This window comes from Pseudomonas sp. FW305-3-2-15-C-LB1 (assembly GCF_058787615.1).
The window spans coordinates 1-222,361 of sequence record NZ_JBYSZX010000006.1 but is presented as its reverse complement, the minus strand read 5'-3'; the positions used below and the strand labels follow the sequence as shown (position 1 = coordinate 222,361).

The following is a 222,361-nucleotide window of genomic DNA, read 5'->3' as shown; positions in this document are numbered from 1 at the left end:
CACGAACCAACGTTCATGGCGGCCGAGGGCCAATTGCAGGGTGTCTTCGAGCACTTCCAGGGCGAGTTTTTCCAGGCCCAGGCGCGCCAGGCCCAGGGCGTACTCACAGCGCAGCAGGCTGTAGAGCTGGCTGTCGCCCTGGCCTTGCAAGTGGTGCAAGGCTTCGCCCAGTTGCGGCACGCCGGTTTCCGGGGCGCCTTCGCGGATCAGCAGGATGTTTTCGAAACACAGGCGAAATTGCCGCCAGATATGCAGGTCCTGGCCGGTGGTGCTGTCTTGCAGCAGGCCAAGGTAATAGCGCACTTTCGGCAGGTTGGATGCCAGCAGTGCCAGGGGTATGGCACCCAGGCACAGGGTGTACCAGAGGGTCGCAGGGTGTTCGAGGGAGATGGCTTCGTCGACGCAACTGCCGATCAGACGCAGCGCCGGGTCGACATCGCCTTCAAGCAGTTGCACCTTGGCCTTGAGGCAGCGGGCGGCGATGCGTTGGTCGAATTGCAGGTCGATGATGTGCGAACGCGGTGCCGACGGCGAGCCCAGGGCTTCATCGATGTTCTGCCGTGCCCCCATCAGGTCACCCATATGGAACAGCGCCACGGCACGCATGCGCTTGCCGAGCAATTGTTGGCTGCCGCTGTTGTTCAGCGCGATGTAGCGCTCGGCCAGTTCCAGGGCTTCGGTGTACTGGTTGCAGCCGCAGCGGTCGGTCCACAGGCCCCACAGGGCACGCAACTTGTGCTCGGCATCGCCGAGGTCGCGGGCGTCTTCGCATACCTGGCGCCAGGCGTCGCGCATCGGGCCGCCGGTGCCGTAGGTGAGCATCAGCACGCTGGCCAGGGCCGTATGCAACAACATGCGCTGGCGCAAGGGCAGCGGGATGAGGGCGTCGCTGGCCAGGCCTTTGTCGACCCAACTGCGGCACTCGCTGATCAAGGACACCCGCAGCCACAACGGCACGCCGCCCAGGGTCAATTCGATGCCCAGGGACAGGTCGCCGGTGGGCGAGTAGGCCCAGTCGAGGGCTGCCCGGATGGTATTGATCTGCGCAGCGTAGAGGGCCAGCCAGGTGCCCGGCGACAAGCCATCCAGGGTTCGCCCGGCTTCCTGCAGCACGCCGAGCGCATAGCGCGCATGACGCTGGCAAGTGGTATGGGTTTCGCCCTGTTCGTCGAGTTTTTCCAGGGCGTAGGCGCGGGTGGTTTCCAGCAGGCGGTAGTGCTTGGGCACGGTGGATTCGCTGGCGATCAGCAGCGACTTGTCCATCAGGCTTTCGAGCAAGGGCAGGGCGTTGCGCGGGGCCAGGCGGCTGCTGGCGGTCATCGTCTTGACGGCCTCCAGGGTGAAGGAACCAGTGAACACCGCGAGCTGGCGCAGCATGGCCTGTTCGTCGTCGCTGAGCATGGCGTAGGTCCAGTCCAGGGTCGCGCTCAGGGAACGATGCCGGGCGAGGGCGGTACGCCGGCCAGTCATTTGCAGGCGGAAGCTGCCGTCGAGCAGGCCCACCAGGTCCTGGATGCCAAAGGTGCGCACGCGGGCGGCGGCGATTTCGATCGCCAGCGCGTTGCTGTCGAGTTTGCGGCAGATCGCACTGACGGCCGCGACGTCGGCGTCGGTGAACACAAAACCCGGGTCGAGGGCGCGTACGCGTTCCACAAACAGACGCACGCCGGACCATGCCAGGGCTTGCTGGGCACTGAGGTGGGCGTGTGCGTCGGGCACCTCCAGCGGCGCCAGGTCATGCACCCGTTCGCCGTGTGCACGCAGCGGTTCGCGGCTGGTGGTAAGCACACAGCATTGCGGGGCGCTGCGCAGCAGGATTTCGACCACGTCGGCGGTGGCCGGCAGTACGTGTTCGCAATTGTCGAGCACCAGCAGCAAGCGGCGGTTGGCCAGGCTGGCGACCACACAGTGCAGCGGGTCTGCGCTGACGGTCTGGATACCCAATGCACTGGCGAGCATGCCGGCCACCCATTGCCCGCCAGTGGCGGGGGCCAGGTCGACGAAGCACGTGCCCAGATTGAGTTCACCGGCCAGACGCTGCGCCACCGCCATGGCCACAGTGGTCTTGCCGATTCCGCCGGGGCCGGTGAGGGTGACGAAGCGCTGGCTCATGACCTGGTCGGCCAGGCTGGCGATCAAGGCGTCGCGGCCGATCACCTCAGCCGTCGGCGTCGGCAGGTTGGGCTCATCCACACGCACATAGGGCGCGGGCAGGTGCTCTTCACTGGCCGCCTGTACGGTGACGGGGGCGACAAAGCGATAGCCGCGGCCCGGCACGGTGACGATATAACTGCAGTTGCCATCGTCACCCAGCGCGCGGCGCAGCGCGACGATCTGTGCGCGCAGGTTGCATTCCTCCACCACCACCTTGGGCCAGGCGAAGGCGATCAGTTCGGCCTTCTCCAGCAATTCTCCCGCACGGGTCACCAGGGCAATCAACAGGTAGAGCGCGCGACTGCCCAGGGTGACCGGCACGCCGTTGCGCAACAACACATGCTGCTTGGCCAGTAATAGATAGGGGCCAAAGCCCAGGGTGCTGTCAGGGGCGGCCGGCGCGGGATGGTCTGCGTCCAGGAAGGACACTGCGTGGTTCTTGCTCGAGCTCATCAAATCGTCCTTTTTATAGTCAGGCTTGTTATTGGCGATCAGGCCATTCGCCCTTTTTGGGGTACAGATGTGCAGCAGCAGTCTTGGAAAAATGATGTCGATCAACCGTGTTAAAGGCTGCCCTCCTTTGGGGCGTGGTGGTTTTTATGGTGACGTCACGGAGCCTGTTTCAGGGGATGAGACTGTCTCAGAGCTGAAACATTTTATTACTAGAAATACTGATAAAGCAGAATGTATGCCAGTTGGCATGTAACAAACATGACAACAACCGCATGAAATTTATGGTGATTTTTGCGGTCGTCGACGACACGGGAGGGCATTCGTTCGGAAAGGCGAATATTTCTAATTGTGTCGTTCGGGATGCCGAATAAAGCGCCGGGGTTTTGGCACTGTTTTATTGACTGTGTATCGAACTGTATCCCTGCACCATCCTGATACACCTGCATGACGTTCTGTCGCGTTCGCGACACAGAGCGGATACACGCCTGGCTTTAACTCTGCTCACCAGCTGGCGCAGGCGGTCACCGACCCCAAGCGCCCTGGCCACCCTCAGTCAAGCCAGGAGACTCTTATGAAGCGTCCTTACGCAGCCCTCGCTGCAACCCTTGCGCTGTCCCTCAGCGCCTTCGCGGCCGTGGCCCACGCCGACGAGCCCAAGCCCCAGGAAAAATGCTTTGGCGTGTCCCTCGCCGGTGCCAACGATTGCGCCGCCGGCAAAGGCACCTCGTGTGCCGGCACCGCCACCACCGACTACCAGGGCAATGCCTGGGTGCTGGTGGACAAAGGCACCTGCACCCAGATCAAGACCCCTAAAGGCTTCGGCAGCCTCACGGAGCAACCGTGATCCAGCGCCTGCTGCCCGAAGCCCTGCTGTTGCTGGTGGCGCGGGTGGCGATCGCGGCGGTGTTCTTTCTGTCGGGACGCACCAAGGTCACCGGGTTGATTGAACTCAAGCCGTCGACCTACACGCTGTTCCGCTCGGAGTACGCCTTGCCGCTGATTCCGCCGGAGTGGGCGGCGCACCTGGCGACCTACGCCGAGCACCTGTTCCCGCTGTTGCTGGTGCTGGGCCTGCTGACCCGTCCGGCCGCCGCCGCGCTACTGGGCATGACCCTGGTGATCGAGGTGTTTGTGTACCCCGATGCCTGGCCGGTGCACCTGACCTGGGCGGGGCTGTTGTTGCCGCTGCTGGCTTATGGCGGTGGGGCCTGGTCGCTGGACCGCCTGATGCTGGGCAAACGTTCTTAACTTTGATGGAGATTTCCCATGCGTATGCTTTCTTCCCTGGCCATTGCCATGGCCTTGACCGTTCCGATGCTGGCCCAGGCCGCGGATGCCCCGCAGCCCGGCACCGGTAAAAGCGTGGTGATCGTGCCCGGTTCGTTCGTCGACGGCTCCGGCTGGCGTGTGGTGCACGACATCCTGATTCACAAGGGCTACAAGGTCACGGTGGTGCACCAGGGCCACGAGAACCTGGCCGCCGACGTGGCCGAGGCGCGCGAAGTGCTGGAGCAGCAAGTCGGCCCGGTGGTGCTGGTGGGTCACAGTTCCGGTGGCGGGGTGATCTCGATTGCCGGCGACCGCGACAAGGTCAAGTCGCTGGTCTACGTGTCGGCGCTGCAACCGGAAGTGGGCGAGAACATGGCCCAGTTGATCGGCTCCATGCCGGCGCCCAGCGATGACATCAAGCAGAGCCGCGACGGTCACCTGTTCTTCGACCGTGCCAGGTTCAACGCCGACTTTGCCGCCGACCTGACCACCAACCGCACCGACTTCATGGCCGCCTCCCAGGTGCCCGCGACCACTGCCCTGTTCGGCGGCACCGTGTGGGCCGCGGCCTGGCACAAAAAGCCGACCTACGCGGTGGTCTCCACCGAAGACCGTGCCCTGAGCCCCGACCTGCAGCGCTGGATGTACAAGCGTGCCGGTTCCAAGGTCACCGAAATCAAGGCCAGCCACTCGGTGTACATCTCCCAGCCCGAGGCTGTGGCGAAGGTCATCGAAGACGCTGCGTCCGTTATCAAGTAATTCACCCCAACCCTGGAGAAACACCCATGAACACTGCACTCAAATCCCGCCTGAGCCTCGCTGCCGCTGCCGCCCTTATCGCCATGGCCTCGGCCTCATTCGCCAGCGCCGCCGACCAACAGGAAAAACCCGGGCGCTGCTACGGCGTCAACACCTGTAAAGGCACCAGCCTGTGTGCCACCGCCAAGAACGACTGCAAGGGTCTCAACAGCTGCAAGGGCGAAGGCGTGATCGTCAAGACCCCGTCCGAGTGCCTCAAGGCCGGTGGCACCTTGACCGAACCGAAGTAATCCACCCGGCGGGCCCTGTGTGGGCTCGCCACTTATTCGTTGCGGAGATCCGTCATGTCGACATCCAACCCTCACTTTTCAGGCTACGGCCTGGGGCTGCGCAAGGAGCATTACTGCGACTTCCTGGAGACTTCGGTGCCCGTGGATTTTGTCGAAGTGATCTCCGAAAACTTCATGGTCGCGGGCGGCCAGCCCCGGCACATCCTGCGCCAGGTGCGCGAGCGCTACCCGGTGGCACTGCATGGCGTGTCCATGTCCATCGGCACCGCCGAAGGGCTGGACACCGATTACCTGCGGCGCCTCAAGTCGCTGGTGGATGAAATTGAACCGCTGTTTGTCTCCGACCACCTGAGCTGGTCGCGCAGTGGCGGTTTCAATGCCCATGACTTGTTGCCGGTGCCCTACACCGACGAAGCGCTGGACCGGGTCTGCGCCAATATCCACCAGGCCCAGGACGTGCTGGGCCGTACGATGCTGTTCGAGAACCCATCGAGTTACCTGGCGTTCGAGGGTGCCTGCATGACCGAGTGGGAGTTCATCACGGCCATGGCCCGGCGCACCGGCTGTGAACTGCTGCTGGACGTCAACAATGTGTTTGTCAGTGCGAGCAATCACGGTTTCGACGCCCTGGCGTTTCTCGACGGCATCCCCGCCGAGCGAGTACGCCAGGTGCACCTGGCCGGCCACAGCCAGGGCCGTGACATCTTGATCGACAGCCATGACAGCCCGGTGTGCACCGGCGTCTGGGAACTGTACGCACGGGCCATGCAACGGCTGGGGCCGGTGGCGACCATGATCGAGCGTGATGATGAGATCCCGCCGCTCGCCGAGCTGCTTCAGGAACTGTCGATGGCCCGGACCTTGGGGGCGGCGCTATGAACCTGGCGCAATTTCAGCAGGCTTTTCGCCGCTGGCTGGTGAGCGCGTCCGATGAATCCGCGCAGTTGCTGGGCAGCAATCACGTCGGTTTGGCGGTGTACCAGAACAACTACCGCGCCCAGTTGGTGGGCTGCCTCGAACAGGCGTTCCCCAACCTGCGCCGTTGGCTTGGAGAGCAAGCGTTTCTGGCCGCGAGCATTACCCATATCGACAACCATCCGCCCCATGCCTGGACCCTGGATGCGTACCCCGAGGGGTTCCACGCCACCTTGAAGGATGTGTTTCCACTGAATCCGGATGTGCATGAGCTGGCCTGGATCGAGTCGGCCCTGAATGAGGCCTTTGTCGCCGCTGATGCGCAACCGCTGGCCCTGGAAGCGCTGGCCGAGCTGGACTGGGACACGGCGGTATTGCAGCTCACACCGTCGTTGCGTTGCCACGACTTGACCACCAATGCCGAGGCTATCTGGTCGGCGCTGTGGCAGGAAACGTCCGCGCCGGAAGCGGTGATGCTGGAACAGGCGGGCGGTTTGCTGGTGTGGCGGCGGCAATTCACCTCGCGGCTGCGTCAGGTGGATGCGCTGGAACTTCAGGCGGTGCGGCAGGTACAGGCTGACGGCAGTTTCGCCAGGCTGTGTGAGCTCCTGGTGCAACGCCTGGGGGAGGACGCGGGCGTGATGCGGGCAGGTGAATACCTGGCCGCTTGGCTGGGCAGTGAATTGATCGTAGGGGTGAGTGATGTTTGACCGTCGTGGATTTTTACTGCTGGCGACGGTGGTGATCGCCGCCCCGGCGTTTGCGCTGCAACAGGTGAGCACGGATGAGGGGGAGGTGCGTTATGAGCAGTTCGGGCCGGAGGACGGCCATGCGATCATCTTGCTGGCGGCGGATGTGCAGGTGTTTGCGGCGGTCAGCGGGCCGCTGGCGGCGCAGGGTTTCCGGGTGATCGTGCCGTACCTGCGCGAGGCCGATGACGTGACGCTCGGCCAGGATGTGCTGGAACTGATGAACGCGCTGCATATCCCCGAGGCGGTGCTGGCCGGTGTGGAACAGGGCGCACGCGTGGCGACGCACACGGCTACCCTGAAACCGACACGCTGCGTGGGGCTGGTCACGCTCAACACAGTGCCCCAGGCGGGTTTTGCCGAGGCGGTAGGGGTGATGGCTAAAACCGGGCACTGGCGAACATGAAAATACGGACAGTTAGCCAATCGGCCACTGAATAAATTCGCGGCTGCCATTAATCTAACCGCCTTAGTCACCTGCGCGGATTGTTCATGTCTTCTGTTGCCGATGGGTTGCCCCTCGATAAACGCCTGCCGGCCGTGATTGCGATCTCCCTGGGGATCGGCATGGCGACCCTGGACACGGCCATCGTCAACACGGCGTTGCCGACCCTGGCCGAGGGGATCGGCACCGATTCCGCTTCGGTGATCTGGGTGGTCAATGCCTACCAGTTGGCGATCATCGCCACGGTGCTGCCGTTTGCTTCGCTCAGCGATGTGCTGGGGCATCGCCGGGTGTACCTCGGCGGGTTGTTGCTGTTTATTGTGTCGTCGCTGTTTTGCGGGTTGGCCGGCTCGCTGCTCACCCTGACTGCCGCGCGAGTGGCGCAAGGGCTTGGGGCGGCGGCGATCATGAGCGTGAACACGGCGTTGCTGCGGCATATCTACCCGTCAAAAATGCTCGGGCGCGGGCTGGGCTATAACTCGTTGGTGGTGGGGTTGGCCTTTACCCTTGGGCCGACGGCTGCATCGGCGATTCTGTCGGTGGCGACCTGGCATTGGTTGTACCTGATCAACGTGCCGCTGGGGTTACTGGCCTTGGGGTTGGGCGTGCGCTCGTTGCCGACCCTGCCGATGACCGGGCATGCCTTCGACCGTCTTGCCGCCGTACTGTGCGCCGGGCTGTTCGCCCTGCTGGTGCTGGGCCTGGGCACGGCGGTGCACGGTGCCCAGGGTGCGCTGACGCTGGGTGTGATTGCGGTGGCACTGGTCTGCGGCGTGCTGCTGTTGCGGCACCAGGCCGGGCACCCGGCACCGATGCTGGCGCTCGACCTGTTCAAGCGCCCGGTGTTTGCCTTGTCTTCCTTGACGGCCGTGTGTGCCTTCAGCGCCCAGGGCCTGGCCTTTGTGTCGCTGCCGTTTTTGTTGCAGGCGGTGCTCGGCCATAGCCAGGTGGAAACCGGTTTCCTGATGACGCCATGGCCGGCGGTGGTGGCGGTGATGGCGCTGGTTGCGGGGCGTCTGGCGGACCGTGTGTCCCTGGGCGTGCTGTGCGGCATCGGCTTGTTGATGCTCAGCGTGGGGATGGCTGCGTTGGCCACCCTGGGCAGTGGCGCCTCGGCATTTGATATCGGCTGGCGCATGGCGCTGTGCGGGGCCGGGTTCGGTTTTTTCCAGTCACCCAACCTCAAGGCGTTGATGACCAGCGCACCGCTGGCGCGCAGTGGCGGGGCGAGCGGCATCGTGGCGATTTCACGCCTGTTGGGCCAGACGCTGGGCGCATCGCTGGTAGCGTTGTGTTTCCACCTGTCCGTGGGCAGCGGCCCGCATTATGCGCTGTGGCTGGGCTGCGGGTTTGCACTGGTGGGCGCGGTGGCCAGTGGTCTGCGTTTGTTGCCCTATGGGAAAAAGGGCTGATTAACGCTACCGTGGCGACCTGAATATTTCGGGATGTTTCAGATTTATGTCCAGCCTGGCCCTCCGCACCGCTGATACCCACTCCCGCCGCGCCGCTTTGACCCTGGCTTTATGCCTGCCCAGTGACGTGTTGCTCTACCTGTTGCTGCCCATGGAATCCCAGGCGTTCGGCATCACCCTGGCCCAGGCCGGGGTGTTGCTGGCCGCCAACCGCCTGGTGCGGATTTTCGGCTACCGGCATGTGCTCAATTTCTACGCACGCAACGGCGACCGCCTGACCTGCATGATCGCCGCCGGCGCCGCAGCGTTGTGTGCGGTGGGCAACTCAATGTTGTCCGGGTTTGCCGCATTGCTCTGCCTGCGCCTGGTGTGGGGCTTGTGCTTTGCAGCGTTGAACCTGTCGACCCAAGTGCTGGCCACGTCGGAACCTGCCGGCGCCGCACGCCGCGCCGGGCGCTCGCGGGCGTTGATCGCCCTGGGGCCGATGCTGGCGCTGCCCCTGGGCGGCTGGCTGACGCTGTGGGCCGGGCCGCGTCCGATCTTTCTGATTCTGGCCGGGTGTTGCCTGGTGGGCTTGTGGATGGCGCGCGGTTTGCCTACGGTCGGGCATGATTTGCACAGCACCCCGGGCCGACGCTTCAAATGGCCGGACAGTGTGGCAGTGTGGTCGTTTATCGAGGGCGTGGCGCTGGACGGGCTGTTTATCTTCGGCCTGTCGCTCCAGGCGCAGAAGCTGCTGGGCGGGGATGCGGTGCTGATCGCCGGCGGCCTGATGGCGTTGCGTTATGTCTCGGAAATGCTCCTGAGCCCTTTGGGCGGTCGAGCGGCCCAGCGGTTTGGCGCCACCTCGATGCTGTTGCTGTTTTCGTTCCTGAGTGCCCTGGCCCTGACGGCGTTCGGCAGTTACTGGGTGATTGTCGGCGCGGCGGCGGTACTGGTGTTGCGCGCACTGCAACTGCCGCTGGTGACTACCCTGGTGGCGGAGCGCAATCCCGGGTCGATGCGCGTGTCGGCCCTGGCCTCGAATGCCGTGTGGCGCGATATCGGCGCCGGCCTCGGCCCCTTGCTCGCCGGCCTGCTGCTGCCGATCGCCTCGGCGCCGTGGGTGTTTGGCCTGGCCGGTGCAGCCATCGCCGTCAGCGCGGTGTTCTGCTGGCGGGCAAAAAATTCCAACTGATGATGTGAGGTTGTACGTGTCCTCTCAAGAAAGCTTCGTAGACGTGCTGGACAAGGCCTATCGACACTGGACCGGCCAGGGACTGCCGGCCCCGGCACACCTGGACGCACAACAGCGCCTGGCCTGGCTGCACCGCGACGCACCCTACAGCCTGCTGGCCCATGACGGCGGCGCAGATCCGCGATTTACGTATGTGAATGAATGCGCCCTGCAGTGCTTCAAATACCCGCGCGAGAGCTTTATCGGCATGCCCTCACGCTTCAGCGCTTCGGCCCTCGACCGCGATGCGCGCCAGCTGCTGCTGGAGCAAGTCACCGCCAACGGCATCGCCGAGGGCTACAGCGGTTGGCGGGTGGATGCGCACAACCAGCCGTTCATGATTCATGCCGGGGTGGTATGGACCTTGCTCGATGACGCCGGCCAGCCGTGCGGCCAGGCGGCGCTGTTTTGGCCCGACGAGCAGCGCATCGGCGAGTTGGCTTAAGCGGTTTTCAAGGCTGCCAGCCAGGCGGGGTCGAGACGGGTTTGTTCGGTGTCGATCCCCAGCGCCTGCATCCTGGCCTTGTGCGCCTCGACCTCAGCCACCAACTGCACCTGGGCGCTGGAGTTGGCCTCCAGCTCATGCATCTGCGTCAAGCCCAAGTGGTAGAAGCGCAGCACCTTGATCGCCGCCGGGTCATTGGCCTGCACCCGCTCGATGACCTTGTGCATCACATTGGTCACGCTCATCAGGCTGCGCTTGAGCTGCCAGCCATACACCGCCGGCGCGAGCCACCCCTGGGTCCAGAACGGGCCACGGATCAGGGCCATGGTGATCAGCACCCCGGCGAACACACCGCCGACATTGAAGCGGAAATTGTCACCGCCGGGCTCACCAAACAGCATCACCGCCAGGCTCGACAGCAGCATCGCCAGGGCGACGAACAACACGGCCACGATCAGCGTGCTGCGCCGGGTCTGTTGACGGAAGGTGACAGGGTCGCAGGGTTTGAGCTCGAACATCCGGGGCATTTCTCCAGAAGGGGCCGGCATCATCTCACGCTTGGGCAAACAAGTTGAACGATGCTGCACGGCGGTTTCTCTAAATTGATGTAGACCCTTTGAGGTGAGCCATCATGCCCGAATACAAGCAACCACCGCCCGGTACCCCGAACCCTGACCGCACACCCGGAGAGGAAGAGCGCGACAACGATGCGTTGCGCCCCAACGACCCGGCGGAGCGTCAGGAAGACGACGTGGAGCGCGTCGAGGAAGACCTTGAACGCCTCCATGACAAGGCTCGCCCACTTTAAATGAGGAGAACGCCGTGAGTGACACATCGAAAGGCCCGGCTTCGGGCGAGCATTCCAGTGTTCAGGATGAACTGGGGTTTGATCCGGATTCACCGGATGTATCGGATCCGCAGGTAGACCCGATTGGCCCGGCTATCGCGCCGTTGGATAAGAAAAATACCGACAAGGACGAGCGCAAACCACCTTACGATCCGCTGGGAGATTTGAAGACTTGATCCGGCCACGGTCCTTGCGGCTCATTCTTGCCGACACGCATCGTGCGTGGCGAGGTCGCGATACTGTCCTTTGAAGTACAGCAATGGCCGCGAAGCAGTCGCTTCAGGCGGGTTCATGGCTTTCACTTCGCCGATCACGATCAGGTGATCCCCCGCGACGTGTTCGGCGTGAATTTCGCAATCCAGCCAGTGCAGGCTGCCGGCAATGAGCGGATTGCCCAGTGGTGATGCCTGCCACTCTACGCCGTGCCACTTGTCTGTGCCTCGCCGAGCGAACTGGTTGGAAATCCTGACCTGCTCGCCGGACAGGATATTGACGGCAAACCGGCCGGCCTGGCGCATCCTCGGATAGCTGGCTGAATTGGACATGACGCTGAATGACACCAGTGGCGGGCTCATCGACACGCTGTAGAACGACTGGCAAGTGAAGCCGATCGGCTCGCCGTCAACGTGGGAGGTAATCACTGTGATCCCGGACGCGTAGTGCCCGAGGGCTTCTCGAAAGCGCGAGGGCTCGATGGGAGGTGACATGGGCGGTCCTGAATGGGGTGACGTGCGAATGCGCCAGGCAAGGCCTGACATCGTCAGGCCTTGCGCATTCTCAGTACGGGTTCGAGAGTTCGTTTCGGACAATCGCTGCGCCGGCACTCAACGCATTCAGCTTGCCCCTGGCGATGTGACGAGGCAGCGGCGCCATGCCACAGTTCGTGCAAGGGTAGAGCTTGTCGGCATCGACAAACTGCAGTGCTTTTCTCAAGGTGTTGGCGACTTCCTCGGGTGTTTCAATGGTGTGGCTGGCCACGTCGATGGCGCCGACCATCACTTTTTTGCCGCGGATAAGTTCAATCAGCTCCATGGGCACATGGGAGTTGTGACACTCCAGCGAGACGATATCGATACTGGATTGCTGCAGCTTGGGGAAGGCTTCTTCATATTGACGCCACTCTGATCCCAGCGTCTTTTTCCAGTCAGTATTGGCTTTGATGCCGTAGCCGTAGCAAATATGCACGGCGGTTTCGCATTTGAGGCCTTCAATGGCCCTTTCCAGGGTGGCCACGCCCCAGTCGTTCACCTCATCAAAGAACACGTTGAAGGCGGGCTCGTCGAATTGGATGATATCCACCCCGGCGGCTTCTAATTCAAGGGCTTCCTGGTTGAGGATTTTGGCGAATTCCCAGGCGAGCTTTTCACGACTCTTGTAATGGTTGTCATACAGCGTGTCGATCATCGTCATGGGGCCAGGCAGCGCCCACTTGATGGGTTGACTGGTTTGCTGGCGCAAGAACTTGGCGTCTTCGACAAACACGGGTTTCTGGCGGGAAACAGCCCCTACGACCGTTGGCACGCTTGCGTCATAACGATCACGGATTCGCACGGTCTCGCGTTTCTCGAAATCAACACCGCTGAGGTGTTCAATAAACGTCGTCACAAAGTGTTGGCGCGTCTGTTCACCATCACTGACGATATCAATGCCCGCGTGCTGTTGTTCCTGCAGGGACAGGCGCAAGGCGTCGTGTTTGCCCTCGGTCAATGCCTCATCCTGCAGTTTCCAGGGTGACCACAGTGTTTCAGGTTGAGCCAGCCAGGAAGGTTTAGGCAAACTGCCGGCGGTCGAAGTAGGTAACAACTTTTTCATCAGGGATGACCTTGTAGTATTAATGCGTCAAAGCGCGCAGTGGGCGGACCACTGTTGAAGAACAGCCTGGTAGGGTTTGATAAAGTGCTCTTCAACAAATTTTCCCTGTTCAATCGCCAGGCGGCTGCGTTCTTCTCGATCGTAGACAATCAACGTCAGTGAGTAATCCTGGTGCTTCAAGCTGGGTCGGTAGAATTTGCCGGCGGCAGAATTGGCATTGTAAATCTCGGGCCGGTAAATCTTCTGGAAAGTGTCCATGGTGCTGATGGTGCTGATGAGTTCAAGATTGCTGTAATCCGCCAGCAAATCACCGGAAAAATAAAAGGCCAGCGGCGCAACACTGTTTGAAGGCATGAAGTAGCGAACCTTCAAACCCATTTTATTGAAGTACTCATCCGTCAAGGAGTAGGCGTCCTGTTGGTATTCAAAGCCCAATACAGGATGCTGGTTTTCTGTCCGATGATAGGTCCTGGTGTTCGAAACGCTCAGGCAGATCACCGGCGGCTTCTTGAAGTTTTCTTTGTACGTGTCTGAGTTGACGAAGTGCTTGAACAGTTTTCCATGCAAGTCGCCAAAGTTCTCGGGTGTGCTGAACTCGGTCTGATTCTTGTTGTGTGCTGACAAGGCAACGCTGAAATCGTAGTCGCGAACGTAGGAGGAAAAGTTGTTGCCGACAATACCCTCAATGCGTTCATGGGTGTGTTGATCGACAATCGTCGTTTTCAATATTTCAATCAGCGGGATGGCGTTGCCACGCTGTTCAGGGGCAATGTCCATTTCAACCGAGACGATATCAAGTTCCACTCTGTAGCGATCACCCTTGGGGTTATCCCACTGCGCCAACGCATTGAAACGATTGTTGATCATCCTCAATGTATTGCGCAGATTCTCCTGGCGACTTTTGCCCCTGGCCAAGTTGGCAAAGTTGGTGGTGATGCGCGTGTTTTTCGAGGGCTGATAATGTTCGTCGAAACGCAGGGTTTTGAGGGTAAAGGCAAACTCGCTGTTCATTGTGGCCTGACATCCTGATTTCCGGAATACACCTGATGGGTTGTTCAGGTGCCAGATTGATTTCTAGAATCAATAATTAGGATGTAGTTTAGGCAGCGCATGGGTCGAGTGAAATTGAATTGATTTCACTGAAGCGTTAGCCCTGTTCATGATGGGCAAATGGTCAACTGCAGAGGGTGTTAAAAGCCCCACCTTGTACGATGGGGCTGTGCACTTACTTGGGTGCGATCCACGTGACATCCGTAATCCCAAACTTCTCCGCCCAGGGCCGGGTGGTTTTCTTGACCTGCTCATGCCCCACGCGCCCCACGCGACTGACATGGGCAATATCGGCATCCACCGCCGCCCAGTGCCAGGCCTCGGCGTTGTTCATCACTTCAGCACGCACCACAAAGGTTTTCGGTTGACCGTGCAGCTGATAATTGATCGTGTAGATTTTTGCGGTACTCATGTTGCCTCCCTGTGTTGTTATAGATGGATAGGGCAGCGTTCAAAAAGGTTCATTCAAAATGACAATCTGCAGGTTGGCGCGGCATAGTGATGCCTTCTTCCTGTGCCCAAGGATCGCGCCATGCCTCTGCTGACCCATAGCCGTCTCTACCTGCAACGCTTGGGTTATGACACGCCGCCGGCGCCCACCCTGCAAACCTTGCAGGCCCTGCAACTGCGCCACGTGTACAGCTTTGCCTTCGAGAACCTATCGAGCCTGATACGCCTGCCGGTGCCGATCGACCTGCCCAGTGTCGAACAAAAAGTGCTGTTGGACGGGCGGGGCGGCTATTGCTATGAGCTGAACCAGATGTTCCTGGCCTTGCTGCAGGAACTCGGCTTCGAGGCGCGTGGCATCACCGGCCGGGTGGTGATGGGCGGGGCGCCGGATGCACGCACGGCGCGTACTCATCGTTTGAGCCTGGTGACCCTGGACGGCGTGCGCTACATCACCGATGTCGGCTTTGGCGGCATGGTGCCCAGCAGCCCGTTGCAACTGGACACCGAAGTGGTGCAGGCCACGGCCCATGAACCGTATCGCCTGACTTTCGACGGGCAGGGCAGTTACAGCTTGTGGGCACAAGTGGCCGAGGAGTGGCGTGGGCTGTATGTGTTCGACCTGCAAGTACAGGCGGATATCGATTACGAAATCGGCAACTGGTACGTCTCCACCCACCCGGATTCGGTATTCGTGGGCCAACTGAAAGTCGCACGCCTGGCACCGGGCAAGCGCCATACCCTGAACAACACCCACTATGCGATCCACTCCCCGGACCGGCCGAGCGAAAAACGCACGCTTGGCAGTGCCGATGAGGTGGTGCAGGTGCTGACTGAAACTTTCAGGATTCGCGTGCCGGACACGGCAACGCTTCGGCAAACCCTGGATGGCCTGGTCCTGGCTGCCTCCCGGGAATAGTGAGATAGAGCCTCGCTGAACCGTTTTATCTCCAAATCCACGCAAATTAATTCGAACCTTTGGCGCATGCCGGGGTTCGAACCGTTTCCTGAATAATTTGCTCACCAGACAAGGAGATGTAAAACGATGTCCAAGCTATTCGGAAAACTCTTCAAGGGTTCCTCGCTGCTGGCGCTGGTCGCTGCGCCTGCCGTGGTGTTCGCCGCACCGTCCACCGACCCGATCTCCACCTTCGGGATCCTGGGCAGCTACAACGACTTCAAATTCGAAGGCGGCAGCCAGAGCGACAAGGGCCACATGCCTGAGGCGGGCCTGTTCTACAACTTCGGCAACAAGCTCACCGCCGAATCCGGCTTTATCTACCAGGCCGGTATCGAAGCCAAATACGGCGAAAAGAGCGATAACAAACTCAAGGAAGGCCAGGCAGACCTGGATCTCGGCTGGCGCGCCGCGCTGGATGCGCGCAACTTTGTCGACGTGATCGTTGGCGGTGGCTACAGCTGGACCCGCTACGAGCCAGAGATCAACGACCTCGACGTGAAGCTCACCAACAAATCGCCGTTCGCCAAGGCGGCCCTGGGCTATAACCACCAGTTCGATGACATGACCCTGCGTCTCGAAGCCGGCGCCCGTCGCACCATCGACGGTCGTACCAAGCTCAAGGTGGAAGATTTCGGCAGCGACACCGTGGACCTCAAGGACCGCACCAACCCCTACGCCGAAGTCAGCCTGTTGATGAATCAGAAGGGTGACCTGCCGGTGGTCGCGGGCTTGTACTACACCCGCACCGAGTACAAACTCGACGGTAACTCTGAAGTAGCTGACAACACCAAACTCAAGCGAGATGAGTACGGGTTCAAGGTCGGTATCGCGTTCTAAGTGCATCGCCCGGACGTGGGCGGCCAACGCCCACGTTCAACTGTCCCCGCCAGCCCCCCTTTGTGTCCGCCAAAACCCTCAACGCAGTCGCGTCGCTGCCTTAGTGTGGAACCTGCTTTCCATATCCTGAGAAGAGAGGGTGGCCATGCCCCGCATCGCCTACCAGACCCTGGCCTGGGCGATTTTCACCTCGGCGCGTTGGGCGTGGCCACTCGCATCCGCTCGCAGAACCGCACCCCGTATCACCTGCGCGAACGCTAGTGGACCGCCAGGACTGGGGGTGGCTGCGCATAACATGCTCGGCGGCCCATAGTGCTGAATGAAAAAGCTCCGAACCTGTCGGGGCTTTGTTGATCAACCCAATGCAGCGAGTTGCGCAACGGTTTCCGGGAAACGTGCCACCAGGCGAATCAGGGTGGCGGCCTGGGCATTTGGCTTGGCCCGACCTTGTTCCCAGTTTTCCAGGGTGCGGGTGTTGGTGCGCAGGTACATGGCGAACACCGACCGGGAGAGGTTGAGTTGTTGACGCACGGCCACCACCTCCTCGGCGGTAAGCGGCTCCAGTTGATTGAGATGAACCTTATGGGTTCGCAGGGTGACTTTGCCCTGGCGTTCGTTTGCCAGGGCGTCGAAGCCTTCGACCAGTTCGGAAAAGATTTCACGTTTCATGATGTGTTCTCGCTTTGATTTCCCTGTCCAGCATGTGTTTTAGGGCTTTTTTGTGCTGTGGTGTCAGGTCATCCTGTTCGTGCTTGCCGTACAGGGTGAACAGCCAGAATTGCGTGCCGCCCGACCACCAGTAGTAAATGACCCGCAGGCCACCGCGCTTGCCTTTGTTGCGTCGCTCGTCGATGAAGCGAACCTTGCGCAGTCCGCCTGTTCCCTCGATCACATCTCCTGCTTCCGGGTTCTTCATCAACTCTTGTTGAAAACCCTGGAAAAGCTCGTCACTCAGATAGTCCTTGCGATGCCGCTCGAAGGCCGGCAGTTCGATAAATAGAGCAGCCATGTTCTGTACGTAGCCTACGTAGAGTTTGGTGGCCCACCTGCTTATGGTCAAGTGACCTGGCTGTGGGAACTTTCCTAAAACTCAAACACCATACGGCGGGCTTCGGCGTGCATATGCCAGATGAGTAGGCGAGTGGAAGAGGAAATTTCCGTGAGTTGAAAAGGGTGTTTGAACCCATTGCCCAGAATGCAAAACGGCGCCCGAAGGCGCCGTTTTGTTGACTGCATCCCGCTAAGCGATCAAACGCCCAACACCGCGTGCTGCACCAGGGTGAGCAGCGGTTGTGGGTACACACCCAGGAAGAACGCGAGCAGGGCAATGGCCAGCAGCATTACACCGCCTGCCTTCTGTTCCCAGTGCAGTTCGGCATCCACACGGCGCAGGTTTGGCTCGATCAGGTACAGGGTGACCATCACGCGCAGGTAGTAGAACACGCCGATGGCGCTGCCCAGTACCAGGGAGGCAACCAACCACCACTCGTGCGCTTCGACGCCGGTGGCGACGATGTAGAACTTGCCGATGAAGCCCGCCGTGAGCGGAATACCGGCCAGGGACAGCATCATCACGGTCAGGACGGCGGTCAGGTACGGACGGCGCCAGAACAGGCCGCGGTACTCGTACAGGGCGTCGGCGTCACGGCCTTTGAACGGCGAGGACATCAGGGTGATCACGCCGAAAGCGCCGAGGCTGGTGATCACGTAGGTGACCAGGTACACACCCATGGCTTCCACGGCCAGGCCTTTGCTCGCCACCAGGGCGATCAGCAGGTAGCCGAAGTGAGCGATGGACGAGTAACCCAGCAGACGCTTGAGGTTGTTCTGGGTCAGGGCCAGCAGGTTACCGAACAGGATCGACGCGATGGCGATCACGGTCAGCACGTTGCTCAGCACGCCAGTGTTGGCAGCAGGCGAGATCTGGAACAGACGCACCATCACCGCAAACACCGCAACCTTCGACGCGGTCGCCAGGAACGCGGCCACCGGCGCCGGGGCGCCTTCGTACACGTCCGGGGTCCACAGGTGGAACGGCACCAGCGACAGCTTGAACGCCAGGCCGATCAGCATCATGGCCAGGCCCAGTTGGGCAATCGGCGCAGGCAGGCTGGTGGTGGCCAGGGCGTGGCCGATACCGGTGAAGCTCAGGCTGCCGGCTTCGGCGTAGAGCAGGGCCATGCCGAACAACAGGAACGCGGAACCGGCGGCGGACAGCACCATGTACTTGATGCCGGCTTCCAGCGAGCGCTTGTTGAAGAACGCGTAGGCCACCAGGCCGTAGGTCGGGATCGACAGCAGTTCCAGGCCGATGAACAGGCCGGCCAGGTGCTGTGCGCTGACCAGCACGATGCCACCGGCCGCGGCCAGCAGGATCAGCAGGTACAGCTCTTCCTTGTTGCCTGGGTAACCGGTGCCGCCTTCGCCCATGTAGGCGTGGGCGAGGGTGACGCAGGCCAGGGTCGCGACCAGGATCAGCGCGATATACAGCAGGGCGAAGTCATCCACCATCATCAAAGGCGTGACCGCCAATGGCGCGACCTTGAGGGCCGGGATGATCGACAGCAGGGCCAGGTTCAGACCGGCACAGGACAGCAGGAACGTTTGCGAGTGATTGCGGCGCCAGGCGATTGCCAGCATCACCACCACGATGGTGAGGCTGGTGATCAGCAGCGGCGCAAGCGCGATAAAGTGTTGGATCGTGAATTCCATAGCGCTCTTACCGGGCCGAAGCGAGTTGAGAGAAGGCGGTGCCGAACCACTGCTGCACGCCATGCATCGTTGCGGCAGAAGTGTCCAGGAACGGTTGCGGGTACACGCCGATATAGATCAGCAGTACCGCAAGGCCGAGCACCATGATCAGTTCGCGAGCATCCATCCCTTGCAGGACGGTGTCGGACTTGGCCGGGCCGAAGTAGGCGCGGTGGATCATGATCAGCGAGTAGACCGAACCGAACACCAGGCCGGAGGTAGCAATCGCACTGATCCACGGCGTTTGCACGAAGGCACCCATCAGGATCAGGAACTCGCCGATGAAGTTACCGGTGCCCGGCAAGCCCAGGGACGCGGCGGCGAAGAACAGGCTGATCGCCGGCAGGTAGGCGATGCGCGACCACACGCCACCCATTTCACGCATGTCACGGGTGTGCAGGCGCTCGTACAGCTGGCCACTCAGGATAAACAGGGCAGCGGCCGAGACACCGTGGGCCAGCATCTGGATCACCGCGCCCTGCAGCGCCAGTTGGCTGCCGGAGTAGATGCCGATCAGTACGAAGCCCATGTGGGAAACGGACGAGAAGGCAATCAGACGCTTGATGTCGGTTTGCGCGAACGCCAGGAACGCACCGTAGAAGATCCCGATCAGACCCAGGGTCATGGCGATCGGCGCGAACTCGGCCGAGGCATTCGGGAACAGCGGCAGAGCGAAACGCAGCAGGCCGTAGGCCGCAGTCTTCAGCAGGATACCGGCCAGGTCCACGGAACCGGCAGTCGGCGCCTGGGCGTGCGCATCAGGCAGCCAGGAGTGGAACGGCACCACCGGCAGCTTCACCGCGAAGGCGATGAAGAAGCCCAGCATCAGGATGTACTCGGTGGTCAGGGACATCTTGGTCTTCAACAGGTCGGCGTAGTTGAAGGTAATCACGCCGGTGTTATTGAAGTTGACCAGTACCAGGCCCAGGATCGCCACCAACATGATCAGGCCGGAAGCCTGGGTGAAGATGAAGAACTTGGTCGCCGCGTAGATCCGGGTTTTCTTGCCGTCCGAAGAACTGTGACCCCAGAGCGCGATGAGGAAGTACATCGGCACCAGCATCATTTCCCAGAAGAAGAAGAACATGAACAGGTCGAGGGCGAGGAACACGCCGACGACACCGCCCAGGATCCACATCAGGTTCAGGTGGAAGAAACCCACGTGACGCTGGATCTCTTTCCAGGAGCAGAGTACCGAGAGGATACCCAGCAGGCCGGTCAGCAGGATCATCAACAGCGACAGGCCGTCCAGGGCCAGGTGCACGTTGATGCCGAAGCGCTGGATCCACACGTGCTTGAATTCAAGCGCGAAGGTCGGATCGACACCCGGTGCCGGAGCAAATGAATAGTCGCCATGGGCCCACAGCCAGAGGCCGAGCGCGAGTTCCAGGGACATGGTCAGCAACGCAATCCAGCGGGGGAGGGTGGCGCCGAAGCGTTCACCCATCCAGCAGAGCAGGCCGCCGATGAAGGGGATCAGGATTAGCCAGGGCAGAATCATGACAGGCTCGTTTCCTTTCGCAAGTTCGCAAAGATCGCAATGTTCATAGTCATATCGCTACCACGACGATGGCGCCGATTACCAGCACGGCACCGGCCGCCATGGAGGCTGCATACCAGCGCAGTTGGCCAGTCTCGCTGCGGCTCAGGGCGGTGTGACCGGCCTTGGCGGCACGCGGGATCAGACCGATGGTCTGGTCGAGCGGGTCCTTGCGCAGAATGTGGCTGATGGCGAGGTAAGGCTTGACGAACAGTTTGTCGTAGATCCAGTCGAAGCCCCAGGCGGCGAACCACCAGGCCGACAGGAAGCGGCCGATGCCACTGTTGGCGACGGCCGTCACGAAGCGACGCTTGCCGAGGAACAGCAGGGCCGCCAGCAGGATACCGGCAATGGCGATGGCGCCCGAGGCGATTTCCAGGCTGTGCTGGGCTTCGCCGCCGGCATGGCCGACGCTTTGCGGCAGTACACCGTGCAGAGGCGGGGTGATCATGGCGCCGACGAAGGTCGACAGGATGATCAGTACCGACAATGGCAACCAGTGCGAGATGCCGTGGCCTGCGTGAGCTTCGGTCTTGGCTTCACCGTGGAAGGTGATGAAGATCAGGCGGAAGGTGTACAGCGAGGTCATGAACGCACCCACCAGGCCTGCGTACAGCAGGTTCTGGTTGCCGCTGGCGAAGGCTTCCCAGAGGATTTCATCCTTCGAGTAGAAACCGGCGGTCACCAGCGGCAGGGCGGCCAGGGCGGCACCACCGACGATGAAGCTGGCATAGGCCAGTGGCAGTTTCTTCCACAGGCCGCCCATCTTGAAGATGTTCTGCTCGTGGTGGCAGGCCACGATCACCGCACCGGAAGCGAGGAACAGCAAGGCCTTGAAGAAGGCGTGGGTCATCAGGTGGAAGATCGCCGCGTCCCAGGCGCCAACGCCCAGGGCCAGGAACATGTAGCCGATCTGGCTCATGGTCGAGTAGGCAAGGATGCGCTTGATGTCGGTCTGTACCAGGGCAGCGAAGCCAGCCAGGACCAGGGTCACGCCACCAACGATGCCGACCAGATGCAGGATGTCCGGCGCCAGGGTGAACAGGCCGTGGGTACGGGCGATCAGGTAGACGCCGGCGGTTACCATGGTGGCGGCGTGGATCAGTGCGGAAACCGGGGTAGGGCCGGCCATCGCGTCCGCCAGCCAGGTTTGCAGGGGCAGTTGCGCGGATTTACCCACGGCGCCGCCGAGCAGCATCAGGGTGGCCAAGGTGATCCAGAAGTCGCCAACCTGGAATTTCTGCGGTGCCAGCACCAGCAGTTCCTGGATGTTCAGCGTGCCCACTTGCTGGAACAGGATGAACAGGCCGATGGCCATGAACACGTCGCCGATGCGGGTGACGATAAAGGCCTTGAGTGCTGCGTTACCGTTGTTGCGGTTGCTGTAGTAGAAACCGATCAACAGGTACGAGCACAGGCCCACGCCTTCCCAGCCGAAGTACAGGAACAACAGGTTATCGCCGAGCACCAGGAACAGCATGCTGGCGATAAACAGGTTGGTGTACGAGAAGAAGCGCGAGTAACCGGCTTCACCGCGCATGTACCAGGACGCGAACAGGTGGATCAGGAAGCCCACGCCGACCACCACGCCGAGCATGGTGATCGACAGGCCGTCGACGTAGAGGGCGAAGTTGGGCTTGAAGCCCTCCACCGACATCCACTGCCACAGCACCAGGGTGTAGTGACCGCCTTCCGGCGGCGCCACGTTGAATTGCCAGATGACGTAGGCGGCAACGATCGCCGACAGGCCAATGGAACCCACGCCCACCAGGGCAGACAGGTTTTCCGACCAGCGTCCACGGGAGAACGACAGCAGCAGGAAACCGATCAGGGGAAATACGAAAGTCAGAAAGATCATGTTCATCCGCGCATCTCACTGGCAGCGTCGATATCAAGCGTGTGGAAGCGACGATACAGTTGCAGCAGGATCGCCAGGCCAATGCTGGCCTCGGCGGCTGCCAGGCTGATCACCAGGATGAACATGACTTGTCCATCCGGCTGGCCCCAACGTGCACCCGCAACGATGAACGCCAGTGCCGCGGCGTTCATCATGATTTCCAGGCTCATCAACACGAACAGAATGTTACGGCGGACCATCAGGCCGACCAGGCCAAGGCAGAACAGGATGCCGGCGACCGCCAGACCATGCTCCAAAGGGATAGCAGGCATCGTCATTGCTCCTTGGCTTCGTTGCGGCCCAAGTGGAAGGCGGTGACGGCTGCAGCGAGCAGCAGCATCGACGCCAGTTCGACCACCAGCAGGTACGGGCCGAACAGGCTGATGCCCACGGCTTTTGCATCCACGGTGGTGTGGCCGATGGCCTGGCCGCTCTGGTGAGCGAACAGCACATACAGCAGTTCACCCAGCAGCAGCGCTGCCAGGACAACCGGGCCGAGCCAGATGCCGGGCTTGAGCCAGACGCGTTCCTGGGCGACCGAAGCCGGCCCCAGGTTGAGCATCATCACCACAAACACGAACAGCACCATGATGGCGCCGGCGTAGGCGATCACTTCCAGCACACCGGCGAACGGCGCACCGAGGCTGAAGAAGGTCATGGCCACGGCGATCAGCGAAATGATCAGGTAGAGCAGGGCGTGCACGGGGTTGGTGTTGGTGATCACGCGAAGCGTGGACACAACCGCGATACCCGATGCGAAATAGAAAGCGAATTCCATCTTTCTTCCTTAAGGCAGCAAGCTCTTCACGTTGATCGGCTCGGCTTCGTTTTGTGCGGCGCCTTTCGGCTTACCGGCAACGGCCATACCTGCAACACGATAGAAGTTGTAATCAGGGTTTTTACCGGGACCAGAGATCAACAGATCTTCTTTCTCGTACACCAGGTCCTGACGTTTGAACTCGGCCATCTCGAAATCCGGTGTGAGCTGGATCGCGGTGGTCGGGCAAGCTTCCTCGCAGAGGCCGCAGAAAATGCAGCGCGAGAAATTGATGCGGAAGAAGTCCGGGTACCAGCGACCGTCTTCGGTTTCAGCTTTCTGCAGGGAGATGCAACCCACCGGGCACGCCACGGCGCACAGGTTGCAGGCTACGCAACGCTCTTCGCCATCGGGGTCGCGGGTCAGTACGATGCGGCCGCGATAGCGCGGCGGCAGGTATACCGCTTCTTCCGGGTATTGCAGGGTGTCGCGTTTGCGAAAGCCGTGACCGAACACCATCACCAGGCTTCGCAACTGGGTACCGGTACCCTTAACGATGTCGCCAATATATTTGAACATGGGTCAAATCCTCACTGAACCGCAGCCGCTGGCGTGTGCATCAGCACCACGGCAGCAGTCACCAGCAAATTGATCAGGGTCAGCGGCAGGCAGAAGCGCCAGCTGAAATCCATCACCTGGTCATATCGTGGACGCGGAATGGAAGCGCGCAGCAGGATAAACAACATGATGAAGAACGCGGTCTTCAGGAAGAACCAGAAGAACGCCAACTGCGGCAGGATGCCGAACGGTCCGTGCCAGCCGCCGAAGAACAGCGTGACCAGCAGGGCCGAGATCAGGATGATGCCGATGTATTCACCGACGAAGAACATGCCCCACTTCATGCCGGCGTATTCGATGTGGTAACCGTCGGCCAGTTCCTGTTCCGCTTCCGGCTGGTCGAACGGGTGACGGTGAGTCACGGCGACGCCAGCGATGAAGAAGGTACAGAAGCCGAAGAACTGCGGAATGATGAACCACAGATTCTGTGCCTGGTACTCGACGATGTCGCGCATGTTGAACGAGCCGACCTGCACCACGATGCCCATCAGCGCCAGGCCCATGAACACTTCGTAGGACACGGTCTGGGCCGAGGCCCGCAAGCTGCCCAGCAGGGCGAACTTGTTGTTGCTCGACCAGCCGGCGAACAGTACCGCGTAGACCGACAGTCCGGCCATGGCGAAGAAGAACAGCAAGCCGATGTTCAGGTCCGCCACGCCCCAGGTCGGGGTGATCGGGATGATCGCGAAGGCGATCAGCAAGGCGCTCATGGCCACGACCGGTGCCAGGGTGAAGATCACCTTGTCGGCAAACGGCGGGGTCCAGTCTTCCTTGAAGAACATTTTCAACATGTCGGCGGCGATCTGGAACATGCCGAACGGGCCAACGCGGTTCGGACCGTAGCGGTCCTGCCACCAGCCCAGCAGGCGACGTTCGACGAAGCTGAGCAGGGCGCCCGCGACGACCACGGCCAACAGGATCACGATGGCCTTGACGACCGAGATGATCACGTCGATCACTTCAGGGGTGAACCAGGTCATTGCGCTGCCTCCTGCAGACCGTCAACGGTTTTGCCAAAGATCGCAGGCGGAATACCGGCGAGGCCTTTTGGCAGTGCAACCAGGCCTGCACCCAACTCATCGTTGATGCGCAGCGGCAGACGCAGGGTCTGGCCGGCCACGTTCAGGCTGAGCAGGGCACCGTCGTTGACGCCCAGGCGGTCGGCTTCGGACTTGGCCAGGGATACGTAGGCTTCAGGAATGCGGCTTTGCACCGGCGCGGCCTTGGAAGAGTTCTCTTCGCTGCCGAACAGGTGGAAGAACGGCACAACCTGCCAGGTGCCCTGGGCCGGGTTGAACGGACGCGGTACGGCGGCGAACCAGTTCAGCGCATCACCGGTGCTTTCGATCAGGCGGGTGCCAGGGTCGCCAGCGCGGAGGTGACCACCGACTTCGTCCTGGAACTTGTTCCAGGCCTGCGGCGAGTTCCAGCCCGGTGACCAGGCGAATGGCACCTGCTGACGCGGCTCGACCGAACCCGAGTAGCCTTCCATGGAGAAGGCGAACGCGGTGTCGTTGTCTTGCGGGGTACGCGGTTCGTGCACGCTGATGTCGGCGCGCATCGCGGTACGACCGGAATAACGCAGCGGTTCACGGGCCAGTTTCAAGCCCTTGATGCGGAACGAAGCGGACGGTGCCGCGTCGACAATCCGCGCCAGTTGCGGGGCGCTGGCAGCGGTGGCTGCGGTGACGTGGTCGAGCTGGGTCCAGTCGATCGGCTGGTTCAGCAGGGTCGCGCGCAGGGCATGCAGCCAGCGCCAGCCTTCGTGAACCAGGATGCTGGCGTCCATGTACTTCGGATCGAACACCTGGAAGAAGCGCTGGGCACGGCCTTCCTGGCTGACCAGGGTGCCGTCGCCTTCGGCGAAGGTGGCGGCCGGCAGTACCAGGTGGGCGCGGTCGCTGGTGGCGGTCTTCTGGTGATCGGCAACGATCAGCACTTTGGCCGCGTTCAGTGCCGCGTCGACCTTGGCGGCGTCGGTGCGGGTGTACAAGTCGTTTTCCAGTACCACGATGGCGTCGGCGTTGCCGTCGGTCACCGCCTGCAGGGCAGCGTCCAGGGACTCGCCACCGAGCATGGCCAGGCCGAGGCTGTTGGCTTCCGGCACCACCAGGCTGATGGAACCGTTCTTTTCGCGCAGCTTCAGGGCCTTGGCGATGTTGGCAGCGGCTTCGATCAGCGCCTTGGAACCCAACGAGGTGCCAGCAATGATCAATGGGCGCTTGGCCGCCAGCAGGGCGTCGGCGATGCGCTGGGCCAGTTCGACGGCTTCAGTGTCCAGGCCTTCGACGGCAGGCGCGCTGGCGTCCAGGGCGTGGGCCACGGCGAAACCGAGGCGGGCCAGGTCGTCCGGTGCTGCGTGCACACATTCTTCGGCGATGTCGTCGAGCTTGGTTTCAGCGATGCTCGCAATAAACAACGGGTTCAGCGCGTGCTGGCCGATGTTCTTCACTGCGGCGTCGAGCCACGGCTGTACGCGCATGGCGTCGGCCATGTCTTCGGCCTTGCCCTTGACCGACTGGCGCAGCGACAGGGCGATGCGGGCGGCGGTCTGGGTCAGGTCTTCACCGAGCACGAAGATCGCGTCGTGGTCTTCGATGTCGCGCATGTTCGGTACGGGCAGCGGGCTGTCGTTCAGCACCTGCAGGACCAGGCGGATGCGCTCCAATTCACCGGCTTCGATACCGCTGTAGAAGTGCTCGGCGCCCACCAGCTCGCGCAACGCGAAGTTGCTTTCGAGGCTGGCGCGGGGCGAACCGATACCGACGATGTTGCGGCCGCGCAGCAGGTCGGCAGCTTTATCCAGCGCGTCGTCCAGGCTCAGCTTGGCGCCGTCGGCCAGCAGTGGTTGGCGAGGGCGGTCTTCGCGGTTGACGTAGCCATAGCCGAAACGGCCACGGTCGCACAGGAAGTACTGGTTGACCGAACCGTTGAAGCGGTTTTCGATGCGACGCAATTCGCCGTAGCGCTCGCCCGGGGAGATGTTGCAACCGCTGGAGCAGCCATGGCAGATGCTCGGGGCGAACTGCATGTCCCACTTGCGGTTGTAGCGCTCGGAGTGCGTCTTGTCGGTGAACACACCGGTCGGGCAGACCTCGGTGAGGTTGCCGGAGAACTCGCTTTCGAGCACGCCGTCTTCAACACGACCGAAGTACACGTTGTCGTGGGCGCCGAATACGCCGAGGTCGGTGCCGCCGGCGTAGTCCTTATAGAAGCGCACGCAGCGATAGCAGGCGATGCAGCGGTTCATTTCGTGGGAAATGAACGGGCCGAGGTCCTGGTTCTGGTGGGTACGCTTGGTGAAGCGATAACGGCGCTCGTTGTGGCCGGTCATCACGGTCATGTCTTGCAGGTGGCAGTGACCGCCTTCCTCACAGACCGGGCAGTCGTGGGGGTGGTTGGTCATCAGCCATTCGACGACGCTGGCGCGGAACGCCTTGGATTCTTCATCGTCGATGGAGATCCAGGTGTTGTCGGTGGCTGGGGTCATGCAGGACATGACGATACGACCACGGGTGTCGTTCTCGTCGGTGTACTGCTTGACCGCACACTGGCGGCAGGCCCCGACGCTACCAAGCGCGGGGTGCCAGCAGAAATACGGGATATCGAGACCGAGCGACAGACAGGCCTGTAACAGGTTGTCTGCCCCATCGACTTCGAGCGCTTTGCCGTCTACGTGGATAGTGGCCATGGTTCAAAGTTCTTCGTTGGCCCGTTGTCAGCGGGCGTGGCTAATGGAATCTTGTTATTCATGGGCCTCAACACAGCCTCTACGGCGTCAGCCCATGAGAAAGCGAAGGGCACGGACCCTTCGCCTTTTAAAGCGTTACGCGCCGACTACGATCGGCCTTGCCAGAGGCGGGACGGCAGCGCTGGTAGGCGCGATGCCGGCTTCGAACTCCGAGCGGAAGTATTTGATTGCGCTGCCCAATGGCTCCACGGCGCCCGGTGCGTGAGCACAGAAGGTCTTGCCCGGGCCGAGGAAACCGACCAGGCCCAGCAGGGTTTCGATATCACCCTCGCGGCCTTCGCCGTTTTCCAGGGCCATCAGCAGCTTCACGCTCCATGGCAGACCGTCGCGGCATGGTGTGCAGAAGCCGCAGGACTCGCGGGCAAAGAACTGCTCCATGTTGCGCAGCAAGGAGACCATGTTCACGGTGTTGTCGACCGCCATCGCCAGGCCGGTACCCATCCGGGTGCCCACCTTGCCGATGCCGCCGGCGTACATTTGTGCGTCGAGGTGCTCGGGCAACAGGAAACCGGTACCGGCGCCGCCTGGCTGCCAGGCTTTCAAGGTGTAGCCGTCGCGCATGCCGCCGGCGTAGTCCTCGAACAGCTCGCGTGCGGTCACGCCGAACGGCAGCTCCCACAGGCCAGGGTTCTTGACCTTGCCGGAGAAGCCCATGAGCTTGGTGCCCATGTCCTCGCTGCCTTCGCGGGCCAACGATTTGTACCAGTCCACGCCGTCGGCGATGATCGCCGGCACGTTGCACAGGGTCTCGACGTTGTTCACGCAGGTCGGCTTGCCCCACACGCCCACGGCGGCAGGGAAGGGCGGCTTGGAGCGCGGGTTGGCGCGGCGACCTTCGAGGGAGTTGATCAGTGCGGTTTCTTCACCGCAGATGTAGCGCCCGGCGCCGGTGTGCACGAACAGTTCGAAGTCAAAACCCGAACCCAAGATGTTCTTGCCCAACAGGCCGGCGGCCTTGGCTTCTTCCACGGCACGGTTGAGGTGCTTGGCGGCGGTGGTGTACTCGCCACGCAGGAAGATGTAGCCCCGGTAGGTTTTCAGCGCGCGGGCGCTGATCAGCATGCCTTCGATGAGCAGATGGGGCAGTTGCTCCATCAGCATGCGGTCTTTCCAGGTGTTCGGCTCCATTTCATCCGCGTTGCACAGCAGGTAGCGGATGTTGATGGATTCGTCCTTGGGCATCAGGCCCCACTTCACGCCCGTGGGGAAGCCTGCACCGCCGCGGCCTTTGAGGCCAGCGTCTTTCACGGTCTGGACGATATCGTCCTGGGCCATGTCCGCGAAGGCTTTGCGCGCAGCCGCGTAGCCGTTCTTGGCCTGGTACTCGTCGAACCATACCGGTTCGGCATCGTCACGCAGGCGCCAGGTCAGCGGGTGGGTCTCGGGCGAACGCTTGATCAGGTTGGCCGGGCCGAAAGAAGTCAGGGTCATGGGTAGCCCTCGAGCAATTGGGTCACGCCAGCGGGCTGCACGTCACCGAATGTGTCGTCGTCGATCATCAACGCCGGCGCCTTGTCGCAGTTGCCCAGGCAGCACACCGGCAGCAGCGTGAAGCGGCCGTCCGGGGTGGTCTGGCCGAGGCCGATGCCCAGCTTGTTCTGGATCTCGCTGACCACCGATTCGTGGCCGCCGATGTAGCAGACCATGCTATCGCACACGCGAATGATGTGGCGGCCCACCGGCTGACGGAAGATCTGGCTGTAGAACGTGGCCACCCCTTCAACGTCGCTGGCAGGGATGCCGAGGATTTCGCCGATGGCGTAGAGGGCGCCGTCCGGCACCCAGCCTCGTTCCTTCTGGACGATCTTCAAGGCTTCGATCGACGCCGCGCGCGGGTCTTCGTAGTGATGCAGCTCGTGCTCGATGGCCGAGCGCTCGGTTTCACTCAAGGTGAAACGGTCTGTCTGGATAAGCGTGCTGTTCATGCTTAGCGGTCCACGTCGGCCATAACGAAATCGATACTACCCAGGTACGCAATCAAGTCCGCGACCATCTCGCCTTTGATCACCGAAGGGATCTGCTGCAAGTGGGCGAAGCTCGGGGTACGGATCCGGGTGCGGTAGCTCATGGTGCCGCCATCGCTCGTCAGGTAATAACTGTTGATACCCTTGGTCGCTTCGATCATCTGGAAGGACTCGTTGGCCGGCATGACCGGGCCCCACGAAACCTGCAGGAAGTGCGTGATCAGGGTTTCGATGTGCTGCAGCGTGCGCTCTTTCGGCGGCGGCGTGGTCAGCGGGTGATCCGCCTTGTACGGGCCGGCCGGCATGTTGCGCATGCATTGCTCGATGATCTTCAGGCTCTGGCGCATTTCTTCGACGCGCACGATGCAGCGGTCGTAGGCATCGCCATTGGCCGCCAGCGGGACTTCGAATTCGAAATTCTCATACCCGGAGTACGGACGTGCTTTACGCAGGTCGAAATCGCAGCCGGTGGAACGCAGGCCGGCACCGGTGACGCCCCATTCCAGGGCTTCCTTGGTGTTGTACTGCGCGACGCCGATGGTACGCCCCTTGAGGATGCTGTTATCCAGCGCGGCCTTTTGGTATTCGTCCAGGCGCTTGGGCATCCAGTCGATGAATTCCTTGACCAGGCGTTCCCAACCGTTCGGCAGGTCGTGGGCCACGCCGCCGATGCGGTACCAGGCCGGGTGCAGGCGGAAACCGGTGATGGCTTCGATGACCTTGTAGGCGCGCTGACGGTCGGTGAAGGTGAAGAACACCGGGGTCATGGCGCCGACGTCCTGGATATAGGTCCCCAGGAACAGCAGGTGGCTGGTGATCCGGAAGAACTCGGCCATCATGATGCGGATGGTGTCGACGCGGTCCGGCACCTTGATACCGGCCAGTTTCTCGACCGAGAGCACGTACGGCAGGTTGTTCATCACGCCGCCGAGGTAGTCGATACGGTCGGTGTACGGGATGAAGCTGTGCCACGACTGGCGCTCGGCCATTTTCTCGGCACCACGGTGGTGGTAGCCGATGTCCGGCACGCAGTCGACGATTTCTTCGCCGTCCAGTTGCAGGATGATACGGAAGGCGCCGTGGGCCGAAGGGTGGTTCGGGCCCAGGTTGAGGAACATGTAGTCCTCATTGGTGCCGGAGCGCTTCATGCCCCAGTCTTCCGGACGGAAGCGTGCAGCCTCCTCTTCAAGCTGTTGCTTGGCGAGGTTGAGGCTGAATGGGTCGAATTCGGTGGCGCGCGCAGGGAAGTCCTTGCGCAGCGGGTGACCTTCCCAGGTCGGCGGCATCATGATGCGCGTCAGGTGCGGGTGGCCCGGGAAGTCGATGCCGAACATGTCCCAGACTTCGCGTTCGTACCAGCTGGCGTTCGGCCAGATACCGGTCACGGTCGGCACGCTCAGGTCGCTCTCGGACAGGGCGACCTTGATCATCACGTCGCTGTTACGTTCGATCGACAGCAGGTGGTAGAACACGGTGAAATCGGCGCCGCTCGGCAGCCCCTGGCGCTTGGTGCGCAGACGCTCGTCCACACCGTGCAGGTCATAGAGCATGACGTACGGCTTGGGCAGGTTGCGCAGGAAGGTCAGGACTTCGACAAGCCTGGCACGCGCCACCCACAGCACCGGCATGCCGGTGCGTGTGGCCTGGGCGGTGAAGGCGTCAGGGCCAAAACGGTTATTGAGTTCGACGACCACATCCTGGTCGTCTGCCTTATAAGGCGGGATGTACAGAGCACTGCCTGTAGTCATGGTTTTTTATCGCTTTCGGTCAACGTAAAGAATGAAGCCAGGTGTTCGTTCTATAAAAGAAGCGGTGCTGGATCAGACTTCGTCGGGGCTGCGCAGGTTGGTGACTGCGATACGCTGTTCGCGGCGCTGTTCCTTTTGCGACGGCATCTCGGCGCGGTACACGCCTTGATCGCCGACGACCCAGGAAAGCGGGCGACGCTCCTTGCCAATCGATTCCTGCAACAGCATCAAGCCTTGCAGGAACGCTTCAGGGCGAGGCGGGCAGCCAGGCACGTAGACGTCCACGGGCAGGAACTTGTCCACCCCTTGAACGACGGAATAGATGTCGTACATGCCACCGGAGTTGGCGCACGAACCCATGGAGATTACCCACTTCGGTTCGAGCATTTGCTCGTAGAGACGCTGGATGATCGGCGCCATCTTGATGAAGCAGGTGCCGGCGATAACCATGAAATCCGCCTGGCGCGGCGAGGCCCGGATAACTTCGGCGCCAAAGCGCGCGATGTCGTGGGGCGCCGTGAAGGCGGTGGTCATTTCCACGTAGCAGCACGAAAGACCGAAGTTGTACGGCCACAGGGAGTTTTTACGCCCCCAGTTGACCGCGCCACTCAGCACGTCTTCCAGCTTGCCCATGTAGATGTTTTTGTGGACTTGGTCTTCTAACGGGTCGGAAACGGTTTCCCGCTCGCCGATGGGGTACTGCTCGTTAGGAGCATCCGGGTCGATCCTGGTGAGATTGTATTGCATCGCCAAAGCCTCATTGTTTCAGCTTCGCTTGCCGCTTACGACGAGCTTCCGGAGCCCAGTCAAGGGCGCCCACTCGGAATAGGTAGACAAGACCTGCCAACAGAATTGCTATGAAAACGAGGGCTTCGACGAATCCGGTCCAGCCGCTTTCGCGGACGGACACAGACCAGGCAAAGAGAAAGAGGGCTTCGATATCGAAGATCACGAACAGCATCGCGACCAGATAGAATTTGGCTGAGAGCCGCAAGCGGGCGCCACCTGTAGGCAGCATGCCGGACTCGAACGGTTCATTTTTGCTGCGGCCCCAGGCTTTTGACCCGAGGAGGCTGGAAACACCGAGCATGAAGGCGCAGAGGCCGACAACACCGAGGAGGAAAATGGCAAAGCCCCAGTTGTGGGCCATGAGTCCTGTCGCTTCGGTCATGCTGGAAATCCTTAACAGAGAGCAAAGGTCTCTGAGCTCGAAAAAGTAACGATGCAGTGACGATATGTCGCACTGCAATCAATCGCGGTGATTTTATGGCTAAACACCGGGCAAGTAAAATTCCGATAGCGAAATTATTCGATGGAATAAGCACATAGTGCACCTTCTTGGGGCTGCAGCCCTTGTGTGGCGGGCATTAGCGGGCATTTAATCAAATGTGTTTTGTTTAACCGGTAACGAAGTTTTCACGAGCTAAATGATAATGAATATTGTTTGCGCGGGTTTTAAGCGGGTGTGTGTGGTGGGGCGGGGGAAGTTGCTGTTACTTGGTTGAATACCGCTTAGTTGCCGACGGGGATCTTTTAACCGATTTGATCCCTGCAAATACCGCTCTGGATCAATGTTTTGCACAAAATCCAGAGCCTCGTCGGCATTTCCAGTGTGTGAGGGGGCTTGCCCCCTCCCACAGGTTGATCTTCATTTTGACAGGGAGGTTTTTCACGGGGCAAAAAAACGCCCCGAACAGGTCGGGGCGTGATCTTTGTGCGGCACTGCGGTTAGGTCTTCCCTGGGGCTGCAGTGGCCGTGTACTCAGTCAATCAGTGGAACTGCTCTTCTTCGGTCGAACCGGTCAGCGCGGTCACGGACGAGGTGCCGCCCTGGATCACGGTGGTCATGTCGTCGAAGTAGCCGGTGCCCACTTCCTGCTGGTGTGCCACGAAGGTGTAGCCCTTGGCGGCGTCAGCGAACTCCTGCTCCTGCAGCTTCACGTAGGCGGTCATGTCGTTGCGGGCGTAGTCGTGCGCCAGGTTGAACATGCTGTGCCACATGTTGTGAATGCCGGCCAGGGTGATGAACTGGTGCTTGTAGCCCATGGCGGACAGTTCGCGCTGGAACTTGGCGATGGTCGCGTCGTCCAGGTTCTTCTTCCAGTTGAAGGAAGGCGAGCAGTTGTAGGACAGCAGTTGGTCCGGGTATTCCTTCTTGATCGCTTCGGCGAAGCGACGGGCTTCGTCCAGGTCCGGCTTGGCGGTTTCGCACCAGATCAGGTCGGCGTACGGCGCGTAGGCCAGGCCGCGGGCGATGGCCTGGTCGAGACCGGCACGTACCTTATAGAAACCTTCCTGGGTGCGCTCGCCAGTCACGAATGGCTGGTCGTACGGGTCGCAGTCCGATGTCAGCAGGTCAGCCGCGTTGGCATCGGTACGCGCCAGGATGATGGTCGGCGTGCCGGCAACGTCAGCGGCCAGGCGGGCAGCGGTCAGTTTCTGTACGGCTTCCTGGGTCGGAACCAGCACCTTGCCGCCCATGTGGCCGCATTTCTTCACGGACGCCAGTTGGTCTTCGAAGTGCACGCCGGCAGCGCCAGCCTCGATCATGCTCTTCATCAGTTCGTAGGCGTTGAGTACGCCGCCGAAACCGGCTTCGGCGTCGGCCACGATCGGCGCGAAGTAGTCGATGTAGCCTTCATCGCCCGGGTTCTTGCCGGCTTTCCACTGGATCTGGTCGGCACGACGGAACGAGTTGTTGATGCGCTTGACCACGGTCGGCACCGAGTCCACCGGGTACAGCGATTGGTCGGGGTACATGGATTCAGCGGAGTTGTTGTCCGCCGCCACTTGCCAGCCGGACAGGTAGATCGCCTGGATACCGGCTTTCACCTGCTGGACTGCCTGGCCGCCAGTGAGGGCGCCCATGCAGTTGACGAAATCTTTGTCGGGACGGAAGGACGGCTTGGCACCTTGTGTCACCAGGTTCCACAGCTTCTCGGCGCCGAGTTTTGCAAAGGTGTGCTCAGGTTGAACCGAGCCACGCAGGCGGACGACGTCAGCAGCGGAATAAGCGCGGGTCACGCCTTTCCAGCGTGGGTTTTCAGCCCAGTCTTTCTCGAGGGCTGCAATTTGCTGTTCGCGTGTCAGTGCCATGGAAGTAAACCTCGTCGCGTCTTCGTGTGGTGGAAAAATCCATTTGCCAGCCCTGCATTCAAATGCGTGGGCAGGGCTGCTCGCTGACCAGAAGCTTAGGCGGTCATGTCGGGTCTGACGGGGAATGCGACGGGATGAACGATTGGCGAGAGGGTGGAGCAGGTACAGGTGGACCGAGAACAGTCTCCGGGCGTCGTGGGCCCTCGGGTGTTCAACAGCGTGTAGCCGGGTTACCTGGTTAGCTTCCGTCCCTCGGGACAACTTCGTTCCAGTCGCAACCTCGTCAAACACGCCTTGTGGGCGGTACAGACACGAATCGGCTCGGGTGGGTAGCTTGGAGCGACGATCCGAAGGCCCTTGCCAGGGCCCCTGATTAGCGGGAGCGAGGCCATCATGCCCATGCTTTTTTGGATCGTCAAATGTTTTGTAGTGCTTTTTTTCAAGCACTACATCTTTAGTCTAATACGACTCGTCAGTCAGTTTTTGGTGCTTCAGTTCAGGGTGTCGACCTTGACCCGTACTGTCAGGTCATCGCGGCCCTGAGTAGAGTAGCTGCGGGTTGCAGAGGATTTGTCGGCCTGGGTCTCGCGATTGATGCCGGCCAGGGTGATCCATTCACCCAAGCGCCCGCTGACGGTTGTGTCGGTACTCTGTACGTTCACTACATCGGGACGCTCCTGGCTCATGCGGTCACGGTTGGTACTGATTGCCAGGTGTACGGTCTCGCCGGTGACGCTGGCGGTCACGTAGAAGCCCTGGGTCACGTTGCGATACTGGGTCTGGTTCTGCAGGCGGCCATAGCTGTCCTGCTGGGTGGTGGTCAGCGGCACGCTCTGGCCGACCTGGATCAGCGCGGGCACGCCTTCGCTGGCCTGGATCTGCTGGACGCCGCCGTCGCGGCTGGTGGTGCCGTAGCTGATGATGCGGGTCTGGCTGTCACCGGTGTTCTGCTGGTTGTTTTCGTTGGTGTCGACGGTGATCAGCAGGCGTTTGGCTGGCGTATCCAGCTGGGAAAGTAGGGTGCGCAGGTCCTGGATCTTGCCGGGGTCGGCCTTGACGATCAGTTGGTTGCCGTAGGCGCTGACGGTACCGTCCTTGCCGATGAAGTTCTGTGCCACTGGCAGCAGGTCGGCGCTGGTACGGTTGCTCAGGTTGACGACTTCGGTGTCGGCCATGGCCGCGGCGCTGGCGGTCAGGAGGAGGGCGGTGAGCAGGGTGCGTAGGGACATGTCCGTTATCTCTGCGAGTCAAAGGCTGGATAGTGCCAGTTTGTCGGCCTGGCCGGGTGCAAGTTGAATCGTAGACGGCAAAATGCCCTGGCATGGCAGGGCATTGTTGGTGTTGCTGAAATGGCTATCGGGGGGCAAGCCCCCTCCCACACTTGGCCGCATTCCAAAGGACTTACTCGGTCAAAAAGTGGGAGGGGGCTTGCCCCCGATGGCAGCGACGCGATCTCGGATCAGCCCTCGCGCACCATATCCACATGCGGAATCCCGACTTCAAGAAATTCGTCACTGACGATCTTGAAGCCCAGCCGCTCATAAAACGGTGCTGCATACACCTGCGCACTCAGGAACTGCCGGGTCTGGCCACGTTGTTCGGCCACGCCAATCACCGTTTCCATCAGCTTGTCGCCGACCTTCAGCCCGCGCCAGTCCTTGAGGACCGAGACGCGGCCAATCTCGCCGCTGGGTAGCAGGCGGGCGGTACCGATCGGAAAATCACCTTCGAATGCAAGGAAATGCACTGCGCCGGCGTCGTCCGCGTCCCACTCCAGCTCCGGTGGAACCGATTGTTCAGCGATAAACACCGCTTCACGAATGCGCCGAATCTCGGCGATATCCTTTTGCCAGTCCGCGACACTTACGTGAATCCTATTCATCGGCAAATCCCAGGCTTCCTTGCTTGACCAATTCACACAGCAGGTCGCGACCGTCTTCGTCTGCCAGCCATTCGCCCAGGTTCTCGCTGTGCAGCGCATCGGCCGAACACACCAGCTTCAGCAGTTCACGCAGCTTGCCCGGCAGGTAACGGCTCTGGCCACTGGCAAACAGCAACACATCGTTGTCCACTTCGGACCAGGCCAGGCGTGCGCTCGGGTTGCGCACCAGGATGGCGCCGTCCTGCAGGCTGCTGATGAAGTCGTCTTCGCCCAACTCCTCGCCGGCCACCAGTTCAGGATAGCGCGGTTCGGTCATGAACTGGCCGAACCAGGTCAGCAGCATGCGCTCATCGCTCATGTGCTCGGCCAGCAGGCTCTTGAGGCGGTCCAGGGCGTCGCTCTGGATCTGATGCGGGTCGCTGACCGGCTGGGCGTCAGCGTCGGTATAGCGCTCTTCGTCGGTCAGGTACTGGCTGAGGAAGTCGGTGAAGTGGGTCAGCACTTCGGACGCGCTCGGTGCACGGAAGCCCACGGAATAGGTCATGCAGTCGTCTTCGGCAATGCCGAAGTGCGCCAGGCGCGGCGGCAGGTAAAGCATGTCGCCCGGTTCCAGGACCCACTCGGCGCTTTCTTCGAATTCGGCGAGGATACGCAGGTCGGCGTGCTGCAGCAGCGCGCTTTCGGAGCTGCACATCTGGCCGATCTTCCAGTTGCGCTTGCCCTGGGCCTGCAGCAGGAACACGTCGTAGTTGTCGAAGTGCGGGCCAACGCTGCCGCCCGGTGCGGCGAAGCTGATCATCACATCGTCGATGCGCCAGCTCGGCAGGAAGCGGAACTGCTCCAGCAACTCGGCCACTTCCGGCACGAACTGGTCGACCGCCTGTACCAGTAGGGTCCACTCGCGCTCGGGCAGGGTGCTGAAGGCATCTTCGGCGAACGGGCCGCGACGCAGCTCCCACGGGCGCTCGCCATGCTCGATCACCAGGCGCGACTCGACTTCTTCTTCCAGCGCCAGGCCGGCCAGTTCGTCGGCGTCGATCGGGCTTTCGAAATCAGGGATGGCCTGGCGGATCAGCAGCGGTTTTTTCTGCCAGTAGTCGCGCAGGAATTCCCGTGCTGTGATGCCGCCCAGAAGTTGAAGAGGGATATCAGGATTCATGTGTAACCTATTGAAAAAAAGCACTTTTCAGACTGGAATAAAAACGCCCGGCGCGGCCGGGCGTCTCAAAGGGTCTTGCGATGATCAGATGCGCTTGGCTTGCTCTACAGCGTTGCCGATGTAGTTGGCCGGGGTGAGCAGTTTCAGCTCGGCCTTGGCGGCGGCTGGCATGTCCAGGCCGTCGATGAAAGTTTGCAGTGCTTCAGGGCTGATGCCCTTGCCGCGCGTCAACTCTTTGAGCTTCTCGTACGGGTTTTCGATGTTGTAGCGGCGCATCACGGTCTGGATCGGCTCGGCCAGGACTTCCCAGCACGCGTCCAGGTCGGCGGCGATCTTCTGCTCATTGAGCTCAAGCTTGCTGATGCCCTTCAGACTGGCTTCGTATGCGATCACGCTGTGAGCGAAGCCTACGCCGAGGTTGCGCAGCACGGTGGAGTCGGTCAGGTCGCGCTGCCAGCGGGAGATCGGCAACTTGCTGGCCAGGTGCTGGAACAGGGCGTTGGCGATGCCGAGGTTGCCTTCGGAGTTTTCGAAGTCGATCGGGTTGACCTTGTGCGGCATGGTCGACGAACCGATTTCACCGGCAATGGTGCGCTGCTTGAAGTAGCCCAGGGAGATGTAGCCCCAGATATCGCGATCGAAGTCGATCAGGATGGTGTTGAAGCGCGCAATGGCGTCGAACAGTTCGGCAATGTAGTCGTGCGGTTCGATCTGCGTGGTGTAGGGGTTGAAGCCCAGGCCCAGCTCGTCTTCGATGAAGGCGCGGGCGTTGGCTTCCCAGTCGATCTCCGGGTAGGCCGACAGGTGGGCGTTGTAGTTGCCTACGGCGCCGTTGATCTTGCCCAGCAGCGGTACGGCGGCGACTTGAGCGATCTGGCGCTCCAGGCGGTACACCACGTTGGCCAGTTCTTTGCCCAGGGTCGTCGGCGACGCCGGCTGGCCGTGGGTGCGCGACAGCATCGGCACGTCGGCAAAGCGGATGGCCAGTTCGCGGATGGCATTGGCGGTCTGGCGCATCAGCGGCAGCATCACGTCATCACGGCCTTCGCGCAGCATCAGGGCGTGGGACAGGTTGTTGATGTCCTCGCTGGTGCAGGCAAAGTGGATGAATTCGCTGACCTGGGCCAGTTCTGGCAGCTTGGCCGCTTGCTCTTTGAGCAGGTATTCGATGGCTTTTACGTCGTGGTTGGTGGTGCGCTCGATCTCCTTCACACGCTCGGCGTGCTCCAGGGAGAAGTTTTCCGCCAGGGTGTCGAGCACAGCGTTGGCTTGCGCGGAAAACGCCGGCACTTCGCTGATGGCGGGGTGAGCGGCCAGGCGCTGGAGCCAGCGCACTTCAACCAGTACGCGAGCACGGATCAGGCCGTATTCGCTGAAAATAGGGCGCAGGGCCTGGGTTTTGCCGGCGTAGCGGCCGTCTACAGGGGAAACCGCAGTGAGCGAAGAGAGCTGCATGGGGTGTTCTCGGACAGTCGGGCAACGAAATGGGGCGCGTATCATACATGAAAAAATTCGCCGGTCCGTTGCCAACTGACCGGCGTATTACGCGTAACGGCTTGAAAATGGCCTGTTGCTGCGACTTATTCGTTGCGCATCAACGGGTAAAGCTCTTTGAGCAATTTGCGACGGCTGATCACCAGTTGCCAACGATGACCACCCAACTGGCGCCACAACCGCGCCGAGCGAATACCGGCCAGCAGCAGGGCACGGATTTTCGAGGCGTTGTTCGGTTGCTGCAGGTTGCGCATGTCGCCGTGGACCTGGATGCGCTGGCGCAGGGTGCTCAAGGTGTCCTGGTACAGCGCGCCACAGGCCGCGATCACGTTCTCGTGGGCCGGGCCGAAATGTTCCACCTGGGACTGGATCTGCGGCAGGCGCTTGCCGATGACCTCCAGCATGTCCTCGCGCTTGGCCAGCTGGCGCTCGAGGCCGAGCATCGACAGGGCGTAGCGCAACGGCTCGCGCTGCAGAGTGCTGGGGTCGCGCTCCAATGCGCCGATCAGTGCGCGATAGCCTTCGCGCAGCGCCAGGTCGTCGCCGCCGTAGACCTCCAGGGTGTCCTTGGGGTCGCGGATCAGCAGGCTGCCGAGCATGCAGGTCAGGCCGGCCTCGGTGACCTGGCCGGTCTTGGCGATCTTGTCCACCAATACCGCGGCGAGGAACACCCCGCCCAGTGCCGTCAATTGCTCCTGGGTCGGGCTCATGCCTTCTGGCTCCAGGCTTCGGCGATTTCAATCACGCCGCCGCCCAGGCAGATTTCGCCGTCGTAGAACACCACGGACTGGCCAGGGGTGACCGCGCGTTGCGGGTCATCGAAGGTGGCGCGGTAGCCGGTGGCGGTTTTTTCCAGGGTGCACGGCTGATCACTCTGGCGATAGCGCACTTTGGCGGTCAGGCGGCGTGGCGTGCTCAGGTCGATCGGGTTGACCCAATAGATTTCCGAAGCGAGCAGAGCGCCGGAGAACAACAGCGGGTGCTCGTTGCCCTGGCCGACGATCAGCACGTTGTTTTCCAGGTCCTTGACCAGCACGTACCACGGCTCTTCACCGGCGTCTTTCAAGCCGCCGATGCCCAGGCCCTGGCGTTGGCCGATGGTGTGGTACATCAGGCCATGGTGACGGCCGATGACGTCGCCTTCGGTGGTGTGGATCTCGCCCGGTTGCGCCGGCAGGTATTGCTTGAGGAAGTCGCTGAAGCGGCGCTCGCCGATAAAGCAGATGCCGGTGGAATCCTTCTTCTTGGCGGTGGCCAGGCCGTGTTTCTCGGCGATCCTGCGCACTTCGGGTTTTTCCAGCTCGCCTACCGGGAACAGGGTCTTGGCGATCTGTTCGCCGCCGACGGCATGCAGGAAGTAGCTCTGGTCCTTGTTCGGGTCCAGGCCCTTGAGCAGTTCGGTGCGGCCATCGATGTCGCGGCGGCGCACGTAGTGGCCAGTGGCGATCAGGTCGGCGCCGAGCATCATGGCGTAGTCGAGGAACGCCTTGAACTTGATTTCGCGGTTGCACAGGATGTCCGGGTTCGGCGTGCGACCGGCCTTGTATTCGGCCAGGAAGTGCTCGAACACATTGTCCCAGTACTCGGCGGCAAAGTTGGCGGTGTGCAGCTTGATGCCGATCTTGTCGCACACGGCCTGGGCGTCCGCCAGGTCGTCCATGGCGGTGCAATATTCCGTTCCATCGTCTTCTTCCCAGTTCTTCATGAACAGGCCTTCCACCTCATAACCCTGCTCCATGAGCAGAACGGCGGAAACGGAAGAATCCACGCCGCCGGACATGCCGACGATGACGCGCTTCTTTTGTGTGTCAGAAGGGGCTGGATCACGCATAGGGTTTCAACGGGTGTCTTGAAAAAGGACGCGATTCTATCAGGCTCAGGCCTTCAAGGCTAAAGAGAAGGGCGGATCAATTCGAGGCTATGGCGCTGGCCGGCCAGATAATCATCGATACAGCGGATAATCAGCTCGCTGCGCCAGTCTTCGCGTACCGCCATCAGCTCGTCACGGCTCAGCCAGCGGGCGCGGATGATGCCTTCGTCGAGTTGATAGTCCGGGTGGTGTTTCAGGGCTTTGGCGATGAAGCAGACCCGTTGGTAGGTCACGCCGTTGCTGGGGGCGGTGTACAGGTAGATGCCGACGATACCAGTGGCCTCGACGTCCCAGCCGGTTTCTTCGAGGGTTTCGCGGATGGCGGCTTCGGTCAGGGTTTCATGCGGGTCGAGGTGGCCGGCGGGCTGGTTGAGCACGGCGCGGCCGCCCTTGAGTTCTTCGACCATCAGGAACTTGCCGTCGTCTTCGACGAGGGTGGCGACGGTGATGTGGGGTTGCCAGGTCATAAGCGGCCTCAAGGATGATGTGGTTGGAGAAGCTCGGTCAATGTGGCAGCAGGCAAGCCAGCGCCCACATTTGATTGGGTTGCTTCAGTGAGTCTGCATAAGCAATTCGCATGATGGACCTGACATTTTATGATTTTACGGATGTCAGGGGCTGGCGCAGTTTACCTCTTCAAATCAATTTGGAGAGTGTCATGAGTCCGGTTGCCCACAAAAGCTACGAAGTACGTCTCACCTCACCGTTCCCCATTGCCTTCATCCTGCTGTGGAGCTCCGGTTACATCGGCGGCGCGTTTGGCGTCCGTTATGGCGAGCCGTTCACCATGACGTTCTACCGATTTGCCCTGGCGGCGCTGGTTTTCCTGGGGGTTGCATTCGCGATTAAAGCGCAATGGCCGAAAAAGCTGACGCCTTACCTTCATGCTGCTGCAGTTGGGTTGCTTCTACAGGCATTGCAGTTCGGGGGCTTGTACACCGGCATCAGTCATGGCGTTCCAGCAGGACAAGCCGCATTGATCGTCGGGTTGATGCCGGTATTTGTTGTGATCGGTGCTTATTTCTTTTTAGGTGAGCAATTGAGTTGGCGCGACCTGCCGGGGTCGATCCTGGGTGTCGGCGGTGTGGTCATTGTCGTAGCCAGCAGCCTTTTTGGCACCGAGGCGTCATTAGGTGGATATGGCGCAGTGGGCCTGGCGTTGCTAGGTATCACGCTTGGCACGCTGTATCAGAAGCGCTTTCTAGGTGGCGTGAACCTGTGGGTGGGCTGCTTCATTCAGATGGTTGTCGCGTCGCTGGTTATGTTGGTACTGGCTTATGCCACCGAAACCATGCGCGTGACTGAATGGGCGCCCTTTGCAGCATCGGTAGCCTGGATCACGTTGATGAATTCAGTTGGGGCGCTGACGCTGCTGTATTTGATGATTCGACGGGGTGAGGCAAGTAAGGCGACCAACTTGTTTCATGTTATTCCGGCGGTCACACAGATCATGGCGTCGCTAGTGTTGGGGGAAGTGCCGAGTGCGGTGGCGGTTGCGGGATTTGTTGTTTCGGCGGTTGGGGTTTATTTGATGAATCATGCTCGCGCGAAATGATTGATAAGCAGTTCATTCGTGAAAAGGCGGAGAACGGTCATGCATACAATAGGCAGTAGCGAAATATTTGACATTCAGATGAGTGAGTTGGGCGGTGGATTGTCTACCGACGATCTTGAGCATTTAAAGTTTGAGCCTTATCAAATTGATGGTCGCGAGGGCGTTTCGATATTTTATCTGTACGACGCCCGGCAAGGTGCGCAAGGGCCCGCCGCAGCTTTGGTCCGCTACAAGGCGGGGGCCTTTACCCCAAGACATATGCACATGGGGTGGGAGTTGGTTTTTGTATTAAAGGGTGAGCTGCTTGATGATCGGGGGCTTCATACAGCGGGCGTATTGCAGATTTATCCGCCCGGTTCTTCGCATGAACTCTGTTCGATGACAGGTTGTACGTTCCTGGTTGTTTGGGAGCAACCCGTTCAGGTTGTCATGTCACCCGAAGGCAGTGCAGGCGCCGCCTCAACTCCTGAGGCCGACATATGAAAGTCATTAGCGAGCAACAAGCGGCGGACTTGATCGAAGACGGTTGGACAATCATCCCTGGTGGTTTTGGAAGTTGCGGGCATCCAGATGGCCTCACGCGCGCAATCAGTGAGCGTTTCAAGCGCGAAGGGCGACCGCGCCAGATTGGTCTGCTCTTCGCATCGGCCTCTGGGGATCTTGAGGGGCGAGGTGTCGATCTATTTGCTCAGCCAGGGCTGGTGGCCAAGGCGATTGGCGGTTTTTGGGGGTTGGTTCCGCGACTGGGCGAGATGGCGCGGTGCGGCGAAATAGAAGCGCATAATTGGCCGCAGGGTGTTATCAGTCAGCTCTTTCGTGCCATCGCAGCCAAAAAGCCCGGGGTAATATCGAGTATCGGGCTCAATACTTTCGTTGATCCCAATAATGAAGGGGGCTGTTTGAGTGATCGAGGGGGCGGTCCGCTTGTTCAAAGAGTTGATATTGCGGGAGCGACAACACTTTTCTATCCCGCGCTTGACGTTAATTGTGCGTTGTTGAGAGGTACCTGCTGCGATCCTGATGGGAATATCTCAATGGAGAGGGAAGTTTCTTATAGTGACTCGCTCGCGCAGGCGATGGCTGTTAAAAATTGCGGCGGCACCGTAATCGTGCAAGTTGAAAGCTTGGTAGGGTTGCATGAGATAGAGCCACAACATGTAAAGATTCCAGGCATGCTAGTAGACTACGTCACCGTGTCTCGCCCCGGAGAACATCCTCAAACCTATGCCGAAGTCTACAACTCCGAATTTATATGTCCGGGAGTTCAGACACCTGATAGGGGGACAATATCCTGTGCCGAGCGGATTATTGCCAAGCGCGCGCTACAGGAAATTCGCCAGCAAAACGTTCAAGTAGTCAATCTCGGTATTGGTATGCCCACGGTTATTGGTCGAGTGGCTGAGGAGAGTGGCTGTCCGGGGAGCGAGATCTTTACTGTTGAGTCTGGAGTTGTGGGAGGTAGGCCTGCTTTCGGGTTGTCGTTTGGAGCCAGTTATAGACCGAGTGCTGTGATCGAGCAGGCAGCGTTGTTTGATTTTTATGAAGGCGGCGGCATTGATGTGGCGTGCTTGGGTTTTGCTGAAATTGATGCCGCTGGCAATGTCAATGTCTCGCAGTTTGGCAGCAAGTTGCAGGGCGCTGGCGGTTTTATAAATATCTCACAGTCCGCGCGCTTCATTATATTTTGCGGAACTTTAACCGCTGCTGGGCTGAATGTCGAAATGGGTGCAGAGGGGCTGCAAATTGTCCAGGAAGGGCGCATCAAGAAGTTTGTACGCCAGGTTTCGCACCTGACATTTAACGGTGGCTACGCTCAGTTGTTGCGTCAGCGCGTAATGTTTGTGACGGAGCGCGCTGTTTTTTCGTTGCGTAATGGAGTTATTTATTTGGATGAGGTCGCGCCGGGTATTGATATCGCGCGGGATATTGTACCGTGCATCGAAGGCGGATTTGTTATCTCGGCTGATTGCAAGCGCATGAAGGGCGATGTTTTTTTAATTTAGGGTTGCGGGTTGTTGTGGGGTTTGAAGTTGGATGGCGTTGTGAGGTGTTAGCGGAGTGATCAATTCGATTTAACGGAGGCTGTTATGTCAAATAACGTGATTACAATCATCGGCGGTGGCGCATCGAGCGTTGCGTTTATCTATTCGTTGTTGGAAGGTCTCGGCAGGTCGGGTTGTTACTCGAGTGTCTCTTTGTTTTTAATCGACAGGCAGCCTCAATGTGGGCGGGGGCTCGCCTATTCAGAGGACTGCATCACGAATCTTTTAAATACTCGGGCTGAGTTCATTTCGCCTTTCGCCGATCAGCCTGGGCATTTCTATAAATGGTTATCGAATAATCGGGAGGTTTGGGAGGATGACTTTCCAGGTATTGAATTATTGCCTCAGTCCTTTCTACCCCGGCCGCTATTTGGGCTTTATCTTGCGCATATGATTCGGTGGTTGGTTAATAGGGCAGTGGCACTCGGCTGTCAATTGATTCAGGTTCAGGATGAGGCGGTCAGCCTGAGTTTTGCGCACGATGGGAAAGTGGTGGTTTTAACCAGAGGAAATCTTTCCTTTCCAAGTGATCACGTGGTACTCAGTTGCGGTAATGCCCGCAGTCTGGAGTATCGGCATCTGGATGCTTCAGAGGGTTTTTTCAACAGTCCTTACCCTCTAAGGCGTACATGTCGATTGATTCCAAAGCATGCAAGTGTGGCTATTGTTGGTTCAAGGCTCAGCGCCATCGATACACTGATCGGGCTCACCACTAATGGGCACGTGGGGCCAATCACATTGCATTCGCGTACCGGTGCGTTGCCCTATGTTCGTGGGACCCAGGCACGCTATAAGCCGAAAATTCTGACGCCTGAAACGGTCAAGTCGTGCATTTCTAGGTGTGGGGTGGTCCGACTTGACGATGTGATGCGCTGGACGTTGCAGGAGTTCGCTTTAGGTGGAGAGGCAATTGGCGCCATTGATTGGTCATCCAAGTGCACCCAGAAGCCTGCCATTGAGTTTCTGACCGACGAGATCGCGCAGGCACAATATCCCAGATTTTGGCAGTCAGTACTTTATTCTACCAATGCGGTACTTGATTTGATTTGGCCTGCAATGCCTGATGAGGACAGGCGAAGATTTTTAGGTTATTCAAGTTGGTGGATGATCTACCGCGTTTCCATCCCGGTTGAGAATGCAGTAAAAATAAAGGTGTTGCTTGAGGCGGAACAATTGTCGATCTTCAAGGGTGAGCTTAAGGCGGTGGAGTGTGACGGAAGGTTTACCTTGGTGGTGGATGATTGTTCAGGTATTCGTCGCTGCGAGTATGACGCAGTGGTTATTGCGACTGGTACGCCTCGTGACGTCAAAAAGTTCGACAACCCTATTGTCCAAAATATGCTTCATCAGGGCCTTGCCAGTGTTGATCCCTTCGGAGGTGTCAGGGTTTCTGCTGAAACAGGTGGACTGATTAATCAGCTAGGTTATGTGGATGACAGAATTACAGTGCTAGGTGAGCTCACGAGCGGAGCATTCTTTTTTACCAGTGCGTTGGAAATCAACTCCCGCCATTCGGCGAGACGAGCTAACGACGTCCTATCGAGGCTGTCACTTGTTCGTGATGGAAGTTCCCGCAGTTCAGGGTCACGCTTGTTTGCATAGGGTGTAGGAGAAACTACAGGGGTACACGTTAAGTTTGATCTTCCTACGCGAGTAACGTCTCTACCTAGCCGAACAGTCAGTTGTAAGTGCCGCAAGGAATTGCCACACTTCGAAGCGTTACTCCTCGGTGGGTGGTGTGTCATGAGGGTCAATCTTGATGTTCAGTCCTTGCGCAGTTTTATCAAGGTGGGTGAAACCAAAAGCTTTACGCGTGCTGCGCAAGCATTGAGTTTGACTCAGCCCGCGATCAGTCAGCAGATCAGGCGTCTCGAGGACTTGCTGGGTGTCGAGCTCTTCGTAAGGGAAAGGCGTCAGGTGCTGCTTACCCTGGAGGGGGAAAAGCTATTTGGCTACGCCAAGGATATTGTTGCTTGCAACGACAAGATAGGTGGGCTGTTTGAAAAGGAAAAAAGAAGAGAAACAGTCGTACTGGGTATGCCTGAACATTTTTGTGAGCGCGTGCTACCGTATATCATTTCCAATATGTCCATCCAGTTTCCATCTACGCAGATGGTGGTAAAGGTCGCAAGGTCTGGCGTGTTGTTGGAGGCCGTAAAGGGCGGTGAGATCGATTTATGTTTGGTTATCGATGAGCTGGGTATTGCGAGCGAGCCGCCTTGGCATACGTTATCGGTCAAATGGTTTGGCAGTGCGCAGGTCAGCTTAGGCGATGATTTGAAAGATTTGCCCTTGGTGTTGTTTAAGCCCCCTTGTGGATTCCGCAGTTTGGCGATCAGGAGTCTTGAGGCGTGCGGGCTAAAATGGCACTGCGTCTATGAATCGGAGGACTTGATGTCATTGCGCTCTGCGGTGCAAGCGGGTGTGGGGGTGACGTTGCTGCCTTATGTTGCGCAGGTGCTGGGTTTGAGAAGCCTCGAGGGTGTTTCCAGCCTGCCGAGGCTGCCCGAGTTTGCCGTGATGCTAAGGGAGCGAGCAGGTTGGAATCCTGATTGTCGGCCGCAGATACTGGACCTGATTCGCACGGCATGGGCTTCTGAGTATATCGATGGCCCCCTTTGATTAAGGCCTGAAGGCACAAACCCCGGCACATGGCCGGGGTTTGTGATGTCACCTTACAACTTTACTTCAACTTGGCAATCGCCGCATTGAGGGTGTTGCTTGGGCGCATGGCCTTGCTGGTCAGCTCCGGGTTCGGCGCGTAGTAGCCGCCGATGTCCACTGGCTTGCCCTGGACGGCGTTGAGCTCGGCAACGATGGTTGCCTCGTTCGCGGTCAGGGTCTTGGCCAGTTCGCCGAACTGCGCTTGCAGTGCAGTGTCTTCGGTCTGGGCGGCCAGGGCTTGAGCCCAGTACAGCGCCAGGTAGAAGTGGCTGCCGCGGTTGTCAATGTTGCCGACTTTGCGCGATGGCGACTTGTTGTTGTCGAGGAACTGGCCGGTGGCCTGGTCCAGGGTCTTGGACAGGACCAGGGCTTTCGGGTTGTTGTACGTCACACCCAAATGCTCGAGGGACGCAGCCAGGGCAAGGAACTCGCCCAGGGAATCCCAGCGCAGGAAGTTCTCTTCCACCAGTTGCTGTACGTGCTTCGGCGCCGAACCGCCGGCACCGGTTTCGAACAGGCCACCGCCGTTCATCAGTGGCACGATGGACAGCATCTTCGCGCTGGTGCCCAGTTCCATGATCGGGAACAGGTCGGTCAGGTAGTCGCGCAGAACGTTGCCGGTCACCGAGATGGTGTCCAGGCCCTTGCGGGTGCGCTCCAGGGTGAACTTCATCGCGTCGACCGGCGACATGATGCGGATGTCCAGGCCTTCGGTGTTGTGGTCTTTCAGGTAAGCCTGAACCTTCTCGACCACGACGCCGTCGTGTGCACGCTGAGGGTCCAGCCAGAAGATGGCCGGGGTGTTGCTGGCGCGGGCACGGTTGACGGCCAGTTTGACCCAGTCCTGGATCGGCGCGTCTTTGGTCTGGCACATGCGGAAGATGTCGCCGGCTTCGACTTTCTGTTCCATCAGCAGGTTGCCCTTGCTGTCGGTGACGCGGACTACGCCGTCAGCCTTGATCTGGAAAGTCTTGTCGTGGGAGCCGTACTCTTCGGCTTTCTTCGCCATCAGGCCGACGTTCGGCACGCTGCCCATGGTGGTTGGGTCGAAGGCGCCATTGGCCTTGCAGTCTTCGATGACCGCCTGGTAGATGGTGGCGTAGCAGCGATCCGGGATCACCGCCTTGGTGTCGTGCAGCTGGCCGTCGGTGCCCCACATCTTGCCGGAGTCACGGATCATGGCCGGCATCGAGGCGTCGACGATCACGTCGCTCGGCACGTGCAGGTTGGTGATGCCTTTGTCGGAGTTGACCATCGCCAGGGCAGGGCGAGCCGCGTAGACGGCCTGGATGTCAGCTTCGATCTGCGCTTGCTGCTCGGCCGGCAGGGCCTTGATGCGCGCGTACAGGTCGCCGATGCCGTTGTTCAGGTTGAAACCGATCTGCTCCAGCACGGTGGCGTGCTTGGCCAGGGCGTCTTTATAGAACTCGGCGACGATCTGGCCGAACATGATCGGGTCGGAGACCTTCATCATGGTGGCTTTCAGGTGAACCGACAGCAGCACGCCTTGTTTCTTGGCGTCTTCGATTTCAGCGGCGATGAACGCACGCAGGGCTTTCTTGCTCAGCACGGCGGTGTCGATGATTTCGCCGGCCTGTACCGAGGTCTTTTCCTTCAGGACGGTGGCGGTGCCGTCCTGGGCGATCAGCTCGATTTTGACAGCATCAGCGCCTTCGATCTGTACGGCTTTTTCGCTGCCGTAGAAGTCGCCATTGCTCATGTGGGCGACGTGCGACTTGGAGTCGGCAGCCCAGGCGCCCATTTTGTGCGGGTGCTTGCGCGCGTAGTTCTTGACCGACAGCGGTGCGCGGCGGTCGGAGTTGCCTTCGCGCAGTACCGGGTTCACGGCGCTGCCCTTGACCTTGTCGTAACGTGCGCGGGTTTCTTTTTCCGCGTCGGTGGTTACGGTTTCCGGGTAGTCCGGCAGGGCGTAGCCCTGGGCCTGAAGTTCCTTGATCGCGGCTTGCAGCTGCGGGGTCGAGGCGCTGATGTTAGGCAGTTTGATGATGTTGGCTTCAGGCGTAACGGCCAGGTCGCCCAGTTCGGCGAGGTGGTCCGGGATAGCCTTGGCACCCAGTTGCTCGGGGAAGCTTGCGAGGATGCGCGCGGCGAGGGAGATGTCGCGGGTTTCCACGGCAATATCAGCGGAAGCGGTGAAGGCCTCTACGATAGGCAGCAGTGAATAGGTGGCGAGGGCCGGGGCTTCGTCGGTGAAGGTGTAGATGATCTTCGAGCGGGTGGGCATATTCGGATTAACTCTCTTCTTTGCTGAAAGCGTGCGCAGAAACTCGAGATGCGCCGGGTGGAGCGCGTTCGTTCAAAGTCATCCATGAGCGAAATGTCGAGGTTTCTTCGCGGTGATGTTGGGTTGCATCAGTCGAGCGTCAAGCGGGTGGACTATTGTAATAGTCCTGCTTTGTAGCGGAAGGCTGTGTTCTAGAGCGGTCCGCCGTCGTGACTCTTTGGTCAGCGGCGGCATTATACATAGGTCGCTATGCTTACGCCGAGCCTTCATACAAAAGGTGTGTCGTCCATTGGTCTAAAGGTCGCAGGTACCCGATTGCGACGAAAGTCGCACGATGTGCTCAAGATTGGCGATTTTGCCTTTGCTTTCAGGCTTGTAGGCGACAAATTATGCTGTTTTCGATGCAAATGAGCATGGCGCGAGGTTTCAGTCGCCATTTATCTGGAGTAGGCTCGAACGCAGCCAGATGTTCAATCCATAGATGGAGTTCAGCATGGGATACAAGAAGATTCAGGTTCCGGCAGTCGGCGACAAAATCACCGTCAATGCAGACCATTCTCTCAATGTTCCTGACCAACCGATCATCCCTTACATTGAAGGTGACGGTATCGGTGTCGACATCAGCCCGGTGATGATCAAGGTAGTCGACGCCGCTGTTGAAAAGGCCTACGGCGGCAAGCGCAAGATCTCCTGGATGGAGGTTTATGCTGGCGAGAAAGCAACTCAAGTCTACGACCAGGACACCTGGCTGCCCCAGGAAACCCTGGATGCGGTCAAGGATTACGTGGTCTCCATCAAGGGCCCGCTGACCACCCCGGTGGGTGGCGGCATCCGTTCGCTGAACGTGGCCCTGCGCCAACAACTCGACCTGTATGTGTGCCTGCGCCCGGTGCGCTGGTTCGAAGGCGTGCCCAGCCCGGTCAAGAAGCCTGGCGACGTGGACATGACGATCTTCCGGGAAAACTCCGAAGATATTTACGCCGGTATCGAGTGGAAGGCCGGTTCGCCTGAGGCGATCAAGGTGATCAAGTTCCTCAAGGAAGAAATGGGCGTGACCAAGATCCGTTTCGACCAGGATTGCGGGATTGGCGTGAAGCCGGTCTCGAAGGAGGGTACCAAGCGCCTGGCGCGCAAAGCCCTGCAATATGTAGTGGATAACGACCGCGACTCGCTGACCATCGTGCACAAAGGCAACATCATGAAGTTCACCGAAGGTGCCTTCAAGGAATGGGCCTATGAGGTGGCGGCTGAAGAATTTGGTGCGACGCTGCTGGATGGCGGCCCATGGATGCAGTTCAAGAACCCCAAGACTGGCAAGAATGTGGTGGTCAAGGATGCTATCGCCGACGCCATGCTCCAGCAGATCCTGTTGCGTCCGGCTGAGTATGATGTGATCGCCACCCTCAACCTGAACGGCGACTACCTGTCTGATGCGCTGGCGGCGGAAGTGGGGGGGATCGGTATTGCGCCGGGTGCCAACCTTTCGGATACCGTGGCGATGTTCGAGGCGACCCACGGTACTGCGCCGAAGTATGCGGGCAAGGATCAGGTCAACCCGGGTTCGCTGATTCTGTCGGCCGAGATGATGCTGCGCCATATGGGCTGGACCGAGGCGGCGGATTTGATCATCAAGGGCACTAATGGCGCGATTTCTGCCAAGACTGTGACTTATGACTTCGAGCGTCTGATGGATGGCGCCACCCTGGTGTCTTCGTCTGGCTTCGGTGATGCGCTGATCTCGCACATGTAAGCGACAGGGGTAAAAAACCGGCCACACCGTAAACGGGATGGCCGGTTTTTTTATTGGGCGCCTGCTCGGTAGCTGATCAGGCTAATTGCTCTTTTGATTTTTGAGCGACGCCCTCTCTGGCTGTGCCGATGGTGACTGGCGCACTGATTTCGATCGCGTGCTTGCCTTTGGGCCCCTGAATAATGTCAAAGGAGACCGGCTGCCCAGCTTTCAGCGTTTTATAACCGTCCATTTTGATCGCTGAGTAATGCGCAAAAAGGTCTTCATCCTTGCCGTCTTCAATAATGAAGCCGTACCCTTTGGCATTGTTGAACCACTTGACCTTACCGCTTGCCATACCCATATCCCTCTGCACCAGACTCCATCACTGGAGTATCATCCAGTTTATCCGTCCTAACCCGAATAAATAAGGTTGACTGCGCGGACCTTTTTTACCCACTGTGGGTTCTATTGGTTGTAACACCGTTTCGCCGATAGTCAAGGCGACCAGTCGGTCAGAGTTGAAATTCTGACAGGTCGCCCCCACCACTGTATTTGAACCACTGACGAACCTTTCTTTCCATGCATGCAAACAGCCAGATTCGACTAACATTCAATCAGGATCGACCGGATCAGCAACATGATGACGACGGTTCTGCAGGCATTGCTGTTCAGGAGGCCAAGCCTGCTCTACAGGCGCCGCCGATGTACAAGGTGGTTTTGTTCAATGATGACTACACACCGATGGATTTCGTGGTCGAAGTGCTCGAGGTGTTTTTTAACCTGAACCGCGAGTTGGCGACCAAGGTAATGCTGGCCGTTCACACAGAAGGACGGGCAGTATGTGGAGTGTTTACCCGCGACATCGCCGAGACAAAGGCCATGCAGGTCAACCAGTACGCCAGGGAAAGCCAGCATCCGCTACTCTGTGAAATCGAGAAGGACGGTTAACGCCGACCACTTGGGTATGAGGTGAAGCTATGTTAAACCGCGAGCTCGAAGTCACCCTCAATCTTGCCTTCAAGGAGGCTCGTTCGAAGCGTCATGAGTTCATGACCGTCGAACACCTGCTGCTGGCACTTTTGGATAACGAAGCTGCCGCCACCGTTCTACGTGCGTGCGGCGCCAACCTCGACAAACTCAAGCATGACCTGCAGGAGTTTATCGACTCCACAACGCCACTTATTCCAGTCCACGATGAAGACCGTGAGACCCAGCCAACCCTGGGCTTCCAGCGGGTGCTTCAGCGTGCCGTGTTCCATGTTCAGAGCTCCGGTAAGCGTGAAGTCACGGGCGCCAATGTGCTGGTGGCGATTTTCAGCGAACAGGAAAGCCAGGCAGTGTTCCTGCTCAAACAGCAGAGCGTTGCCCGTATCGATGTCGTCAACTACATCGCCCACGGTATCTCCAAGGTGCCCGGGCACGGCGATCATTCCGAGGGTGAGCAGGATATGCAGGACGACGAGGGCGGTGAGTCTTCTTCTTCGGGCAATCCACTGGATGCCTATGCCAGTAACCTCAACGAACTGGCGCGCCAGGGGCGGATCGATCCGCTGGTGGGGCGTGAGCTCGAGGTTGAGCGTGTCGCGCAAATCCTCGCGCGTCGTCGCAAGAACAACCCGTTGCTGGTGGGCGAGGCAGGCGTGGGTAAAACCGCGATTGCCGAAGGCCTGGCCAAGCGAATCGTGGATAACCAGGTGCCGGACCTGCTGGCCAACAGCGTCGTCTACTCCCTTGACCTGGGCGCCTTGCTCGCCGGAACCAAGTACCGTGGCGACTTCGAGAAGCGCTTCAAGGCGCTGCTCGGTGAGCTGAAAAAACGCCCGCAGGCGATCCTGTTCATCGACGAAATCCACACCATCATTGGTGCCGGTGCGGCCTCCGGTGGGGTGATGGATGCCTCCAACCTGCTCAAGCCGCTGCTGTCGTCGGGTGATATACGCTGCATCGGCTCGACCACGTTCCAGGAATTCCGTGGCATCTTCGAGAAAGACCGTGCCCTGGCGCGTCGCTTCCAGAAGGTCGACGTGTCCGAGCCTTCGGTAGAGGACACCATCGGCATCCTGCGCGGGCTCAAGGGGCGCTTCGAGGCGCACCATGGCATCGAGTACACCGATGAAGCCCTGCGTTCAGCCGCTGAGCTGGCGTCGCGCTACATCAATGACCGGCACATGCCGGACAAGGCCATCGACGTAATCGACGAGGCCGGTGCCTACCAGCGTCTGCAGCCGGTCGAGAAGCGTGTAAAACGCATCGACGTGCCGCAGGTCGAGGATATTGTGGCGAAGATCGCGCGGATTCCGCCAAAACACGTCACCAGTTCCGACAAGGAGTTGCTGCGTAACCTGGAGCGCGACCTCAAGCTGACCGTGTTCGGTCAGGATGCGGCCATCGACTCGCTGTCCACCGCGATCAAGCTGTCGCGTGCAGGCCTCAAGTCGCCGGACAAGCCGGTGGGTTCGTTCCTGTTTGCCGGCCCGACCGGTGTCGGCAAGACCGAAGCGGCCCGGCAACTGGCCAAGGCCATGGGTATCGAGCTGGTGCGGTTCGACATGTCCGAATACATGGAGCGTCACACCGTGTCGCGCCTGATCGGCGCGCCTCCGGGTTATGTCGGTTTCGACCAGGGCGGCCTGTTGACCGAGGCGATCACCAAGCAACCGCATTGCGTGCTGCTGCTCGATGAAATCGAGAAGGCCCACCCTGAAGTCTTCAACCTGCTGCTGCAGGTGATGGATCACGGGACCCTGACCGACAACAACGGGCGCAAGGCGGATTTCCGCAACGTGATCGTGATCATGACCACCAACGCCGGTGCCGAAACGGCCGCGCGGGCTTCCATTGGCTTCGCGCACCAGGATCACTCGTCCGATGCGATGGAAGTCATCAAGAAGAGCTTCACGCCTGAGTTCCGCAACCGCCTGGACACCATTATCCAGTTTGGTCGCCTCAGCCATGAGGTCATCAAGAGCGTGGTGGACAAGTTCCTCACCGAGCTCCAGGCGCAGTTGGAAGACAAGCGCGTGCAGCTGGAGGTCACGGACGCGGCGCGCAGCTGGCTGGCCGAAGGCGGCTACGATGCGGCAATGGGCGCACGCCCAATGGCGCGTCTGATCCAGGACAAGATCAAGCGGCCGCTGGCCGAAGAGATCCTGTTTGGCGAGCTTTCCGACCATGGTGGCGTGGTACACATCGACCTGAAGGATGGCGAGCTGACCTTCGAGTTCGAAACCACGGCTGAAATGGCCTGATCCATAGCGGCGAGCGTCAATGTGGGAGGGGGCTTGCCCCCGATAGCAGTGTTTCAGTCGCTACATGGATGACTGATCTACCGCTATCGGGAGCAAGCCCCCTCCCGCATTGGGTTGTGGCACTTGGTAAATAGCACGCACACAAAAACGCCCGGCATAACCGGGCGTTTTGTATTGACTTGCTTAGCGAGCGCGGTAAGTGATGCGCCCTTTGCTCAAGTCATAGGGCGTCAGCTCGACGCGCACTTTGTCACCGGTAAGAATACGAATGTAGTTCTTGCGCATCTTGCCGGAGATATGCGCGGTTACGACGTGCCCATTTTCCAACTCCACACGAAACATGGTGTTGGGCAGGGTGTCGACGACAGTGCCTTCCATTTCGAAGCTGTCTTCTTTCGACATGCAGTAAAGCCCTCGGTATCCAGTGAATGGCCCGGTGCAACTGCGCCAGGCAAAAGCGGCGTGCATTGTGCCCGAAAAAGGGTGTTCAAGCCAAGGGGTTCTAGTTAAGCACGACCCATCTTTGATTAATCAGCAGTTCAATGGGCCGATATTGGGTCTTGTAGTTCATCTTTTTGCAGTTCTTGATCCAGTAGCCGAGGTACACCGCCTCCAGTTCCTGGCGCAAGGCTTCGCCAATCTGCCAGAGGATCGCAAAGCGTCCCAGGCTGCGGCGTTCTTCGGCGGGTTCATAGAAGGTGTAGACCGCCGACAGGCCGTTAGGCAACAGATCGGTCACCGCGACAGCCACCAGCCGGCCGTCCGCACGAAACTCGTAGAAGCGCGAGAAGGGCAGGTCGCGGACCAGGAACGTGGAAAACTGATCGCGGCTGGGCGGGAACATATCGCCGTCAGCGTGGCGTTGCTCGATGTAGCGCTGGTAAAGGTCGAAATATTCTTCGGTGAAGCGCGGCTTGGCCGACGTCACCGTCAGGTCGGCGTTGCGCTTGAGGATGCGTTTCTGGTTGCGGTCCGGCAGAAACTGCGCAACGGGGATGCGTGCGGGCACGCAGGCATTACAGTTCTGGCAATGCGGCCGGTACAGATGATCGCCACTGCGCCGAAACCCCATCTCCGACAGGTCGGCATACACATGCACGTCCATAGGCTGGCTGGGGTCGAGGAACAGCGTGGTGGCCTGCTCGTCGGGCAGATAGCTGCAAGAGTGGGGTTGAGTGGCATAAAACTTCAAACGCGCCAACTCGGTCATGATCAACCCTCGGATAAGCTTTGAAATAAGTGTAAGCCAGGAGCGCGGATGTCGCCTAGGAAACCCACGGTCCGGCGTTGGGCTGGTCCAGATGGTCGTGCAGGAACCCTGCGAAGTCGCTGCGGGATATGGCGCGGGCACCCAGGCTGTGCAGGTGATCGTTGGGCATCTGGCAGTCGATCAGCACAAAGCCCCAGGCCTGCAATTGATGGGTCAGCGTGGCAAAGCCGAATTTCGAAGCGTTGTCGGCGCGGCTGAACATGGACTCACCAAAAAACAGCTGGCCCATTGCGAGGCCGTAGAGGCCGCCTACCAGTTCACCCTTGTCCCAGACCTCCACCGAATGCGCGTAGCCGCGCTGGTGCAGTTCCAGATAGGCGCTCTGGATGCCTTCGGTGATCCAGGTGCCATCGGCATAGGCGCGTGGCGCCGCGCAGGCCTGGATAACGGCGGCGAAGTCCTGGTCGAAGGTCACGCTGTAGCGCTGTTGGCGCAACAGTTTGCCCAGGCTGCGCGATACATGCAGTTCGTCGGGGAATATCACTGTGCGTGGGTCGGGCGACCACCAGAGGATCGGTTGGCCCTCTGAAAACCAGGGGAAGCAGCCGTGACGGTAGGCTTGGATCAGCCGTTCGGCGCTGAGATCACCGCCGGCGGCGAGCAAGCCATTGGGTTCGCGCATGGCCTTGGCCAGTGGGGGGAAAGTCAGTGAATCGCGTTGTAACCAGGTCAGCATGGCATCCAGGCTTTACGGAAGGGGAGGGGAGTGGCAGGAATGACACCTGCGGCGGCAGTGCTGATTATTGTCGACCTGGCGCCATCGGACCAGCCCGGATCGGACATTAAGGTGGATTAGCGTGAGCAGGTGTTTCTGCAACTCTATGCCGGGGGCGTGGTCGTAATCGGGTCTGTTCCATGCAGGCCATTTGCCAAGCTTGCCTCGATTGGTAAAAACAGCTCATAAGCCTTTGTCAGCAAAGACAATGCATGCTCAAATTGAACATCTTGTGACACACAATTGGCTATGCTGCTGGAAGAGCGCCAAGCGGCGTGGCATCAGGGACACAAACCCGTACAATGCGGCCATTGTGGCGTTATCGTCATTTCATCCAGCAATAGTCCGGTGTTAAACAGTAGATTCAACGACGCTCGTTCATTTTTCAGCTGCTCGGATTGGGCAGTATTTGCAGTCATTCAACAGATGGACGCGCTAAAGGCGCAGGAAAAGACCCGTTTTGAAGAAATCCGCCGCAACACCTAAAGCAGCAGTCGTGCCGGCCTGGCGCCAGCACCTGCATTATCGCCTCAAGGAAGGTGCGCTGATCGCGATCGGCGCGCTGTGCCTGTTCCTGATGATGGCCTTGCTGACCTATGGCAAGGACGATCCGGGCTGGAGCCACAACAGCAAGATCGAAGACGTGCAGAACTTCGGTGGCCCTGCCGGTTCCTACAGCGCCGATATCCTGTTCATGGTGCTGGGTTACTTCGCCTATATCTTCCCGTTGCTGCTGGCGATCAAGACCTGGCAGATCTTCCGCCAGCGCCATGAGCCGTGGCAGTGGAGCGGCTGGCTGTTCTCCTGGCGCCTGATCGGCCTGGTGTTCCTGGTGTTGTCCGGCGCGGCGCTGGCGCATATCCATTTCCATGCACCCACCGGCCTGCCGGCGGGCGCCGGTGGTGCGCTGGGCGAAAGCCTCGGCGACCTGGCGCGCCGGACCCTGAATATCCAGGGCAGTACCCTGATGTTCATCGCCTTGTTCCTGTTCGGCCTCACCGTGTTCACCGACCTGTCCTGGTTCAAGGTGATGGACGTGACCGGCAAGATCACCCTCGACCTGCTGGAGCTGTTCCAGGGCGCCGCCAATCGCTGGTGGGCGGCCCGTGTCGACCGCAAGCGCATGGTGGCCCAACTGCGTGAGGTCGACACCCGTGTCAACGAAGTGGTGGCCCCGAGCACACCGGACCGGCGTGAGCAGGCCAAGGTCAAGGAACGCCTGATCGAACGCGAACAGGCCTTGAGCAAGCACATGTCGGACCGCGAGAAGCAGGTGCCGCCAGTGATTGCTCCCGCGCCGCCCAAGCCGGCCGAACCGAGCCATCGCGTACAGAAAGAGAAACAGGCGCCGTTGTTCATCGACAGCGCCGTCGAAGGCACCTTGCCGCCGATCTCGATCCTCGACCCGGCCGAAAAGAAACAACTCAACTATTCCCCAGAGTCCCTGGCGGCCGTCGGCCACCTGCTGGAAATCAAGCTCAAGGAATTCGGCGTCGAAGTCTCGGTGGACTCCATCCATCCCGGCCCGGTGATCACCCGTTACGAAATCCAGCCGGCCGCCGGTGTGAAGGTCAGCCGCATCGCCAACCTGGCGAAAGACCTGGCCCGCTCCCTGGCCGTGACCAGCGTGCGCGTGGTGGAAGTCATTCCCGGCAAGACCACCGTGGGTATCGAGATTCCCAACGAAGACCGCCAGATCGTGCGCTTCTCCGAAGTGCTGTCGACGCCCGAGTACGACAACTTCAAGTCGCCGGTCACCCTGGCCCTGGGCCATGACATCGGCGGCAAGCCGGTGATCACCGACCTGGCGAAGATGCCCCACCTGCTGGTCGCCGGTACCACCGGTTCCGGTAAGTCGGTGGGGGTGAACGCGATGATCCTGTCGATCCTGTTCAAGTCCGGCCCGGAAGACGCCAAGCTGATCATGATCGACCCGAAGATGTTGGAACTGTCGATCTACGAAGGCATTCCACACCTGCTGTGCCCGGTGGTCACCGACATGAAGGACGCCGCCAACGCCCTGCGCTGGAGCGTTGCCGAGATGGAGCGCCGCTACAAGCTGATGGCGAAGATGGGCGTGCGTAACCTGTCGGGCTTCAACGCCAAGATCAAGGAAGCCCAGGAACGCGGCGAGACCATCGACGATCCGTTGTACCGGCGCGAAAGCATTCACGACGAAGCGCCAAAGCTGACCAAGCTGCCGACCATTGTGGTGGTGGTCGACGAATTCGCCGACATGATGATGATTGTCGGCAAGAAGGTTGAAGAGCTGATCGCGCGTATTGCCCAGAAGGCCCGTGCCGCCGGTATTCACTTGATCCTTGCCACCCAGCGGCCGTCGGTGGACGTGATCACCGGCCTGATCAAGGCCAACATCCCGACGCGCATGGCGTTCCAGGTGTCGAGCAAGATCGACTCGCGGACCATCATCGACCAGGGGGGCGCCGAACAACTGCTCGGCCATGGCGACATGCTCTACATGCCGCCGGGCACCAGCCTGCCGATCCGGGTGCACGGCGCCTTTGTTTCCGACGATGAAGTGCATCGTGTGGTGGAAGCCTGGAAACTGCGCGGCGCACCGGAGTACAACGATGACATCCTCGCCGGTGTGGAAGAAGCCGGCAGCGGCTTCGATGGCGGCAGCGGCGGTGGCGACGATGATGCCGAGACCGATGCGCTGTACGATGAAGCCGTGGCGTTCGTGCTCGAAAGCCGTCGAGCCTCGATTTCCGCGGTGCAACGCAAGCTGAAAATCGGCTACAACCGTGCCGCTCGTATGATCGAAGCCATGGAAAACGCTGGCGTCGTGACCGCAATGAACACCAACGGCTCGCGTGAAGTCATTGCCCCCGGGCAGATGCGCGACTGATCCCGCGCCGCGTGACAGCACGCGGCGCGTCCTGACTACTCAATGAGGACTCCCATGCGCTTTATCCGCATGCTGTTGTTGCCGGCACTGGCCCTGACCGCTGTTTCGGCTCACGCTGACCCGGCCTCCGTCGCCAGCCTGAAGAATCTGCTCGACAAATCCCAGACCCTGACCGCGCGCTTCTCCCAGTTGACCCTGGATGCCGGCGGCACCCAGTTGCAGGAAACCGCCGGCGAAATGGCCGTGCAGCGTCCTGGCCTGTTCTACTGGCACACCGAGGGCAAGGCCGAGCAGACCATCGTGTCCGATGGCCAGAAGGTCACCCTGTGGGACCCGGACCTGGAACAGGCGACCATCAAGAAGCTCGACCCGCGCCTGAACCAGACCCCGGCGCTGTTGCTCTCAGGTGACGTGTCGAAGATCAACGACAGCTTCGACATCACCTCCAAGCAGACCAGCAACGTGATCGAATTCACCCTCAAGCCGAAATCCAAGGACACGCTGTTTGACACCCTGTCCTTGTCGTTCGGTAACGGCGTGATCAACAACATGCGCCTGATCGACAGCGTCGGCCAGCGCACCGATATCCTGTTCTCCGGGGTCAAGGCCAACCAGCCGGTACCGGCGTCCAAGTTCAAGTTCGACATCCCCAAGGGTGCCGACGTGATCCAGGAATAAATTCCCCAGAGGTTTCAAACGCTGCCCATGGACCTGTTTCGAAGTGACCCGATTGCCCAGCCACTGGCCGCACGCCTGCGTTCGACCAACCTGGACGAGTACGTCGGTCAGGAACACCTGCTCGCTCGCGGCAAGCCCCTGCGTGAAGCCCTGGAGCAGGGTGCGCTGCACTCGATGATTTTCTGGGGGCCGCCGGGGGTGGGCAAGACCACGTTGGCGCGGCTCTTGGCGAAGGTCTCGGATGCGCACTTCGAAACGGTCTCGGCGGTACTCGCCGGGGTCAAGGAGATCCGCCAGGCGGTGGAAGTCGCCAAGCAGCAGGCGGGGCAGTACGGCAAGCGCACCATCCTGTTCGTCGACGAAGTGCACCGTTTCAACAAGTCACAGCAGGATGCGTTCCTGCCCTATGTGGAAGACGGTACGCTGATCTTCATCGGCGCCACCACCGAAAACCCTTCGTTCGAGCTCAACAACGCCTTGCTGTCGCGGGCGCGGGTCTATGTGCTCAAAAGCCTGGACGAGGCGGCGATGCAGAAGCTGCTGCAGCGCGCCTTGAACGAAGACAAGGGCTTGGGCAAGCGCCAACTGAGCGTGAGCGAAGAGGGCTTCAAGATCCTGCTGACGGCCGCCGATGGCGATGGTCGTCGTTTCCTCAACCTGTTGGAAAACGCCTCCGACCTGGCCGAAGACGGCGGTGAGATTGGCGTCGACCTCCTGCAAAGCCTGCTCGGCGACACGCGGCGCCGCTTCGACAAGGGCGGCGAGGCCTTCTACGACCAGATCTCGGCACTGCACAAATCCGTGCGCGGCTCCAACCCCGACGGTGCGCTGTACTGGTTTGCACGCATGATCGATGGCGGTTGCGACCCGCTGTACCTCGCTCGCCGTGTGGTGCGCATGGCCAGCGAAGACATCGGCAACGCCGACCCGCGTGCACTGAGCCTGTGCCTGGCGGCATGGGACGTACAGGAACGCCTCGGTAGCCCGGAAGGCGAGTTGGCGGTGGCCCAGGCCATCACCTACCTGGCCTGCGCGCCAAAAAGCAACGCGGTGTACATGGGCTTCAAGTCCGCATTGCGCGCCGCCGCCGAATATGGCTCGCTCGAAGTGCCGATGCACCTGCGCAACGCGCCGACCAAGCTGATGAAGCAGCTGGGTTATGGCGATGAATACCGTTACGCCCACGATGAGCCGGATGCCTACGCGGCCGGTGAAGACTATTTTCCCGATGAGCTTGAACCGTTGCCGCTCTATCAGCCGGTGCCCCGTGGCCTGGAGCTGAAGATCGGCGAAAAGCTCAATCACCTCGCGCAACTCGATCGACTCAGCCCCAGACAGCGGAGAAAGTAGTGTTCAAGACGATTCTTGCCGTGTCCGCAGCCGGCATCGCTGGTACATTATTGCGTTTCGCCACCGGCACCTGGGTCAGCGCCAACTGGCCCAGGCATTTTTACGCGGCGACCCTGGCGGTCAACCTGGTGGGCTGCCTGATCATCGGGCTGTTGTACGGCTGGTTCCTGTTGCGCCCGGAAGTACCGATTGAAATTCGCGCCGGCTTGATTGTCGGCTTTGTAGGCGGTCTGACGACCTTCTCATCCTTTTCACTGGATACGTTGCGCCTGCTGGAAAGCGGGCAGGCCCTGATAGCCTTCGGGTACCTGGGCATCAGCGTATTCGGCGGGCTGCTCGCTACCTGGGCCGGCCTGTCCTTGACCAAACTTTGATAAACGAGAGACCGACATGCTCGATTCCAAACTGTTACGTAGCAACCTTCAGGACGTAGCGGACCGCCTGGCATCCCGTGGCTTTGCCTTGGATGTTGCGCGCATCGAAGCGCTGGAAGAACAGCGCAAGACCGTCCAGACCCGCACCGAAGCACTGCAGGCTGAGCGTAATGCGCGTTCCAAATCCATCGGTCAGGCCAAGCAGCGCGGCGAAGACATCGCACCGTTGATGGCAGATGTCGAGCGCATGGGCACCGAGCTGTCCGAGGGTAAAGTCGAGCTGGAAAAGATCCAGTCCAAACTGGATTCGATCCTGCTGGGCATCCCCAACATCCCCCACGAATCGGTGCCGATCGGCGCAGACGAAGACGGCAACGTCGAAGTGCGTCGCTGGGGCACGCCAAAGGCCTTTGATTTCGAGATCAAGGACCACGTCGCCCTGGGCGAACTGAGCGGTGGCCTGGATTTCGAAACCGCCGCCAAGATGTCCGGCGCGCGCTTTTCGCTGTTGCGCGGCCCGGTTGCGCGCCTGCACCGCGCACTGGCGCAGTTCATGATCAACCTGCACACCGGCGAGCACGGTTACGAAGAGGCCTACACCCCGTACCTGGTGCAGGCGCCGGCGCTGATGGGCACCAGCCAGTTGCCGAAATTCGAAGAAGACCTGTTCAAGATCAGCCGCGACGGCGAAGCCGACCTGTACCTGATTCCGACCGCCGAAGTGTCGCTGACCAATATCGTCTCCGGCGAGATCCTCGACGCCAGGCAACTGCCGATCAAGTTCGTCGCCCACAGCCCGTGCTTTCGCAGTGAAGCCGGCGCATCGGGCCGCGACACCCGCGGCATGATCCGCCAGCACCAGTTCGACAAGGTCGAGATGGTGCAGATCGTCGAGCCGTCGACCTCGATGGACGCCCTGGAAGGCCTGACCGCCAACGCTGAGCGCGTCCTGCAACTGCTGGAGCTGCCGTACCGCGTGCTGGCCCTGTGCACCGGTGACATGGGTTTCAGCGCCGTGAAGACCTACGACCTCGAAGTGTGGGTGCCGAGCCAGGACAAGTACCGCGAGATTTCGTCGTGCTCCAACTGCGGTGATTTCCAGGCCCGTCGCATGCAGGCGCGTTTCCGCAACCCGGAAACCGGCAAGCCGGAGCTGGTACACACCCTCAACGGTTCCGGCCTGGCCGTAGGCCGTACCCTGGTGGCGGTGCTGGAAAACTACCAGCAGGCTGACGGTTCGATCCGCGTACCCGAAGTGCTCAAGCCTTACATGGCGGGCGTTGAGGTCATTCGCTAAATGGAATTTCTGCCGCTGTTTCATAACCTGCGCGGCAGTCGTGTGCTGGTCGTCGGTGGCGGGGAGATTGCCTTGCGCAAATCCCGGCTGCTGGCCGACGCCGGGGCGTTGCTGCGGGTGGTTGCTCCCCAGATCGAAGACCAGTTGCGTGAACTGGTACTGGGCAGTGGCGGGGAACTGATTCTGCGCGGTTATCAGGAGGCCGACCTCGACGGCTGCACCCTGATCATCGCGGCAACCGACGACGAGCCGCTGAACGCGCAAGTGTCCAGCGATGCCAAGCGCCGTTGCGTACCGGTCAATGTGGTCGACGCGCCGGCCTTGTGCAGCGTGATCTTCCCGGCGATCGTCGACCGTTCGCCCTTGGTGATCGCCGTGTCCAGCGGTGGCGATGCGCCGGTGCTGGCACGCTTGATCCGCGCCAAGCTGGAAACCTGGATTCCATCCACTTACGGGCAGCTGGCCGGGCTGGCGGCGCGTTTTCGTGCCCAGGTCAAAGGCTTGTACCCGGATGTGCAGCAGCGCCGTGCGTTCTGGGAAGAAGTGTTCCAGGGCCCGATTGCCGACCGCCAGTTGGCCGGGCAGGGCGATGAGGCCGAGCGCTTGCTGATCGAGAAGGTCAACGGCGCGCCGCCTTATGCGCCGGGCGAGGTTTATCTGGTGGGTGCGGGTCCGGGTGATCCCGACCTGCTGACCTTCCGTGCCCTGCGCCTGATGCAGCAAGCCGATGTGGTGTTGTACGACCGCCTGGTGGCGCCCGCGATCCTCGAACTGTGCCGCCGGGATGCCGAGCGTATCTACGTCGGCAAGCGTCGCGCCGACCACGCCGTGCCACAAGACCAGATCAACCAGCAACTGGTGGACCTGGCCAAGCAGGGCAAGCGGGTGTTGCGCCTCAAGGGGGGCGATCCGTTCATCTTTGGTCGTGGTGGCGAAGAGATCGAGGAACTGGCCGCCCATGGCATTCCGTTCCAGGTGGTGCCGGGAATCACGGCAGCCAGCGGTTGCGCGGCATATGCCGGAATTCCGCTGACCCATCGCGACTATGCGCAGTCGGTGCGCTTTATCACCGGGCATTTGAAGGACGGAACCTCGGACCTGCCCTGGCATGACCTGGTGGGCCCCTCGCAGACCCTGGTGTTCTACATGGGCTTGATCGGCTTGCCGATCATCTGTGATCAGTTGATCAAGCACGGGCGTGCGGCGGATACCCCGGCGGCCTTGATCCAGCAGGGCACCACGTCCAACCAGCGCGTGTTCACCGGCACCCTGGCCGACTTGCCACGGATGGTGGCGGAGCATGAAGTGCATGCGCCGACACTGGTGATCGTCGGCGAAGTGGTGGTGTTGCGCGAGAAGCTGAAGTGGTTTGAAGGCGCACAGTCGCAGGTCTGAGCCTTGAAAGCATCGGGGGCAAGCCCCCTCCCACATTGGACTGCATTCCTGTGTGGGAGGGGGCTTGCCCCCGATGAGGCCCTAAAAGCCAGCCAATACGTCGGATCAGTTCCACACGCCTTTGCCAATCAATTGCTTCCGATCGTGCGGTTCATCAAACCCCTGCGACGGCCCCTTCGGCACAATCCCCGTCGGGTTGATCGTGCGATGGCTGGCATAGTAATGCCCCTTGATGTGTTCGAAATCGACCGTCTCGGCCACCCCCGGCCACTGGTACATCTCCCTCAACCAATTCGACAGGTTCGGGTAATCCGCAATCCTGCGCAAATTGCATTTGAAATGGCTGTAGTACACCGCATCAAAGCGAATCAGCGTGGTGAAGAGCCGTACATCCGCCTCCGTCAGGTAATCGCCAGCCAGGTAACGATGGTCGCCCAAGTGCTGTTCCAGATGATCCAGCTCGGCAAATACATCATCAAACGCGCGTTCATACGCCTGCTGTGAGGTGGCGAAGCCTGCGCGGTACACGCCGTTGTTCACCGCCGGGTAAATGCGCTCGTTCAAGGCGTCGATGGTTGCGCGCAGCGGCTCAGGGTAGAAATCCAGGGTGTTGCCGGTCAATTCATTGAAGGCGCTGTTGAACATGCGGATGATCTCCGCCGACTCATTGCTCACGATGCGCTGCAGCTTTTTGTCCCACAGCACCGGCACGGTGACGCGTCCGGTGTAATCGGCGGTGTCGGCGGTATAACGCTGGTGCATGAAGGCTAAGTCGTCGAGTTTGTCGCCGGTCGTGCCATGGGCCTTGTCGAAGGTCCAGCCATTTTCCAGCATCAACCAACTGACCACGGACACGTCTATCAGGCTTTCCAGGCCCTTGAGCTTGCGCAGGATCAGCGTGCGGTGAGCCCAGGGGCAGGCCAGGGAGACATAGAGGTGGTAGCGGCCGGCCTCGGCTGTGAAGCCGCCTTCGCCACTCGGGCCTGGCGCGCCGTCGGCGGTGACCCAGTGGCGGCGTTGCGCCTGTTCGCGCTGGAACGTGCCGTCCGCGCTACTTTCGTACCACTGGTCTTTCCAGTGCCCTTCGATCAGCAAACCCATGACTGGCTCCTTGGCTAATAAGCGTTGGAGCCCAGTCTAAAGGGATGAGTTCGAACTAAAAGCGCAAAGACCGGGGGTTAATCATCGATTAAATCGATTTGTCCCGTGCGATCCAGTATTGCCGGGCCAGTTCAAAGGCCTGCTCCCGTGGGTGACCCAGGCCACGCAAGGCCAGGGCCATGGTGGCGATCAGTGCCAATTGCGGGTAGCTGTCCTCGATGTCGCCGCGCCACACGGCTTTCAAGTGCTCGGGGTCGAGGGTGGCCGGTTTGACGTGGCGCTGGGCGGAGAGGGCGGGCCACTCTTCGTCCCAGCTTTCGCCTCCAGTGGTGCCGTACAGGTGACTGGCCGAGTCGGGATTGATCTCGATCTCGCCGCCGTCGCCCTTCACCACGATTACATTGTCGCCGAGCAGGCCGCTGGCATCGCGGTGCACGCCCTGGTAACCCGGATGGAAAATACTTTGCAGGCCCAGCCGCGCATTCAGTGGGTTGAGCAGGCGCGCCAGGGAGTGGATCGGCGAGCGCAGGCCCAGGGTGTTGCGCAGATCGATCATGCGTTGCAATTGCGGCGCCCAGTCGCCCAGCGGGATAAACGCCAGGTTGCCGTGTGCATAAGCGGCCTCGACCTGCTGCCAGTTGCGGCACAGCGGGATCTGCAAACCTTCCAGCAGTTGCTCGGTGTACAGCCGTCCCGCCGTGTGGGCGCCGCCGCCGTGCATCAGGGTACGCACGCCGTTTTGCGCCAGGCACTTGGCCGCCAGCAGGTACCAGGGCAGGTGGCGTTTCTTGCCGGCGTAGGTCGGCCAGTCAACGTCCACATTCAGCGCCGGGGCATCCAGGCGTTCGCGCACGGCTTCGGTGAAACCGGCCAGTTCTTCCGGGCTTTCTTCCTTGTGGCGCAGCAGCATCAGGAAGGCGCCGAGCTGGGTGTCCTCGACTTTTTCGTCGAGCAGCATGCCCATGGCTTCGCGGGCCTCCTCACGGGTGAGGTTGCGCGCACCGCGCTTGCCTTTGCCCAGGATGCGCACGAATGGTGCAAACGGGTGCTCGGCAGGGGGTTGGAGAGTCAGCGGGGCAAAGTCGGTCATAAGCAATTCGTCGGCCTGGGCAGGCCCGCCAGCTTGGCGGCGAGTTTGGCGGGAGTGCCGTTGAACAGTTTGTTGAGGTGCAGGCTGTTGCCCTTTTCCGGGCCCAGCTTCAAGGCGGTGTACTTGATCAGCGGGCGCGTGGCCGGGGACAGCTGGAATTCGCTGTAGAACTGGCGCAAGAGCGTGAGGATTTCCCAATGGTCCGCGGTCAACGCCAGGGGTTCGGCGGCGGCCAGGGCGTTGGCGACTTCCTCGGACCAGGCGTTCAGGTCGACCAGGTAGCCGTCCTTGTCCAGTTCCAGGGTGCGTGTGCCTACGGTCAGGGTGTTCATAGCCAGCTGTTGACCTTGTCGTAGTCGAGCGACAACTGCACGAAACCCGGGTAATCGACGCTGTCGGCCCAGTCGGGCAAGGGCAGGTTGCGCGCCTGCATGTCTTCGGCCAGCACAAACACCTTCACGCCTTTGGTTTGCAGCGCCGCGTTGTGCAGCCCATAGGCGCCGTCGCCGCAGAGCAGGATGGCGTCATTAACGCCACAGATACGCAGGCAGCTGTCCAGGCGGCTATCGGTAAACGGGGAGTGGGAAACCACATGTAGAGTCGACATCAGAGGGTTATCACCTGGTCGTAACGGTCAATCAACTGGGAGATCGCAGCGCTGTCCAGCGGCTGTGCGCTGGCGGGCGTCGTGAGGCCGCGTTCGGCCAGGCTATGGTGGCAGGCGAATACCTCGTCGATACCGAACAGGCCCAGCGCCTGCAGGTTGGCGCCGAGGTCCTTCTGCTGCACGGCCTTGGCGTCCTGATGTGGTGCCAGTTGGAACACACCGTCGTCGAGGAACAGCAGGCCGATGGGCAGATCGAAGGCACCGCCAGCCAGCACGATGTCCAGTGCTTCGCGTGCGCCCGGGCCAGACCAAGGTGCCTGGCGGCTGATCACCAATAGGGATTTGGACATGTCACGGCCCTCCAAAACAGATCAGGCGATCGGCGGCCTGGGCGGCGTCGTGCAATTGCCCCAGGCCCGACAGCTCCCACGGCGCATCAAGGTTGACTGCACTGCGTTGATAACGCGTGGCTTCCTCCTCGTTGAGCACGCCACGACGCAAGGCAGCGGCGATGCACACCACGCTGTCGAGTTGGTGCGCGCTGACAAACTCACGCCATTGGCGAGCGATGTCCTGCTCATCCTGGGGCGCAACAACCGAATTGGACGCGCTGTACACGCCGTCCTGGTAGAAAAACAGCCGCACAATCTCATGCCCGCCGGCCAGTGCCGCCCGGGCAAACAGCAGGGCGCGGCGCGAGGAGGGCGCGTGGGCGGCACAAAACACTGCAATCGCAAACTTCATGGAACACTCTGCAAGCAAACGTGGGCCAATGATAAAGCCGCCGCCGCGAAAAAGCCCGCCGTGATCAAAACGGTCACTGTCGGTGACCGTTCCGGCGATTGCCGACCGGCGCAAGGCTGCCTAGTCTGTGGGCATTCAAAACCGAAATGGAGTGCCCATGTCAGGTCCCTTGGCGTCCCTCAAAGTGCTGGATTTTTCCACCTTGCTGCCTGGCCCGTTTGCGTCGCTGATGCTGGCAGACATGGGCGCCGAGGTGCTGCGTATCGAGTCACCCACGCGCATGGACCTGTTGCGCGTACTGCCACCCCACGACCAGGGCACGTCGGCCAGCCACGCCTACCTCAACCGCAACAAGCGCAGCCTGGCGCTGGACCTCAAGCACGCCGAGGCGCTGGAGATCGTACGGGCGCTGGTCAAGGAATACGACATCCTGCTTGAACAATTCCGCCCTGGGGTGATGGAGCGGCTGGGGTTGGGGTATGAGGCATTGAAGGCGATCAACCCCCGGCTGATTTATGTATCGATCACCGGTTATGGCCAGACTGGCCCGTATAGGGACCGCGCCGGGCACGACATCAATTACCTGGCGTTGGCCGGGGTGGCCAGCTACACCGGGCGCCGGGACAGCGGCCCGTTGCCACTGGGCGTACAACTGGCGGATGTGGGCGGCGGGTCGCTGCATGCGGTAGTGGGGCTGCTCGCGGCGGTCATCGCCCGGCAGCAGAGCGGGGTAGGCCAGTACCTGGATGTGAGCATGACCGACTGCTCGTTCAGCCTGAACGCCATGGCGGGTGCGGGCTTCCTGGCGTGCGATGTCGAGCCTGAACGCGAAAGCCACGTGCTGAACGGTGGCAGTTTTTACGATTATTACCGCTCGCGGGATGGGCGTTGGATGTCGGTCGGCAGTCTGGAACCCGGGTTTATGCAGCAACTCTGTGACGCGCTGGGACGGCCGGAGTTGGCGGCGCTGGGCCTGTCGCCCACACTCAAGCAGGCGCTGCAGGTTGAATTCGAGAAACGTAGCTTTGATGAGTTGTGTGAGTTGTTTGCCGGGGTGGATGCGTGTGTGGAGCCGGTGTTGAGCCTGAGTGAAGCGGTGCAACATCCGCAGTTAAGGGCGCGGGCGTTGGTCAGTCAGGTGCCCAGGGGGGATGGCTCGAGCCAGGCGCAGATTGCCTGCCCGTTGAAGTTCTCGGAGGGGTTGCCAGCGCCCAGGCATATAGGCGCTGCTGTGGGGGCGCACAGTGATGAGGTGCTGGCGGAGTTGGGGTTCAGTGTTCAGCGCATACAGGATCTGCGGCGGACCAAGGTAGTAGGGTGACTGGACCGACGCCATCGGAAGCAAGCTCCCTCTCACACTCGATAGGCGGCGCGGTCAACAGGTGGGAGGGGGCTTGCCCCCGATGAGGCCCTCATTCCACCCGGGTTTCACCGGTAAACACCAGCGTCTGCCGGCACCGCCTGCACAAATACCTTCGGCCCTGAGCCACCATGCCATGGCGCTGGGGCGAGAACGGAAAGTCACTGTCCGCGCACGGGCACTTGTAGATATAGCGGGTCACCTGGCGGCGCTTCACGGCATAGGTGTGGCAACGGTCCGGCGGCAGTTCGTAGACCCCGCGCATGATCAATTGCCATTCCTCGCCATGGGGCTGGATGCGTTCACCAAACAACTGGTGGGCAATCAGGTGCGCCACTTCATGGGCTACGGTCTGCTTGAGGAAATGTTGGCTGTTTTCTCGGTACAACTGTGGGTTGAAGCGCAGCAGGTTCTCGTGCAAATGCGCGACACCGGCCTTCTGGCCCCGCAGCTTGAGGCTGACCTGGGGACGTTTGAAGCTTCGTTTGAAAAAGGATTCGGCTAGCAGGAAACAATCTTCGACGCGGGTATTGAGTTGCTCGGGCATGCTGTACATATCTCCAGAGACGCCCAGTATGCCGCAAAGCTGGGTGTTTCCGAATCTGTCAGGCGCCGAATGGTCATGCATGATGCACAAAGCCACCTTGCGGTGGCTTTGCCCACGGTTCATCTGCTCAGTTGGTATAGATCGGGCCTACGCCCAAGCCCCAGACAATCACGGTAAAGGCCATGATCGCCACCAGCACCACCAGCCCCACGGCCAGTATGGAACTGGAAAACAGGAAGCCTTCATCCGGATCAATGTTCATAAAGGTCGGCACACCTACATAAAGCAGGTACACCGTGTAGCAGATGGCCGCCGTGCCTACCACCATGCCCAGCCACATATGTGGATAGAGCGCCGCCAGCCCGCCGATGAACAGTGGCGTGGCGGTGTAGGTGGCAAACGCCACGCAGCGGGCCATGCTCGGGTTGGCGTCATAGGTACGCGCCATCCAGTGAATGAATGCACCCATCACCGCCACGCCGGCGAGCATCGCGGCGTAGGACATGATGGTCATCCACAGTGCGCTTTCCTGGGTCAGCATCACTGGCGCGCGGTTGCCGATGACCCAGCCGACCTGGGTGGTACCGATAAACGCGGAAACGGCGGGAATCGCCGCGAGAATCAGGGTGTGAGTGAGGTACATGTGGCCGATGCTTTCTTCTTTATCGCCACGGATTTCCCGCCATTCCTGGTCGGGATGGGTAAAAAGCCCCACGACGTGATGGATCATGCCAGTCACTCCTGTCGTTATTGCCATCGCCCCCCATCGGAGCGCCCACGGGCCAAATGGCCTCAAAGGTCCTGGATAGCTGTGCGACCTCTTGTCGCAGTATAGGAAGGGATGACCGGAATAACTGTAGGGCCTTTAGAGCAAATTGCGCTGTAAACGTTGGGGTTAATCGCAGATTGGAATGCAGCCCCCTCCCACATTGGAACTCGGTGATTCTTACCGGTAAAATGCTGGGCTTTTCGTCACACACCTCCAGCGGATCCAAGCGCCATGGGCACTCTTACGGTCAACCAGAACAAACTGCAAAAACGCCTGCGTCGCCTGGCCGGTGAAGCGGTCGCCGATTTCAATATGATCGAGGACGGCGACAAGGTCATGGTCTGCCTCTCCGGCGGCAAAGACAGCTACACCATGCTCGACGTGCTGTTGCACCTGCAAAAGGTCGCACCGATCAAGTTCGAGATCGTCGCCGTCAACATGGACCAGAAACAACCGGGCTTCCCTGAGCATGTGCTGCCGGCCTACCTCAAGGAACTGGGCATCGAGTACCACATCGTCGAGAAAGACACCTACTCGGTGGTCAAGGAACTGATTCCGGAAGGCAAGACCACCTGCTCGCTGTGTTCGCGCCTGCGCCGTGGCACGCTGTACACCTTCGCCGATGAGATTGGCGCGACCAAGATGGCCCTGGGGCATCATCGCGACGATATCGTCGAGACCTTCTTCCTGAATATGTTCTTCAACGGCTCGCTCAAGGCCATGCCGCCCAAGCTGCGTGCCGATGACGGGCGCAACGTGGTGATCCGCCCGCTGGCGTATTGCAACGAGAAAGACATCCAGGCTTACTCCGACTTCAAGCAATTCCCGATCATCCCGTGCAACCTGTGTGGCTCCCAGGAGAACCTGCAGCGCCAGGTGGTCAAGGAAATGCTGCTGGACTGGGAGCGCAAGACCCCGGGCCGCACCGAAAGCATCTTCCGCAGCCTGCAGAACGTTATCCCCTCACAGTTGGCCGACCGCAACCTGTTCGACTTCACCAGCCTGAAAATCGATGAGACCGCCGCGTCGCGCTTCGTCAATGTTGTGAACCTCTGAGCCCATTCAAGGCTCTGACACACGGCGCTCGCGGGCGCCGTTTTCCATTCAATTGCCAGGAGAGGGCATGCGCGATTACAAGTGGCTGCACGAATATTGTCTGAACCGCTTCGGTTCGGCGGCCGAGCTGGAAGCCCACCTGCCTGTGCCCAAGACTGCGGCGCAATTACGCAAGATCAGTGATGATCGCTACCTGTCGACCCTGGCGTTGCGCGTGTTTCGTGCAGGCTTGAAGCACAGCGTGGTGGACGCCAAGTGGCCGGCGTTCGAAAAGGTGTTTTTCGGCTTCGATCCGGAAAAAGTCGTACTGATGGGCGCCGAGCACCTGGAGCGGCTGATGCAGGACACCAGCATCATCCGCCATCTGGGCAAGCTCAAGAGCGTGCCGCGCAATGCGCAGATGATCCTGGATATCGAGCAGGAGAAGGGCAGCTTCGGCGCGTTTATCGCCGATTGGCCGGTGACCGACATTGTCGGCTTGTGGAAGTACCTGAGCAAACACGGCCACCAGCTCGGCGGGTTGTCAGCGCCGCGCTTTTTACGCATGGTCGGCAAGGATACCTTTGTGCCGAGTTATGACGTGGTGGCGGCGTTGAACGCGCAGAAGATCGTCGACAAGGCGCCGACCAGCCTGCGCGACCTGGCGACGGTGCAGGGCGCGTTCAACCAGTGGCACGCCGAGAGTGGACGGCCGATGTGCCAGTTGTCGATGATGTTGGCGTACACCGTCAACCATTGAGGCCGGGATGATGCCATCGGGGGCAAGCCCCCTCCCACATTGGATAGGCGGCGCGGTAACAGTGTGGGAGGGGGCTTGCCCCCGATGAGGGGCTTCAGGCCGCTGCCAGCTGCCGGTTCAACTGATGCCGCCAGCGCACATACAACAGTGCCGTGCAAAACACCGCCAGGCTCGCCAACATCTCCAGCACCCCGAACCACTGCCGGTTCGGGTCATACGCCGCCAGCGCGCCCTTGATGAAATACAGGTTCACCACAAAGCACATCCATGAGTGCCCGCGCGCGCTGCCCAGCAGCATGCCTGGCGCCAGCACCAGCAAGGGCACCAGTTCGATCAGCAGGATCACCCACGGCCGTGCGCCGTGCAGATCAGCAACGAACAGGTAGTACACGCACAGCAACCCCACCAGGCCAAAAAACGCCAGCAGGCTCAGCGCGCGAGCAATTCTGACCCGTGGCTCCAACCACGCCTGGGGCGGCAGGACCTTAGGCTTCCTGGCCACGACCGCCCTCCAGCAGCGTGGCGGTGTTCGCCAGGCGTAGCCCCAGCGCGCGGCACAGGGCGATCTCATGCTGGTCGAGCATGCGCTTGCCGTCCGGGCCGGCGTGATGGCTGGCACCATAGGGCGTGCCGCCGCCCTGGGTATCGAGCAAGGCCTGTTCGCTGTAGGGCAGGCCGGTGATCAGCATGCCGTGGTGCAGCAACGGCAGCAGCATCGACATCAGCGTGGTTTCCTGGCCGCCGTGCAGGCTGGCCGTGGAGGTAAACACCCCGGCCGGCTTGCCGACGAGGGCGCCGGTGAGCCACAGGTTGCTGGTGCCGTCGATGAAGTACTTGAGCGGTGCGGCCATGTTGCCGAAGCGGGTCGGGCTGCCCAGGGCCAGGCCGGAGCAGTGTTTCAGGTCGTCGAGGCTGGCATACAGCGCGCCTTCCTCCGGAATGCTCGGTGCCACGGCTTCGCACTCGGTGGAGATCGCCGGCACGGTGCGCAAGCGTGCCTCCATCCCGCCTTGCTCGATGCCCCGGGCAATCTGCCGGGCCATTTCGCTGACCGAGCCATTGCGGCTGTAATACAGCACCAGCACATACGGCGACGTCACGGCAGGATCTCCAGTACGTTTTCCGGCGGCCGGCCGATGACGGCTTTGTCGGCGGTTTCCAGGATCGGGCGTTCCATCAATTTCGGGTGATCGGCAATGGTGGCGATCAACTGGGCTTCGCTGAGGCTGGCGTCGGCCAGGTTCAGGGTTTTGTATTCATCTTCGCCGGTGCGCAGCAGTTGGCGCGCGCTGATACCCAGCTTGCCGAGCAGCGCCTTGAGTTGCGCGGCGTCCAGCGGGGTTTCCAGGTAGCGTACAACGGTGGGGGTGAGGCCACGGGCCTCCAGCAGCTCCAGCGCACCGCGGGATTTCGAGCAGCGCGGGTTGTGATAAAGCGTCAGATCGGTCATGTGCGGGTCGCATCTTGCGTAAGGTGGCGGGTATTCTACCCGTGCAGCGACCTGTCCTTAAACCGTAAGAGGCGATAGGCCGCAGCCAACGTTCATTTTTGCGAAGGATTACCCCATGACAAGGCGACTGATCGGTGCATTGGCGATCATCACAACCCTGCTGCTCAGCGGCTGCGGTAACGATTACGGCGTTGACCAATTTGGCAAGAAGGTGGCGTCCGAACGCTTGGACAAGCAGTGGCTGGTGGTCAATTACTGGGCCGAATGGTGTGGTCCGTGCCGCACGGAAATCCCCGAGCTCAATGCCTTGGCCGAACAGTTGAAGGCGCAGAACGTGGGCGTGTTCGGGGTCAACTTCGACAATGTCCAGGGCGAAGAGCTGAAAGCCGCCAGCGACAAGCTGGGCATCAAGTTCACGGTGCTGGCGCAGAACCCGGAAGAGATTTTCGATATTCCACGCAGCGAAGCGTTGCCGGTGACCTACATCATCGATGACAAGGGCAAGGTGCGCGAGACGTTGATGGGCGAGCAGACGGCGGAAGGCGTGCTGGCCAGGCTCAAGGCCTTGCGCGGCTAGGGGCTACCCGGAATCAAATGTGGGAGGGGGCTTGCCCCCGATAGCTGTGTGTCAGTCACTCCATCAGTTGACTGTTACACCGCCATCGGGGGCAAGCCCCCTCCCACATTTAGCTTCCATCAATCCATGGATTGGGAAAATCAGCCTTCTTCGAGCCACAATCGTATCGGTTTGCCCTCGGCCGGCCAGAACCGGGTCTGCTCGATCGGCGAGATATCCCAGCGCTGCACGCCTTGCAGGGCCTGGAAGAAGCGGTGTTCCTGTTCCATCAACGCTTCGGCGCAGAGTTTGCGGGTGCTGCCGATCTGGCCGAAGCTGAGCTTTTGACCGTCGACGGTGTAGGGCGCGAACCAATGGTTGCAGCCGCCGTTGCCATAGGCGCGACCATCGGCGCCGAGGGTGACGGTCAGGTGCGCGTAATCCATCAGCGGCCGCTCGCCAATCCATTCCACCACGTAGCTGTGATCCTGTTTGAGCTTGACCGCGTCGCCGGCACAGCCGGTCAGGCCCGCCCCGAGGGCGGCGAGCAGAAACAGGCCTCTCATTGCGCAGCCTTCTGGCATTTCGGGCAGCGGTGCTTGTCGCCCTCGCTGGTCCAGCCCAACTCGGCGATCCGCGCATTGGCGGCCGGTTGCAGCGGTTCTTTGGTCAGCTTGGTTTCCACCGCAAACTCGAAGTCCAACACGGCGTCGCAGCTGTCGCAGTTGACCTTCCAGGTGTGAATCTCCAACTCCCCGAACTTCGGCCCCTGGGCCATGGCGACCCACTGGCCCGCCGGGCGGATGGAGTAGCGTGCGTCACCTTCGACGGTGAGGCGCATCGACAGGGTTTTACTGCCGCGCAGGGAGACGATCAGAACGTCGCCATGCTTGATCGAGCCACCGTTGCCGGTGACCTGGTAACGGCCCGGCACCAGGGCGCGGCATTCGATCAGGGTGTGTTGCGGGCTCAGCAAACTGAAGCGGAAATCGTGTTCGGCCATGGATCCTCCAAATAGGCGCGGCATCCTATCACGGGTGCTGGCTCATCATGAGCCTGGTATGTAACCGCTGATCATCCTTCGACGAGGTTCTGTGCCCGGCCATCGGCCCAGGCGGCAATGTTGGCCAACGTCGTGCCGGCGATGGCGGCCAGGGCCTCGCGGGTCAGAAACGCCTGGTGGGCAGTGATGATCACGTTAGGGAAGGTCAGCAGGCGTGCGAGCACGTCGTCCTGCAAGGGCAGATCAGAGCGGTCCTCGAAAAACAACTGCGCTTCTTCCTCATAGACATCCAGACCGAGGTAGCCGAGCTGGCCGTCCTTGAGCGCCTTGATCAGCGCCGGGGTGTCGACCAGCCCACCGCGACCGGTGTTGATCAGCATCGCACCCGGTTGCATCTGCGCCAGGGAGCGGGCGTTGATCAGGTGTTTGCTGTCGGCGGTGAGCGGGCAGTGCAGGCTGATGATCTGCGCCTGGGCCAGCAGTTCGGGCAGGCTCACGTAGTGCGCGCCCTGGGCCTGGATCTGCGGGTTGGGGAAGGGGTCGTAGGCCAGCAGCCGGCAACCGAAGCCGGCCATGATATTGGCGAAGGTGGCGCCGATCTGTCCGGTGCCGACCACGCCGACGGTCTTGCCCACCAGGTCGAAACCGGTGAGGCCATGCAGGCTGAAATCGCCGTCGCGGGTACGGTTGCAGGCGCGGGGCAGGCGGCGGTTGAGGGCGAGGATCAGCGCGACGGCGTGTTCGGCCACCGCATGGGGCGAGTAGGCCGGTACGCGCACGATGGTCAGGCCCAGGCGCTTGGCGGCGGCCAGGTCCACATGGTTGTAGCCCGCCGAGCGCAGGGCGATCAACCGCGTGCCGCCCTTGGCCAACTGCTCCAGCACCGGGGCGCTGAGGTCATCGTTGATAAAGGCGCAGACTACCTCGTGATGTTCGGCCAGGGCCACGGTGTCGAGGTTGAGCCGGGCGGGCTGGAATTGCAGCTCCAGGCCTACGGGCAACGGTTCGCCGAGAAAGCTGTCGCGGTCGTAGGTTTGGCTGCTGAATAGAATCACGCGCATCAAAAGGCTCCCCGCAATTAATCAGTTGGAAACGCTGGACAACTGTGGGAGGGGGCTTGCCCCCGATTAGGGTGTGTCAGCTACAGATGCTTCGACTGATACGACGCTATCGGGGCAAGCCCCCTCCCACAGCTGATCGGCGTCAAAGTCTCTTCAGGCGCTGACCCGCGCCTCGCTGGCCAGCCGTGCAATCGCCATGTCCAGTTCGTCCAGCGCATGCATGGCCTTGGCGTCATCCTGCTTGAGCAGGGTTTCGGCACGGTGGCAGGCGGCGCGCAGTTGCGGTACGCCACAGTAACGGGTGGCGCCGTGCAGACGATGCACCCGTTCAATCAGGGCGTTGTTGTCGTTGGCGTCACGGGCAATGGTGATGGCGAGTCGGTCGGCTTCCAGGGAGGCAAGCAACATGGCGAGCATGTCTGCTGCCAAATCAGCCTTGCCGGCCGCCAGGCGCAGGCCTTCCTCGTGATCGAGCACCGGAAATTGCACGCCAGGGCCGAGGTTGTCGGTCGCGCGTTCCGGCCCCTGATTGCGCAGGGCCAGGCCGGTCCATTTCAACACCACCTGGGCCAGTTGGCGTTCGCTGATGGGTTTGGTCAGGTAGTCGTCCATGCCGCTTTGCAGCAAGGCGCGTTTTTCGTTGGCCATGGCGTGGGCGGTGAGGGCGACTACCGGCAATGGCGTGCCGCTGCGTTCGCTTTCCCACTGGCGGATCGCCTCGGTGCTTTGGCGGCCGTCCATGCCGGGCATTTGCACATCCATCAGCACCAGGTCGAAGGTGTCCTGCTTCACCGCGTCGATGGCCGCATAACCGCTTTCCACGGCGCGTACCCGGGCGCCCATGTCTTCCAGCAGGGTCTGGACCAGCAACAGGTTCGCCGGGTTGTCATCCACGCACAGTACACGCGGTGCCCGGCTGGACAAGGGTTCGCCGGGTTCGCTGCGCGTGGGGCGCGGGCTGATCAGGTCGGACAAGGCACGCCGCAATTTGCGCGTACAGGCCGGTTTGGCCTGCAATTGGCTGTTGGGATTGGGTACGGACTGATTGAACAGCATCTGTTCGGTGGTGGGGCACAGTACCAGCACTTTGCAGCCCAGGTGTTCGAGGTCCCACAGGTGCTGGTTGAGGCGCTCGGGCGGGATGTCGTTGGCAGTAACACCAAGGACCGCAAGGTCAATGGCTTGCTCGGTCTGGTGGGCACTGGTAATGCCGTTGGTCAGGCTTTCCAGGCTGGTGAACGGCGTGACGTCCAGGCCGCAGTCTTCCAGTTGGTGTTGCAGCGCCTGGCGTGCCAGTTCATGGTTTTCCAGCAAGGCGACACGATGGCCCAGCAGGGGCGCCGACGGCAGGTCTTCCACGTCGTCGCGGGTCTTGGGCAGGTTGAGGCTGATCCAGAACTCCGAGCCTTCGCCCGGCGTGCTGTCGACGCCGATTTCGCCGCCCATCTGTTCGATCAGGCGCTTGGAAATCACCAGGCCCAAGCCCGTGCCGCCGGGTTGGCGCGACAGTGAGTTGTCAGCCTGGCTGAAGGCCTGGAACAGGGCACGCACGTCCTGGTTGGACAGGCCGATGCCGGTGTCCTGCACGCTGATGCGCAATTGCACGCTGTCTTCCTGCTCGTCCTCGATCATCGCTCGCGCCACGATGGTGCCTTCGCGGGTGAACTTGATCGCGTTGCTGATCAGGTTGGTGAGGATCTGCTTGAGGCGCAGCGGGTCGCCGACCAATGCCAGCGGCGTGTCGCGGTAGACCAGGCTGACAAGTTCGAGCTGTTTGGCATGGGCGGCGGGGGCGAGGATGGTCAGGGTGTCTTGCAGCAAGTCCCGCAGGTTGAACGGAATGCTGTCGAGGACCAGCTTGCCGGCTTCGATTTTCGAGAAGTCGAGGATCTCGTTGATGATGCCCAGCAGGTTGTCGGCGGATTTTTCGATGGTGCCCAGGTAGTCGAGTTGACGCGGGGTCAGCTCGCTCTTTTGCAGCAAGTGGGTAAACCCCAGGATGCCGTTGAGCGGCGTGCGGATCTCATGGCTCATGTTGGCCAGGAACTCCGACTTGATGCGACTGGCCTCCAGCGCCTCCTTGCGCGCCAGGTCCAGCTCGATGTTCTGGATCTCGATGGTTTCCAGATTCTGGCGTACGTCTTCGGTGGCCTGGTCGATGCTGTGTTGCAGTTCTTCCTGGGCGTTCTGCAGGGTCTCGGCCATGCGGTTGATGCCAGAGGCGAGCTGGTCCAGTTCCTGGCTGCCCAGGGGCGGCAGGCGGGTTTCCAGGTTGCCGTCCTTGAGCTGGGCCACGGCTTGCTTGATCTGGCCGATCGGCGCGTTGATGGTGCGGCTGATGCGCAGCGCCAGTGCCGCGGTGCAGATCAGGCCGATGGCGATCAGCAGCAGGCTGGCGAACAGGCTGCGGTAGCCACGCAGCAACATGCCATTGTGGGACAGTTCCACCTCGACCCAGCCCAGCAGGCGGTCGGCTTCATCCGGGATCAGGTCGCCGGCGAGGTTGCGATGGCGGCCAAACACCGGCAGCAGGTAGCGCGTGGCGTCATTGCCGGTGCGTTGCAACAGGTGTGAGCTGTTGCCGATGGGTGCCTGGTTGAGCATGGTCGGGCCGGCGTGGGCGAGGGTCGCACGGTCCGGGCTGAGGAACGACACGGTGCGCACGTCCGGCTGCTCCAGGGACTGGGTGGCGATGCGCTCCAGCAGGTCGGTGTTGCGTGCACTCAAGGCGGGCGCCACCAGTGGCGCCAACTGCTCGGCGATCATTTCGCCACGTTGCAGCAACTGGGTCTGCAGTTCCGACAACTGCATCCAGGTGAAATAGCCGCCCAGCAACGAAGCCATCAGGCTGGTCGGTAATAAGGTCAGCAACAGTACGCGGCCTTTTATCCCCATTTTTGTCAGCACGCCACTCTCCTGCTACCACATTGATATCGATGATTCACACGGGCATCCGGCCCGCGCCACCTGCGCAGTGTAGCCATTTGCGCAGCGCGGAATCTTGCAAATTAATGACATACGGCAATCTTCGCGCCATTCGGCGCCCGGTGGCGATTGCCTGTGGCGGGGTAATCTTGAATAATCAGCCATTGAGAATGACTTGCAGATACTAATGAATCCCGCAGCAATTGGCCTACCCAGTATCCTGACTATTGAAGATGACCCCGTGCTGGGCGCTTATGTCCATGAGCACCTGGGCCGCTGTGGTTTCCACGTGACCTGGTGCCAGAATGGCCAGCAGGGCCTGCAGATGGCGCGCGAGCAGGCCTTTGACGTGGTGCTGATGGATATCCTGTTGCCGGGGATGGACGGCCTGTCGATCCTCACTCATCTGCGCCAGAGCCATTCGATCCCGGTGATCCTGATGTCTGCACTGGGCGCCGAAGCCGATCGCATCAGTGGTTTTCGCCTGGGGGCCGATGACTACCTGCCCAAGCCGTTCAGCATGATCGAGCTGCGCGTACGCATCGAAGCCATCCTGCGCCGGGTGGCCCTCGACCGCCGTCCGCTGCCGATCTCGGCGCCGGTGCATGACGATGCCCGCACCCTGCGTTTCGATGATGAACGGTGTGATGTCTTCCATCTTGACCACTGGGCCGGCTTGACCCGCAGCGAATACCGCCTGCTGGAAACCCTGCATCGCAGCAGCGAAGAAGTCCTCAGCAAACCTTTCCTGTACCAGCATGTGCTGCAACGCGGTTATGCGCCCCATGACCGCAGCCTCGACATGCATATCAGCCAGATCCGCCGCAAGCTCAAGGCGATCAACTACACCGAGCGCGAAGTGCGCACGGTGTGGGGCAAGGGCTATGTGCTGAGCGGTCACGATGACGGGCTTTGAACGCCCCTTGAAACGGCTGCCGGGCCGGCACTCGTTATTCTGGAAGCTGGCCTGCCTGCTGATCGCCTTTTGCTTGCTGATGATCTGGCTCAGTTGGTCCTGGGGCCGCTACATGGAGCAGAAGAACGCCTACCTGTCCGATGAGGCGCGAGTCACCTTGAGTGGTTATGCGGTCGCGGCTGAGCAGGCGTGGAGTCGCGATGGCAGTGCCGGCGTCGACGCTTGGCTGCAGGCGATGGGCAAGCGTGAAAGTACCTGGATAGGCGTGATCGGCAATGACCTGCAATCGTTGAGCAGCATCCCGCTGAGCGACAACGAAAGCCAGCGACTGACCTTTCTGCGTGGGTTGGATTGGCCGGTGAGCCGGCATGTCAAAGGCCTGCCATGGCTGAAGATCCCGTTTCCGACCGACCCCCATGCGGGGTCGCTGGTGATCGAGTTACCCCAGCGCTTTATGCCGGGGCGCTACCAACTGTTCTGGCGAGTGGTGACCAACGGGGTGATTCCCGGCCTGTTTACCCTGTTGCTGTGCATCGGCCTGTATCGGCTGCTGATCATGCCCCTCAATCAACTGCGCGAGCAGGCCAATGCCTGGCGCGCCGATCAGTTGAATACGCGGTTGTCCCACGACGCCACCAGTCGCCAGGATGAGTTGGGCGAACTGGGGCGAGCGTTCGACCATATGTCCGAGCGTTTGCAGGGCACCGTGGTGTTGCAGCAACAGTTGCTGCGAGACATGTCCCATGAGCTGCGCACCCCGCTGAGTCGACTGCGAGTGGCCTGTGACAGTGAGCAAGACCTGACGCAGCTGCGCGAGCGGCTCGGCCGTGAAATCGACGCGATGCAACGCCTGGTGGAAGACAGCCTGCAACTGGCCTGGCTCGACACCGAACGGGCGCCGCTGCCCCAGGAAGCTATCCAGCTTCAAGCGCTGTGGGACATGTTGCGCGAAAACGCCTGCTATGAGAGCGACTGGCCAGCGTCGCGGCTGCCATGCCTGCTGGGGGTGGACTGCTGGGTGCGAGGCAACCTGAATGCGTTGGCCCAGGCTTTGGAAAACATTTTGCGCAACGCTATCCGCCATTCACCGTCGGGCGGTGTGGTCAGCCTGGACGGGCGTCGCGAAGGTGATTGTTGGCATGTCTGGCTGGAGGATCAGGGCGGCGGGATCGATGAAGGGGATCTGGAACGGATCTTCGCGCCTTTTACTCGCCTGGACGGTTCACGCCCCGGCGATGGCGGCTTCGGACTGGGCCTGAGCATCGCCCGCAACGCCGTGCAGCGCCAGGACGGCAGCCTGTGGGCGGAAAATACCGGGCAAGGCCTGCGCGTGCACCTGCGCTTGCGGGCCTGCTAAGCGCGACGCTGTTTGCGCTTTTTCCACTGGTGGCCCACCCACCAGCGCCAGTAGCCCATGGTCAGGCAATAGGCGAGCGCGCCCAGCACCAGCCCCAACACCACTGAACCCAGCAGGAACGGCTGCCACAAGGTGCTCAGTTGGCCACTGATCCATTCCCAGGTCAGATCGTCGGGCAGGCTGCGCGGTGGCACGTTCATCAGCCAGGCGCCGGTCATGTAGGTGCAGATAAAGACCACCGGCATGGTGATCGGGTTGGTCAGCCACACCAGGCTGACGGCGATGGGCATGTTGCCGCGCACGGTGATCGCCAGGACCGCGGCTAACAGCATCTGCAAGGGGATTGGGATAAACGCGGCGAACAAACCCACGGCCATTGCGCGTGCGACCGAGTGTCGGTTCAGGTGCCAGAGGTTCGGGTCATGCAGCAACGTGCCGAGAAACTGTAATGACTTATGTTCCCTGATACTCGTGGGATCGGGCATGTACCGTTTGAATAAGCGCCGGGGCATAAGGGATCCAGGTCAGTTCGAGGGGCAAGTATGCCCGCATTCTATAAACAGAAAATTCAGACTTTGTGACAAAACATCATAGGCCGCCCTGGGCATCCGGCTAAGACTGAGTGGATCACTTGAAAAGGATGATTCATGAGGACAGGGATGTGCGCGTTTGCGCTGGGGCTGCTGGCCCTGCGTTTTTTGCCGGCGTTGCCGCCTATGGGATGGCTGGTTGCCTGGCCGGTGCTGGCGTTGATGTTGTTGCCGTTTCGTACCTACCCACTGGCGTTTTTCCTGCTGGGGCTGAGTTGGGCATGCCTCAGCGCACAGTGGGCGCTGGATGATCGTCTGATGCCTGCGCTGGACGGCCAGACGCGCTGGCTGGAGGGCCGGGTGATCGGGTTGCCGCGACAGACGGGCGAAGGTGTGCGCTTCGAACTGGCCGATAGCCGGTCGCGCAATGCCCGCTTACCCAAACGCATCCGCGTGTCCTGGCGTGGCGGGCCGCCGGTGCGCAGCGGTGAACGTTGGCGCCTGGCGGTTACCCTCAAGCGTCCGACCGGGTTGCTGAATTTCCACGTGTTTGATCAGGAAGCCTGGCTGTTGGCCCAACGCATCGGCGCCACGGGCTCGGTCAAGGATGGCGAGCGCCTGGCGCCAGCCCGCAATGCCTGGCGCGACAGCGTGCGTCAGCGCCTGCTGGCCGTGGATGCCCAAGGCCGGGAAGCAGGCCTGGTTGCCCTGGTACTGGGCGACGGCTCAGGGTTGGCCGCTGCCGACTGGCACGTGTTGCAGGACACGGGCACCGTGCATCTGCTGGTCATTTCCGGCCAGCACATCGGTTTGCTGGCGGGTTTGATCTATGGGCTGATCGCCGGGTTGGCCCGCTACGGTTGCTGGCCGCGAACCTGGCCGTGGTTGCCCTGGGCGTGTGGCCTGGCGTTCAGCGCTGCGTTGGGCTACGGCTGGCTCGCAGGGTTTGGCGTGCCGGTGCAACGGGCTTGTGTGATGGTCGGGTTGGTGTTGGTGTGGCGGCTGCGCTTCCGGCATCTGGGGCTGTGGTGGCCGTTGCTGCTGGCGCTCAATGGGGTGCTGGTGCTTGAGCCGTTGGCCAGTTTGCAGCCTGGGTTCTGGTTGTCGTTTGCGGCGGTGGCGGTGCTGATTCTGGCGTTTGGTGGGCGGTTGGGGCCGTGGAGCCTGTGGCAGGCATGGACCCGACCGCAGTGGCTGATTGCCATTGGGCTGTTTCCGGTGTTGTTGGTGTTGGGACTGCCCATCAGCCTGAGCGCACCGCTGGCCAACCTCGTGGCTGTGCCGTGGATCAGCCTGGTGGTGTTGCCGCTGGCGCTATCGGGGACCGCATTGCTGCCATTGCCATTTATTGGCGAAGGTCTTCTGTGGCTGGCGGGCGGCGCTCTGGATGGTTTGTTCAGGGGGCTGGCGTGGCTCGCCGGACACATGCCGGCGTGGATCCCGGCGCAAGTACCATTGGGTTACTGGCTGGTGAGTCTGCTGGGTGCCGTGTTGCTACTGCTGCCCAAGGGCGTGCCGTTTCGCGTATTAGGCTGGCCGATGCTGTTGCTGGCGGTGTTCCCTCCGCGGGCGATGGTGCCCCACGGGCAGATGGAGGTGGTGCAGTTGGACGTGGGGCAGGGGCAGTCGCTGATTCTGCGCACGCGCCACCATGCATTGCTTTACGACGCCGGACCGCGTACCGGAACCTTTGATCTGGGCGCGCGCGTGGTGCTGCCGTCGTTACGAAAACTCGGGGTGAGGGCATTGGACCTGATGCTGCTCAGCCACGCCGATGCGGATCATGCCGGCGGCGCGGCGGCGATTGCCAAGGGCATACCGATCAAGCGCGTGGTGGGCGGGGAAACCGATGGGCTGCCGGCATTTATCGGTACGCAACCTTGCGTCAGCGGCGAGCGATGGACCTGGGACGGGGTAACGTTCGAACTCTGGCAGTGGCCTGGCGCCATCAATGGTAACGCAAAGTCCTGCGTGTTGCAGGTGCAGGCCAATGGCGAGCGCCTGTTGCTGACCGGCGACATCGACCGCGAAGCCGAACAGGCCATGCTCGCGTCGCCTCTGGCGGTGCCCACCGAGTGGCTGCAGGCGCCCCACCATGGCAGTCGCAGCTCTTCGTCCTGGGCGTTTGTCGAGCGGCTCTCCCCCCGTAATGTGCTGATCTCGCGGGGGCGCGGCAATGCGTTCGGCCATCCCCATCCGCAGGTGCTGGAACGTTACCAACGGCTCGGCAGCCAAGTGTATGACAGCGCCGAGCAGGGGGCCGTGCGTGTGCAGCTGGGAGCATTCGCGCCACCGGTCGTTGCGCGCAGTCAACGCAGGTTCTGGCGCGAGCGCTTACCCTAGGGGTTCAAGGCCTCGGCGGATGGGGTCTGTGGCCGACGCACCTATATGGTAAAGTGGCGCACTTTTTCGAGGGGACATTCACTGTGTGGGAATTGGTCAAATCCGGCGGCTGGATGATGTTGCCGATCATCATGAGCTCTATCGCCGCACTCGGCATCGTCGCCGAACGCCTGTGGACCCTGCGCGCCAGCCGCGTGACCCCCGAGCATCTGCTGGGGCAGGTCTGGGGCTGGATCAAGAACAAGCAACTGGACAAGGAAAAGCTCAAGGAACTGCGCGCCAACTCCCCGTTGGGTGAGATCCTTGCCGCAGGCCTGGCCAATTCCAAGCATGGTCGCGAGATCATGAAGGAGTGCATCGAAGAGGCCGCCGCCCGTGTCATTCATGAACTGGAGCGCTACATCAACGCCCTCGGCACCATCGCCGCCATGGCGCCATTGCTCGGCTTGCTCGGCACGGTGTTGGGCATGATCGACATTTTCAGTTCGTTCATGGGCTCCGGCATGACCACCAACGCGGCCGTGCTGGCCGGTGGTATCTCCAAGGCACTGATCACTACGGCGGCCGGCCTGATGGTGGGTATTCCTTCGGTGTTCTTCCACCGTTTCCTGCAACGCCGCATTGATGAGCTGGTGGTGGGCATGGAGCAGGAAGCCATCAAGTTGGTGGAAGTGGTGCAGGGCGACCGCGACGTGGATCTGGTTGGGGGCAAAGCGTGAAATTTCGCCGCAAGCAACGGGAAAATGTCGATATCAACCTCGCGTCGCTGATTGACGTGGTGTTTATCCTGCTGCTGTTTTTTGTCGTCACCACTACTTTCACCCGGCAAACCGAGCTGCGCGTCGACCTGCCGGAAGCCGTGAGCGGTTCGCCGGCCGAAGACCAGCAAGTCAAGCAACTGGACATCGCCATCAGCGCCGACGGGGTGTTTTCGGTGAACAACCAGTTGCTGGAGAAAAACGACCTTGCCAGCTTGATGGAAGCCTTGCAGAAAGAGTCCGGCGGCGACACGCAGTTGCCACTGTCCATCAGTGCCGATGGCAAGACCCAGCACCAGGCTGTGATCACCGCGATGGACGCTGCCGGCAAGCTCGGTTTCAGCCACTTGCGCATGAGTACCGTCGAGGCGGCGAGCCAACCCTGATGGCCATGTCCGATCGTTTGCTCAAGGCCTGGTACGAGGGCCACCCGGCACTTTCGCTACTGCGGCCGCTGGAGTCCCTGTATCGCCGGGTGGTGCAGCGCAAGCGCGCACGGTTCCTGGCGGGAGAGGGTGATATTTACCAATCGCCGGTGCCGGTGGTGGTGGTCGGTAATATTACCGTGGGCGGCACCGGCAAGACGCCGTTGATCCTGTGGTTGATCGAACACTGTCGGCGCAGCGGCTTGCGTGTGGGTGTGGTCAGTCGCGGTTATGGCGCCAAGCCACCACAGTTGCCGTGGCGGGTCGAAGCCAGCCACAGCGCCGAGGTGGCGGGTGACGAACCGTTATTGATCGTGCAGCGCTGCGGCGTACCTTTGATGATCGATCCCGATCGCAGCCGTGCGGTCAAGGCGCTGCTGGCCAGCGACACTCTGGACCTGATTCTCTCCGACGACGGCCTGCAGCATTACCGCCTGGCCCGCGACCTTGAACTGGTGCTGATCGATGCCGCCCGTGGCCTGGGCAACCGTCGCTGCCTGCCGGCGGGGCCGTTGCGCGAACCGGTGGAGCGGCTGCAGAGTGTCGATGCGTTGCTGTACAACGGCGCCGTCGGCGACCGCGAGGACGGCTTTGCCTTTCGTTTGCAGCCTACTGCACTGGTCAACCTGCAAACCGGCGAGCGCCGGCCAGTGGATCATTTTGCGGCGGGCCAGCAGGTGCATGCGGTCGCCGGCATCGGCAACCCGCAACGTTTCTTCAATACCCTTGAAACGCTACACTGGCAGCCGATACCCCATGGGTTTGCCGACCACGCGACTTACAGCGCCGAGGTCCTGAATTTTACGCCGTCATTGCCGCTGGTCATGACCGAGAAGGACGCGGTGAAGTGCCGCGCCTTCGCCCAGCCCGACTGGTGGTACCTTGCGGTGGATGCGCTGCCGTCGCCGGCGTTCGTCGCCTGGTTCGACACGCAGCTGATGCGTCTGTTGCCAGCCCGTCTTTTGCCTTAAACCGCTTTTTTCCAGGAAACACTCATGGACACCAAACTGCTCGACATCCTCGCTTGCCCGATCTGCAAAGGCCCGCTCAAACTCAGCGCCGACAAAACCGAGCTGATCAGCAAAGGCGCCGGCCTGGCGTACCCGATCCGTGATGGCATCCCGGTAATGCTGGAAAGCGAAGCCCGTACCCTGACCACCGATGAGCGCCTGGATAAATGACCACCGCCTTTACCGTTGTCATTCCCTCCCGCTATGCGTCGACCCGCCTGCCGGGCAAACCGCTGCAACTGATCGGCAACAAGCCGATGATCCAACTGGTGTGGGAGCAGGCCTGCAAAAGCAGCGCCGAGCGCGTAGTGGTGGCCACCGATGACCCACGCATCATCGAGGCCTGCAAAGGCTTCGGCGCCGAGGCGGTGCTGACGCGTGAAGACCATAACTCCGGCACCGACCGCCTGGCTGAAGTGGCCACAAAGCTCGGCCTGGCGCCCGACGCCATCGTGGTCAACGTGCAAGGTGACGAACCGTTGATCCCGCCCGGCGTTATTGACCAGGTGGCCGCCAACCTGGCCGCCCATGGCGAAGCGCGCATGGCGACCCTGGCTGAGCCGATCGAAGACGTCGAGACCCTGTTCAATCCGAATGTGGTCAAGGTGGTCAGCGATATCAACGGCCTGGCGCTGACGTTCAGCCGTTCGACCCTGCCGTGGGCACGCGATGCGTTTGCCAAGCAACCGGATGTACTGCCGGAAGGCGTGCCGTATCGCCGTCACATCGGCATTTATGCCTACCGCGCCGGTTTCCTGCATGACTTCGTCAGTTGGGGCCCGTGCTGGCTGGAAAACACCGAATCCCTGGAGCAACTGCGGGCGCTGTGGCACGGCGTGCGCATCCACGTGGGCGATGCACTGGAAGCGCCGCCGGCTGGTGTCGACACTCCCGAAGACCTTGAGCGCGTCCGTCGCCTGCTGGGGGCCTGATGGAGGTTTTGTTTGTCTGCCTGGGCAATATCTGCCGCTCGCCCACCGCAGAAGGCGTACTGCGCCACAAACTGCGCGAAGCGGGGCTGACTGGGCAGGTCGATGTCGCGTCCGCCGGCACCGGTGAGTGGCATGTCGGCAACCCGCCGGACCAGCGCAGCCAGCGTGCGGCGTTGGCCCGCGGCTACGATCTGTCGGCCCAGCGTGCCCGGCAGGTCTCCCGCGCCGACTTTGCGCGCTATGACCTGATCCTGGCCATGGATCACAGCAACCTGCGCAACCTCAAGGCGATGCAGCCGGGGCAGGGCAAGGCGGAGCTGGACCTGTTCCTGCGCCGTTACGATGCCGAAGTGGACGAAGTGCCAGATCCGTACTACGAAGGTGAACAGGGCTTCGAACGGGTCCTGGACCTGATCGAGCAGGCCTGTGATTTATTGGTGATCGAATTGAAGGGGCGGTTATGACCTTGCAGGTGCTTGCGCAGGTATCGCTCAAGCCATTCAACAGTTTTGGCATTGATGTGCATGCCCAGCTGTTCGCCGAGGCCCACAGCGACAGCGATGTGCGTGAGGCCCTCACCTATTCCACCGCACACAATGTGCCGTTGCTGGTGATCGGCGGCGGTAGCAACCTGTTGCTGACCCAGGACATTCCGGCGCTGGTGCTGCGCATGGCCACCCAGGGCATTCGTGTGCTGCACGACGACGGCCTGCACGTGGTGGTCGAGGCCGAGGCGGGCGAAGCCTGGCACCCCTTCGTGCTGTGGACCCTGGACCAAGGTTTCTGTGGCCTGGAAAACCTCAGCCTGATCCCCGGCACCGTCGGCGCCGCGCCCATGCAGAACATCGGTGCCTACGGTGTCGAGATCAAGGATGTATTCGCTGGCCTGACCGCCCTGGACCGCCGCACCGGCGAACTGCGCGACTTCAGCCTGGAAGAATGCAACTTTGCCTACCGTGACAGCCTGTTCAAGCACGAGACCGGGCGCTGGCTGATCCTGCGCGTGCGCTTCGCCCTCAGCCGCGCCAGCCACCTGAAACTCGACTACGGCCCGGTGCAGCAGCGCCTGGCGGCGCAGGGGATCACCGAGGCGACGCCGAGCGACGTCAGCCGTGCCATCTGCAGCATTCGCCGTGAAAAACTGCCGGATCCGGCGGAGCTTGGCAATGCCGGCAGCTTCTTCAAGAACCCGTTGGTCTCCCAGGTGCTGGCGGCTGAGCTGCAGGCGCTGTATCCGGACCTGGTGGCCTACCCGCAACCTGACGGGCAGATGAAGCTCGCCGCCGGCTGGCTGATCGACAAGGCCGGCTGGAAGGGCTTCCGTGAGGGGGACGCCGGCGTGCACAAACTGCAGGCGCTGGTGCTGGTCAACTATGGCGCCGCCTCGGGGCATGACATTGCCAACCTGGCCCGCCGCATTCAGCGAGACATTCTGGAGCGCTTCAAGGTCGATCTGGAAATGGAACCCAACCAGTACTGATCTTCTGAAAACAAAAATGCCCCGCATCTTTCGATGCGGGGCATTTTTATTGAGGCAAGTAATCAGTCATCGCGGCTCATGATGCCGAAGATCTGCAACAGGCTGATGAACAGGTTGTAGATCGATACATACAGGCTGATGGTCGCCATGATGTAGTTACGTTCACCGCCGTGGATGATCGCGCTGGTCTGGAACAGGATGCACACCGAGGAGAACAGCACGAAACCTGCGCTGATCGCCAGTTGCAGCCCGCTGATCTGGAAGAACATGCCCGCAACCACTGCCGCCAGCAACACGAAGAAACCAACGGTGATGAAACCACCCAGGAAGCTCATGTCCTTGCGGGAGATCAGCACATAGGCCGACAGACCACCAAACACCAGCGCCGTCATGGCAAACGCCGAGCTGACCACTTCCGCGCCGCCGGCCATGCCGAGGTAACGGTTGAGGATCGGGCCGAGGATAAAGCCCATGAAGCCGGTCAGGGCAAATGCCGACACCAGGCCCCACGCAGAGTCGCGCAGTTTGTTGGTGAGGAAGAACAGGCCATAGAAGCCGATCAGCACCACAAAGATATTCGGGTAGCCAACGCGCATCTGCTGGGCCACGAACGCCATCACGCCGCTGAATGCGAGGGTCAGGGCGAGCAAGCCATAGGTGTTGCGCAACACGCGGCTGACTTCAAGCTGCTCAGCCTGCGCGTTACCATTCACTGCGTAATTCTGTTCGCGCATGGCGACACTCCTTCAGTTTTGAAACGTTCAGTCGCAAAGATCATAACAGACGCTCTGTAACAAGCTATGGCGAGAGTTTGACAGTGTGTTTCATTCGGGTATTATGGCGCCCGCTGAGACGGGATAGGCTACTATAATCCTGTGATGCACAAGGGAAATTGGCAGAGTGGTTGAATGCACCGGTCTTGAAAACCGGCGGACGTTAATAGCGTCTCCAGGGTTCGAATCCCTGGTTTCCCGCCAAGATTCAAACAAAAGCCCCGCGAATGCGGGGCTTTTGTGTTTCTGGGTTTTGGGTGGAACACGACGGTTTTTGAGGGGCGTTCCGAAACTTTTGGGTAGGCGTTCCGAAACTTTGCCTATTTGGTGGGTTTGGCGGTCACACCGATCCGCCTGTAGACCCGCTTGGTAATCTCTTGTTTAGTGTGCCCCAGCAGCAGACTTGCGTCGCCAATATCGACGATTTCCGATGCCGCCTTGGGCCGAATATCACGAAACTGAAACCCGCCGATCTTCGCCGCGAGCATAGGGTCGCCCTGATCCAAAGCATTCTTTGCGCTTTCTCCCGTGCTTTGTCCCAGCGCAAGCGCAACATGCCCTTCGTCATCCGTTTCCCGTACTTGTTGATCAGTAGGTATTTGGAAGGGTGACGCACGTTCCTTTCGGTTATCTCCCGGCTTTTACGGCGATCCGCACGGTGCATTGCTGGTGGTGGTTGATTTTTCTTCGGCCCCTGTGAGGCTTAGACGAAAGAAGTTGTACGCCGAAACAAAAGGAGCGGCCGGGCGAGATGCTCCAACATCCAGCCCGGTCACCTTTCCCGCAGAATTCCCCTGCAAGTCAAGCCAAGGCTCCTGCTTCGTGCACAAAGCAAAAATGAGCCTAGAACTGTTTATTTATACAGCAAAGGTTTTGCTTTTATGTCCACACCGCCTGGCCGATCGGCTTATCCCACTCTTCCCACCTCACGAATGCTACGTCGAAGTTTTTGCCGGTGGCGCCGCGCTCTACTTCATGCGTCCTCTGGCCGCGCCGGTTGAAGTTCTGAACGACATCAACGGCGAGCTGTTGACTTTGTACCGCGTCGTGCAGAACCATCTGGAGGAATTCGTGCGTCAGTTCAAATGGGCGCTCAGCTCTCGCCAGGTGTTCGAGTGGCAGAAAATGACTCGTCCTGAAACTCTCACTGACATCCAGCGCGCGGCCCGTTTCTTCTATCTGCAGCACCATGCCTTTGCAGGCAAGGTGACGGGGCAGACGTTTGGTACCGCGACCACCGGACCCGCAATCAACCTGCTGCGGATTGAGGAAAACCTTTCAGCCGCCTGGCAGCGACTGTCCGGTACTTACGTCGAAAATCTACCTTGGCTCGAATGCGCGGAGCGCTACGACCGTGTACATACCTTCCATTACATGGATCCGCCTTATTGGCAAACCGAAGGCTACGGGGTTGACTTCCCGTTCGAAAATTATGAACAGATGGCTCAGTTCATGCGTCGTTGTAAGGGGAAGGTAATGATCAGCCTCAATGATCATCCGGACATACGAAGGGTCTTCAAGGGGTTTTAAATAGAATCCTTAGAAACCCAATACAGCATCACCAATCAACGGCGCGGCAAAACTGATGTGGGTTTGGAGCTAGTGATCATGAACTGGCAGCCTGTTGTGTTAAGAGAGCTGTTCTGAAAAGGGAGCTAACGTTAATGAATCTCAGGCCTGGCTAGAAGGCGACATCCACGGCGCTGGCATCCGGAGGCAATCTGATTAGCAAAAAGCGTCAGCATCCGGTAGTGTAAATGTTGGGGCGATAAAGGTCTCCATTCAGAGGCGCTAGATTTCAAGCTAGTCCTTTAATGGATTTTTTCACATGATTGCTTTTAAGTGACCTGTCTTAAGACGGTTTGGGACTTCGGATAACTCAAAGGAATGGGCATGAGTACGGTAACTCAAAACAGTAATGCAACGCCGAATAGTGGTACTAGTCAGAATGAGCTTCGAAGGATGTTCATAGCAATGTTGTTTGCGCTAGTTGCAGCTACTATCGCGCAGCAGATAGCGGAGCTTCTATCTGTTATAACGGGCGGCTGGGATTTGGCTTCGAGTCCAACCAAAATGTTGGGTAATCTACTCTTTGGTAATGGGCTCTTATTTTCTTCCCTTAGTCACTCATTTCTAGCGCTATTGCTGGTTTCGATGAGCTGGGTTATGTGGTCTAAATCGCAGGCTGCTGGACATAAGACAGAAATAAAAAGTATTTTTTCAAAAGAGTTCGTACTTTTGTTGATAGAAGTATTTTTAGTGGTTTTATACTTTGCTATCGCAAAAACAATGGAGCAGGATTTTTCGGCATATTCAAAAAATAAGGAAATAACTACATATGTAGGAGTTACATCTGCGAGGCCTGAAGCCCTTCAAATGATGTGGGTTTTTTCAGTGTTTTTTATATGGGATTTGATTGTGGATGTCATATATAGTCCTCTGTCTCCTCATCCAATTCGCAAGCGCGATAGAGTCTCTTCTTTCGTGCAGGGAATCCTATGTTATTGCTCGATTTCTTTCGTCTGTGCGTTTGCGGCCTGGCTGATAAGCAGAGCTGCACCTTCTGCAGGTAACGCCTACGAAGCTTTATGGGGTGATATTGCACTAGTAGCTCTTTTGCTTTTCTTTGCATTAGGTAAGCAATTAGAATTTTACTTGATTGGTTGGTTTCCAGGTGAAGAAACTAGAGATAATACTAAAAGAGATCATCCTCCTTCTGCTAGGGCTTCAGTTGGCATGATGTTCCTAATCTTGGTATATATTTATTCTTATATGGTGTTGATATGGCCTCCGAGCTTCCTTCGATAATTGGAATGGTTGGCCCTATTCGGGCGGGTAAGACTACAGTTACGAAATACTTAGTAGAAGAGTATGGGTATATCTCAGCTTCCAATTCGGATGTCTTGAGACGAATTTTAGAAGGGATGGGTATTGAAACTGATAGAAAGAACTTAGGAGCTTTAGGGAACTCTATTTTCAGCGTTTTGGGCAACGATATTATTGCCAGGTATCGTTTGGCCAATCTTCATATGGGGCGCATTGTAGTTGATGGGATTCGATACCCTGACGAGTTAGCGCGCTATGCCGAAGTACCTGATTTTAAGTTGTTAGCCGTTACGGCAGATCCAGATCTTCGATTTCTGCGGGCGATCGGCGAATCTAAAGAGTTTAAAGATGTCGGGATCTCCCGTGAAGCTTTTGACAGCCTGGTACACTCAAGAAGTGAGCTTGATGTTCCTGCTCTCGTATTGAGAGCAGATAAGGTTATCAGTAATGAAGGGGAGCTTCAGAGTCTAAAGCAAAAGGTGGATCAAGCTCTGAAGGAATGGCGATCATAGTCGCTGCGGCTGATTTATTAGTTTTTTTAGTATGATTGCGCAGTTTTCAAGCTGCGCATAACTTTTTCCGAGAATCCAGTATTCATGATCGCGGCATAGCTTGGCGCTGTCGACGATTTTCTTAATTTTGAACCCGGTTTCAGTTATTTCAGAAATTAGACTTTCCCTTGCTTCAGTACTGCGGCGGTAAACGTTCGCTATAATAACGCCAGATGAGCTCAGGCGCTTATACAATTCTACGAGCTGGTTTTTGTGGAATGGAAAGTGCAGTACGAATACGGCAATCACCATCTCAAAATAATCTTCCCTAGAGGGCAGGTTGCAAATTTCGCCCGAGAAGGCATAGCACTCTGAATTATTCTCTGAGTGGAACACTACCACTTCGTTATCTGCATCAGACAGTACGTAGTGCATTTTTGTGGGTGGTTCATCTTCAAATACGGGGTTTCTACCCGCTCCTATTTCTAAGAGAGTCGCTGGGTTAATTGTTTTTGCGAGCGCCTTAAAAAGGGAGCGAACTTCTACGTTGGTCTTGCTTATTAATGAAGGGTATTTTGCACGAGCGCGACAAAGATTACTGACACCTTCAGGGGTTAACTGGTCTAAGTGCTTTGTTTGAGTATAAAAGTAGTCCATGAAACGGTAATACATCACTTCAGAATGTAAAACTTCTTCTGGCCCTTTTTTAGTGTCGTCAACGACTTTGAGTACTCCGTCCTCGACGGTCACAAACTTAGCTTCACTCATTCTCCACTCCCTCGGAATTTAATTTTTTACAAATATTAGAATATCTTCGCACTTGACTTTTGCCATCAAGCGCCTACGGCTAATTTTTATGTTCCTTTCTTTTCTCAGCGCGAGAGAGAAACCACGCTTGATTGCAGTCGTGATGAGGTCTTCCGTTGTTGATGCCCTGGCTTGAGATTCGCCCACCACTAGAGCCATCGAGGAGCCTTTCTTTAATATGCGGAAGCTTTGTTCGAAAAAATTAGTGATGAAGTTCATATAGAGTTCATGACTGTCTTTTCTAAAACGATTGGACCTGGCGCCGGACTCAACTGCGCGAAGTCTCTCAAAGTCTCTGAACCCCAGTCGGTCAGCTGCTAGCTCATCCTTGTCGAACCATAAGTAGCTGAGGCGTTGAGATTTTACATAGTCCGCTACACCATAATATGGGGGCGATGTCATAATAAAATCCACATGTTCGCTTTTAATGGCTTTCATGTTTTCGACGCAATCGCCCGCTAATAGCTTGTATCGAGAACGTGTTTGTGCTCTCGTCTCACCTTCAATGTGGACCTGAACTGCTTTATGTGATAGCTCAGTAATTTTTATATATTCATTGCAAGCATTTCTGAATATTAATAGAGCATCCTTGGGCACTATTTCGAAGGGTTTAGGCTTGACGTTGTCGCATACCCAACCCCAATGACGTCCTTGCGACGACGTGTTTTTTAGTATTCCTGAGAATATAGCGAGCAGGCATTTTTTTAGTTGAGGGCTCGGGGTCTCGAGAATAGCTGTTAAAAGACGATTTAATGTAAACAAGGTATCAGGGTGATACCAAGCTCTCAGTTCCTCTTCATGAGGATGTGATTCTGGATGCAGCGTTCCAAATAAATCTTCTGACTGATTTATAATTTTCTCGACTTGTTTGCGCAGGCTTTTTGGGTCAGGGAAGAAAAGTTTAGCCTCACTCATCAGTAATGCAATTGGATTTGTATCGATTCCTATAAATTTCCTGCCAAGCCTTATTGACTCTACTCCAGTGGTTCCAGAACCGTTAAATGGGTCTAGGACTATATCATTCTTTCCAGTGAAAGCAGGGATCAAGGTCCCTGGTATTGCAGCTATGTAAGTCGCCGGATACCAATGGATAGAGTGTATCCCCGAATTGCTTTGATTTGGGAATGACCAATCAATACTTTCTAAGTGTTCAGTTGAGTTCAAAGTGCAGTTCGTCCGTTTCTGCGAAGAAGCTTCCTTTATATGTTTCCGGGAATTCTGCTTCAAAGTTATCAACTTCAAAAAGTTTAAGAAAAGATGTTGTTACTCCTTCTCTCCATTCACTCTTATCTTTTTTTAATAGTTTGACTTTGCCCTGTGTTTTTTTCACAAGTGCAATCATGCAGCTCGTAGAGTTTTGCCCGAGGGTTTTCAATTCGGCTCCGTTATCGATAGATATATTGATTTCTCGACAAACTAAGCCCTTTTCATTCCATACAAAATAGCCCGAGTCATTGAAATCGACCTCTACCGTTTCGGCTATAAATTCCGCGATTTCGGCGTTTTTTAATTTCTTAGCAGTATTGAAATTCTTGAACCAAACATAGTCAACGAGATGGTACTCGCATCCAGATATTAACTGCTGCGCAAGGATTTTTGTGCTTTCATGTTTTCGCAGTTTTTCCTCGAATACTGGCTCTGTCATATACCAGTTTTCAGGGGTTATTATTTCGCTATCAACTGCCAATCGGACAAGGTCAGTTTGAAGTGCGTTGTATGGAACGCATTCTGGATGCGCTATGATCATAGTGTAAATACGCTGCCTGAAGTCCAGCCATTGTTCAAGCGGCTTTATGGCGTCTCGGCTGAAAGATAGTCCTGACTTATCATTAAGTCGCATGTGTTTACGTATTTCAACGATGTTTTGTTTGGCGTTGTCCCAGCCAAGCATTGCCGCCATACGGTGAACATTATCGATGTTGTCGATATCAATGTCAGCAGATACTGCGCTGTGAGTACCTTTCTTTGGGCAAACTAAACTGATCACAGAATCTTGATCAATATTATGTTTTTGCAAAATTTTCGCGAGCTGAAGTTGTTTGCCAGGTACTATTTCTTCATAATCATTACCTTCACCAATCACTCCGCGAATTAACTGTGAAAGCGTCTCTTCATGGTTGAAGTTAGGTGCGACTCGCTTAAGTTCTGATTCTACTAGGTGGCCATAAGGCGGTATGGCAGCATCATGAAGAATCGCTGCTGCTAACAAAGCTTTTGTCGCGTCAAGACTGAGGTTGCTGCTGTGCGCAAGCTCAACCGCTAAATATGTAACTCCGATGGAATGAGGCAGGCGTCGAGATCTGCCAAGTTCTTGGATAAGGGGTACGTCAAAATTCATTTGACGCATGTTGCGCAACCGATGGATCTCCGGGCTATCGATAAGATCAGCGAGCAAAGAGGTTAGGTTTTCATCCGAAAACCGTATGATCCCATGCAAAATGTCGTGGAATTCCATAAGGCCCTTCATTTCAAGCGTAACTGTGGGTGCTACCCAAATTTCTCAAGTGTACACGTTAAAGCCCCGTAGATCATGCGTACGGCCCATGCCTTTCCAGCTTGAAGGCGTCCTTTTCGAATGATTCTGACACATAGTTTTACGTTCATGCCTGTCGTCATCATGTCTGGTTCAAGAGTTTTGCCATGTTTGGCGCGGGCGTTAGCTTGTCAAACGCGTGTGCTAGTCTGAATGTGAAACCCGAAATTTCAGCGTTCCTGTATGCGCCTGATCATGTTCAGTACACCCGGAACCACGTGATCTGCGTCAGATATCTATTGCACCTAGGGGGTAACATGGAGAGTTTTGAGGAGCTAGTCGAGAAGGGCGAGCCTCTGGTTCAGCGAGCTGTGGATTCGCTTCGGCGTTACCACGATGCCAAAAAGCTAATCAATCCCACGAAGAGGTTGAACGCTTACGCGTTGAAGCGGAATCTCTTTTCAATGCCGTCTCTGACTTCTAAGTGAGGGCGATGGGCATGCGAGGTGCGACTCGACATTGATTGAGGGGGGGGGGCGCGCGCGCCTTGCACGAGCGAAAGCAACGGCAAGCCTTCATGGTGATGATTATAGGAAACCTAACGTTCTCGCTGTAACGAATTACCGGACGCGTAGGTTCCAAAGGAGCCTTATTACGCTGTCACAATTGTGGTTGACGATTGGTTTTGACTCATTTCTAGCTAAGTCCTAAAGGCGCAATTCCCTAGGGGCGGCAGCGCGACTCTGCCGCGACCTGGCTCCATGCATGGCGGGCGGTTGATTCTAAGACGCTGTTAGCCGAAATTCTCTAGGAGATAGGCACTAATGATTTCTTTTTGCTGTAAGCGTTTCTGTCAGGATAGTCGTGTTTTTAACCAGGTTATTGAGGCCATTCGATGGGCTGCTTGGGAGGCGATATGAGTTCCCAAACCGAGAGTTCGCGCCTCATAGAATGCGGGCTGTAGCTCGGAAGCGAAATGCGAGTAGCGGAAAGGCAACGGTCGTCTAGGCCGTAGTCCGCTGGAATATGCATAGCGGTCTTGAAAACCGGCGGACGTTAATAGCGTCTCCAGGGTTCGAATACCTGGTTTCCCGCCAAGATTCAAACGAAAGCCCCGCGAATGCGGGGCTTTTGTGTTTCTGGGGTTTGGGGCGGCTACCCCGCTTCAAGCCTGATCGTTTCCGCATCATTTCAAGCGGTTTGCGATTGGGGCAGGTGCAGTAGTCACGACCTCCTTCTTGTGCTCGTATCGCTGACGCTAGCGCGCTCGCGAACGTTTTTTCGACGAGTGACGTGTCTAGATCAATGGTTCCGTGAGTATTGGGGTTGTCACTTCGATCTTCGGCGTCTACCCTGAAAATGTATGGATTGTTACGAATAATTTCGGAGGCGCCAGTTTTTTAGGCGCGATACTTCAGGACGAGGAACGAAACATGTTTTCACACGAGGGTCCCGCAATAGAGCTGTTGCTGTTCGTTTTTGGTCTGGCTGGCGTACTGCTCGTCGCTTGGTTTATTCATCATCAATACGAACGTAAAAACGGGAAGGGCGTTAAAAAACAACAAAATCGTAGCGAGGGTCGCTCAACCTAAGGTCCTTTCGGCTATATCCATTCGAGCCAGTCGTTTCCGGCTGGCTTTCAATGACTACTCCTCTACAGAACAGATCCAGCGATGATTTTGCCGATATGGCGCACGGATGAAATGGACGTCTGAAACCATCTTCATCCCGCGTCCCTGAAGCGCTTGGGTCAGTTGTACGAGTGTCTCTGCTTGGATAGTCATCGCTGTCACCTCATCAGATTTACTGCGTTCATAATTCCTGACCGGACGGACAACTGACTAATTCAAATTTTCTACAGCGCTGATTGGTGTATGAATCGCATTGGGGGTGAACTGCGTGACGTTTGCCCGGCTTTGCGCTCGCGCTGGGTGGCGGTATCCAGTTCACACTCCGATGCAGCCTTTTTGAAGGCGACCCATCCTCGTGGGGATCTCGACTGCGCAGCTTGATCCCACAGTCATTAGCCCATTGGATTTGTGCCATTCCTGCCAAGCTTTTCCTCGTCATCTCTTTGATTTTTTACTACTATTGTTCACCTGCGCACTCAAGGAAGAGCGGCTGAGCGCCTTGAGTCTGGTAGAAAATGTACGCTCGATCATGAATTGAGTGATGACTTTTACCCAGAACCTAACGACTCAGCCAACCCCAAATACCTCTTGGTGAAACCGATGAATAAAATGTGTGGCATCGTTGTAGTGGTAGGTCTTGCTCTCTCGGGATGCGCTACGAAAACCCCAGAAAAACCTAAAGAGACTCCCCCTCCAGCCGTCGTCCATGAAGCACCCGCTGAAGCCGCGCCTTCGACACCACCAGAAAATTTCACTGTGCGATATGAGGCTGCACCTGCGAACCCACGTCCTGTAGCCCCAATCAATGTCTCCCAGGAGGCTGCTCAGGAAGAATCTGAAACAAACTTGAACCAGAATCGCGCCGAGCAATGCCGTAAAGAGCTCGATGTTCTAAGGGTGTACAACAAGGCGTCTTACGATAAATACGAGGCGCAATACCAGGCCATTGCTGCCAAGACGGCTAAGTACATGGAAGTCAAAGACTCGTTGGGTCCTGATTTGAACTACATGGTCATGCCGGCCTATCAATTTCAAATTCGTGAGTTCTGCTTCCGGGTCAAGACCCGTTTGACGGAGCTTGTGCTTCGCCAAGCCAAATAATCGTTCCACGTCAGGGTGAGTCTTTTGCCAGTTGAAACGCTGAAAAAGATGTTCATTTCTGGTTGATTTGCCCAGGACTACAAAAGCCAATGCCCCGACACGTCGGGGCATTGGCTTTTAATCGGCGCGCGCGGTGTTGATCAGTCGCAAACCGCTGCCTTCTCACCCGGTACATCTCCCCACCCGCATGGCTCAACAGGGCATCGGCATCCAGCTCATCCTCCCCGGAAAAAAGACCACGCCGATACTGCAGCCGGTTGTCCAAGACACCTGCCCAAACGTATGATCAGGCCGGGCGTCCTCTACGGTCGCCGGGACTCACCCCCTTTTCAAGGACACGAGCATGCAAAAGCACTTCGGCAATTCAGGCCTGTTCAAGGCTGCTTCGTATCGTTGCAACAAAACCCTCGGCAATGGCATCGCCCGCTGGGAGTTGAACAACAGTGCGTTGAATACGAAGGAGTTTTTGATATGTCCAAAGAACTACTCGGAGTTTCTGCTCTAGGGTTGATGGTCCTTGGTGAATTTTGTGCAATCTACAGCGAGGTAATCACCGCCCGGCTGGCTCAGGCGGGCGACGGTTCATGGCAGGCGTTCGTCATGCCGGTGGTGGTGATGTGTTTTGCCGGGCTTTGCCTGCTGGGAGCTTACTGGCTGGGGTATCGGGCGGTCGGTGATATCTGGGTGGTGACAGTCGTTTCCATCACCTCGTTATTGCTGCTGGAGCCTGTGGTGATCTGGGCGCTGTTCCAGGAAATGCCCGGGCGAGGTGCCCTGATCGGGTTTTGCCTGGGGGCTCTGGGCATGCTGGCCACGGTCTTGCTGTAGTTGCACGTTCTGGCCCGGCCAATGGGTGTCGGGCCAGATGCTGAGGGTGTTGCAGGCAATACCTTCCTGCGCCGCAGCCGCGGCTGAATTTGAAGTCGGTGACACGTTGTTCAGCAAAAAAGCTGAGCTACCGAAAGCAGGCAAATCATTTGAACAACCATTTGCGCCCGAATTGGATGTTTCATTGCTGTCACCTCCTATACAGCTGCTTATGAGCAAATGCGTAAAAAACACACGCAGCTATTGCTCTCAGTATAGGCCATGAAACGAATCCTTCACGATTGCGCCGATTCACCTGCCCGGTGGTCTCTGCTTACAACTATCTGCCTGGATCCACTGCACTTTTTTGGATTTCTCCGCTCTATCCTTTTCCCAGCCCTGCCGATTTCCCGCGTGGGCAGATGAATCAGATCGGGTGCCGATGGATCGCACATTTTCTCGTTTCAACCTTCAACGCGGTTGCCAGCCCTTGCTGCTCGCCGCTGTGTTGATGCTCTGCGCCAGCGGTTGCAGCCAGCAACAGGGGCGGGATATCGCCAAGCAGTTCAGCAACGGCAAACCCGATGAGTTTTTCCAGACCAGTGTCGACCGCATGGCCACGCTGGGCATGCGCGACAACCTGCAAAGCCTGTATCTGCTGATGAACAAGCTCTATTTGCGCAACCCCAGCCAGTGGCGTCAGTCGGGTTATCCAGATGCGGTCAGCGCTGCGCGAGAGATCCGCCAGGCCATCGAGCAACGTCGATCGCTGCCGGCCCTGGATGATCGCCGCGACTTGGCGGCGCTGAGTTATTCCCTGAGTCCGGAGTTCAAAGGCGATCGTGTCGGCGCGTTTATCTACGCCATCGGCAGCATGATCGTGACCGCCCACGGTGGGCGTACTGAGTTCTACATCACCGATTCGATCAACCCGCAGTTTGTCAGCAACGCCGCGCGCAATATCGAGAAGGCCACCTGGCTGCTGAGCAAGCGCCAGGATGCCAATGGCGTGCTGCTGTTGTTCTCCAACGAGATATCGGAGGAGGGCAGCAACCTCAGCTTCGCGGTGGAGTTCGGCAAGATCGTTGCGCGCCTCGACCTGCTGACCCAGATGCTCGACGAGCGCTACCGGCGCATCGGTCTCAATTACGCGCAGAGCTTGTTGCTGATGAATTTTCTGCCGGTGCAATAAAGCTCGGCTTCCTCGGGTGATTGGTACGGTGTTTCGTTTTCCCTTGTAGGAAGAGGCCTATCTTGTACCTCGATGGTTGAAACACCCTGTACTCATCAATAGCCTCGGATTTTTCCGAAAGCTTGAGGCCTCTACCATGGGTAAGCAAAAGACGGTTTGGCCCACTGATCGCGAAATACGTTTGCGTTTTATCCTTTTTGCCGTGATCGATGCGGCGAGTGTCCAAGGCGTTTCTGCCGAGGTGTTGCTGCCAGCGCACAAGTTATTGCGGGACTCGCCGACCGAGGCGCAATTATTGGAAGCGCTGGACAAAATCCTCAGTGCGGATGAAATGTATGGATTCCGGTTTGCTCCGGGATCAGAAGCAGATGAACTGATGCAAACCTGGCTGATACCCTCCCATTGAGGATTGACACTGCAACTGTGGCGAGCGGGACAAGCCCGCTCGCCACTTCCAGCTGCTCTGCCACCCTCGTGCAGCGAATAGTCTTGGTCCGACGTTGGTGTGGGAAGGGTCTGGTCCGTTAATAAGGAGTGACCTGGCGGGCGCCCCTGTCTTCCCACCAGGTGCCCCCCGAATTCCAAGGACCTGCCCGATGCTGCTGCGCCAACCTCCGCTCTTGTTTGCCGCCCTGACCTTAAGCTCACTGGTGCACGCCGAAGACCTGCAATTGGCCCCGGTCGAAGTCACCGGCAGCCAAGCCAGCGACGGTGAAGTGGCCCAGGCGCAACTCAAGAGCGTGCCCGGCGGCACCAACTATATCGACATGAACAGCGTGCAGCAGGGAAGGGTGAGCACCAACGAAGACGTGTTCAAGTACCAGGCCGGAGTGTATGCCAAGGCGGCCAACAACGAAGGGGTGAAACTCTCGATTCGTGGTTCGGGCCTGAACCGCAGCCCCGGTGCCCATGCCTCCGGCTTGTATGAAATGTTCGATGGCCTGCCACTCACCGGCCCCGGCGGCACGCCTTATGAGCTGAAAGATCCCTTGTGGCAAAGCCGGGTCGAAGTGCTGCGCGGCGCCAACGGTTTTGATCAGGGCGCGTTGGCCTTGGGCGGCGCGGTCAACTATGTGACCCGCACGGGCTACGATGCACCCAAGCTGCAACTACGTTACGAAGCGGGCAGCAAAGGCTACGCCCAGCGCGAGATCAGCTCGGGCCAGGTATTGGGGGATGCCGACTACTACATCAGCCTCACCGATTCCGAATCCGACGGCTACCAGCGCCAGAGCGCTGCCACCGGCAAAGGCGTGGCCGCCAACTTCGGCTACCGCTTCAACCCGGACCTGGAAACCCGCTTCTACTTCCGTTACCGCGAAACCACCAACGACACCCCAGGCAAACTCACACGCAGCCAGATCAGCCACGACCCGCGTGCGGCCAACAGCCTCAACGCCGCCCGGGATTCCAAGCGCCTGCAACCGGGCTCCACCTGGATCGCCAACAAGACCTCCCTGCAATTGGACGACAACGCGCGGGTCGAAGTCGGGCTGGCTTACCACGACTACCCGATGGACTTGCGCGAAGGCACCAACCGCCTGAAAGTCGCCTACACCGATATCAGCAGCACCCTCAATTACATCCGCCAGGACACGCTGTTCGGCCATGACAGTAAAACCACTGTCGGCCTGCGCACCACCCAGGCGATGCCCAATAACGGCGCTTCGGAGTACGTGCGCACGCCCGCCGGCAATACCGCAACCTATGCACCCGGCACCAAGACCCGCGACTACAGCTACCTGGGCTCCGACACCGTGTTGCATATCGGCAACGACCTGGAACTGGTGCCTGACCTGTGGCTGACCACTGGCCTGGCGGCGATCTATACCCGCCGCGAAACCCAGGTCACCTACCCTGAAGGCCAGGCGCCGCTCAGCCAGCACGACTGGGACTACGCACCACGCATCGGCCTGCGCTACGACTTCACCCCACAATTGCAGGTGTACGGCAACCTGAGCCGCTCGGTCGAGCCGCCGCATGCGTGGTCGATGATCTGGGGTTCCAACAAATACTTTACCGGTGGTCCGGCCAAAGGCCTGGCACGGGAGGGCGTGAGCCTGAAAAACCAGACCGCCACCACCCTGGAGATCGGCGGGCGCGGTGAGGCCTGGCTCGGCCAGTGGGACCTGGCCCTGTACCGCTCCGAAGTGCGCCACGAATTGCTCACCGTGGAAACCCAGGCGCAAACCTCTACCAGCAATGCCATCGTCGCCGAGTCCAACGCCAGCCCCACCGTACACCAGGGTGTGGAACTGAGTCTGCTCAGCCCGTTGTGGGACGGCGGTCGCAACGGCCGGATTGCGCTGCGCCAGGCCTACACCTTCAGCGACTTCCATTACCGCGACGATGACCGCTTCGGCGACAACACCTTGCCCGGCATCCCCAGGCACTACTATCAGGCGCAATTGCGCTACAGCCATCCGACGGGTTTCTACACCAGCCTCAACACCGAGTATTCCTCACGGGTGGCGGTGGACTACGCCAATTCCTACTACGCCGCGTCCTACACCCTGCTCGGCGCCACGTTCGGCTACGACGCGCCCAAGCAGGACTGGCAAGCCTGGGTCGACCTGCGCAACCTGACCAACCGTCGTTACGCCAATACCGTGACGCCGGGTTATGACGACAAGGGGTTGGATGTAGCGCGTTCTACGCCGGCGGATGGCCGTGGCATCTACACCGGCGTGTCCTGGAGTTGGCGTTAAAGACAGGCCCTTGCCCCAAGCGGGTTTTACTGGCATTGTTCGCGCAATTGGTAACTCTTCCCATTTGAGATCTTTTTGCGCATGCATGACATTCCGGCCGCGCTGGGCGACTCCGTTCGCCAGCAGACCCTCACGGCGATGTACAGCGAGCACCACGGCTGGTTGCACGGCTGGCTGCGCAAGAAACTCGGGTGTTCCCAGCAGGCCGCCGACCTGGCCCATGACGCGTTTATCCGCGTCCTGATGCTGGCCGAGCCGCAGAGTATCAAGGAGCCTCGCGCTTTCCTGGCCACCACGGCTGGTCGGTTGTTGATCGACAGTGCCCGTCGCCGTCGTATCGAAAAAGCCTACATGGAAGCCCTGGTGATCCAGTGCGAAGACGCCGACATGCCCGACCCGGCTGCGATTCATGTGGCCTTGCAAGCCCTGGAGCGTATCGCAGAGATGCTCGCCGGCTTGCCTTTCAAAGCCCGCGAAGCATTCCTGTTGAGCCGCCTCGACGGGCTGACCTACAGCGAAATCGCCCTGCGCCTGGACGTTTCCTCCAGCACCGTCAAAAACTACATTTCCAGCGCCCTGGTGCATTGCTACCACAGCCTGCACCCGGCAGACCCGCTGGCATGAGTTCCGAGCAGATCATCCAGCAAGCCGCACAGTGGCTGACTCGCCTGCACGACGAAGGCGTGACCGACGCCGACCGCCAGGCGTTCAACACCTGGCGCCAGGCCGACCCGCGCCACGCCGTGGCCATCGAGCGCATGAGTGCGTTATGGGGCAGCCTCGATGCCTTGCCCGCCAAGCCAGCGCGCATTGCCCTGAACCGCGCCTTCACCCCGCGACGCCCACGTGGCGCGCAGGTGGTGGGTGTGCTTGGCCTGGTTTTGTGCGGCTGGCTGGGCCTGCAACACTTGCCGGTGTGGATGGCCGACCAACGTACCGGTGTCGGTGAGCGTCGGCAGATCGCCCTCGAAGATGGCAGCCAGTTGCAGCTCAACAGCAACTCGGCGGTGGATGTGCAGTTCGACGGTCATCAACGGGTGATCGAACTGCTGCAAGGCGAGCTCTGGGTCGAGGTGGCGAAGGATGCGCAACGGCCTTTCGTGGTCCGCACCGACCAGGGCACGGCCACTGCGCTGGGCACGCGTTATCTGGTCAAGCGCGCGGCAGACGGCACCACGGTGGTCACGGTGATCGAGTCCACGGTCGCGATCAAAGGCGATGCCGGCGATGGGGTCAAGGTCACGGCCGGCCAGCGTTCGGTGCTCGACCACGGCCGCGCCCAGCCACCGCAAGCCATCGGTGACAGCGATCCCGACGCCTGGACCCGCGGCCTGCTCAAGGTCAACGACCAACCCTTGAGCGAGGTCTTGCAAACCCTCGCCAGCTACCGCCACGGCTTGCTGCGTTTCGACCCCCAGGCCCTGCAAAACCTGCGGGTGTCCGGGGTGTTCAAGCTGGACGACACGTCGGCGGCGTTGTCGTCACTGGCCGATAACCTGCCGATCCAGGTGGAGTACTTCACCGACCTGCTGGTGGTGGTCAAGCCGCGCTAGCCTTCGTTCTGGCGCAGGCGTTTGTACAGGGTATTGCGGCTCACCCCCAGCTCTCGTGCCAGATGGGAGATATTGCCGCCGGCAGCTTTCAAGCGCTGGTTCAGGTCGATGCTGTCATCCAGGTACTCACTGGCGGGCGGCGGCGCCGCGACGTTCAAATCCACGAAGAAATCGTCCGGCAGGTGCTCTGCACGGATCGGCTGTTCCTCGGCCATGGCCAGCGCCACCTGCAACACACTGCTCACCTGGCGCAAATTCCCCGGCCACGGGTGCCGCTCGAACAGCGCCAGTACTTCGGCGCTCAGGCCCGCCCATTGTGTCGGCTCGCGGTGTTGCTGCCACAGTTGCTGGAACAGCGCCCGCTTGTCGGTGCGCTCGCGTAACGGCGGCAGTTCCAGGGTCAGGCCACCGATGCGGTAGTACAAATCCTCACGGAAACGCCCAGCCTGTACCAGATCCCGCAGTGCACGGTTGGTGGCCGAGATGATGCGCAAATCCACCGGGAACAACTCGCTGCTGCCTACCGGTTGCACGCAACGCTCCTGCAACACCCGTAGCAAGCGGGCCTGGGTGGGCAGCGGCATATCACCGATCTCGTCGAGAAACAGCGTGCCCTTGTCGGCCTTGCGGATCAGGCCGATGCTGCCTTTCTGGTTGGCGCCGGTGAACGCGCCCTTTTCATAGCCGAACAGCTCCGATTCCACCAATTCGGCGGGAATCGCCGCGCAGTTCACCGCGATAAATGCCTTCTGGCTGCGCGAGCTGGCGTGGTGCAGGGCTTTGACGAACACCTCCTTGCCCACGCCGGTTTCGCCGTGAATCAGCAGCGGAATGTCTTTTTCCAGCAGGCGCTCGGCCTGGCGCACGGCTTTCTCGACGCGCGCGTCGCCGAAATGCAAAGTCTTGAGGCCAATCGGCGCAGGCTTCGATGGCGCCGGCTCGGTGAACACGCGCGCCTGCACCGGCATCTGCCTGGGACGCTTCAACAAGCACTGGAAGCGATTGCGTCCCGCCGCTTGCAGGGAGAAGGGCAGGCCTTCCGGTTGGTTCAACAGTTCCAGCAACGATACCTTGAACAGGCTGTCGATCATCACCCGCGACAGGCTGATGCCCAGCAGGTTGTCGGCACGTCGATTGGCCGACAGCACCTGGCCGCTTTCATCAAAGATCAGCAGGCCGGCCCACTGGCTGTCGAGGTTGCTCAGCCCGGTGTTGAAGGTCAGCTGGAAATGTTCGCCGCGAAACAGGTTGAGGATCAGCCGGTTCTCCACGGTCTGGCTCATCATCTTGACCATGCCCAGGGTGTGGGAGGGCGGCAGGTAGCTGTCGCTGGACACATCCAGCACCGCGATGATCTCGCGCTGGGCGTCGAAGATCGGCGCCGCCGAGCCGGTCATGAAGCGGTTGGCCTTGAGAAAGTGTTCATCGTGTTCGATATGCACCGCCTGGGCGCAGGCCAACGCGGTGCCGATGGCATTGGTGCCGCTGGAACGCTCCATCCAGCTGGCGCCGGGGTTGAAACCACGGGCCAGCTTGGGCTCGATAAAGCGCTGGGTGCCCCAACTGGTCAGCACCTGGCCCTGGTTGTCGGCCAGCATGATCAGGCAGTTGGAATTGCTCAGGATGTTCTCGTAGTAGGGCAGCACTTCCTGGCGGGTGGTCTGCACCAGCGAATGCTGGCTCTCCAGCAATTGGTTGATGCCCTCGGCAGGGAGCTGGTCGAAGCTGGGCGTGCTCTGGTGGTCCAGGCCAAAGGCGCGGCAACGGCGCCAGGATTCCTGGATAAGGGTGTCGTGAGCCAGTGGTTCGGCCATGGGGTGACCTTCGTTTTTATTGTTATGGGGTCTTGCGCAACGGACTGCTGGAAATCATTCCACTGTATTGGTCGTCAGAGTGTTGTTCAGAACTGTTCATTGTCAAGGCCCTGACTGTTCAGTTGTTCAGCCAAATTGTTCACTCCTGAACATCGCTTTCAGCTGATTTCCTTGCACATCAACCACTTGTCGTTTTGGCACGAAACTCGCTCTGTCACCTGGCCAGATTCATTCCAATAATAAAAAGGTCGTGTCATGTCATTGACCCTGGAACATGTCTCCCGCGTTGTCGAAGGCCAGACCTGGATCGACGACGCCAACCTGCGTTTCGAAGCCGGTTCCTTCAACGTCTTGCTCGGTCGCACGCTGTCCGGCAAGACCAGCCTGATGCGCCTGATGGCCGGCCTGGACAAGCCCGACAGCGGCCGCATCCTGATGAACGGCGTGGATGTCACGCAAAAACCGGTGCGGCTGCGCAACGTGTCGATGGTGTATCAGCAGTTCATCAATTACCCGACCATGACCGTGTTCGAAAACATCGCCTCGCCGTTGCGCCAGGCGGGTGTGTCCAGCGAGCTGATCCAGAGCAAGGTGCTGGAAACCGCCAGGATGCTGCGCATCGAAAAATTCCTCCAGCGTCACCCCCTGGAACTCTCCGGCGGCCAGCAGCAGCGCACGGCCATGGCCCGCGCACTGGTCAAGGATGCCGAACTGATCCTGTTCGATGAGCCGCTGGTGAACCTGGACTACAAACTTCGCGAAGAGCTGCGTCAGGAAATGCGCGAACTGTTCGCCGCACGCCATACCATCGCGATCTACGCCACCACCGAGCCCAACGAAGCCCTGGCCCTGGGCGGCACCACGACCATCCTCCACGAAGGCCGGGTGATCCAGAGCGGCAAGGCGGCCGAGGTGTATCACCAGCCGCAGACTGTGCTGGCCGCGGAGTTGTTTTCCGAGCCGCCGATCAACCTGATGCCGGGGCGCATCAGTGGCAATGAAGTGAGCTTCGCCAATTTCGTGCACTTCCCACTCAACGTCGACCTGCGTCCCATCGGCGAAGGCGAGTTCCGGTTCGGCGTACGCCCCAGCCATATCAGCCTGGTGCCGAGCAACGATGACGACCTGGAGTTGGCGGTCACCGTGGAAGTCGCCGAGATCAGCGGTTCGGAAACTTTCCTGCACGTGCGCAGCGAACATTTCCTGCTGGTGCTGCACCTGCCGGGGGTGCACGAGTACGACGTCGACGCGCCGATCCGCGTGTATATCCCCACCCATAAACTGTTTGTGTTCGATGGCCAGGGCCGTTTGGTCCAGGCTCCCGGACGCCGTGTCGCGAGGGTTGCCTGATGGCCGAGATCCATTTGCAGAACCTGGCGCACAGCTACAGCCCTGCGCCGAAAGGGCCTGAAGACTACGCTATCCGAGCAATGAACCACGTGTGGGAGCAGGGCGGGGCCTACGCCTTGCTCGGGCCGTCGGGCTGCGGCAAGTCGACGTTGCTCAACATCATCTCCGGCCTGCTCAGCCCGTCCGAAGGCCAGGTGCTGTTCGACACTCAAGTGGTCAACGACCTCACCCCGGAAAAACGCAACATCGCCCAGGTGTTCCAGTTCCCGGTGGTGTACGACACCATGACGGTGTTCGACAACCTGGCATTCCCGCTGCGCAACCAGGGCATGGCCGAGGCGAAAATTCACAGCAAGGTGCAGGAAATTGCCGAAGTCCTCGACCTGCAAAACCTGCTGACCAAAAAGGCGCGCAACCTCACCGCCGACGAAAAACAGAAAGTCTCCATGGGCCGTGGCCTGGTGCGTGACGACGTGTCGGCGATCCTGTTCGATGAGCCGCTGACGGTGATCGACCCGCACCTCAAGTGGAAACTGCGGCGCAAGCTCAAGCAGATCCACGAGCAATTCAACATCACCATGGTCTATGTGACCCACGATCAGCTGGAGGCCTCGACCTTCGCCGACAAGATCGCAGTGATGTACGGCGGGCAGATCGTGCAGTTCGGCACGCCGCGTGACCTGTTCGAACGGCCGAGCCACACCTTTGTCGGCTATTTCATCGGCAGCCCCGGGATGAATCTGATCGAGGTGCAGGCCCAGGCGGGCGGGGTGCGCTTTGCCGAGACTCATTTGCCCTTGTCCGAGGCGTTGCAGCAACGTATTGCCAACACCGACTACAAGAAGCTGCAGGTCGGCATCCGCCCGGAATTCATCCACGTATGGGACGAGTACAACCCTGACGCCCTGCAGGCCGATGTCACTCATCTCGAAGACCTTGGCACCTACAAGATCGTCACCCTCAACCTCGACGGCGCGCTGCTCAAGGTGCGCCTGGCCGAAGACAAGCCCGTGCCGGAAGGCAAGGCGTCCATCAGCTTTCCGGCGCAATGGCTGATGGTGTATGCCGACGACTACCTGCTGGAGGTGCAGCCATGAACAAGGTGCAGAACAACAAGGCCTGGTGGCTGGTGTTGCCGGTGTTCCTGCTGGTGGCGTTCAGTGCGGTGATCCCGATGATGACCGTGGTCAATTACTCGGTGCAGGACATCTTCGACCAGTCCAGCCGCTACTTCGTCGGTGCCGACTGGTACAAGCAGGTGCTGCTCGACCCGCGCCTGCATGACTCGTTGCTGCGTCAGTTCATCTACTCGGCCTGTGTGCTGCTGATCGAAATCCCGCTGGGCATCGCCATCGCCCTGACCATGCCGACCAAGGGCCGCTGGTCGTCGCTGGTGCTGATCATCCTCGCCATTCCGTTGCTGATCCCGTGGAACGTGGTGGGCACCATCTGGCAGATTTTCGGTCGCGCCGACATCGGCCTGTTGGGTTACAGCCTCAATGCCCTGGGCATTAGTTACAACTACGCCGCCAACACCATGGACGCCTGGGTCACGGTGTTGGTCATGGACGTATGGCACTGGACCTCACTGGTGGCGCTGCTCTGCTATTCGGGGTTGCGGGCGATTCCGGACGTGTACTACCAGGCTGCACGGATTGATCGTGCATCGCCCTGGGCGGTGTTCCGACATATCCAGTTGCCGAAGATGAAAAGCGTGCTGCTGATCGCGGTGATGTTGCGGTTCATGGACAGTTTCATGATCTACACCGAGCCCTTCGTCCTGACGGGCGGTGGACCGGGTAACGCCACCACGTTCTTGAGTCAGACCCTGACCCAGATGGCCGTAGGCCAATTCGACCTGGGCCCGGCTGCGGCGTTTTCCCTGGTGTACTTCCTGATCATCCTGTTGGTGTCCTGGCTGTTCTACACCGCCATGACCCACTCCGACGCCAACCGCTGAGGCCGCCAACATGAACAAGAGAAAGCTGATACCGCTACTGATCTACATCCTGTTCCTGCTGGTGCCGATCTACTGGCTGCTGAACATGTCCTTCAAGAGCAACACCGAAATCCTCGGCGGGCTGACGCTGTTTCCGCAGGACTTCACCCTGGCCAACTACAAGGTGATCTTCACTGACCCGAGCTGGTACACCGGTTACCTCAACTCGCTGTACTACGTGAGCCTGAACACGGTGATCTCCCTGAGTGTGGCGCTGCCGGCGGCCTACGCGTTTTCGCGCTACCGCTTCCTCGGTGACAAGCACCTGTTTTTCTGGCTGCTGACCAACCGCATGGCGCCACCGGCGGTGTTTCTGCTGCCGTTCTTCCAGTTGTACTCGTCCATTGGGTTGTTCGACACGCACATCGCAGTGGCCCTGGCCCACTGCCTGTTCAACGTGCCGTTGGCGGTGTGGATCCTGGAGGGTTTCATGTCCGGCGTGCCCAAGGAAATCGACGAAACCGCCTACATCGACGGCTACTCGTTTCCGAAGTTTTTCGTGAAGATTTTTATCCCGTTGATTGGTTCCGGCATCGGTGTGACGGCGTTTTTCTGCTTCATGTTTTCCTGGGTCGAACTGCTGCTGGCGCGCACCCTGACCTCGGTCAACGCCAAGCCGATTGCGGCAGTGATGACACGCACGGTGTCGGCATCGGGTATCGATTGGGGCGTGCTGGCGGCGGCGGGGGTGTTGACTATCCTGCCCGGCATGCTGGTGATCTGGTTTGTTCGCAACCACGTGGCCAAGGGCTTTGCCCTGGGCCGGGTCTGAGGAGTCGATGATGGAATGGATGGCCTGGACCACCCCCACCGCGCTGTTCTTTGGCGGCATAGCCCTGATCCTCGCGGGCATGACCACCTGGGAGCTGCGTTCGCCGAGTATCCCCCGGCGGGGCTTTTTGCCGATCAGCACCACCCGTGGTGATCGTTTGTTTATCGGTCTTCTCGGCAGCGCCTACCTGCATTTGCTGGTGATCGGCGTTACCGACTGGAGCATCTGGGTAGCGTCCGCGCTCTCCCTGGTATGGCTGTTGAGTGTGATGCGTTGGGGCTGATGCCCTTATGAATAAACAACCAGGAGGTCTCTATGTTGAATAAGAACAATAAGCTGCGACATAGCATTTCATTGGCCGCCGTACTGGCTATGAGCGGTTTGAGCGCTTCGGCCTGGGCCGATGCGTACGAAGATGCCGCGAAAAAATGGATCGGCAGCGAGTTCAAACCGTCCACCCTCACGGCCGACCAGCAGTTGGCGGAATTGAAGTGGTTTATCAAGGCCGCCGAACCGTTCCGTGGGATGAAGATCAACGTGGTGTCGGAAACCCTCACCACCCACGAGTACGAGTCCAAGGTGCTGGCCAAGGCCTTCACTGAAATCACCGGGATCAAGCTGACCCACGACCTGTTGCAGGAAGGCGACGTGGTGGAGAAGCTGCAGACCCAGATGCAGTCCGACAAGAACATCTACGACGGCTGGGTCAACGACTCGGACCTGATCGGTACGCACTTTCGCTACGGCAAGACCGAATCCATCACCGACCTGATGGCCAACGAAGGCAAGGATTTCACCTCGCCGACCCTGGATATCAAGGACTTTATCGGCATTTCCTTTACCACCGCGCCGGACGGCAAGATCTATCAGTTGCCCGACCAGCAGTTTGCCAACCTCTACTGGTTCCGCGCCGACTGGTTCGAGCGTCCGGAGCTGAAAGCCAAGTTCAAGGAAAAATACGGCTACGACCTCGGCGTACCGGTGAACTGGTCGGCCTATGAAGACATCGCCAAGTTCTTCAGCGAAGACGTCAAGGAAATCGACGGCAAGCGCGTGTATGGGCACATGGACTACGGCAAGAAAGATCCGTCCCTGGGCTGGCGCTTCACCGATGCCTGGTTCTCCATGGCTGGTGGCGGCGACAAGGGCCTGCCCAACGGCCTGCCGGTGGACGAGTGGGGCATTCGCGTGGAGGACTGCCACCCGGTGGGCTCCAGCGTCACCCGTGGCGGCGACACCAACGGCCCGGCCGCAGTGTTTGCCACGCAGAAATACGTGGACTGGATGAAAGCCTACGCGCCGCCGGAAGCGGCGGGCATGACGTTCTCCGAATCCGGCCCGGTGCCGTCCCAAGGCAACATCGCCCAGCAGATCTTCTGGTACACCGCGTTTACCGCCGACATGACCAAACCGGGCTTGCCAGTGGTGAATGCCGACGGCACGCCGAAATGGCGTATGGCGCCGTCGCCGGTGGGACCTTACTGGGAAAAGGGCATGAAGAAGGGCTATCAGGACGTAGGCTCCTGGACCTTCCTCAAGTCGACGCCTGAGAAGCAGAAACTCGCGGCCTGGCTTTACGCGCAGTTCGTGACCTCGAAAACCGTTTCGCTCAAGAAAACCATCGTCGGCCTGACGCCGATCCGTGAGTCCGACATCAACTCCCAGGCCATGACCGACATGGCGCCGAAACTCGGTGGCCTGGTGGAGTTCTACCGCAGCCCGGCCCGCGTCGAGTGGACTCCGACCGGCACCAACGTGCCGGACTACCCACGCCTGGCGCAACTGTGGTGGGGCAACATCGCCAGGGCTGCCAGCGGCGAGCAAACCCCGCAACAGGCGCTGGACAACCTGGCCAAGGAACAGGACGCGATCATGACGCGCCTGGAACGCTCCAAGGTGCAACCGGTGTGTGGCCCGAAAATGAACCCCGAGCGTGACGCGCAATACTGGTTCGACCAGCCGGGTGCGCCGAAGCCGAAACTGGTCAACGAGAAGCCGAAAGGCGAGACCGTGGCCTACGGCGACCTGCTCAAGCAGTGGGAGGCGGCGCGCAAGTAATAGCGGTCAGTGGAGGAGGGCATTACGGCACGCTTGCGTGCCGTTTTACTGTCCCCTGTTTGTCGCCATCAGGCTTTGCTCAATCCCACTCACCAGTACGGGATCGAAGGCGTCATGCCCGGCGCGAAACAGCCTGCATTTCAACAATGCCCGCTGACGCAACCAACGCAGGCTCGACAACCCGACAGGGTCATGGATGCCCTGTATCACTTGGCAGCTACAGCGCAGCATCAGCCCTTGATCCTGTTCGTGAAAAAAATAGCCGGCACGATGGTAGTGCACTTCCAGGCGAATCGCGCGCACGGCGACATCGTCGATAAAGTGCTCCAGGGCGGCCTTGTCCATGCGTTGGCGATTCAGGTGCAGCGCCGCGCCGACCCACGCCAGCGCCGCCTGGCGCTGCAGCTGCCGGCAAGGTTGGTCGAGGTCCTCGCACACCTGCTCGAACGACGTGAACGCCTTGGCGCTCAAGTACCGAGTCACGGCGTGGTGGTAGATCACCAGATTTTCCGGGCTGGGGACGAACAGCGATGCCAGTACCAACCGGTGTACGTGCGATGGACGCTGCCAGGCATACTTCAACGCCAGCCAACTGCCCCAGGAAACCCCGAGCACAGTGATTTGGGCAAAACCGAAATGCTCGCGTAGCGTCTCAATGTCGTCGATGATCCGTTCCGTTTCGTTGCCTAGCCGCTCACCGTGAGGGGTTGAGCGCCCGCCACCGCGCTGGTCGAACAGCACGATATCGAAGTGCTCCAGGTTGAAAAACGCCAGGTGATCACGGCTGGAGCAGCCGCCTGGTCCACCGTGCAGGAAGAACACCGGCTCGGCGCCTTCCCGACCGTGTCGCTCCCAGTACAACTGGTGGTTATCGGATACCGGCAAGTAACCGCTGCTTTGAAGGTGCGTCATGCAGAAGGACGGGTGAGCTGGTAGAACTGGAACAATTCAAGCTGGCCCGGCCGGGCCGCGATACAGGCTTCCAGGGTGATGCCCAGTGTTTGTGCAACCCAGCGAACTGCCGGCAGCACGGGCGTATGGCCAAATACCAGGGCCACGCCGCCTGGCTTGAGGCTTCCGAGCAACGTGCGCAGCAAGGTGTCGGCATCATGCCGGGTGACCACTTCGGCATTGAGGAAGCGCAGGATCAATGCATCACAGGCAGGGCTTTCGCGTGCGGCGTCCGCTTGCCTGAAACGTACGGGCAAGCCGGCGTGGCGCTGCGCTGCATAGCGGACCATCGAAACCGAAAGGTCCGAGCCCAGGCACAGGCAGCGGGGGAGTGCCTGGGCCAGATGAGCGATCAACTCGCCGGTTGAGCACGCCGGGTCATGGATCAGCGCTCCCGGCTTGAGGCGTTCGCGCAGTACGGCGACACAGCGTTCGCGAAAGTGCGCTTCATCAATGTTCAACTGCGCGGCACGCGCATCGTCGCACTCCCAGAAGTCTGGCGGGCAGATGAACTCCTCGGCGTGCGGCCCCAGTGGTGGGTAGGGAAAGCACACTTCGCTGTGGGCACTGCGTCGGGCTTCGATAAATGCATGATGCTTGGCCGCGGCTGTCGTGGCTTGATAAAACAACGCAACACCTTCATTGCTCCAGTGTTGCTCGGTGAGCGGGCCCAGCAGCATGGCCGGGTGCAAGATGCTGCTCAGGCGGCGTTGCCCCTGGTGGGCGGGCAACGGTCTGTTGCGGCCAGCCCAGCGAACGCTTCCGGTATCCAGTACAAACAGCCGAGCCAGCCCGAACCCCAGCGGCTCCAGATGGCGTTGCAAGGACGCGGCGCTCATCGCGAGACACCCAGCGGCTCACCGCGCAGGCGCCGGCCGCGTTGTTGCGGCACCACGATATTGCCGGTAGAGACCAGGAAAAACCGTTCCAGCCCAGGGATCACTACCTGCACGAGCGTAGTACCGAGCCGGCTTTGAAACAGGTTGCATACACCGGGTGTCAGGTTGTGGCGGGCCATGTCGTCCAACAGACGGGTGATCTGCTCGCCGAGATCCGATAGGGGCTCGTGCTCGTGCAGTAGCACCCACTCGACAGGTTGCGCCATCAGGTGTTCCGGGGAGAATTGCAGGCAGCGTTGCAGGCGCGCGAATGGGGCAAGATGCCGCTGGGCATTGAGCAAGTGGCGGCTCAAGAGCGGTTCGGCCGCCAGCGCCTGCAGTTGTGCAAGTTCTGCCAGCGCACGCCAGGCCGCATGAGTGGGCGTCAGGGAGGTGCCGCTGCCGTACACCACGGGCGTTGTCGAAGGCGTATTGATGAACGCCAGGCAGGTGGTCGTACAGAACTCACGGCTGATGTCCAGCACAACCACTTCGGCGTTGAACTGCTGACGCAGTGCATCCAGCACGCTCCTGGACTCGGGATCGAGGCTGTGTGGCTCGACCCGGCGCAGGCCGGATGGGTGCTGATAGTAAAAGTGTTCCAGCAGAAACAGAGACAGGGCATCCCGTTCAATATTTTCATTCAAGGCATGGAGCAATGCCTCGTCGCGGGTGGCGCCGATGGCGGTTCCGCTGTTGCTCGAATAACGGCGCAGCGCGCGCAGGTCAGTCGGATCGTCGTGCAGCGGTTGTTCGCAGTAGCGCGGGCAGGTCAACGCCAGTGGGTAGGAAAACCACTGATCATCCACCAGGCTGCGGTAGGTGCGGCAGACGATGGCGTCTTCTTGCTGTGCCGTCAGCATTGCCAGCGCGCTGTCATCGTCAAACCGTGAGTCAGCGGCAAAGTAACTGGACGCCTGGCGATGAAGAGGCGACGCGTGCAGGTCGTCGCTCAAATAATGCTCCAATGCTTCATAGAGTGCGCCGACACGTGCCGCTGCCAGATGGCCCTTGCCGGCGCCGCGTGCGACTTCGGTGGATTGCGCGTTATACAGGTGGGCCTGTACGCACAGCGCCTCATCACCCACGGTGCGCAGGCGCGCGCGCAACTTGAGTGCACTCAATTGGGCGAGTATCTGTTGGTGCGCATGGGTCAGGGACTGGCTGCGTTCAGGGACGATGGCATGGTGGGTATGCATGGCGATGACTCCCGGGGAGGAGGAGAGGCATGGCCTCTCCCGGACTCACTTACTCGGCTTCCAGCTCGGCTTTTTCCGTGTCAGTGAGTTGCAGCGCCTCGATGAAGTCGTCCGTATGCTCCTGCTCCAGTTGTTCCATCTCGGCGATTTTGTTTGCGTTCAAGCTAGCCATGTATCCCATATCTGAACCTCTTTTGTTGTTTGATTGGGTGGAGTCGCGTGCTCTCGATGAGCACGGCTAGAACCTATAAAAAATGGGGACTGTCAGGCAAATGTGAGCAACTGTTGCGAAGACCACGGCGCGGGGCGGTGGAAACAAATCCATTCACTCCAATTGTTGACCATTGCCGAAAGGGGGGGATGCCCAAAAACCACGGGCTGCGCCTGCGGTGATAGCCATCGTCCAACGATGCGCCCATTAGGGCGTTGCCGTGGGGAGCTGCTGGATATTCTTTCGGGCGCGTTGGGCTTTTCGCGATGTTGAAACGGTGGTGAGCGCCCAGGGAGGTGATCGTCGTCGGGGTACTACAGAACCTGTCGACATCGTTTACAAAAAAACCGATGCGGCATGCCCGGTTCCTGCATACAGCCTTTACTGGCTGTTACGCCGCTGGCGTTTGTAATCGCCTGGAGTCCGCGCCGTATCCCGCGCCGGTGGTAGCCTTTGCGCCCGGCTGAACGCTCTGGTGGAGGCGCAGCATGTGCCGCAAAGTGACCCCACCGTGGCGGGAGGCATTCAAGACCGTACCGCTCCTGACCGTCGATCCGCCCCTCTTCAACCCCGATTGAATTTTCCGCACACCACGATGCTCTTCACTTTAGAAGCGTGTGGTACTGAGCGCTCTTGCGGGGCCTCCTTGTCGGGGAGGCCTGGTTGTATCGGACTTTGCGGAAACTGCCATCATGACGCTTCTTACAGCGCTGTCGGGCCAACCGGCCTCTATCACCCACTCGGCGCCCGGCCAATACCAGCGGCTGTACCAACAGCTCTACGGTGAAGCCCAGGGGGCCGAAGAGATCGCGCGGGATTTCCTGCTGGCGCAGTTGACGCAAATGCGAGACGCCGCCAGCGATCTGCCCGAGATGGCCGAGCAACTGCCCGCCTGGGTCGAGCAGCGTTGCGCGCAGGTGGCCCAGGCCTATGCCGATTACCTTGAACAACGCCAACAAGGTCGGCCACGTCGCTATTTCCAGAACAAGGCCCATGCGCTGTATTTCCTGCAACACGTAGCCCCGACCAAACAGGTCGACGGCGCTTGGCTCAATGGCCTGCTGCGCCACTGGCTGGACCCCCGCTTTGACGGTCTGCTCAACACGTATCTTGAGGAACTGGGCGATGGTATAGCTGCACAGAACCATGTGGTGATCTACCGCAAACTGCTCAGCGAGCACGATGCCGACAGCGAAGCCGGCCTTGAAGACGCGCATTACCTGCAGGGCGCCCTGCAAATGGCCTTGGGCCTGTGCGCGCAGGACTTTCTGCCCGAGATCATCGGCTTCAACCTGGGCTACGAACAGTTGCCCCTGCACCTGTTGATCACCGCCTACGAGTTGAGCGAACTGGGCATCGATCCGTATTACTTCACCCTGCACGTGACCATCGACAACGCCAGCAGCGGCCACGCCTGCAAGGCAGCGCAGTCGGTACTGAGCCTGCTGCCGCTGGGCGAGGGCAGGGCGGATTTCTACCGCCGGGTGGCCGAGGGGTACCGCCTCAACGACCTGGGCCCGGGAACCACCGCGATTATCAGCGGTTTCAACCTGCAGGACGAAGTGGTCGCGATGCTCGAGCGCAAGCGCAGCTTCGGCCAACACATGCACTCGGACTATTGCCGCTTCGAAGGCAAGACCGTCAACCAGTGGCTGGGTCAGCCGGGGCAGATCGGCGCCTTTCTCCAGGCACTGGAAGACAAGGGCTGGATCAAGCGCAACCAGGACCCGGCCGAAAGTCGATTCTGGCAACTGATCGAGGGCGCGGGCGCGGCGATGTTCGGCGTGTTCAGCGGCTATGAAAAACAGATGCTGCACGATTGGATCGCCGGCGACTGGATCAGTGACAAACGTGTGCCGCCCGTGCGGCCCGGGCGCGGCAGCCGGTTTTCCCGCGAGCAGCAACGCCCGACGGACCCGGACACCCAGGCGCTGGTTGATTCATTGTGCAACCTGTCCGATCAACAGCAGCTCAACGCACTGATCCCGTGGATGTCGGCGCGACGCCATTGCACGCCCGCCGGGTTGTACGCGACCCGCCGCTTTATTCAATTGCGCGCGCGATTGCGCTAAGGAACTTCCCATGTTTGCACAACACCTGGCCGATCGCGCCCTGTTGAACCTGGGCCGCGGGTTGAAGCAGCGCGGCTACCGTTTCATCACCCCGACTCCCTTGACCCACGAACGCGTCTATCAACGTCGGGCTGCCTCCCAGGCATTGGACCTTCGCGACGTATTCGGCTGGTCGATGCCGTTTGACCGCGACCTGGTGCCCGACACCTTCCGCGAGGATCTGCAACAAGCCGATCTCGTCGAACCGCATGGCGCGCTGTGGCGCAGCGCGGTGCGTTGGTCCAGCCTGGACGATCTTCTGTTTGCGCATTCCGCATACCCCACCACTGAACCGGATGCCGTGTTCTTCGGCCCCGACAGCTACCGCTTCGCCCAGGTGATCGAAGCCCATCTGCAACAGCGCTTCGAACCGCTCAAGCGCGCCGTGGATATCGGCTGCGGCGCGGGTGTAGGGGCACTGGTGATCGGCCGCGCTCGACATGACGCGCAGGTGTTGGCGGTGGATATCAACCCGCGCGCCCTGCGCATGACCGCCGTGAATGCCGAGCTGGCCGGGCTGAGCAATGTCAGCGCCTACCACAGCGATGTGCTGGCAAGCGTGGAGGGCGAGTTCGATTTGATCGTGGCCAACCCGCCGTACATGAATGATGACCGTCAACGCGCCTATCGCCACGGTGGCGGTGCATTGGGTGAGCAGTTGTCGGTGCGCATCGCCGGCGAATCCCTGGGTCGCCTGGCCCGTGGCGGCAGCCTGGTGCTGTATACCGGTGTGGCGATAGTCGCGGGCGAGGACCCGTTCCTGGCGGCGGTCAAGCCATTGCTCGGCAGCGATGCGTTCGGCTGGACCTACCGTGAACTGGACCCTGACGTATTTGGCGAAGAGTTGGATAAGCCGGGCTACGAGCGGGTAGAGCGGATTGCGGTGGTCGCGCTCACCGTCACCCGTCTGCGCTGAAGGTCATGCTCACTTTCGGTATCGAAGAGGAATACTTCATCTCCGACCTGCACACGCGGCACATGGTCGGCGAACCGTCGGCGGCGGTGCTGGCGGCCTGCCGGCAGGCGATTGGCCCGGGCTTCGCCCTCGAGATGTTCCAGGGCTAGATTGAGGTGGCATCCCCGGTGTTCAAGGCCAGCAGTGAGGCGGCGGATTACCTGGCCACCGTGCGCCACAACCTCGCCCGCTCCTTGGGCGCATTCGGTCTCGGTGTGGTCTGTGCCGGCAGCCATCCCTTGGCGGCATGGCGCGAGCAAACGGCCACCGACCGCGTGCATTTCCAGCAATTGTTCGAAGACATCCAGTACGTCGCGAGTCGCAGTGTGCTCTGTGGGTTGCACGTGCATGTCGAGGTGCCGGCCGGAATCGACCGCATCGCGGTGATGAATCAGGTCTCGCCCTGGTTGCCGTTATTGCTGCTCCTCAGTTGCTCGTCACCGTTCTGGGAGGGCGCACCCACAGGGTTCATGAGCTATCGCCAGGCCGCGTGCGATGAGTGGCCACGCATGGGCGTTCCCGAGCACTTCACCGATTGGTCGGCGTACTTGCGCTATTTGGCATTGCTGCAGCGCGTCGGTGCGATCAAGGCCGATGGCAACGGGTGGTGGGGCATTCGGCCTGCGGCGCGTTATCCCACCCTGGAACTGCGCATGACCGATGCCTGCCCCAGGCTGGCGGATGCGTTGGTGCTCGCCACCTTGTTTCGGGTAATGGTCACTCATGCCTGTGCCCTGGAACATCCCGGCGCCGGGTTCACCGCAGAGGCGCGCTGGCTGCTCAAGGAGAATCGTTGGCAGGCCAAGCGCTACGGTGCTGCGGGCAGCTTTGCGCTGGATGACCAGGGGACGATGGGCACTGCTGAACAGTGGCTGCTAGAGGCGCAACGCATCTTCGCGGCCACCGCCGGGGCCATGGGCGAGCCTCAGTTGTTTGATGACCTGCATAGGTTGCTGGCGTCAGGCAACAGCGCCGTCGATCAATTGCGCTGCCATGCCGACGCCCGGGCCTCGGGCGCCGATGAGCACGTGTGTCTGCAGCAAGTGGTCGACCGCCTGCTGGCCCAGAGTCGCGCTGCCCATTGACCTACTGCGCGAGCAATCAGGCCGCTTGTGGCTGCAGATGCAGTGCACCGTCGACATCCTTGACCAACCCACTGGCCAAAAACAGCGGTACCAACCGCTTGTGCAACTGCGGCTCGACAAACTCCTTCACCGTATCCAGCGCCAGCACACCGCTCAGCGGCAATTCGGCCTTGGTGTACGACAACCAGGCTTTCTTCAACACCTGCAACACATCGCTGCCCGCCGTGGTGGCGAAGCGGCGCTGGGTGGGTTTGCCGTCGAAGGTGAAGCTGTGCTGGAACGCATAGCCGTTTTCATCGCCGTTACCATCGGTGCAGCGGATGCAGCTGCACGGGCCGTCGCCGAACGCGCTGCGCAGGTAGGCGTTGAAGTCCACCACGGGTTTGAGTGACAGGCGCTTATCCACCTCGAACAGGTCCCCGGTCATTTTTTCGTCAGTGTTCAACGTCCATTTCCTCGCTGGTTCGGCAGTTTTTCAAAGCGCGGCACAATAGCAGCCGGGGGCTGGTTTGTGGGCCATTTGCATAACAATAGATCCCGATATTCTTTTCCACTCTTAAAAATCGTCGCTAGGCTCCATCACCTTCTTAAAAACGCGGCAGACTCCCATGACTTTCAAGCGCTCCTCCCTGACCCTCTTGGCGGCTGCGACGGCCCTGATCAGCATCGGCGCCCAGGCCGAAGGCAAGATCAGCATCGCCCAGCAATTCGGCATCGGCTACCTGATCCTCGACGTGGTGCGTGACCAGCATCTGATCGAAAAACACGGCAAGGAACAGGGCCTGGATATCGAGGTGGAGTGGAACAGCATTTCCGGCGCCACCGCGATGAACGAATCGCTGCTGGCCGGTGCGCTCGACGTGGTTTCCGCTGGCGTGCCGCCGATGCTGACCCTGTGGGACCGCACCAAGGGCAAGCAGAACGTCAAGGCCATCGCCTCCCTGGGCTCGATGCCCAACTACCTGCTGACCAACAACCCCAACGTGAAGACCCTCAAGGACTTCAGCGAAAAAGACCGCATCGCCGTGCCCGCCGCCGGTGTGGGTTTCCAGTCGCGCACCTTGCAGATCGAAACCGCCAAGCAGTTCGGCGATGCCAACTTCAAGAAGTTCGACGACATCTCCATCAGCCTGGCCCATCCCGATGCGACCGCCGCGTTGATTGCCGGGGGATCGGAGATCAACGCGCACTTCTCCAGCCCGCCGTTCCAGTATCAGGAACTGCTGAACCCTAACGTGCACAAGGTGCTCAGTTCCTACGACATCCTCGGTGGGCCGGCCACGTTCAACGTGCTCTACACCACGCAGAAATTCCACGACGAGAACCCCAAGACCTACAAGGCGTTCTATGACGCATTGGCCGAAGCCGAGACGATCATCAAGGCTGACAAGCCAGCGGCAGCCAAGGCGTATATCCGCGTAGAGCAGTCGAAGTTGCCGTTGGACCTGGTGGAAAAAATCGTCCAGGACCCGGAAATCGACTTCACCATCGTGCCGCAGCGTACCTACATCTACGCCGAGAAATTGCAGGCACTGGGCGTGCTGAAAAACAAGGCCGCCAGTTGGAAGGACTACTTCTTCGAAGAGGCCCATGGCGGCAATGGCAGTTGAGAGGCCCAAGTTCAAGCGCGAGCTCAGTAAGCGGTCGTTCTGCAGGGGGGCAGGGCTGCGCCGCGATAGAAGGACAGAATTGCCAGCAGTTGAACGGTGACGGCCACCACCACCACGGCAACAATCGCCTCTTGCGGATCGACAAATGCCGCGCGTATAAGGCCGAAGCCGGCGGGTGCGAAAGCGTAGATGGCCTGGCTGAGGGCAACCATCAGAGCGATGACCTTCGCGGTATTCTCGTGGCTGAACTCGGTTTGCGCGATCAACGGTGGCAGCGATGTGGCGTTGCCGATCCCGGAGCCGATCAGCACGACTGCTATCCAGGCGACCGCAGGGTCCAATTGCAGGCAAAGCAACATCAAGGTGCCCAGCAGTTGAACCCCATAAGCCAGGCAAGCCAAATGGCGACGATTAATGCCTTGGCTCATCCAGTGCGCGGCGATGTATCGCCCGCCCATGGCGCTGGCGGTGGCCAAGCCCATGGCGAATGAGGCAGGGCGGGAGCCCAGGTGTACGACCAGGATCGAATACAGATGGGCGATCAACCCAATCTGTGCAAACAGACCAAGGGACATGCCGGCGGCCAGCGTGCGAAATTGTGCCGATCGGAATGTCTGCACGGTCGTCCAGGGGATGACAGGGGCATGGAGCGGTGATGCGGACGGCGTGGCGAGATTGTCAGGTTGCTGGCCCACGCTCTGCGGTGTTTTGCCGAACACCCACACAGCAAACCCGGCAGTCAGCGTAATGGTGCCCAGGGTTATTGCCAAGGCCGCGATGGCAAAGCCGAATCGCTCGATCAAGAGTACCCACAGCGGCGAGAAGATCACCCCACCCAGGCTTGCACCGTTATAGGCCTTGCCCAGTGCGGTTGGCCTCCCTTTGATGTACCAGGGCGCAATCAGCGTGTTGACGGCCGCGGCGCCCAATGTGACCCAGCCGATACCCGAGCACATGGCGCCGAAATATAGCACCCAAAGCGCGTCCGCTTGAGCCCAGATATTAACCCCGATGCCCAGGATCAGGCTGCCCACCCAAGTTACTGCGGGTATACCCCAGCGTTTGTACAGTCGCGGCAGATTGGCGATGACCAGGGTGCCGCTGAGAAAGTGCAGGGTCACCGCCGCAGACACCTCGTCAATCGGCCACCCGGTGCGATCCATGACGGCCTGCATATAAATCGGCGGGCCGTAGAACCCGACTCCCCAGCCAATGATTGCCATAACGAACGTACACCTGAGTACGGTCTGGCCAAAAAAACGCGTGTGATTCATCGGCATCTCTCCTGGATTGGCTTGTAAAGTACTCTGCCGATATGGCTTTCACTTCGAGGAGCATCGAACTATGGATGTTGAACCTTCCGAATTGCGCCTGGCCCATGTAGCGGCTGCGATTGCCGACCCGGCCAGGGCGCGCATGCTCTGTTGCCTGCTCGATGGGCGTGCGCGCACGGCCACAGAACTGGCAGTGGTCGCGCAGAAGAGCTCGTCGACGGCGTCCAGCCATTTTCAAAAACTGCTGGAGCAAGGGCTGGTGACGATGATCAGCCAAGGCAAGCATCGCTATTTTCAATTGGCAAACAGCGATGTCGCCCATGCGCTGGAGGCGCTGCTGGCGATCAGTTCATTTGAACTGCCGGCGTTCAAGCCGTCCACTCCGTGCCATCTGCGCCATGCCCGTAGTTGCTACGATCATTTGGCCGGTGAGTTGGGGGTAAAGGTGCATGACGCCTTGTTGGAGCGCGAATGGATGGCGCTGCAGCAGGGGATGTACCAATTGACGCCAACGGGCATGGAAGGCATGGCAGAACTGGGCCTGGATCTTACCGCTCGAGTCCAGGCGCGCCGGCGCTTCGCCTACCCATGCCTGGACTGGAGCCAACGCTGTGCCCATGTGGGAGGAGCGCTGGGGGCGTTACTGCTGGATCATATGCTGCTAGGCGGGTGGCTGGCGCGAACGCTTGATTCGCGCGCGCTGACGGTGACTGCCAAAGGGCGCAGGCGTTTGGCCAGCGTTTTTGATATCCAATGCGGTGACCGCAGCCAACGCCCTGTAACGGAATGATCAGCGGAAAAACTCACCGGGCGTGGCCTCGAATTGCTGCCGAAACGCATTGATAAACGCCGACGTCGACTCATAGCCACACCCCAGCGCCACATCCGTGACCCGCTCGCCTTGCTCCAGGGCGGGCAGGGCGCTCAATAACCGCAGGCGCTGGCGCCAGGCGCGGAACGTCAGTCCGGTGTCACTCAAGAACAACCGGCTGAGTGTCTTCTCGCTCACCCCCAGTTTCTGGCTCCACTGGCCCAAGGTAGTTTGCTGTTCCGGGTGCGCACTCAGGCTGCGATAGATCGACCGCAAGCGCGGATCCGATGGCAATGGCAGCATCAGATCGACGTGCGGCGCCGCCGCCAACTGATCCAGCACCACCTGGGCCAGGCGCCCGTCCGGCCCATCCTCGGCATACTCCACCGGCAGTTCGCTGAAGCTGCGGATCAGCTCGCGCAGCAGGCTGCTCACCGCCAGCACATGACAGCGCTCCGCCGCCCAGGTGGTGACGCTGCAATCCAGGTACAGGCTGCGCATTTCGGTGTGGGGCGAGCTGAACACGCGGTGCGGTACACCGGCTGGAATCCACACCGCGCGCTGGGGCGGTGCGACGAAGCGGCCGACGCTGGTCTGGATCTCCAGCACCCCGGAAATCGCGTAGGACAATTGCACCCACGGGTGACTGTGCCGGCGGGTCAGGGCGCGGTTGGGCAGCGATTCGGTGCGCCCATACACCGGCCGTGGCAGGCTGGAAAGGCCTGGCACGCTACGGCGCACCGTGTTGGCATGTCCTTTAGGCGGCATTTGTTGGCTCATTGGCGTTAGTCGGTAACAAGCCGTTACGTTAGAGTCGCGATGACGCTCTTGGCAACCCCCGGAAGATCCTGCTTATGACTCGCCCCCGTTTCCTGCCTGACAACTTCACCCTGACCCTGATCGCCACGGTGATTCTCGCTTCCCTGCTGCCCGCCAGCGGCCAGACCGCCGTGGCCTTCGGCTGGGTCACCAACCTGGCCATCGCGTTGCTGTTCTTCCTGCACGGCGCCAAGCTGTCGAGCCAGGCTATCGTCGCCGGCGCCGGGCACTGGCGCCTGCATCTGCTGGTGTTCAGTCTGACCTTCGTGCTGTTCCCGTTGCTGGGCCTTGCGCTCAAGCCGGTGCTGTCGCCGCTGATCGGTAAAGACCTGTACATGGGCATGCTCTACCTGTGCGCCTTGCCGGCCACGGTGCAATCGGCGATTGCCTTTACATCGCTGGCGCGGGGCAATATCCCGGCGGCGATCTGCAGCGCGGCGGCGTCCAGCCTGTTCGGCATCTTCCTGACACCGTTGCTGGTGACGCTGCTGCTCAATGTGCACGGCGAGGGCGGCTCGACGGTCGACGCGATCCTGAAAATCAGCGTGCAATTGCTGCTGCCGTTTATCGCCGGGCAGATCGCCCGCCGCTGGATCGGCGCGTGGGTCGGCCGCAACAAGTCCTGGCTGAAATTCGTCGACCAGGGCTCGATCCTGCTGGTGGTCTACGGCGCGTTCAGCGAAGCGGTAAATGAGGGCATCTGGCACCAGATCCCGCTGTGGGAGCTGGGCGGCCTGGTGGTGGCGTGCTGCGTATTGCTGGGCCTGGTGCTGGTGGCGTCCACGGTGCTCGGCAAGGCGTTCGGTTTCAATCAGGAAGACCGCATCACTATCCTGTTCTGCGGTTCGAAAAAGAGTCTGGCCACCGGTGTGCCGATGGCCCAGGTACTGTTCGCCGGGGCGAGCATGGGCGTGCTGATCCTGCCGCTGATGCTGTTCCACCAGATCCAGTTGATGGTGTGCGCGGCGTTGGCACAGCGTTATGCGAATCGGCCGGAGTCGATTCCGGAATTGATGGGGCAGGTTGACCCTTGATCTACGCCGAAGGCCTTGTCGCTGTTACGACCAGCGGTATATACGAGCGGATGCCCTCGGCAAGCCCATTCAATCGGGGTCTACGTGCTCATCATGACCGCACCCTGACCCGGTTGAGGTGATTTTGAGCGGGATGAGCGTCAACAGCCGGGCCGGAAACCTATAGAATGCCCGGCGGCGGCGCTTGTCCTGGGTGGCCGTCTGATCATCGTCCGAGTACCGCGCCCTTCAATGAGCATTTCAGCCGCAACGCCCCAAGCCAATTGGCAACCGGTCTTCGCCCTCGCGTTGGCCGCGTTTGTGTTCAACACCACCGAATTCGTGCCCGTCGGGCTGCTCAGTGCCATCGGCGCCAGCTTCGACATGCCGGTGTCCAGCGTCGGGCTGATGCTCACCATCTACGCCTGGATCGTCTCCCTGACGTCGCTGCCGGTGATGCTGCTGACCCGCAACGTGGAGCGGCGCAAGCTGCTGATCGTGCTGTTCGGCCTGTTCATCGCCAGCCATGTCCTGTCCAGTGTGGCCACCAGCTTTGGCATCCTGATGCTCAGCCGGGTCGGCATTGCTTTGTCCCATGCGCTGTTCTGGTCGATCACCGCCTCGCTGGCGGTGCGCCTGGCGCCGGAAGGCAAGCAGGTGCAAGCTCTCGGCCTGCTGGCTACTGGCACTTCCCTGGCGATGGTGCTGGGTATTCCGTTGGGCCGTCTGCTGGGCGAGGCCATGGGCTGGCGCACCACGTTCCTGGTGATCGGCGCGTTCGCCGCTGCGCTGGTGTTCTGGCTGGCGCGTACGTTGCCGTTGTTACCGAGCCAGAACTCCGGCTCGCTGCGCAGCCTGCCACTGCTGTTCAAGCGCCCGGCGCTGGTGGCGCTGTATGTGCTCACCGCGATGACGGTGACTGCGCAGTTCACCGCCTACAGCTACATCGAGCCCTTTGTCGAAGGCGTGGCCGGCATGAGCGGCAGCGCGGTGACCCTGATCCTGCTGGTGTTCGGCGGCGCGGGCATCATCGGCTCGCTGCTGTTCAGCCTGGTGCACCGTTTCAACCCGCACCTGTTCGTGGTGGGCGCGGTGTTTATCCTGAGCGCCTGCCTGGCGTTGCTGCTGCCCTTGAGCGGAGCCGAATCTTACCTGGTGGTGCTGAGCATTTTCTGGGGCATGGCGATCATGGGCTTCGGCCTGGCCATGCAATCCAAGGTGCTGGTGTTGGCGCCCGACGCCACCGACGTGGCCATGGCGATGTTCTCCGGCATCTACAACATCGGCATTGGCGGCGGCGCGCTGATGGGCAGTTGGGTCGGCAGCCAGTTCGGCTTCGCCTGGATCGGCGCGGCCGGTGGGTTGCTGGCGGCGGTAGCCCTGATCGGGTATTGCCTGGCGATCAGGAAATTTGGGCAGGGCGTTGTAAGCCGCTAAGACCAGACAAGTCCTACACGACATATTGATACCCATTGCTACCGTCGCCTCGGGCCGCCCACCTCCCGTGGCGACGGCACTTGAGCAGCAATGGGAGTTGATTGTGCAAAAACGTTTGACTGCAGAGTTCATGGGTACTTTCTGGCTGACCTTCGGCGGCTGTGGCAGCGCCATCCTGGCGGCTGCGTTCCCCGGGTTGGGTATAGGTTTTGTGGGGGTTTCCCTGGCGTTCGGGCTGACGGTGTTGACCATGGCCTATGCGCTGGGCGGTATTTCCGGCGGGCATTTCAACCCGGCGGTGACCATCGGCCTGTGGGTGGGGCGCCGTATCGAGGGCGCTGATGTGCTGCCGTACATCGTGGCGCAGGTTGCGGGGGCGATAACTGCTGCTGCCGCGTTGTTCCTGATTGCCAACGGGCAGGCGGATTTCTCGGTGGGTGGTTTTGCTGCCAACGGCTATGGCCCGCTCAGCCCCGGTCATTTCGACATGAAGGCTGCCTTGCTGGCCGAACTGATCGCCACGTTTTTCTTCGTCTTCATCATCATGCGTGTGACCGCACCCGGCGCGGTGCCTGGCTTTGCCCCGATTGCCATTGGCTTGGCGCTGACCTTGATTCACCTGGTCCTGATCCCCGTCACCAACACCTCGGTCAACCCTGCGCGCAGCACCGGGCCGGCATTGTTTGCCGGAGCTGATTACCTGGCACAGCTCTGGCTGTTCTGGCTGGCGCCGATGGTGGGCGGCGTGATGGGCGCGGTGGCGGCTCGAGCAATGGATGAGTGCCGTAAAAAAGTGCCCGCCTGAACCCCAGCGTCGCCATGCCGATCATCTCGGCGGCGACGTTGTGCACGGCATAACGGTCCAGGGCTCAGAGCGTTGCGAGCACCGCTTCGAGTTTTTCCTGGTCGCGGGCAAACTGGCGAATGCCTTCAGCGAGTTTCTCGGTGGCCATCGCGTCCTCGTTGGAGCCCCAGCGGAACTGCGCTTCGTTGAGGGTCTGGCGCGGCTCCCCAACTGCCCCCGGATTCAATCGACGCTCCAGCAGGCCCTGGTCTTCATCGAGCTTTTGCAGCAGCTCGGGACTGATGGTCAGGCGGTCGCAGCCCGCCAGTTGCTCGATCTGGCTGAGGGTGCGGAAGCTGGCGCCCATGACCACGGTGTTGATGGCGTTGGCCTTGTAGTAGTTGTAGATCCGCGTCACGGACTGCACGCCTGGGTCTTCGGTGCCAGTGTAGTCCAGGCCGGTGTTCTTGCGGTACCAGTCATAGATGCGGCCTACGAATGGTGAAATCAGGAACACCCCGGCGTCGGCGCAGGCGGCGGCCTGGACGAACGAAAACAGCAGGGTCAGGTTGGTCTGGATCCCGGCCTTTTCCAGGCGCTCGGCGGTGCGGATGCCTTCCCAGGTGGAGGCCAGTTTGATCAGCACGCGGTCGCGACCGACACCGGCCTGGTCGTACAGCGCGATCAACTGGTTCGCCTTGGCCCACAGCGCGTCTTGGTCGAAGGACAGGCGCGCATCGACTTCGGTGGAGATGCGCCCCGGAATCACCTTGAGAATGCCGCAGCCCACTGAAACCGCGAAGCGATCACATGCCAGGTCCACATCGCCCTTGGACTGGCCCACCGCGCTGCGCAGCAACTCGGCATATTCCGGGATGGCAGCGGCCTTGAGCAGCAGCGACGGGTTGGTGGTGGCGTCCACCGGGCGCAAGCGGCTGATGGCTTCCAGGTCGCCGGTGTCGCACACCACGGTGGTGAATTGCTTGAGTTGTTCGAGCTTGGACGTCATGAGCGGCAGTCTCCAGAAACGGTTATTGGTTGAGGGCCTGTGCGGTGTCCAGGTCGGTGATCAGGATGTCCAGGTAGCCGCCCTGGAGCGCGCCACGAATGGCCTGGACCTTGTTCAATCCACCGGCCAGGCCGAGCACCCGGTGGATGGCGCGCAGCTTGGGCAGCGCCACCGAGACCACGAATTCTTCATCTTCCTCCAGCACCGGCTTGCCCTGGGCATCGAAGTAACGCAGGCAGATATCGCCCACCGCGCCGCGTTCGGCGAGCAGGCGCAACATGTCTTCGGTGTAGTAGTTGCCGCTGTTGCGCAGCAGTTGCGAGGGCTCCAGGTCGCCGATGCCGACAATCGCCAGGGTGATGCTGTCAAAGCGCTGCAGCACTTCCTTGACCTCTTCCATCTGCACGATGCGCTGCTTGCTCTCCACCGATTGCTCGATGCTTTGCGAGGGCAGCAAAAATGCCGGGCAGTTGAGCAGGGTCGCCAGGCGCTGGGTCAGCAAAGTGGCTTCAAACGCGCCCTTGTGGCCGACGCCGCCCAACAGTTGCACCACTTCCTGGGCGGCCTGTTTGCCCGGCTGCGCGTGCAAGTGGCCGACCATGGCGCGAATGGTGCTGCTCCACGACGAGATACCGATACGGTCCTGGGGTGACAGGCTGGTTTCCAGGTAGTGGGCGGCGGCCGAACCGATGGCCTGCTTGATGCTCTCGTCATTGCCGGGCTCGGTGGCGTCCACCACGATCACCCGGCGCACGCCGTAGCGGCGCTGCAACTGGGTTTCCAGTTCCAGGTGCAGGCCTTGCAAGCGCATCACCGTGATCTTCACCACGCCTTCCTGCAGCGCCCGGCGCAGGGCACGGCTGATAAACGATTGGGACAGGTCCAGTTGCGCGGAAATCTCGGACTGCTTGAGCCCTTCTTCGTAATAGAGGCTCGCGATCTTGGTGATCAGGCGCTGTTCTTCGATCTGGCTCATGAAGGCCTCAGGGCTCTTTATAGTAAAAGGCATGACTCAATGGCCGTGAGGATACCAAACCCTTACGACATGATCAGGCCGCCGTCGATATTGATCGCCTGGCCGGTCAGGTAGGCGGCATCGTCCGAGGCGAGAAACGCCACCAGGCCCGCCACATCCGAGGGTTTGCCGGCGCGGCGCAGGGGGATGTTCTTGACCCATTCGGCCATCAATTCACCCTTGCCGTAGCGCTTCTCGTCAGTGCTGAGGATCTCGCCCCACACCCGGTCGTTGTAGTCCCACATCTCGCTTTCGATGATGCCGGGGCAGAATGCATTCACCGTGATGTCATGCCGCGCCAGTTCCAGCGCCAGGCTCTGGGTGATGCCGATCACGCCCATTTTGCTCGCGGCATAGTGGGGCGTGTAGATGAACCCCTGGCGGCCCTGGCCGGAGGAGGTGTTGATCAACCGGCCGCTGCCTTGCTTGACCATGTACTTGGCGGCCTCCCGGCAGCCGAGCCACACGCCGGTGGTATTCACCTGCAGCACCTTGTCGAAATCGGCACGGGGCATCTTGTCGTAGTGGTCGATGGTGATGATGCCGGCGTTCTGCACCGACACGTCGATGCTGCCAAAACGGGCGTGGCCTTCGCGGTAGAGCTTTTCGATATCGTCTTCACGGGTGACGTCGATGGCCAGGGCCAGGGTGTCGACCTGGTATTCCCGGGCCAGTTGGTCGGCGGTGAAGGTCACGCGTTCCAGGTCGTTGGAAGCCAGTACCAGGTTGGCGCCTTCCTGGGCGAAACGCTCGGCAATGCCGGCGCCGATGCCCCGGCAGGCACCGGTGATGACCACAGTTTTACCGTTGAATCGTTGGGACATGACGAACTCCTACCAGCACACAAAGCCGCCATCGACCAACAGGTCGACACCGGTGCAGAAAGACGAGGCCTGGCTGACCAGGAAAATCGCCGGGCCGACCATTTCTTCCACGCTGGCCATGCGGCCCATGGGCGTGGTCTGTTCAAAGATCTTCACCTGGTCGGCGACTTCCGGGCGCGAGTTCATCGGCGTGGCGGTGTAGCCGGGGCTGATGCAATTGACCCGCAAGCCCTTGTCGGCCCATTCCATCGCCAGGCTCTTGCTCAGGTGAATCACACCGGCCTTGGAGGTGTTGTAGTGCGCTTGCAGCAAGCCACGGTTGACGATACTGCCGGACATCGAGGCGATATTGACGATGGCGCCTTTGCCACGGGGCAACATCACGGCGGCCTGGGCCTGGCAACTGAGGAAAATTCCGGTGAGGTTGATGTCCAGGGTGGTCTGCCAGCGTTGCAGGTCCAGGTCTTCGGCGGCCTGGGCATTGGCGATGCCGGCGCAGTTGACCGCGACGCTCAGTTGGCCCAGTTCGGCTTCGGTGCGTGCCACCGCCGCGTCCAGTGCGGCGCGCTCGGTGACCGTACCGCTCAAGGCCAGGGCACGACGGCCCAGGGCCTGGATGCGTTCGACGGTGCTGGCGATGCCGGGGCTGCCCGGTAGATCGAAGCAGGCCACATCCGCGCCGGCCTCGGCCAGCCCCACGGCAATCGCCTGGCCAATGCCGCTGCCGGCGCCGGTGACAAAGGCCACTTGGCCTTGAAGACTAAAAAGCTGCATGGATAACTCCGTTATTTGAAATCACAGCCGACCCCTGTGGGAGGGGGCTTGCCCCCGATGGCGGTGTATCAGTTATAAATTTTTCAATTGAACCACTGCTATCGGGGGCAAGCCCCCTCCCACATTGGATCTTCATTGTTTGTGGGTCAGGCAGTCGCCATTTCCATCACCGACACGGGGGTGGCCTCGCCACGTTCCAGAATCCCCATCTGCCGGCCCCGGCTCATGACCAGGACGCGGTGCGACAAACCAAGCACCTCATCCAGATCCGAGCTCACCACAATCACCGCCATGCCTTTGGCCGCCAGGTCCGCGATCACTTCATAGATCGCCGCCCGCGCACCCACGTCGATGCCGCGGGTCGGTTCATCCAGGATGAAGACCTTGGGGTTGCGCGCCAGCCATTTGGCGATGATCACCTTCTGCTGGTTACCGCCGGACAAACTGGAGATGCGCGACTGCGGCGCACCTTTCACCCCCAGCCTGGCCACCGCCGTGCGGGCGAATTCGCGCAGCGGGGCAGGGAATACCCAGCCGCGCTTGTCCAGCAGGTCGGTGTTGCCGTAGATCAGGTTGTCTTCGATGCGGTGTTCCACCACCACGCCTTGCTGCTTGCGGTCCTCGGGCACCAGCACCACGCCGGCCTGGATCGCCTCGAAGGGCGAGCGCAGCTGGCGTACTTGACCGTCGAGTACCAGGTGGCCTTGGACATCCTGTGCTGCGCCGGCAATAGTGCGCACCAGTTCGGTCCGCCCGGCGCCGACCACGCCGGCAATGCCGAACACTTCGCCGGCGCGCACGCTGAAGTCTATGCCGTGCAAGGCAAATTCGCGGCAGCCGAGGTCCTTGACCTGCAACATCACGCGATCCTGTGGCGCTTGAAGGGCGGGGAAAATCCGCTCCAGGCTGCGCCCGACCATCTGTTCCACCAGTTCGCGCACCGGCACCTGGGCGGTGGCGTGCAAGGCGATCTGGCGTCCGTCGCGCAGTACCAGCACACGGTCGGCGATGCGTGCGATTTCTTCCAGGCGGTGGCTGATATAGATAAACGACACGCCCTCGGCCTTGAGCCGTTCCACCTGTTTGAACAGCAACTCGGTTTCTTCGCCGCCCAATGCCGCAGTGGGTTCATCCAGAATCAACAGGCTGGCCTTGAGGGTCAGCGCCTTGGCGATTTCCACCAATTGCTGGGCCGCCACGCTCAGCCCTTCGACCTTGCGCGATGCCGGCACTTTGAGCCCCAGGCGCTCCAGCTGGATCTGCGCCTGGGCCTCCATGTACGCGCGGTCCACCCGGCCATGACGCATGGGCAGGCGACCGACGAAGATATTCTCGGCGATCGACAATTGCGGCAGCAGGCGGATTTCCTGGTGGATCAGACCGATCCCGGCGCCCAGCGCCGCACCGGGCGAGGCGGGCGCGTAAGGCGCGCCGCGCCAGGTCATGCTGCCCCCGGCTTCAGGCTGTACCAGCCCGGCGATGATCGACGACAAGGTCGACTTGCCCGCACCGTTCTCACCGAGCAGGGCCAGCACTTCGCCGGGGCGGATGTCCACATTGACCTGCGACAGTACCTGCACCGGCCCATAGGCCTTGCCGATATTGCGCAGGCACAGCACCGCGTCGGCGTGGGCGGTGTCCAGGGCTGCTGCTTGCATGACGACCTCCAAGGCTTACGGGTGCTGTTGCAGGAACGGCGCGACGTTTTCTTTGGTGGTCAGCACAGTGGGCAACAGTTGCTCCTTGGGCACGGCCTTGCCGGCGTTCAGGTCGATGGCCGATGCCACGGCCAGGCGGCCCATCTTCTGGGTCTGCTGGGTCATGGTTGCATTCAGCACGCCACTTTCCACGGCCTTGAGCCCGGCGACGTCACCGTCGAAACCGACCACCACGACCTTGTAGTCGAGGTTGCCGACCTTCACCGCCTGGGCAGCGCCCAAGGCCATGGCATCGGCACGGCCGAAAAACACGGTGATGTTCGGGTCACGCTGGAGCAGGTCCTGGGCCACGGCGAAGCCTTTGTCCTGGGCCCACTCGGCGGGTTGCTGGGCGACGACCTTGAGGTCCGGGAAAGCTTTCAAGCCTTCTTCGAAACCCTTGGCGCGATCGTTCTCGGGGGTGGTGCCGAGCTGGCCTTGCAGGATCGCGATGCGACCCTTGCCATCGGTGATCTTGCCGACGTATTCGGCCAGGGTCTTGGCCCCGGCGACGCTGTCGCTGGCGATAAAGGTGTCACCCGGTGCATCGGGTGCGTTGCGGTCCACGGCGATCACCGGGATGCCGGCGGCCTTGGCGGCTTTTACCGGGACGCCGGCGGCAGTGGCACCAGCAGGGATATAGATCAGCACATCGATCTGGCGGGTGATCAGGTCTTCAATCTGGCTGACCTGGGTGGAGGAGTTGCCCTGGGCATCCACGGTGATCACCTTGATGCCCTTGGCCTTGCCCTCGGCTTCCACCGATTGCTTGATCTGGTTGAAGAAGTCGGCCTGCAGGTTGGCCACGGCCAGGCCGATGGTCAGGTCCTTGGCCCAGGTGGTGCCGGCAGCGGTGAGGGTGGCAGCCGCGAGGGCGGTGGCCAACAGCAGTTTCTTGGGGCTGAACATGTCGGTGACTCCTGGTTTTATTGTTGGAGGGTGTCAACTGTCGAACAGGTTTAACGGGCAGTGCTGGAGCGGCGTCGCAGGGTGTCGATGGTCACGGCGAGGGCGATGACCACGCCGATCACCACTTGCTGAATGAAGGGCGAAACGCCCAGCAGGTTGAGGCCATTGCGCAGCACGCCAATGATCAGCACACCGACCAGGGTGCCGCCGATGCTGCCGACGCCACCGCTGAGGCTGGCGCCGCCAATTACTACGGCGGCGATGGCGTCCAGTTCCAGGCTCAGGCCGGCGCTGGGTTGGGACGAGTCCAGGCGCGCGGCCAGGGTCACGGCGGCGATGCCGGCCAGCGCACCGCTGATGGCGTATACCCACAGGGTGATCGCCCGCACCTTGATGCCGGACAGGCGCGCCACCTCCGGGCTGCCGCCCATGGCGTACAGGTTACGGCCGCCGGCGCGAAAGCGCAGGAACACCCAGGCCACCACCAGCATCACCAGGAACAGCCCGACGGTTGCCGAGAGAAAGCCGAAGTGACGCACCGTGGCCAGGCTGGTGAACCAGTCCGGATAACCGACGATCTGCCGGCCTTCGGTGAGGATGTTCGCCAGGCCACGGGCCACCGACATCATGGTCAGCGTGGCAATGAACGGCGGCAGCTTGGCATAGGTGATCAAGGCGCCGGACACCAGCCCGGCGAGCATGCCGCTGGCTATCGAGATCGGGATCGCAAACCCCAGTGGCACCGCCTGGTCCTGGTACAGCCAGCCGAGCATCATCATCGAGAAGGCCAGCACCGACCCCACCGACAGGTCGATGCCGCCGATCACGATCACGGCGGTCATGCCAATTGCGAGGATGCCCAGCACCGTGACCTGATCAAGAATGTTCAGGCCATTGCGCAGCGAGAAGAAGAATTCGGAACTGAAGGAGAAGACCAGCACCAGCAACACCAGGCCGATCAGCGGGCCGCCGATATTGCTGGGAAGCAGTTTCACCAACCGGGGGCGGTGGGGCGGCTTGAGTTCGGCCGGATGCTGGACAGTAGCTTTGGCGTCCACAGTGTTCTCCTGATTTATTTTTTTTGGAGTGCTTTCAAGTGCGCTGAATATTTATGCGTGCTTGACTGTTAATTCAGATTCCAGTGCCACCGTGGCAATGTCAAGCGCTTAATTTTTTCAACAGGCCTCTGGATCGCGACTTTCATCCGGCGCAAAGCCACGGGATAGATACGCGCGTGTGGGATTTCGGCCGTTTGTCCGAGGGACATTTCCAGGTTTTATTTGATTTTTCCACCGGTCATTCACTTGACCTGTCGAGCGTTCGGCGTCTAAATAGAAATATATTGTCACTGCTGAATAAATATTCAAATACAGCTTTGCACACTTTTACCCCGCGTGGTCAGCCTCAAAGGAGCCGCTGCATGAATGCCTTCCAGTACGACGCCCACCAGATCAAAGAACAGGCCCGCCTGATCCGGCGCCATGTGATCCGCCTGAATGCCGACTCACCGGCCGGCGGCCACACCGGGGCCGATCTCTCGGAAACCGATATTCTTGCCACCCTGTATTTCCGCATTCTCAATACCGGGCCGGAACGCACTGAAGACCCTGAGCGCGATATCTATATCCAGAGCAAGGGCCACGGTGTCGGTGGTTTGTATTGCTGCCTGGCGCAGGCGGGCTACATCCCCGTCGACTGGCTGCCCACCTACCAGCACTTCAACTCCCACCTGCCGGGTCACCCGGTGCGGCAGAAAACCCCTGGCATCGAACTGAACACCGGCGCCCTCGGCCACGGCCTGCCGGTGGCGGTGGGGCTGGCGCTGGCGGCGAAGATGTCCGGCAGCAAAAAACGCATCTATGTGCTGACCGGCGACGGTGAATTGGCTGAAGGCTCCAACTGGGAAGCGGCGATGGCGGCGGCCAAATACGGCCTGGATAACCTGTTCGTGATCGTCGACAAGAACAAGCTGCAACTGGCGGGCCTGACGGCGGACATCATGCCGCTGGACCCGCTGGACGTGAAATGGGCGGCCTTCGGTTTTCGTGTCAGCGAGTGCGACGGCAACGACGCGGGCCAGTTGATCGAAGCCCTGGAAAGCATGCAGGCCAAGACCGGCGCGCCCCAGGTGCTGATCGCCCACACCATCAAAGGCAAGGGCGTGTCGTTTATCGAAGCCCGTCCCGAATGGCACCACCGCGTGCCCAAGGGTGATGAAATCAACGCGGCACTGGAGGAGTTGAATCATGGCGAGTGAACATCTGGCGAGCGTCATGGTGGAAGCCTTTATTGCCGCCGTCGATGCCGGGCTGGACGTGGTGCCGGTGGTCAGCGATTCCACCTCCACGGCCAAGATCGGGCCGTTTGTGCAGCGCTTTCCCGAGCGTCTGATCAATGTGGGGATTGCCGAGCAGTCGCTGGTCAGCGTCGCGGCGGGCCTGGCCCTGGGCGGCAAGATCGCTGCGACCTGCAACGCAGCGCCATTCCTGATTTCGCGGGCCAATGAGCAGATCAAAGTCGACGTCTGCTACAACCAGGCCAACGTGAAGATGTTCGGCCTGAATGCCGGTGCCAGTTACGGCCCGTTGGCCAGCACGCACCACAGCCTCGACGATATTTCGGTAATGCGCGGCTTTGGCAACGTGCAGATCTTTGCTCCGGCCGACGCGCTTGAATGCCGGCAGATCGTCGACTACGCGCTGCGCTACCACGGCCCGGTGTATATCCGGCTTGACGGCAAAGCGTTGCCGGACCTGCACACGGGCGACTATCAATTTGCCCCAGGGCAGGTGGATATCCTGCGCCAGGGCGCGGACGTGAGCATCGTCGCCCTGGGCTCGGTGGTGCATGAAGCGCTGGATGCGGCACGGGTGCTGGCGGAGCAGGGTATCCAGGCGCAGGTGATCAACCTGTCGTCGATCCGGCCATTGCAGCGTGACGTGTTGCTCAGCGCCCTGCGAGGCACGCGGGCGGTCATCACGGTCGAAGAGCACAACATCAACGGTGGCGTCGGCAGCCTGGTGGCCGAAGTGCTGGCCGAAGCCGGGCTGGGGATTGCCCTGGTGCGCCTGGGCATCGGTGATGGTGAATATGCCGCCGCCGGCGCCCGCGAACCGACCCGCGCCTTGCATAACATCGACGCGGCTGGGATTGTGGCGGCTGCCACTCGGTTGCGGTGAATGCGATGACAGACAATACGCCGCTGATCCTGGCGATAGATGAAGGCACCAGCAACGCCAAGGCGGTGCTGGTCAACGAGCGCGGACAGGTGATTGCGCGGGGCTCGCGGCCGCTGAGCATTACCCATCCGCAGCCGGGGTTTTCCGAGCAGGACCCGCTGCTGATCTGGCACAGCACCCTGGCCGCCATTGAGGAGTGCCTGGCCCAGGTGGACCGGCCGATCACCGCGCTGGCCATCAGCAACCAGCGAGAATCGGTGGTGGCCTGGGACCGGCATACCGGCGAAGCGCTGTCGCCGTGCATCAGTTGGCAATGCCGGCGCTCCACCGCGTTGTGTGCCCAGTTGCATGAGCAGGGGCATGAAGCGCTGATCCTGGAAAAAACTGGGTTGGCCTTGGACCCGATGTTCTCGGCCGGCAAGTTCCGCTGGATTCTCGACCACCTTGAGGATGGCCACGCACGCGCCGCTGCCGGTGATATCTGCCTGGGCACGGTGGACAGCTGGTTGCTGTGGAAACTCAGCGGCGGCCAGGCGTTCGCCACCGACTACTCGAATGCCGCCCGCACGCAACTGTTCAACCTGCACACCTGTGCCTGGGACCCGGCGCTGCTGGCGCTGTTCAAGATTCCATTGGCCGCATTGGCCCCCATCCAGCCCAGTGCAGGCTTTTTTGCCGAAACCGTTGCGGCGGGCGGGTTGCCCGCCGGCATCCCGGTAATGTCGATGATTGGCGACTCCCATGCCGCGCTGTACGGGCAGGGCGGCTTTGCGCCGGGGCTGGTGAAAGCGACACTGGGCACCGGGTCGTCGTTGATGACGCCCATGGGCGGCCCGATTGCCTCGACTCACGGCTTGTCCACCACCCTGGCCTGGCACGATGGTGGTCAACCGACGTTCGGCATGGAAGGCAACATCGTCCATACCGGCGCCGCCGTGCAGTGGGCCTCGCGCCTGGTGGCGGGGGAATCCCTCGATGCCCTCACCGAACAGGCGGCGCAACTGTCGGATAACGGCGGCGTGTATTTCGTGCCGGCGTTGTCCGGGCTGGGCGCGCCCCACTGGAAGGCCGATGCACGGGGTCTGATCTGTGGGCTGACCGAGGCCACCTCTGGTGCGCATATCCTGCGGGCGTCGCTGGAGTCCATCGGTTATCAGATCCGCGATGTGTTCGAGGCCATGCAGCAGGACATCGGCAGCCCGTTGAAAGAGCTGTGGGTGGACGGCGGTGCGACGCGCAACCGTTGGCTGATGCAGTTCCTCGCCAACCTGCTGCAACGCCCGGTGGTGCGCAGCCTGTCACCCGAAGTCTCGGCACTGGGCGCGGCGCACCTGGCGGGGAGGGCGTTGGGCTTATGGGCGAATGATGCAGCGCTGGGTGCGCTGGAGCGGCAGCGGGAGCGGTTTGAGCCGCAGGATGATCCCGCGATGGCGGGGCGTTACACCGAATGGAAAAAGGCCCTGGCCCGCACCCTGTTGTGACCATCGTGATCCAAATCTGTGGCGAGCGGGCTTGCCCCGCGTCGGGCTGCGAAGCAGCCCCCACACCAGCGGCCGAAGAGTGCCTGACTCACCGCATTCCTCCTTCCAGGGTCGCTTCGCAACCCAACGCGGGGCAAGCCCGCTCGCCACAGTTGCAGTATTCCCTGTTACGCCCTCAAGGTTTCCAGGTCTGTACATCCTTGGCATCCACCGCCTTGGGCAATAACCCCGCCTTGAAGAACGCATCGGCGATTTTTTGCTGTTCGCCCAACTGATCGAGCGTCACCGGCTGCACCAGGTAGCTGCGGTGCGCATTGGCTGCTTCAACCGTCGCTACATCCAGGTTGCCCCACAACGGCCCCAGTACCTTGGCTGCATCTTGGGGGTGGGTTTTCACCCACTGCCCGGCTTTTTCCAACTGCTCGTACACCACCCTCAATACTTCCGGGTGCGCCTTGGCGTACGGCGTACCGGTCAGGTAGTAACGCTTGTAGCTGGCCAGCCCTGCGCCGTCCGCCAGGGTGCGTGTGGGCAATTGGCGCTGCACGCTGGTCAGGAAGGGTTCCCAGGTAACCCAGGCGTCCACCTTGTTGTTCTCGAACGCCGCGCGACCGTCGGCGGGTGACAGGTAGGCCGGTTCGATATCCGAAAAGGCCAGCCCCGCCTTGGCCAGTGCGGCGATCAGCAAGTAGTGGGTGCCAGCGGCCTTGGTCACGGCGATCTTCTTGCCCTTGAGGTCCGCCAGGTTCTGGATCGGCGAGTCCTTGCGTACCACGATGGCCTGGGCCGCGGGCGAGGGCGCTTCCTGGGCGAAGTAGGTGAGTTTGGCCTGGGCCGCCTGGGCGAAGATCGGCACGGTGTCGGCCACGTCGGCGCTGATATCCACATTGCCCACGTTCAGTGCTTCGAGCAGCGGCAGGCCGCTGGGGAACTCGTGCCAGCTCACGTTGATGTTGTCGGCCTTGAGGGCTTTTTCCAGGGTGCCCTGGGTTTTCAGCAGCGTGATCAGGGTCGAGGACTTCTGGTAACCGATGCGTACGGTTTCCTGGGCCTGCGCGCTGATGGCGACGGACAGAGCCAGCAAGCCGAGGAGTGCGGCGAAGGGGTGACGTAGGGACATGGCGAGCTCGATCTGTGACGAAATAGGCCTGAGCTTAAAGTTCTAAAAACTATTCGTTAAATACTCTTTCGATCTGAGCTTAGGACGCTTTTCCCTGCCGCCTATGAATTGGGCATAACCATAGAATTATAAGATTCTTTCATCATTGCTCATCGTTAATATAATCGAACAAGCTTTATTGCCAGGCCTGACGCGGTTTTTTGGCATAAGCAGCGCCCTTCATTTCTTCCTCGCCAAGGCCTCCCATGACGTTCAAAAAACTAATCGTCGCCGCCAGCCTGCTGTTCGCCGCCACGGCGGCCCAGGCCGAGCAAACCCTGGATATCAGCTACCAGCGCTCATCCACCCTGTGGATCCTGCTCAAGCAAAATGGCCAGTTGGAACAGCGCCTCAAGCCCCTGGGCTTCACGGTGAACTGGCATGAATTCAGCACCGGCCTGCTCAGCTCGCTGAATGCCGGCAGCGTCGACCTGCACGCCGATGTGGCTGACGCATTCGCGCTGTTTACCCAGGCCGCCGATGCACCGCTGACCTATTACGCCCAGGAAAACGCATCGCCGGGCGCCCAGGCGATCATCGTTCAGGACTCGTCGCCGATCCACAGCATCGCCGACCTCAAGGGCAAGACCGTTGCCGTGTCCAAGGGCTCGGGCAGCAACTACCTGCTGATCTCGGCGCTGAAAAAGGCCGGGCTGACCCTGGCCGATATCACCCCGCGTTACCTGGAAGCCCCGGATGGCGGCGCGGCCTTCGCTAATGGCAGTGTCGACGCGTGGGTGATCTGGGACCCGTTCTTCGCCACCCAACAGTTGGATCACCATGTGCGGGTAATCGCCGACGGCAAGGACGGCCTGGCCGACTACAACCGTTTCTATCTGGCGACGACGACGTTCGCCAAGGCCCACCCGGACGTGTTGCAGGTGACCTTCGACACCCTGCGCGAGACCGGCCAATGGGTGAAGGCCCATCCCAAGGAAGCCGCCGCCATCCTTGGCCCGCTGTGGGGCAATATCGCCCCGGCCACGGTCGAGCGCGCCAATAGCCGCCGCAGCTACGACATCATCCCGGTCAAGCTGGACAACCTCGCCGAGCAACAGCGCATCGCCGACACCTATTACGCCGCCAAGCTGATTCCCAAGCCGTTGCAGGTCAGCGCCATTAGCGTGTGGACGCCCAAGCCATGAGCCGCCAGATCCATTTATCCGCGTTCCTGTTGAGTGGGCCCGTGGTGCACAGCCACGCGGTGTGGCGCCACCCTGAAACCGTCGGCAATTACCTCGACCCCGAGTACTACGCGCGGGTCGCCAAGGTGGTGGAAGAGGGGCTGTTCGACTTCCTGTTCTTCGCCGACCGCCTGGCCGTGGGCGACCAGATGGGCGGCTCGCGCGAGTTGGCCTTGCGCTACGGCGCCCAGGACGCCACGCGTCTGGACCCGTTGCCGATCCTGTCTTACCTGGTCGGCAAGACCAGCAGGCTGGGCCTGGGCGCAACGCGGTCCACCACCTATTACGAACCGGCGCACATCGCCCGTGAATTCGCCACCCTCGACCACCTGTCCAGGGGCCGCGCGGCGTGGAACATCGTCACCTCGATGAACGACAGCGAGGGTCGCCTGTTCGGCAAGGACAAGCACCTGGAGCACGACCTGCGCTACGACCGCGCCGATGAGTTTGTCGAAGTTGCGCTGAAACTGTGGAACAGCTGGGGCAAGGACGCGCTGAAACTGAACCGCGAAAGCGGCGTGCTGGCAGACCCTGGATTGATCCGTTCGGTGCAGCACCAGGGCGAGTGGTTCAGGGTGGAAGGCCCGCTGAATATCCCGCGCACGCCCCAGGGCCGACCGGTACTGATCCAGGCCGGCTCTTCCGGGCGTGGTCGGCGCTTCGGTGCGCGTTGGGCCGAGGCGATCTTCACTATCCATCCGCACTTGGCGGCCATGCGTGCGTTCCGCGATGACGTGCGTGCCCAGGTGGTGCAGCAGGGGCGTGACGCCGACAGCTGCAAAGTGCTGACGGCGGTGATGCCGTTCATGGGTGGCAGCGAGGCCGAGGCCCGCGCCAAGCGCGATCGGCACAATGCGCTGGCCCGTCCGGAACTGGGACTGGTGACACTGGCTTCGCAGTTGAATGTGGACCTGTCGCCATTCCCGCTTTCGGCGACACTGGCCGAGATCGCCCAGTCGCCGCTGATCCACCCGGCTGCGGCGGAAAAGCTATTGATGCAAGGCCCGCAAACCACCCTGGAACAACTCGGGCGCATCTTCGCCAGCAGCGTGCGCGTGCCGCAATTGGTGGGTACCGGCGCGCAGATTGCCGATCAACTGGCCGAGCTGTTCGAGCAGGGCGGTTGCGACGGGTTTGTGATCTCTCCGGGGTATTTGCCGGGCTCGTTCACGGAGTTTGTCGAGAGCGTGATTCCGCATTTGCAGCGCAAGGGGCTGTTCCGCACCGCGTATGAAGGGGCGACGTTGCGTGAGCATTTGGGCTTGGCTGATCTGGACAGTTGACTGTGTGGCGAGCAGGCCTGCAGATCCGGGTAGCCAGCCCCTTCAGTTCAGCGCAATCGTCGCCGGGGCCAGCGAGCTCAATGCCCCGGCGCGGTCCGCCAGGTAACGCGCCGGCGGCTGGCCTACCGTCTTGCGGAACATGGTGATAAAACCGCTGGCGTTCTCATAGCCCAGGTCCAGGGCCACGCGTTGCACGCTCTCACCCCTGGCCAGGCGTTGCAGTGACAGGATTACATGCAACTGCCGGCGCCAACGGCCAAAACTCAGGCCCAGTTCCTCCAGCAGCAGGCGCGTCATGCTGCGTTCGCTCATGCCGATGCGCACCGCCCACTGACCGAGGGTGGACTTGTCCGCCGGTTCAGCCAGCAGGCTGTCGGCCAGGCGACGCAGGCGCGGATCTTGTGGCATGGGCAGGTGCAGGGCTTCAACAGGCGCGACGGCCAATTCATCCAGCAAGGTACTGATCAAACGGCCCTGGGCGCCGTGCTCGTCATACAGCTGCGGGAAACTCACCGCCTTGCTGATCAGCTCATGCAGCAGGGCCGACACCGCCAGCGTGCAGCATTGCCGGGGCAGGGCGCAGGCGGCATCGGGGTCGATCAGCAGGCAATAGACTTCCGCAGCGCCAGCCCCCCGTGCTGCGTGAGGCGTTCCGCCGGGAATCCACAGCGCGCATTGCGGCGGCACGATCCAGATACCGGCCTCAATCTCGCAATGGATGACCCCGCGCAAGGTGTACATCAGTTGGCCCTTGCGATGGGCATGCTGGGTATGTTCCCAGGTATCCGACGTGGCGGTGGCCCCTACGGCCACTACGGCGCGGGGGAATACGTCGGCGTCTCTGGACAGTGACGGATCGTGCATTTCGAGGCGATGATGTTTCATGAAAAGGGATCGCAGGTTGGCTGAATTGCGAAACAGTCTGGCTATTCTGTGCAATGCCGTCCAGCGGCTTGAGCCCTATAGTGAGATCAGTTCTCAACAAGGAGCTCGGCCATGCGACTCGACAGTTCAACATTCCCGGTGGTGAAAATCGTCTTTGATGCGCCCAATGAAGGTGGGCCGGAGGATGCCTTCGCCGTGTTCGAAAGCCTGCTGGCCCGCCAGCAACCGTTCCTGCTGCTGCACGAAAAATCCGTGGACGAGAACAATCACGAACACTCCCATGAGGAGCGCAAGCAAGCGTCGATCTGGATGAAGAAAAACAAGCAGGCGCTGCGCACCTATGTCAAAGGTATGATCCAGGTGGAACCCAGTGCCGCGCAGCGCCTGGCACTCAAGCCGTTTGCCGCGATGTTCGGCAAGGCCTGGGGCTATCCGCTGCTGGTGGTGGAATCCAGGGACCGGGCCTGGGCGCTGGCGCGGGATGTGCTGGATGAGCGGGTGTCGGATGTGGCGCACTTTTGAACGCACGCAACATCGAGCTGTGGCGAGGGAGTCCCCACTCCCTCTGTGGCGAGCGGGCTTGTCCCGCGTTGGGGTGCGAAGCGCCCCTGATGAAGCTTGACCTGCGTGTTTCAGGTATCCTCCGCGCCCCGCTTACCACCGATTCAAAGACAGATGACTGGACAAGACATGCAGGCGCTGCTGGAGTCGATCCTCGACGAAGTGCGCCCCCTGATCGGCCTCGGCAAAGTCGCCGATTACATCCCGGCATTGGCCGATGTGCCTGCCAACCAATTGGGCATCGCCGTGTACGGCAACGACGGCTCGGCCTATTGCGCCGGTGACGCCGACACGCTGTTCTCGGTGCAGAGCATTTCCAAGGTGTTCAGCCTGGTGCAGGCCATCGACCATGGTGGCGAAACCATCTGGGAACGCCTGGGCCATGAGCCTTCCGGGCAGCCGTTCAACTCCATGGTGCAGCTGGAGTTCGAACGTGGCCGCCCGCGTAATCCGTTCATCAACGCCGGTGCGCTGGTGATCTGCGACATCAACCAATCGCGCTTCGCCGTGCCGATCTTGTCGATGCGCGATTTCGTCCGGCGCCTGTCGGGCAACCCGCAGATCCTGGTCAACAGCGTCGTCGCCGAATCCGAGGCCCAGCACGGTGCCCGCAACGCCGCCATGGCCTACCTGATGAAATCCTTTGGCAACTTCCACAACGACGTGGACGCGGTGCTGCACAGCTACTTCAACTACTGCGCCTTGCAGATGAGCTGCCTGGACTTGGCCAAGGCATTCAGCTTCCTGGCCAATGAAGGCACGAGTGCCCACAGCGGCGAACAGATTTTAACGGCGCGCCAGACCAAGCAGGTCAACTCGATCATGGCCACCAGCGGGCTGTACGACGAGGCAGGCAATTTTGCCTATCGCGTGGGGTTGCCGGGCAAGAGCGGGGTGGGCGGCGGGATTGTCGCGGTGGTGCCGGGGCAATTTACGGTGTGCGTGTGGTCGCCGGAGTTGAATACGGCGGGGAACTCGCTGGCGGGGATGAAGGCGTTGGAATTGTTGAGTGAGCGGATTGGGTGGTCGGTGTTTTGAGGGTGCGCCCCGTTCATGGGAGCGATCGCCGTTGGCGATTGAGAGTATTAATCGCTTTACGCGTGCAATAGGTTCTCCCAGAAAAGGAGATCCAGTGTGGGAGCTGGCTTGCCTGCGATGGCGGTACATCAGCCAGCACATCCAGCGGCTGACACACCGCTGTCGCGGGCAAGCCCACTCTCACATGGGGAGTGGTGTGAGTGAGGGCTCTGTTCAGCTCACATTGAGCCGATCCAGCAAGCTGTACCACGCCACCCCGGCCCCTATGTAAAACCGCTGCAACCCATGCATCGGCAAGCGCTGCAACGGCGTTACCGGGTAGGCGAACTCCGCCGTGCTGTCGCACAACCGCCCCGCCAATTGCTGCCCCAGGCTGGTACACAGTGCGATGCCACGGCCATTGCAGCCCAGTGCCAACGTCAACCCTGGCGCGGGCTGGTGCACATGGGGCATGAAGTCCCGCGTGATCGCAATACGGCCCGCCCAGCGATATTCGAATTCCAGTGGCCCCAATTGCGGAAACAGCAGCGCCAGCGAGCGTTCCAGGTGGGCGAAATCCGTGGGTGACGTGGGGTCGTTGAACAGCCCGCGTCCGCCCATCAGCAAGCGGCCATGGCTGTCTTTGCGAAAGTACAGCAGCAGCCGTTGTGCGGTGGAGACGGTTTCCTGCCCCGGCAAGATGCTGTCCGCCGCTCGCCCGCTCAAGGGTTTGGTGGCGACGATAAAACTGTTCGCCGCCAGGATGCTCTGCGCCATGCCCGGCCACAGGTTGCCGCTGTAGCCGTTGGTGGCCAACACCACTTGATCGGCCGTGACCTGCGCACCGCCAGCCGTCTGCAATTGCCAGCCGCAACCCTGGCGCTGCAACCCGGTCACCGCGCTCTGCCCATGGATCCGCACACCCGCCACCAACGCCGCGCCCACCAGCCCACGGGCATAGGCCAAAGGCTGAATCGCCCCGGCGCGACCGTCCAGCCAGCCACCGGCAAACGCCTCACTGCCCATGCGCGAAGCCACCGCTGCGGCATCCAGCCGCTGCACGGGTACACCGCGCCTGGCCCATTGATCTGCCCGTGCGTGCAACCCGGCGACGCCTTTTTCGCTGTACGACACTTGCATCCAGCCTTTGCGTACCGGCGCGCAATCGATGCCGTGTTTTTCGATCAGCTTGAACACCAGGTCGGCCGAGTTCGATACAGTCGAGATCAACGGTTCGGCGCGCTCCGCTCCGTACATCTGCACCAGTTGCTGCGGGTCGTATTTGAGCGTCGGGTTGACTTGCCCACCGTTGCGTCCGGATGCGCCCCAGCCCGGCTCGTTGGCCTCCAGTACGCACACGCTGACGCCGCGCTCGGCCAAATGCAGCGCCGTCGACAAGCCGGTATACCCGGCGCCGACAATCGCCACGCCCACCTTCACCGACTCGCTCAACGCAGGCGTCGGCACCACTGAGGGCGCAGTCGCTGACCACAATGACTTCATGACAGGCTCCGCGTGTTACCGGTAGGGTGCAGCACGCGCCGCAGGAAGTCCTGGGTCCGCGCATGCTGCGGGTTGCCCAGCACCTGTTCGGCCGGCCCGCTTTCGACGATGTAGCCGCCATGCAGGAAGCACACACGGTCGGCCACTTCGCGGGCAAAGCCCATTTCGTGAGTGACGACGATCATGGTCATGCCCTCATCGGCCAGGGTGCGCATCACCGCCAGCACATCACCGACCAGTTCCGGGTCGAGGGCCGAGGTGGGCTCATCGAACAGCATGGCTTCGGGTTTCATCGCCAGGGCACGGGCGATGGCCACGCGTTGTTGCTGGCCGCCGGAGAGCTGCTCCGGGTAGGCCTCGGCCTTGGCGCTCAGGCCGACTTTTTCCAGCAGCACCAGGGCTTCTTCGCGAGCCTGCCTGGGCGGGTCGCCTTTGACGTACACCGGGCCTTCCATCACGTTCTCCAGCACGGTGCGATGGGGGAACAGGTTGAAGCGCTGGAACACCATGCCCATGCGGCTGCGCAGGGCGTGCACGCTCTTGCTGCCGCGCTGCACGGTTTCGCCGAACACGTTGATGTGGCCGCCGTCGTAGGCTTCCAGCGCGTTGATGCAGCGCAGCAAGGTGGATTTTCCCGAACCCGAGGGGCCGATCAGGCACACCACTTCGCCCTTGGCCACGTCGAGGTCTACGCCGTGCAGCACGCGGTGGCTGCCGTAATGTTTTTGCAGTTGGCGAATCTCGATCATGCTTTTTTCCTCCGGCCCAGGTGTTGTTCCATGCGGCGCAGGCCGTACACCAGCGGCAGGCTCATCAGCAGGTAGAGCAGGGCGACCAGGGTGTAGACGGTCATGTTCTGGAAGGTCGACGAGGCAATCAGTTGGCCCTGGCGGGTCATCTCCGCGACGGTGATGGTGGACACCAGCGACGAGTCCTTGAGCATCATTACCAACGTGTTGCCGTACGGCGGCAGGGCGATGCGAAACGCTTGCGGCAGGATCACCCGGCGCATCATCAGCGCCGAGCGCATGCCCAGTGCTTCGGCGGCTTCACGCTGGCCCTGTTCGACGGCAATGATGCCGGTGCGGAAGTTCTCGGCCTGGTACGCCGAGTAGGCGATGCCCATGCCGATCACGCCCGCGTAGAACGCGGTGAGGTGCACGCCCATGTCCGGCAGCACGAAGTAGATGTAGAACAACTGCACGATGATCGGCAGCCCACGGATCACATTGATGATGGTGCTCGCCGCCCACGACAGTGCACGGATCGGCGACAGCTTGAGCAACGCCAGCACCAGGCCGATGGCACTGCTGAGCAGGAACGACAGCACGGTGATCTGGATCGTCACCCACGCGCCTTGCAGCAGAATCGGCAAAAAGTCCTGGGCGTTCTGCAGGAACTCCGCCGGGTTCATGGGCGCACCTGGGTATCGAGGCCCCACTTCTTGAGAATGCTGTCGAGGGTGCCGTCTGCCTTGATGCTGGCAATGGCGGTGTTCAGGCGCTCCAGGGTTTGCGCGTCCCCCTTGCGCACCACCAGGCACACCTGGCCGACGTTGGTGGGCTTGTAGTCAGGGGCGAGTTTCACGCCTTTGAACAACTTCTGGCGGATCTGGTAGGCGACCACCGGCTGGTCACCCACGGCGGCCTTGATGCGGCCCAGGGACAGGTCGCGGACCATCTCGCCGATGGAGTCGTAGGTGCGGATTTCCTTGAAGATGCCGAGCTTGTTCAACTGGTCATAGAAGACGGTGCCGGCCTGTACGCCGACCACCTGATCCTTCAGCGGCATCAGGTCAGGGTAGGCGGTGTTGTCGTCGGCGTTGATGATCAGGCCTTCGCCGTAGGCGTACACCGGGGCGCTGAAGTCGACGACCTTGGTGCGCTCTTCGGTCTTGAGCATGCCGGCGGAAATAAAATCCAACTTGCCGGAGGTGAGAGAGGGGATCAGCGCAGCGAAGTTGGTCTGCTCGATCTGGCTGGTAAAGCCGCCAGCCTTGCCCACGGCCTCGGCCACATCGACCATCACGCCCTGGATGCTGTTGCTCTTGATGTCGAGGAAGGTAAACGGCGAACCACTGGCCGTTGCACCGACTTTGTACGAGGACGCACTTTCTGCGTGCACCGCGGTGACGCACAGCGTGGCGCAAAGACCGAAGGCGAGGCGGCGAAACAAGGGCGAAAGACTGTTCATCGGGTTACTCCAGAAGGAAAACAGATAGTCAGTACCGCAAGCGGCTGCCGATGAAATCGCAAGCTCTGTGCCATTTCGATTGATTGGAATCGAATATCGCTATAGAAAATAGATAAAATGAACTGTTCGTATCGATATGCGATATTAAGTGGTCTGTTTCTGTGATTTGAGGTAGAAATATCACCACGCCTGATCGACCTGACCGCGAGTCCTCCATGTCCGAAGAACGCAACAGTCTGCACAACCAATCCCTGGAAAAAGGCCTGTCGGTGCTCAAGGCATTCAGCGCACAGCGCCGCAGCATGAGCCTTGCAGAGGTGGCCGAGGCCGCCGGCATGACCAAAAGCTCGGCCCAGCGCATGGTGTTTACCCTCGAAAGCCTGGGTTACCTTCGGAAACACTCCCGCACCCGGCATTACCAACTCACACCCCGGGTGCTGGAGCTGGGCTTCAGTTACCTGGATGCGCATTCGTTGATCGAGGTGGCGAATCCGTTCCTGTCGGAGTTGACGCGGCTGACCGGCGAGACCTCTTGCCTCACCGAGCCTGCGGGCTACGACATGACCTACATCGCACGGTTCGTCAGCGCGGGCTTTGTGCCGGTGCACATGCCGATCGGCTCGCGGGTACCGATGTACTGCACGGCGTCGGGGCGGGCGTATTTGAGCGCGTTGCCGCAGGAGGAGGCGCTGGTGTTGATCGAGAACAGTCAGCGTATTGCCCACACCAGCCAGACGCTGACTGAAGTCGACGAAATCATGGCGTCGTTGCAGCAGGTGCGTGAGCAGGGCTATGCGGTCAATGGCCAGGAACTGTTCCTGGGCGACATGACCATCGGCGCGCCGGTACTGGGTGCCAATGGTCGACCGGTGGCGGCGGTGCATGTGGTGGCGCCGACCAGCCGCTGGACTCGGGCGGATGCAGAGAAACAGTTGGCGCCGGCGCTTCTGCAATGCTCAAGGGCACTGAGCAACTCGGCCCGTAACCTGGAATAACAGACACCCTGAAACCCAATGTGGGAGGGGGCTTGCCCCCGATTGCAGTGGGTCAGTCAATACAGCTGTGACTGATCCACCGCTATCGGGGGCAAGCCCCCTCCCACTTGCAGCTGCCTATTCAGGCAATCGCATCCCAAGCCCGATCACCGTTCTCGTCTTTGATCCGAGTCGGCAAGCCCATCACATCCAGCGCCTTCAGGAACGGCTCGGCCGGCAGTTCCTCGACGTTGGCCATGTGCTTCACATCCCATTCGCCACGAGCCACCAGCAGCGCTGCGGCCACCGGTGGTACACCGGCGGTGTAGGAGATGCCCTGGCTGTCGGTCTCGGCAAAGGCTTCTTCATGGCACGCCACGTTGTAGATGAACATCTCGTGGGGCTGGCCGTTCTTGGTGCCCTTGACCAGGTCGCCGATGCAGGTCTTGCCGGTGTAGCCGGGGGCCAGCGAGGACGGGTCGGGCAGCACGGCCTTGACCACTTTCAGCGGCACGACTTCCAGGCCTTCAGCGGTGGTGACCGGTTTTTCGGAAAGCAGGCCGAGGTTTTTCAGCACGGTGAACACGTTGATGTAGTGTTCGCCGAAGCTCATCCAGAAACGCACGTTGGGCACGTCGAGGTTTTTCGACAGCGAGTGCACTTCATCGTGGCCGGTCAGGTAGAGGTTCTGCGAACCGACGACCGGCAGGTCATCGGTGCGTTTGACTTCGAACATGGTGTTGCTGGTCCACTGGCTGTTCTGCCAGCTCCACACCTGTCCGGTGAACTCGCGGAAGTTGATTTCCGGGTCGAAATTGGTGGCGAAGTATTTGCCATGGGAGCCGGCATTGACGTCGAGAATGTCGATCGAATCAATGCGGTCGAAATGCTGTTGCTGCGCCAGCGCGGCGTACGCGTTGACGACACCCGGGTCGAAGCCCACGCCAAGGATGGCGGTGATGTTCTTCTGTTTGCACTCTTCCAGGTGGTTCCACTCGTAGTTGCCGTACCACGGTGGGGTCTCGCAGACCTTGCCCGGCTCTTCGTGGATGGCGGTGTCGAGGTACGCAACGCCGGTGTCGATGCAGGCCCGCAAAACCGACATGTTGAGGAACGCGGAACCGACGTTGATGACGATCTGCGAGTCGGTCTCGCGGATCAGGGCCTTGGTCGCTTCCACGTCCAGGGCGTTCAGCGCGAAGGCTTGGATATCGGCGGGTACCTTGAGGCTACCCTTGGCCTTGACGCTGTCGATGATGGCCTGGCATTTGGAGATGTTGCGCGACGCGATAGCAATACGACCGAGTTCGTCGTTGTGCTGCGCGCACTTGTGGGCCACCACCTTGGCGACACCTCCTGCACCAATGATAAGAACGTTCTTTTTCAATTGCTTTATCTCTCCTTTATCCGCCAGCTTACGAAAGGCTGGACAGGTAGTCGTCGTAACCAAATTCACGAACCACCTCGACTGTACCGTCGAGTTGTTTCACTACGATGGACGGCATTTTCAGGCCGTTGAACCAGTTTTTCTTGACCATGGTGTAGCCTGCGGTGTCGATGAACGACAGCCGATCGCCGATGGCCAACGGACGATCAAATTGATACTCGCCGAAGATGTCCCCGGCCAGGCAGGATTTGCCGCACACCATGTAGGTGTGTTCGCCCTCGCTTGGCGCCAGCTTGGCGTTGAGGCGGTAGATCAGCAGGTCCAGCAGGTGGGCTTCGATGGAGCTGTCGACCACGGCGAGGTGCTTGCCGTTGTAGAGGGTGTCGAGCACGGTCACTTCCAACGAGGCGCTGTTGGTGATTGCCGCTTCGCCGGGTTCCAAGTACACCTGCACGCCGTACTTCTCGGAGAACGCCTTCAGGCGGGCGCAGAACGCGTCCACGGCATAGTCTTCACCGGTGAAGTGGATGCCGCCGCCGAGGCTGACCCACTCGACCTTGTGCAGCAGCGCGCCGAAGCGTTCTTCGATGACGCCGAGCATCTTGTCGAACAGGCTGAAGTCGCCGTTCTCGCAGTTGTTGTGGAACATGAAGCCAGAGATCTGCTCGATCACACCTTCGATCTTCACCGGGTCCCATTCGCCCAGGCGGCTGAACGGACGCGCCGGGTCGGCCAGCAGGTAGTCGGAGCTGCTCACCTGCGGGTTGACGCGCAGGCCGCGGGTCTTGCCTTCGCTGCGCTCGGCAAAGCGCTGCAGCTGGCTGATGGAGTTGAAGATGATCTTGTCGCAGTTATCCAGCATCTCTTCGATTTCGTCGTCGGCCCAGGCCACGCTGTAGGCGTGCGCCTCGCCTTCGAACTTCTGGCGGCCGAGCTTTAGCTCATACAACGACGACGAGGTGGTGCCGTCCATGTATTGCTGCATCAGGTCGAACACCGACCAGGTGGCAAAGCACTTGAGCGCCAGCAGAGCCTTGGCGCCGGACTGTTCGCGCACGTAAGCAATCTTCTGCATGTTGACCAGAAGCTTCTGTTTATCGATGAGGTAGTACGGCGTTTTGATCATTTTTGAGAGCCTGCGGCGGTGCCTGCCAAAAAAGGACACGCATTGTGCCCGCACTTGGATCGAATCGAAAGGTTAGTGGGCGGATTTTGCTGCGTCCGGTTTGTGACCCTATGGATGGGCACCGGTCCAATGTGGGAGGGGGCTTGCCCCCGATAGCAGTGTGTCAGCCACCCAATCCAGCACTGACCCACTGCCATCGGGGCAAGCCCCCTCCCACAGTTTGGCCCCTGTATATCGGGTCCACCGACATCAAACTGTCATCACCCTACCGCCGAATTGCCACATTCCGCCGCTACTGTCCTCGCCAATGAGATCGATCTCAAGCGAGTGACAATGACTGACCTGAAAGACGTCGCGCGGCTGGCCGGCGTATCCCGCGCCACCGCCGCCCGCACTTTTGCCTCCCCCGACCAGGTGCGCCCGACCACCCGTGAGCAGGTGTTCGCCGCCGCCCGTGAGTTGGGGTTCCGGCCCAATCTGCTGGGCCGCCAATTGCGCCTGCAAACCACCCGGTTGATCGGCGTGGTGGTGCCCAACCTGCTCAACCCGGTGTTCGCCGAACAGTTCCAGGCCATGGAGCGCGCGGCACGTGCACGCGGCTACAGCCTGCTGTTGGCGACTACCGACTACAACAGCGAGCGCGAAAGCATTGTGGTGGAAGAATTGCTGCGCCAGCGCGTGGACGGCCTGGTGCTGACGGTCACGGATGCTGAAAGCAACGTCGTGCTCAGCAGCCTGAATACAGAGAAAACCCCGTTTGTGCTGGCCTACCACCAACCCAGTAACCCCAGCTACAGCGCTGTGTCGGTGGACAACCGCGCGGGCATGGCCTTGGCCACGCGTTATTTGCTGGAAGCGGGGCACCGCCGCATCAGCATGGTCGCCGGTCCCGCCTTGCAGTCGGACCGTGCGCGCCTGCGGTACGCCGGGTATTGCGAGGCGATGCGCGAATGCGGCTTGCCAGCGCGTCCGGTCATCGAAATGCCGGCACACACCCAGGCGGAATTCGCCGCCATCGCGCCATTCCTCCAAGGCGAGGATGCACCCACCGCACTGGTGTGCTCCAACGACTTCCTGGCCATCAGCCTGATCGCCGAACTGCGCCGCAACGCCTGGAACGTGCCCGAACAACTCTCGGTGATGGGCTTCGATGGCATCAGCCTCGGCACCCAGATGCACCCGACCCTGTGCAGCGTGGTGCAGCCGATTGCGCTGCTGGCCAGCACCGTGATTGACCAACTGCTGGCGCAGATCGCCGGCCATGCCCCGACGTCCCATTGCCTGCCTTGCCATATCCGGCCGGGCGAAAGCACTCAACCCCACGAGGAAACCCCTGATGCGCGCATTCCGTAAAACCCTGGCAGCCGTGCTGCTGTGCGGTGTGGCCAGCCTGGCCCAGGCCGCCGAAACCGCGATCTGCTACAACTGCCCGCCGGACTGGGCCGACTGGGCTACCCAGCTCAAGGCCATGGCCGCCAGCACCGGCGTGCAAGTGCCCCTGGACAACAAGAACTCCGGCCAATCCCTGGCGCAGTTGGTGGCAGAGAAAGCCGCACCGGTGGCCGACGTCGTTTACTACGGCGTGACCTTCGGCCTGCAGGCGCAAAAAGCCGAGGTGGTCGGCACCTACAAACCCAAGGCCTGGGACCAGATTCCCGCCGGGCTGAAAGACCCGGCCGGCCATTGGTTCGCGATTCACTCCGGCACCTTGGGCATCATGGTCAACGTCGATGCGCTCGGTGGTCTGCCGGTGCCGCAAAGCTGGGCCGACCTGCTCAAGCCTGAATACAAAGGCATGGTCGGTTACCTCGACCCGTCCAGTGCCTTTGTCGGCTACGTGTCGGCGGTGGCCATCAACCGCGCCATGGGCGGCGACCTGGACAATTTCGCGCCGGCCATCGACTACTTCCAGAAACTGGCGAAAAACGCGCCCATCGTGCCCAAGCAGACCGCCTATGCGCGGGTGCTGTCCGGCGAGTTGCCGATCCTGGTGGACTACGACTTCAACGCCTATCGCGCGCGCTACAAAGACAAGGCCAACGTCGCCTTCGTGATTCCCCAGGAAGGCAGCATCAGCGTGCCCTACGTGATGAGCCTGGTGGCCAACGCGCCGCACCGCGCCAACGCAGAAAAGGTGCTCGACTTCGTGCTATCGGACGAAGGCCAGGCGCTCTGGGCCAAAGCCTACCTGCGCCCGGTACGGCCGATGAAGATGCCGGCGGAGGTGGCCGCACAGTTCCTGCCCGACAGCGACTACGCCCGTGCCGGTGTGGTGGACTACGAAAAAATGGCCGCTGTGCAGGAAGCCTTCGCCGCCCGTTACCTGAACGAGGTCAAGTAAGTGGCCGCATCGGCAAGACACGCAGTCTGGGCGCTGGCCCCGGCCTTTGCGGTGCTGCTCGCGTTCTGGCTGCTGCCGCTGGCGCACCTGATGGTGCTCGGCGCCGAGAGCCGCGACAGCCATGGCAGCGGCTACTGGCAGGTGCTCAGCAGTGCGCAGTACCTGGGCAGCCTTGGGCAAACCCTGCTGCTGGCGGTGGTGGTGACACTGGTGGCGCTGCTGATCGGCGGCATCAGCGGGGTGTTCCTCGCCCGGCAGCAGTTTTTCGGGCGTTCGGCGCTGGTGGCATTGCTCACGTTTCCCCTGGCGTTTCCCGGTGTGGTGGTGGGTTTCCTGGTGATTCTGCTGGCTGGCCGTCAAGGCCTGCTCGCCTCACTGGGCCTGCAATTGGCCGGTGAGCGCTGGATCTTCGCCTACTCGCTGGCGGGGCTGTTCGTGGGCTACCTGTATTTCTCGATCCCACGGGTGATCCTCACGGTAATGGCGGCATGCGAGAGCCTCGACCGCAGCCTGGAAGAAGCCGCCCATTCCCTGGGCGCCGGGCATTGGCGAGTAGTGTGCGATGTGATCGTGCCAGGCCTGGCGCCGGCGCTGGCCTCCTGCGGGGCGATCTGTTTCGCCACCTCCATGGGCGCCTTCGGCACCGCCTTTACCTTGGGCACGCGTCTGAACGTCACCCCGGTGGCCATCTACAACGTGTTCACCAACTACGCCAACTTCGCCGTGGCGGCCGCACTGTCGGTGGTGCTTGGCGCGGTGACCTGGGCCGTGCTGCTGCTCACGCGACGGCTGGTGAAAAATTCGGGGACTGTGCTGTGAAGCGCTCATCGCTGTTTGTGTTGCAACTGCTGTTCACCCTGGTGGTGTGCGCCTTCATGCTGGTGCCGGTGCTGATGTCGCTGCTGGCCGGGCTGACCCGCAATTTCTTCGTCGGTCTGTCCAGTGGCTTGACCTTCGATTGGCTGATGCAGGTGTGGCAGGCATATTCGCCCACCGTGTGGTTGTCGCTGCAACTGGCGCTGGCCTGCGCGGTGTGCGTCTGCGTGATTGGCGTGCCGGCGGCCTACGCCTTGGTGCGCATGAACAACCGCTTCAGCCGCGCCTTTGAAGAATTGATGGTGCTGCCGGTGGCCATGCCGGGGTTGGCCAGTGCGTTGGCCTTGCTGTTGACCTACGGCCAATTCGGCAGTTTTCGCAGCAGTTGGCTGTTCATCCTGGTCGGCCATGTGCTGTTCACCCTGCCGTTCCTGGTACGCCCGGTGATGGCGGTGATGCAGCGCCAGCAACTGCCGGTGCTGGAAGAAGCGGCGGCCAGCCTGGGGGCCGGTCCGATCAAGCGCTTTTTCAGCGTGGTGGTGCCCAACTGCCGGGCCGGGATCCTGGCCGGTGTGCTGATGGTCGTCACCTTGTCCCTGGGTGAATTCAACCTGACCTGGATGCTCCACACGCCGATGACCAAGACCTTGCCCGTGGGCCTGGCCGACAGCTACGCCTCGGCGCGCCTGGAAATCGCCAGCGCCTACACCCTTATCTTTTTGCTGATGATCGTGCCGCTGTTGATTGCGCTGCAGGCCATCAGTGCCCGTTTGTCCCGTGGAGAGCGTCGATGACCGCTATCACTATCCGCCTGCAAGGCTGTCGCAAGGCGTTCGCCGACGGCACTGTGGCCGTGCATGACTTGAACCTGACCGTCGAAGGCGGCGAAACCCTGGCCATTCTCGGTCCGTCCGGCTGTGGCAAAACCACCACCTTGCGCCTGATCGCCGGCCTCGAACGCCCGGATGTGGGCCAGGTGTGGTTCGGCGACCAGGACGTGACGCGCCTGCCCATCGAACGCCGCGATGTGGGCATGGTGTTCCAGAATTACGCGCTGTTTCCCAACCTGGATGTGGCCGGGAATATCGTTTATGGCTTGAAGATTCGCGGTATGTCGGTGGTGGAGCGTAACCAGCGCTGCGACGAGTTGCTGGAACTGGTGGGCTTGCAGCACCACGGCAAACGCAGCATCCATGAGCTCTCCGGCGGCCAGCGCCAGCGCGTGGCCTTGGCGCGTGCGTTGGCGCCGCGCCCGAAAGTGTTGCTGCTGGACGAACCGCTGGCCGCCCTGGATGCGCAACTGCGCGAACGCCTGCGCAGCGAGCTGAATGAGTTGCTGCGCGGCCTGGGCATCACCTCGGTGTTCGTCACCCACGACCAGGGCGAAGCCATGGCCCTGGGCGACCGCATCCTGGTGATGGAGCACGGACGTGTCGCGCAATTGGCCAGTCCGCGTGACATCTACCAGAAACCGGCCAATGCCTTCGTCGCGGGCTTTGTCGGCAACCTCAATGCCTTTGCCGTGCTCGAGCCATCGGCCCATGGTTTGAAAGTCTGTGGCGGCGAGTTGCCGTGGCAGGACGTCAACCTGCCCAGCACCGTCTATTGCCGCCCCGAACACCTGAGGGTGATGGAGAGCGAAGGGCACTTGCACGGCCACCTGCTGGCGCAGTTCTTCCAAGGCGCGCAAAGCCGCCTGCTGGTGGATGTGGGCGGCCCGCAACCGCTGCTGGTCGACAGCAGCGACAACCAGCTGTACGCCGTCGGCGCACCGATTGCCCTGGCGATCGCACCGCACATGTTGTTCACCCTGAATGCTTGAGACTCTATCGTGAATCGTCCGTTTCTCGTCGCGCAGATCAGCGACCTGCACCTTAAAGCCGGCCAGCGTCTCACTTACGGGGTTGTCGATACGTTAGGCGCCCTGCGCCGCGCCGTCGACCACTTGAACGCCAGCCACCCACGGCCCGATATCGTGGTCATCAGCGGTGACCTGGTGGACTTCGGCCGCGCCGATGAATACGCCGTGCTGCACCCCGAGCTCGCGCGCCTGCACATGCCGTGCTACCTGGTGCCGGGCAATCACGACAGCCGTGGGCCGTTGCTGGAGGCGTTCCGTGATCACGCGTATTTACCATTGTCTGCCGAGGGCCCGCTGGACTGGGTGGTCGACGATCATCCGCTGCGTCTGATCGGCCTCGACTCGACCATTCCTGGCGGCCACGGCGGCCAGTTGCTCGATAGCCAATTGCACTGGCTGGACGAGCAACTGGGGTTGCGCCCGGATGCACCGACGCTGCTGATCCTGCATCACCCGCCGTTCATCACTGGCATCGGCCACATGGACCGCGAACCCTTCATCAATGCCGGCGCCCTGGAGCAAGTCGTTGCCCGCCATCCGCAAGTGGAGCGCTTGCTGTGCGGCCATCTGCACCGGCCGATGCAGCGGCGTTTCGGTGGCAGCCTGAGTTGTGTGTGCCCCGGCACCTCCCACCAGATCGTGCTGGATTTGCAAGAAGCGGCGCCCGCGCATTTCAACCTGGAGCCGGCGGGCTATCTGTTGCATCGCTGGGGCGTGCAGCAGGGTTTGATCAGCCACAACGGCGTGTTCGGGGAGTACCCGGGGCCGTATCCGTTCTATGACGCCCATGGATTAATTGACTGAGGTTGTGATGAAAGCCACTTTGCATGTGTTAAGCGTATTGACCGGCGGCCTGGGCATTGCCCTGAGCCCCCTGGCCTCGGCTGATTTTCTGAGTGACAGCAAAGCCAACTTGAGCCTGCGCAACTTCTACTTCAACAACGACAACCGTGACGGCGCCGCCGCACCGTCGAAGACCGAAGAGTGGGGCCAGGCATTTATCCTCAACTACCAGTCGGGCTTTACCGACGGCACTGTCGGCTTCGGCCTGGATGCCGTGGGCATGCTCGGCGTCACCCTCGACAGTGGCGCCGGCCGTCATGTGGGCAGTTCGATGATCCCCACCGACGACGGCAAGGCCGCCGACACCTGGGCCCGTGGCGGCGCGACGGCCAAGGCGCGTTTCGCCAAGAGCGAACTGCGCTACGGCTACCTGCGCCCGAACCTGCCGATCCTGGTGAGCAACGACGGGCGCCTGTTGCCGCAGTCGTTCGAAGGCGGGCAGATCACCAGCAAGGACATCGATAACCTGACCCTGATCGGCGGCCAACTGCAGCACACCACCGGCCGTGGTTCCAGCGACCGCAGCGGCCTGGCGGCGGCCGGTGGCACCCAGGAAAGCAATAAATTCAACTACGCCGGTGCCGATTACCAGGTGACCAAGGACCTGCTGGTCCAGTACTACTACGCCAACCTCGAAGACTATTACCAACAGCACTTCGCCGGTTTGATCCATGTATTGCCGCTGGGCGACTACGGCTCCTTGAAAACCGACCTGCGCTACTTCAAGACCAGCTCCGACGGCAAGAACAGCAGCGTCGCCGGCCGTGCCGAAGGCTACAAGCTCGGCGGCTATACCAAGAACGGCACGGGTGAAATCGACAACAACACCTGGAGCGCAGCGTTCATCTACTCCCTGGGCCCGCACGCGGTTACCGCCGGTTACCAGCAAGTCTCGGATGACAGCAACTTCGCTCAACTCAACCAGGGCGGCCTGGTCAACAAAGGGGAGGGCGGTTCCAGCCTGTACCTCTACACCGACCGTACCGTGCAGACCTTCATCCAGGCCGGCGAACGCACGGCCTTTGCCCAATACGCCTATGACTTCGCCTCGCTTGGTGTGCCGGGCCTGAAGGTGTCGGTGATGTACTTGAAGGGCGAGCACATTCTCACTGCCAGCGGCAACGATGCCAGCGAGTGGGAGCGCGATATCTCGCTGGATTACGTGGTGCAGAGCGGCACGTTCAAGAACGTCGGGTTCGGCTGGCGCAACGGTGTGTCGCGCAGTGAAGTGGCGCGGGACCAGGATCAGAATCGGGTGTTCGTGAGTTATTCGATTCCGTTGATGTAAGCGGTTTGAGGAAAGCACCAACCTGTGGTGAGGGGCAAGCCCGCTCACCACGTCAAGCCCCTGGCCACCAGTCGATAAAACGCAGGGGTTCGCCATCGGTCGTGCCAGGCAGCAGTTCAGCGTGCTCATGTGAGTGTTTTTGTGATTCAAGTGTGGGTAATGGATAGGTACGGGCCGACCACAAACGTACAAGATACGCCCCGACCCTCCTCAGTAGACTCGCTCGACTTCTTCTACTGCAGGGTTTCCATGGACATCTTCCTCTACGCCTTCAGCGTCATGTACAGCCCCGGTCCCGTGAATTTCATGGGCCTCAACGCCGGGCTCACCGGTCAGTTCCGCCGCTCCACTGGATTCTTCATTGGCGTGGGCTGCGCGATGCTGGTGTTGTTCGTGCTGTTCGGCTACACCGGCGAGGCGATCATCTCCCAGGCCGCGTTGCCGTATATCTCGTTGGTCGGCGGTGTGTACACGCTGTACCTGGCCTATCAAGTGTTCACCGCACGCACGGTGGTGGATGAAAGCGCCTCATCGGCACCCGTCAGAACCCTTACGTTCTGGAATGGCCTGGTGATCCAGTTGCTCAACCCCAAGGGCATCATGGCCGTGTTGCCGATCACCAGTGTGATGCTGCCGGCGGCGCATATCACCGGGGCGTCCATTGCCGTGGTCTCGGCGGTCCTGGCCTTCGGGGCGTTCGGCGCGCCGTGGGTCTATGCGCTGCTGGGGGCGGTGCTGGGGCGGCGGATCAACGGGACGTCGGCGTTCACCGTGTTCAACCGGTGCATGGGGCTGGCACTGGCGGTGTGTGCGTATTTCATGTTTCACGCGTTTTATGCGCATCTGGTCGCAACATGAATGGATCTTGTCACCTCGACTCACGCATAGATCGAGTTTCTACAGGTACTTGAGCCAGACCAGGTCGCGGCGCCGGGCCTTGAGCCCGGCGAACCAATGTACCGGCGCGTACAGCGCCAGCGGCAGCAGCAACGCCACCAGCCAAATGGCGCCCATGCCGTCGAAGCCGAAGTAGTTGCCGTGATTCAGGCCAAACAGTGCCACACACGTGACGTAGAGGATTTTCAGCACGTACAGGTGCAGCAGATAGAAGAACATAGGCGCTGCACCGAAGGTGGCGAGCATGCTGATCCAGCGCTTGCTTCCCGCCTTCTCGAACGCCAGCAACAGCAGTAGCCCAATCCCCAGCGTCAGCGCCAGAAACAGCAGCGAAGGCGGGTACTTGGTGATGTTGAAAAAGCTCATCAGGGTTTGCACGCCGTTGTCATAGGCTTGCCATGGTTTTTCGCCATACCCATTGACCGCTCGCACTACCACGAACCCTATCAATGCACTTGCACCGCCCAGCCACAGATAACGCTGGCGCTGCGCCGGCTGCATGTCTTTGGCAAACCAGGGGCCGAGGCTGTAGCCCAGGGCGATCACGCCGATCCACGGTAGCACCGGATAAGTGACGCGCAGGCGCAGCGACTCGCCCACTTCGATCCAACTGCGCTCATGCAGGATTGTCCACGGAATATGCAGTGCCGAACCGGCCTCGAAGTGCAGCCCATCCAGCAGGTTATGCCCGCCAATGATCAGCAGCGCCAACACGACCACCAGCGGGCGCGGCAACCACACCAGTGCCGCCAGGGCGAGCATGCTCACGCCGATAGCCCAGATCACCTGCAGGTAGATCACGCTGGGCGGCAACTGGAAGGTCCAGGCAAAGTTGACCAGGGTGAACTCCAGCACCACCAGGAACAGCCCACGCTTGAACAGGAACACCGACACATCGCGACGGCCCTGGTACTTCTGGCCGTAGAGCCAGGCCGACAGCCCGGTGAGCAACACAAACACGGGCGCGCACAGATGGGCGAGGGTGCGGCTGGCAAACAGTGCGGGCTCGGTGCTGTCGATGGCCATCGGGTCGCTGACCTGGCGGTGCAGCAGGAAGGTTTCGCGCACATGGTCGAGGAGCATGAACAGGATCACCAGGCCGCGCAGGGCGTCGATGGAAAGCAAGCGTTGGCGCAGGGGAACAGCGTCGGTCATGGGCGTGATCGCAGGGCAAGGTGGCAAGGGAGCGTTATCCTATAACATTGGATTCTGATACCGTCAGCTAAATCATTTTTCCAGGTACTCACCATGACGACGCCGCAGGATGTCATCGACTTCTGGCAACACGCCGGCCCCAAGCGCTGGTTTGCCAAGGACGCTGCTTTCGACGCCAGCTTCCGCGACACTTTCCACAGCGCGCATCTGCAAGCCGCCCGGCGTGAGTTGGAAAGCTGGCTGGACTCGGCGCACGGTGCCCTGGCGTTGCTGATCCTGCTCGACCAGTACCCGCGCAATGCCTTCCGTGGCACCGCCCATATGTTCGCCACCGACCCGTTGGCGCGGCTGTATGCGCGGCGCATGGTGGACGCCGGGCTGGACCGGCAGGTCGAACCGGCATTGCGTGCGTTCTGCTACCTGCCGTTCGAGCATTCGGAAGACCCGGCCGATCAACAGCGCTCCCTGGACCTGAACCGGCAACTGGATGCCAACACCTACCATTGGGCCAAGGAGCACGCGCGCATCATCGAGCAATTCGGGCGTTTTCCCCATCGAAACGAGGTGTTGGCGCGTGAGACCACGGATGAGGAACGTGCCTTTCTGGACGAGGGCGGATTTGCCGGTTAACCCGGTATTCCACCCAGGAATGCCCCCATAAAAACAGCGCATTGTCTTTCTTGTGGCGCATCTCGTAGCGTGGTGTTCCCCCTCAAGGAGAATCGTTATGCGCCTGTATGTGGATCATCTGTACACCAGCCCCTACGCCATGTCGGTGTTCGTGACCCTGCGCGAAAAAGGCCTGGCGTTCGACACGGTTACCCTGGACCTGGATGCCGCGCAGCAGCACGCGGCCGACTTTGCCCAACTGTCCCTGACCCAACGCGTACCGACCTTGCTGGAGGGCGACTTCGCCTTGTCGGAGTCGTCGGCGATCACCGAGTACCTGGAGCAGGCCTACCCTGAAGCGCCGGTGTATCCGGCCGATCCAAAACAGCGGGCGAGGGCGCGGCAGGTCCAGGCATGGCTGCGCAGCGATTTGCTGCCGATCCGTCAGGAGCGCTCGACGATGGTGGTGTTCTATGGGCAGAAGATGCCCGCACTGTCGCCTGTGGCTCAAGCGGCGGCAACGAAGTTGATCAGTGCGGCCCAGGCGCTGTTGGCGGGTAATCCGCCGTACTTGTTCGGTGAGTGGTGCATCGCTGATGTGGACCTGGCGGTGATGCTCAATCGCCTGATCCTCAACGGTGACAGCGTGCCTGCCGAGTTGGTGGCATACGCCCGACGCCAGTGGCAGCGGCCCTCCGTGCAGGCGTGGGTGCAGCAACAACGCCCGGCGCAGTGACCACCATTCATCTTCCGTCTGCGGTGAGGCGCTTGACAGGCATCACCCGGCGGAAGAATACTCTGGTCATATTCATATATATGACTACATAACAAAGTGAATGTGACCCCATGAATACGCTGTCCAGTGATGCCCGCCTGCCGCTTTACCAACGCTTGCGCGACCAGCTGATCGAGCAGATCGCCAACAATCGCTGGCGCCCCGGCGAAGCGATTCCCACCGAAGCGGTGTTGTCCGCCGAGTACGCGCTGTCGACCGGTACCGTGCGCAAGGCCGTGGATGCACTGGTCAGCGAGGGCATTCTGGAGCGTCAGCAGGGCCGTGGCACCTTTGTGCGCCGCCCGCAATTCCAGTCGTCGCTGTTTCGCTTTTTCCGTTTTCAAGGCCCGTCGGGCGAGCGTCAGGTGCCGCAAAGCCGCATCCTCACGGTCGAGTCCGTGGCCGCGCCGTCGGCGGTCAGCGAGGCGCTGGGCCTGGCCCCCGAAGCCCAAGTGATCCGCATCGTCCGGACCCGTCTGTTTGACGTGCAGCCGCTGCTCGCCGAAGAAATCTGGCTGCCGCGCGCACGCTTCCAGGCGCTGCTCGACATCGACCTGGCCGTGCAAGGCCCGTTGCTGTATCCGGTGTATGAGAGTGTCTGCGGGCAGGTGGTGGCCTCGGCCGAGGAAACCCTCACGGCCGAATCGGTCAACGCGGTGTACGCGCGCTTGCTGCAAGTACCGGTCAACAGCCCGGTGGTGGTGATCGAGCGCCTGGCCCGCGACTACGCCGGCCAGCCCCTGGAGTGGCGACGCTCCCGTGGGCATGCCGAACACTTCCGCTACCGCGTGGACATTCGCTGACCGCACATCCGCACCGTTAACTGTTTGCCCAACACTGGCCCGGCTGTGGCGCGGTTCGCGCCCGGCTGCCTCGCGTTTGACCTATAAGGATAAAAATCATGTTCAGTTGGTATCGCCAAGTCACTCCTCGGGAGCGCAAAACGTTCTGGGCCTGCTTCGGCGGCTGGTCCCTGGATGCATTGGAAGTGCAGATGTTCGGCCTGGCGATCCCGGCACTCATCGCGGCCTTCGCCTTGAGCAAGGGCGATGCGGGGCTGATCAGCGGCGTCACGCTGGTGACCTCGGCCATCGGAGGTTGGGTCGGCGGTACCTTGTCCGACCGCTACGGCCGGGTGCGCACGTTGCAGTGGATGATCCTGTGGTTCTCGTTCTTCACGTTTTTGTCGGCGTTCGTCACTGGCTTCCACCAACTGCTGATCGTCAAGGCGCTGCAAGGCTTCGGCATCGGTGGTGAATGGGCGGCGGGCGCGGTGTTGATGGCCGAGACCATCAACCCGAAATATCGCGGCAAGGTGATGGGCACCGTGCAGAGCGCCTGGGCCGTGGGCTGGGGCGTGGCGGTCGGGGTGTTTGCGCTGATCTATTCGTTTGTGCCCCAGGACATGGCCTGGCGGGTGATGTTCGTGGTGGGCCTGCTGCCGTCGTTCCTGATTATCTGGGTGCGGCGTAACGTTGAAGAACCCGACAGCTTTCAGCGCCTGCAAAAGGAACAGGCGATTCCCCAGAGTTTCTTCAAGTCGCTGGCGGGCATCTTTCGCCCTGAGCTGATCCGCGTCACGCTGTTCGGCGGCCTGCTGGGCCTGGGTGCCCACGGTGGTTACCATGCGGTGATGACCTGGCTGCCGACCTTTCTCAAGACCGAGCGCAACCTGTCGGTACTCAACTCGGGCGGCTACCTGGCGGTGATCATCTTTGCCTTCTGGTGTGGCTGCGTCGCCAGTGGTTGGCTGATCGACCGCATTGGTCGCCGCAAGAACATCGTGCTGTTTGCGCTGTGCTGCGTGATCACCGTGCAGGCCTATGTGTTCCTGCCGCTGAGCAATACGCAGATGCTGTTCCTTGGCTTCCCGCTGGGCTTTTTCGCCGCCGGTATCCCGGCCAGCCTGGGGGCGTTGTTCAACGAGTTGTACCCGGCGGATGTGCGCGGCGCCGGCGTGGGCTTTTGCTACAACTTCGGGCGCGTGCTGTCGGCGGTGTTTCCCTTCCTGGTGGGGCATATGAGCGACTCGATGTCCCTCGGCTCGGCCATCGGCATCGATGCCGGGATCGCCTACGGCGTCGCGGTGATCGCCGCGCTGTGCCTGCCGGAAACCCGTGGCCGTGTGCTGGAAGCGGCACCCGCCGAGCGCGTCGTGACCGGCCAGCGCGCCCAGCCCTGATCCTTTTTACTTTTGAAAGACGACCCCATGCTTGATAACCGTTCCATCACCGGCATCGACGCCCACGCCCATGTGTTCAGCCAGGCGCTGACCCTGGCCGGTGAGCGTCGCTACACCCCAGGCTACGACGCCACGCTGGCGGACTACCTCGGCCACTTGCACGCCAATGGCCTGAGCCACGGTGTGCTGGTACAGCCCAGTTTCCTGGGCACCGACAACGGCTATCTGTTGGCCGCTTTGCAGCAAGCCCCGGATCAGTTGCGCGGCGTGGTGGTGCTGGAGCGGGATATCCCGCACGACGCTTTACAGGCGATGGCCCGCGCAGGCGTGGTTGGCGTGCGCTTGAACCTGGTGGGCCGGGCGCTGCCGGACTTTGCCGAGCCCGGCTGGAAGGTTTTTTTCGAGCACCTTGTCGCCCTGGGCTGGCATGTGGAATTGCACCGCGAGGTAGCCGACCTGCCGCAATTGGTGCGCCAGTTGCTGCCGTTCGGGATCAAGCTGGTGGTCGACCATTTTGGCCGGCCGGATGCACGACTCGGCGTCGCCCAGCGCGATTTTGCCGAGTTGCTGGACTTGGGCCTCAGCGGCCAGTTGTGGTTGAAAGTCTCGGGGATCTATCGCCTGGGCGGCAGCCCGGCGCAGAACCTTGAGTTCGCCCGCCAGGCCATGCCGTTGCTGCAGCAGAGTTTCGGTCTGCACCGCTTGGTGTGGGGCAGTGACTGGCCGCACACCCAGCATGAAACGTCAGTCGACTACCCCACGGTGATCGAGCAACGCCAAGCCCTGGGCTGGTCGACACCGGTCGCGCAGGCCTTGCTGATCGATACGCCTCGCGCGTTATTCGGCTTCGACCACCCGTAGCCAATCCTCTTTCACACGACGGTCCAGCTCCTCCCAGTCGGCCATGCCCAGTACCCGCGTGGTGTTCAGGCCGCGCAGGTAGCCGCGCAGTTGCTGGGCACTGGCGCTGATCCGATCCGCGTCCGCCGCCTCGTCCTGCAGCACGTGTTCATAGTCGACCAGGTAATCGGCGACCCGTTCGCGGAACTCCGGTAGTACGGCTTCGCGGATGCGGTCGAAGGTTTTCTGGTAGGGCTTCATGGCGTTGTCCTTATAGGTTTTATGTCAGCACTATCGGTTCAGATAATAGTCACCATCAAGCATCGCAAGTTCTGTTTTTGCAGGAAAAGCGGAAAATCGCCCCATCGAGACGCTGTTCAAGGAAATGCGCGATGAGGACGTTTATTCAGGTGGCTTTGATGGCTCTGATGCTTGGCACGGTGGTCATCAACAACGCGGCAATCGCCGATGATCTGCATACCAGCCATTTGCTACCTATCATCGGTAGCGTAGACTCCCTGCAGCACGCGCAGTCAGTGGGTGTGTTGTTGAGCGACAACACCCGCGACAACCTCAGCTACCTCGAACGCTACCACGATATGGCCTTGAATGGCGCCAAGGATGCCCTCGACGGACGTATCCGCCAGGCGTTCGTCAACAGTTCCGACCCGGAACTGGCCATCGATTGGTTGATGAACTCGCTGCAAGGCACCTTTTTGTCGGTAACGGTCTACGACAACCTGGACGCCCTGGTGCAGGCGCACCCCGATGTGGTGGTGATGCTCGATACCCATAACCAACTGCTGACCCAGCGTAACGATGTGGTGGAGGCGCGTTTTATCGCGCGGTTCTACGACGCGAACCTGCAGTACATCGCCAAGGCCGAAGGCTCGGTGCACAAGCAGGTGCCATCGGTGTGGGTACATGACAAGGCCGCGCCGGAGATTGCCGCGCAGATCGAGCAGCAGCGTGATGTGCAACTCGATGCCTTGAAGCAGTTCGATGCGTCGCTCAAAGCGTTGGTCCGTGCCGGTTGATGTGAACCTTTATTTTTATAGTCAGGAATTTTTCATGCGCGCTTTTTTCGCCCCGGCCTTGGCCATTGCTTCCCTGTTGTTGGCTGGTTGTGTAACCGCCCCCAACGCCCCGAGCCTGACCCTGCAAACCGGCAAGAGCCCGCAAGCCTATGTGCAGTGCGTGCTGCCCAAGCTGGAAAAGCACGGGATCACTTCGACCGTCACCCAGAACTCGCGTCACGCCAAAGTGGTGCTGACCAGCAAGATAGCCGCCGATGATGTGCTGGAAGCCTACAAGGCCGGAGAGGGCGCCAAGGTGTTCTTGTATGAGCGCAAGCCGTTGGCGTCGACGATTACGCCGTCGCGGCTTGAGCTGGCGGCAAAGGACTGCCAGTAATCCCAGGCCATACATAAAACCACATGTGGGAGGGGGCTTGCCCCCGATAGCGGTGGATCAGTCAATACATCTGTGACTGCCATACTGCTATCGGGGGCAAGCCCCCTCCCACAATTGGATTTGCGTAGGGCTTAAGGTTTGGCTTCGTTGCTGAAGCTGTTCACTGTCTTGACCAACCCCTGCGCGGCCAACGCCACCAATTCACCACCTTTTTCCACCGTCGCCAGCGCCGGGTCCGAGCCCATGCGCCCATCCGGGAAGCGCGCGCGGAAGTCCAGGGCTTCGCGGATCGGCCCGGTGTTGGCGATTTGCGGCGAGTAGTCGGCGGTCTTGATCGCGTCCGGGTAGGCCCATTGGGTAACCGCAATCTCCGACGGCGTGGCATGGCTGCCATGGCCCACCGGGAACTGGCGCTGGGCCAGGTCGGTCACGCCTTCCAGGTCCCACCAGTTCACCAGCTTCAACGCAAACCCGGCGGGGCGGCGGGCGAAGCTTGCTTCGGCGTACAGCTCGGAAAACGCCGCTTCAATCGTGGCGATATTGCCGCCATGGCCGTTCAGAAACAGAATCTTCTCGAAACCATGCCCGGCCAGCGAACGCACCCAGTCGCCAATCGCGGCGATAAAGGTGGACGGGCGCAGGGAAATGGTGCCGGGAAACCCCAGGTGATGCTGGGCCATGCCGATATTGAAGGTCGGGCCGATCAGGATGTCGGCGCTCTTTTGCGCCTCATGGGCGATGATTTCCGGGCACATCCAGTCGGTGCCGAGCAGGCCGGTGGGGCCGTGCTGCTCGTTGGAGCCGATGGGAATCACCACCGTGCGGCTGCGTTCCAGAAACTGCCCGATCTCGATCCAGGTGGACTTATGTAGAAGCATGCGGCGCTCTCTTATCTAGGGGGACAGGCTATCCGCCACGGATTGTACGGCTACTCGCCACCTGTTGGGGTTTGCAATTGAGGTAGGTCGAAGACTTCAACCAACGCTGGTCGGGGTACCACGAAAACATGAACTGCCCATCCTTGAGCTTGTCCACTACCTGGCGGGCTACCTGCGGGCGCACGGCCGGGCAACCCTGGCTGCGACCGATACGACCTTCACGCTTGCTCCACAGGGGGCTTACATAGTCGGCGGCGTGGATCACAATGGCGCGGTCGCGGGCCTGATCGTTGAAACCCGGCTCCAGGCCGTCCATGCGCAACGAGTAACCGTGGGTGCCCAGGTAGCTTTCCTGGGTGCGGAACAGACCCAGGCTGGACTGGTGGCTGCCTTCCAGGTTGGAAAACTGGGTGGCGAAGTTTTCCCCGGACTTGGCGCCGTGGGCCACCAGGTCGCGCAGTACCAGGGTCTTCTTGCGCAAATCGAAGATCCACAGCCGACGGGCGGTGGAAGGCTGGGAGTAGTCAATGACCGCCAGGCGTTCGGAGCGCTCTTCGCCGTTATTGACTGCGCACTGCACCGCGTTCAGGGCGCTTTTGAGTACAGTGGGATTGAGTTCTGGAGCCGAGCGCGCCAGGCTGCTATACAAGTTAGGCGAGGTCTGATTGGCGGCGAGAGCGAAATTGCTCAGCGTGGCCAACGTCACGGTCATCAAGCCGAGGCGGCGCATGAAAGTCAGCATCTACAAAGTATCCCCCCGCTGTGGATTGGAGCCAGGTCAATTGTTCAAAAAACACGCATGTTACTTGAGCATTTGCCTGCTCGTTGCACCATTGGTCGCGACAGCCGATGCGCTGCCGGTCGAGCCGTTGCCGGTGACCACGCCCGCACCGGTCGACCTGGCACCCGTGCAGCAGGCCTTGGCGCAATTGCCGAGCGTCTGCCCCGGCCTGGTGCCGCAGATTGACGCGGCTGCCCAACTGCGTCTGCAAGCGTTCTACCAGCAGCAGGGTAATGGGCCACTGTGGTCCGCCGACGAGCGCCGGCAAGCCCTGCAATCTCAGTTGCTGATGCTTGCCGATGACGGCCTGGACCCCACCCACTATAGCCTGCCTGCGCCAGATGCCACGGCCAACGTGCTGTGCAGCGACATCGCCAGCAGCCAGCACTACCTGCAAGCCCTGCAGGATTTGCACTACGGGCGCCTGCAGCAATCGCGCTTCGAGCCGCTGTGGCATTCCCAGCCGCCGACCCGCGACCCCAATATTGAAGTGCTGGCGTTTGCCGCCACCGGCCTGCAAGACATGGCCCAGGCGTTCGATCAGGCACGCCCCAGCGCGGACCTCTACCGCAGCCTGCGCAATGCCTATGCCACTGTGCGCCAGCAGCCATTGCCGCATTGGGACCCGGTCGCCAACGGCCCGCTGTTGCGCCCCGGGATGGACGACCCGCGCGTACCGGAACTGGCGCGGCGCCTGATCGGCGGAGGTTACCTGGCCAAGGCCCCCGGCGGCAGGCAGTACGGTGACGAGTTGGTCAAGGCGGTCAAGGCCTTCCAGCTGAGTCATTCGTTGCAGGCCGACGGCGTGATCGGCGCCGGTACGGTGGCCGAGCTCAATATCAGCCCGGCGATCCGTCGCGAGCAACTGCGCATCAACCTCGAACGCTTCCGCTGGCTGGCCCAGGACCTGGAGCCCGAGGGCGTGCTGGTCAACGTCGCGGCTGCGCAATTGAGCGTGTACCAGAGCGGCATCCCGGTGTGGCAGACCCGCCTGCAAGTGGGCCGCGCCGAGCGCCAGACGCCATTGCTCAAATCGCGTATTACCCGGCTGACCCTCAACCCCACGTGGACCATCCCGCCCACCATCATGCGCGAGGACAAACTCCCGGCCATCCGCCTCAACCCTGAATACCTGCGCCAACAGAACCTGCAAGTGCTCGATGCCGAAGGCCACCCGCTGGCGCCGGAACAGATCGACTGGGCGCGCCCGGGCAACATCCTGCTGCGCCAGGAAGCTGGCCCGCGCAACCCGCTGGGCAAGATCGTGATGCGCTTTCCCAACCCGTACTCGGTGTACCTGCACGACACGCCGAGCCAGCCGCTGTTCACCAAAGGGCCACGGGCGTTCAGTTCGGGGTGTGTGCGGGTCGAGCAACCGCTGCTCCTGCGCGATCTGCTGGTGAGCCCGGCCGAACGCGCGCGCACCGATGAACTGCTGGCCACCGGCGTGACCCACGAATTCAGGCTGGCCACGCCGGTGCCGGTGTTGTTGAGTTACTGGACGGTTGAGGTCAACCGTGAGGGCGGGTTGGTGTACGCGCCGGATATCTATGGGCGGGACCTGGTGTTGATGAAGGCGATGGGCAGCGTGTTGTAGGCGGCTCAACCTCGTGGCGAGCGGGCCTGTTGTGGCGAGCGGGCTTGTTGTGGCGAGCGGGCTTGCCCCGCGTTGGGCTGCGCAGCAGCCCCGGTAAGCCCCTGCATTTCCCCTGTCAGAACGCATTGCCTGGTTTCAGGGCCGCTTCGCGCCCCAACGCGGGGCAAGCCCGCTCGCCACAGAGGTGAGGTTCGCCATCGTTGTTGTCACGGCTTGCTCCGGTGTCATGCAGGCGGTATCGAGCGTCAAGGGCACTTCATCCCAAACCTCATACTCATGCGCCAACACAGACGCCCAGGAGGGCGGAACCAGGCCGGGAATATCCCCCGTGCGGGTTTCCACCCGTCGTTGATGTTCCTGCTGGTCTGAGCAGATCACCCGAACATTCAGTAATGCCACCTTTGCTGCTGCAGCGACGGCCTTCCACGCTTGCCGGCTTTCCCTGACCGGATTTACGCAGTCCGCCACCACGGTGTGGCCCAGTTGCAGACTGCTCAGCGCCAGTGCATTCGCCACGCCATAACCGCTGGCACCCACGTCCCCTGCCAGCACACCGGCCTCGCGTATAGCCTGTTCAATCAAGTCGATACGCAGGTAAACCGCCGCGGTCTGGCGTGCGAGTTCGCGGGCAATCGTGGTTTTGCCGGTGCCGGGCAGGCCACTGAAGACAATTAGCATAGGTGGGTCTCATAAGAGTGGGCCGGTTCAGAGTATCCTTCAGTTCCCCCACAGGTCGACCACAGGACAACCGATGCTTTTGCCGTTCGTGAAAATGCACGCCCATGGCGATGACTTCATCATCATCGACCGCCGTGGCTTGCACGACCCCATCACCGCGCAGATCGCCCGCCGCCTGGGCGACCGTCACACCGGTATCGGTTTCAACCAGCTTGCCGTGGTACTCGACTGCGATGACGCCGCTGCGCGCATCAAGTTCTGGAACCCCAACGGTACGCCGCTGGCCACCTGCGGCAGCGCGACCCGTGGCGTGGCTGATCGCTTGATGCATGAGGCCGCTACGGATTCGGTGCTGTTGCGTACCGACCGGGGCCTGCTGACCTGCGTACGTGCCCCCGGGCGGCAAGTCTCGGTGAACATGGGCGAGCCGTCGCTGGACTGGCATGCAGTGCCGCTGGCCGGGGCCATGGATACGCTTGTTCTGCCTATCGAGGGCGAACCGGCCGCGTGCAGCATGGGCAATCCGCACTGTACGTTTTTCGTGGATGACCTCACCACGATCGAGGTCGCCGCCGTGGGCCCTGCACTGGAAAAACATCGGTTGTTCCCGGACAAGACCAATGTGCATTTCGTGCAGGTGCTGGACCGTGGCCGTATCCGCCTGCGCATCTGGGAGCGTGGCGGCGGCGTGCCGCTGGGCTCCGGCTCGTGCTGCTGCGGCGCGGTGGTCAATGGGATCCGGCGCGGGTTGCTGGATGCCACGGTGCAGGTGGAGTGCGACGGCGGCATCGTGACCGTGCACTGGGCGGGTGAGGGCGGTGTGGTGCTGACCGGCAGTGTCGAGCCGGTGATGCAAGGCAGCGCCTACGTGTTCTGAAACGTCACGGTGAAGGTGGTGCCGCCGGTGGCGCAGGAACTCACCGCCACATCCCCGCCGTGCACCTTGGCCAACTCGCGCACGATATACAGGCCCAGGCCCACGCTGCGCACATCACTGCCCTGGTCGGTAGCTCGGGTCATGGGCTCGAACAGCCCGGCCAGCAACGCTTCGGGAATGGCCGCGCCGTGGTTGTGTACCGCCACTTCGCAGCCGCCAACGCCCAGGCGTGAGGTAATCCGGATCGGCCGTTGCAGGTCGCCATAGGCCACGCTGTTGGCCACCAGGTTGCCGATGATCTGCTGCACGCGGTCGGCGTCCAGGCAGGCGTCGCCATGGCCTTCTGCGTGATGTTCCAACGTCGCCTTGGGAAACGCCACGCGCAGTTCGTCCACGGTGCGATGAATCACGCCATGCAAGTCCAACGGCAGGGCCTTGATGGAGATGCCCTGGCCGACCCGGGCCTGGGTGAAGTCCAGCAGGTCGGCGATCATGCGTTGGGCGCGTTCGGACGACTGGCCGATGTGCCCCAGCAACTGGCGCTCCTTGGCCGTGCGTTCGCTGCGGCTGAGAAAGTCGGAGGCCATGCGGATGGCGGTGAGCGGGTTTTTCAGGTCATGGCTGACAATCGCCACCATCTGCTCGGCGAACAGTGCGCGGCGCTGGGCGATGGCATAGGCCTCGCGCAGTTCGGCCTGGGCTTGCTGCAAGGCCAGTTCGGTGGCGGTTTTTTCCTGCAGCAGGGCTTCGGCCAGGTTGCGTGCGTTGAGCAGCTCTCGTTCGTACTTGTCGCGGTCGGTGGTGCCGAACAGAGCCAGGTCGTACACCGTAGCGTCGGCCTGCTCGCGCTTGTTGCCGTTGAGCAGCACGGTGATCTTGTGGCCGTCACGGTGCAGCATGTCCAGCTTCACTTCGGTGATGCTCCCATGCATGCGCAACATGGGCGCCAGGTGGGTCTGGTGGAAAATCCGGCCGCCCATGGTCAGCAGGTCCTGGAAGCGCTTGCCGCACAGCTCGGCGGCACTGAACCCCAGCCATTCGCTGAAGCGTGCGTTGGTTTGCACCAAGGTGCCATCTTCCGAGGTGACGGCCAGTGCGCAAGCGGCGCTATCGAATAGATCAGCTGGCACGTGCAGTTGCCCACGGCGCAAGGAAGCTGTCCATGGCCACCGCGCAAGCCTGGGGCGCGCTCATGTGCGGGCAATGGCCGACGTTATCCACTAGGTGATAGGTGCTGTTGGGCAACACGCTGTGCAGGTATTCGCCGACAGCCACCGGTGCGATCAGGTCGTCGGTCGATTGCAGGATCAGCACCGGGGTGGCCAGGTCGATCACATCCTGACGGTTGTCCGACATGAACGTCACCCGTGCGAATTGCTTGGCGATATCCGGCTCGGTGCGGCAGAAACTCTTGGTCAGCTCTTCGCCCAGCGCGGGCTGATCAGGCGCGCCCATGATCACCGGGGCCATGGCGCTGGACCAGCCGAGGTAGTTGCTGTCGAGGGTGTCGAGCAGGTCTTCGATATCGCTACGCTTGAAACCGCCGATATAGCCGTCTTCATCGATATAGCGCGGCGACGGGCCGATCATCACGTGAGCGGCGATCCGTCCCGGTGCCTGGCGGTCGGCGAGGGTGCCGATCATCGCGCTGACCGAGTGACCCACCAGAATCACCGGGCCTGCGGCATGGGCGTCGATGATCTGATTGAGGTCCCGGGCATAGCCGTCCAGCGTGCTGTATTTGTCTTTGTCGTACGCGCTCAGGTCCGACAGGCCTGCGCCGACGAGGTCGTACAGGACCACACGAAAACGCTCGAGGAAATGCGGTGCCAGGTAGTTCCACATGGCCTGGTTGCAGCCAAAACCATGGGAGAACACCAAAGTCGACGCGCCGGTGCCCATCACATTGACGTTGTTGCGCTGACGTAGATCCATGGGCTTCTCGGTTATGGCGTATTGCTATGTATGTGCGCAGTTTAGATAGTCAACGCCGTGGGGTCACGCGTTATAGCGTTGATAAGGTAAAGTCGGCGCCTTCAGGAAGAAACTTCGGGTAACAAAGCATGATGGCGATTTTGCGGCAATCGATCCTGGGCCTGGTGGCGCTGGTGCTCATCGGCCTGTTGAGCACCGCCCATGCGGAGGATTCGCCCATCGGCGTGGCCCTCGACCAGCGGGTGATCGACCTCACCAACACCCTGGACGCTGCCACCGCCACCCGTATGAAAAACCAGCTCGCCGACCTTGAACAGCGCAAAGGCGCGCAAATTGCGGTGCTGCTGGTGCCCACCACTGGCGGCGCGAGTATCGAGGACTACGCCAACCAGCTGTTCCGTGCCTGGAAGCTGGGGCGCAAGGACATCAACGACGGCATCCTGCTGGTGGTGGCCAAGGACGATCGCAAGGTGCGTATCGAAGTGGGCTACGGCCTGGAAGGCACGGTGACCGACCTGCTGGCCCATCGCATCATCGAAGAACACATCACGCCAGCGTTTCGCCAGGGCGATTTCGCGGGCGGTGTCTCCCAGGGCGTGAACGATCTGGTGGTGCTGGTCGACGGCGGTGACCTGCCCGCGATTGCGGCGCCGGGGCTCAATCCACAGTTCATTGCGATACTGCTGGCGTTTGTCATCGGAGCCATCGGCGGTGTGCTCATCGCCGCCGGCAAGCTGCATTGGCGCCGCGCGTTGATTGCCACCGCGGTAGTGACAGCGCTTCTGGCGATCTATGGCGGCGGGCGCGATTGGCCGATGTACCTGTTTGTAGTGCCGCTGACGTTGCTGATCGGCGGCGCCACATTCGGCGCATTGTGGTTGGCGCGTGGGGTGTTTTACAGCGTGTTGGGACTGCTGGCGTACATCGTCGCGGTGCTGGTCGCGAACCACTTCGTCGAGGTCAACTTCGTCCATTGGCTGGTGTGGCCGTTTGGCAGCGCCTTGGTGCTGGGATTGTACGTGGGGCTGTTTTTCGTCATCCGTGAATCCTGGAAAAAACGCCCACGCTTTTTCATCCTGCGTGTGTTGGTGGTGCTGGCGGTCTATGTGGCCGTGGGGATGTTGCTGGGGCAGGGTTACCAAGGCTGGATAGTGGCGATACCGGCTGCGACGATCGTGGCGTTTATTGTGTTTATCCAGAGTATTTCCGAGGGCGGCTCGGGGTCGGGCGGAGGTTCCGGTTCCAGCTCCGGCAGCTCCCGGTCCAGTTCCAGCAGCAGTTCATCGGGCGGCGGTGGTTCCAGTGGCGGCGGCGGTGCCTCAGGGAGCTGGTGAAACATCACAGCGATTTAGACAGAAACACCCGGCTGCTGCCGTCCGGTTCGCATGGAATCTCACCAAAGCGCACCCAGCCATGCTTCTCGTAAAACCCTGGTGCTTGAAAGCTCAGGGTGTACAGCACAGCATTGCGACGCGCTCGGCGTCGGGTTGGTCGCTGATTTCAATGTGCGGTGCGTTCATCTCTAGAGCGCCATGACCATTTCATGCCACGCCATGCCACCGTGATCCGATGGCGACGGCTGCACATACTGGTAGCCCATGCGCTCATACAGCGGCACGTGTTGCTCCTTGCACATCAGGTGAATTGTCTGCTTGCCCATGCCGCGCATGCGCTGCACAAATTCGGTCATCAGTATTTTCGAATAGCCCTTGCCCTGGTGCGCCGGGTCGACCACCACCGACATGATCACCACATTCGGTGCGTCGGCCGAATGGCCTACCAACTCCTTGAACGCGTCGTCCGACATCACCACGTGGTGGGCGCAGCCGCAGTTGATGAAACCCACCACTTCGCCAGCCGCTTCCAGGATCAGAAAGCCTTGCGGGTATTGCGCAATACGCGTGCCGATCTTTTCCAGGGTGGCGGCTTCGTCGCCTTCGTAGGCGCCGATCTCGATTTCAAAGCAGCGGGCGGCGTCGGCGGGGAGGGCGTTGCGCAAGGTGAGGGCGGGCATGGGCGTTTCCTGAGGCGTTTAGCGAGAGGCCACATGATAGACAAACATCGACCCGAGCGACACAGATCCCCTGTGGCGAGCGGGCTTGCCCCGCGTTGGGCTGCGAAGCAGCCCCAAATTCAGCACAGGAGACCTGCCTGGCACACCGCATTCAACCTTACTGGGGCCGCTGCGCAGCCCAACGCGGGGCAAGCCCGCTCGCCACAATGACTTCATCACTCAGCTCACAGGGAGTGCATCAAACCCCACCCACCAACTTCCCTCCGTCCATCCGGCGCTTATACGCACTGTCCCGACTCGCCAACCAGAAGTACAACGGCGACGTCACCACCAACCCCACCACCCAGGACAGGTCCGCCCCGTTGATGTGTGCCGAAATCGGCCCCACATACAGCGGCGTGTTCATGAACGGAATCTGCACCACGATCCCCACTGCGTAGGCCAGCAGTGCCTGTGGGTTGTATCGGCCATAGATCCCGCCATCCACGCGGAAGATCGAGGCAATGTCGTACTGGCCTTTGTGGATCGCGTAGAAGTCGATCAGGTTGATCGCTGTCCACGGCACCAACACCACCAGCAGCACCAGCACCATGTCGACGAAGTGGCCGATGAAGTCCTTGGAGGCAAACACCGCCGCAATCGCACAGGCCCCCAGCACCAGGATCGAGATCACCGCGCGGCTTTTGGCGGTGGGAATCCAGCGGTACGCAAAGGTCTGCACCAGGGTGATGATCGACAGCACCGCACCATACAAGTTGAGCGCGTTGTGGCTGATCACGCTGAGCAGAAACAGCACCAGCATCAACGGGCCGATGGCACCGGTGGCGAGTTTGACGGCGTCCATGGTGTCCATGCCGACCGGGGTGGCGAGTACGGCGACGGCGCCGAAGATGAACGACAGGCTGGAGCCCAGGGCCGAGCCGAGGTAGGTGGTCCAGAACGTCGACGCTACGGGCACGTCGGCCGGCAGGTAGCGCGAGTAGTCGGAGACGTAGGGCGCAAATGCGATTTGCCACAGCGCCGCCAGGGACACCGTTGCCAGCCAACCGGATATGTTGAATTCACCGCGGGTCAGGAAGTCGGTGGTCTGTACATGGGTGAAGATGTAGCCGAACCCCAGCACGATCCCGGCGCCCAGCACCCAGGTGCCGATGCGGTTGAGCACGTGGATGAAGCGGTAGCCGATGATGCCGATGATGCCGGAGCCGATGGCGCCGATCACGATGCCCACCGGCACGGGCACGGCGTCGACCACGCCGTGCAGGGACTTGCCCGCCAGCACGATATTGGAGGCGAAAAAGCCGATGTACATGACGCCGGCAATCACCACCACCAGCAGGGCACCGAGTGAGCCGAACTGGGCACGGCTCTGGATCATTTGCGGGATGCCCATCTGCGGGCCCTGGGCCGAGTGCAACGCCATCAACACGCCGCCGACCAAGTGGCCGACGAGGATCGCGACGATGCCCCAGAGCAGGTTGAGGTGGAACAGTTGCACCCCCAGCGCCCCCGTGACGATCGGCAACGGTGCGATGTTGCCGCCGAACCACAGGGTGAACAGGTCTCTGACCTTTCCATGGCGGTCTTCCGGGGGCACGTATCCAATCGTGTGTTTTTCGATAAGCGGGGCGGAGGATGTTGCAGTGGTAACCATGACGAGCTCCAAGGCAAGGTGAGTACGTTGACGTACTTCGCTGTGCGCCACCTGCGCGGCGCTTTGTTGTTGGCGTGATCATCTGCAATGGGCGCGGGGAGGTAAATTAGTAAGTTTGTTGCTATAGACCTTAAAAAATATAGCTCGCGTCTTGTCGCGCTCCGGTATGTTGCCTACACCTGATTGACGGGCGAAGCCCCACGTTTCTGGAGGTCCCGATGGCTGCCTATAACCTGCGCCAGCTCAGATATTTCGTCACCACGGCCGAGTGCGGCAGCGTCGCCGAGGCGTCGCGCAAGCTGTATATCGCGCAGCCGTCGGTGTCCACGGCGATCAAGCAGCTGGAAGACAGCTTTGGCGTGCAATTGTTTATCCGTCATCACGCCCAGGGCGTGTCGCTGACGCCCAGCGGCGCACGCTTCTATCGCAAGGCGCTGGAGCTGTTGCGGGTGGCCCACGAGTTCGAGCAGAACGCCCTGGCGGACAATGACGTGGTGGCCGGGCAGATCGATATCGGCTGCTTTGAAACCGTGGCGCCGCTGTACCTGCCGCGTCTGATAGCCGGTTTCAAGGCGCGCTGGCCGGGGGTGGAAATCCGTATCCGCGATGGCGAACAACAGGAGCTGGTGCAGGCGCTGACGGCGGGCAGTATCGACGTGGCCATGCTGTTCGAGCACGACCTGGGCGCGACTATCGAAACCACCCCGTTGATGCCGCCGCAGCAGCCCTATGCGCTGTTGCCAGCCGATCATCGCTTTGCGCAACAGGCCAGGGTGTCGCTGGCAGACCTGGTGCTGGAGCCGATGATCCTGCTGGACGTGCTGCCCAGCCGCACCTACTTCGTGAGCATTTTCGAAGAGCGCGGGCTGACGCCCAATATCGTGTTCAGCTCGCCGTCGATCGAGATGGTGAGGGGCATGGTGGGGCGGGGGTTCGGGTTTTCGATTCTGGTGACCAAGCCGTTCACCGAGTACACCTACGATGGGCAGAAGGTGGTGTGTGTGCCGTTGGCCGAGACCGTCACCGGTTCCGGCCTGTCGGCAGTCTGGCTGCGCCGCGCACCGCTGACCAAGCCGGTGCAGCTATTTGTCGACTACTGCCGCGAAGAACTTGCCCGCTTGCTCGGCTGACATGATCGTTCTCACGCAGAACGTGGGAAAGAGGGTTGAATGTTTTACATCGTGAATGCTTGCAGGGTACTGGGTGTCTCCTGACCGGACTGCTACTCACAGATGTATCAAATTCGTCCTGAGGATGCGTTTCTTTGCGGCACCAGGGAACAATCAATCTTTATTCTGATGGGGCGTAATTCCTGATGCCGGCCTCATCAAGCTTTTGTTGGAACTCTCGATGGAAATCACTGATTCTCATCTGTAAGGCAAGGCTGAAGCTACCGTCACGTGAGTCAGGTTTGAAACTGAAATGAAGTGTGTTGTACATACCAAACCCGCCACCAAAATCATTGAGATCATAGATGTCAGATTGTTGTTTGACACCGATGTCTTTTGACCTGGCGAGTTCATCGAAGATCTTTTTCGCGCTTTGGTAGTCATGCAGTTGTAGCGTGAAGCGCATCCCGGTTTCGTGCAGCATGTTGTAAGGAGTGCGCACGTGCGACGCCTGATGTGCTCCTTGAAGTGACGAAGGAGTGGAAGATGAATGGATACTTGGCATAATCGGACCTATGAGCTGATGGCGACAATAGGTGGTGACTCAACAGGCTTGGTTCCTGATCATTGGATAAAGCCCCGTTTCAAGTGTTTCATCCTCATTCAGAGGCGGGATACTTCAGCTCGGACGTGCTACAGCAATGTTGCCAGCATCCGCTGCAACATCCGATCACAGCCGTCGAGCTGTTCCACACCCACGAACTCATCCGGCTTATGCCCCTGGTCCATGCTGCCCGGCCCGCACACCACCGTGGGAATGCCCACCGCATCAAACAAACCACCCTCGGTGCCAAACGCCACTGTGCCGAATTCCCGTGAACCGGAAAACGCGGCAATCAATTGCGCCGCCTGGCTGCGCTCATCGGTCGCCAACCCGGGGTAGGCCGACAACTCGGTAAACCGGATTACACTCTGCGCGCTCACCGACTGCATACGCGGCAGCACCTGCTGCTCGGCGTAAGCCTTCAATTCGTCAGCCACCTCAGCCGGGTCCTGCGACGGCAACGCGCGCACCTCAAAATCAAACCGACAATCCGCCGGTACGATGTTCAGTGCTTTGCCGCCACTGATCACCCCGGTCTGCACCGTGCTGAACGGCGGGTCAAACCGCGCGTCCTGGGTATCGCGCAGGCGCTGGCCAATTCGCCCCAGCTCACCGATCAACTCGGCGGCATGTTCAATCGCATTCACCCCATACGGCGCATAGGCGGAGTGACACGCCTCGCCATGCACATCGCAACGCATCGCCAACTTGCCCTTGTGCCCGAGCACCGGCTTGAGTTCGGTGGGTTCGCCGATGATGCACAGCATGGGTTTGACCGGGCGTTGCTCCAGCACCGCGAGCAACGAACGCACGCCCAGGCAACCGACTTCTTCGTCATAGGACAGGGCGATGTGCACCGGCACCCGCAGCGGCGCCGCGACCAATGCCGGCACCAGCGCCAGCACGCAGGCGATATAGCCCTTCATGTCGGCGGTGCCACGGCCAAACAGCTTGCCATCGCGTTCGGTCAGCTCGAACGGCGGCACTGTCCAGGGCTGGCCGTCCACCGGCACTACATCGGTATGCCCCGACAGCACAATGCCGGGCAACTCCACCGGGCCAACGCTGGCAAACAGGTTGGCCTTGCTGCGCTCCGGGTTGTAGACCAACTCGCAGGCCACTCCGAAACCCGCCAGGTAGTCGCGCACGAACTCGATCAGTTGCAGGTTGGATTCACGGCTGGTGGTGTCGAATGCAACCAGCGTCTGCAGCAGTTCGCGGCTGGTATTCATCGGTCATCTCCGGCCACGCCGTAACCGGGGGAGCGGTCCGGGGCGAGGGCGCGGTCGATGTAGTCCTGCACCTGCGGACGGTAGGCGTCCCAGAGTGTTTGCAGTGCAACGATCGGCTGTTCATCGGCCCAATCCACCCGCAGGTTGATGATCGGCCAGGTCAATTCGCCCACCACCACCAGCGCGGCCGAATGCACCGGGCCGGCTTCGCCACCGGCGGCAATCGCGGCGTGCATGGCCGCCAGCAGTCGGTCGGCCAATTGGCCTTCGCCCTGCTCGAAAGCGCTGACCATTGCCTCGATCACCGCACGGTCGGCCAGCATGTTGCCCGCCGCCACGCACTGCTCGCCCGATACCGCGTTGTGCGTGCCGAGGGTTTCACTGCCGCTGAAATGCACGCTGCGTCCCAGGTGATCAATCGCCGTCAGTTGCCGGTACTGGCTGTAGCCGTTGCGAGTCAGCGCTTTGTCGAGGGCGTCGGCAGGGGCCAGGCCTTGCTCCAGCAGGTCCAGCACGTCCGGGCCCAACGCCGGCAAGGTGATGTTCTGGGTCGACACCGCGCCCACTCCGGGTCGCAACCAAGGGCAGCGGGCGCCCACGGCAATGCTCGAGGAACTGATGGCAATGCCCAGTTGGCCGGTTTCGGCGCACCGACCGACGATTGAAAAGGTCATGTGTGGCTCCTTACTCGGGAATAACGGCGATCACATCGATTTCCATCAGCCACTGTGGCTGGCCGAGGGCCGACACCACCAGCCCGGTGGAGATCGGGAACACGCCCTTGAGCCACTTGCCGACTTCCTGGTACACCGGCTCGCGGTAGCGCGGGTCGATCAGGTAGGTGGTGGTCTTGACGATGTGGCTGAGGTCGCTGCCGGCTTCTTCCAGCAGTTGCTTGACGTTTTTCATCGCTTGCTCGGCCTGGGCGCGTGGGTCGCCAAGGCCGATCAGGTTACCCTCGAAATCGGTGCCGACCTGGCCGCGCACATACACGGTATTGCCGGCGCGCACGGCCTGGCACAGGTCGTTGTCCAGGCTCTGGTTGGGGTAGGTTTCTTTAGTGTTGAACATGCGGATTCGGGTGTGAGTGGGCATCGAGAAAACTCCGGCAATGAAGGCTCAGGCGTTGACAGGGGATGGGCGAGCCAGCGGGGCGGCTTCGCGGTATTCAAGGTATTGACGCTGGATGGCGATGTGGTCGGCGACGTATTTGGCGTCGTGCCACACGCCCCAGATGAACGACGACCCCCGGCGCGACTGCCACGGCAACCCGAGGAAGTAGACCCCGGCCTCGCTGGACACGCCGCGCTGGTGCCGGGGCTTGCCGGCCTCGTCGAAGGCTGCGACTTTCAGCCAGCTGTAGTCCACGGCAAAACCGGTGGCCCAGATGATCGAGGTGACGCCGGCCCTGGCCAGGTCCAGTTCCAGAATCGGGTTCTTGATGCAGTCCGCATCTGGGAAGGCGCGACGGGCTTCGGGCTCCAGGGGCAAGTCCAGGCCGTTGCGTTCGATGTAGGCATCGGCGGCATCCAGCAGGGCCAGGTAGTTTTCATCGCCGCGTGCCAGGTTTTCCACCAGGTTCGGCTGGAACGTGGCGACGCTGCCCTTGAACGCCTGGGTCAGGCCCACCAGGGTCATGCCTTGCTGGGCCAGCTCGCGGAAGTCGATGGTCTTGCCGCCGTGCGCGCCGCTGACCGCAATGGTCACGTGCTCGCGGCCGGGCTTCATCGCCGCCTGGTCCCACTCACCCAGCACCCCCAGCCACCAGCAGAAATCGCGGTTGCGGTAGGCGCGGGGCGGGCGGTCGTGGGCGCCGACGGAGAGGTACACCTGGCGCCCGGAACGCTGTAATTCATCGGCAATCTGCACGCCGGATGAGCCGGCGCCCACCACCAGCACGGCGCCGGTCGGCAGTTGCGCGGGGTTGCGATACTCGGCGGAGTGGATCTGGTGCAGGGCCGTATCTTTCGGCGCAATCGCCGGGATCACCGGTTTCTGGAATGGTCCGGTCGCGGCCACCACCCGGTTGGCTTCGATCACACCTTCACTGGTGTGCACGGTGAAGCCGGGGCGGCCGACATTGCGTACCACGGACAGCACCTCGACGCCGGTACGAATCGGCGCGTTGAACTTGCGGGCGTAGGCTTCAAAATAATCGGCCACGCGTTCCTTCGGCGCAAAGCCGTCCGGGGCGACGGTGTCGAATGCGAGGCCGGGAAAGCGGTCATGCCACGCCGGCCCGTTGGCCACCAGCGAATCCCAGCGCCCGGTGCGCCAGCGCTCGGCGATGCGGCTGCGCTCCAGCACCAGGTGGGGCACGCCTTGCTTGCTCAGATGCTCGCTCATGGCCACGCCAGCCTGGCCGGCGCCCACCACCAGCGTGTCTGTTTTTGTTATTGCTTCAGTCATGTCCTCTGTCCTTGCGTAATGCCGTTGGATTCAGCGTTGGCATGACTTCAAGGCTAGGGGGAGGGGGGGTATAAATAAAATATTATTAAGCTGGGAAGTGAGCATAAATATCGGATGCAAGAGTGATTGCTCAGGTCAAATGCATGCCGTTACTTAATGACGGTTACCGGTGCAATGCCAACTGGGGTAGGCTTCACCCAAGGAGAACTGTCATGACCGATTTGAAACGTTTTATCAGCGAGCAGCAGGCAAAAAAACAGTCGCAGGAGCGACATGTCGATTGGGCTCAACGCAAAGCGCGATGGCTGGATGAGCTTGAGCAGCTTTTCGTTCGGATCCGCCTGGCATTGGTCGAAGCCGGGCTTGATGAGTCGGCGTTCACGCCCACCACCCATGCTCTCCAGGAAGAAACCCTTGGCTCATATCAGGTCTGTGGGCTGCGTGTTGAAATGCCGACCGGCGTGGTGCAGTTCACACCAGTAGCCAGCGTGATCATTGGTGGGTTTGGCCGGGTAGATGTGATTGAGGCGGGGCGTGGCGAGCGGGTCAAGTTGATTGCTCAGCAACCTGACGAGTCACCTGTCGACGACACTCGGCCCCCCTACGATCGAGAGTGGGTATGGCGGGTCTATCCGGGTGTTGGTGCCAGAGGCGGGTTCGACTTCGACGACAAGGGTCTGGTACGCCTGTTTGAATTGATGGTTGGAGAATGAGTGCTGATGACAGAACGATTTCCCACTATTGATGAAGCCCGGAACTGGTACGTCGTCAGCTTGGACGGCCTGCGACATCTCAAGCGTGTAGTGGATGGGGCCAAACCGCAGCATGTCTCGGAAGAAACGCTGGATCAAATCATGTTCATGACCCAGGAAGAGTGGAAAGCCTTCATTCGCCGTCGGGAAGATGAGCATGAAGCGTTTGCATCATTGGCGTTACTGGCAGCCTGTGAAGGTGGGATTCGCAGGGACTGTGCATGGCGGGGCGCAGACAGTAACAGCGGGAACGTCCATCATCGCAGGTTTCAACGTTTGAATAGCGGCGCAGGCCATATTTCCTTAAGAAGTATCATCGATGCCTGGCAGGGGGCGCTTGGGCGCGATAGCTATTTCAAAAACTATCTGGCCGAACTGCGAGGGCTATACGTTGATCGCAATGCGTTGGCACATGGCCGTGCATCCTTGCAGCAATTCAATTTCGCCTTGATCTATGAGCGCCTGAGCCGGGTCAGATCGAAATGGCGACAAGTTGCCTCGGACTTCAAAGGTTTCTGACCACTATGCCCAGCATCCGTTTCATGACCCCAGCCGACTACGACGCCATCCTCGCCCTGATGCAAGGCACCCCCGGCATCTCCCTGCGCGACGCCGACTCCCGTGAGGCCACCGAGCGCTACCTGGCGCGCAATCCCGAGATGAGTTTTGTCGCCGAAGCCGATGGCCGATTGATCGCGTGCGTGATGTGCGGCCACGACGGGCGTCGCGGTTACCTGCAACACCTGCTGGTAGTGCCGGACTATCGCCACCAAGGCATCGCCCAGATGCTGACGCAGCGCTGCCTAGGCGCGCTGGAGCAGTTGGGCATCTACAAATGCCACCTCGACGTGTTCAAGAGCAACACCAGCGCCGCCCAGTATTGGCAAGGCCAGGGCTGGACACTGCGCACCGATATCGACCGCTATTCGTTTACCCGCACAGGCGACGAAAACGCCTAGAACTCCCCGGAATACTTGACCGCAGCTGCCGCCCGCGAGGGCACATCCAGCGCGCGCAACAGCGACGACACATGGATACGCACGGTAAACGGCGAGATATCCAGGGCCTTGGCGATTTCCTTGTTGGTCTTGCCCTGGGCGATCAGACGCAGCACGTCTTGCTGGCGGGCGGTGAGGGTATGGGTGTCCAGTGGCAGCAGGCCAGAGGGCGCGAACTTGACCAGTACTTCGCCTTCGCGGATCGCCAGCAGCGCCTGGCCGATCTCTTCGGGGGCAATGTTCTTGCCGATGAACCCGTCCGCGCCCAGGGCCATGACTTGGTCGATCAGCGCCGGGTCGTCCACCATCGATACCACGATCAGCGTGGTGCGCCGCAATTGCTGGCGCAGTTCGACCAGTTGGCTCATGCAGGTCAGGCCGGGGAAGCGCAGGTCGAGGATCAGCGTGTCGATCTCGCCGCCGTCGCGGATCAGCGCGAGCACACCGCCGAGGTCGCCGGCTTCCTGCACCAGGGCGTCCGGCAGCAGGCGCTGCACGGTGCGCACCATGCCTTCGCGGAACATCGGGTGGTCATCGGCGATGATGATACGGCCGGTCATGGGGGTGCTCCTCCCTGGGGCAAGGTTGTGCCGTTGCATGCTACCTTACCACCGTGCCCAGGGCCTGCCTGCGGTGCGTTAAGGAATTGATGACTGCCGCACAAGGACGTAAACCCATGAGTCTTGAGACTAACTCCGAACTCGACCAGGCCAACCTGCGCATCGTGGTCGCCAGCATTGCAATCGTCTACATCGGTGCATTGGGCTTCCTGCCGGGACAGTCGGTGGACACCTACCTGCCGGTGATCCTGTATATCTTCCTGTTCCTGCTGGCCTCCATTGCCTTGCGCCAAGTCATCGTGCGCTGGCCGGGGCATTACCCGGCGCGGCGCATCTTCGGCATGATCCACGACTACACCGGCACCTCGTTCGGCATGGTGGTGGGCGGTGAAGCGGCGTTGCCGTTGTATGCGGTGATGGTGTGGGTCAACCTGGGCAACGGCATGCGCTACGGCTCGCGCTACCTGGCGATCGCCACGGCGCTGGCCTTGCTGGCGCTGCTGATCGTGTATCGGCTGACGCCGGTGTGGCAGGCGCAACCCTTCATGGTGCTGATGTTGATGATCACCAGCACGGTGATCCCGGTGTACGCGCATATCCTGCTGGAACGCACGCGCAAGGCCTCCGAGCAGGCCATTGCCGCCAACCTGGAAAAATCCCGTTTCCTTGCCCAGGCCAGTCATGACCTGCGTCAACCCATCCATTCCATCGGCCTGTTCACCGCGTGTCTGCGCGAAGCCCGGCTGGGTGATGAAGAGCGGCGTCTGGTCGACAACATCGACCGTTCGCTGCTCAACGTATCGCAATTGTTCCGCTCGATTCTCGATCTCTACACTCTCGACAACGGCCGCGTGCTGCCCAAGTACCAGGCGGTGCACCTGGGCGAATTCCTTGCCGACCTGGTGCGCCAGAACGCCGAGGCCGCGCGTTGGGCCGGGGTGGAGCTGCGCCTGCGGCCCTGCACGCATTGGGTGCTGGTCGACCCTGCGCTGCTGGCGACCATGGTGCAGAACGTGCTGTCCAACTGCTTCAAATACGGCGCGCAACGGCCTGTGCTGATCGGCGTGCGCGTTCGCGACGGCGGCTTGGCGGTGGAGATTCATGACCGGGGCCGGGGGATTGCCGAGGAGCATCTATCAAAGGTCTTCGAGGAGTTTTATCGAGTGCGCCACCTGCGTGACAAGGACGTCGAAGGCGTCGGCCTTGGACTGTCCATCGTCAAGCGCCTGGGGCAGTTGATGGGAGTGCAGGTAGGCCTGCGCTCACGGGTGGGCCATGGTACTTCTGTAAGCCTGTATGGTTTGACCCTGGCCTCTGCGCCACGTGCCACGGCACCGCGCGACGACACGCGCCAGGCCGGGCTGCTGACCGGGTTGAAGGTGTGCCTGGTAGAAGATGACCACAACGTGCTGCTCGCCACCCAGGCCCTGCTGGAGCGCTGGGGTTGCGAGGTGCAGGCGGAGTCTTCGGGGCGTGCTCTGGTCAGTGACTGCGACATCATCGTCGCCGACTACGACCTGGGCAACCATGCTACTGGTATCGAATGCATCGATGCCCTGCGCGAGCAACGCGGCTGGGCCGTCCCTGCGCTGATCCTCACCGGGCATGACGTGGAGAGAATCCAGGCCGCCTTGCACGACCGCCGGATCGCCATTCTCTCCAAGCCGGTGCGTCCCGCCGAACTGCGCGGGACCTTGCGCGACCTGAGCCAGCAGACGGTTACTGGGTGAAGCCCTGCAGTGGGTTGCCGCGTGCACCTTTGGGTTGGCAGTAGGCCGCAGGCTTCATCATGCCAAAGCTGGCCACGGCGAACATACCGCCGCTGGCACCGCTGGGCACTGAGCAGTTGTACTCGCCGGAGGCGGCACTGGCGACGTAGTAGGTGGTCATCGAGTCGCTGCGCACATTGGAAATACGCTTGACCGGTTCGCCCAGGTTGGTCTCCGACAGCGTCTTGAGGTGATCTTCGGTAGGTTTGATGTTGCTGCAGCCGGCCACGCCGATGATCAGGGCGCCCAGCAGGGTGAGGCGGGTAACGGAGGATTGCAGTTTCATGGTGCTTCTTCCTTGGGGTTGTTATGGTTTTTCCAGCGCACAACGCGCCCACGCGCAAGAAATGCACGGTGCCGGAGGAGCGCTGGAAGTGCCGGGGAATATAGCGCCGCAGGGGGGAGGGGTCGATTAGCACAAGTGTGCTAATGGCACGATGATTTCATGGAAGGAGCGTGAAATGCTGGAGATAAAACGGGCTACCCCAGAACACGCCCAGGTGGCGTTCGACATCCGCTTGCAGGCCATTCGTGGCCAATGCATCGGCGCTTACACGCGCGAGCAAATGCTGCTGTGGACGCGGGGCAAGGCCGAGGATGGTTACAGTGCGCTGATGGATAAACCGTTTTACCTGGGGTGGCTGAACGGTAGGGCGGTCGTCACTGGAATGCTTGATCTGGACAACAATGAAGTCGGCGCACTGTTCGTATTGCCCGAGTGCACCGGGCGCGGATATGGCAAGGCGATGCTCGATCACCTTGAGACGGTTGCGCGGGAGATGGCGGTTAAGACCGTGGTGCTGGATGCGACGTTGAATGCGGCGAGCTTTTACCGGGCGTGTGGCTATGCGGGGGATGAACAGGCGGTTTATTACTCGCCGTCGGGGCTGACGTTGGCGTGTATCCCGATGACAAAACAACTGATCCCCTGAGACCACTCGTCATTGACGCGCAAACGCTACGCGCAGCCTCTCAATGACTTGATGCACCGTGTCTCCCTGGACCTGCGGTGGTGTGAGGCGTTCTCCAAACTCACGCCATACAAACAGCGTCAACTCAGCCCCATCGGTCGATGTTTGCGCCAGTTCCTGTGTTCCAAAACCCTGCAGCACCCGATAACGCTCATCACGCCAAAACGCCGCCTCTACCCAGTCATACACGGGGATGAAATGAAAGTGCAGCGGGAAGCCCGGCATGTGCCCATACCGGCTGATGTACAGCCATTTCGGCTCCAGCTGCGTCTCCATTACCCGCTGGACCTTCGCGAGCAACCCGCCCAACTCGGCCAGCGCCGGTTCCGGCATGTCAGCCAGGGAGTGGATCGGCGCCTTGGCCGCCAGCATCAGGTAGCCGGGCAACGCAGATGCCAGATGATGGTTGAGCCGCCAGTGTTCGGTTTCGTGAAGGATGTAGGCAGGGTCGATCTGCATAAGCGTGTCCGTGAGCTCTGTGCGGGCAGGATACCCGTATCTCATAAAACGGGTCGATCTGTGTCTACCGTCCACCGTGTCTTGTGAATAGCCTCAAGACACATCGATCAACGCGAGCGCTCGCCATGGATCTCACTGCTGTTCCTTTTGGCACCACCGACTGGTCCACGGTCGAACCGGTGATTCACCCAGGTATCACTGGCAATGCCCTGTGGCGCACCTGCCACTTCGGCACAACACGTGTGCGCATGGTCGAATACACGCCTGGCTACCTGGCGGACCATTGGTGCTGGCGGGGGCATGTGCTGTTATGCCTGGAAGGCGAGTTGCACACGGAACTGGAAGACGGCCGTCAGTTTACGCTGACGGCCGGGATGAGTTACCAGGTGGGCACTGACATGGAAGGGCATCGATCTTCGACGAGTGCCGGGGCAAGGCTATTTATCGTGGATTGAGGCGGGTGCGCACGTCTCAGTGCATCTTGCCATGGTCCATCTTGCTATGGTCCATCCCATCCAGGCCACGCACCGGCGCCTTCACTTCAATCGCCTGCTTTTCGCCCTTGGCGTTCTGCACCGTCAGGGTCAGCGGCACCTGGTCGCCTTCCTTGATCTGGCCGGTCAGGCCCATCAGCATCACGTGGTAACCGTCGGGGTCGAGGGTCACGGCCTTGCCGGCCGGCAGGGCTACCGAGTTCACCGGGCCCATGCGCATCACGTCGTCCTTCATGCTCATTTCATGGATCTGCACGTCCTTGGCCACCGGCGAGGCCACGCTCAGCAACTTGCTGTCGCTGTCGGCGGTGACGGTCATGAACGCGCCGCTGGACGGTTGGCCCGGCACAGTGGCACGTACCCAGGCGTCGGTGACTTGTACCTGGGCGCTGGCGTGAGCGGCCAGGCCCAGCAGGGTCATGCCGATAAGGGTGCGTTTGAGGTGTTGAACGGCAGTCATTAGCAGACCTCCATGACGGTGAGCAGGTCTTCTGCGCACTCTTTAGCGGTAAGGGATGCCTGCAGGCCCAGGCGCAGGTTGCCACGGGTGTCGAACACGAAACTGGTGGCGGTGTGGGACAGGGTGTAGGTGTCGCCGGCGGGGATCTTTTCATAGAAGATCCCGAATTCCTTGGCGGCCACGGCGATTTCTTCCGGGGTGCCGTACAGCGCTTCGAAACTGGGGTCGAAGGCCTTGACGTACTTGTCGAGAATCTCGGGCGTGTCGCGTTCCGGGTCCAGGGTGATGAACACCACCTGCATGATTTCGCCGTCGCGGCCCATCAGCTTCTTGGCCTGGGCGGCGCGCGCCAGGGTGGTCGGGCACACGGCCGGGCACTGGGTGAAACCGAAGAACACCACCGGCATCAGGCCACGGTACGAGCTGAGGGTGACGGTCTCGCCGTCGGTGTTCTTGAGCTTGAAGGTGCGGCCCATGATCTTGTCGCTCAAGTCCTTGCCGTACTTGAAGTTCAGCTTGGGGCTGTAGTCACAGCCGCCCAGCAGGCTGCCCAGGCCCAACAGGCCCATACCGGTCAGCACCTTGCGGCGGGTGAATAACGTACTCATCAACTGTGCATCCTGTGAAGCGCCTGCGTTGCTCTGGATCAATACGTCAGGCTTTGAGGGCGCCCAGTCTACCAACCCTGGGAAGCGCACGTAATCTGCGACGTTCTGCCACAGGGGCATGTCGCGCTTCATCCTTTTGCGGCGCGGGTGGTAGAGTCGCCGCCATGAAATCGAGCCACCCCGACCGTTCGCTGATCGCCTGGGCCCTGTACTTCTGCGTGCTCATGAACCTGTTCGTCTGCGGTTTGGGGCATGGGCAGATGACGGGGCAGGCGCTCAATGGCATCGGTGGGGCGTTCTGTTCGGTGAGCGGCAACCAGGCGCCACTTTCCGACAAAGGGTTGGGTAGCCCATCTTCCAGCAACATCTCGAACTACTTTGCCTGCCCGGTCTGCAACGCATTGACCGTTGCCCTGGTGTTCCTGGTCGGCCTGGCCTGGCTGCTGGGCCTGGGACACCCCCCGCGTCCGGCCCATGAACGGCGCAACAAGGCGCCACCACGATATTCCTGGCCGTCGGCCAACCCCCGCGCTTCCCCTGCATTCTGACGTTTGCCTTGGGCTTCCTGAAACCAGGAGGCATTCCATCGTCATGACTGTGAGTGCGTTTCATGAACCACCTGTTGCCCGCAGGCGTCAGCCGCCTGGTCAGCAAGGCGTCCCGCCGCCTGCACGCGGAGCCGGCGCCGCCTGAATACCCCAGCAATTCCCGCAGTTTCGTGCACCTGGATGCTCGCCTGCTGCCGTACTGGCACACTTTGTTCGACATCTGCCCGGCGCTGCTCAAGCTGGACCCGCCCGAGGGCCTGAACCTGTTTCGTAGCTTCATGACCTGGGCCTATCGCCACCGGCCGCCGCTGGATTGGACCTACCACGTGAACGTCTGCCGCTGGCTGCTGGGCTCGGAGTATCGGGCGCAGATCGATGACGAACCCATCGAAGCGTTCATGGCGGCGGCTGCCGCGCGTTGGGTGCAGACGGATAAAAGCCAGGCCAGGGGTGTGGTCCTGGCCTGGCAGGGCGCAACGCTGTTTGATTGGAAGGGCTCGCCGTACGCGATGGTTGAACGCCAGGCATTGCCCCCTGCGCAAACGGACTTCGCCTGGTGCCCGTTGAACAGCCGGGGTGAATTCAGTCGATGGTTGCCGGTGCCCTGAGGTGTTGGCGGATCCACGTGACAACGTCCGTCATCCTCAGGCGCGGCAGCACTTCGACAGTACTTGATCAGGGAAACAGGCGTTCCTTGAGAAAGTCGATAAACACCCGCAACTTGGGCGACGGGTGCCGGCTCGACGGCCACATCATGCGAAAGCTGCCATGCTCGGTGCAGTCAGGCAGCACCTGCAGCAATTGCCCGCTGTCGAGGGCCTCGCGAATGGCGAAGTCCGGCAGGTAGGCGATACCAATGCCGTGCAGTGCAAAACATACCCGGGCTTCGAGGTTGTTGCAGATCATCGCCGCCGGCAGGTGCTGGTCGAGTTCGATGCCCTGGGTGTGCAACGGCCAACGCTGCAACTTGCCGGTATTCGGGAAGCGGAACAGGATGCAACTGTGCTGGGCCAGGTCGCTGGAGCGCTGCGGTGTGCCGTGACGCTCGAGGTAGGCGGGGGCCGCCACGACGATCATCCGATAATCCCCCACCAGCCGTGAACTCAAGCGCGAGTCCGGCGCCTCGCCGCTGCGCAACACCGCGTCGTAGCCTTCCTCAACCACATCCACGCGGCGGTCGGTGAAGCTCAGGTCCAGCTCGACGTCGGGGTAGGCCTGCTTGAAGTCGGCCAGCACCGGCAAAAACGGATGGCCCACCAACGGCAGGCTGACCTTGAGGCGACCACGGGGCGCCTGGCTGACTTGGGACAACTCTGCCTCGGCTTCCTCGATTTCCCGCAGGATGCGCCGGCTGCGCTGCAAAAACAGCTCGCCCTCGGCAGTCAGCGTCACGCTGCGCGTACTGCGGTGGAACAGTCGCACACCCAGGCGCTCCTCCAGGCGCGCAACGCTCTTGCCGACCGCCGACGCCGTCACCCCCAACACCCGCCCGGCGGCGACAAAGCTGTGAGTGTGTGCGACTTGCACAAAGGCATTCAGGGTCGTGAGGTTGTCCATCTGATGCACCGATTGCCGACGGGAATTGCCCGATACCCTAGCGCAATTGCCAGCATTGCGGAATGAAAGCTCCGCAGACCCAGGAGTCGCCCCCTACTTAATCCCGTGGAGCGAGGTTCTTATCCTTGCGCAAAACCCTCACGAGAGACCTGAACATGACCGACTTGATGCAACGCTGGGAAATCCCGACCTTTGGCCTGCATACCTTGCGCCTGGCCCGTGTGCCGCGACCGGTGGCCAAGGCCGGGGAGGTGCTGGTGCGCGTCGCGGCAGTGTCGCTCAACTACCGTGACGCCGAGGTAGCGGAAAACGGCATGGGCGCCAGCCTGCAATTCCCTTTCACCCCGGCGTCCGACATGGCGGGCACGGTGGTGGCAGTGGGGGAGGGTGTGAGCCGGTTCAAGGTGGGCGACAAGGTGCTGTCGAGTTTCTTTGCCGGCTGGGTCGACGGCAGGCCGTTGTCCTGGGCCGACGCGCCACCGCAAGGCGGCCCGATCCCCGGCATGCTTGCCGAGTACGTGGCCACCCCTGCCGAATGGTGCGTGCTCGCGCCGCGCTCGTTGAACGCCACCCAGGCCAGCACTTTGCCGGTGGCGGCATTGACGGCCTGGATGGCGCTGATCGAACTCGGCCACTTGCACGCCGGCCAGACCGTGGTGGTGCAGGGCACCGGCGGCGTCTCGCTGTTTGCCGTGCAACTGGCGGCGGCCCATGGCGCCCGTGTGATCATCACCAGCAGCAGCGATGAAAAAATCGCCCGTGCCGTCGAACTGGGCGCCACCCATGGCATCCACCGTGGCCGGGTGCCGGACTGGCACCACGCCGTGCTGGAACTGACCGGCGGACGCGGCGCCGAGCACGTGCTGGAAATGGCCGGTGGCGACAACCTGGCGCGTTCACTGCAAGCGGTGAGCAACGGTGGGCGTGTCTCAGTGATCGGCCTGCTGGAGAGCGACCAGTTGAGCGCGTCGCTGATGAGCCTGCTGGCCAAGCGCGCCGCCATCGTCGGTGTAGCGGTGGGGCCACGGCGTGCCCTTGAAGACCTGGTTCGCATGGTGGAGCGACACAGCCTCGAACCGGTGATCGACCACACCTACCGCTTTGCCGAAGCGCCCCGGGCCTTCGCCCATTTGCAGCGCGGCGCCTTCGGTAAAGTCGTGATCGAGGTCGGCCCGTGATCTACATCATCCTGGGGTTGTTCGGCCTGTATACCCTGGAGTTTGGTGTGGTCGGCATCCTGCCGATGATCGTCGAGCGGTTTGCGATCAGCGTATCCCAGGCCGGGTGGTTGATGGGTTTGTTTGCGCTGATAGTGGCGGTGTTGGGGCCGTTCCTGGTGCTGCTGGCCTCGCGGGTAGTGCGCAAGAAAATCCTGGTGGGTGCCTTGGTGGCGTTCTCGATCAGCAGTGTGTTGTCGGCGTTTGCGCCGAACTTCGAGACACTGATGGCGCTGCGCGTGGTGCCGGCCATGCTCCACCCGGTATTTTTTGCCGCCGCGTTTTCCACGGCGGTGTCGCTGTACCCCCGCGAACGAGCGGCCCATGCCACAGCGCTGGCGGTGGTGGGCACCACGCTTGGGCTGGTGTTGGGCGTGCCTCTGACGACGTGGGTGGGGGCGAGTCTTTCCTATGAGGCCTCGTTCTATTTTTGCGCCGTGGCAACGGCAGTGGCGGCGTTGGGCTTGTGGCTCAAACTGCCCGATCACCCGCGTTCGGCACCCCTGAGCTTCGGCAAGCAACTGGCGGTGCTGCGCAGCCTCTCGGTGTGGTTGGCGATCCTCGCTACCGTGTTGGTGTTTACCACGATGTTTTCGGTGTACAGCTACGCCGCCGAATACCTCAAGACCCAGGTCGGTATGGATGGCCGGACCATCAGCGTCATGCTGGTGATCTTCGGCATCGGCGGCGTCGTCGGTAACCTATGGGTGGGGCGCGCGCTCAGCCGGCATTTGGTTGTGACGGCCGTGCTGTATCCGGTGGTACTGGCGGCGGCATACCTGGTGTTGTATGCCTTTGGCAGCCTGTCGTGGGCGTCGATGAGTGTGATCGTGTTGCTCTGGGGCGCGGCGCATACCTGCGGCCTGGTAGTCACGCAAGTCTGGCTCACGTCTTCGGCACCCGAGGCGCATGAGTTCGCCACCAGCCTGTATGTGTCATCGGCGAATGCCGGGGTGGTGATCGGGTCATCGGTGGGCGGGCTGTTCATCAATGCCTTCGGCACCACCGGGGTGATTGGCTGCGGACTGATCTTTGCCGGGTTGTCGCTGTTGGTGATCGGCTGGAAGGCCCTGGCATTTGGAGGGACCAAGACCGTGCCTGTACTGGCCTGATCAGCGCAAGGTATAACCGCCGTCCACCACCCAATCCTGGCCGAACACGCTGCGTGCGCCCTGGCCCAACTGGAACAGGATCACATCGGCCACGGCGCCCGGCTCCAGGAACTGCCCGTTGAGCAGGCGGGCGTTGACGGTCTTCGCCACCGAGCCCAAGGCTTCGTCATTGAGCCCCAGGGTGCTCCAGATCGGCGTGGCGGTGGGGCCGGGAGATACCATGTTCAGGCGGATGCCGTGGGGCGCCAGCTCCACCGCAAGGGTGCGCACCTGGGCGCGCAGGGCGGCTTTGGACGCAATGTAGGCGGCCAGGCCGGGAAAGGTCACTTGCTCCAGGAACGTGCCGATGAACACCACCGATGCCTGCGCCGCCAACTGCCCGCGCAGGCTGCCCAAGGTGTTCAACGCGCCGGCCCCATTGACCGCCCACTGCCGGTCGAAGGCGGCCAGGTCCAGGCCATCGGCCAGTTGGGCAATGCCCGCATTCGGCACCAGCAAATCCACTGGCCCCATCGGTGCCGCCACCTGCGCCAGGCGCGCAAGGTCGGCTGCCTCGGTCACATCCCCGGCCAGCCACCTGAGCTGCTCGCCAAACTGCTCGGCCAACACGCCAAGCCCGCCCAGTTGGCGCGACATCGCGACCACCTTCGCGCCGCGTTCGAGCAAACGTTGGGTCACGGCCAGGCCGATGCCTGAACTGGCACCGGTGACGACGGCGAGGCGCTGGTTAAATTCATTGCTCATGGTGATCTCTCTGTGGGTTTCGACGATTTGTCCTGCCCATTTCCGAGTCAGAAATCATGCCAATGAATAACGTTATGAAAATCAGTCGGTTGCGATTTTTGTTGTCGTTATGACTCTGGCGTCCTGTAGTCGCTATGACCCGATGTAGTCGTTATGACTCAACAGCGCTGAGCAACGGGCGGGTCTTCAGCACAGCCTTATGGTCGGCGAGCACCTCCGGCAGGGAGCTGCGCAGGTACTCCACCCAGGTTTTGATTTTTGCGTCCAGGTAATGCCGGGAAGGGTAGATGGCGTACAGGCTCAGCTCCTCCAGGCGGTACTCGGGCAGTACGCGCACCAGGCTGCCGCTGCGCAGCCCCTTGATCGCCGCATGCACGGGCAGGATGCCGACGCCCATGTCATTGCTGATGGCGGTTTTCATCGCGTCAACCGAATCCACCAGGAAGGGCGAGTGGCTGATGATCACGTTTTCCTTGCCATTGGGGCCGTCGAAGGTCCAGTCCTCGAGAGGGATCACCGGGCTGACCAGGCGCAGGCAAGCGTGGTCGAGCAGGTCCTTGGGAACCTGTGCGATGCCGTGGCTTTTTACGTAGGACGGTGATGCGCAAACGATGCTGTAGGTGCTGCCGAGCTTCTGCGACACATGGCTGGAGTCAGGCAGGTCGATGGCCAGCACGATCGATACGTCGAAGCCTTCGTGCACCAGGTCCGGCGTACGGTTGCTCATGCTCAGGTTGAAGGTCACATCCGGGTAGTGCTGGCGATAACGAGCGATGGCGTCCACCACGTAATGCTGGCCGATACCGGTCATCGAATGCACCTTGAGCTGGCCGATGGGGCGGGTATGGGCGTCGCCGGCTTCTACCTCCGCTTCTGCGATCGAATGCAGGATCTGCTCGCATCGCACCAGGTAGCGTTGGCCCGATTCGGTGAGGGCGATGCGGCGTGTGGTGCGATTGAACAGGCGCGTGCGCAGGTGGGCTTCCAGGTTGGAAATGGAGCGGGATACATGGGTGGTGTTGGTGTTCAGCCGCGCCGCCGCGCCGGTAAAACTGCCGGCTTCGGCGACGCAACGGAAGATGCGCATGTTCTGCAGAATGTCCATCGATGGCTACCAGGGATAACGGATTTTTCCAGTGTGGCATGAAGTCGCGGGCCGCTGTAAACGCTATTTATTGTGGTATTTCGCGTAACAGTCATTCACGTTCTGGATGACTTACCGACCCTGGCGCAACCGCCTAAAGTCGCCGGCCTTGTGTGCCAGCCAGCTTGTCGGGAGTCCCTGTTTCGTGCCACCGCTCACTGATTTTTCACGCCGGCTCAGAGCACTGCCCTGGCGCCGGGGTTTCCTGGAATGGGCGCGCACCGACGGGGTGATGTGGGTCTACCTGTTCAAGGTGTTGATCGCTTCGTACCTGGCCTTGTGGCTGTCGATGCGCCTGGAGTTGCCGCAGCCCGGCACGACGATCACTACGGTGTTCATCGTGATGCAGCCCTATAGCGGGCATGTCCTGGCCAAAAGCGTCTACCGCGTGATTGGTACGCTGGTGGGGTCGTCGTTCATGGTGCTGTTGATGGCGCTGTTCGCCCAGAACACCGAGCTGTTCCTGGCCGGGCTGGCCGCGTGGGTGGGCGTGTGCTCATATGGCGCGGCGCGCAATCGTCATTTTCGCGCCTATGGGTGGGTGCTGGCGGGGTATACCGCGGTGATGGTCGGCTTGCCGGTGGTGGGGCACCCGGAGCAGGTGTTCATGGCGGCGGTGTGGCGGGTGTTGGAGATCACCCTGGGCGTGCTGTGCGCCACCGCGATCAGCGCAACGCTGCTGCCCAGCACGGCGGGCGCCGCCATGCGCAATACCCTGTACCAACGCTTTGGTCGTTTCGCCGGATTTGTCGTGAGCGGTCTGCGCAGTACCCACGACCAGGCGGCGTTCGAGGTCGCCAACCTGCGCTTCATCGCCGAGGCCGTGGGCCTGGAAGGGATGCGCAGCGTCAGTGTGTTCGAAGACCCTTACATGCGCCGACGCAAGGGGCGGCTGGATCGGCTCAACGTCGAGTTCATGGCCATCACCACGCGTTTCAATGCCCTGCATCAGTTGCTCGACCGAGTGCAGATGCGCGGTGCCACGGCGGTGCTGGAAGCTGTGGGCCCGGCACTCAAGGCGCTGGTCAATGTGCTGGAACCGTTCGCCGGACAGGTACTCACAGACCTGGATGCGGCGTACCTGTCGACACGCCTGAAGCATTATATCCACGGGCTGCCGAGCCAGGTCCGCCACCTGCGCGCCGAGCTGGCGCAGGCGCATCCGCCCGCCGATGACCTGCTGGATTTCCACACGGCCTGCGAGCTGCTTTATCGCTTCGTCGACGAGGTGCTCAGCTACGCTCAGACCCATGCTTCCCTGACCGATCACAGCCCCCGGCGTGAGCGTTGGGCCGAGCCTTTTCAGCCACAGACCCACTGGCTGGCAGCGGTAGGCGCCGGCCTGCGTGCCGCAGTGGTGCTGTTGGTGTTGTGTGCGCTGTGGATCGCTACCAGCTGGCCCAGTGGCGCGGCGATGACCCTGGTGTCCGCGCTCACGGTGGGGCTCTCGGCGTTCTCCCCCAACCCCCGGCGCATGTCGTTCCAGATTGCCTGTGGGACAGTGTTGGCGGCGGTCATCGGGATTTTCGAGGTGTTCTTCGTCTATCCCCGGATCGACGGGTTCCCGTTACTGTGCCTAGTGATTGCGCCGGTGATCATGCTGGGATCCTTTTGGTTGGCCAAACCTCAGTGGGCGGGCTACGGTCTGGGCATGCTGGTGTTTTTCGGCACCAGTTCGGTGCCCGGCAACCTCACGCTCTACAACCCTTATGGCTTGATCAATGACTACCTCGCCATGGTGTTCGGCATGCTGGTGTGCGCGGCAGCAGGGGCGATCATTCTGCCGCCCAACAGCCCCTGGTTGTGGCGTCGGTTGGAACAGGACCTGCGCCGGCGGGTCGTGTTCGCCCTCCACGCACCCTTGCCGGCGCTGGGCTCGGGTTTCGAAAGCGGCACCCGTGACCTGCTTAACCAGGCCCATGGCTTGTCCGCCGGCCAGCCGCAGGTGCAACACCGCCTGCTGCGCTGGACGTTCGTGGTGCTTGACGTCGGCCATGCCCTGATCGAACTGCGCCGCGAGCAGGCGCAGTTGCCGGCGCTGGCCTGCTACGCCGAAACCACCGCGTGGCGCCAGGCGCTACGTGCCATGGGGCGGGCATTGGTGCGCTTGTTCACCCAGCCGGGGCATGCACGGTGGCAACGTGCACTGGCACGCGTCGAACACGCAATCGAGTGCGTGCAGGACACCGTCGAACCTTTCGAAGCGCACTTTGAGACCTCGGCCTTGCGCCGGGTGGAAAGTTACCTGCACTTCATCCGTACCTCACTGCTGGACACGCGCTCGCCATTCGCTGGATTGTTACCCAAACTGAAAAAGTGATTGGCGGTTTTGCCGGCTTTTTCCCGGCCACGCAACGCTATACCGTGCGCGCTCCCGTTGACTGCAGCCCCCCTGGCACAACAAAAACAGCGCTGCGACGGGGCGCCTCAATCACTTCTCGGAGCCTTCATGAACCACAAGACTTGCCTGGCGCTCGCCGTCTCTATCGGCGCTGCGCAGCAGGCGGCTGCGTCGGGTTTTATCGATGACAGCAAAGCCAGCCTCGACCTGCGCAACTTCTACTACAACCAGGACACCCGCAACGCCAAGGCCGCCTCGGACAAGGAATGGGGCCAGGCCTTTATGTTCAACTACCAGTCCGGTTTCACCGAAGGCACGGTCGGCCTGGGTCTGGACCTGCAAGAGTGGTACGGCCTGCGCCTGGACGCCTCCGGCCGGGCCGGCAAGTCCGGTGCCGACAACACCCCCGGCAGCGTCTTCCCGCTGGACGATGGCAAGGCCGCCCATGACTTCAGCAAGACCGGCGTCACCGGCAAACTGCGCATTGCCCAGACCCAACTCAAGGCTGGCAGCCTGACGCCCAGGCTGCCGGTGCTGACCACCGAAGACGGGCGCCTGTTGCCCCAGACTTTCCGCGGCTATCAGGTGGAGTCCAGGGACTTCAAGGACATCAACCTGATCGCGGGCAAGATCGAGCAGGTCGTGGACCGCAATTCCAGCAACGGCCAAGGCCTGTCGATTGCCGGGGCCAATGACCCGGTCAAGGGCAAGTCCAGTCACCAGTTCTACTACGGCGGCGTGGATTACACCGTCAGCAAGCAACTGCAGGTGCAGTACTACTACGCCAGCCTGGAGAACTTCTACCAACAGCACTTCCTGGGCCTGGTGCACAACTGGCAACTGCCGGTGGGGCAGCTCAAGAGCGACCTGCGGTATTTCTACAGCACCGCCGACGGTAAGAACGGCAGTGCGTCGGGCCGGAGCGAAGGTTATGTCGGCTCAGGCTACTACGCGCCCGGCGTCACCACAGGCAAGGTCGACAACCGCTTGTGGAGCGCACTGTTCACCTATGGCTTGAGCGGGCATTCGCTGAGCCTGGGCTACCAGAAAACCACCGGGCAAAGTGACTTCCCGCACATCAACCAGGGGCAGGGCCGTTCGCTTTACCTGATCACCAACTCCCAGTCGCTCAAGTTTGTGAATGCCGGCGAACAGGCCACGGTGGGCAGTTATGCCTATGACTTTGCCAGCCTGGGCGTACCGGGGTTGCGCTCCAGTGTGACTTACATTCACGGCAGCCATATCCGCACCGCCGGCCGCGACAACAGCGAATGGGAGCGCGACCTGCGCCTGGACTACGTGATCCCCACCGGCGCCTTGAAAGGGCTGGGCTTTACCTGGCGCAGTGCGGTATTGCGCGGCAATGACACGGCGGACAAGGACGAGACGCGGCTGATTGTCAGCTACAGCATCCCGTGGCTGTAACGGGCTTGACCGACGTCAAGGCGCGCAAGCCTCCAGGCCGCCACACTGTCGCCTCGACGCCACCTGCGAGGCCACCATGCTTTACCTGCTGTTTCTGCTGGCCCATCTGTTCGCCGCGCTGATCTTCATCGGCACGGTGTTTTTCGAAGTGCTGATCCTGGGCGGTCTGCATCGGCAATTGCCGGCGCGGGTGATGCTGCAGGTCGAGCAAGGCATCGGTGTGCGTGCCCGGGCGCTGATGCCGTGGGTGTTGCTGGTGCTGTTCGGCGCCGGGCTGGGCATGGTCGGCTTGCGTTACCTGCCGGTGTTGGCCGCGCCGTTCGCGTCGTCGTTCGGCACCCTGTTGACCCTCAAGCTGATCCTCGCCGCCAGTGTGCTGCTGCACTTTCTGCTGACGATGCTGCGCATGCGCCGTGGCCGGGTGAGTGCGGCTTACCTGCGGGTTATCCATCTGAGCCTGTTCGGGCATATGGTCGCCATCGTGCTGTTGGCCAAGAGCATGTTTTACCTGACCTGGTAAAGCCCTTGATGCACATCAAGGTACGCCTTGGCGTCGCACCGATGAGGGTTTCACGGTGCACGGTGATTGCAGCCGCATTGGTCTGGGTCTGTTCGGCTGACACTAGCGGGACGTGCCCTCGGCAAACTCGATCTTGTTGACCCGCTGGTGCAGGCGCACGCACAGCGTGCCGAGCAAGGCGAACTTGCTCCGAGGTTAATCCGGTTGCCCTTGGCGCAGCTTGATCTGCGACAAGGGCAAGATGCGCACACCGGCGCACCATCGGCGCAGTGATAAATTCAGGAGCCCTGCCATGCACGTACTGGATCGACGCAAGGCCATGTCGATTACCCCGCTGTTTCGCCTGGCCTTCCGGCCGTTTTTCCTCGGTGCCTGCCTGTTGGCCGCGCTGGCGGTGCCGCTGTGGCTGCTGGCCCTGGGCGGCATGACCGGCAGTTGGCAACCGGCCGGCGGCTGGCTGGCCTGGCATCGGCATGAACTGCTGTTCGGCTTTGGCCTGGCGATCATCGCCGGTTTCTTGCTGACGGCGGTGCAGACCTGGACCGGTCGCCCCGGACTCAGCGGGGCACCGTTGGGCGCACTGGCGGCGCTGTGGCTGGCGGCGCGCGTGGGCTGGTTGCTCGACCTCCCGCTGCCATTGCTGGTGGTGCTGGAACTGAGCTTCCCGCTGGCTGTGGCGGGCGTGATGGGATGGACGCTGTGGCAGGTGCGGCAGACGCGCAATTATCCGATTGTGCTGGTGCTGGTATTGCTGGCGGTGGCCGATGGCTTGTCACTGTATGACCAGGGCCTGCAGCGCCAGGCGGTGTTGACCGGCCTCTGGCTGGTGGCGGCGATGATGGGGCTGATCGGCGGGCGGGTGATCCCGTTTTTCACCCAGCGCGGCCTGGGTCGGGTCGCGGCGGTCAAGCCCTGGCCCTGGTTGGATCACCTGCTGTTGGGCGGTTCGATTCTAGTGGGGCTGTTGTATGCCGGTGGGGTGGCCTTGTTGCCACGGGCCTGGATCGGTGTGCTGTTCGCGCTGCTGGGCGTGGGCCACCTGCTGCGCCTGGCGCGTTGGCATGATCGCGGCCTGTGGCGGGTGCCGCTGCTGTGGTCCCTGCACCTGGCCTATGCCTGGCTGGCGCTGGCGTGCCTGGGCATGGCGCTGTGGCATTTTGGCGTGCCGCTCAACCCGAGCCTGGCGGTGCACGCCTTGACCATCGGCGCCATGGCCGGGTTGATCCTGGCGATGATCGCGCGGGTCAGCCTGGGCCATACCGGCCGGCCATTGCAGCCGCCCTCGGGGATGACCCTGGCCTTTGCGCTGCTGAACCTGGCGTGTGTGTGCCGGGTGCTGCTGGTGCTGGTGTGGCCGGTGGCGGCGTTGTGGCTGGCCGCGCTGTGCTGGTCCGTCGGCCTGGGGCTGTACCTGTGGCGCTACGGGCCGATGCTGTGGCAGGCGCGTGTCGACGGGCATCCGGGTTAGGAGAGATCCATGTATTCAGTGCTATTGATGGTTCATCTGCTGGCGGCCAGCGCGTTCATCGGCACGCTGTTTTTTGAAGTGGTGATCTGGCACAGCGCCCGGGAGGAGTTGGCCTGGTCCGCGCAGTTCACCTGCGACCAGGCGATTGCCCGGCGCTCGCGACGGGTGCTGCATCTGGTGGTCATCGTGCTGTACGGCGCGGGCCTGGGGCTGGCCTGGCACTACTGGGGCGTGCCGTGGAACAGTCGTTTTGCGTGGCTGCTGAGCCTGAAAATCCTGCTGGCCCTGAGCATCATCGGGCACTACCTGTTGCTGGCGTACTGGCTGGGTAAACAGCGCCTGAGCGCCAAGCGTGCACGGTGGATTCGGCGCAGCATCCTCGCGCACATGGTGCTGATCGTGATCATCGCCAAGTCGTTGTGGTAAGTGGCATGCGGCGTCATGCCGCGGCCGATTGTTGATCGCGGTCAAGGGATAACGGTGCGCCAGTTCCCACACTGTGGCGAACTTTCTGGAGGATCGCGCCATGCCCCTGTCCCTTGCGCAATTGCGCCGCAACTACACCCTCTACGGCCTTCGCGACGACTGCCCGCAGGCCGACCCGCTGGAGCTGTTCGGCCAGTGGCTGGATCAGGCCCGCAAGACCGAAGTGCCGCCCGCCGAGGCCAACAGCATGGCCCTGGCCACGGTGGACGGCCAGGGGCATGCCCACTGCCGCATCCTGCTGCTCAAGGGCTTCAGCGCCGACGGGTTTTTCTTTTTTGGTAATTACCAGAGCGCCAAGGGCCATGAACTGGCGGACAACCCCCATGCCGCCATGACGTTCTTCTGGCCGGGCCTGGAGCGCCAGGTGCGTATCGAAGGCCCGGTGGTGAAGGCCGATGCCGAGCTGTCGGACGACTACTTCGATGCCCGCCCGGCCGCCAGCCAGTTGGGCAGCTGGGCCTCGCCCCAGAGCCAGCCCCTGGCCCATCGCAGTGAGTTGGAAGGGCGTCTGCGTGAGGTCACCGAGCGTTTTGCCGGGCGCCAGCCGCCCCGGCCCGAGCACTGGGGCGGCTACTGCCTGCAACCCCGGCGTATCGAGTTCTGGCAAGGCCGGCCGGACCGCTTGCACGATCGTCTCGACTACCGCCTGCATGACGCCGGGTGGCAGCGCACGCGCCTGGCCCCCTGACGGCATACCTCCTTCGAGGAATAGGCCCTGCGCCCGATGCGGTGCAGGCTGGACGCATCTTTTCAACGCCTGGAGCCTGGATCATGGCCCATCTGACCCAATGCAGTTTCGTTTCCCTGAACATCGCGGTGCTGACCATCAGCGACACCCGCACCTACGACACCGACACCTCCGGGGACACGCTGGTGGACCGCCTGCAACGTGCCGGCCACATGCTGATCGACCGGGGCATCGTGATGGATGACATCTACCAGATCCGCGCACGCGTCTCGCAATGGATCGCCGACCCGCAGGTGCAAGTGGTGCTGATGACCGGCGGCACCGGCTTCACCGCGCGCGACAACACGCCCCAGGCGGTGTTGCCGCTGCTGGACAAACAGGTGGATGGCTTTGGCGAGTTGTTCCGCCAGGTATCGCTGGCGGAAATCGGCATGTCGACCCTGCAATCCAGGGCCCTGGCCGGTTTCAGCAACGGCGTGCTGGTGTGCTGCATGCCCGGTTCGCCGGGGGCCTGTCGTACTGCCTGGGACCAGATCCTGGTTGGCCAGTTGGACAGCCGTACCGGCCCGTGCAATTTTGCGCCGCACCTCAAGCCGCAACTCGATCAGAGCCTCGCTGCCTGTGAGGCACGCTCATGAGTACCTGCGACAGCGGCGACCTGCTGCCGGTAGAGGAGGCCATCGAGCAGTTGCTGGCCCAGGCGCCGCCGCCACCGGCCACCGAAATGCTTGCGTTGGCCCAGGCCCTGGGCCGGGTGACCGCCGAAGAGGTGTTCTCGCCCCGCGACCTGCCGGGTTGGGACAACAGCGCCATGGACGGCTACGCCCTGCGCGCGTTTGACGTGCCGGAGCAGGGCGGCTACCTGGAAGTGGTCGGGCGGATCGCCGCCGGGCACAGCACGGATGTGCCGTTGCAGCCCTGGCAAGCCGTGCGCATCTTCACCGGCGCGCCGCTGCCGCCGGGCGCCGATAGCGTGGTGCCGCAGGAACGCTGCCGGGTGTATGGCCAGCGCATCTGGTGCCCGCCGTTGCGCCTGGGCGAACACGTTCGCAAGCGCGGCGAAGAGCTGCAACGCGGGCAACGGGTACTGAGCACCGGCAAACGCCTGCGCGCCCAGGAGCTCGGCCTGCTGGCGGCGGCGGGCATTCCCCGGGTCAAGGTCTACCGGCCACTGCGCGTGTGCCTGCTCAGCAGTGGCGATGAACTGCGCGAGCCGGGCGAGTCGCTGGCGCCGGGGCAGATCTACAACAGCAATCGCTACCTTGTGGCGGCGTTGCTGCGTGGCTGGGGCGTGGAGGTACACGACTACGGCGTGATGGCCGACGCCCTGGCGGCCAGCCGCGATGCGTTGATGCTGGCCTCGTCTGAGTGCGACCTGCTGCTGACCACCGGCGGCGTGTCGGTGGGTGAAGAGGACCATCTCAAACAGGCGATCCAGGCACTGGGCAAGGTCGAGTTCTGGCGCCTGGCGATCCAGCCCGGCAAACCCCTGGCGTTCGGCCAAGTGGCCGGCAAACCCTGGATCGGCCTGCCGGGCAACCCCACCGCCGCGCTGGTCACCACGCTGATCGTGGTGCGCCCGTTCCTGCTGCGCGCCCAAGGTGTGGAGCGGGTGTTGCCGGTGCCTGTCAGCGTGCCGGCGGCCTTCGAGTGGCTCAAACCCAACAAGCGCCGCCAGTACCTGCGTGCGCGCTTGAGCCCCGACAGCGATGGGCAGCTGCGCGCCATCCTGCACCCCCAGCAAAGCTCGGCGATGCTCGCCGCCGCCTGCTGGGCCGATGGCCTGGTGATCGTCGAGCGCGAGCAGCAGGTGCTCAAGGGCGCGGCCGTGCCATTCCTGTCGTTTGCCGATTTTCAATAAGGAGCCACCATGCAACTGGTCTGCCCGGCAGGCAACCTGCCTGCGCTGAAAGCCGCTGTACGCCAAGGCGCCGACGCGGTGTACGTGGGTTTTCGCGATGACACCAATGCCCGGCACTTCGCCGGGCTGAACATGGACGACAAGCAGTTCGACGCTGCTGTCGCCCATATCCGCCAGCACCAGCGCAAGCTCTACGTGGCGGTCAACACCTACCCGCAACCGAAAATCTGGTCGCGCTGGCAACGCGCCGTGGACCGTGCCGCCGACCATGGCGTGGACGCCCTGATCGCCGGCGACCCCGGCGTGCTCGGCTACGCCGCGCAACGTCATCCACAGCTGGCGTTGCACCTGTCGGTGCAGGGCTCGGCCACCCATGCGGCGGCGTTGAAATTCTATGTGGAGCGCTACGGCATCCGGCGCGCCGTGTTGCCTCGGGTGTTGTCGTTGGCCCAGGTCAAGCAGGTGGCGGCCAGCGGCACGGTGCCCATCGAGGTGTTCGGCTTTGGCAGCCTGTGCATCATGGCCGAAGGGCGTTGCCATCTGTCCTCCTACATCACCGGCGAATCCCCCAACCTGTGCGGCGTGTGTTCGCCGGCCAAGGCGGTGCGCTGGAGCGAGGACGCCGATGGCCTCAGCGCACGCCTGAGCGAAGTGCTGATCGACCGCTACACCCCGGACGAACCCGCCGGCTACCCGACCCTGTGCAAGGGCCGCTTCCTGGTGGGCGGCAAGCGCTTCCATGCGCTGGAAGAGCCCACCAGCCTCGACACCCTGGACCTGTTGCCCGAACTCAGTGCCATCGGCGTGGAAGCGGTGAAGATCGAAGGCCGGCAACGCAGCCCGGCCTATGTGGAGCAAGTTACCCGCGTATGGCGCGCCGCCCTCGACGCCCATCGCAGCAGCCCGGCCCATTTCGCGGTCCAGGACCAATGGCGCCAGGTGCTTGCCGGGCTTTCCGAAGGCAGCCAGACCACCCTGGGGGCTTACCATCGTGCATGGCAATGAGGACACACACATGAAACTCAGCCTGGGACCGGTGCTGTTTTATTGGGACAAGGAACAGTTGGGGCGCTTCTACGCCGACATGGCCGCCTTGCCCCTGGACGTGATTTACCTGGGGGAAACCGTGTGCGCCAAACGCCGCGCGCTGAACCTGGATCAATGGCTGGGCCTGGGGCATGAGTTGCAGGCGTGCAGCCCGGCGCAGATCGTGCTGTCGAGCCTCACCCTGATCGAAGCCGCCTCCGAACTCTCCAGCCTGCGCCGCCTGTGCGACAACGGCGAGTTGCTGGTGGAGGCCAACGACATGGGCGCCGTGCAGTTGCTGATCGAGCGCAAAGTGCCCTTTGTCGGTGGCCCGGCGCTCAACCTCTACAACGGCCACGCTCTGGTGCAACTGCTCGACGCAGGCATGCAACGCTGGGTGCCGCCGGTGGAATGCTCCCACGGGCTGATCGCCGATGTGCTGGAGCAGGTCCGCGAACTAGGGCGGCCGCTGCCCGAGGTGGAGATCTTCGCCTACGGCCATTTGCCCCTGGCGTACTCGGCGCGCTGCTTCAGCGCCCGTGCGGAAAACCGGCCCAAGGACGACTGTCAGTTCTGTTGCATCAATTACCCGGATGGCATGGCGTTGACCAGCCAGGAGGGGCAGGCGCTGTTTACCTTGAATGGGATTCAGACGATGTCCGCCGAGGTGACCAACTTGCTGGCGGACTATCCCGGTCTGGTGGCCTGTGGCGCCGACCTGTTGCGCCTGAGCCCACGCGCCGAGGGCATGGCCGAGGTGGTGCGTGCCTTCGACGAGGTGCGCCAGGGAGCCACGCCGCCGTTGGTGGTGAGTGGCTGCAACGGTTACTGGCATGGGCAGGCCGGCATGTTACGGGTCGAGGAGGTGGGGTTGTGTTGAGTCGCAAGCAATGGTTGCTCAAGGGCGCTGACCGGGTATTGCCGCTGGTTCGCCGTGTGCCTTTCGCAGTGCAGCGCCTGGCGTTGCAACAGGGGCTCAACCGCTGCCTGGCCGAGCCGCTGCGCGACGGCGGTTTTGACCTGCTGCGCGGGCGCTGGCTGTGCCTGCGCATTCCGGACCTGGGTTTGTGCTGGTACCTGACATTGACGCGGGACGGGTTGCGGATTGCGCAGAAGGCGCAGGCCCAGGTGACCATCAGCGGCAATTGGCGCGAATTTCTATTGCTGGCCAGTCGGCAGGAAGACCCGGATACGTTGTTCTTCCGGCGGCGCCTGGTGATCGAAGGGGACACGGAGCTGGGGTTGGGTTTGAAGAACCTGATCGACAGCCTCGACCCGGAGGTCTTGCCGCCCTGGTTGTGGCGCAATCTGGAGCGGGCCGGGCGCGGGCTTGCGACCTGACGGCATCTGCGCCCTTGGGGTTGGGGTATGCCTCGTTGGGGGGGGGCTCGGTGGGCATATGTCGGTGGGCATATCCGTTTCTTCGGTAACGGCCGCCTATGGTTCCGCCCTTACGGCGGGTCACTTTTGAAAAGAGCCCAAAAGTAACCAAACCAGGATGAACGCGGCGACCTCACTGTTTTTTTGGGGCTGCTTCGCAGCCCGACGCGGGGCAAGCCCGCTCGCCACGGTAAGTGGGTTACACAGCACAAAAAGCGTATCTGCGATGCGCAGCGAGTCGCTCTTGCTTTTGATCTTCGGCGCCCCGTCAACCCTGTGTCCGGTCCATACAGCGCTCTTCCAAAAGTGACCCGCTGTAAGAGCGGAACCGTCAGCAGCCGTTACCTAAATAAAGGATATGTACTCACACCCCTCAACCTCAGAAAAACTCACCCGACCTGCCTCAAATGCTCCATCGCCCAAACCGCCGCTTCCACCCGCGACCTCAACCCCAGCTTATGCAGCAAATTCTTCACATGCACCTTCACCGTCCCCTCGGTAATCCCCAACTTATGCCCGATCACCTTGTTGCTGTAGCCACTGGCAATCGTCTTCAACACCTGCCGCTCCCGCTCGGTCAATTCCACCGCCGCATGGGGTTGCGGCGAGCGCAACGCCTGGGCCAGGACCCTGGTCAAGCCAGGGCTGATCACCAATGCACCATGCAACGCATCACGGATAAACTCGACCACCAATTCCGGTTCCATGTCCTTGAGCAGGTACCCATTGGCATCCAGGCGCAGCGCATCGCGAATATCGTCTTCAGCGTCGGACACGGTAAACAGCAACACCTTGCCCGCGTAGTCCATGGCCCGCAGGCGGCGCAGGGTTTCCAGGCCGTTCATCTGCGGCATGTTGTTGTCCAGCAGCACCAGGTCCGGTTGCAGGCTGGCGATCCGGTCGAGGGCTTCCTGGCCGTTGCCGGCCTCGCCGACCACGTGCAGGTCATCTTCCAGTTCGAGGATCTGGCGCATGCCGTGGCGCATCATCGGGTGGTCGTCGACCAGCAGGATCCGGTGACGAAGAGGGACGTTCATGAGGTGCTGCCTTGTAGGGTGTGGCCGAGGAATTCCGGCTGGAAACGCAGTTGCACGCGGGTGCCCTGGGGCTCGCGTGGGCTGATCTCAAGCAGGCCGTGCAGGCTGCGGGCGCGTTCGTCCATGATGGTCAGGCCGTGGTGTTCGCGCTGGTCGACGGCGCCGCAGAAGCCCCGGCCATCATCTTCGATGCTCAGGCTCACGGTTTCGCCGACCTGGCGCAGTTGCAGCCAGGCATTCTGTGCATGGGCGTGGCGCAGGCAGTTGGACAGCGCCTCGCGGGTGATCTGCAGCATGTGAATCTGCTCGCTGGCCGACAGCTGGAAGGCCAGGGCGTCCGCGTGCAAGTGCACCTGGAATTCGCCGCGTCGGGAGAATTCTTCGGCGGTGTCCTGCAGCTCCTGCACCAGCCCGGCGTCGTGGATTTGCAGGCGGAAGGTGGTGAGCAATTCGCGCAGTTGGCGGTAGGCGTTGTTCAGGCCATCGCGCAGTTCGCTGGTGACGGAGGCCAGGGTTTCCACCGGCTCGCCACGGCGGATCAGGGTTTGCATGCGGCTCACTTGCAGCTTCATGTAGGACAGCGCCTGGGCCAGGGAGTCGTGCAGTTCGCGGGCGATGATGGTGCGCTCGTCCAGCAGCAACAGGCGGTGGTCCTGCTCGCGCTGGCGCTTGAGCGACAGCGAGGTGCCGATCAGGTTGGCCAGGGCCTGGATCAGTTGTTTTTCCCAGTCCTGGGGCGGGTGGCCATCGAGGAAGTGCGCCTTGAGTTCGCCCAGTTCCGTGCCCTGGTTACTGATACTGAACACCTGCGGTGGTGCGGCCTTGTGTTTCTGGCAGGTGGCGCAGTCGCCGATGGCGCACACGTTGCGGCTGTTCTCGCCGTGCAGGGCCAGCATCTGCTGGGCCGGGGCAAGGAAGTGACCTTGCAGGCACAGCGACAGGCGCAGGCCCGGCAGGCGTTTCTGGAAGCGCCGGATCAGTTCATCCAGGCCCTCGGCGTTGGCCAGGCGCGTGGCCAGGCTGCGGCTGCTCTGGTAGAGCAGTTCGAGGGCGGCGTTGGCTTGTTGCAGGTTGAGGGTCTTGAGCTGTACCTGGGTTTCCAGGGTGCGATGGGAGGCCTCGATGGTCTCGGCCATGGCGTTGAAACTCAGGGCCAGTTGACCCAGTTCATCCTCGGAGCGGTGGTTGACCCGGGTCTTGAAGTCGCCGTCGCGAAAACGCCGGGTGGCGTGCACCAGTTCTTCCAGCGGGTTGACCACGCCGTACTGCAACTCGTACAGACCGAGCAGCAGGATGATCAAGGTGCTGAACAATGCCAGGCCCTGGATGCCTTGCTGCCAGCTCTGCTTCTGTTCGCTCTGTTGCTGCAACAGGCTGACGAACTGGTTCAGTTGCTCGACGAACGCCGGCGCGCGGGCCTGGAACAAGTCGGCATCACCGCGGATTACCGCCGGGCGCAGTTCGGTGTCCCAGCGTTGGCGGATCTGCTGGTAACTCTGCAACAGGGCGCTTTGCGGGCCGTCTTCCAGCGCCGCCTTGAGCGAGGGGCTGTCGAGCCGGCGTTGCAGGCTCTGGCTGACCTCGGCGACCTCATCCGCGCGCGCGCCGGCCGCCAGCTTCCAGCTGAGGTGGTAGGTCTCCATGCGCACCGAGCCTGCGGTGTTGATCGCTGCGGCGTCGCCCTGGCTGAACCAGGCGATCAGCCCGGCGCTGAGGGAGCTGGCCAGGGCCAGGATCGCGATCAGGATCACCGCCAGGCCGGCGCGGGCGGGCAGGGAGCTGCGCAGCCAGTCAAGCATGACGGTGCAGTCGGAGTGGATGGCAGAGCAGCATGGTCGCACCTGGAGCGGGAAAGGGGGGTGTCAATGGCCTTCCCTGGCGCACTACCTCTAAAGAATTGCCGGCAAACCCTCCCACGGACAAAAGCCGGCACAAGAGAACAATCCATTGATAAATAAAGGCTTTCTCTTGTTCTGGTGCCTACCTCCTTGGAGGTAGACGCGGCGAGCATAGCCCCATACCCACCCGGCGGACGTTGACCTGGGTCAAGTTCCACCCAAGTGCCGCCCCTAACCTGCGCCCATGGAATCACTTTCTGGAGCGCATACCGTGACTCAACCCCGTATAAGACAAGGCCTGGTGCTGGGCATGAGCACCCTGGCCTTCACCGTCTGCTTTATGGTGTGGATGATGTTCGCCGTGCTTGGCGTGCCCATCAAGGAGCTGCTGCAACTCAACGAAACCCAGTTCGGCCTGCTGGCCGCTACGCCGGTATTGACCGGCTCCCTGGTACGCCTGCCACTGGGGCTGCTCACCGACCGTTTCGGCGGGCGCATCGTGTTCTTCCTGCTGATGCTCGCCTGCGTGTTGCCGCTGTACCTGATCACCTACGCCACCGCCTACTGGCAGTTCCTGGTGCTGGGCCTGTTTGTCGGCCTGGCCGGCGGCTCGTTTTCGGTGGGCATCGCCTACGTCGCCAAATGGTTCGACAAGCACAACCAGGGCTTCGCCATGGGCGTGTTCGGCGCCGGCAACGCGGGGGCGGCGGTGACCAAGTTTCTCGCGCCGGGCCTGATCGCCCTCGGCACCTGGCACCTGGTGCCCAAGGTGTTCAGCGCGATCCTGTTTATCACCGCGCTGCTTTTCTGGTTCCTCACCAGCGAAAACAAGGCCCACCGCAGCGCCGGCGGCGCTTCCTTGCGCCAGCAGTTGCTGTGCCTCAAAGACCCGGCCGTGTGGCGCTACTGCCAGTACTACTCGATTGTGTTCGGCGGCTATGTGGCGCTGGCGCTGTGGGTGACCAAGTACTACGTGCAGGAATACGGTTTCAGCCTGCAAAGCGCCGCGCTGCTGGCCGCGTGTTTCTCGCTGCCCGGTGGTGTGCTGCGCGCGGTGGGTGGCTGGATGTCCGACCGCTGGGGCGCGCAGAGCGTGACCTGGTGGGTGCTGTGGGTGAGCTGGGTGTGCCTGTTCCTGCTCAGTTACCCGCAGACCCAGTTGCAGGTGATGACCGTCAACGGCCCGCTGGATTTCCACATCGGCCTCACCCCTGCGCTGTTCACCGTGCTGCTGTTCGTGATGGGCATCGCCTTCGCGTTCGGCAAGGCCTCGGTGTTCAAGTACATCGCCAATGACTACCCGCAAAACATGGGCGCGGTGTCCGGCATCGTCGGCCTGGCCGGTGGTCTGGGTGGCTTTGTGCTGCCGATTATGTTCGGCGCCCTGGTGGACCTCACCGGCGTGCGCTCTTCCTGCTTCATGTTGATGTACGGCGTGGTCTGGGTGTCCCTGGCCTGGATGTACCTCAGCGAAATCCGCAAACAACCGCTGCTCGGCAAGCCCGCGCTCCAAGGAGAATGATCATGTCCATTGCGCAAAAGCCCACCTCGGGCCCGGTGATCCATGACTGGCGCCCCGAAGACCCGGCGTTCTGGGGCGCCAGCGGCAAGAAGACCGCCACCCGCAACCTGTGGATCTCGATCCCCGCGCTGTTGCTGGCCTTTGCCGTGTGGATGGTGTGGAGCACGGTGATCGTGCGCCTCAACGCCATCGGCTTCAGCTTCAGCACCGACCAGCTGTTCTGGCTGGCGGCACTGCCGGGCCTCTCTGGCGCGACGTTGCGGGTGTTCTACTCGTTCATGGTGCCGATCTTCGGCGGGCGCCGCTGGACCGCCCTGAGTACCGCGTCGTTGCTGCTGCCGTCGCTGTGGATGGGCTTCGCGGTGCAGGACCCCAACACGCCGTACAGCGTGTTCGTATTGATCGCGTTGCTGTGCGGTTTCGGCGGCGGCAACTTCGCTTCGAGCATGTCCAACATCAGCTTTTTCTACCCCAAGGCGCAGCAGGGCACCGCCCTCGGTTTGAACGCCGGCCTGGGTAACCTGGGCGTGTCGGTGATGCAGTTCTGCGTGCCGCTGGTGATCACCTTCGGGGTGTTCGGCCTGATGGGCGGGCAACCGCAAACCCTGGCCGACGGCAGCCAGCTGTGGTTGCAGAACGCCGGTTTCATCTGGGTGCCGTTCATCCTCACCGTCACCGTGGCCGCGTGGTTCGGCATGAATGATCTGTCCAGCGCCCGTGCGTCGTTCAGCGACCAGGCGGTGATCTTCAAACGCAAGCACAACTGGCTGATGTGCTGGTTGTACCTCGCGACCTTCGGTTCATTCATCGGTTTTTCGGCGGCGTTCCCGCTGCTGATCAAGACCTCGTTTCCCGAGGTGGTGGCGCTGAAATTCGCCTTCCTCGGCCCGCTGGTGGGCGCGCTGGTACGCCCGCTCGGCGGCTGGCTGGCGGACAAACTGGGCGGTGCGCGGGTGACCCTGTGGAACTTCGTGCTGATGATCGCGATGGTGTTCGGCGTGCTGCACTTTCTGCCGCAGAACGGGCAGGGCGGCAGCTTCTACGGCTTTCTCGGCCTGTTCATGCTGCTGTTCATTACCACCGGCATCGGCAACGGCTCCACCTTCCGCATGATCCCGGTGATCTTCCGCACCGTTCACGAGAAGGCCAGTGCCGGCAGACCCGCTGCGGTGCGTGAACAGGCCCTGAAGGACGCCGGCAAGGAATCTGCTGCGGTGCTGGGGTTCAGCTCGGCCATGGGCGCGTTCGGCGCGTTCTTCATCCCCAAATCCTTCGGCAGTTCCATGGCCGCCACTGGCAGCCCGGCCATGGCCTTCTACATGTTTGTCGGTTTCTACCTGAGCTGCATCGTCGTGACCTGGTGGTGGTACGCCCGTAAGGGCTGCGCCACACCCTGCTAGTCCGACCTGAATTCGCGGGGCAACGCACCCCACGGCACGCCTGATGAGGAAAGCACCATGAGTCACTTACTGGATCAACTGCGGTTCTTCAACCGCAAGCAAGACGAGTTCTCCGACGGCCACGGCGAGACCCGCAAGGAGTCCCGCGACTGGGAAAACGTCTACCGTTCGCGCTGGCAGTACGACAAGATCGTGCGCTCCACCCACGGGGTGAACTGCACCGGCTCGTGCTCGTGGAAGATCTACGTGAAGAACGGCCTGATCACCTGGGAAACCCAGCAGACCGACTACCCGCGCACCCGCAACGACCTGCCCAACCACGAACCCCGTGGCTGCCCGCGTGGCGCCAGCTACAGCTGGTACATCTACAGCGCCAACCGGCTCAAGTACCCGAAGATCCGCAAGCCGTTGCTCAAGCTGTGGCGTGAAGCGCGCCTGACCATGGCCCCGGTGGAGGCCTGGGCGAGCATCGTCGAGGACAAGGCCAAGGCCGAGTCGTACAAGAGCAAGCGCGGCATGGGCGGTTTCATTCGCTCCAACTGGGAGGAGGTCAACGAGATCATCGCTGCCTCCAACGTCTACACCATCAAGCAATACGGGCCGGACCGCATCGTCGGCTTCTCGCCGATCCCGGCCATGTCCATGGTCAGCTACGCCGCCGGCTCGCGTTACCTGTCGCTGCTCGGTGGGGTGTGCCTGAGCTTCTACGACTGGTACTGCGACCTGCCACCGGCCTCGCCGATGGTGTGGGGCGAGCAGACCGACGTGCCGGAATCGGCCGACTGGTACAACTCCAACTACATCATTGCCTGGGGTTCCAACGTCCCGCAGACCCGTACGCCGGACGCGCATTTCTTCACCGAGGTGCGCTACAAGGGCACCAAGACCGTGGCCATCACCCCCGACTATTCGGAAGTGGCCAAGCTCACCGACCTGTGGCTCAACCCCAAGCAGGGTACCGACGCGGCGTTGGCCCAGGCCTTCAATCATGTGATCTTCAAGGAGTTCCATCTCGACCACCCGAGTACCTATTTCACCGACTACGCCAAGCGCTTCACCGACCTGCCGGTGCTGGTGATGCTCAAACCCGTGACCGGGTTTGCCCCCGGCGCCGGCTTCCAGCCCGACCGCTTCCTGCGCGCCTCGGACCTCACCGGCAACCTGGGCCAGGACAACAACCCGGAATGGAAAACCATCGCCCTCGATGAGAGCGGTGAGCTGGTGTCGCCACAAGGTTCCATCGGCTACCGCTGGGGCGAGAAGGGCAAGTGGAATATTCTCGCCAAAGAGGGCGGCGAAGGCCGTGCCATCGACCTCAAGCTCAGCCTGATCGGCGCAGACGTGGCCGAAGTCGGCTTCCCGTACTTTGCCGGTGAAGCCCACGAACACTTCCAGCACGTGGCCGGTGACGCGGTGCAGTTCCGCCGCGTGCCGGTGCTCAACGTGACGTTGGCCGATGGCAGCGTGGCCAAGGTCGCCACGGTGTTCGACCTGTCGGCGGCCAACCTGGCCATCGACCGTGGCCTGGGCGGCCGCAACGTGGCCCGGGACTACGACGACGCCAGCGTACCGGGCACCCCGGCCTGGCAGGAAGCGATCACCGGCGTCAGCCGCGAGAAAGCCATCCAGATCGCCCGCGAGTTCGCCGACAACGCCGACAAGACCAAGGGCCGCTCGATGATCATCGTCGGCGCGGCGATGAACCACTGGTACCACATGGACATGAACTACCGCGGGCTGATCAACATGCTCATGCTCTGCGGTTGCGTCGGCCAGACCGGGGGCGGCTGGGCCCACTATGTCGGCCAGGAAAAACTGCGCCCGCAATGCGGCTGGTTGCCCCTGGCGTTCGGCCTGGACTGGAGCCGCCCGCCACGCCAGATGAACGGCACCAGCTTCTTCTACGGCCACAGCTCGCAGTGGCGCCACGAAAAAATGAACATGCACGACGTGTTGTCGCCGATGGCGGACAAGTCGCAGTTCCCCACCCATGCACTGGACTACAACATCCGCGCCGAACGCGCCGGCTGGTTGCCCAGCGCGCCGCAACTGAACACCAACCCGCTGCATATCTGCCGGGACGCGGCCGCCGCCGGCATGGAGCCCAAAGACTACGTCATCAAGGCCTGGCAGGACGGCACCTTGCGCTTTGCCTGCGAGCAACCGGACAGCCCGGTGAACTTCCCGCGCAACATGTTCATCTGGCGTTCCAACCTGCTCGGTTCGTCGGGCAAGGGTCATGAGTACATGCTCAAATACCTGCTCGGCACCAAGAACGGCGTGATGAACGAAGACATCGGCTTTGGCGGCGAAAGCAAGCCCACCGAAGCCGAATGGGTCGACGACGGCGCCATCGGCAAGCTCGACCTGGTGACCACCCTGGACTTCCGCATGTCGTCCACCTGCGTGTACTCCGACATCGTCTTGCCGACCGCCACCTGGTACGAAAAAGACGACATGAACACCTCGGACATGCACCCGTTCATCCACCCGTTGTCGGCAGCCATCGACCCGGCGTGGGAGTCGCGTTCCGACTGGGAAATCTACAAGGGCATTGCCAAGGCGTTCTCGGCCATGGCGGTCGGGCACCTGGGCGTCGAGCAGGACCTGGTGACCGTGCCGCTGATGCACGACAGCGTCGGCGAACTGGCCCAGCCGTTCGGTGGCACCGACTGGAAAAGCGCCGGTGTGGCGCCTGTACCCGGCAAGAACGCGCCGAACATGGCGGTGGTGGAGCGTGACTACCCGAACATCTACAAGAAATTCACCTCCCTTGGGCCCTTGCTGGAAAAACTCGGCAACGGCGGCAAGGGCATCAACTGGAACACCGATGACGAGGTGGCCTTCCTCGGCGAGCTGAACCATCACGAAGGCGACGCGGGCATCAGCCATGGCCGGCCGAAGATCGATACCGCCATCGATGCGGCCGAGGTGATCCTGTCCCTGGCCCCGGAAACCAACGGCCATGTGGCGGTCAAGGCCTGGGCGGCGCTGTCGGCCTTCACCGGCATCGACCACAGCCACCTGGCGCTGCCCAAGGCGCATGAGGCGATCCGCTTCCGCGACATCCAGGCGCAGCCGCGCAAGATCATCTCCAGCCCCACCTGGTCGGGCCTGGAAGACGACCACGTGAGCTACAACGCCGGCTACACCAACGTCCACGAAAACATCCCATGGCGCACCATCACCGGCCGCCAGCAGTTCTACCAGGACCACCCGTGGATGCAGGCGTTCGGCGAACAACTGATGAGCTACCGGCCACCGGTCAACACCCGCACCATCGAAGGGGTGAAGGGCAAGCGCAGCAATGGTGAGACCGAGATCGTGCTGAACTGGATTACCCCGCATCAGAAATGGGGCATCCACAGCACCTACAGCGACAACCTGCTGATGCTCACCCTGAGCCGTGGCGGGCCGATCGTGTGGCTCTCGGAGATCGACGCGAAACGCGCCGGCATCGAGGACAACGACTGGATCGAATGCTTCAACGTCAACGGCGCGCTGACCGCCCGCGCGGTGGTCAGCCAGCGCGTGAAGGAGGGCATGGTTATGATGTACCACGCCCAGGAACGCATCGTGAACGTGCCCGGTTCGGAGACCACCAAGACCCGTGGCGGCCATCACAACTCGGTGACCCGCGTGGTGCTCAAGCCGACCCACATGATCGGTGGCTACGCCCAGCAGGCCTACGGTTTCAACTATTACGGCACGGTCGGTTGCAACCGCGACGAGTTCGTCGTGGTGCGCAAGATGGCCAAGGTCGACTGGCTCGACGGTGCCACCGGCGATGACTTGCCGCGCCCATTGCCGACCGATATCGAGGAGAACTGAGATGAAGATTCGCTCACAGATCGGCATGGTGCTGAACCTGGACAAATGCATCGGCTGCCACACCTGCTCGATCACTTGCAAGAACGTGTGGACCAGCCGCGAAGGCATGGAGTACGCCTGGTTCAACAACGTCGAATCCAAGCCCGGCATCGGCTACCCCAAGGAGTGGGAAAACCAGGACAAATGGAAGGGCGGCTGGGTGCGCAACGCCAACGGCAGCATCAACCCGCGTATCGGCGGCAAGTTCCGCGTGCTGGCGAATATCTTCGCCAACCCGGACCTACCGAGCCTGGACGACTACTACGAGCCGTTCGACTTCGATTACCAGCACCTGCACACCGCGCCGTTGGGCGAGCACCAACCGACCGCGCGGCCGCGCTCGGTGGTCTCGGGCAAGCGCATGCAGAAAATCGAGTGGGGTCCGAACTGGGAGGAAATCCTCGGCACCGAGTTCGCCAAGCGCCGCAAGGACAAGAACTTCGACCAGATCCAGGCCGATATCTACGGCGAGTACGAAAACACCTTCATGATGTACCTGCCGCGCCTGTGCGAGCACTGCCTCAACCCGGCGTGCGCGGCGTCGTGCCCCAGTGGTGCGATCTACAAGCGTGAAGAAGACGGCATCGTGCTGATCGACCAGGAAAAATGCCGCGGCTGGCGTATGTGCATCAGCGGTTGCCCGTACAAGAAAATCTACTTCAACTGGAAGAGCGGCAAGTCCGAGAAATGCATCTTCTGCTACCCGCGCATTGAGGCCGGCATGCCCACCGTGTGTGCGGAAACCTGCGTCGGGCGCATCCGCTACCTCGGCGTTCTGCTCTACGACGCCGACCGCATCAGCGAAGTGGCGAGCACGGCCAGCGAGCACGACCTGTATGAAAAGCAACTGGAGATCTTCCTCGACCCGAATGACCCGGCGGTGATCCGCCAGGCCCTGGCCGATGGCGTGCCGCAGTCGGTGATCGACTCGGCGCAGCGTTCCCCCGTGTACAAAATGGCCGTGGACTGGAAGCTCGCACTGCCGCTGCACCCGGAATACCGCACCTTGCCGATGGTCTGGTACGTGCCGCCGCTGTCGCCGATCCAGAACGCTGCCGCTGCTGGCACCGTGGGCATGAACGGGGTGATTCCGGACGTGGACAGCCTGCGCATTCCGCTGCGCTACCTGGCCAACATGCTCACCGCCGGCGATGAGAAACCGGTCAAGCGTGCCCTCAAACGCCTGCTGGCGATGCGGGCTTTCAAGCGCTCGCAGCAGGTGGACGGCGTGCAGGACCTGCAAGTGCTCGAAGACGTGGGCCTGAGTGTGCCGCAGGTGGAAGAGATGTACCGCTACCTGGCGATTGCCAACTACGAAGACCGCTTTGTGGTGCCGAGCGCGCACCGTGAGGACGCCATGAGCGACGCCTTCGCCGAACGCTCCGGTTGCGGCTTCAGCTTTGGCAGCGGTTGCAGCGGCAGTTCCGACACCAACATGTTCGGTGCCAGGAAAGCCAACCGTCGCGACGTGCTGAAAACCGTCCAGATCTGGGAGGACTGAGCCATGCGCATTCTTAAAGTGATTTCGTTGCTGCTGGACTATCCCACCGAGGCCCTGGTGAATGGCCGCGATGAACTGGAGCAGGCAATTATCGAGTCGCGGGAAATCAGCCCCAAGCAACGCGGCGCGTTGTTCGAGCTGTTGGAGCTGATCTGCGCCAATGACCTGATGGATGGCCAGGAACACTACGGCGCGTTGTTCGGTCGTGGTCGTTCGCTGTCGCTGCTGCTGTTTGAACACGTGCACGGCGAGTCCCGGGATCGTGGCCAGGCGATGGTCGACATGATGGCCCAGTACGAGGCCGCGGGGTTTGCCATCGGCGTCAAGGAGCTGCCGGACTATATCCCGCTGTACCTGGAGTTCCTCTCCACCCGCGAAGACATCGAAGCCCGCGAAGGCCTGGCGGATGTGGCGCACCTGTTGGCGTTGCTTGCGGCGCGCCTGGAAGAGCGTGAGAGCGCCTACGCCAGTTGCATGCGTGCGCTGTTGCAGATCGCCGGCACCGAGCCGCACCAGGCCGTGGCCGAGGTGCGCGCCCAAGTGGCGGCCGAGCCACGCGACGACTCCCTCGAAGCCCTCGACAAGGTCTGGGAAGAGGAGGCCGTGGACTTTATGCAGGCCGAGCAGCAGGACCGTTGCAGCGCGATGCCGAGCGCACCCGGCAAGGCACGGGAAGAAAGCGCCGTGCCGCTGCATTGGGTGGATTTTCAGCAAGCAGCGCCGGCCGCCATGCCGGCCGGGGAGGTGGGTAATGTCTAAGTGGAATTTGCTGGTATTCGGGGTGTACCCCTATGTGGCCCTGGCGGTCTGTCTGCTGGGCAGTTGGGCGCGGTTCGACCTGTCGCAGTACACCTGGAAGGCCGGCTCCAGCCAGATGCTGAACAACCGTGGCATGCGCGTGGCGAGCAACTTTTTCCATATCGGCGTGCTGTTTGTGCTGGCCGGGCATTTTGTCGGCCTGCTCACACCGGCGTCGGTCTATCACCACGTAATCAGCACTGAAAACAAGCAACTGCTGGCGATGGTCTCCGGCGGATTCTTCGGCCTGCTGTGTCTGGTGGGGTTACTGATGCTGGTCAAGCGTCGCTTGAGCGACCCGCGGGTACGCGCCACATCGAGTGCGTCGGACATCCTGGTCCTGCTGGTGCTGCTCGCGCAGTTACTGCTCGGTTTACTGACCATCGTCGCCTCGACCGGGCACATGGACGGCTCGGTGATGGTGATGCTCGCCGACTGGGCGCAGAACGTGGTGTTGCTGCGGCCGGTGCAGGCGGCGGAATCGATTGCGCCGGTGTCGCTGATCTACAAGGCCCACGTGGCATTGGGCTTGACCCTGTTCGTGCTGTTCCCGTTTACCCGCCTGGTGCACATGGTCAGCGCGCCGATCTGGTACCTGGGGCGGCGCTACCAAATCGTGCGGCAGAAGTCGTGAGGAGCGCGTGATGACCCAGCCTGAATTGATTGCCAGCAGTGAACAGGAATGGCCCATCGTCAGCGTCAACGGCGTGTCGATCACGCCCGAGGCGATGGCCCTGGAGTTGCAATACCACCCGGCCGAAAGCCGCGAAGCAGCGGTGTACCTGGCGGCCCGCGCCCTGGTGATTCGCGAGTTGCTGCAACAGCGCATTGCCGAGCTCGGCCTGACGGTGGACATCGCCCCCGGCGAGAACGAAGAGGAAGCGGCCACGCGCTTGCTGCTGGAGCGCGAAATCAGCGTGCCGCAGTGCGACGAAGCGACATGCCGGCATTACTTTGAGAGCAATCGCGGGCGCTTCCACAGCGCGCCGTTGCTGGCGGTGCGGCACATCCTGTTCGAGTGCGCGCCAGACGATGCCGAGGCGCGCCAGATGGCCCATGTGCAGGCGCAAATCCTGTTGCTGAGCCTGGCACAGACCCCCGGCGGTTTCGCCGAGCTGGCGCTGAAGTATTCGGCGTGCCCCTCCAAGGCCCAGGGCGGTTCGCTGGGCCAGATCAGCAAGGGCCAGACCGTGCCTGAACTGGAGCGCCAGCTGTTCACCCTGGCACCGGGCCTGGCCGACAAACCGTTGGAAAGCCGCTATGGCTGGCATGTGATCAGCATCGACCAGCGTATCGAAGGGCAGCCGTTGCCTTATGAAGCGGTGGCCGGGGCGATTCGCACCCAGCTGCAACAAGGCGTGTGGCAGAGGGCATTGGTGCAGTACCTGCAAACCCTGATCGGCGCGGCGGACATTCGTGGCCTTGCGCTGCAGGGCGCCGACTCGCCGCTGGTGCAGTGACATGAGCCTGGTGGATGGGCTCGGCCGTACCATCGATTACCTGCGCTTGTCGGTGACCGACCGGTGTGATTTTCGCTGTGTGTACTGCATGGCGAAGACCATGACCTTCCTGCCGCGCCAGCAGGTGTTGAGCCTGGAGGAACTGGAGCGCCTGGCCCGGCTGTTCGTGGGCCAGGGCGTGCGCAAGATCCGCCTGACCGGCGGTGAGCCGCTGATCCGGCCGGGGATTGTCGGGCTGTGCCGCAACATCGCGGCGCTGCCGGGCTTGCGTGAACTGGTGATGACCAGCAACGGCTCGCAACTGGCGCGATTGGCGCGCCCCCTGGTGGACGCAGGGGTCAAGCGCATGAACATCAGCCTCGACAGCCTGGACCCCGAGCGGTTTCGGGCGATCACCCGCAACGGTGACCTGCGCCAGGTACTGGACGGTATCGAGGCGGCGCGGGATGCGGGGTTCGAGCGGGTCAAGCTCAATTGCGTGGTGATGAAAGGGCGCAATTTCGACGAGGTGCCGGGGTTGGTGCGGTATGCGATCAAGCACGGGATCGATATCAGTTTTATCGAGGAAATGCCCTTGGGGGATGTGGGGCGTTCGCGCGGGGAGACGTTCTGTGCCAGTGATGACGTGCGTGGGGTGATTGCCCGTGAGCATGTGTTGCTCGACAGCACCGAGAGCAGCGGTGGGCCGGCCAGGTATGTGCGGTTGGTGGGGCATCCGCGGACGCGGATCGGGTTTATTTCGCCTAATTCGCAGAGTTTTTGCGGCAGTTGCAATCGGGTGCGGATGACGGTGGAGGGGCGGTTGTTGTTGTGTCTGGGGCAGGAGGATGCGCTGGACCTGCGTGGGTTGCTCAGGCGCTATCCCTTGGAGGATGGGCCGTTGGTTGAGGCGTTGCATCGGGCATTGCGGGGGAAGCCTTTGGGGCATGATTTTACGGGGGCGGGGGAGGTGCAGGTGGTGAGGTTTATGAGCGTGAGTGGGGGGTGATCGTGGGTTGTTTGGTCGTCGTGTACATATCCGTTTCTTCGGTCACGGCGGCTTATGGTTCCGCCGCAATGGGCCATCCATGGCCCAGTGCGGCTAACCCGGCGTCCTGCCGGGTTACCCACGGATTCAAGCCTGCG

223 protein-coding genes, 1 tRNA gene and 4 pseudogenes (1 of these 228 cut by a window edge) are annotated in these 222,361 nt (G+C 61.3%); 126 read left to right on the top strand and 102 right to left on the bottom strand.

The genetic code is table 11. The annotated features are described in order from the left end of the window. Positions 1-2,607, bottom strand: the 5' portion of a protein-coding gene (locus AC3WP7_RS14490; RefSeq protein ID WP_102591811.1) for an ATP-binding protein. Its footprint begins 210 nt before the window's first position; 2,607 of the gene's 2,817 nt are visible here — the first part of the coding sequence; its start codon is at positions 2,605-2,607; its stop codon lies beyond the left edge, outside the window. 94 nt (positions 2,608-2,701) lie between these two features. Between AC3WP7_RS14490 and AC3WP7_RS14485 the strand changes: the two genes are divergently transcribed. The 11 genes from AC3WP7_RS14485 (at position 2,702) to AC3WP7_RS14435 (ending at position 10,107) form a co-directional block, all read left to right on the top strand. After that, positions 2,702-2,860 (top strand): hypothetical protein, encoded by a 159-nt coding sequence (locus tag AC3WP7_RS14485; RefSeq protein WP_156682177.1) that lies wholly within the window; start codon positions 2,702-2,704, stop codon positions 2,858-2,860. 318 nt (positions 2,861-3,178) lie between these two features. Continuing rightward, positions 3,179-3,451 carry a BufA1 family periplasmic bufferin-type metallophore gene (locus AC3WP7_RS14480; RefSeq protein WP_049712652.1) on the top strand — a complete coding sequence of 91 codons (273 nt, stop codon included), beginning with the start codon at positions 3,179-3,181 and terminating at the stop codon, positions 3,449-3,451. Next, the gene (locus AC3WP7_RS14475) at positions 3,448-3,855 is read left to right on the top strand and encodes a DoxX family protein (protein ID WP_092245010.1); all 408 of its coding nucleotides are present in this window, start codon (positions 3,448-3,450) and stop codon (positions 3,853-3,855) included. The genes AC3WP7_RS14480 and AC3WP7_RS14475 overlap by 4 nt, the downstream gene beginning before the upstream one ends. A gap of 18 nt (positions 3,856-3,873) precedes the next feature. Then, positions 3,874-4,635 (top strand): alpha/beta fold hydrolase, encoded by a 762-nt coding sequence (locus AC3WP7_RS14470; protein ID WP_071491921.1) that lies wholly within the window; start codon positions 3,874-3,876, stop codon positions 4,633-4,635. Positions 4,636-4,661: 26 nt separating this feature from the next. Next, positions 4,662-4,925 (top strand): BufA2 family periplasmic bufferin-type metallophore, encoded by a 264-nt coding sequence (gene bufA2 / locus AC3WP7_RS14465; protein WP_102591770.1) that lies wholly within the window; start codon positions 4,662-4,664, stop codon positions 4,923-4,925. A gap of 54 nt (positions 4,926-4,979) precedes the next feature. Beyond that, the gene (bufB, locus tag AC3WP7_RS14460; RefSeq protein ID WP_071491920.1) at positions 4,980-5,804 is read left to right on the top strand and encodes an MNIO family bufferin maturase; all 825 of its coding nucleotides are present in this window, start codon (positions 4,980-4,982) and stop codon (positions 5,802-5,804) included. Further along, the gene (locus AC3WP7_RS14455) at positions 5,801-6,550 is read left to right on the top strand and encodes an HvfC/BufC N-terminal domain-containing protein (RefSeq protein WP_102591771.1); all 750 of its coding nucleotides are present in this window, start codon (positions 5,801-5,803) and stop codon (positions 6,548-6,550) included. The genes bufB and AC3WP7_RS14455 overlap by 4 nt, the downstream gene beginning before the upstream one ends. Then, positions 6,543-6,995: an alpha/beta fold hydrolase gene (locus AC3WP7_RS14450; protein WP_102591772.1), complete on the top strand. Its 453-nt coding sequence runs from the start codon at positions 6,543-6,545 to the stop codon at positions 6,993-6,995. The genes AC3WP7_RS14455 and AC3WP7_RS14450 overlap by 8 nt, the downstream gene beginning before the upstream one ends. 86 nt (positions 6,996-7,081) lie before the next feature. Continuing rightward, the gene (locus AC3WP7_RS14445; RefSeq protein WP_102591773.1) at positions 7,082-8,446 is read left to right on the top strand and encodes an MFS transporter; all 1,365 of its coding nucleotides are present in this window, start codon (positions 7,082-7,084) and stop codon (positions 8,444-8,446) included. Positions 8,447-8,492: 46 nt separating this feature from the next. Beyond that, positions 8,493-9,623 carry an MFS transporter gene (locus AC3WP7_RS14440; protein WP_071491916.1) on the top strand — a complete coding sequence of 377 codons (1,131 nt, stop codon included), beginning with the start codon at positions 8,493-8,495 and terminating at the stop codon, positions 9,621-9,623. A 16-nt stretch (positions 9,624-9,639) separates the two neighbouring features. Beyond that, positions 9,640-10,107, top strand: a complete 468-nt coding sequence (locus AC3WP7_RS14435; protein WP_231999507.1) for an MEKHLA domain-containing protein — start codon at positions 9,640-9,642, stop codon at positions 10,105-10,107. Here the strand turns inward: AC3WP7_RS14435 and AC3WP7_RS14430 are convergent. Beyond that, positions 10,104-10,625, bottom strand: a complete 522-nt coding sequence (locus AC3WP7_RS14430; protein WP_093512786.1) for a DUF3087 family protein — start codon at positions 10,623-10,625, stop codon at positions 10,104-10,106. The two genes, AC3WP7_RS14435 and AC3WP7_RS14430, sit on opposite strands and share 4 nt — an antisense overlap. 113 nt (positions 10,626-10,738) lie before the next feature. On the opposite strand from AC3WP7_RS14430, the gene AC3WP7_RS14425 reads away from it, so the two are divergent. Both AC3WP7_RS14425 and AC3WP7_RS14420 read left to right on the top strand, forming a co-directional pair. Continuing rightward, positions 10,739-10,915, top strand: a complete 177-nt coding sequence (locus tag AC3WP7_RS14425) for a hypothetical protein (RefSeq protein WP_170856076.1) — start codon at positions 10,739-10,741, stop codon at positions 10,913-10,915. A gap of 14 nt (positions 10,916-10,929) precedes the next feature. After that, complete coding sequence (locus AC3WP7_RS14420; protein ID WP_083351478.1) at positions 10,930-11,130, top strand: DUF6021 family protein; 201 nt, start codon at positions 10,930-10,932, stop codon at positions 11,128-11,130. A gap of 21 nt (positions 11,131-11,151) precedes the next feature. Here the strand turns inward: AC3WP7_RS14420 and AC3WP7_RS14415 are convergent, their stop codons facing one another. The 4 genes from AC3WP7_RS14415 to AC3WP7_RS14400 all read right to left on the bottom strand — a co-directional run bounded on the left by AC3WP7_RS14415 (position 11,152) and on the right by AC3WP7_RS14400 (position 14,228). After that, positions 11,152-11,661 carry a flavin reductase family protein gene (locus AC3WP7_RS14415; protein WP_092245038.1) on the bottom strand — a complete coding sequence of 170 codons (510 nt, stop codon included), beginning with the start codon at positions 11,659-11,661 and terminating at the stop codon, positions 11,152-11,154. 70 nt (positions 11,662-11,731) lie between these two features. Next, on the bottom strand, positions 11,732-12,766 hold the full coding sequence (locus AC3WP7_RS14410) for a methionine synthase (protein ID WP_092245041.1): 1,035 nt from the start codon (positions 12,764-12,766) through the stop codon (positions 11,732-11,734). A 27-nt stretch (positions 12,767-12,793) separates the two neighbouring features. Continuing rightward, entirely contained in the window at positions 12,794-13,777 is a 984-nt protein-coding gene (locus tag AC3WP7_RS14405; RefSeq protein ID WP_092245044.1) for a DUF1852 domain-containing protein, read from the bottom strand. Positions 13,778-13,991: 214 nt separating this feature from the next. After that, a complete protein-coding gene (locus tag AC3WP7_RS14400) occupies positions 13,992-14,228 on the bottom strand; it encodes a DUF6555 family protein (RefSeq protein ID WP_058425027.1) in 237 nt (78 codons plus the stop codon). A gap of 120 nt (positions 14,229-14,348) precedes the next feature. Here AC3WP7_RS14400 and AC3WP7_RS14395 point away from each other — a divergent pair, with 120 nt between their 5' ends. Both AC3WP7_RS14395 and AC3WP7_RS14390 read left to right on the top strand, forming a co-directional pair. After that, positions 14,349-15,182, top strand: coding sequence for an arylamine N-acetyltransferase family protein (locus AC3WP7_RS14395; RefSeq protein WP_102591774.1), 834 nt, complete (start codon positions 14,349-14,351; stop codon positions 15,180-15,182). Between the two features lie 126 nt (positions 15,183-15,308). Continuing rightward, the gene (locus tag AC3WP7_RS14390) at positions 15,309-16,061 is read left to right on the top strand and encodes an outer membrane beta-barrel protein (RefSeq protein WP_092245050.1); all 753 of its coding nucleotides are present in this window, start codon (positions 15,309-15,311) and stop codon (positions 16,059-16,061) included. 354 nt (positions 16,062-16,415) lie between these two features. Here the strand turns inward: AC3WP7_RS14390 and AC3WP7_RS14385 are convergent, their stop codons facing one another. From AC3WP7_RS14385 to AC3WP7_RS14275, 23 genes are all read right to left on the bottom strand, one after another. Then, positions 16,416-16,730: a helix-turn-helix domain-containing protein gene (locus tag AC3WP7_RS14385; protein WP_071491908.1), complete on the bottom strand. Its 315-nt coding sequence runs from the start codon at positions 16,728-16,730 to the stop codon at positions 16,416-16,418. Continuing rightward, positions 16,720-17,070 (bottom strand): type II toxin-antitoxin system RelE/ParE family toxin, encoded by a 351-nt coding sequence (locus tag AC3WP7_RS14380; protein ID WP_092245053.1) that lies wholly within the window; start codon positions 17,068-17,070, stop codon positions 16,720-16,722. Before AC3WP7_RS14380 ends, AC3WP7_RS14385 begins: the two co-directional genes overlap by 11 nt. 239 nt (positions 17,071-17,309) lie before the next feature. After that, on the bottom strand, positions 17,310-18,773 hold the full coding sequence (gene nuoN, locus AC3WP7_RS14375; protein ID WP_058425023.1) for an NADH-quinone oxidoreductase subunit NuoN: 1,464 nt from the start codon (positions 18,771-18,773) through the stop codon (positions 17,310-17,312). 7 nt (positions 18,774-18,780) lie between these two features. Continuing rightward, complete coding sequence (nuoM, locus tag AC3WP7_RS14370; protein WP_010209575.1) at positions 18,781-20,313, bottom strand: NADH-quinone oxidoreductase subunit M; 1,533 nt, start codon at positions 20,311-20,313, stop codon at positions 18,781-18,783. Positions 20,314-20,362: 49 nt separating this feature from the next. Further along, entirely contained in the window at positions 20,363-22,216 is a 1,854-nt protein-coding gene (gene nuoL, locus AC3WP7_RS14365; protein ID WP_071491906.1) for an NADH-quinone oxidoreductase subunit L, read from the bottom strand. Then, the gene (gene nuoK / locus AC3WP7_RS14360; protein ID WP_003174727.1) at positions 22,213-22,521 is read right to left on the bottom strand and encodes an NADH-quinone oxidoreductase subunit NuoK; all 309 of its coding nucleotides are present in this window, start codon (positions 22,519-22,521) and stop codon (positions 22,213-22,215) included. Before nuoK ends, nuoL begins: the two co-directional genes overlap by 4 nt. A gap of 2 nt (positions 22,522-22,523) precedes the next feature. Further along, on the bottom strand, positions 22,524-23,027 hold the full coding sequence (nuoJ, locus tag AC3WP7_RS14355) for an NADH-quinone oxidoreductase subunit J (RefSeq protein WP_016974048.1): 504 nt from the start codon (positions 23,025-23,027) through the stop codon (positions 22,524-22,526). Between the two features lie 9 nt (positions 23,028-23,036). Further along, on the bottom strand, positions 23,037-23,585 hold the full coding sequence (gene nuoI, locus AC3WP7_RS14350) for an NADH-quinone oxidoreductase subunit NuoI (protein WP_003174725.1): 549 nt from the start codon (positions 23,583-23,585) through the stop codon (positions 23,037-23,039). 11 nt (positions 23,586-23,596) lie between these two features. Beyond that, positions 23,597-24,604, bottom strand: a complete 1,008-nt coding sequence (gene nuoH / locus AC3WP7_RS14345; protein WP_071491905.1) for an NADH-quinone oxidoreductase subunit NuoH — start codon at positions 24,602-24,604, stop codon at positions 23,597-23,599. Continuing rightward, entirely contained in the window at positions 24,601-27,315 is a 2,715-nt protein-coding gene (gene nuoG, locus AC3WP7_RS14340) for an NADH-quinone oxidoreductase subunit NuoG (RefSeq protein WP_102591775.1), read from the bottom strand. The genes nuoH and nuoG overlap by 4 nt, the downstream gene beginning before the upstream one ends. A gap of 135 nt (positions 27,316-27,450) precedes the next feature. Further along, a complete protein-coding gene (gene nuoF / locus AC3WP7_RS14335; protein WP_025858970.1) occupies positions 27,451-28,806 on the bottom strand; it encodes an NADH-quinone oxidoreductase subunit NuoF in 1,356 nt (451 codons plus the stop codon). Further along, a complete protein-coding gene (gene nuoE / locus AC3WP7_RS14330) occupies positions 28,803-29,300 on the bottom strand; it encodes an NADH-quinone oxidoreductase subunit NuoE (protein ID WP_003174721.1) in 498 nt (165 codons plus the stop codon). The genes nuoF and nuoE overlap by 4 nt, the downstream gene beginning before the upstream one ends. A gap of 2 nt (positions 29,301-29,302) precedes the next feature. Next, positions 29,303-31,087, bottom strand: a complete 1,785-nt coding sequence (gene nuoC / locus AC3WP7_RS14325) for an NADH-quinone oxidoreductase subunit C/D (RefSeq protein ID WP_092488806.1) — start codon at positions 31,085-31,087, stop codon at positions 29,303-29,305. A gap of 72 nt (positions 31,088-31,159) precedes the next feature. Beyond that, on the bottom strand, positions 31,160-31,834 hold the full coding sequence (locus tag AC3WP7_RS14320) for a NuoB/complex I 20 kDa subunit family protein (RefSeq protein ID WP_003174719.1): 675 nt from the start codon (positions 31,832-31,834) through the stop codon (positions 31,160-31,162). A gap of 10 nt (positions 31,835-31,844) precedes the next feature. Next, on the bottom strand, positions 31,845-32,258 hold the full coding sequence (locus AC3WP7_RS14315; protein ID WP_003219575.1) for an NADH-quinone oxidoreductase subunit A: 414 nt from the start codon (positions 32,256-32,258) through the stop codon (positions 31,845-31,847). Between the two features lie 599 nt (positions 32,259-32,857). Beyond that, positions 32,858-34,183, bottom strand: a complete 1,326-nt coding sequence (aceA, locus tag AC3WP7_RS14310) for an isocitrate lyase (protein WP_003174717.1) — start codon at positions 34,181-34,183, stop codon at positions 32,858-32,860. A 491-nt stretch (positions 34,184-34,674) separates the two neighbouring features. Further along, positions 34,675-35,412, bottom strand: coding sequence for a secretin N-terminal domain-containing protein (locus tag AC3WP7_RS14305; RefSeq protein WP_093527853.1), 738 nt, complete (start codon positions 35,410-35,412; stop codon positions 34,675-34,677). 230 nt (positions 35,413-35,642) lie between these two features. Next, positions 35,643-36,065 carry a GNAT family N-acetyltransferase gene (locus tag AC3WP7_RS14300; RefSeq protein ID WP_092245065.1) on the bottom strand — a complete coding sequence of 141 codons (423 nt, stop codon included), beginning with the start codon at positions 36,063-36,065 and terminating at the stop codon, positions 35,643-35,645. Then, the gene (locus tag AC3WP7_RS14295; protein WP_102591777.1) at positions 36,058-37,224 is read right to left on the bottom strand and encodes a ribosomal protein uL16 3-hydroxylase; all 1,167 of its coding nucleotides are present in this window, start codon (positions 37,222-37,224) and stop codon (positions 36,058-36,060) included. The genes AC3WP7_RS14300 and AC3WP7_RS14295 overlap by 8 nt, the downstream gene beginning before the upstream one ends. An 84-nt stretch (positions 37,225-37,308) precedes the next feature. Continuing rightward, a complete protein-coding gene (gene purB, locus AC3WP7_RS14290; protein WP_092245071.1) occupies positions 37,309-38,679 on the bottom strand; it encodes an adenylosuccinate lyase in 1,371 nt (456 codons plus the stop codon). Between the two features lie 125 nt (positions 38,680-38,804). After that, on the bottom strand, positions 38,805-39,428 hold the full coding sequence (gene hflD / locus AC3WP7_RS14285) for a high frequency lysogenization protein HflD (protein WP_058425015.1): 624 nt from the start codon (positions 39,426-39,428) through the stop codon (positions 38,805-38,807). Next, a complete protein-coding gene (mnmA, locus tag AC3WP7_RS14280; protein ID WP_071491899.1) occupies positions 39,425-40,549 on the bottom strand; it encodes a tRNA 2-thiouridine(34) synthase MnmA in 1,125 nt (374 codons plus the stop codon). The genes hflD and mnmA overlap by 4 nt, the downstream gene beginning before the upstream one ends. A gap of 59 nt (positions 40,550-40,608) precedes the next feature. Continuing rightward, positions 40,609-41,055: an NUDIX hydrolase gene (locus tag AC3WP7_RS14275; RefSeq protein ID WP_093512766.1), complete on the bottom strand. Its 447-nt coding sequence runs from the start codon at positions 41,053-41,055 to the stop codon at positions 40,609-40,611. A gap of 110 nt (positions 41,056-41,165) precedes the next feature. Between AC3WP7_RS14275 and AC3WP7_RS14270 the strand changes: the two genes are divergently transcribed. The 5 genes from AC3WP7_RS14270 (at position 41,166) to AC3WP7_RS14250 (ending at position 46,807) form a co-directional block, all read left to right on the top strand. After that, positions 41,166-42,143 (top strand): DMT family transporter, encoded by a 978-nt coding sequence (locus AC3WP7_RS14270; RefSeq protein ID WP_092245077.1) that lies wholly within the window; start codon positions 41,166-41,168, stop codon positions 42,141-42,143. Between the two features lie 39 nt (positions 42,144-42,182). Further along, complete coding sequence (locus AC3WP7_RS14265) at positions 42,183-42,626, top strand: cupin domain-containing protein (RefSeq protein WP_092245080.1); 444 nt, start codon at positions 42,183-42,185, stop codon at positions 42,624-42,626. Then, positions 42,623-44,146, top strand: coding sequence for an acyl CoA:acetate/3-ketoacid CoA transferase (locus AC3WP7_RS14260; protein WP_102591778.1), 1,524 nt, complete (start codon positions 42,623-42,625; stop codon positions 44,144-44,146). Before AC3WP7_RS14265 ends, AC3WP7_RS14260 begins: the two co-directional genes overlap by 4 nt. A gap of 84 nt (positions 44,147-44,230) precedes the next feature. Next, on the top strand, positions 44,231-45,787 hold the full coding sequence (locus tag AC3WP7_RS14255; RefSeq protein ID WP_092245086.1) for an FAD/NAD(P)-binding protein: 1,557 nt from the start codon (positions 44,231-44,233) through the stop codon (positions 45,785-45,787). A 141-nt stretch (positions 45,788-45,928) separates the two neighbouring features. Next, positions 45,929-46,807, top strand: a complete 879-nt coding sequence (locus AC3WP7_RS14250) for a LysR family transcriptional regulator (RefSeq protein ID WP_146012691.1) — start codon at positions 45,929-45,931, stop codon at positions 46,805-46,807. A 61-nt stretch (positions 46,808-46,868) separates the two neighbouring features. Here the strand turns inward: AC3WP7_RS14250 and AC3WP7_RS14245 are convergent, their stop codons facing one another. Beyond that, complete coding sequence (locus tag AC3WP7_RS14245; RefSeq protein WP_092245092.1) at positions 46,869-49,094, bottom strand: NADP-dependent isocitrate dehydrogenase; 2,226 nt, start codon at positions 49,092-49,094, stop codon at positions 46,869-46,871. A gap of 493 nt (positions 49,095-49,587) precedes the next feature. Here AC3WP7_RS14245 and icd point away from each other — a divergent pair, with 493 nt between their 5' ends. Beyond that, entirely contained in the window at positions 49,588-50,844 is a 1,257-nt protein-coding gene (gene icd, locus AC3WP7_RS14240; RefSeq protein WP_028616796.1) for an NADP-dependent isocitrate dehydrogenase, read from the top strand. 76 nt (positions 50,845-50,920) lie between these two features. Here icd and cspD read toward each other — a convergent pair whose 3' ends face one another. Continuing rightward, on the bottom strand, positions 50,921-51,187 hold the full coding sequence (gene cspD, locus AC3WP7_RS14235) for a cold shock domain-containing protein CspD (protein WP_093512762.1): 267 nt from the start codon (positions 51,185-51,187) through the stop codon (positions 50,921-50,923). A 218-nt stretch (positions 51,188-51,405) separates the two neighbouring features. Between cspD and clpS the strand changes: the two genes are divergently transcribed. Then, positions 51,406-51,774, top strand: coding sequence for an ATP-dependent Clp protease adapter ClpS (clpS, locus tag AC3WP7_RS14230; RefSeq protein ID WP_071491895.1), 369 nt, complete (start codon positions 51,406-51,408; stop codon positions 51,772-51,774). A 29-nt stretch (positions 51,775-51,803) separates the two neighbouring features. Continuing rightward, positions 51,804-54,074, top strand: coding sequence for an ATP-dependent Clp protease ATP-binding subunit ClpA (gene clpA / locus AC3WP7_RS14225; protein WP_071491894.1), 2,271 nt, complete (start codon positions 51,804-51,806; stop codon positions 54,072-54,074). Between the two features lie 183 nt (positions 54,075-54,257). Here clpA and infA read toward each other — a convergent pair whose 3' ends face one another. From infA to aat, 3 genes are all read right to left on the bottom strand, one after another. Further along, entirely contained in the window at positions 54,258-54,476 is a 219-nt protein-coding gene (gene infA / locus AC3WP7_RS14220) for a translation initiation factor IF-1 (RefSeq protein WP_002553999.1), read from the bottom strand. A 100-nt stretch (positions 54,477-54,576) separates the two neighbouring features. Continuing rightward, a complete protein-coding gene (locus AC3WP7_RS14215; RefSeq protein WP_071491893.1) occupies positions 54,577-55,284 on the bottom strand; it encodes an arginyltransferase in 708 nt (235 codons plus the stop codon). Positions 55,285-55,339: 55 nt separating this feature from the next. Then, positions 55,340-56,020, bottom strand: coding sequence for a leucyl/phenylalanyl-tRNA--protein transferase (gene aat / locus AC3WP7_RS14210; protein ID WP_071491892.1), 681 nt, complete (start codon positions 56,018-56,020; stop codon positions 55,340-55,342). A 282-nt stretch (positions 56,021-56,302) separates the two neighbouring features. Here aat and AC3WP7_RS14205 point away from each other — a divergent pair, with 282 nt between their 5' ends. Genes AC3WP7_RS14205 through cysG form a run of 7 tightly spaced genes read left to right on the top strand, consistent with a single transcriptional unit; the run spans position 56,303 to position 64,022 of the window. Then, positions 56,303-56,545, top strand: coding sequence for a hypothetical protein (locus AC3WP7_RS14205; RefSeq protein ID WP_139212897.1), 243 nt, complete (start codon positions 56,303-56,305; stop codon positions 56,543-56,545). Continuing rightward, positions 56,520-58,928: a DNA translocase FtsK gene (locus AC3WP7_RS14200; protein ID WP_071491891.1), complete on the top strand. Its 2,409-nt coding sequence runs from the start codon at positions 56,520-56,522 to the stop codon at positions 58,926-58,928. Before AC3WP7_RS14205 ends, AC3WP7_RS14200 begins: the two co-directional genes overlap by 26 nt. Positions 58,929-58,982: 54 nt before the next feature. Beyond that, positions 58,983-59,606 (top strand): outer membrane lipoprotein periplasmic chaperone LolA, encoded by a 624-nt coding sequence (gene lolA / locus AC3WP7_RS14195; RefSeq protein WP_071491890.1) that lies wholly within the window; start codon positions 58,983-58,985, stop codon positions 59,604-59,606. A gap of 27 nt (positions 59,607-59,633) precedes the next feature. Further along, the gene (locus AC3WP7_RS14190; RefSeq protein ID WP_071491889.1) at positions 59,634-60,956 is read left to right on the top strand and encodes a replication-associated recombination protein A; all 1,323 of its coding nucleotides are present in this window, start codon (positions 59,634-59,636) and stop codon (positions 60,954-60,956) included. Continuing rightward, positions 60,956-61,330, top strand: a complete 375-nt coding sequence (gene crcB / locus AC3WP7_RS14185; protein WP_071491888.1) for a fluoride efflux transporter CrcB — start codon at positions 60,956-60,958, stop codon at positions 61,328-61,330. Before AC3WP7_RS14190 ends, crcB begins: the two co-directional genes overlap by 1 nt. A gap of 16 nt (positions 61,331-61,346) precedes the next feature. Further along, positions 61,347-62,627 (top strand): serine--tRNA ligase, encoded by a 1,281-nt coding sequence (serS, locus tag AC3WP7_RS14180; protein WP_093123817.1) that lies wholly within the window; start codon positions 61,347-61,349, stop codon positions 62,625-62,627. Next, positions 62,628-64,022, top strand: a complete 1,395-nt coding sequence (gene cysG, locus AC3WP7_RS14175) for a siroheme synthase CysG (protein WP_093123813.1) — start codon at positions 62,628-62,630, stop codon at positions 64,020-64,022. 105 nt (positions 64,023-64,127) lie between these two features. On the opposite strand, the gene AC3WP7_RS14170 is transcribed toward cysG, so the two are convergent. From AC3WP7_RS14170 to tusD, 6 genes are all read right to left on the bottom strand, one after another. After that, entirely contained in the window at positions 64,128-65,123 is a 996-nt protein-coding gene (locus tag AC3WP7_RS14170; RefSeq protein WP_102591780.1) for a glutathione S-transferase family protein, read from the bottom strand. A gap of 88 nt (positions 65,124-65,211) precedes the next feature. Then, a complete protein-coding gene (locus tag AC3WP7_RS14165; protein ID WP_102591781.1) occupies positions 65,212-66,213 on the bottom strand; it encodes a glycosyl transferase family protein in 1,002 nt (333 codons plus the stop codon). Further along, positions 66,210-66,545 carry a TusE/DsrC/DsvC family sulfur relay protein gene (locus AC3WP7_RS14160; RefSeq protein ID WP_093123803.1) on the bottom strand — a complete coding sequence of 112 codons (336 nt, stop codon included), beginning with the start codon at positions 66,543-66,545 and terminating at the stop codon, positions 66,210-66,212. Before AC3WP7_RS14160 ends, AC3WP7_RS14165 begins: the two co-directional genes overlap by 4 nt. Further along, positions 66,542-66,820 (bottom strand): sulfurtransferase complex subunit TusB, encoded by a 279-nt coding sequence (gene tusB, locus AC3WP7_RS14155; protein ID WP_071491882.1) that lies wholly within the window; start codon positions 66,818-66,820, stop codon positions 66,542-66,544. The genes AC3WP7_RS14160 and tusB overlap by 4 nt, the downstream gene beginning before the upstream one ends. After that, on the bottom strand, positions 66,820-67,170 hold the full coding sequence (gene tusC, locus AC3WP7_RS14150) for a sulfurtransferase complex subunit TusC (RefSeq protein ID WP_071491881.1): 351 nt from the start codon (positions 67,168-67,170) through the stop codon (positions 66,820-66,822). Before tusC ends, tusB begins: the two co-directional genes overlap by 1 nt. A 1-nt stretch (position 67,171) precedes the next feature. Then, positions 67,172-67,564 (bottom strand): sulfurtransferase complex subunit TusD, encoded by a 393-nt coding sequence (tusD, locus tag AC3WP7_RS14145; RefSeq protein WP_093123798.1) that lies wholly within the window; start codon positions 67,562-67,564, stop codon positions 67,172-67,174. Positions 67,565-67,721: 157 nt separating this feature from the next. Here tusD and AC3WP7_RS14140 point away from each other — a divergent pair, with 157 nt between their 5' ends. Continuing rightward, on the top strand, positions 67,722-68,885 hold the full coding sequence (locus AC3WP7_RS14140; RefSeq protein ID WP_102591782.1) for a CaiB/BaiF CoA transferase family protein: 1,164 nt from the start codon (positions 67,722-67,724) through the stop codon (positions 68,883-68,885). Positions 68,886-68,976: 91 nt separating this feature from the next. Here AC3WP7_RS14140 and AC3WP7_RS14135 read toward each other — a convergent pair whose 3' ends face one another. Both AC3WP7_RS14135 and AC3WP7_RS14130 read right to left on the bottom strand, forming a co-directional pair. Continuing rightward, the gene (locus AC3WP7_RS14135; RefSeq protein ID WP_071492040.1) at positions 68,977-69,471 is read right to left on the bottom strand and encodes a SprT family zinc-dependent metalloprotease; all 495 of its coding nucleotides are present in this window, start codon (positions 69,469-69,471) and stop codon (positions 68,977-68,979) included. 127 nt (positions 69,472-69,598) lie between these two features. Beyond that, positions 69,599-70,201, bottom strand: coding sequence for a Yip1 family protein (locus AC3WP7_RS14130; protein ID WP_058425452.1), 603 nt, complete (start codon positions 70,199-70,201; stop codon positions 69,599-69,601). 270 nt (positions 70,202-70,471) lie between these two features. Between AC3WP7_RS14130 and ttcA the strand changes: the two genes are divergently transcribed. Both ttcA and AC3WP7_RS14120 read left to right on the top strand, forming a co-directional pair. Continuing rightward, positions 70,472-71,296 carry a tRNA 2-thiocytidine(32) synthetase TtcA gene (gene ttcA / locus AC3WP7_RS14125; RefSeq protein ID WP_058425451.1) on the top strand — a complete coding sequence of 275 codons (825 nt, stop codon included), beginning with the start codon at positions 70,472-70,474 and terminating at the stop codon, positions 71,294-71,296. A 67-nt stretch (positions 71,297-71,363) separates the two neighbouring features. Beyond that, entirely contained in the window at positions 71,364-72,035 is a 672-nt protein-coding gene (locus AC3WP7_RS14120; protein ID WP_071491878.1) for a DNA-3-methyladenine glycosylase I, read from the top strand. Positions 72,036-72,129: 94 nt separating this feature from the next. On the opposite strand, the gene AC3WP7_RS14115 is transcribed toward AC3WP7_RS14120, so the two are convergent. Genes AC3WP7_RS14115 through arsC form a run of 3 tightly spaced genes read right to left on the bottom strand, consistent with a single transcriptional unit; the run spans position 72,130 to position 73,485 of the window. Beyond that, complete coding sequence (locus AC3WP7_RS14115; protein WP_092245117.1) at positions 72,130-72,537, bottom strand: DUF2069 domain-containing protein; 408 nt, start codon at positions 72,535-72,537, stop codon at positions 72,130-72,132. Next, a complete protein-coding gene (wrbA, locus tag AC3WP7_RS14110) occupies positions 72,521-73,135 on the bottom strand; it encodes an NAD(P)H:quinone oxidoreductase (RefSeq protein ID WP_071491876.1) in 615 nt (204 codons plus the stop codon). Before wrbA ends, AC3WP7_RS14115 begins: the two co-directional genes overlap by 17 nt. Beyond that, on the bottom strand, positions 73,132-73,485 hold the full coding sequence (gene arsC, locus AC3WP7_RS14105) for an arsenate reductase (glutaredoxin) (RefSeq protein ID WP_093512752.1): 354 nt from the start codon (positions 73,483-73,485) through the stop codon (positions 73,132-73,134). The genes wrbA and arsC overlap by 4 nt, the downstream gene beginning before the upstream one ends. Positions 73,486-73,600: 115 nt before the next feature. Between arsC and AC3WP7_RS14100 the strand changes: the two genes are divergently transcribed. Then, entirely contained in the window at positions 73,601-74,062 is a 462-nt protein-coding gene (locus AC3WP7_RS14100) for a TlpA disulfide reductase family protein (RefSeq protein ID WP_071491874.1), read from the top strand. 140 nt (positions 74,063-74,202) lie between these two features. Here the strand turns inward: AC3WP7_RS14100 and AC3WP7_RS14095 are convergent, their stop codons facing one another. The 4 genes from AC3WP7_RS14095 to AC3WP7_RS14080 all read right to left on the bottom strand — a co-directional run bounded on the left by AC3WP7_RS14095 (position 74,203) and on the right by AC3WP7_RS14080 (position 79,012). After that, positions 74,203-74,607 carry an META domain-containing protein gene (locus AC3WP7_RS14095; RefSeq protein WP_093123788.1) on the bottom strand — a complete coding sequence of 135 codons (405 nt, stop codon included), beginning with the start codon at positions 74,605-74,607 and terminating at the stop codon, positions 74,203-74,205. Then, positions 74,604-75,044, bottom strand: coding sequence for a hypothetical protein (locus AC3WP7_RS14090; RefSeq protein WP_071491872.1), 441 nt, complete (start codon positions 75,042-75,044; stop codon positions 74,604-74,606). The genes AC3WP7_RS14095 and AC3WP7_RS14090 overlap by 4 nt, the downstream gene beginning before the upstream one ends. Positions 75,045-75,115: 71 nt before the next feature. After that, positions 75,116-76,105: a 2-hydroxyacid dehydrogenase gene (locus AC3WP7_RS14085; RefSeq protein ID WP_093527825.1), complete on the bottom strand. Its 990-nt coding sequence runs from the start codon at positions 76,103-76,105 to the stop codon at positions 75,116-75,118. A 153-nt stretch (positions 76,106-76,258) separates the two neighbouring features. Next, positions 76,259-79,012 (bottom strand): response regulator, encoded by a 2,754-nt coding sequence (locus AC3WP7_RS14080; protein WP_102591783.1) that lies wholly within the window; start codon positions 79,010-79,012, stop codon positions 76,259-76,261. Between the two features lie 205 nt (positions 79,013-79,217). Between AC3WP7_RS14080 and AC3WP7_RS14075 the strand changes: the two genes are divergently transcribed. After that, complete coding sequence (locus AC3WP7_RS14075) at positions 79,218-79,946, top strand: response regulator transcription factor (protein ID WP_102591784.1); 729 nt, start codon at positions 79,218-79,220, stop codon at positions 79,944-79,946. Next, the gene (locus AC3WP7_RS14070) at positions 79,933-81,303 is read left to right on the top strand and encodes a sensor histidine kinase (RefSeq protein ID WP_102591785.1); all 1,371 of its coding nucleotides are present in this window, start codon (positions 79,933-79,935) and stop codon (positions 81,301-81,303) included. The genes AC3WP7_RS14075 and AC3WP7_RS14070 overlap by 14 nt, the downstream gene beginning before the upstream one ends. Here the strand turns inward: AC3WP7_RS14070 and AC3WP7_RS14065 are convergent. Continuing rightward, positions 81,300-81,815, bottom strand: a complete 516-nt coding sequence (locus AC3WP7_RS14065) for a DUF2062 domain-containing protein (RefSeq protein WP_092245135.1) — start codon at positions 81,813-81,815, stop codon at positions 81,300-81,302. The genes AC3WP7_RS14070 and AC3WP7_RS14065 overlap by 4 nt on opposite strands. A gap of 135 nt (positions 81,816-81,950) precedes the next feature. Between AC3WP7_RS14065 and AC3WP7_RS14060 the strand changes: the two genes are divergently transcribed. From AC3WP7_RS14060 to murB, 8 genes are all read left to right on the top strand, one after another. Then, complete coding sequence (locus tag AC3WP7_RS14060; protein ID WP_256579946.1) at positions 81,951-84,176, top strand: DNA internalization-related competence protein ComEC/Rec2; 2,226 nt, start codon at positions 81,951-81,953, stop codon at positions 84,174-84,176. Between the two features lie 83 nt (positions 84,177-84,259). Then, entirely contained in the window at positions 84,260-84,895 is a 636-nt protein-coding gene (locus tag AC3WP7_RS14055; protein ID WP_058425437.1) for a MotA/TolQ/ExbB proton channel family protein, read from the top strand. Next, complete coding sequence (locus tag AC3WP7_RS14050; protein ID WP_058425436.1) at positions 84,892-85,320, top strand: ExbD/TolR family protein; 429 nt, start codon at positions 84,892-84,894, stop codon at positions 85,318-85,320. Before AC3WP7_RS14055 ends, AC3WP7_RS14050 begins: the two co-directional genes overlap by 4 nt. Then, on the top strand, positions 85,320-86,330 hold the full coding sequence (gene lpxK / locus AC3WP7_RS14045) for a tetraacyldisaccharide 4'-kinase (RefSeq protein ID WP_102591787.1): 1,011 nt from the start codon (positions 85,320-85,322) through the stop codon (positions 86,328-86,330). Before AC3WP7_RS14050 ends, lpxK begins: the two co-directional genes overlap by 1 nt. A 24-nt stretch (positions 86,331-86,354) precedes the next feature. Continuing rightward, complete coding sequence (locus AC3WP7_RS14040; RefSeq protein WP_003174668.1) at positions 86,355-86,540, top strand: Trm112 family protein; 186 nt, start codon at positions 86,355-86,357, stop codon at positions 86,538-86,540. Further along, the gene (gene kdsB, locus AC3WP7_RS14035; RefSeq protein WP_092245144.1) at positions 86,537-87,301 is read left to right on the top strand and encodes a 3-deoxy-manno-octulosonate cytidylyltransferase; all 765 of its coding nucleotides are present in this window, start codon (positions 86,537-86,539) and stop codon (positions 87,299-87,301) included. The genes AC3WP7_RS14040 and kdsB overlap by 4 nt, the downstream gene beginning before the upstream one ends. Next, the gene (locus AC3WP7_RS14030; protein ID WP_071491863.1) at positions 87,301-87,765 is read left to right on the top strand and encodes a low molecular weight protein-tyrosine-phosphatase; all 465 of its coding nucleotides are present in this window, start codon (positions 87,301-87,303) and stop codon (positions 87,763-87,765) included. Before kdsB ends, AC3WP7_RS14030 begins: the two co-directional genes overlap by 1 nt. Next, positions 87,762-88,781, top strand: coding sequence for a UDP-N-acetylmuramate dehydrogenase (murB, locus tag AC3WP7_RS14025; protein ID WP_092245147.1), 1,020 nt, complete (start codon positions 87,762-87,764; stop codon positions 88,779-88,781). The genes AC3WP7_RS14030 and murB overlap by 4 nt, the downstream gene beginning before the upstream one ends. Before the next feature lie 62 nt (positions 88,782-88,843). Here the strand turns inward: murB and AC3WP7_RS14020 are convergent, their stop codons facing one another. Continuing rightward, positions 88,844-89,515: a Bax inhibitor-1/YccA family protein gene (locus tag AC3WP7_RS14020; protein WP_093123758.1), complete on the bottom strand. Its 672-nt coding sequence runs from the start codon at positions 89,513-89,515 to the stop codon at positions 88,844-88,846. 152 nt (positions 89,516-89,667) lie between these two features. Between AC3WP7_RS14020 and AC3WP7_RS14015 the strand changes: the two genes are divergently transcribed. Continuing rightward, a tRNA-Ser gene (locus AC3WP7_RS14015) sits at positions 89,668-89,758 on the top strand. Positions 89,759-89,874: 116 nt separating this feature from the next. On the opposite strand, the gene AC3WP7_RS14010 is transcribed toward AC3WP7_RS14015, so the two are convergent. Continuing rightward, positions 89,875-90,042, bottom strand: a complete 168-nt coding sequence (locus AC3WP7_RS14010) for a site-specific integrase (protein ID WP_442963922.1) — start codon at positions 90,040-90,042, stop codon at positions 89,875-89,877. Between the two features lie 349 nt (positions 90,043-90,391). Between AC3WP7_RS14010 and AC3WP7_RS14005 the strand changes: the two are divergent. From AC3WP7_RS14005 to AC3WP7_RS13995, 3 genes and pseudogenes are all read left to right on the top strand, one after another. Beyond that, positions 90,392-91,201, top strand: a pseudogene (locus AC3WP7_RS14005) (DNA adenine methylase). A gap of 246 nt (positions 91,202-91,447) precedes the next feature. Further along, positions 91,448-92,362, top strand: a complete 915-nt coding sequence (locus AC3WP7_RS14000; RefSeq protein ID WP_146012692.1) for a hypothetical protein — start codon at positions 91,448-91,450, stop codon at positions 92,360-92,362. After that, complete coding sequence (locus AC3WP7_RS13995) at positions 92,338-92,892, top strand: AAA family ATPase (RefSeq protein ID WP_102591788.1); 555 nt, start codon at positions 92,338-92,340, stop codon at positions 92,890-92,892. Before AC3WP7_RS14000 ends, AC3WP7_RS13995 begins: the two co-directional genes overlap by 25 nt. Here the strand turns inward: AC3WP7_RS13995 and AC3WP7_RS13990 are convergent. Genes AC3WP7_RS13990 through AC3WP7_RS13980 form a run of 3 tightly spaced genes read right to left on the bottom strand, consistent with a single transcriptional unit; the run spans position 92,887 to position 96,133 of the window. Next, entirely contained in the window at positions 92,887-93,639 is a 753-nt protein-coding gene (locus tag AC3WP7_RS13990) for a hypothetical protein (RefSeq protein WP_102591789.1), read from the bottom strand. The two genes, AC3WP7_RS13995 and AC3WP7_RS13990, sit on opposite strands and share 6 nt — an antisense overlap. 18 nt (positions 93,640-93,657) lie before the next feature. After that, on the bottom strand, positions 93,658-94,842 hold the full coding sequence (locus tag AC3WP7_RS13985; RefSeq protein WP_256579945.1) for a DNA methyltransferase: 1,185 nt from the start codon (positions 94,840-94,842) through the stop codon (positions 93,658-93,660). Next, positions 94,829-96,133 carry an HD domain-containing protein gene (locus tag AC3WP7_RS13980; RefSeq protein WP_158243790.1) on the bottom strand — a complete coding sequence of 435 codons (1,305 nt, stop codon included), beginning with the start codon at positions 96,131-96,133 and terminating at the stop codon, positions 94,829-94,831. The genes AC3WP7_RS13985 and AC3WP7_RS13980 overlap by 14 nt, the downstream gene beginning before the upstream one ends. Before the next feature lie 1,331 nt (positions 96,134-97,464). Here AC3WP7_RS13980 and AC3WP7_RS13975 point away from each other — a divergent pair. From AC3WP7_RS13975 to AC3WP7_RS13940, 8 genes are all read left to right on the top strand, one after another. After that, positions 97,465-97,743 carry a hypothetical protein gene (locus tag AC3WP7_RS13975; protein WP_146012693.1) on the top strand — a complete coding sequence of 93 codons (279 nt, stop codon included), beginning with the start codon at positions 97,465-97,467 and terminating at the stop codon, positions 97,741-97,743. A 573-nt stretch (positions 97,744-98,316) separates the two neighbouring features. Next, on the top strand, positions 98,317-98,883 hold the full coding sequence (locus AC3WP7_RS13970; protein ID WP_256572972.1) for a YuaE family lipoprotein: 567 nt from the start codon (positions 98,317-98,319) through the stop codon (positions 98,881-98,883). A gap of 510 nt (positions 98,884-99,393) precedes the next feature. Further along, positions 99,394-99,711 carry a hypothetical protein gene (locus AC3WP7_RS13965; protein WP_170856081.1) on the top strand — a complete coding sequence of 106 codons (318 nt, stop codon included), beginning with the start codon at positions 99,394-99,396 and terminating at the stop codon, positions 99,709-99,711. Positions 99,712-100,132: 421 nt separating this feature from the next. Continuing rightward, complete coding sequence (locus AC3WP7_RS13960) at positions 100,133-100,882, top strand: hypothetical protein (RefSeq protein WP_102591792.1); 750 nt, start codon at positions 100,133-100,135, stop codon at positions 100,880-100,882. A gap of 136 nt (positions 100,883-101,018) precedes the next feature. Beyond that, on the top strand, positions 101,019-101,288 hold the full coding sequence (locus tag AC3WP7_RS13955; RefSeq protein WP_092245155.1) for a hypothetical protein: 270 nt from the start codon (positions 101,019-101,021) through the stop codon (positions 101,286-101,288). Between the two features lie 190 nt (positions 101,289-101,478). After that, positions 101,479-103,590, top strand: coding sequence for a TonB-dependent receptor family protein (locus AC3WP7_RS13950; RefSeq protein WP_102591793.1), 2,112 nt, complete (start codon positions 101,479-101,481; stop codon positions 103,588-103,590). A gap of 81 nt (positions 103,591-103,671) precedes the next feature. Beyond that, positions 103,672-104,214, top strand: a complete 543-nt coding sequence (locus AC3WP7_RS13945; protein WP_071491793.1) for a sigma-70 family RNA polymerase sigma factor — start codon at positions 103,672-103,674, stop codon at positions 104,212-104,214. Further along, the gene (locus AC3WP7_RS13940) at positions 104,211-105,143 is read left to right on the top strand and encodes a FecR family protein (RefSeq protein WP_092245161.1); all 933 of its coding nucleotides are present in this window, start codon (positions 104,211-104,213) and stop codon (positions 105,141-105,143) included. The genes AC3WP7_RS13945 and AC3WP7_RS13940 overlap by 4 nt, the downstream gene beginning before the upstream one ends. Here the strand turns inward: AC3WP7_RS13940 and AC3WP7_RS13935 are convergent. After that, the gene (locus AC3WP7_RS13935; RefSeq protein ID WP_093512737.1) at positions 105,140-106,957 is read right to left on the bottom strand and encodes a sigma-54-dependent Fis family transcriptional regulator; all 1,818 of its coding nucleotides are present in this window, start codon (positions 106,955-106,957) and stop codon (positions 105,140-105,142) included. The two genes, AC3WP7_RS13940 and AC3WP7_RS13935, sit on opposite strands and share 4 nt — an antisense overlap. Positions 106,958-107,212: 255 nt before the next feature. Between AC3WP7_RS13935 and AC3WP7_RS13930 the strand changes: the two genes are divergently transcribed. Genes AC3WP7_RS13930 through AC3WP7_RS13905 form a run of 6 tightly spaced genes read left to right on the top strand, consistent with a single transcriptional unit; the run spans position 107,213 to position 113,136 of the window. Next, positions 107,213-108,307, top strand: a complete 1,095-nt coding sequence (locus tag AC3WP7_RS13930) for an ABC transporter ATP-binding protein (RefSeq protein WP_071491790.1) — start codon at positions 107,213-107,215, stop codon at positions 108,305-108,307. Then, positions 108,307-109,404 (top strand): ABC transporter ATP-binding protein, encoded by a 1,098-nt coding sequence (locus AC3WP7_RS13925; protein WP_071491789.1) that lies wholly within the window; start codon positions 108,307-108,309, stop codon positions 109,402-109,404. The genes AC3WP7_RS13930 and AC3WP7_RS13925 overlap by 1 nt, the downstream gene beginning before the upstream one ends. Beyond that, a complete protein-coding gene (locus AC3WP7_RS13920; RefSeq protein WP_010209674.1) occupies positions 109,401-110,267 on the top strand; it encodes a carbohydrate ABC transporter permease in 867 nt (288 codons plus the stop codon). Before AC3WP7_RS13925 ends, AC3WP7_RS13920 begins: the two co-directional genes overlap by 4 nt. Positions 110,268-110,277: 10 nt before the next feature. Further along, a complete protein-coding gene (locus AC3WP7_RS13915; protein ID WP_071491788.1) occupies positions 110,278-111,078 on the top strand; it encodes a carbohydrate ABC transporter permease in 801 nt (266 codons plus the stop codon). Between the two features lie 10 nt (positions 111,079-111,088). After that, positions 111,089-111,361 carry a DUF2160 domain-containing protein gene (locus tag AC3WP7_RS13910; protein WP_003232363.1) on the top strand — a complete coding sequence of 91 codons (273 nt, stop codon included), beginning with the start codon at positions 111,089-111,091 and terminating at the stop codon, positions 111,359-111,361. A gap of 32 nt (positions 111,362-111,393) precedes the next feature. Continuing rightward, on the top strand, positions 111,394-113,136 hold the full coding sequence (locus tag AC3WP7_RS13905; RefSeq protein ID WP_102591794.1) for an ABC transporter substrate-binding protein: 1,743 nt from the start codon (positions 111,394-111,396) through the stop codon (positions 113,134-113,136). Between the two features lie 45 nt (positions 113,137-113,181). Here AC3WP7_RS13905 and AC3WP7_RS13900 read toward each other — a convergent pair whose 3' ends face one another. The 3 genes from AC3WP7_RS13900 to AC3WP7_RS13890 are packed head-to-tail and all read right to left on the bottom strand — an operon-like array spanning position 113,182 to position 116,164. Next, on the bottom strand, positions 113,182-114,048 hold the full coding sequence (locus AC3WP7_RS13900) for an alpha/beta fold hydrolase (protein ID WP_102591795.1): 867 nt from the start codon (positions 114,046-114,048) through the stop codon (positions 113,182-113,184). Continuing rightward, on the bottom strand, positions 114,045-114,926 hold the full coding sequence (locus AC3WP7_RS13895) for a class I SAM-dependent methyltransferase (RefSeq protein ID WP_102591796.1): 882 nt from the start codon (positions 114,924-114,926) through the stop codon (positions 114,045-114,047). The genes AC3WP7_RS13900 and AC3WP7_RS13895 overlap by 4 nt, the downstream gene beginning before the upstream one ends. Continuing rightward, the gene (locus AC3WP7_RS13890; protein WP_102591797.1) at positions 114,923-116,164 is read right to left on the bottom strand and encodes a YcaO-like family protein; all 1,242 of its coding nucleotides are present in this window, start codon (positions 116,162-116,164) and stop codon (positions 114,923-114,925) included. Before AC3WP7_RS13890 ends, AC3WP7_RS13895 begins: the two co-directional genes overlap by 4 nt. 903 nt (positions 116,165-117,067) lie before the next feature. On the opposite strand from AC3WP7_RS13890, the gene AC3WP7_RS13885 reads away from it, so the two are divergent. The 3 genes and pseudogenes from AC3WP7_RS13885 to AC3WP7_RS13875 all read left to right on the top strand — a co-directional run bounded on the left by AC3WP7_RS13885 (position 117,068) and on the right by AC3WP7_RS13875 (position 120,526). After that, positions 117,068-118,447, top strand: coding sequence for an iron-containing redox enzyme family protein (locus AC3WP7_RS13885; protein WP_102591798.1), 1,380 nt, complete (start codon positions 117,068-117,070; stop codon positions 118,445-118,447). 10 nt (positions 118,448-118,457) lie between these two features. Next, complete coding sequence (locus AC3WP7_RS13880; protein ID WP_102591799.1) at positions 118,458-119,402, top strand: methyltransferase; 945 nt, start codon at positions 118,458-118,460, stop codon at positions 119,400-119,402. Between the two features lie 5 nt (positions 119,403-119,407). Continuing rightward, positions 119,408-120,526, top strand: a pseudogene (locus AC3WP7_RS13875) (carboxylate-amine ligase). 16 nt (positions 120,527-120,542) lie between these two features. On the opposite strand, the gene AC3WP7_RS13870 reads toward AC3WP7_RS13875, so the two are convergent. Further along, on the bottom strand, positions 120,543-120,971 hold the full coding sequence (locus AC3WP7_RS13870; protein WP_093123719.1) for a hypothetical protein: 429 nt from the start codon (positions 120,969-120,971) through the stop codon (positions 120,543-120,545). 163 nt (positions 120,972-121,134) lie between these two features. On the opposite strand from AC3WP7_RS13870, the gene AC3WP7_RS13865 reads away from it, so the two are divergent. Continuing rightward, a complete protein-coding gene (locus AC3WP7_RS13865) occupies positions 121,135-122,136 on the top strand; it encodes an ABC transporter substrate-binding protein (protein ID WP_102591800.1) in 1,002 nt (333 codons plus the stop codon). A gap of 23 nt (positions 122,137-122,159) precedes the next feature. Here the strand turns inward: AC3WP7_RS13865 and AC3WP7_RS13860 are convergent, their stop codons facing one another. Beyond that, positions 122,160-123,410 (bottom strand): MFS transporter, encoded by a 1,251-nt coding sequence (locus AC3WP7_RS13860; protein WP_102591801.1) that lies wholly within the window; start codon positions 123,408-123,410, stop codon positions 122,160-122,162. Between the two features lie 70 nt (positions 123,411-123,480). On the opposite strand from AC3WP7_RS13860, the gene AC3WP7_RS13855 reads away from it, so the two are divergent. Beyond that, complete coding sequence (locus AC3WP7_RS13855; protein ID WP_093123705.1) at positions 123,481-124,200, top strand: helix-turn-helix domain-containing protein; 720 nt, start codon at positions 123,481-123,483, stop codon at positions 124,198-124,200. On the opposite strand, the gene AC3WP7_RS13850 is transcribed toward AC3WP7_RS13855, so the two are convergent. Beyond that, entirely contained in the window at positions 124,201-124,989 is a 789-nt protein-coding gene (locus AC3WP7_RS13850; protein WP_092245197.1) for an AraC family transcriptional regulator, read from the bottom strand. 86 nt (positions 124,990-125,075) lie between these two features. On the opposite strand from AC3WP7_RS13850, the gene AC3WP7_RS13845 reads away from it, so the two are divergent. From AC3WP7_RS13845 to aqpZ, 3 genes are all read left to right on the top strand, one after another. Then, the gene (locus AC3WP7_RS13845; protein ID WP_102591802.1) at positions 125,076-126,074 is read left to right on the top strand and encodes a bile acid:sodium symporter family protein; all 999 of its coding nucleotides are present in this window, start codon (positions 125,076-125,078) and stop codon (positions 126,072-126,074) included. 231 nt (positions 126,075-126,305) lie between these two features. Beyond that, positions 126,306-127,490 carry a sugar transporter gene (locus AC3WP7_RS13840; RefSeq protein WP_093123699.1) on the top strand — a complete coding sequence of 395 codons (1,185 nt, stop codon included), beginning with the start codon at positions 126,306-126,308 and terminating at the stop codon, positions 127,488-127,490. 103 nt (positions 127,491-127,593) lie between these two features. Then, positions 127,594-128,295, top strand: coding sequence for an aquaporin Z (gene aqpZ / locus AC3WP7_RS13835; RefSeq protein WP_102591812.1), 702 nt, complete (start codon positions 127,594-127,596; stop codon positions 128,293-128,295). A 64-nt stretch (positions 128,296-128,359) separates the two neighbouring features. Here the strand turns inward: aqpZ and tal are convergent, their stop codons facing one another. The 7 genes from tal to AC3WP7_RS13800 form a co-directional block, all read right to left on the bottom strand. Further along, positions 128,360-129,283, bottom strand: coding sequence for a transaldolase (gene tal, locus AC3WP7_RS13830; protein ID WP_093123694.1), 924 nt, complete (start codon positions 129,281-129,283; stop codon positions 128,360-128,362). Between the two features lie 22 nt (positions 129,284-129,305). Next, complete coding sequence (locus AC3WP7_RS13825) at positions 129,306-130,259, bottom strand: sugar-binding transcriptional regulator (RefSeq protein WP_102591803.1); 954 nt, start codon at positions 130,257-130,259, stop codon at positions 129,306-129,308. 62 nt (positions 130,260-130,321) lie between these two features. After that, on the bottom strand, positions 130,322-131,122 hold the full coding sequence (locus AC3WP7_RS13820) for an SDR family oxidoreductase (protein ID WP_093123689.1): 801 nt from the start codon (positions 131,120-131,122) through the stop codon (positions 130,322-130,324). A 9-nt stretch (positions 131,123-131,131) separates the two neighbouring features. Further along, complete coding sequence (locus AC3WP7_RS13815) at positions 131,132-131,911, bottom strand: SDR family oxidoreductase (protein WP_256579989.1); 780 nt, start codon at positions 131,909-131,911, stop codon at positions 131,132-131,134. A 131-nt stretch (positions 131,912-132,042) separates the two neighbouring features. Then, positions 132,043-133,554, bottom strand: coding sequence for a sugar ABC transporter ATP-binding protein (locus AC3WP7_RS13810; RefSeq protein WP_093123681.1), 1,512 nt, complete (start codon positions 133,552-133,554; stop codon positions 132,043-132,045). A gap of 15 nt (positions 133,555-133,569) precedes the next feature. Then, on the bottom strand, positions 133,570-134,502 hold the full coding sequence (locus tag AC3WP7_RS13805; RefSeq protein ID WP_102591805.1) for a sugar ABC transporter substrate-binding protein: 933 nt from the start codon (positions 134,500-134,502) through the stop codon (positions 133,570-133,572). 50 nt (positions 134,503-134,552) lie between these two features. Then, a complete protein-coding gene (locus AC3WP7_RS13800; protein WP_071491770.1) occupies positions 134,553-135,560 on the bottom strand; it encodes an ABC transporter permease in 1,008 nt (335 codons plus the stop codon). Positions 135,561-135,922: 362 nt separating this feature from the next. Here AC3WP7_RS13800 and AC3WP7_RS13795 point away from each other — a divergent pair, with 362 nt between their 5' ends. Genes AC3WP7_RS13795 through AC3WP7_RS13785 form a run of 3 tightly spaced genes read left to right on the top strand, consistent with a single transcriptional unit; the run spans position 135,923 to position 139,162 of the window. Beyond that, entirely contained in the window at positions 135,923-136,759 is an 837-nt protein-coding gene (locus AC3WP7_RS13795; RefSeq protein WP_092245221.1) for a transketolase, read from the top strand. Beyond that, positions 136,749-137,681 (top strand): transketolase family protein, encoded by a 933-nt coding sequence (locus tag AC3WP7_RS13790; protein ID WP_092245224.1) that lies wholly within the window; start codon positions 136,749-136,751, stop codon positions 137,679-137,681. Before AC3WP7_RS13795 ends, AC3WP7_RS13790 begins: the two co-directional genes overlap by 11 nt. 5 nt (positions 137,682-137,686) lie before the next feature. Continuing rightward, positions 137,687-139,162 (top strand): FGGY family carbohydrate kinase, encoded by a 1,476-nt coding sequence (locus tag AC3WP7_RS13785; protein ID WP_102591806.1) that lies wholly within the window; start codon positions 137,687-137,689, stop codon positions 139,160-139,162. Positions 139,163-139,337: 175 nt separating this feature from the next. Here AC3WP7_RS13785 and AC3WP7_RS13780 read toward each other — a convergent pair whose 3' ends face one another. Then, positions 139,338-140,282 carry an aliphatic sulfonate ABC transporter substrate-binding protein gene (locus AC3WP7_RS13780; RefSeq protein WP_102593118.1) on the bottom strand — a complete coding sequence of 315 codons (945 nt, stop codon included), beginning with the start codon at positions 140,280-140,282 and terminating at the stop codon, positions 139,338-139,340. A gap of 245 nt (positions 140,283-140,527) precedes the next feature. Here AC3WP7_RS13780 and AC3WP7_RS13775 point away from each other — a divergent pair, with 245 nt between their 5' ends. Together AC3WP7_RS13775 and AC3WP7_RS13770 are read left to right on the top strand one after the other, a co-directional pair. Further along, entirely contained in the window at positions 140,528-141,466 is a 939-nt protein-coding gene (locus AC3WP7_RS13775; protein WP_102593117.1) for an aliphatic sulfonate ABC transporter substrate-binding protein, read from the top strand. Continuing rightward, positions 141,463-142,788 carry an LLM class flavin-dependent oxidoreductase gene (locus AC3WP7_RS13770; RefSeq protein WP_071491764.1) on the top strand — a complete coding sequence of 442 codons (1,326 nt, stop codon included), beginning with the start codon at positions 141,463-141,465 and terminating at the stop codon, positions 142,786-142,788. Before AC3WP7_RS13775 ends, AC3WP7_RS13770 begins: the two co-directional genes overlap by 4 nt. Positions 142,789-142,830: 42 nt before the next feature. Here the strand turns inward: AC3WP7_RS13770 and AC3WP7_RS13765 are convergent, their stop codons facing one another. Further along, complete coding sequence (locus AC3WP7_RS13765) at positions 142,831-143,673, bottom strand: AraC family transcriptional regulator (protein ID WP_093512716.1); 843 nt, start codon at positions 143,671-143,673, stop codon at positions 142,831-142,833. Between the two features lie 111 nt (positions 143,674-143,784). On the opposite strand from AC3WP7_RS13765, the gene AC3WP7_RS13760 reads away from it, so the two are divergent. After that, entirely contained in the window at positions 143,785-144,195 is a 411-nt protein-coding gene (locus AC3WP7_RS13760; RefSeq protein ID WP_058423997.1) for a hypothetical protein, read from the top strand. A 168-nt stretch (positions 144,196-144,363) separates the two neighbouring features. Beyond that, positions 144,364-145,272, top strand: coding sequence for a glutaminase B (gene glsB / locus AC3WP7_RS13755; RefSeq protein ID WP_071491761.1), 909 nt, complete (start codon positions 144,364-144,366; stop codon positions 145,270-145,272). Positions 145,273-145,485: 213 nt separating this feature from the next. Here the strand turns inward: glsB and AC3WP7_RS13750 are convergent, their stop codons facing one another. From AC3WP7_RS13750 to AC3WP7_RS13735, 4 genes are read right to left on the bottom strand one after another with little or no spacing between them, the layout of a single operon-like run. Continuing rightward, a complete protein-coding gene (locus tag AC3WP7_RS13750; protein WP_102593116.1) occupies positions 145,486-146,754 on the bottom strand; it encodes an NAD(P)/FAD-dependent oxidoreductase in 1,269 nt (422 codons plus the stop codon). Beyond that, positions 146,751-147,503 carry an amino acid ABC transporter ATP-binding protein gene (locus tag AC3WP7_RS13745; RefSeq protein WP_093512712.1) on the bottom strand — a complete coding sequence of 251 codons (753 nt, stop codon included), beginning with the start codon at positions 147,501-147,503 and terminating at the stop codon, positions 146,751-146,753. The genes AC3WP7_RS13750 and AC3WP7_RS13745 overlap by 4 nt, the downstream gene beginning before the upstream one ends. Then, positions 147,500-148,168: an amino acid ABC transporter permease gene (locus AC3WP7_RS13740; RefSeq protein ID WP_016977168.1), complete on the bottom strand. Its 669-nt coding sequence runs from the start codon at positions 148,166-148,168 to the stop codon at positions 147,500-147,502. The genes AC3WP7_RS13745 and AC3WP7_RS13740 overlap by 4 nt, the downstream gene beginning before the upstream one ends. Continuing rightward, the gene (locus AC3WP7_RS13735) at positions 148,165-148,947 is read right to left on the bottom strand and encodes an ABC transporter substrate-binding protein (RefSeq protein ID WP_093123635.1); all 783 of its coding nucleotides are present in this window, start codon (positions 148,945-148,947) and stop codon (positions 148,165-148,167) included. Before AC3WP7_RS13735 ends, AC3WP7_RS13740 begins: the two co-directional genes overlap by 4 nt. A gap of 215 nt (positions 148,948-149,162) precedes the next feature. Between AC3WP7_RS13735 and AC3WP7_RS13730 the strand changes: the two genes are divergently transcribed. After that, entirely contained in the window at positions 149,163-149,942 is a 780-nt protein-coding gene (locus AC3WP7_RS13730; RefSeq protein WP_093512708.1) for an IclR family transcriptional regulator, read from the top strand. 121 nt (positions 149,943-150,063) lie between these two features. On the opposite strand, the gene AC3WP7_RS13725 is transcribed toward AC3WP7_RS13730, so the two are convergent. Further along, on the bottom strand, positions 150,064-151,308 hold the full coding sequence (locus AC3WP7_RS13725) for a saccharopine dehydrogenase family protein (RefSeq protein WP_093123631.1): 1,245 nt from the start codon (positions 151,306-151,308) through the stop codon (positions 150,064-150,066). Between the two features lie 28 nt (positions 151,309-151,336). Further along, positions 151,337-152,434 carry a carboxynorspermidine decarboxylase gene (locus tag AC3WP7_RS13720; protein ID WP_093527775.1) on the bottom strand — a complete coding sequence of 366 codons (1,098 nt, stop codon included), beginning with the start codon at positions 152,432-152,434 and terminating at the stop codon, positions 151,337-151,339. 333 nt (positions 152,435-152,767) lie between these two features. On the opposite strand from AC3WP7_RS13720, the gene AC3WP7_RS13715 reads away from it, so the two are divergent. From AC3WP7_RS13715 to AC3WP7_RS13680, 8 genes are all read left to right on the top strand, one after another. Next, on the top strand, positions 152,768-153,787 hold the full coding sequence (locus AC3WP7_RS13715; protein ID WP_071491754.1) for a LacI family DNA-binding transcriptional regulator: 1,020 nt from the start codon (positions 152,768-152,770) through the stop codon (positions 153,785-153,787). Then, positions 153,771-154,775 carry an ABC transporter substrate-binding protein gene (locus AC3WP7_RS13710; protein WP_102593115.1) on the top strand — a complete coding sequence of 335 codons (1,005 nt, stop codon included), beginning with the start codon at positions 153,771-153,773 and terminating at the stop codon, positions 154,773-154,775. Before AC3WP7_RS13715 ends, AC3WP7_RS13710 begins: the two co-directional genes overlap by 17 nt. Continuing rightward, on the top strand, positions 154,776-155,594 hold the full coding sequence (locus AC3WP7_RS13705; RefSeq protein ID WP_102593114.1) for an ABC transporter permease: 819 nt from the start codon (positions 154,776-154,778) through the stop codon (positions 155,592-155,594). It abuts the gene before it with no gap. After that, positions 155,591-156,385 (top strand): ABC transporter permease, encoded by a 795-nt coding sequence (locus AC3WP7_RS13700; RefSeq protein ID WP_102593113.1) that lies wholly within the window; start codon positions 155,591-155,593, stop codon positions 156,383-156,385. The genes AC3WP7_RS13705 and AC3WP7_RS13700 overlap by 4 nt, the downstream gene beginning before the upstream one ends. Further along, positions 156,382-157,413, top strand: a complete 1,032-nt coding sequence (locus tag AC3WP7_RS13695; protein ID WP_071491750.1) for an ABC transporter ATP-binding protein — start codon at positions 156,382-156,384, stop codon at positions 157,411-157,413. Before AC3WP7_RS13700 ends, AC3WP7_RS13695 begins: the two co-directional genes overlap by 4 nt. Before the next feature lie 9 nt (positions 157,414-157,422). Then, positions 157,423-158,256 (top strand): phosphodiesterase, encoded by an 834-nt coding sequence (locus AC3WP7_RS13690; RefSeq protein ID WP_102593112.1) that lies wholly within the window; start codon positions 157,423-157,425, stop codon positions 158,254-158,256. A gap of 7 nt (positions 158,257-158,263) precedes the next feature. Next, on the top strand, positions 158,264-159,583 hold the full coding sequence (locus AC3WP7_RS13685; protein WP_102593111.1) for an OprD family porin: 1,320 nt from the start codon (positions 158,264-158,266) through the stop codon (positions 159,581-159,583). A 249-nt stretch (positions 159,584-159,832) separates the two neighbouring features. Then, positions 159,833-160,441, top strand: a complete 609-nt coding sequence (locus AC3WP7_RS13680; protein WP_092245281.1) for a LysE family translocator — start codon at positions 159,833-159,835, stop codon at positions 160,439-160,441. Between the two features lie 39 nt (positions 160,442-160,480). Here the strand turns inward: AC3WP7_RS13680 and AC3WP7_RS13675 are convergent, their stop codons facing one another. Next, on the bottom strand, positions 160,481-161,635 hold the full coding sequence (locus tag AC3WP7_RS13675) for an acetyltransferase domain-containing protein (RefSeq protein ID WP_092245284.1): 1,155 nt from the start codon (positions 161,633-161,635) through the stop codon (positions 160,481-160,483). Positions 161,636-161,728: 93 nt separating this feature from the next. On the opposite strand from AC3WP7_RS13675, the gene AC3WP7_RS13670 reads away from it, so the two are divergent. From AC3WP7_RS13670 to AC3WP7_RS13650, 5 genes are all read left to right on the top strand, one after another. Then, positions 161,729-162,265 carry a DUF924 family protein gene (locus AC3WP7_RS13670; protein ID WP_102593110.1) on the top strand — a complete coding sequence of 179 codons (537 nt, stop codon included), beginning with the start codon at positions 161,729-161,731 and terminating at the stop codon, positions 162,263-162,265. 97 nt (positions 162,266-162,362) lie between these two features. Beyond that, the gene (yfcF, locus tag AC3WP7_RS13665; RefSeq protein ID WP_102593109.1) at positions 162,363-162,980 is read left to right on the top strand and encodes a glutathione transferase; all 618 of its coding nucleotides are present in this window, start codon (positions 162,363-162,365) and stop codon (positions 162,978-162,980) included. Between the two features lie 110 nt (positions 162,981-163,090). After that, entirely contained in the window at positions 163,091-163,822 is a 732-nt protein-coding gene (locus tag AC3WP7_RS13660; RefSeq protein ID WP_102593108.1) for a GntR family transcriptional regulator, read from the top strand. 98 nt (positions 163,823-163,920) lie between these two features. Continuing rightward, on the top strand, positions 163,921-165,201 hold the full coding sequence (locus AC3WP7_RS13655) for an MFS transporter (protein WP_102593107.1): 1,281 nt from the start codon (positions 163,921-163,923) through the stop codon (positions 165,199-165,201). A 27-nt stretch (positions 165,202-165,228) separates the two neighbouring features. Further along, a complete protein-coding gene (locus tag AC3WP7_RS13650; RefSeq protein ID WP_092245299.1) occupies positions 165,229-166,062 on the top strand; it encodes an amidohydrolase family protein in 834 nt (277 codons plus the stop codon). Here AC3WP7_RS13650 and AC3WP7_RS13645 read toward each other — a convergent pair. Beyond that, complete coding sequence (locus AC3WP7_RS13645; RefSeq protein ID WP_071491739.1) at positions 166,039-166,302, bottom strand: hypothetical protein; 264 nt, start codon at positions 166,300-166,302, stop codon at positions 166,039-166,041. The two genes, AC3WP7_RS13650 and AC3WP7_RS13645, sit on opposite strands and share 24 nt — an antisense overlap. Before the next feature lie 131 nt (positions 166,303-166,433). Here AC3WP7_RS13645 and AC3WP7_RS13640 point away from each other — a divergent pair, with 131 nt between their 5' ends. Both AC3WP7_RS13640 and AC3WP7_RS13635 read left to right on the top strand, forming a co-directional pair. Next, positions 166,434-167,078, top strand: a complete 645-nt coding sequence (locus tag AC3WP7_RS13640) for an ATPase (protein ID WP_102593106.1) — start codon at positions 166,434-166,436, stop codon at positions 167,076-167,078. 34 nt (positions 167,079-167,112) lie between these two features. After that, entirely contained in the window at positions 167,113-167,454 is a 342-nt protein-coding gene (locus AC3WP7_RS13635) for a hypothetical protein (RefSeq protein ID WP_093123587.1), read from the top strand. A 131-nt stretch (positions 167,455-167,585) separates the two neighbouring features. On the opposite strand, the gene AC3WP7_RS13630 is transcribed toward AC3WP7_RS13635, so the two are convergent. Both AC3WP7_RS13630 and AC3WP7_RS13625 read right to left on the bottom strand, forming a co-directional pair. Next, on the bottom strand, positions 167,586-168,332 hold the full coding sequence (locus AC3WP7_RS13630) for a creatininase family protein (RefSeq protein WP_102593105.1): 747 nt from the start codon (positions 168,330-168,332) through the stop codon (positions 167,586-167,588). Between the two features lie 28 nt (positions 168,333-168,360). Then, on the bottom strand, positions 168,361-169,074 hold the full coding sequence (locus AC3WP7_RS13625; protein WP_071491735.1) for a murein L,D-transpeptidase catalytic domain family protein: 714 nt from the start codon (positions 169,072-169,074) through the stop codon (positions 168,361-168,363). A gap of 40 nt (positions 169,075-169,114) precedes the next feature. Between AC3WP7_RS13625 and AC3WP7_RS13620 the strand changes: the two genes are divergently transcribed. Next, positions 169,115-170,710: a L,D-transpeptidase family protein gene (locus AC3WP7_RS13620; RefSeq protein WP_093123581.1), complete on the top strand. Its 1,596-nt coding sequence runs from the start codon at positions 169,115-169,117 to the stop codon at positions 170,708-170,710. A gap of 135 nt (positions 170,711-170,845) precedes the next feature. Here AC3WP7_RS13620 and AC3WP7_RS13615 read toward each other — a convergent pair whose 3' ends face one another. After that, positions 170,846-171,388: a P-loop nucleotide/nucleoside kinase family protein gene (locus AC3WP7_RS13615; protein ID WP_092245314.1), complete on the bottom strand. Its 543-nt coding sequence runs from the start codon at positions 171,386-171,388 to the stop codon at positions 170,846-170,848. Positions 171,389-171,461: 73 nt separating this feature from the next. Between AC3WP7_RS13615 and dapF the strand changes: the two genes are divergently transcribed. Beyond that, a complete protein-coding gene (dapF, locus tag AC3WP7_RS13610; protein WP_093512679.1) occupies positions 171,462-172,265 on the top strand; it encodes a diaminopimelate epimerase in 804 nt (267 codons plus the stop codon). Here dapF and AC3WP7_RS13605 read toward each other — a convergent pair. Next, complete coding sequence (locus tag AC3WP7_RS13605) at positions 172,253-173,395, bottom strand: PAS domain-containing sensor histidine kinase (RefSeq protein WP_102593119.1); 1,143 nt, start codon at positions 173,393-173,395, stop codon at positions 172,253-172,255. The two genes, dapF and AC3WP7_RS13605, sit on opposite strands and share 13 nt — an antisense overlap. Then, positions 173,385-174,200, bottom strand: coding sequence for an alpha/beta fold hydrolase (locus AC3WP7_RS13600; RefSeq protein ID WP_093123575.1), 816 nt, complete (start codon positions 174,198-174,200; stop codon positions 173,385-173,387). Before AC3WP7_RS13600 ends, AC3WP7_RS13605 begins: the two co-directional genes overlap by 11 nt. A 128-nt stretch (positions 174,201-174,328) precedes the next feature. On the opposite strand from AC3WP7_RS13600, the gene AC3WP7_RS13595 reads away from it, so the two are divergent. Then, entirely contained in the window at positions 174,329-175,534 is a 1,206-nt protein-coding gene (locus AC3WP7_RS13595) for a TPM domain-containing protein (protein WP_102593104.1), read from the top strand. A 4-nt stretch (positions 175,535-175,538) separates the two neighbouring features. Here AC3WP7_RS13595 and AC3WP7_RS13590 read toward each other — a convergent pair. From AC3WP7_RS13590 to AC3WP7_RS13580, 3 genes and pseudogenes are all read right to left on the bottom strand, one after another. After that, positions 175,539-175,685 (bottom strand): annotated as a pseudogene (locus AC3WP7_RS13590) (GNAT family N-acetyltransferase); the annotation flags it as partial. 37 nt (positions 175,686-175,722) lie between these two features. Beyond that, positions 175,723-176,214 (bottom strand): GNAT family N-acetyltransferase, encoded by a 492-nt coding sequence (locus AC3WP7_RS13585; RefSeq protein WP_092245325.1) that lies wholly within the window; start codon positions 176,212-176,214, stop codon positions 175,723-175,725. Between the two features lie 238 nt (positions 176,215-176,452). After that, entirely contained in the window at positions 176,453-177,868 is a 1,416-nt protein-coding gene (locus AC3WP7_RS13580; protein WP_092245328.1) for a purine-cytosine permease family protein, read from the bottom strand. 218 nt (positions 177,869-178,086) lie between these two features. On the opposite strand from AC3WP7_RS13580, the gene AC3WP7_RS13575 reads away from it, so the two are divergent. Further along, positions 178,087-178,998, top strand: coding sequence for a LysR family transcriptional regulator (locus AC3WP7_RS13575; protein ID WP_071491725.1), 912 nt, complete (start codon positions 178,087-178,089; stop codon positions 178,996-178,998). 160 nt (positions 178,999-179,158) lie between these two features. Here the strand turns inward: AC3WP7_RS13575 and AC3WP7_RS13570 are convergent, their stop codons facing one another. From AC3WP7_RS13570 to AC3WP7_RS13550, 5 genes and pseudogenes are all read right to left on the bottom strand, one after another. Next, complete coding sequence (locus AC3WP7_RS13570) at positions 179,159-179,479, bottom strand: hypothetical protein (protein ID WP_102668296.1); 321 nt, start codon at positions 179,477-179,479, stop codon at positions 179,159-179,161. A 191-nt stretch (positions 179,480-179,670) separates the two neighbouring features. After that, positions 179,671-180,813 carry an acetylornithine deacetylase gene (argE, locus tag AC3WP7_RS13565; protein WP_093530736.1) on the bottom strand — a complete coding sequence of 381 codons (1,143 nt, stop codon included), beginning with the start codon at positions 180,811-180,813 and terminating at the stop codon, positions 179,671-179,673. Then, entirely contained in the window at positions 180,810-181,487 is a 678-nt protein-coding gene (locus AC3WP7_RS13560) for a DUF1028 domain-containing protein (RefSeq protein WP_093123555.1), read from the bottom strand. The genes argE and AC3WP7_RS13560 overlap by 4 nt, the downstream gene beginning before the upstream one ends. A gap of 10 nt (positions 181,488-181,497) precedes the next feature. Beyond that, entirely contained in the window at positions 181,498-181,908 is a 411-nt protein-coding gene (locus tag AC3WP7_RS13555; protein ID WP_016969085.1) for a RidA family protein, read from the bottom strand. A 24-nt stretch (positions 181,909-181,932) separates the two neighbouring features. After that, positions 181,933-183,265: pseudogene (locus tag AC3WP7_RS13550) on the bottom strand (flavin-containing monooxygenase). Between the two features lie 169 nt (positions 183,266-183,434). Here AC3WP7_RS13550 and AC3WP7_RS13545 point away from each other — a divergent pair. Genes AC3WP7_RS13545 through AC3WP7_RS13535 form a run of 3 tightly spaced genes read left to right on the top strand, consistent with a single transcriptional unit; the run spans position 183,435 to position 184,933 of the window. After that, entirely contained in the window at positions 183,435-183,935 is a 501-nt protein-coding gene (locus tag AC3WP7_RS13545) for a hypothetical protein (RefSeq protein ID WP_092245344.1), read from the top strand. A 6-nt stretch (positions 183,936-183,941) separates the two neighbouring features. Beyond that, positions 183,942-184,493 (top strand): hypothetical protein, encoded by a 552-nt coding sequence (locus AC3WP7_RS13540; protein ID WP_092245346.1) that lies wholly within the window; start codon positions 183,942-183,944, stop codon positions 184,491-184,493. 5 nt (positions 184,494-184,498) lie between these two features. Next, positions 184,499-184,933 (top strand): GNAT family N-acetyltransferase, encoded by a 435-nt coding sequence (locus AC3WP7_RS13535; RefSeq protein ID WP_102593169.1) that lies wholly within the window; start codon positions 184,499-184,501, stop codon positions 184,931-184,933. Here AC3WP7_RS13535 and AC3WP7_RS13530 read toward each other — a convergent pair. Further along, entirely contained in the window at positions 184,930-185,532 is a 603-nt protein-coding gene (locus AC3WP7_RS13530) for a LuxR C-terminal-related transcriptional regulator (protein ID WP_102593168.1), read from the bottom strand. The two genes, AC3WP7_RS13535 and AC3WP7_RS13530, sit on opposite strands and share 4 nt — an antisense overlap. A 116-nt stretch (positions 185,533-185,648) precedes the next feature. Between AC3WP7_RS13530 and AC3WP7_RS13525 the strand changes: the two genes are divergently transcribed. Next, positions 185,649-187,262 (top strand): ATP-binding response regulator, encoded by a 1,614-nt coding sequence (locus tag AC3WP7_RS13525; protein ID WP_071491719.1) that lies wholly within the window; start codon positions 185,649-185,651, stop codon positions 187,260-187,262. Here AC3WP7_RS13525 and AC3WP7_RS13520 read toward each other — a convergent pair. Continuing rightward, complete coding sequence (locus AC3WP7_RS13520) at positions 187,252-187,587, bottom strand: hypothetical protein (protein WP_033896666.1); 336 nt, start codon at positions 187,585-187,587, stop codon at positions 187,252-187,254. The two genes, AC3WP7_RS13525 and AC3WP7_RS13520, sit on opposite strands and share 11 nt — an antisense overlap. Before the next feature lie 175 nt (positions 187,588-187,762). On the opposite strand from AC3WP7_RS13520, the gene AC3WP7_RS13515 reads away from it, so the two are divergent. Then, a complete protein-coding gene (locus tag AC3WP7_RS13515) occupies positions 187,763-188,233 on the top strand; it encodes a GNAT family N-acetyltransferase (protein ID WP_071491718.1) in 471 nt (156 codons plus the stop codon). A 9-nt stretch (positions 188,234-188,242) separates the two neighbouring features. Here the strand turns inward: AC3WP7_RS13515 and AC3WP7_RS13510 are convergent, their stop codons facing one another. After that, positions 188,243-188,731, bottom strand: coding sequence for an HIT family protein (locus AC3WP7_RS13510; RefSeq protein WP_102593167.1), 489 nt, complete (start codon positions 188,729-188,731; stop codon positions 188,243-188,245). A 125-nt stretch (positions 188,732-188,856) separates the two neighbouring features. On the opposite strand from AC3WP7_RS13510, the gene AC3WP7_RS13505 reads away from it, so the two are divergent. After that, positions 188,857-189,186 (top strand): DHCW motif cupin fold protein, encoded by a 330-nt coding sequence (locus tag AC3WP7_RS13505; RefSeq protein WP_093123532.1) that lies wholly within the window; start codon positions 188,857-188,859, stop codon positions 189,184-189,186. Positions 189,187-189,202: 16 nt separating this feature from the next. Here the strand turns inward: AC3WP7_RS13505 and AC3WP7_RS13500 are convergent, their stop codons facing one another. Beyond that, on the bottom strand, positions 189,203-189,685 hold the full coding sequence (locus tag AC3WP7_RS13500) for a copper chaperone PCu(A)C (protein WP_093512663.1): 483 nt from the start codon (positions 189,683-189,685) through the stop codon (positions 189,203-189,205). Continuing rightward, the gene (locus AC3WP7_RS13495; RefSeq protein WP_034106413.1) at positions 189,685-190,293 is read right to left on the bottom strand and encodes an SCO family protein; all 609 of its coding nucleotides are present in this window, start codon (positions 190,291-190,293) and stop codon (positions 189,685-189,687) included. The genes AC3WP7_RS13500 and AC3WP7_RS13495 overlap by 1 nt, the downstream gene beginning before the upstream one ends. A 164-nt stretch (positions 190,294-190,457) precedes the next feature. On the opposite strand from AC3WP7_RS13495, the gene AC3WP7_RS13490 reads away from it, so the two are divergent. After that, positions 190,458-190,841 (top strand): DUF2946 domain-containing protein, encoded by a 384-nt coding sequence (locus AC3WP7_RS13490; protein WP_092245363.1) that lies wholly within the window; start codon positions 190,458-190,460, stop codon positions 190,839-190,841. A gap of 62 nt (positions 190,842-190,903) precedes the next feature. Then, the gene (locus AC3WP7_RS13485; RefSeq protein ID WP_102593166.1) at positions 190,904-191,449 is read left to right on the top strand and encodes a putative natural product biosynthesis protein; all 546 of its coding nucleotides are present in this window, start codon (positions 190,904-190,906) and stop codon (positions 191,447-191,449) included. 67 nt (positions 191,450-191,516) lie between these two features. On the opposite strand, the gene AC3WP7_RS13480 is transcribed toward AC3WP7_RS13485, so the two are convergent. Next, positions 191,517-192,398, bottom strand: a complete 882-nt coding sequence (locus AC3WP7_RS13480) for a LysR substrate-binding domain-containing protein (protein ID WP_092245369.1) — start codon at positions 192,396-192,398, stop codon at positions 191,517-191,519. A gap of 155 nt (positions 192,399-192,553) precedes the next feature. On the opposite strand from AC3WP7_RS13480, the gene AC3WP7_RS13475 reads away from it, so the two are divergent. Next, positions 192,554-193,576, top strand: a complete 1,023-nt coding sequence (locus AC3WP7_RS13475) for a zinc-dependent alcohol dehydrogenase family protein (protein WP_102593165.1) — start codon at positions 192,554-192,556, stop codon at positions 193,574-193,576. Then, positions 193,573-194,727: an MFS transporter gene (locus AC3WP7_RS13470; RefSeq protein ID WP_102593164.1), complete on the top strand. Its 1,155-nt coding sequence runs from the start codon at positions 193,573-193,575 to the stop codon at positions 194,725-194,727. The genes AC3WP7_RS13475 and AC3WP7_RS13470 overlap by 4 nt, the downstream gene beginning before the upstream one ends. On the opposite strand, the gene AC3WP7_RS13465 is transcribed toward AC3WP7_RS13470, so the two are convergent. Further along, positions 194,728-195,471 (bottom strand): SDR family NAD(P)-dependent oxidoreductase, encoded by a 744-nt coding sequence (locus AC3WP7_RS13465; RefSeq protein WP_093123503.1) that lies wholly within the window; start codon positions 195,469-195,471, stop codon positions 194,728-194,730. It lies immediately after the preceding gene. Positions 195,472-195,622: 151 nt separating this feature from the next. Beyond that, positions 195,623-196,576: a LysR family transcriptional regulator gene (locus tag AC3WP7_RS13460; RefSeq protein ID WP_058423936.1), complete on the bottom strand. Its 954-nt coding sequence runs from the start codon at positions 196,574-196,576 to the stop codon at positions 195,623-195,625. 184 nt (positions 196,577-196,760) lie between these two features. Between AC3WP7_RS13460 and AC3WP7_RS13455 the strand changes: the two genes are divergently transcribed. From AC3WP7_RS13455 to ubiT, 11 genes are all read left to right on the top strand, one after another. Beyond that, on the top strand, positions 196,761-198,935 hold the full coding sequence (locus tag AC3WP7_RS13455; protein WP_371918731.1) for an FUSC family protein: 2,175 nt from the start codon (positions 196,761-196,763) through the stop codon (positions 198,933-198,935). Between the two features lie 129 nt (positions 198,936-199,064). Further along, the gene (locus tag AC3WP7_RS13450) at positions 199,065-200,381 is read left to right on the top strand and encodes an OprD family outer membrane porin (RefSeq protein WP_102593162.1); all 1,317 of its coding nucleotides are present in this window, start codon (positions 199,065-199,067) and stop codon (positions 200,379-200,381) included. A 76-nt stretch (positions 200,382-200,457) separates the two neighbouring features. After that, a complete protein-coding gene (locus AC3WP7_RS13445) occupies positions 200,458-200,901 on the top strand; it encodes a CopD family copper resistance protein (protein ID WP_092245392.1) in 444 nt (147 codons plus the stop codon). Between the two features lie 292 nt (positions 200,902-201,193). Beyond that, positions 201,194-202,369: an NnrS family protein gene (locus tag AC3WP7_RS13440; RefSeq protein ID WP_093530746.1), complete on the top strand. Its 1,176-nt coding sequence runs from the start codon at positions 201,194-201,196 to the stop codon at positions 202,367-202,369. Between the two features lie 9 nt (positions 202,370-202,378). After that, positions 202,379-202,795, top strand: a complete 417-nt coding sequence (locus AC3WP7_RS13435) for a hypothetical protein (RefSeq protein WP_092245398.1) — start codon at positions 202,379-202,381, stop codon at positions 202,793-202,795. Positions 202,796-202,895: 100 nt separating this feature from the next. Further along, entirely contained in the window at positions 202,896-203,543 is a 648-nt protein-coding gene (gene pdxH / locus AC3WP7_RS13430) for a pyridoxamine 5'-phosphate oxidase (RefSeq protein WP_102593161.1), read from the top strand. An 83-nt stretch (positions 203,544-203,626) separates the two neighbouring features. Continuing rightward, positions 203,627-204,181, top strand: a complete 555-nt coding sequence (gene moaB / locus AC3WP7_RS13425; protein ID WP_093512647.1) for a molybdenum cofactor biosynthesis protein B — start codon at positions 203,627-203,629, stop codon at positions 204,179-204,181. Then, positions 204,178-205,404, top strand: coding sequence for a molybdopterin molybdotransferase MoeA (locus tag AC3WP7_RS13420; RefSeq protein WP_102593160.1), 1,227 nt, complete (start codon positions 204,178-204,180; stop codon positions 205,402-205,404). Before moaB ends, AC3WP7_RS13420 begins: the two co-directional genes overlap by 4 nt. 9 nt (positions 205,405-205,413) lie before the next feature. Next, complete coding sequence (gene ubiU, locus AC3WP7_RS13415; RefSeq protein ID WP_092245410.1) at positions 205,414-206,409, top strand: ubiquinone anaerobic biosynthesis protein UbiU; 996 nt, start codon at positions 205,414-205,416, stop codon at positions 206,407-206,409. A 10-nt stretch (positions 206,410-206,419) separates the two neighbouring features. Beyond that, complete coding sequence (locus AC3WP7_RS13410; RefSeq protein WP_102593159.1) at positions 206,420-207,310, top strand: U32 family peptidase; 891 nt, start codon at positions 206,420-206,422, stop codon at positions 207,308-207,310. Further along, positions 207,304-207,771 (top strand): ubiquinone anaerobic biosynthesis accessory factor UbiT, encoded by a 468-nt coding sequence (gene ubiT / locus AC3WP7_RS13405; RefSeq protein ID WP_092245416.1) that lies wholly within the window; start codon positions 207,304-207,306, stop codon positions 207,769-207,771. Before AC3WP7_RS13410 ends, ubiT begins: the two co-directional genes overlap by 7 nt. Positions 207,772-208,199: 428 nt before the next feature. Here the strand turns inward: ubiT and narL are convergent, their stop codons facing one another. Further along, complete coding sequence (gene narL, locus AC3WP7_RS13400) at positions 208,200-208,847, bottom strand: two-component system response regulator NarL (RefSeq protein WP_092245419.1); 648 nt, start codon at positions 208,845-208,847, stop codon at positions 208,200-208,202. Then, complete coding sequence (locus AC3WP7_RS13395) at positions 208,844-210,646, bottom strand: HAMP domain-containing protein (protein ID WP_093512644.1); 1,803 nt, start codon at positions 210,644-210,646, stop codon at positions 208,844-208,846. The genes narL and AC3WP7_RS13395 overlap by 4 nt, the downstream gene beginning before the upstream one ends. A gap of 310 nt (positions 210,647-210,956) precedes the next feature. Here AC3WP7_RS13395 and AC3WP7_RS13390 point away from each other — a divergent pair, with 310 nt between their 5' ends. The 8 genes from AC3WP7_RS13390 to moaA are packed head-to-tail and all read left to right on the top strand — an operon-like array spanning position 210,957 to position 222,224. After that, positions 210,957-212,207: an MFS transporter gene (locus AC3WP7_RS13390; protein ID WP_102592872.1), complete on the top strand. Its 1,251-nt coding sequence runs from the start codon at positions 210,957-210,959 to the stop codon at positions 212,205-212,207. Positions 212,208-212,209: 2 nt separating this feature from the next. After that, positions 212,210-213,607: a NarK family nitrate/nitrite MFS transporter gene (locus AC3WP7_RS13385; protein ID WP_102592871.1), complete on the top strand. Its 1,398-nt coding sequence runs from the start codon at positions 212,210-212,212 to the stop codon at positions 213,605-213,607. Positions 213,608-213,664: 57 nt separating this feature from the next. After that, positions 213,665-217,438 (top strand): nitrate reductase subunit alpha, encoded by a 3,774-nt coding sequence (locus tag AC3WP7_RS13380; RefSeq protein ID WP_093123462.1) that lies wholly within the window; start codon positions 213,665-213,667, stop codon positions 217,436-217,438. A 1-nt stretch (position 217,439) separates the two neighbouring features. Next, entirely contained in the window at positions 217,440-218,978 is a 1,539-nt protein-coding gene (narH, locus tag AC3WP7_RS13375) for a nitrate reductase subunit beta (RefSeq protein ID WP_092245433.1), read from the top strand. Positions 218,979-218,981: 3 nt separating this feature from the next. Further along, positions 218,982-219,737 carry a nitrate reductase molybdenum cofactor assembly chaperone gene (narJ, locus tag AC3WP7_RS13370; protein WP_092245436.1) on the top strand — a complete coding sequence of 252 codons (756 nt, stop codon included), beginning with the start codon at positions 218,982-218,984 and terminating at the stop codon, positions 219,735-219,737. Then, positions 219,730-220,410 (top strand): respiratory nitrate reductase subunit gamma, encoded by a 681-nt coding sequence (gene narI / locus AC3WP7_RS13365; protein WP_093123456.1) that lies wholly within the window; start codon positions 219,730-219,732, stop codon positions 220,408-220,410. The genes narJ and narI overlap by 8 nt, the downstream gene beginning before the upstream one ends. 10 nt (positions 220,411-220,420) lie before the next feature. Next, positions 220,421-221,236, top strand: a complete 816-nt coding sequence (locus AC3WP7_RS13360) for a peptidylprolyl isomerase (RefSeq protein WP_092245442.1) — start codon at positions 220,421-220,423, stop codon at positions 221,234-221,236. A 1-nt stretch (position 221,237) separates the two neighbouring features. Next, the gene (moaA, locus tag AC3WP7_RS13355; RefSeq protein ID WP_093123450.1) at positions 221,238-222,224 is read left to right on the top strand and encodes a GTP 3',8-cyclase MoaA; all 987 of its coding nucleotides are present in this window, start codon (positions 221,238-221,240) and stop codon (positions 222,222-222,224) included. Positions 222,225-222,361: the final 137 nt, after the last annotated feature.

Bases quoted from the DNA above. Each gene is read 5' to 3' on its own strand.
- AC3WP7_RS14455 (WP_102591771.1), top strand. From the start codon at position 5,801: ATGAACCTGGCGCAATTTCAGCAGGCTTTTCGCCGCTGGCTGGTGAGC.
- AC3WP7_RS13655 (WP_102593107.1), top strand. From the start codon at position 163,921: ATGTTCAGTTGGTATCGCCAAGTCACTCCTCGGGAGCGCAAAACGTTC.
- AC3WP7_RS13495 (WP_034106413.1), bottom strand. From the start codon at position 190,293: ATGAGTACGTTATTCACCCGCCGCAAGGTGCTGACCGGTATGGGCCTG.
- AC3WP7_RS13860 (WP_102591801.1), bottom strand. From the start codon at position 123,410: ATGAATCACACGCGTTTTTTTGGCCAGACCGTACTCAGGTGTACGTTC.
- purB (WP_092245071.1), bottom strand. From the start codon at position 38,679: ATGCAGCTCTCTTCGCTCACTGCGGTTTCCCCTGTAGACGGCCGCTAC.
- AC3WP7_RS14120 (WP_071491878.1), top strand. From the start codon at position 71,364: ATGCGCGATTACAAGTGGCTGCACGAATATTGTCTGAACCGCTTCGGT.
- AC3WP7_RS13965 (WP_170856081.1), top strand. From the start codon at position 99,394: ATGGTCCTTGGTGAATTTTGTGCAATCTACAGCGAGGTAATCACCGCC.
- glsB (WP_071491761.1), top strand. From the start codon at position 144,364: ATGCAGGCGCTGCTGGAGTCGATCCTCGACGAAGTGCGCCCCCTGATC.
- AC3WP7_RS13460 (WP_058423936.1), bottom strand. From the start codon at position 196,576: ATGGACATTCTGCAGAACATGCGCATCTTCCGTTGCGTCGCCGAAGCC.
- AC3WP7_RS13770 (WP_071491764.1), top strand. From the start codon at position 141,463: ATGAGCCGCCAGATCCATTTATCCGCGTTCCTGTTGAGTGGGCCCGTG.
- nuoL (WP_071491906.1), bottom strand. From the start codon at position 22,216: ATGAACATGATCTTTCTGACTTTCGTATTTCCCCTGATCGGTTTCCTG.
- AC3WP7_RS13760 (WP_058423997.1), top strand. From the start codon at position 143,785: ATGCGACTCGACAGTTCAACATTCCCGGTGGTGAAAATCGTCTTTGAT.
- tusB (WP_071491882.1), bottom strand. From the start codon at position 66,820: ATGTCGACTCTACATGTGGTTTCCCACTCCCCGTTTACCGATAGCCGC.
- AC3WP7_RS14470 (WP_071491921.1), top strand. From the start codon at position 3,874: ATGCGTATGCTTTCTTCCCTGGCCATTGCCATGGCCTTGACCGTTCCG.
- AC3WP7_RS13410 (WP_102593159.1), top strand. From the start codon at position 206,420: ATGAAACTCAGCCTGGGACCGGTGCTGTTTTATTGGGACAAGGAACAG.
- AC3WP7_RS13640 (WP_102593106.1), top strand. From the start codon at position 166,434: ATGAGGACGTTTATTCAGGTGGCTTTGATGGCTCTGATGCTTGGCACG.
- AC3WP7_RS13575 (WP_071491725.1), top strand. From the start codon at position 178,087: ATGGCTGCCTATAACCTGCGCCAGCTCAGATATTTCGTCACCACGGCC.
- AC3WP7_RS14170 (WP_102591780.1), bottom strand. From the start codon at position 65,123: ATGGGTTTGCTGATCGAAGGGCACTGGAAAGACCAGTGGTACGAAAGT.
- AC3WP7_RS14135 (WP_071492040.1), bottom strand. From the start codon at position 69,471: ATGCCCGAGCAACTCAATACCCGCGTCGAAGATTGTTTCCTGCTAGCC.
- AC3WP7_RS13935 (WP_093512737.1), bottom strand. From the start codon at position 106,957: ATGGCCGAACCACTGGCTCACGACACCCTTATCCAGGAATCCTGGCGC.
- nuoK (WP_003174727.1), bottom strand. From the start codon at position 22,521: ATGCCTGCTATCCCTTTGGAGCATGGTCTGGCGGTCGCCGGCATCCTG.
- pdxH (WP_102593161.1), top strand. From the start codon at position 202,896: ATGCCCCTGTCCCTTGCGCAATTGCGCCGCAACTACACCCTCTACGGC.
- nuoE (WP_003174721.1), bottom strand. From the start codon at position 29,300: ATGAACAGCACGCTTATCCAGACAGACCGTTTCACCTTGAGTGAAACC.
- AC3WP7_RS13500 (WP_093512663.1), bottom strand. From the start codon at position 189,685: ATGACTGCCGTTCAACACCTCAAACGCACCCTTATCGGCATGACCCTG.
- AC3WP7_RS14485 (WP_156682177.1), top strand. From the start codon at position 2,702: ATGTCGATCAACCGTGTTAAAGGCTGCCCTCCTTTGGGGCGTGGTGGT.
- serS (WP_093123817.1), top strand. From the start codon at position 61,347: ATGCTCGATTCCAAACTGTTACGTAGCAACCTTCAGGACGTAGCGGAC.
- AC3WP7_RS13490 (WP_092245363.1), top strand. From the start codon at position 190,458: ATGAAATCGAGCCACCCCGACCGTTCGCTGATCGCCTGGGCCCTGTAC.
- nuoF (WP_025858970.1), bottom strand. From the start codon at position 28,806: ATGACCCTGACTTCTTTCGGCCCGGCCAACCTGATCAAGCGTTCGCCC.
- AC3WP7_RS14305 (WP_093527853.1), bottom strand. From the start codon at position 35,412: ATGTCCCTACGCACCCTGCTCACCGCCCTCCTCCTGACCGCCAGCGCC.
- AC3WP7_RS13585 (WP_092245325.1), bottom strand. From the start codon at position 176,214: ATGCCCGCCCTCACCTTGCGCAACGCCCTCCCCGCCGACGCCGCCCGC.
- AC3WP7_RS14250 (WP_146012691.1), top strand. From the start codon at position 45,929: ATGAGGGTCAATCTTGATGTTCAGTCCTTGCGCAGTTTTATCAAGGTG.
- AC3WP7_RS13775 (WP_102593117.1), top strand. From the start codon at position 140,528: ATGACGTTCAAAAAACTAATCGTCGCCGCCAGCCTGCTGTTCGCCGCC.
- AC3WP7_RS13905 (WP_102591794.1), top strand. From the start codon at position 111,394: ATGTTGAATAAGAACAATAAGCTGCGACATAGCATTTCATTGGCCGCC.
- AC3WP7_RS14445 (WP_102591773.1), top strand. From the start codon at position 7,082: ATGTCTTCTGTTGCCGATGGGTTGCCCCTCGATAAACGCCTGCCGGCC.
- AC3WP7_RS13740 (WP_016977168.1), bottom strand. From the start codon at position 148,168: ATGAACCCGGCGGAGTTCCTGCAGAACGCCCAGGACTTTTTGCCGATT.
- AC3WP7_RS13895 (WP_102591796.1), bottom strand. From the start codon at position 114,926: ATGAGCGCCGCGTCCTTGCAACGCCATCTGGAGCCGCTGGGGTTCGGG.
- nuoI (WP_003174725.1), bottom strand. From the start codon at position 23,585: ATGTTCAAATATATTGGCGACATCGTTAAGGGTACCGGTACCCAGTTG.
- AC3WP7_RS13880 (WP_102591799.1), top strand. From the start codon at position 118,458: ATGTTTGCACAACACCTGGCCGATCGCGCCCTGTTGAACCTGGGCCGC.
- AC3WP7_RS13650 (WP_092245299.1), top strand. From the start codon at position 165,229: ATGCTTGATAACCGTTCCATCACCGGCATCGACGCCCACGCCCATGTG.
- AC3WP7_RS13955 (WP_092245155.1), top strand. From the start codon at position 101,019: ATGGGTAAGCAAAAGACGGTTTGGCCCACTGATCGCGAAATACGTTTG.
- ubiU (WP_092245410.1), top strand. From the start codon at position 205,414: ATGCAACTGGTCTGCCCGGCAGGCAACCTGCCTGCGCTGAAAGCCGCT.
- AC3WP7_RS13825 (WP_102591803.1), bottom strand. From the start codon at position 130,259: ATGAGCCAGATCGAAGAACAGCGCCTGATCACCAAGATCGCGAGCCTC.
- AC3WP7_RS14275 (WP_093512766.1), bottom strand. From the start codon at position 41,055: ATGACCTGGCAACCCCACATCACCGTCGCCACCCTCGTCGAAGACGAC.
- AC3WP7_RS13670 (WP_102593110.1), top strand. From the start codon at position 161,729: ATGACGACGCCGCAGGATGTCATCGACTTCTGGCAACACGCCGGCCCC.
- AC3WP7_RS13675 (WP_092245284.1), bottom strand. From the start codon at position 161,635: ATGACCGACGCTGTTCCCCTGCGCCAACGCTTGCTTTCCATCGACGCC.
- narJ (WP_092245436.1), top strand. From the start codon at position 218,982: ATGCGCATTCTTAAAGTGATTTCGTTGCTGCTGGACTATCCCACCGAG.
- AC3WP7_RS13540 (WP_092245346.1), top strand. From the start codon at position 183,942: ATGACAGAACGATTTCCCACTATTGATGAAGCCCGGAACTGGTACGTC.
- AC3WP7_RS13435 (WP_092245398.1), top strand. From the start codon at position 202,379: ATGTATTCAGTGCTATTGATGGTTCATCTGCTGGCGGCCAGCGCGTTC.
- lpxK (WP_102591787.1), top strand. From the start codon at position 85,320: ATGGCCATGTCCGATCGTTTGCTCAAGGCCTGGTACGAGGGCCACCCG.
- aceA (WP_003174717.1), bottom strand. From the start codon at position 34,183: ATGGCACTGACACGCGAACAGCAAATTGCAGCCCTCGAGAAAGACTGG.
- AC3WP7_RS13555 (WP_016969085.1), bottom strand. From the start codon at position 181,908: ATGCCCACTCACACCCGAATCCGCATGTTCAACACTAAAGAAACCTAC.
- AC3WP7_RS14260 (WP_102591778.1), top strand. From the start codon at position 42,623: ATGAAAGTCATTAGCGAGCAACAAGCGGCGGACTTGATCGAAGACGGT.
- AC3WP7_RS14100 (WP_071491874.1), top strand. From the start codon at position 73,601: ATGACAAGGCGACTGATCGGTGCATTGGCGATCATCACAACCCTGCTG.
- moaB (WP_093512647.1), top strand. From the start codon at position 203,627: ATGGCCCATCTGACCCAATGCAGTTTCGTTTCCCTGAACATCGCGGTG.
- AC3WP7_RS13785 (WP_102591806.1), top strand. From the start codon at position 137,687: ATGACAGACAATACGCCGCTGATCCTGGCGATAGATGAAGGCACCAGC.
- AC3WP7_RS13720 (WP_093527775.1), bottom strand. From the start codon at position 152,434: ATGATCAAAACGCCGTACTACCTCATCGATAAACAGAAGCTTCTGGTC.
- AC3WP7_RS13940 (WP_092245161.1), top strand. From the start codon at position 104,211: ATGAGTTCCGAGCAGATCATCCAGCAAGCCGCACAGTGGCTGACTCGC.
- AC3WP7_RS13920 (WP_010209674.1), top strand. From the start codon at position 109,401: ATGAACAAGGTGCAGAACAACAAGGCCTGGTGGCTGGTGTTGCCGGTG.
- AC3WP7_RS13765 (WP_093512716.1), bottom strand. From the start codon at position 143,673: ATGAAACATCATCGCCTCGAAATGCACGATCCGTCACTGTCCAGAGAC.
- lolA (WP_071491890.1), top strand. From the start codon at position 58,983: ATGCGCTTTATCCGCATGCTGTTGTTGCCGGCACTGGCCCTGACCGCT.
- AC3WP7_RS13560 (WP_093123555.1), bottom strand. From the start codon at position 181,487: ATGACCTTTTCAATCGTCGGTCGGTGCGCCGAAACCGGCCAACTGGGC.
- AC3WP7_RS13735 (WP_093123635.1), bottom strand. From the start codon at position 148,947: ATGAACAGTCTTTCGCCCTTGTTTCGCCGCCTCGCCTTCGGTCTTTGC.
- AC3WP7_RS13915 (WP_071491788.1), top strand. From the start codon at position 110,278: ATGAACAAGAGAAAGCTGATACCGCTACTGATCTACATCCTGTTCCTG.
- bufA2 (WP_102591770.1), top strand. From the start codon at position 4,662: ATGAACACTGCACTCAAATCCCGCCTGAGCCTCGCTGCCGCTGCCGCC.
- AC3WP7_RS13805 (WP_102591805.1), bottom strand. From the start codon at position 134,502: ATGTTCAGCCCCAAGAAACTGCTGTTGGCCACCGCCCTCGCGGCTGCC.
- AC3WP7_RS14400 (WP_058425027.1), bottom strand. From the start codon at position 14,228: ATGAGTACCGCAAAAATCTACACGATCAATTATCAGCTGCACGGTCAA.
- murB (WP_092245147.1), top strand. From the start codon at position 87,762: ATGACCTTGCAGGTGCTTGCGCAGGTATCGCTCAAGCCATTCAACAGT.
- AC3WP7_RS13380 (WP_093123462.1), top strand. From the start codon at position 213,665: ATGAGTCACTTACTGGATCAACTGCGGTTCTTCAACCGCAAGCAAGAC.
- AC3WP7_RS14410 (WP_092245041.1), bottom strand. From the start codon at position 12,766: ATGAAAAAGTTGTTACCTACTTCGACCGCCGGCAGTTTGCCTAAACCT.
- AC3WP7_RS13395 (WP_093512644.1), bottom strand. From the start codon at position 210,646: ATGCTTGACTGGCTGCGCAGCTCCCTGCCCGCCCGCGCCGGCCTGGCG.
- AC3WP7_RS13440 (WP_093530746.1), top strand. From the start codon at position 201,194: ATGCACGTACTGGATCGACGCAAGGCCATGTCGATTACCCCGCTGTTT.
- AC3WP7_RS13535 (WP_102593169.1), top strand. From the start codon at position 184,499: ATGCCCAGCATCCGTTTCATGACCCCAGCCGACTACGACGCCATCCTC.
- AC3WP7_RS14165 (WP_102591781.1), bottom strand. From the start codon at position 66,213: ATGACCGACTTTGCCCCGCTGACTCTCCAACCCCCTGCCGAGCACCCG.
- AC3WP7_RS13545 (WP_092245344.1), top strand. From the start codon at position 183,435: ATGACCGATTTGAAACGTTTTATCAGCGAGCAGCAGGCAAAAAAACAG.
- AC3WP7_RS13950 (WP_102591793.1), top strand. From the start codon at position 101,479: ATGCTGCTGCGCCAACCTCCGCTCTTGTTTGCCGCCCTGACCTTAAGC.
- AC3WP7_RS14075 (WP_102591784.1), top strand. From the start codon at position 79,218: ATGAATCCCGCAGCAATTGGCCTACCCAGTATCCTGACTATTGAAGAT.
- AC3WP7_RS13730 (WP_093512708.1), top strand. From the start codon at position 149,163: ATGTCCGAAGAACGCAACAGTCTGCACAACCAATCCCTGGAAAAAGGC.
- AC3WP7_RS14130 (WP_058425452.1), bottom strand. From the start codon at position 70,201: ATGATCCATCACGTCGTGGGGCTTTTTACCCATCCCGACCAGGAATGG.
- AC3WP7_RS14405 (WP_092245044.1), bottom strand. From the start codon at position 13,777: ATGAACAGCGAGTTTGCCTTTACCCTCAAAACCCTGCGTTTCGACGAA.
- nuoC (WP_092488806.1), bottom strand. From the start codon at position 31,087: ATGACTACAGGCAGTGCTCTGTACATCCCGCCTTATAAGGCAGACGAC.
- narI (WP_093123456.1), top strand. From the start codon at position 219,730: ATGTCTAAGTGGAATTTGCTGGTATTCGGGGTGTACCCCTATGTGGCC.
- AC3WP7_RS13840 (WP_093123699.1), top strand. From the start codon at position 126,306: ATGAGCATTTCAGCCGCAACGCCCCAAGCCAATTGGCAACCGGTCTTC.
- AC3WP7_RS13865 (WP_102591800.1), top strand. From the start codon at position 121,135: ATGACTTTCAAGCGCTCCTCCCTGACCCTCTTGGCGGCTGCGACGGCC.
- AC3WP7_RS13450 (WP_102593162.1), top strand. From the start codon at position 199,065: ATGAACCACAAGACTTGCCTGGCGCTCGCCGTCTCTATCGGCGCTGCG.
- AC3WP7_RS13480 (WP_092245369.1), bottom strand. From the start codon at position 192,398: ATGGACAACCTCACGACCCTGAATGCCTTTGTGCAAGTCGCACACACT.
- AC3WP7_RS13515 (WP_071491718.1), top strand. From the start codon at position 187,763: ATGCTGGAGATAAAACGGGCTACCCCAGAACACGCCCAGGTGGCGTTC.
- AC3WP7_RS13510 (WP_102593167.1), bottom strand. From the start codon at position 188,731: ATGCAGATCGACCCTGCCTACATCCTTCACGAAACCGAACACTGGCGG.
- AC3WP7_RS13685 (WP_102593111.1), top strand. From the start codon at position 158,264: ATGAAAGCCACTTTGCATGTGTTAAGCGTATTGACCGGCGGCCTGGGC.
- AC3WP7_RS13885 (WP_102591798.1), top strand. From the start codon at position 117,068: ATGACGCTTCTTACAGCGCTGTCGGGCCAACCGGCCTCTATCACCCAC.
- AC3WP7_RS13465 (WP_093123503.1), bottom strand. From the start codon at position 195,471: ATGAGCAATGAATTTAACCAGCGCCTCGCCGTCGTCACCGGTGCCAGT.
- AC3WP7_RS13625 (WP_071491735.1), bottom strand. From the start codon at position 169,074: ATGCTGACTTTCATGCGCCGCCTCGGCTTGATGACCGTGACGTTGGCC.
- AC3WP7_RS13795 (WP_092245221.1), top strand. From the start codon at position 135,923: ATGAATGCCTTCCAGTACGACGCCCACCAGATCAAAGAACAGGCCCGC.
- AC3WP7_RS14010 (WP_442963922.1), bottom strand. From the start codon at position 90,042: ATGCTCGCGGCGAAGATCGGCGGGTTTCAGTTTCGTGATATTCGGCCC.
- AC3WP7_RS14380 (WP_092245053.1), bottom strand. From the start codon at position 17,070: ATGGCTGCTCTATTTATCGAACTGCCGGCCTTCGAGCGGCATCGCAAG.
- AC3WP7_RS13995 (WP_102591788.1), top strand. From the start codon at position 92,338: ATGGCCTCCGAGCTTCCTTCGATAATTGGAATGGTTGGCCCTATTCGG.
- AC3WP7_RS14000 (WP_146012692.1), top strand. From the start codon at position 91,448: ATGAGTACGGTAACTCAAAACAGTAATGCAACGCCGAATAGTGGTACT.
- tusC (WP_071491881.1), bottom strand. From the start codon at position 67,170: ATGTCCAAATCCCTATTGGTGATCAGCCGCCAGGCACCTTGGTCTGGC.
- AC3WP7_RS14160 (WP_093123803.1), bottom strand. From the start codon at position 66,545: ATGAACACCCTGACCGTAGGCACACGCACCCTGGAACTGGACAAGGAC.
- AC3WP7_RS14065 (WP_092245135.1), bottom strand. From the start codon at position 81,815: ATGCCCCGGCGCTTATTCAAACGGTACATGCCCGATCCCACGAGTATC.
- AC3WP7_RS13595 (WP_102593104.1), top strand. From the start codon at position 174,329: ATGATGGCGATTTTGCGGCAATCGATCCTGGGCCTGGTGGCGCTGGTG.
- moaA (WP_093123450.1), top strand. From the start codon at position 221,238: ATGAGCCTGGTGGATGGGCTCGGCCGTACCATCGATTACCTGCGCTTG.
- AC3WP7_RS13475 (WP_102593165.1), top strand. From the start codon at position 192,554: ATGACCGACTTGATGCAACGCTGGGAAATCCCGACCTTTGGCCTGCAT.
- AC3WP7_RS14095 (WP_093123788.1), bottom strand. From the start codon at position 74,607: ATGAGAGGCCTGTTTCTGCTCGCCGCCCTCGGGGCGGGCCTGACCGGC.
- yfcF (WP_102593109.1), top strand. From the start codon at position 162,363: ATGCGCCTGTATGTGGATCATCTGTACACCAGCCCCTACGCCATGTCG.
- AC3WP7_RS13485 (WP_102593166.1), top strand. From the start codon at position 190,904: ATGAACCACCTGTTGCCCGCAGGCGTCAGCCGCCTGGTCAGCAAGGCG.
- clpS (WP_071491895.1), top strand. From the start codon at position 51,406: ATGCATGCAAACAGCCAGATTCGACTAACATTCAATCAGGATCGACCG.
- AC3WP7_RS13615 (WP_092245314.1), bottom strand. From the start codon at position 171,388: ATGCTAATTGTCTTCAGTGGCCTGCCCGGCACCGGCAAAACCACGATT.
- AC3WP7_RS14270 (WP_092245077.1), top strand. From the start codon at position 41,166: ATGATGGACCTGACATTTTATGATTTTACGGATGTCAGGGGCTGGCGC.
- AC3WP7_RS14090 (WP_071491872.1), bottom strand. From the start codon at position 75,044: ATGGCCGAACACGATTTCCGCTTCAGTTTGCTGAGCCCGCAACACACC.
- AC3WP7_RS13900 (WP_102591795.1), bottom strand. From the start codon at position 114,048: ATGACGCACCTTCAAAGCAGCGGTTACTTGCCGGTATCCGATAACCAC.
- AC3WP7_RS13385 (WP_102592871.1), top strand. From the start codon at position 212,210: ATGTCCATTGCGCAAAAGCCCACCTCGGGCCCGGTGATCCATGACTGG.
- AC3WP7_RS14215 (WP_071491893.1), bottom strand. From the start codon at position 55,284: ATGACCGAGTTGGCGCGTTTGAAGTTTTATGCCACTCAACCCCACTCT.
- AC3WP7_RS13960 (WP_102591792.1), top strand. From the start codon at position 100,133: ATGGATCGCACATTTTCTCGTTTCAACCTTCAACGCGGTTGCCAGCCC.
- AC3WP7_RS14085 (WP_093527825.1), bottom strand. From the start codon at position 76,105: ATGCGCGTGATTCTATTCAGCAGCCAAACCTACGACCGCGACAGCTTT.
- AC3WP7_RS14140 (WP_102591782.1), top strand. From the start codon at position 67,722: ATGTCAGGTCCCTTGGCGTCCCTCAAAGTGCTGGATTTTTCCACCTTG.
- AC3WP7_RS13715 (WP_071491754.1), top strand. From the start codon at position 152,768: ATGACTGACCTGAAAGACGTCGCGCGGCTGGCCGGCGTATCCCGCGCC.
- AC3WP7_RS14395 (WP_102591774.1), top strand. From the start codon at position 14,349: ATGCCTCTGCTGACCCATAGCCGTCTCTACCTGCAACGCTTGGGTTAT.
- AC3WP7_RS13780 (WP_102593118.1), bottom strand. From the start codon at position 140,282: ATGTCCCTACGTCACCCCTTCGCCGCACTCCTCGGCTTGCTGGCTCTG.
- cspD (WP_093512762.1), bottom strand. From the start codon at position 51,187: ATGGGTATGGCAAGCGGTAAGGTCAAGTGGTTCAACAATGCCAAAGGG.
- nuoH (WP_071491905.1), bottom strand. From the start codon at position 24,604: ATGACCTGGTTCACCCCTGAAGTGATCGACGTGATCATCTCGGTCGTC.
- nuoJ (WP_016974048.1), bottom strand. From the start codon at position 23,027: ATGGAATTCGCTTTCTATTTCGCATCGGGTATCGCGGTTGTGTCCACG.
- AC3WP7_RS13660 (WP_102593108.1), top strand. From the start codon at position 163,091: ATGAATACGCTGTCCAGTGATGCCCGCCTGCCGCTTTACCAACGCTTG.
- AC3WP7_RS14190 (WP_071491889.1), top strand. From the start codon at position 59,634: ATGGACCTGTTTCGAAGTGACCCGATTGCCCAGCCACTGGCCGCACGC.
- dapF (WP_093512679.1), top strand. From the start codon at position 171,462: ATGCTTTTGCCGTTCGTGAAAATGCACGCCCATGGCGATGACTTCATC.
- AC3WP7_RS14265 (WP_092245080.1), top strand. From the start codon at position 42,183: ATGCATACAATAGGCAGTAGCGAAATATTTGACATTCAGATGAGTGAG.
- AC3WP7_RS14450 (WP_102591772.1), top strand. From the start codon at position 6,543: ATGTTTGACCGTCGTGGATTTTTACTGCTGGCGACGGTGGTGATCGCC.
- AC3WP7_RS14060 (WP_256579946.1), top strand. From the start codon at position 81,951: ATGAGGACAGGGATGTGCGCGTTTGCGCTGGGGCTGCTGGCCCTGCGT.
- argE (WP_093530736.1), bottom strand. From the start codon at position 180,813: ATGAATACCAGCCGCGAACTGCTGCAGACGCTGGTTGCATTCGACACC.
- kdsB (WP_092245144.1), top strand. From the start codon at position 86,537: ATGACCACCGCCTTTACCGTTGTCATTCCCTCCCGCTATGCGTCGACC.
- AC3WP7_RS13745 (WP_093512712.1), bottom strand. From the start codon at position 147,503: ATGATCGAGATTCGCCAACTGCAAAAACATTACGGCAGCCACCGCGTG.
- icd (WP_028616796.1), top strand. From the start codon at position 49,588: ATGGGATACAAGAAGATTCAGGTTCCGGCAGTCGGCGACAAAATCACC.
- AC3WP7_RS13505 (WP_093123532.1), top strand. From the start codon at position 188,857: ATGGATCTCACTGCTGTTCCTTTTGGCACCACCGACTGGTCCACGGTC.
- AC3WP7_RS14430 (WP_093512786.1), bottom strand. From the start codon at position 10,625: ATGTTCGAGCTCAAACCCTGCGACCCTGTCACCTTCCGTCAACAGACC.
- tusD (WP_093123798.1), bottom strand. From the start codon at position 67,564: ATGAAGTTTGCGATTGCAGTGTTTTGTGCCGCCCACGCGCCCTCCTCG.
- AC3WP7_RS14440 (WP_071491916.1), top strand. From the start codon at position 8,493: ATGTCCAGCCTGGCCCTCCGCACCGCTGATACCCACTCCCGCCGCGCC.
- AC3WP7_RS14255 (WP_092245086.1), top strand. From the start codon at position 44,231: ATGTCAAATAACGTGATTACAATCATCGGCGGTGGCGCATCGAGCGTT.
- AC3WP7_RS13530 (WP_102593168.1), bottom strand. From the start codon at position 185,532: ATGACCGGCCGTATCATCATCGCCGATGACCACCCGATGTTCCGCGAA.
- AC3WP7_RS13360 (WP_092245442.1), top strand. From the start codon at position 220,421: ATGACCCAGCCTGAATTGATTGCCAGCAGTGAACAGGAATGGCCCATC.
- AC3WP7_RS13790 (WP_092245224.1), top strand. From the start codon at position 136,749: ATGGCGAGTGAACATCTGGCGAGCGTCATGGTGGAAGCCTTTATTGCC.
- AC3WP7_RS14385 (WP_071491908.1), bottom strand. From the start codon at position 16,730: ATGAAACGTGAAATCTTTTCCGAACTGGTCGAAGGCTTCGACGCCCTG.
- AC3WP7_RS13925 (WP_071491789.1), top strand. From the start codon at position 108,307: ATGGCCGAGATCCATTTGCAGAACCTGGCGCACAGCTACAGCCCTGCG.
- AC3WP7_RS14480 (WP_049712652.1), top strand. From the start codon at position 3,179: ATGAAGCGTCCTTACGCAGCCCTCGCTGCAACCCTTGCGCTGTCCCTC.
- AC3WP7_RS14320 (WP_003174719.1), bottom strand. From the start codon at position 31,834: ATGCAATACAATCTCACCAGGATCGACCCGGATGCTCCTAACGAGCAG.
- AC3WP7_RS13580 (WP_092245328.1), bottom strand. From the start codon at position 177,868: ATGGTTACCACTGCAACATCCTCCGCCCCGCTTATCGAAAAACACACG.
- AC3WP7_RS14245 (WP_092245092.1), bottom strand. From the start codon at position 49,094: ATGCCCACCCGCTCGAAGATCATCTACACCTTCACCGACGAAGCCCCG.
- hflD (WP_058425015.1), bottom strand. From the start codon at position 39,428: ATGAGCCCGACCCAGGAGCAATTGACGGCACTGGGCGGGGTGTTCCTC.
- AC3WP7_RS14425 (WP_170856076.1), top strand. From the start codon at position 10,739: ATGCCCGAATACAAGCAACCACCGCCCGGTACCCCGAACCCTGACCGC.
- AC3WP7_RS14415 (WP_092245038.1), bottom strand. From the start codon at position 11,661: ATGTCACCTCCCATCGAGCCCTCGCGCTTTCGAGAAGCCCTCGGGCAC.
- AC3WP7_RS13990 (WP_102591789.1), bottom strand. From the start codon at position 93,639: ATGAGTGAAGCTAAGTTTGTGACCGTCGAGGACGGAGTACTCAAAGTC.
- AC3WP7_RS13600 (WP_093123575.1), bottom strand. From the start codon at position 174,200: ATGGATCTACGTCAGCGCAACAACGTCAATGTGATGGGCACCGGCGCG.
- AC3WP7_RS13630 (WP_102593105.1), bottom strand. From the start codon at position 168,332: ATGCTTCTACATAAGTCCACCTGGATCGAGATCGGGCAGTTTCTGGAA.
- AC3WP7_RS14300 (WP_092245065.1), bottom strand. From the start codon at position 36,065: ATGAATAGGATTCACGTAAGTGTCGCGGACTGGCAAAAGGATATCGCC.
- tal (WP_093123694.1), bottom strand. From the start codon at position 129,283: ATGACGTCCAAGCTCGAACAACTCAAGCAATTCACCACCGTGGTGTGC.
- AC3WP7_RS13845 (WP_102591802.1), top strand. From the start codon at position 125,076: ATGACTCGCCCCCGTTTCCTGCCTGACAACTTCACCCTGACCCTGATC.
- narL (WP_092245419.1), bottom strand. From the start codon at position 208,847: ATGAACGTCCCTCTTCGTCACCGGATCCTGCTGGTCGACGACCACCCG.
- nuoG (WP_102591775.1), bottom strand. From the start codon at position 27,315: ATGGCCACTATCCACGTAGACGGCAAAGCGCTCGAAGTCGATGGGGCA.
- AC3WP7_RS13635 (WP_093123587.1), top strand. From the start codon at position 167,113: ATGCGCGCTTTTTTCGCCCCGGCCTTGGCCATTGCTTCCCTGTTGTTG.
- AC3WP7_RS13820 (WP_093123689.1), bottom strand. From the start codon at position 131,122: ATGTCCCAACGATTCAACGGTAAAACTGTGGTCATCACCGGTGCCTGC.
- AC3WP7_RS13445 (WP_092245392.1), top strand. From the start codon at position 200,458: ATGCTTTACCTGCTGTTTCTGCTGGCCCATCTGTTCGCCGCGCTGATC.
- arsC (WP_093512752.1), bottom strand. From the start codon at position 73,485: ATGACCGATCTGACGCTTTATCACAACCCGCGCTGCTCGAAATCCCGC.
- AC3WP7_RS13750 (WP_102593116.1), bottom strand. From the start codon at position 146,754: ATGAAGTCATTGTGGTCAGCGACTGCGCCCTCAGTGGTGCCGACGCCT.
- AC3WP7_RS14020 (WP_093123758.1), bottom strand. From the start codon at position 89,515: ATGCGCGAACAGAATTACGCAGTGAATGGTAACGCGCAGGCTGAGCAG.
- AC3WP7_RS13855 (WP_093123705.1), top strand. From the start codon at position 123,481: ATGGATGTTGAACCTTCCGAATTGCGCCTGGCCCATGTAGCGGCTGCG.
- AC3WP7_RS13695 (WP_071491750.1), top strand. From the start codon at position 156,382: ATGACCGCTATCACTATCCGCCTGCAAGGCTGTCGCAAGGCGTTCGCC.
- cysG (WP_093123813.1), top strand. From the start codon at position 62,628: ATGGAATTTCTGCCGCTGTTTCATAACCTGCGCGGCAGTCGTGTGCTG.
- AC3WP7_RS13930 (WP_071491790.1), top strand. From the start codon at position 107,213: ATGTCATTGACCCTGGAACATGTCTCCCGCGTTGTCGAAGGCCAGACC.
- AC3WP7_RS13890 (WP_102591797.1), bottom strand. From the start codon at position 116,164: ATGCATACCCACCATGCCATCGTCCCTGAACGCAGCCAGTCCCTGACC.
- AC3WP7_RS13520 (WP_033896666.1), bottom strand. From the start codon at position 187,587: ATGAAACTGCAATCCTCCGTTACCCGCCTCACCCTGCTGGGCGCCCTG.
- narH (WP_092245433.1), top strand. From the start codon at position 217,440: ATGAAGATTCGCTCACAGATCGGCATGGTGCTGAACCTGGACAAATGC.
- ttcA (WP_058425451.1), top strand. From the start codon at position 70,472: ATGGGCACTCTTACGGTCAACCAGAACAAACTGCAAAAACGCCTGCGT.
- mnmA (WP_071491899.1), bottom strand. From the start codon at position 40,549: ATGCGTGATCCAGCCCCTTCTGACACACAAAAGAAGCGCGTCATCGTC.
- infA (WP_002553999.1), bottom strand. From the start codon at position 54,476: ATGTCGAAAGAAGACAGCTTCGAAATGGAAGGCACTGTCGTCGACACC.
- clpA (WP_071491894.1), top strand. From the start codon at position 51,804: ATGTTAAACCGCGAGCTCGAAGTCACCCTCAATCTTGCCTTCAAGGAG.
- AC3WP7_RS13645 (WP_071491739.1), bottom strand. From the start codon at position 166,302: ATGAAGCCCTACCAGAAAACCTTCGACCGCATCCGCGAAGCCGTACTA.
- AC3WP7_RS13810 (WP_093123681.1), bottom strand. From the start codon at position 133,554: ATGCAAGCAGCAGCCCTGGACACCGCCCACGCCGACGCGGTGCTGTGC.
- AC3WP7_RS13680 (WP_092245281.1), top strand. From the start codon at position 159,833: ATGGACATCTTCCTCTACGCCTTCAGCGTCATGTACAGCCCCGGTCCC.
- nuoN (WP_058425023.1), bottom strand. From the start codon at position 18,773: ATGGAATTCACGATCCAACACTTTATCGCGCTTGCGCCGCTGCTGATC.
- AC3WP7_RS13525 (WP_071491719.1), top strand. From the start codon at position 185,649: ATGAGTCTTGAGACTAACTCCGAACTCGACCAGGCCAACCTGCGCATC.
- AC3WP7_RS13710 (WP_102593115.1), top strand. From the start codon at position 153,771: ATGCGCGCATTCCGTAAAACCCTGGCAGCCGTGCTGCTGTGCGGTGTG.
- AC3WP7_RS14040 (WP_003174668.1), top strand. From the start codon at position 86,355: ATGGACACCAAACTGCTCGACATCCTCGCTTGCCCGATCTGCAAAGGC.
- bufB (WP_071491920.1), top strand. From the start codon at position 4,980: ATGTCGACATCCAACCCTCACTTTTCAGGCTACGGCCTGGGGCTGCGC.
- AC3WP7_RS14390 (WP_092245050.1), top strand. From the start codon at position 15,309: ATGTCCAAGCTATTCGGAAAACTCTTCAAGGGTTCCTCGCTGCTGGCG.
- AC3WP7_RS13945 (WP_071491793.1), top strand. From the start codon at position 103,672: ATGCATGACATTCCGGCCGCGCTGGGCGACTCCGTTCGCCAGCAGACC.
- AC3WP7_RS13980 (WP_158243790.1), bottom strand. From the start codon at position 96,133: ATGGAATTCCACGACATTTTGCATGGGATCATACGGTTTTCGGATGAA.
- aat (WP_071491892.1), bottom strand. From the start codon at position 56,020: ATGCTGACCTGGTTACAACGCGATTCACTGACTTTCCCCCCACTGGCC.
- AC3WP7_RS13910 (WP_003232363.1), top strand. From the start codon at position 111,089: ATGGAATGGATGGCCTGGACCACCCCCACCGCGCTGTTCTTTGGCGGC.
- AC3WP7_RS14295 (WP_102591777.1), bottom strand. From the start codon at position 37,224: ATGAATCCTGATATCCCTCTTCAACTTCTGGGCGGCATCACAGCACGG.
- AC3WP7_RS13420 (WP_102593160.1), top strand. From the start codon at position 204,178: ATGAGTACCTGCGACAGCGGCGACCTGCTGCCGGTAGAGGAGGCCATC.
- AC3WP7_RS14315 (WP_003219575.1), bottom strand. From the start codon at position 32,258: ATGACCGAAGCGACAGGACTCATGGCCCACAACTGGGGCTTTGCCATT.
- nuoM (WP_010209575.1), bottom strand. From the start codon at position 20,313: ATGATTCTGCCCTGGCTAATCCTGATCCCCTTCATCGGCGGCCTGCTC.
- AC3WP7_RS14030 (WP_071491863.1), top strand. From the start codon at position 87,301: ATGGAGGTTTTGTTTGTCTGCCTGGGCAATATCTGCCGCTCGCCCACC.
- AC3WP7_RS14070 (WP_102591785.1), top strand. From the start codon at position 79,933: ATGACGGGCTTTGAACGCCCCTTGAAACGGCTGCCGGGCCGGCACTCG.
- AC3WP7_RS13850 (WP_092245197.1), bottom strand. From the start codon at position 124,989: ATGCCGCCTAAAGGACATGCCAACACGGTGCGCCGTAGCGTGCCAGGC.